The sequence below is a fragment of the Nostoc sp. genome (assembly GCF_036917575.1).
In the GTDB taxonomy this organism is placed as follows: domain Bacteria; phylum Cyanobacteriota; class Cyanobacteriia; order Cyanobacteriales; family Nostocaceae; genus Nostoc.
On sequence record NZ_JBALDC010000085.1, the window covers coordinates 1 to 172,591 of the forward strand.

Sequence of the window (172,591 nt, forward strand, 5' to 3'; positions counted from 1 at the left end):
TGCTAAATGAAGGAGGTCTTGTTATTAAATGGGAGCGTAAGATTAAAAACAAAGGTAATGCTGTTTATTAAATTTAGCTGCGTAGCAGCTTATCAATCAATAAGTACCTGTAAAATATACCATTTTGTTGGAAAAATATGCAGTACTAACAGTATTTTTGAGGGAATTTATTAGTCTTTCATAAAAAAAGCTATAGCTGCGATTGCCATATTCTTTATAACTTTTGTTTGCGTAATTTTAAACTCAAGTTATTAATTTAAGCAGAAATGGCTACAGAATAAGAACATATTTATGCCAAAGCGATCAAGCAATCTCATGTTGATGAGCATCTTTTTATGCTTCGGTTTATAGCTGTTACCGTAAAAACTGACGCAATTCTCAATCCACTGCCTCAGCCTGGGTAAAATTAGGGCATCAATATTGAAATGATTACACAGGGAGGTATCTGTAATTAGGGAAAACTGAAAAAGTAGGTAGTCTAGATTTTTTGAAAACAGTAACAATTGTTGCTGATACAACCAGGCGATCGCGGTAAGATTTTGGACTTAAGCCCGATCTGACTCCGATACTCCTTAATAATTCGTAATTTGTAATTAGTAGTATGAAGTAACTAAGTTGAGTTGTGGAGTTCAAAATATGATTTTTTCTAAAACTGAGATTCAATTACACTCAAAAGAAAAATGACAAATAAAAACAACTTTCAAAGATTAATAGAACTTGCAAATGATTATGGAATTATCTGCGAACCAACACCAGAAGAATGTTTGATTGCATCTTTACCTGGAGACGATGATTTCTTATTAGCTTTTACTTGGTCTGGTACTATTGAGGGAGAGCCACCAGAGCATGAATTAATTGCAATTAGTGTACAGGATATAGTCAAAGAAGTTACCGTTGCAGCTTGGCAGATTCCTTTTTATTTATTCGGGAACGTTTTAAGGCAAGCTCAAATGCTTGTCACTGCTCACAAAGATTTTGTTAGTTAGAAGATAAGTTATAGTTAAAAACTGCTATCCCTGTCAACTGTCTGTGGCAGGGATTTTTATTTCAACTACTACTTTAAAAATTTAGAAAAATTTTTCTATTGACAGTTCATTAGTTATCAGTATACTAAACGCTGTAGCTTAAAAAATTCAAGCTGTAGTAACTACAACTTCTTCTGTATTAACTACAGAAGGAGTTGTAGTTAATAACGTTCCTAATGTGATAAGTAAGGCTTAAGTTTTTGTTATTATAAATTAAGCCTTACTTATCAATGAGCGCAGTGTGATAAGTAAGGCTTAAGTTTTTGTTATTATAAATTAAGCTGTTATTATCGAACCGGGAGCTGTGGGTAATAACGTTCCAAATGCTGTAAGTAACGTTTAAACTGTTGTTACTACGGCTGAAGTTGTGCTTATAAACATTTAAGTTGTCGTTAAGACACAAGAAGTTAATCTTCTCAGTTTTTACCTTCTATGTCTAAATTTTTAACCGCCTGCTACTTAAAACGCTAGCCTTGAAGAATCCAGCTACTTACATACATTGCATCATGTTACCTAAACCCAAGAAGCACTAGACACCCCAGCACTGGGCGAGTTGGAAGCCTTTTGGCATTGGCGAACAGTACCCTAACAACTATTGGGAGGTCTAGCTTATATCTGCAATATCAATACTTTCAAGCATTTTTTCTATTTTTGCTACTTGTTTGCTACTTAAAATAACTATTTTTACCCTTCTTCTTCGCGATCGCACATGGCGATCGCGCTACTCAAAGGAAACTATCATAAGGCAACCAATGAATATATTGAGTTATTAATGGGAATTCTTGAAAAAGAACCAAGTGAATTAGATTATGAATTTGGACGCTGGACAACAGCGAGATTAGACGTATATTTAGAAGAAAAAACAGGTATAAAGTTAAGTGGTGAACAAGTTAGGAGGATACTAAAACAAAAAAGTATGTTTACCTTTGGGCAAAATACAGTCTAGAGGACAAACAAGACCCAACAAAAAGGGAGGCATTTAAAGAAAAGTTACAAGGCTATTTATCAGCCTCAAAACGTTGCCCAGATAAACTGCAAGTCTGGTTTTGGGACGAGAGTGGTTTTAGTCTTCGGGTAATTAGACGTAAAAATTGGAGTAAAAAAGGTTCGAGCAAGAAAGTAACAGGAAAACGCAGTAGTGGACGTGTAAATGTAATGGGAGGAGTCAGATTTCATGACCGTAAAAGAATGTGTTATTTCATTGATAAAGGGAATGGTGAAAGTTTTTATGAGCAACTAGAAAACTTAAATAAATTTGTGAAAAATGAATGGATTTTAGCAGGAAATCTAGAATCTACTTTTTCGGATAATGGGCCATTAATTTTAATTATTCTAGATAATGCTAGCTACCATAAGAAGAAAAGAATTGTAGAGGCTATTGAAAAGGAATTACCTAATATTCAACTTTATTTTCTCCCAGCCTATAGCCCAGATATGAATTTAGTAGAGTTAGTCTGGCATTCTGCTAAAAAATATATAGCTCACAAATTATTTAAATCGGTAGAGGAACTGAGAAATTTGCTAGACAGACTCTTGAATCAAGAAGAATTAATTATTAAATGGCAGCGAAAAATTAAAAACAAGGGTAACACTGTTATTGCAAGTTAAATATGGAACAGCTTATTAACACTTGTTTGTTCACTCAGTTATTAGTGATGCTTGGTGTTACTACATCAGCAAATGGGGCTTTTTAACTGGGGTATTTCAATCCTACTATCTTGCCAAATAATAGAGACGCAAAATTTGCTCCTCTACGTACCTAGTCTATTACTTGTTTACGTTACCCAGGCAAATCCAAAATTGACGCGATCGCCTCCGGTAACATTAGAGCGATCGCACCCTTAAACCGAATACTTAAAACTCTGGTTCAACACTGAGCAATCGCAATTGAGCAGTTAAGCGATCACTAAAACATTAATCTCAAAGTACACGCAGTAAGCTGGGAATGCTTTCGATCGCAGATAAATTCCGAATTTCTGTTAAAGCTTGCCGAAAGTTGCCTTCTGGCACATCATGGGTAACAACCACAATCTCTGCTAGTTCCCCTTGAAAGCCTGTTTGGACAATTGACTCTAAGCTAACGCCATAATTGCCAAAGCAAGTACCCAATTTACCGATAACTCCAGGTTGGTCATTGGTGAGGAAACGGGCGTAAAATCGAGTTATCAAATCTGCCATCGGTGCAATTTGGCAGTATTCCTGATGCTCACAAGCTAATAATGGATTTGTAACTGCTGTATTAGTTTTGAGGACAGCAACTAAATTCAAAATATCTGAGGTGACAGCACTAGCGGTTGCACCAGCACCAGCACCTGGGCCAAAAAACATTACTTGTCCGATAGGTTCTCCTTCGACAAGAATCGCATTGTAAACGCCGTTGATGCTAGCCAAAGGGTGGGCTTGAGGCACTAAAGTAGGATGAACTCTAACAGAGAGGGGGGATGAGGAAGTATCACGTTTAGCGATCGCTAACAATTTAATCACAAATCCCAATTTTTTGGCATAAGCAATATCTGTTTTGCTGACTTGCCGAATCCCTTCAGTATAAACATCTTGTAGATTGATGCGTCCCCCGAAACTTAATGATGCAAGGATGGCAATTTTATCAGCTGCGTCTAAGCCATCTACATCGGCTGTGGGGTCAGCTTCAGCATAACCCAGACGTTGGGCATCAGCTAAAACATCATTGAAGTTGCTGCCTTCTGTTTGCATCCGTGTCAGGATGTAGTTTGTTGTACCGTTAATGATACCTGTTACAGTGTGAATTCGGTTAACACTTAAAGATTGCTTTAAAGGTTGAATTACTGGAATACCACCACCCACAGCGGCTTCTAACATTACGTATACGCCAGCTTGATTAGCAGTAGTGAAAATTTCTGCTCCGAAGCGGGCAATTGCTGCTTTATTAGCTGTGACTACGTGTTTGCCATTACTTAAAGCTTTGAGAATTAGCGATCGCGCTGGCTCCAGTCCACCCATCACCTCAACCACAATATCTACTGCCGGATCGTTGACAATAGATTCTAAATCTGTAGTTAAGACTTCCGTAGACAATTGTACCGTACGTGGTTTATCTAGCGATCGCACTCCCACCCGATAAATTTCTATCTCTTGCAACAATGGGTGACGCCCAGCGCTATCTTGCAACAACTGCACTGTTCCCGTTCCCACGGTGCCTAATCCCAGTATTCCTAGTTTCACACCCATTTTGCACCCAATTCATTTTTAAGTGCTGAGTGCTGAGTGCTGAGTGCTGAGTAGTAACAAGTATTTAATACTTTACCTCCCAGAACTGAGAACTCTTTCCTCAGCCATCTATATAAAACAATTGTAGGGTAGGCACTGCCCACCCTACTCATTCATAACTTAGAACTCAGAACTCAGCACTCGGTACTTAGCACTTAGTAAGTTTCTACGTGCCAGCGATGAGCTTTCTTGAGTTGCTTCTGGTAATCACTCCAGGTTACACCTTCTTTTGCAGCAGCAGTTGTTAAAGCTGCATCAATACCTTCTTCCATACCTCGCAAACCGCAGATGTAGGTGTGGGTTTTTTCATTTTTAATCAACTGCCACAATTCATCAGCATGTTCCGCTACGCGGTCTTGGATGTACATTCTACCACCTTGAGGATTTTTTTGTTCCCGGCTGATGGCAGGAGTGAGGCGGAAGTTTTCAGGATATTTTTGTTGAATTTCTTCCAGTTCTTCCTTATATAAAAGGTTTGGAGTTGTCGGCACACCAAATATTAGCCAAGAGAATCCTTTAAATTCGTATTCTGAGTTAGCTGCTTTTTCCGCGTCTTTAAACTGACGCCACAGATAAGCTCTCATCGGGGCAATACCTGTTCCGGTTGCCATCATGATCACATTAGCATCAGGGTCATTGGGTAACAACATTTCCTTACCCACAGGCCCTGTAATTTTTACATCTGCCCCTGGTTCTAAGAAACACAGGTGTGTGGAGCAAACACCGTAGACTGTTTCGTTAGTTTCTGGGTGCTTGTACTCCAGCTGGCGGACGCACAATGATATTGTCTTATCATCCACATTATCGCCATGACGAGTTGAGGCGATGGAATAGAGTCTAAGTTTTTCTGGCTTGCCGTTTTTGTCTAATCCTGGTGGAATAATCCCAATACTTTGACCTTCTATATATTTCAAATCTCCAGCGGAGATGTCAAATTTAAGGTGTTGAACAATACCAATACCACCTTCTTTAACTAGCGGTTCATTAGATATTACCTTGCCAATAAACGGAGCATTGGGACGGTAAGTATTAACAGGAACGTCACCGTGGTCTTTTTTGGCTTTCGCTTGAGTCATGGTGTTGCCTTTCTTGTCTTTATTCTTAAGCTGTTCTTCAGCTGGTGGTTTAGCGAAATCTTCGGTTTCACTATGAGTATTTACAGGTGTGGCTTTACCATTCCCTTCACTGTTAGCAGTTTCCTCAGTTGTAGCTAACTCGCTGACTTCGCTTGTAGCATTCTCAAGTGAAGCTTTATCATTAACTGGCTCTAGAGCAGTTACAGACTGGATGCTAACAATTGTGCCGCCTAGACGAGTGATACGTCGCATTTCTTGATTCATCCGGTTGTAAGGCACTCTGATGAACACACTGCCACTTTTCCGAATTGGGTAGTTAGTTTGATCGGTTTCTTTACTCTGACGCAAACCCACCACTTCATAAAGGAAAATGCGGCTACCTAATTCTGTGTTGGCAGCACCCTCAACAGCACCTTGATTGTACATTCGTTCTAGCACTCCGATAATTTACTTAACCGTTTTTCAAAAAAAAACTATTCCCCTACCTTGCCAGCTTTAGTTTACCGGATTTTCGTTTCACAAAACTGGCTTTGAAGGAAAAACGGCATCATTAAATTAATGCCTTGCTAAGTACACTCACCAAAGACATGCAGGCATAGCAAAAAACACACCTGTTCACCTTCTAAGGTAAAGGATAAGTCTTGTGGAGAATGTTAATAATGAATCAATTTAATCTTTTTTTCGTTAACTACCACCCCCATCAGGGAGATAGCTTTTTACCTTAGCACGCAATCAGCTACTCACACATAGCAGATATTCTCATAACACTGCTTTAAGTGGTGTAAGCTGCCGCTCAGTTTACCTCCAAAATCTATTCTTATGCTTGCTTACTCTAAGGGTTTAAATCGGAGAATACCAACAGAGGAAGGTTTTCTTCAAGATCGGTTTTACTTCTTTAAATCTACTACTCTTTGAAAATGTTATTAGCTATCTTCATTGCCTGTCTATGGAAAATTACATAACTAAGACAACTCCAGCTACAAACATAACCAGATAGAGAATCGTAATTTAAGCAACTGTAATTAGTTTCACTTGACGCGAAAAATCGGTCAACCTTTTATCAGTACTTTGCCATAACGTCAACGCTTCTATATGAGCATATCCATAAATTTACAGCCAATAATTTGACTAATGCAAGTTGTTTCCTCATTCGTTGGATAGATTTTTGCTTTGAATAATTAAGTATTGTCGAGTAGGAATTACAATTAAGGAACATTAGAAAATTTGCAGCATTAATAAATTATACCTTATAGTCTTGATTTGATAGAGTCACAAGTAGCAGACTGATAAGGGTGCAACGCTGATGTGCGGTGCTGATCCCCGTTTTTAAATTAACAACTAAATTAACAGAAAAATATATTGATGAACCATGTTAATTCTTCTTGAGAGCAATCTTGTATAGGATACCCCCTTCTGTTAGAATCAAAGATATCACTAGGATTAAATACTTACCGGCACCAACATTCAGGCTAGTCCGACGAGTAGCAACTTAAAAGAGAAAGCAGGAGGCAAAGGGCAGATCGCGCAGCGTGTCGTAGACAAGGCAGGAGAAAAGAAGTATGAATTTTTTTTATTTCTGAGTCAAAAGCCCAGTTTAAAAATAAAAATTGTATTGAGCAAAAGTGCCGCAAGATTCAAGGCATTTACAGCTTAAGTCCCACGCTTTTAAACGTGGTTCACTCCTGAATCCTTAGCTCCTGATTACTTTGTTGTTTACCCGCTTGGTGTCTTATAGATGTGCTAGGTAGCAAGAACGCAGGATAAACCAAAGGGGTAAACTCCTGGCTTGAAAATCTGCTGTGTGAAAAATTATTGACACAACTTTAGTATTTTAGAGGAGATTTATGACAAGAAAGCCGGAACGCGTGGTACTGATTGGAGTAGCCGGAGACTCTGGATGCGGTAAATCTACGTTTTTGCGTCGTTTGATCGATTTGTTTGGTGAAGAGTTAATGACAGTTATCTGCTTGGATGACTATCATTCCTTGGATCGCAAACAGCGCAAAGAAACCGGGATAACGGCACTAGACCCCAGGGCAAACAATTTTGATTTGATGTATGAGCAAATTAAAGCGCTCAAAAGTGGTGAAGCGATTGATAAGCCGATTTACAACCACGAAACCGGCTTGCTCGATCCGCCAGAGCGAATCGAGTCGAATCACATTATAGTTATTGAGGGGCTGCATCCTTTATATGATGAGCGGGTGCGATCGCTAATCGACTTCAGTGTTTATTTTGACATTAGTGATGAGGTCAAAATTGCCTGGAAAATCCAGCGAGATATGGCTGAACGCGGTCATCGCTACGAAGATGTGTTAGCGCAAATAAATTCCCGCAAACCTGACTTTGATAAATTTATCGAACCGCAAAGAGAATTTGCTGATGTGGTTCTCCAGGTATTGCCCACAAACTTAATCAAAAACGACACTGAACGTAGAGTCTTACGGGTACGTATGCTCCAGCGGGAAGGTAAGCAAGGCTTCGATCCAACTTACCTATTTGATGAAGGGTCAACAATCAATTGGACTCCCTGTGGACGCAAGCTGACCTGTTCTTATCCTGGTATGCAACTATACTACGGTTCAGATGTTTACTACGGTCGCTATGTCTCAGTACTAGAGGTAGATGGTCAATTTGACAACTTGGAAGAAGTCATTTATATCGAAACTCATCTCAGCAATACATCCACAAAATATCAGGGTGAATTGACTCATTTGTTACTCCAGCACCGTGAGTATCCAGGTTCCAATAATGGAACTGGTTTCTTCCAAGTGCTGACAGGTTTGAAAATGCGTGCTGCCTATGAGCGGTTGACAGCTACGGAAGCAAAGTTAGCGGTTCAGGTTTAAAATCAGCAGTGTTTGTGTCAAAGCTTGAGGAGCGCTTTCGGGTGCTCCTTTTTTTGTGTTATTAAATACATTTAAAATAAAAAATAATTGGCATACATTTATCTTACTTACGGATATTTACCTTATAATTACTGGTTTTTATCAATATCAAGAAGATACTAACGACTGAAGTATAAATATTGTTATGATTTCATAAATTAGAAGTTGAACTAAATACTTACATTTAGTCAACGAAAAAACTCTCGATGGAGGAATTTCCTTTGTCTCGTCGATATCTATTTACCTCTGAGTCAGTTACCGAAGGTCATCCAGATAAAATCTGCGATCAGATTTCTGATACTATTCTGGATGCCCTATTGACACAAGATCCTAGCAGTCGTGTCGCCGCTGAAGTCGTAGTTAATACTGGTTTGGTGCTAATCACTGGTGAAATAACCACCAAAGCCAATGTAAATTTCGTCAATCTCGCTCGGAAAAAAATTGCCGAAATTGGTTATACCAATGCCGACAATGGCTTTTCTGCTAACAGTACCAGCGTTCTGCTAGCTTTAGACGAACAATCACCCGATATCGCCCAAGGCGTTAACACCGCCCAAGAAACCCGCGAACAAGATAGCGATGAACAATTCGACAAAATTGGCGCGGGCGATCAAGGTATAATGTTTGGTTTTGCCAGCAACGAAACACCAGAACTGATGCCTTTACCCATCAGTCTCGCCCACCGGATTGCTCGCCGATTGGCAGCAGTTCGTAAAACAGGTGAATTGTCATACCTGCGTCCTGACGGTAAAACCCAAGTAACTGTGGTCTACGAAGATGGACGCCCAGTAGGTATTGATACGATTCTAATTTCCACCCAGCATACAGCCACTATTGGGGAAATTACGGATGAGGCGGCGGTACAAGCCAAAATTAAACAAGACCTCTGGTCAGCAGTAGTCGAACCTGTTTTTGGCGACATTGACGTTAAGCCGAATCAGGAAACACGTTTTTTAGTCAACCCCACTGGCAAATTTGTCGTTGGTGGCCCTCAAGGAGACTCTGGTCTGACAGGACGGAAAATAATCGTTGATACCTACGGTGGTTACTCACGACATGGTGGCGGCGCTTTTTCTGGCAAAGACCCCACGAAGGTAGACCGTTCTGCTGCTTATGCGGCTCGTTATGTCGCAAAAAATATTGTCGCAGCTGGGTTGGCAGAAAAAGTTGAAATCCAGCTATCTTATGCGATTGGTGTAGCGCGACCAACAAGTATCCTAGTAGATACCTTTGGCACTGGCAAAGTGGATGAAGAAACCTTACTGGAATTAATCAACCAACACTTTGAACTCCGTCCAGCAGGGATTATCCATACCTTCAACTTACGTAACTTACCAAGTGAACGAGGCGGACGTTTTTATCAGGACGTCGCGGCTTACGGTCATTTTGGGCGGGCTGATTTAGACTTGCCTTGGGAACAGACCGATAAAGCCGAATTGTTGAAGCAAGCAGCAAAAGAGTCACTTTCGACAGCAGTTGCTCAGGCACTGACTTAGACTTATAGGCTACTACAAAAACTTAGTTTATCTACGTGAGGGTATTGGCAACTTAACAAGTTAGCAATACCCTCATTTTTTACTAGCCACCTGAATATCCACAAGTAAAACTACTACAGCCGTAGTCACATAGGTTAGGACATAAGGATGGGGTGAAAGAAGAGAGTTAGCAATAGTTTTACCTCCTGCCTCCTGCTATACTTTGTCAAGCTAAACGCCCCGACAGCAGATTCATCTGTTGCAAAGATTTTTGTCAATGGTATTACGGTTCGGTGATAGCTTTTGGTTGCAAAGATACAGATTGCCCATTAACTGACAATGCTGTAGCTTCTAAAATCTGGCCGTAACGATTGCGAGTGCCGAATCCTTTGGCTTGAATTGTGTTTCCCATGTTCCCCATACTGGTTAGCTGTTCACCTACATGGGGCGGGAACTTGACAATAGTGCCATTAGAGATAATGACTCCATTAATTTCTCCTCGATGTCCCACCAACCAATTCTGAGCAGTTCCCTCCGCAGATAAGGTACTGTAGTTGCTCAAGCTGGGTGGTTGGGGGGCGGTTGTGGGAGGTTGTTCGACTAAAGTCTGTCCAGTTTGAGAATTGGTGATGCTTTTGGCTCTCACTTCCTGTCCAAAGCGAGTAGAAAAGCCAGGATTGCCAAAAATGCTCACTTTCGTGTTTGGGGTAATTATCCGCACTAAACTGTCCGCCATCTGGGGAGGAAATTTCACCTGTAGCCCGTTATTGAGTAATAGCCCATCCACCTTACCTTCAGGGTTGAGAAGATACTGTTTCACCTCTCCAGTGAAAGTGGTTCCGGCTGTGGGGGGTAATTCTGGTGGGGGTGGTGGGGGAATATCTAGAGGATTAAGATTGGCTAAATTGGCACTTGGGAGATTAGCTTCTAGCGATCGCCCACTTGGTGTAGGATTACTAGCAAAAGTATTGTATGTCCAAAAACCGAAAAGTGCGATCGCTGCTCCAATGCCGCCACTAGTTAAAATTAACTTTAACTTGCGTTGGCGATCGCGATCTCGGATTTGCTTGGCTTGAATCTGCTGTAGAGCTTGTTGAATCACCTCTGGAGGAATTTGTACTTCTGCCCCAGCTTGCATAATTTCTTCTAAAGAATAATCCTGATTTTCTTGGGCATACAACTGAGCCGCTAGAGCGAAAACATCAGGAGCAATTTCTTTCGGAATGCGAACTTTAGAGTTATTCATCTGCTTTAAAATTTAATTGCTAACTAGAACTCTAATAGTGCAAAACTCGTGCCATAGATACAAGACACTCGTTAGTTAGTAAGGCAGGATGAAAAATGAGCAACTGGAATTTGGCATAGTTTTTGCACTTCTAGAAGTTCTAACCCTTATTCCATGCAACCTATTGTGTTACCTCAACGTTGGACACTCCGGGGACAGCTAACAATCCTCAGCATCCTTTTTTTAGGTTTAAGTGGAGCTGCTTTGTGGTTAGTGGTACAACTATTTGAAAGTCTGGAAGGTGCTGTTGTTGCCAGAAATCAGAGAGAATTAGCTTTTGCCAACACCAGACTAATTAAGCTGTTTTGGGAATCAAATCTTGGACAAGCACCAAAGCCAAGTGAGCAGTCAAGCAAACTGTTGGCGGAACTTTCAAACGATGCCCTAACTACTTTTCCAAGGGTAGAAGGGGGATTTTATCTGCTTCAACAAGACCAGCTTTTAGGCTATGCCTATCCTACCCACGGGGGCCCTGTCCCCAAAAAAGATATTCCTCCTGCTGAACGAGACACAATTTTGCAATTGACTCGGAGAGCCACAAGCCAAGGTTTACCCCAGGAATTAGTATTGCACCCCGGTCTTGATCTCTTGGTACTGCGTGCTGACCCTCTACCTCTGTGGGGTGCAGTGTGGACGATGAAACGTATGCCTCATCTAGAAGATAGCAATCAAAACGTTTTAAGTGTTTTCGTAGTTTTAGGAATTTTAGTTGTAGGAGTTTGGACTTTTTATATTGCCTTACAACTACAGTGGGGAGTGCAGCGACTCCAGCAAAGTATTAAAGCAATGGAAGAGGATAAAGCTTCCCTAATTCCTCCCCTCCCCGCAGAAATGGGACTGTTGGGAACTGCAATTAATAGTATGCAATACCACCGTCAAGAGTTAGAGCAACGCTTGCACCGTGTTGAGCGCTTGGTTTCTCTAGGACAATTGGTAGCGGGGGTAGCTCATGAAGTCCGCAATCCCTTAGCTAGTATGCGCCTCAATTTGCAATATACAGAACGGCAATTAAAAAAGCAGGGAATTACGACTTTACCGATCGCTAGTTTACTAGAACAAGTAGACCGTTTAGAAATGCTGGTGCGACGGCTATTGTATTTTGACCAAAATCAGCAAGAAGAAATGGTAACTATTTCCCTAGAAGCGATCGCTTTTGAATCAGTTTCTCTGTTGCGTCTCAAAGCCGAAGAACAAGGAGTAACACTTTTTTATCGTTCTGCTGCTGAACCCTTGCCCCAAGTACCACTACGCCGTCGGGAGTTAGGACAGGTGATGGTTAACTTAATCTTAAATGCCATCCAAGCAAGTCCACTAGAAAGCGAAGTTGAGGTTGGTGTAAGCCAAGAGCAAGACTACTTAGTGACTTGGGTAAAAGACACTGGCGCAGGTTTAGCACCAGAAGAACGCGATCGCATTTTCGATCCTTTTTATTCCACAAAACCCCAAGGAACAGGTTTAGGTTTAGCGATTAGCCACGAGATTGTCACCCGACACGGAGGGCATATTGATTTGAAATCTCAACCAGGTTGCACCGTTTTTAGCGTTTACTTACCGAAGAATCACAACGATGGCTAAAATTTTGATTATTGATGATGAAAAAGCCTTGCGTCAAGCGATGGCGCAGATTTTAAAAGATGAAGGCCACACTGTGGTGGAGGCGGGAGACGGAGAGCAGGGATTGAAGATAATTCAACAAGATACCATATCTCGTCCTAACTTGGTATTTCTAGATTTGAAAATGCCCAAAACTCAGGGTAATGCTGTTCTAAAAGCTTTAGGTAGTAAGACTCTGTTTGAACTGCCAGTAATTGTGATGACAGCTTATGGGACAAGTCGTACAGCCATTGAAGCCATGCAATTGGGAGCTTATGATTATTTAACTAAACCCTTCGATTTAGAAGATTTAGTCAACTTGGCGCAAAAAGCTTTAGCTCATTCCCAAGCATCCGCCGAGCAAATTGGTGAAGCAAATATTCAAAATCTCGGACAACCAGAAGAACTGTTGGGGCGATCGCCTAAAATGGCAGAAGTTTTTAAACTCATTGGTAGACTTGCCCAAGGAAACACCACAGTTTTGATTGTCGGGGAATCAGGTACTGGCAAAGAGTTGGTCGCTTCCACACTGCATAATGCTAGCCCTCGCAGTCGCGGCCCTTTGGTAAAAGTTAACTGTGCAGCCCTCCCAGAACACTTGTTAGAAGCAGAATTATTTGGTCACGAAAAAGGAGCCTTTACTGGAGCGAATCACTTGCGAATTGGTCGCTTTGAACAAGCCAATGGCGGTACAATTTTTCTGGATGAAGTTGGAGAATTGAGCCAGATAATTCAAGGCAAATTGTTGCGAGTATTACAAGATAAATCCTTCGAGCGCTTGGGTAGTAACCAAACCAAAACTGTAGATGTCCGCATTTTAGCTGCCACCAATCGGAATTTAGAACAATTGGTACGCCTCAATCAGTTTCGAAAAGACCTTTACTATCGCTTTAACGTAGTACGAATTGAACTGCCACCTTTGCGCGATCGCCCCGAAGATTTAGAACAACTTACCCAACATTTTTTAAGTTCTATTGCTCTCAGAAATGGAATTAAAAATTTAGCAATTACCTCAACCGCCCTAGAAAAATTGAGAGGTTACGCATGGCCAGGAAATGTGCGAGAACTACAAAATACTTTAGAGAGAGCAGCAGTTTTTTCTGGAGGAAGAACGATTCTTTCAGAGCATCTCATTTTTAATCAAGAATATCAGATGAATTTAAATTTAGAACAAGCGATCGCTCAGTTAGAAATAAACTTTATCCGCCATGCTTTAGCACTTTATCCCCAAGAACCCCACAAAGCATTAGGAATTTCTGTCGAAAGCTTTGAGCAAAAAAAGAAACAATGGAATTTATAACATTCTACCTTAGAGGATGTCTGAAAAGTTTTTTGTATACACCTAACCCTTGGATATCCCCCTAAATCCCCCTTAAAAAGGGGGACTTTAAGACTCTTATTTCCCCCCTTTTTAAGGGGGGTTAGGGGGGATCAACCAATATTTGATACTTCTCAGACATCCTCTTAGCTTCAGCATTTTCCCAACTCTCTGTGTTCTCTGCGCCTCTGCGGTTCGTCTCATGAATTCCTTAAACTCAGCATCTACACTAGAAACACACCTAGAAACTCAAACTGTTATTTACCCAACTCTACAGTATTTAGTTCGCTTCTTGCCGTGGGATGGTAAGCGAGTATTCGACTATCTTCGAGAAGAATCTAAACACAATCCATTTATAGTAGAAAATTCTGATTTCCAGAACAGTGAAGCACTTTTAGATGATATTCTACCTAATTGGTATAGTCCCATCGCCCAGGAATTAAGTTTGAGCGAGCATCTTCTTGGACAAATATCAGCTTTGTCAATACCATACAAACAACGTGAAGCCTTAACCTATCTAACTCAGTGGTTATCAAACTCAGGTTACTTAGAAGAAACTCCAGAAGTTTGGGCAGATGGTAGTATCTGGAGTGCAAAAGAATTAGAAGCTGTTGTACCTATTCTCCAAAGTTTAGATCCACCTGGAATTGGTACGCGAACCCTACAAGAATGTCTATTAGTACAACTCAAAGACCAGCCTGAAAGTTTAGCTTTTTTACTAATTAAAAATTATTTAGAAGAGATAGCAAATTGTATTGGTAATTCTTCCGATTCAAAGCAAAATTGTCAAATACTATTACAAAAGCTGCACCATAATCACCAAAATATTGATGTTGAAATTGATAAAATCACGAATGCTATTCATGAAATTCAAGAATTAGAACCCCGTCCTGCCAGAAACTTTGGTGGTAGTGATGCTCCCATCGTCACCCCTGATTTAAAAATTGAGCTAATAGCTGGAAGTTGGCAAATTTCTTTAGCCTATGAAGTCAAACAACGTTTTTGTCTAAATTCTGAAGCCATTAAGCTTTTGCAGGAATCACCAAAAGCAAGGCGAGATACCCAACAGCTAGAAGCATTATTACAAAAAGCTAGGAATTTACTCACAGCTTTGCAACAATGGCAGGAAAATCTGCTCAAAGTTGGGAAATTTTTAGTTGAGCGCCAGCAAGCTTTTTTGCAGAGTCGGGATAAATTAGACTTAGTATCTACCCCTCAGCAATTAGTAGCTCAATCGGTAGGACTTAGTAACTCTACAGTCAGTCGGATTGTGCGGGGACGGTATATATTAGTTTGTAACCAAAACAGTCGGATAATTCCGTTGCATTCACTATGTGTTCCTATAGGAGTAGGCGGACGTACTCCTCAACAAATCCAACAGATGCTACTACAGTTAATTGCAGAAGAATCACCCGTCAATCCTTATACTGATGAGCAATTAGCCCAGCTTTTGAAAATCCGATTTTGTCTGCCAATCACTCGCAGAACAGTTACAAAATACCGTAAAATTGCTGGGATAAAGTCATCACATCAGCGCAAGTTGACTGATAAAAAGATGGGAAGCAAGAGCAGGAAGTAAGGAAGTCTCTTGAAATATCAAAGTTGAGCCTTTGAGCCTGAAATTTTAAGTTTGATTGTTGACAAATGACAAATGACTAAATCCAAAAATAAGCCAGGATAAGAGTCAGCACAGTTAGCGGCAGACCAAAACGTAGATGTTCCCAGAATGACAATTGATAACCAAGTTTTGCGACAGCCTCAGCAACAATTAAATTAGCAACTGAACCTAACAAAGTTAGATTACCTGCTAAGGTAGATCCTGCGGCTAATAATAACCAGGTTTTTGTGTCTGGATGCGGAATTAAATGTTGTAGTAATAATACTGCTGGAACATTAGAAACTAAATTTGAAAGCAGAGCAGTAATTCCTAATATGTTCAGAGGATTATAAACTAAACCGCTAAATAAATTCAATATTCCTAATTTTTCTACTCCCGCAGTCACAACAAACAGTCCAGAAAACATCACCAGTAAATCCCAATCTACTTTATTTAAAACTCGTTGCGGTTTAACTCGTCTAGTAATGAAGAGTAAACCAGCAGCTACAAGTGTTGCTTGGGCTGGAGGTATCCCAATTAAAAATGCAATTAATAGTCCTCCTGTTATCAGTAGGCTTTTAGTAAGCAACGGTTTAAATATGCGGTAACGTACGGGGGTTACACTCGGACAAGACTTAGTAGAACGAACATCAGGATAAAGCCACCACAATAACCCAATTTGGATTAACAAACTTACTAATGCGATGGGGGTCAATGCTTTCGCAAAATCGAGATAGCTGATACCAGAGAAGGAACCAATCAGAATATTTTGTGGATTACCACTTAAGGTAGCTACTGAACCCAGATTAGTTGCTCCCGCCAAGGCAAGTAAGTAAGGAATCGGATTGAGGTTCAAAGTTTGGGTTAAACCGAGAACCAAAGGAGTCAAAATTAGAGCGATGGTATCATTCAGAAAAAAAGCGGAGAGAATTCCACTACCGAAAGTTAAAACAATTAGCAAACCTAGAGGGCTGCGGGTGAAGTGTGTAACTGTATCAAGGGTTAATTGAAAAAAACCAGCGTAAGCTAAGTTTGTGCTGATTACCATCATGCCAAACAGGAAAATCAGCGTTTTATAGTCTATCGCTTGCCATGCTTCTTTGAGGTCTAATACCCCAAATGCCATTAGCAAAGATGCACCAACTAAAGCAATACTGGCTCGGTTCATCCGCAAACCAGGGAGATATCCTAAACCCAAACCGATATAAGTCAGCCCAATGATGATATATCTGAAAACAATCATGATTTTGCTAGATACTTTTGATTAAGTAGTCATTAGTCATTGGTCATTGGATTTTAGTGCATACCTCGCCCCTTGTGGGTGGAAAAACTTTGTCTTTCATGGGGCTAATTCAAGCCATGTTAAAGAGTGGACGTGGTTTCTATTCGACTAATGACTAATAACTAATGACTAATGATTAATGACTCCCCGAAGCGGTTTGATGTGATGCTTTTCTATTAACTCCTGTTTTTGTTTCAGGTACACAGAACCAAAAAACTGCTAAAGCCACAACTGCGATCGCTGCTAAAATCAAAAAACCAACATTGTAACCAGCACTTTTAACCACAAACCCAGCCAACAGGTTGCTCAAACCCGCACCGACACCAATAGCAGTGTTGAGCATCCCTTGGGTAAGATTAAAGCGTCCAGTGCCTTTAGTAAAATCAGCTACCATCAATACGGAAAGCACACCAAAAATTCCGCCTGCAATACCATCCAGAATTTGCACAGAAACGAGAAAATAGGGATTGTCCGAAAACGTATACAGCACTCCTCGAATTGGTAAGACGGCAAAGCCAAGCAGAAATATGGGTTTTCTAGCTGTATGTGCGAAACGCCCAGCCAAGTTAGACACTGGAATCATGACTAACTGAGCCACAATAATACAAGCAGACATATAAACTGTGTCACTTGTCCCTTTCCCCTCCGCCAATTCTTGACCGACTAGCGGTAACATAGCAGCATTGGCAAAGTGAAACAGAACGACTGCAATAGTAAAAAATAAGATTTTGCGATCGCTCAATAATTGCAATATGCCTTCAGATGGCTGCTGATGTTTTTCATTATCCTCCTCTTGGCCTTCTTCGCCCTCTTCACCATCTCCACCATCTCCACGCGCTAATTCGTGGTCAATCTCTCTTTCACGAATCATCCTCACCGAAATAATACTGCCCACAGCCATAGCTGCAACCAGGAAAAATATTGCCTTGCGTGCAATAAAGTAACCTACTAAACCAGCGAGAGTAGCAGCTAGCAGATTTCCTGTATGGTTAAATGTTTCATTACGACCTACTCGCCTATCTAATTTCTCATGTCCTACGAGTCCCAGAGTAATAGCAGTAATCGCAGGTGGGAAAATTGCAGCAGCAATCCCAATCATAATCTGAGACCCGATGACGACAGGCAAATTGGGGAATAAGCCCATAGCGATACAGCCGATAGAAACAAACACAGCCGCCAGGACAATCAACATCCGTTTTTGACGTAGCCTGTCAACCAATGCACCAGCTGGTGTTTGAGCAATAACTGTGGCAATTGCCGAAGCTGACATCGCCATGCCAATCTGAGCAGGGTTCCAATTTGCTGATGCTTTCAGGTAAATACTCAAATATGGCCCAACACCATCGCGCACATCTGCGAGAAACACATTCAAGTAATCAAGCGATCGCAAACTCTTCTTACTCGGTCTTCGCTGTTGTTGCATAAGTCTTTAGTGATATTTTGTGAGCTATGGAGAGGTCACAATACTCTTATGCAAAAATCGTGCCAAATCAATGGCGTCCGGCTACATCTAGCGAAAAAACCCTCTTTGTGTTATATACAACTTACACAAGTAATATCAGCGCGATCGCAAAAAGAAACCCCCTCTGCTTTTGCCATAGTAAAGTGATTACAACGCAGAGGGGTTTCATTTTTCTTAATATTTTTGTAGAGGCAGGTTTTAAGGATAATTCTGGCAAAAAACTAGTTTATTTAATTTAAAACCCGCCAAAACCTATGTTGTATTGATTTTAAGCTGTGTACTCAGTTGGACTATTTCCAGTCGGGAATTTCAGCGTCTTCTCCACCAATCCCGATTCCAGTGTTAAATATTTCCGCATCAGTAAGATTTAGATTGTTCATTGATGCTTGATACACATTAGAATCGTGAATCGTAGCACGAGTAAAGTTTACTCCGTTGAGATTGACTTGCTTCAAATTCACATTGGTTACATAAGCAGATGTTAAGTTAGCACCTGCCAAGTTTGCACCTGTTAAGTCAGCACCTTCGAGGTTAGCTCCTACAAGGTTAGCTCCTTGGAGCTTCGAGCCTCTTAAGTCAGCACCAATTAAATGAGCGCCACTGAGGTTAGCTCCTGATAGTTCGCACTTAACACATTCCCCAGTTGAAAGCAGCTTTTGTAAATCTTGTGGATTCTCGGCTCTAACCGAGCTAGCAAAAAATAGGGGTGTTGCTAAGGCCATGGCCGCTAATAGCTGGAGTTTCATAATTTCCCCCTTAATAATCAAGTTTGCGTCCGTTCTGTCCCTCACATATCCATTATCTCATTAAACTTCGTGAGGTCAATCTATCTTGTGACAATCTATCTTCTGACAAATTGATTGCGATTTAAAACACAGATAAAAATTATCTCAAAAATGCCATTAATTCCGATTTATTGACTATTTTTAGCCAATAAATCCTCAATAAATGCCCAGTATTAAATCACTATTAAATCTTTTTAAAAGTAAAATCTAGCGCTACTTGTTATAGGTAATTTAATAAGTATTTATACTTTATCGAGCAATTGATGGTTTAATTTAAGTCCTAAGAAATTCTCGCATATACTGATTAACCAATTCCGGCTGTTCTTGCTGCACCCAATGTCCACAATTAGGAATGTATTTGATTTGAAAATCCCTGACATAAGCTGCGGTATCGTAGGTTAATTCCTTACCAAGTGCAGTGTCGTTTTCTCCCCATATCATCAGTGTTGGCACTTCCAGAACGCCCCTATTTGGATTTAGCATTCTCTGCTGAAAAACATTGCGGTAATAGTTCAACATTGCTGTGAGCGCACCGCGTTTTGCAGCAGCATCTTTATACGCGTCAATATCTGCTTTAGTGAAGGCACTCTTGTTAACTGCTGTACCTTTAAAAATTGTTTCAATTGCTTGGTAGTCTGAAGATTGTAAGAATAATTCCGGCATCCAAGGTAATTGAAAGAGGAAAACATAGTAACTTCGCTGCAACTGTTGGGGAGTGCGTAAGCCTTGGGCAAATTTGGCAGGATGAGGCATATTAAGGATAATTAATTGCTCTACCATTTCCGGAAAAGCATAAGCAAAAGCCCAAGCGATCGCACCACCCCAATCATGTCCAACTAATACACACTGTTGATATCCTAATCCCTTTATAACTCCTTCAACATCTTTGATAAACTCATCCATGACATAAGCTGATTGTTTTTGTGGTTTATCACTATCGTTGTAACCACGCAAGTCAATGGCAACTACTTTAAAATTTTGGGCAAATTCTGGTATTTGATGCCGCCAAGAATACCAAAATTCAGGAAACCCATGTAACATCAACATTAAAGGGCCTTCACCTTGGGTTACATAGTGTAGTTTCACCCCATTAGTAATTATATAATCGTGCTTCCAAGAACTTTCTATTAAAGACATATTTAATCAAATATCAACATTATGTTTTCATCAGCCAGCAAGAGCGCAAATATGCGATCGCTTTTTCTTTTTGTTTGGCTTCAACTTCGATCCACGGTGCTTGGTGGTAGACGTTGGGCATATCGGTAATCAATTCACTGTGTTTTCTGTCATTGAAAGCTTGCTCACCATTGGAAATATGGACTAATTGCCAATCTGGATTTGTCCAAGTTTCTCGCGCTGCATAAAACATGGATGCTACACTCGGATGATCGTAGCTATCTAAATTTTCGTGGCAAATATGGTGATGAGCATCAAATACCATTGGCACGCCAGTTTGCTGACATACTGCTAAAATTTCATTAGCACTATAGGCGTATTCATCATTTTCAAAAGTTAAGCGGCTTTTGATATTTTCTGGTAGTTCGGAAATTACTTTTATTAGTTGTTCAGGACGTTGAGATTTGCCACCATGAATATTCATCAATGACCAAGGCGATCGCGGTAAGCCAAGTAAATCAAGTGTACGGGAATGTCCTGCTAAGTTGTTGATACTTGCTTGTACTATTGAGGGAGAATCAGAACTCAGCACTACAAATTGATCTGGATGCAACACCATCCTTATACTCAATGCATTTGCTTGTTCACCGATTGTTGCTAAATCAGCGCTCATTGTCTTTAATATATTTGCGCCGATTTCGTCTTCTAAATCGCTTAGGGGAAATAAAGCAGAAGACATCCGATATAGTTGAATTTTATTTTGCTGACAAAATGAGAGGGCGTCATGCAAGCGTTGTAAGTTATGTTGATACAGTTCACTCAGAACGCTTTCACGTTCACTTAAGTCCAGTTTTAAATATCGTGTGCGTGTGATTGTCCGAAAGCGTACTTGTTTATCAGAGGTAATGCAAACTAGCCCTAAGTTGGGTATTACAGTTTTTTGACACTGCTGTGCATTCGGTAAATTTTGAAACTTGATTACAGTCATTAACTATATTTACTAACTGTTGGCTATTTTGAATATTTCTTAATTTAAACAAGTTCTACTACTGACTTACGACTATCTAAAGAATGAACTCTTAAGTCACAACACTCCACTAATTTTACTTCGGTAAATAAAACCCAATGCTATGATTGGGACGAGGATAGCTTTTAGGCGTTGTGACACTAGGTTTGATTGTCTATAAGATTTACACAATAATAAATACAGACGTGGTATCGTCAGCTAGTCAATGTTTAGATGTGCAGTGCCAAGAATTTCAATTTTATAGAAATGGCAATAATTGAAACCCGTGGTATCTGGCTGACCACTACTGATAGTAAAGTTCTCAGAACGAAGGAACGCATTGCCGAGGCGATGAATTTCCTAGCCGAGACGGGATTTAATGTGGTGTTTCCAGTTGTTTGGAATAAAGCAGTAACTTTATATCCTAGCCAAATAATGCAGCAGACTTTTGGAATTGAAATTGACCCTATGTCTGTAGGCCGCGACCCTTTAGAAGAAGTGGTGATAGAAGCGCGGCGAGTTGGGTTGAAAGTTATTCCTTGGTTTGAATACGGTTTTGCCAGTTCCTACAATTTAAATGGTGGTATACTTTTACAGAAAAAACCGGAATGGGCTGCGCGCGATCGCAACGGCAACTTATTAAAGAAAAACGGCTTCGAGTGGTTAAATACCCTTGACTCACAAGTGCAAGAATTCTTGTTGAACTTGGTGCTAGAAGTTGCGAAGAATTACGATGTTGATGGTGTCCAAGGTGACGATCGCTTGCCAGCATTACCCTCTGAAGGTGGCTACGATCAAGGAACTATCAGCCGCTATCGTCAGGAATTTGATCGCAATCCACCACAGAACCACAAGGATAGGCAATGGTTACAATGGCGTGCAGATATTCTCACTGAGTTTTTGGCGCGTCTTTACCAGGAGGTGAAAGCGGTGAATCCTAATTTATTAGTAGCGATCGCACCTAATATTTATGATTGGGCATTCCAGGAATATCTGCAAGACTCACCCAGATGGCTGAAGCGGGGAATAGTCGATATGATTCAGCCGCAGATTTATCGCCGTGACTTTCGGAGTTATGCTGCGATCGCTGATAAACTGGTAAACCAGCAGTTCACAGATGCGACATTGCCCAAATTAGCACCCGGAATCTTGATGAAGCTTGGCTCTTACTGTATTAGTCCAGAATATCTGGTGCAAGCAATTGAATACAATCGTCAACTTGGTATTCAAGGAGAGGTATTCTTTTTTTACGAAGGTTTGCGCGAGAATAACAATACCCTTGCTAAAGTTTTGCGAAATGGGCCTTATGCTAAGTCTGCATCATTTCCCACTTTATTAGATTTGAGTGCAGGTGATGTGAGTTACAAGAGGACATCTTCTATTTGGTCAGGAGTGGAAAATTTGTTAAAAAAGATTTTTTAAAGGAAAAACCGCGTGGAACATCAATTGCCAGTGGCACAGGTAATTAAGACTCTCAAACAAGATTTACCAACACTTTTTCAAAAAGATATCTTGTATCACATTTATACACAAGATATCTATTTTAAAGACCCAGTGAATACATTCAAATACAAATTTAATTATCGCATTATCTTTTGGACTTTACGATTTCACGCTCGGCTATTTTTTACTCAAATTTACTTTGATGTGCATGAGGTTTATCAGTCAGCCGAAGACACGATTTTAGCAAAGTGGACGGTGCGAGGAGTGTTGCGCGTTCCCTGGAAAGCAGGGTTACTTTTTAATGGCTATTCGACGTATAAACTCAATCAACATAATTTGATATATGAGCATATCGACACCTGGGATAGAAAACCAGGGGAGATTTTACGGCAGTTTTGGCAAAGGCAAGAAAATCGCTAATTATATCATGTCCGGTTAAAGACTTATCATTAAGAACGCAGTTCTTGCTGGGGGCAGGGGGCAGGGTGAAAGAGGGTTTTCCGGTTTCTGCATAGATAACGGGAATTATAACTAATTAACCAGACATGATATTACAACTGAAAAGTCCGTTTTGGGATTTTTGTATTGTTCTATAAATAATTCAAAAATTTAATCAGTTCATACAATGAATGATAAGTATATACAGTCTGGCTGTTTGTGAGTTTCCAAAAAACTTGTTTGGATTGTGTTATCACTTCTATTGATAAGCCATTTTTCTTTTGATTAACTTGAAAGCCCGCACGTTTTAAAGCACGAATAGTCCATGTTCTGGCAATTCCCTCACCTATAATATTAATTTCTCCTTTGTAAGGTAAGTGGAGATGAAATTCCCCAGAAGCAACATCAAACTCTACACCCTCACTCTCAAAAGTATTAGCAAATGCACCACTCAACACTAAATCTTCCGGTGCGCCAACGTGTAAAATACCATTAGTTGATAATAGCCAAACTTTATCCGCAAGGCGCAAAGCTAAATCTAAATCGTGGGTAGAAAGGAGAATCGCCTGATTGGTTTCTCGTACTAACTGACGTAACAATTGCATAATTTCCACCCGTCGCGGTAAATCTAGAAATGCTGTTGGCTCATCAAGTAACATAACAATAGGCGACTGAGCTAAGGCACGTGCAATCATGATTTTTTGGCGTTCACCATCACTTAATTCGCTCACTTGGCATTGTGCTAAGTGTACTGCTCCTACAGATTTTATTGCCCAAGTTACTATAGCTTCATCTTCAGGTGTCAAATTTCCCCACCAGTCAGTGTAAGGATATCGCCCCAAACTCACCAAGGTGTAGGCTGATAGCATTCCGACATCAACTTTCTCGGTAAGTACTAAACTCAGACGTTTGGCTAAGTTCTGTGGTTGTAAATAATAAATGTTTTCGCCCAAAAGTCGTACTTCACCATTGATTGGGGGTTGCATTCCAGCGAGCGATCGCAGTAATGTAGATTTACCCGCACCATTGGGGCCGAGTAAGCAAACCAGTTCCCCAGATTGCAGAGATACACAAATATCCGATGCAACATACCGAACAGTTTTTCGGGATGTCTTGTAACCAATAGTCAGATTGTGAGTTGTTAAAATTGCATCATTCATGATGGGAAAGATTTTTAGGAATTACGCCGCAGAATTACCCAATTAACAAGTTGAATGTACTATTAGTAGCTGATACATTGCGGTAATCAAAGCCGTAAACTAGTAGTCTGCCAACCCAAAGATGCGCTTTTTCGGGCTGGGGAAAGGGGAAAGGGAACTGGGTTTGGGATTTAAAACCTTTCCCCCTGCCTCTTATCCCCAGAGGGGGCCCCACCTTCCCCCTTACCCAATAAAGAGCTTTCGTCACGAAAGCGAACTACTAGTACAGCTTGGCGTAAATAAACATACCCTTCGGGTTTGGCAGTTCTTCATGGGGGGAACCCCCTTTCTGCGGACTGCCTCACCATTTCAAATGGCGCAAGAGATGGGAATACAATTATCCATGACTTTTGACTTCCGCCTTGAAATATTAAGGTTTGATTATCAGCAAATTTCCAACTATGCTGTGCTTGTAATCCATAAGAAGCTTGCCTGTTATCATACCGTGCTTGGGATGAATTGCGACTATTAAAACGAGTATTGAGAAAATATTTAATTAAATAAAAGCAGTTTGCAGTAGCGTTGCCGTTAGGCTAGGCAAAAGGAAAAAAAGTATAAATGTTGCCCCTTGTCCCAATATATTGAATTGTCTGTTGTCAAAAACTAGCGATAAATCGTAGTAAAATTACTGAAAATAATTAGCATCAAGTCCTGATACTAATTCTCTATATCGTTTGTGTGTACACCATAGCCCCAAGGCATCGGGGGGTAAAAATATATTGCAACTTCACAAAGAAACGGTATTACACCAAAAGATAATAATTTTCAAAACTTGTAGGAGTTAGTCTATTGAGTTCTGAAAATTATCTCTATATGTACAGCGTCGATTTTTTTAAGGTTGTAGCGCCGATCTCTTCCCCAACTGGTATTCTTCAAAGACTGGGGATTAGGTTGATCAGCGAAAGAATAATTTGCAACTTGGGAACAGGCCATATCTAACGACAAGCGACTTTGTGTCTACGCTCTGATTATCTAAAAATTAATCTCAGAACTTGCCTTTCAAGATGCGTTTACAAGAAGATTTGACGTTTATCCTACTAAAAGGGGTTTAAGAAATCGTTTGTTGTGGCTGCTAAAGATCGCTTTCATCAAGTTGTTAAGACAGCTCTTACTAAGGATGGGTGGAATGTTACTCACGATCCATTACAGATTAAAGTAGGTGGCGTAGATATGGAGATTGATTTAGGGGCAGAACGGTTACTAGCAGCAGAGCGAGGAAATGAAAAAGTTGCGGTCGAAGTCAAAAGTTTTCTGGCTAGTGCATCCGCAATTTTAAAGTTTCATACCGCACTGGATCAAAACGCATTCTCGGCTTGTGAATAGACATCGCTTCACATCCACTTTATGAGAAACTATTGCAGGTATTGCAATTATTGCTCAGTCCCAAAATGACCATTTCCATTTCGCGCAATAGCTTCTGGGAAATCTTTTTTGAAGATGAACCAACCAAGCAACGCTACGACCCCTCAGATGAGTTTGATATTCTTTGGCAATATCCATCCCAATTTGGTAAAGGGTATTGCCGAAATATTCAATTGCGAGAGGGATTAGGGTTACTAATTAGTAATTATCAACTGCGCGATCGCCTGATTGTTAAAGTGCCAGAGCGTCGTACTGGTGCTGTAGCCTATGATTTTTATCTTTCTGGCAGTGGGGAAATGTGGGATGTTCATACAGGAAATTATACAGCAGACGGGGGAGGACAATATTCTCTCCATAGCAGCGGTGCAGTACCAAGTCAAATCGGAGCTAGTTCAACAGCGCAACGTCATCTTGCTGTATCTGTTTGGATGACAGCAGAGCTATTTTGCTCATTTGCAGGTAATCCTGATCGAGAAATTTCCCCAGCGTTAAAGCATTTGATCCTACAACCAACTCAAGAATGGTATGTCCGCTCTGGAACAATTACACCAGTAATGCAAGAAATTGTCCAGCAAATATTGCGCTGTCCTTACCACGGAATGATTAAGCGGATGTATCTCGAAAGCAAGATGCTGGAACTAATGACACTACTGCTAGACGAGGAGTTGGAAGTAAAAGAGGGTAGGCAAAATCCTACTTTATTGAAGTCAGATGATGTAAATTGCATTCACCACGCTAAAGACATTTTGCTAGGAAATCTTGACTAGGACTGCTATATTATGTCCGAATTATGTCCGAGTAATCCTTATACATTAAAATTTCTCTGCCTCAGAGCGTTCCCGTGTCTTTGCGCCTAAATAATAGGATGTAGGGGTACTGTTTATATTAACCACTAGACATCGCCCCACATCCACTTCATGAGAAACTATTGCAAGTATTGCAATTATCGCTCAGTTCCATGACCATCTCCATTTCGCGGAATTACTTCTGGGAAATCTATTTTGAAGATGAACCAAGCAAGCAACGCTACGATTCTTCAGACGAATTTGACATGATTTGGCAGTACCCACCCCAGTTTGGCAAAGGATACAGCCGAACCATTGAGTTACGAGAGGGATTGGGACTGTTGATCAACAACTACCAACTTGATGACCGCCTAGTTTTAAAAGTCCCAGAACGTGCAGGCGATGACATACAGTACATTTTTCGTCTTTCAGGAAGCCATGAAATTTGGGATATTCATACAGGAAATCATCAAACAGGAGGGGCAGGACAGTATATTTTCGGGGGTAGTGGCGCAGCTCCTAGCGAAATTTGTGCAATTTCACCAAAGCAACATCATTTGGTTGTGTCTGTTTGGATGGCACGAGAGCTATTTTGCTCATTTGCAGGCAATGTAGAGAGAGAAATTCCTTCAGCGTTAAAATGTCTCATTAGTCCAATAGAACAGTCCAATTATAGCGGCAGTGGAACAACTACAGCAGCAATGCAAGAAATTGTACAACAAATACTGCACTGTCCCTACTACGGAATGACTAAACGGATGTATCTAGAGAGCAAGGCGCTGGAGTTGATGACACTAACGGTTCAAGAAAAGTTGGAAACAAAAGAGAATAGGCACAATCCTACTCTATTGAAACTAGATGATGTTGATCGCATACACCTAGCGAGAAATATTTTGCTAAGAAATCTTGACAATCCACCATCGTTAATTGAGTTAGCAAGGCAAGCCGGAATTAACGAGCGCAAACTCAAAGAAGGCTTTCGTTTTTGCTTTGGCACAACGGTGTTTGGCTATTTACACAACTATCGCATGGAACAGGCGCGATCGCTTTTAATTGCGGGGCAGTTAAGTGTTAAACAAGTTGCCCGGATTATTGGCTATGCAAGTCCAACTTCATTTCATGCTGCATTTCGCAAAAAATTCGGTATCAATCCTGGAGATTATTTGAAACGCTGCTGAACATTTACTAAAAAAGTCCGGCTGCAAGAAGAAAAAGTCCTGCTCGAAGAAGACACGCTCATTAACAAAAACTCTATCCAAGGTAAGATTCTTGAGAAAGATTGTTGATTTTTTAAATTTTTCTCAAATTTTTGGATCTTAGGTGTGTGGAGTGATGACAAATAAATTGCAACAAGTGGTGTTGATGGTAAGCACCCTGTTTATGTTGGGTATTCAGGCTGGGTTAGCACAAACGCAACAGCAAAAGTCTGCAAGTTCTAATATTCCTAGTATCCGCGATATCAAACTTCCACTCACTAGCGCCGAAATGTTAGTGCAGTCTCAAGCTCCACAAAACCCCGCTTTGCAAGAGGGAAAACAGAAAAATGGAATTGTGCCAATAACGGGGGTGAAAGCTAATCCTACCGATAAAGGTGTGGAGGTGATTTTAGAGACACCTGTTGGTACTCAACTGCAAGTTACAAATCGCAGTGTGGGCAGCAATTTTATAGTCGATGTATCTGGTGGGCAATTACGACTGCCTAGTGGTAAGGCATTCACATTTCGTTCGGAAAAACCACTTGCGGGAATTACTCAAATCACAGTAACTAATATTGATGCCAATATTGTGCAAGTCACAGTAGTAGGTGAGAAAGCTTTGCCCATAGTTGAGTTATTTGATGATAATGCAGGTCTGGTTTTTGCAGTAGCTTCAACTGCAACGGCGACTTCTCCACCACAGCCAACGCAAACACCCCAAGCTAGTCAGCCAGAAAATCAGACACAGCCAACTCAACCATCAACAAGTAATGAGCCGATTGAGTTGGTGGTGACAGGTGAGCAAGATGGATACAATGCACCAAATGCATCAATTGGAACCAAAACTGATACTCCCCTACGCGACATTCCGCAATCCATTCAGGTCGTGCCACAACAAGTGATTAAAGACCAGCAACTATACCGCTTGGGTGATGTGTTAAAAAACGTACCGGGTGTAGTTCAGTCAGGAAGCTCTCCGCGCAGCGTATTTGAAAGTTTTACAATTCGGGGTTTTGACGCTGGGGGAGTCCTGAAAGACGGACTCTTAGATAGTACGCTGGGTTCTGGTGGCTACGAGCCTGTCACGGTAGAGCGCATCGAAGTTCTCAAAGGACCTGCCTCGGTTCTGTTTGGACCAGGGGCACTGGGTGGTATTGTTAATATCGTCACGAAACAGCCATTGAGGGAACCCTACTACTTCATAGAAGGTTCAGCTGGGAGTTACAATTCTTATCGAGGGGCGATTGATCTGTCGGGTCCAATTAATGCTGACAAAACGGTGCTGTATCGTTTAGGTGTAGCCGCCCGGACGACCGAAAGCTTTATTGATTTCTATCAACATCAGTTCTACAACGTTTCACCCTCTTTAACCTGGCAGATTAACGACAGAGCCAAGCTCACCTTGGCAGCCCAGTATTACGAAGATAAAGGACCCTTCGATTACGGTCTTCCAGCAGATGGTACTGTGTTCCCAAATCCTAACGGTAAGATTCCACGCAATCGCTTCCGTGGTGAACCTTCAGTTGACGATAGCGATAGTCGCTCCTATCGAGTTGGTTATAACTTTGAGTACCGTTTTAGCGACAACTGGCAAGTGCGTAGTGCCTTGCAAACCTCATTTCTGCGTCTCAAGAGGGAAGCTGTTTTTGGTAGCCTTGCAGCAGATGAACGTACCTTCAATCGAGATTACGGCGAACAGAACTACAAAGAAGATGTCTACAATTTCGATACTTATGTTGTTGGCAAGTTTGCCACTGGCAGTATTCAACATCAACTGGTCACAGGATTAAATCTATCCAGAGATGATACATTTGCCACCAATATCAGTCGCGCGATCGCTTCGCTGGATTTATTCAATCCCCAGTACGGCAGCAGACCAACCGGACCAGCTGTCCCTGAGTTGAACTATCGTAACAGGAGTGACTTACTGGGTATTTACGTTCAAGATCAAATCACATTGGCAGACAACCTCAAGGTACTGTTAGGTGGACGCTTCGACATTGTCAGTAACGATGATCGTCGATTAGACATTGTGAGCAGTAGCTTCCGACAAGATGAAGCATTTAGTCCCAGATTGGGTATTGTCTATCAACCTATAAGACCCATTTCTCTCTACGCCAGCTACAGCAAATCGTTCCTCGGCTCAAGCGAGGGCGAGCCTGAACGTGGCACCCAATACGAAGTGGGTGTCAAAGCAGATTTGAGTAGCCGTCTGTCTGCGACTTTGGCATTCTACAACCTAACTCGCTCGAACTTGCCCACTGAAGATCCTAATAACCCATTGCTTACGATTCTGGTGGGAGAACAGCGCAGCCGGGGGATTGAGTTTGATGTCACAGGAGAAATTTCACCGGGATGGAACGTCATTGCTGGCTATGCTTACACTGATGCCGAAGTTACCAAAGACAATACAATTGCGGTGGGCAATCAAATCAACAATATTCCGAAAAACTCTTTCAACCTGTGGACAACTTACGAAATTCAATCTGGTGCCCTGCAAGGATTTGGGGCTGGTTTGGGATTTTACTTTGTGGGAGACAGACAGGGCGATTTAGACAACACGTTTCAAATACCGAGCTACTTTCGCACCGATGCTGCTCTATTCTACAAACATGGGCAATTGCGTGCTGGGCTAAATTTCAAGAATTTGTTTGACATTGATTATTTTGACTCTGCCTCGTTTCGCGATCGCGTTTTCTATGGCGATCCGTTTACAGTGCAGGGCACGATTTCTTGGGAATTTTGACAAAACATGACTCGTAGCGATCGCACGTTTGCAAGCCAATGTTTGCATCTTCTAATTAATCATGCATTTGAGCGCTTCAGACTCAAATCCTCAATTGGCGATCGCGCACAAGTCAACGTTAATCTATATACTGGTGTTCAGCTCCTTTCAGGTGCTAGATCCCCGACTTTTTTAAAAAGTCGGAGATCTGAGTATTCAGATCTCTAAACACTCGTGCCAAAAGAAAACTTTTGTGTTTCGTGCAGCCGGAAGCAACTTCTGTCATCCCGGAAGTAACTTCTGCCGTGACAAAACCGTGTTTCGCGCAGCCGAAAGTAACTTCTGTCATCCCGGAAGTAACTTCTGCCGTGACAAAACCGTGTTTCGCGCAACCGGAAGTAACTTTTGTCATCCCGGAAGTAACTTCTGCCGTGACGAAACCGTGTTTTGCGCAGCCGAAAGTAACTTCTGCCTTGACGTTTGTTCTAGTGGGATTTTACTTTGCCGGAGACAAACAGGTAGATTTAGCCAACACGTGTGAATTACCTAGTTATTTCCGTACCGATGCTGCTATCTTTTACAAACTCCAAAGTCTGCGGGTAGGATTCAATTTCAAGAATTTGTTCAATATCGATTATTTTGACTCTGCCTCGTTTCGCGATCGCGTTTTCTATGGCGATCCGTTCACAGTGCAGGGCACAATTTCTTGGGAGTTTTGACACAACACAGCTATCTAACATCACACCCACTTCATGAAAAACTATTGCAAATATTGCAATCGCTGAAGCTCAAAAATGACCATCACCATTTCGCGGAATCTCTTTTGGGATGTCTATTTTGAAATTGAACAAACCAAACAACGCTACGATCCTTCAGATGAATTTGATATGCTTTGGCAGTATCCATCTCAGTTTGGCAAAGGATATAGCCGGGATATTCAATTGCGCGATGGATTGGGGTTACTAATCAACAATTATCAACTCCATGAGCGCCTAATTATTAAAGTCCCAGAACGTGAAGGCTGTATAAATTATGGCTTCTATGTTTCAGGAGGTGCTGAAGGTTGGGATGGGCATCCAAACAATCATTTCACCTGGAAGCAAGGACAGTATTGGTTGTTTGGAAATGGTGTATATCCTAGTGCAGTTAATGTAAGTTTAGCAAACGAACGGTATCTGCAAGTAAATATTTCGATGTCACCAGAGCTATTTTGTTCCTTTACAGGTAATGTCGAAGGAGAAGTTTCCCCACAGCTAAAACATCTAGTCAGAAAACCAACCCAAGAAAGATATATCCGTAGTGGGGCGATCGCACCAGCAATGCAAGAAATTTTACAGCAAATACTGCACTGTCCCTACTACGGAATGACTAAACGGATGTATTTAGAGAGCAAGGCGCTGGAATTAATGATGCTAACGGTTGAAGAGGAGTTACAAGTAAAACAGGGCAAGCAGAATTCTACTGCATTGAAACTAAATGATGTCGATCGCATACACCTGGCGAGAAATATTTTGCTAAGAAATCTTGACAATCCACCATCGTTAATTGAGTTAGCAAAGCAAGCTGGAATTAATGATTGCAAACTCAAAGAAGGCTTTCGTCAGCTTTTTGGCACAACGGTATTTGGCTATTTGCACAATTATCGCATGTCCCAGGCGCGCTCGCTTTTGGTGGCGGGGCAGTTGAGTGTTAAACAAATCGCCCGAATTGTAAGTTATGCAAGTCCAACTTCATTTCATGCGGCATTTCGCAAAAAATTCGGCATCAATCCTGGAGATTATTTGAAACGCTGCTGAACATTTGCCAAAAAAATCCGGCTGGAAGAAGAAAAACTCCGGCTCAAAGAAGACACGCTCATTAACAAAAACTCTATCCAAGGTAAGATTTTTGAGAAAGATTATTGATTGCTGAAATTTTTCTCAATTTCTTGGATATTAGGTGTGTGGAGTGATGATGAATCAGTTGCAACAAGTGGTGTTGATGGTAAGCACCCTGTTCGTATTGGGTATTCAGGCTGGGTTAGCACAAACGCAACAGCAAAAATCTGCTCTAGCTAATATATGCCAACAATAACTACATCGCAGTTTACCAAAGATGGATGTAGCAATGAGGTAATTGCTTGAAACTTAAAATTGGCGATCATGTTGATCGCTACCCAACCAAGCTTGAAGGATTTTGGTTGATAAAATTTCTCTCCATTAATTCTGTAGGTGAGTGCGATCGCACAGTCCGGAACATTCCAAATCGACACAGTGCTGCACCAAACGCCAAACGCATCAGTAAAAGCGTCGGTACCTCGCGCACAGACTTGATGAAACCAGACAGCCCAAAACGCACTAATCCCCCTGGTCGAGCCACTCCTTGCCAAATCGAATCTAACCAAGAAGGAAGGGTTTCTTGCGTCCAGTCTGCCGTTATTACCTCCCCTTCTACTAATCCGGTTGCTGCTAAAAGCTCGGAGAATCCTTCAATGCTAGAAAAAGCTGGATGCGACCACTGATCTAAGAGTTGTCGCATCACTGGTTTCTCCCAAAAATTTAGCGGTTTTTGGCGATCGTCCCTTTGATTCCAGTCAGCTACAACCAACACTCCACCCGGCTTTAGCACCCGAATTAATTCTTTAGCAAAAACAGCTTTATCTGGCATGTGGGGCCCTGCTTCAATCGACCAAACCACATCAAAACTGGCATCTGGAAATGACAATGCCATCGCATCATCAACCGCAAACTGGGCGTTTAGCCCAAGGGGTGTTAATTCCTGGGCGCGGTTAACCTGCTGTGGGCTGATGGTAATCCCTGTGACGGCAAACCCATAATCTTGCGCTAAAATCCGGCTACTACCCCCAATACCACAGCCAACATCTAAGACAGTAGTACCAGGAGGTAATTTATCTAAACCACCCCATTTAACCATTTCATGTACAAAGTCAGATTTAGCAGCCAAAAAATCCTTTCGTCGCGGTGGCGAACCGTAGTGACCGAGGTGAATGTGTTCCCCCCAATAAAACTCTAAGATGCCGTCAACTGTCCATTGATCGTAGGAATTGGCGACTGTGGATGAGGATTGATACTTGCGGCCAGTTATGAAATAAGCCGCAATTCCAATTACTAAAAACAGAAGAAAACCAATTACAGAATATAATAAAGTTGACATTTTTTGAACGCTCCTGTACACCTATTTGAGTCGATCTAACGGTTTACTCATTGCTGCTCGTCCCAAATCAGACAAGCGATGTCGTAACCGCCCACGGTCGGCAATCCCTACGGCGTTCGTGCAGCGTCTCGTTGGCGTAGCCTCTCGTAAAGAAGAGAGCAAAGCTAACGCAATATAAATCTTCTTATACACCGACATTACAATGTTTTGAACATCTTGAATAATTTTTCCTTGAAGTAGATTGGGTTTGTGTTTATCTTCAGGGAGAGTCGTTTGTTTGACAAAAGGATGAATAGCAGTGGGAATCTTCCCAGTTCGGTGAAGATAGAATTTCGGCATGATAATTAACCGAGTAAAAATTTAGTAACTTAGCAATTTATATGTGTAATTGGGAAAGTATTTGTTCGGTAGTGGAACAAGACTCTATACTTTATACACGCCATTTGCTACCTGTTTTGAACAATTTTCATCTGAACCTATCCCACTATTCTAAAAATTTTTAATTTTTGCCGTAAAGAGTATCTGAAAACCTTTATTTTCAATTTTTAGTTCTCAATCAACTTAAGCTTTGCAGCACAAATATTATTAGTGTATAGGTTCTTGTTGATACACCGTTTCTTTATTGCTGTGACTATTTTCAAGCGATACTCTTATAGGGAATAGGTTATAGCAAGCGGCATCTCAAGACACAATTTGTATCAGGAACTAACCGCTTACCCTCTCAGAGAAAGGCGTAATCTGTAGCGTTTTGATATGTGGGGCTATGAGAACGTAAAGCTGAGTAGTTGTAGAAATTTTCATAAAAATACCTATCTGTGCCTCGCAGATGTACAACATTTACAAATCAATTTCGGCGGGCGTTCTGACTCACAAGGCAAGCCTTGATTACAGCTGCGGGACAGCGCCGGATTTACACCGGACTTTCCCCGTTTCCTCTAGCGGCTGTTCCTCACTAGAACCGAGATTCATTTGAATACTAACATAACTGTGATTTGCTTGCATAAAAATCAATGGTCGATCTATACTGGCATTCGTCATTAATCGGGGCAAGTCTCATTCTTTACCAAAGCTTGCTCTGGATTTTTATTGGCAATTCTTATATAAATTTTTCAACCCAACAAACTTTTTCGGGTTGCCAGCGTTTGCTGACATAGCGCTGACATTTTTTTACATTGCCAAACCAGTTAACAATTTTTTTCCATTTTTGCAATTATTTTTCTCCAATTCATCAACACATTTTGTATGCAAGCTCCATCCACACTTTCTCTTGGCTCCACAACGGATATCTATGTTGTTCGTCGTGATGGTTCGACGACACCGTTAGAAATTAATAAAATTCGCACAGTGGTTAATTGGGCTTGTTGCGGACTTTCAGCAAATTCTATTGCTTTAGAAGCACACCTGACAACTCGATTGCGTCCCGGCATTACCACGCGAAAAATTCAAGACAATTTAATTCGCTGTGCCTTGGATTTGTGCAGTCCTGAAGAACCTGATTGGCGCTATGTAGCAGGACGATTACACATTTGGAGTTTGTGGAAAGAAATAACAGTTAGCCGTGGTTATCAGTACGGGCAATATGCTCGGACTGTACAAACAAAAGTTTTGTCAGAACAATACGATTGCCGCATCTCGATCTACACAGACGCAGAATTAGAGATTGCTAACACTTGGATCAATCCCGACTGGGATGCCGACTATGATTATGCAGGAGCAGTATTACTGACGAAGCGATATCTTTTGGCGAATGAGCTACCACAAGAGGCATTTTTAACTTGTGCGCTCTTGATTGCCTCCGTGGAAACACAAGAGAATCGATTAACCTGGGCAAAACAATTTTATGAAGCGTTAGCAAATCGTCAAATATCTTTGGCAACCCCCATTCTAGCGAATTTGCGGATTCCCAATGGCTCGTTAGCCAGTTGTTTCATTACGGCGATGGACGACAATTTAGAAAGTATTTTTGATGGCATTCATGATGCGGCTCGGATTTCCAAAAATGGTGGCGGTGTCGGCGTAAATCTGTCTCGGATTCGGGCTACTGGTAGTTGGGTAATGGGGAAGAAGAATGCCTCTGGTGGCGTGGTTCCCTGGATTAAGTTGTTGAATGATACAGCAGTAGCAGTTAATCAAGGTGGACGCAGAGCAGGTGCTGTCACTGTGAGTCTAGATGTTTGGCATTTGGACTTACCCGAGTTTTTGGAAATGCAAACCGAGAATGGGGACGGGCGACGCAAAGCTTATGATGTATTCCCGCAACTGGTTGTCAGTGACGAATTTATGCGACGAGTAGCAGCAGATGAAGAATGGACATTAGTTGATCCCTATGAGGTAAAAACTCGTTTAGGCATTGAACTGGCTCAGTTATGGGGTGAAGGATTTGAAAAGGCTTATCTTCAAATCGAAGCCAGTTTAGAAAGGAAGATTACACTTTACAAACGGGTGAATGCTCGTCTTTTACTCAAACAGGTGATGCGAACTCAATTAGAAACCGGGATGCCTTACCTATGGTTTAAAGATACCGCGAACCGAGCTAATCCCAATCAGCATGAAGGCTATATTCCAGGTGGGAATTTGTGCCAAGAATCGTGGTCAAATGTGAAACCTGGTAAGGAAGCACATACGTGTAATCTTGTAAGTATTAATCTTGCAAATCTTGAAGATGAGAAACGAGCAGAGATTTGTGAAATCGCAGTACGTATATTAGATAACACGATTGAACTCACCTCACCGCCATTTGCTGCTAGTGCCACTCACAACGCCAAATATCGCACAATTGGAGTGGGCTGTATGGGATTAGCCGATTGGTTAGCAAAACGTCATTTTACCTACACCCATCTTCAAGAAATCAGCGATTTATTTGAAGATATTGGTTATTATTGCACCGCAGCATCGATGTCCCTTGCTAAGGAACGAGGTGCGTATCCTGCTTTTGCGGGTAGTGAATGGAGCAAGGGACACTTAATAGGAGCAAAACCTGTGGAATGGTTTTTGCAACACGCTCTTTTTCCAGAACGCTTCGCAAAATTGAGTCAAGATATCAAACAACATGGTATTCGCAATTCACACATTACTGCGATCGCACCCAACACTTCTTCATCTTTAGTTCAGGGTTGTACAGCCAGTGTTTTACCCGTTTACAGCAAATTCTTCTATGAAAAATGGGCAAAGGGTTCAGTACCCATCGCACCGCCTTACATTCGGGATAATTTATGGTTCTATGTCGAGAATAAGACACTGGATCAGAAAAAAGTAGTGAAAGCGATCGCTACAATCCAACAATGGATTGACACAGGAATTTCGATGGAACTACTGTTTAATCTCAACGCTGGAGTTTATTTTCCTGACGAACCAGAGCGTTCTCTCACAGCTGTTGATATTTTTGAAACCCTAATGCTGGCTTGGGATTTGGGTTGTAAAGCAATCTACTATATTCGCACTGTCCAAAAAGATAGTTTCAAAGAATCAAGCGATCAATGTGTTGCTTGTGCAAGCTGAACACCAGTCATCAGTAAACAGTTATCAATTATCCAGTATAGGCAATTGATAATGCCATTGCTTAATTAAGAGTGAAAACTAATCCAAATAGAATAAAAATGTACCAGCCCAGACAATCATTAATGCCGATTAATCCCGTTTTCAATCCGAATGGAAATGATGATACAGGAAACCGTCTGATATGGTTCGGAGAGACTACAAACTTAATGCAATTAAATGACGTTCGCTACTCATGGGCCGTGTCTCTCTACCGTCAAATGCGTGAGAACTTCTGGGTTCCTGAAAAGATTGATATTACTCAAGACGTAACAGATTACGTCAATCTCACGCCTGGTGAACGACGTGCATTTGATGGCATCCTTAGTTATCTGACCTTTCTCGATTCAGTGCAAACCTGTAATGTGCCTCACATCAAAAACAGCGTAACTGCACCAGAAATTGCATTGTGCATGGCAGAACAAATTTCCCAAGAGGCGATGCACAATCAGTCTTATCAATACATTATTGAAACGGTGATCCCTAGCGATCGCCGCACACAAGTTTATGATTTTTGGCGCAGCGATCGCATTCTCAAACAACGATGTGAATTCATCGCTGAACTATACCAAAAGTATGTCGATAATCCCACACCAGAGAATTATTTCGTATCGCTGTTGGCGGATTATTTGTTAGAAGGATTGTATTTCTATAACGGGTTTATATTTTTCTACAATCTCTCATCACGGATGCTCATGTCTGGGAGTGCCGATATCTTTAGAATGATTAACCGAGATGAACTTTCCCATGTACGGCTGTATCAAAAATTGATTCCAGAAGCAATGCAAGTTTTCCCCCACAGCCGCGAACAAATTTACGAAATGTTTGCTCTTGCTGTTGAGCATGAATGCAAGTGGACAGGACATATTGTCGGAGATGATATTCTTGGAATTACGGCAAACAGTACAGAACACTACACAAAATATCTAGCAAATGTTCGCTTGAAGGCGATCGGTTTAGGGCCATTGTTTACAGAAGCTATCTACAAGAAAAGCCCTTATACTCACTTGGAACGTTTTTCAGATACCAAAAAAGAAGCCAACACAAAAGCAAACTTCTTTGAGGCGAGTGTCACCAGTTATGTTATGTCCTCTAGCATTGAAGGTTGGGATGATTTCTAAGACTGGTTAATCAAGTGGACTACGAACAGCTTTACCGCTACCGTTAAGAACATGAGTATAAATCATTGTCGTTTTTACATCCTTGTGTCCCAATAATTTGTGTACTGTGCGGAGGGTAAAAAAGATATTTTCCGTATATTCAGGTAGAATTTTGTTGTAATGCTTGATACATTAAGATAGGGAAAAAGATTATACGGAAAGTTTTCGTATAATAAATAGTTAGCCTGACTTGAACCTGTCTATGACTAACCTGCTACCCTCTATATGTAAGGTTCAGGAGTTAAGAAAAATGGAAAAGGCATTTGGGCTAGAAGTTCCTGAAAATTTGGAGGATGCCTGCGAACTTAATCGAACAGCTTTGATCGTTTATGATATGCAAATAGGCATTTTTAGCCAGTTAAATGACGGCTCTAACATAAAAACTCAGGTCATAAAAGTTCTTCAAGCCGCACGAGAAGTTGGTTTGCGCGTATTCTTTATGCGTCACATGTCATTACCCAAAGAATTGTCGGGTGTCTTTCAACTGAAGACAGCTAAGGCATGGCAAAGAGTAACCTCAGTTGATGATGTAAAACCTTGGTTTCTTCCTGACTCGCCCGGATTTCAATTAATTCCTGAAATAACTCCACTTCCTTCGGAAGGAATTTTTAACAAAATCACGATGTCTGCATTTGAGGGAACGCCTCTCGACATTGCCTTACGCGACTGTGGCATTCACACTGTAATTATAGTAGGTGTAGCAACTGAAATCGGGATTGAGCCGACAATTCGCCATGCTGCCGATCTTGGCTATATCCCAATCATGGTCACTGATGCTTGTGGAGCGGGTAATGAAGAAGCTGGTCAGCGAGCCGTTGCTAGCCTTAAATTTATGGGGGATGCTTTCTTCACAACTGTAGAGGAAATAAGCTTAATACTTCGCAAGAAAGCTAAAATCTAAAGCGGTTTCAGGCGCAATCACAATGCACAGCCTAATAAACGTGTTGCAGCGGAACTTATCAGCCTGCTTCGTTGAGTTGCAATCGCTATCTACGTCTAGTGAGCGAGTCATCTATTTGCAAAGGTTCGCTCATAACAAATGGTTCGAGACGGAGGTCTGCTGCGCTACGCACTGACCCAACCATCCATTTGCCATAGCTTATTCAAATGACTTGCAATTCAATTATGACTGGTTCGAGAAGTCTAATCGCAACGGCTGCCCCAAAAACCTTAGAATGAGTAAGTATATTTAAATCTGTAACAAATATTTATGCCTCCTCGTTGGCCTCGCAAACCCGATCGCAAAGACCCTGATTACCGCAAGATTGATGACCGGATGAATTTTGCCATTCATGTGGCGATCGCTGCTCTGATTAATTCTGGCTTATGGTTTTTTCACATCTTGAAAAGCACTACCTGGGAGTGGCTGCCGTTGTTGACTTTAAGTTGGACAGGAATATTGTTGGTGCATCTGATTTATATCAGTGCGATCGCTAACTACACCGAAACTCCACCAAAATCCACCTGAAGATGGATTACTCATGCTGGGGCGATTGTAACCTCTGGTAGTAGGATTAGGCTGTTAATTGAACCATAATGTAAAAAAGCCTGAGATTTCGCACTTTTTCTTAATTTAGGGTTATTTTTATGGCAAAGACTAACACCACAGAACTACTAGAAGCCCTAGCAGCTGAAATTGGCGAAAATGTTTACATAGACATTGCCAAATGGCATCTTTATTTATCTAATGCCAAACTGCATACAGTTGTTGCCGAGCAACTGTATCCCTTAATTACTTCCAATGCTGTAAATGAAGATCAAGTTTTAAAAGTCTTGAAATCAATTACAGTAAAAATTGGTGGCGGTAGAAGCGAACTTCCTTTAAGTGATTTACTGCCACTGCAATGCCAAGTAACATTAGTTGATATCTTAGAAAAATATCAACGCGAAATCTAATCTCTACAACCAAAATTATTTGAATTAGACAATTTTATCGAGCAGTATTACTTTATTTGAAATGCTGAATTGATGATAAACTTATTGTGTCAATTTTATAAAGATAAAAACCACAGAGACACATAGATACATTTTATGTAATTTATGTGTTCATATCTGGTAAAAATTTCCTTTAACAATTAAGGAATCTCAACCTTCTAAATTGGTTGAGACGGGAGTGGATATATCTTAAGACTCACTCCCAACTTTCATGCAAATTTATTGAGGCAATTTCTATGCTTTTACAAGTCAAAGATAGTGGCGAATTGGTAAAAATTGTTGAAATTCAGGAATTAATTGACCCGAATACTGATGTTGTTCAAGCAAAAGATCAAGAAGGCCAAGAGGAACAACAACCTGAAATTTTTAAAAAAGAAAATCTCGTTTTTCCTTCAGGTGAAGTTCTACCACGCTGCTGGATAGATGCTGACTATAGACACGATAACAGTTAATGATTTTAAAATCAGATAATTGGTAATGTAAATAGACTATTAGCAATTATCAATAGTAGGGGCACACATCTGTGCGCCCCCATCTGTAAGAGGTTAAAATAAAGCGTATTTTGTCAATCAGTTAAAAACTACTGTTAGTAGTAGCGATGGTATAGTACTGTTACTTAATAGCAGAGTAATCAAGTTACAACAAAGCAATAATCAACCTAACCCAGTTACCCAAGTACCTACTCCCTTTTCCACAATTGAGTCTGTAGAACTGGGTAATAGTGATATAGGACTATGATTTTATTTCGTGAAAAAACTTCGTACAACTCGAAAAGCCTGATTCTCTACTCCCTACTCCCTACTCCCCAGCTACGTAGATAATTTCAGAAATAAAATATGATTCCTATAATACACAACTGCTAATTAGAAGCGATCGCAGTTTATCATCTCAAAGATAACCCCAGACTAGCAAACCCAGAGTATGATAATCGAATGGCTGAGGCGATCGTTCGCGGTATTCTCCAGTATTTACAGCAAAGGTAAGTAATTTTGTTGTTGAATCAGGATTTTATACCAATCACAAAATAGGTGATCGGTATTTTGCATTAAACAGCAAACAATGGTATAGTTTAATCTTACAAGTCGGTTCTAGTGAGGAACAGTCACTAGAGGAAACGGGGAAAGTCTGGTGTGAATCCGGCACTGTCCCGCAGCTGTAATCAAGGTTTGCCTTGTGAGTCAGAATGCCCGCCGAACAGTTAACTCCTGCTAAAATCTACGAGGTATAGATAAGCGCTACTATGAATATTTTCACAATCAATCAATTTTATTTCTTCATTGCGCCGAAGATGCCCTTCAGGTCACGGTTTGTTTTTGAGATGATAGATAGTTAATTGGCGGTACAAGTTGCGCCTATAAGTATATTTTTCATGAAGTGGCTGTACTACTAGGTTATTTGGCACGATTATTGCAGATGTGAAAAGTGGCAGTTTTGTTATTAAAAGAACATTAAGAGCTACTTGCTAATGGCTGCTTTTGTGTCATTTGACCTGATAGTGGTCATCCAATTTAAGATTTTGGTGTTAGCGAGTCTTCTCCCAAGGGGAGACGCTAAGAGCGAACGAGCATTTGGCAAAATGAACCCGAAAGGGGGTTTCCAGGCCACTTGCTTCTACGGGGGAACCTCTGCAATGCAGTAGCTCCCCATGAGCGGACTGCACCAAGCCGAAGAAGGGATTGATTCTAGAGATAAATCCTGTAAATTGTACCATTAAGGAATTGTTGGTCAATTATTACTAATAGTTTGCAACAGATACATTGCACAGTTAGCAAGGTTAGATTTCATGCTGGCAAGACTGTGTAATATCTGCGTTTGGAACTTAATCCTACACATTTTAAAATTAATGCTCAACAAACAACATACTTTATTTGTTTGCACGACCTGCGCTAGCGTCTGCCAAGATGGCAAGCGGATTGGAGAAAGTGGCGGTCAGCAACTATTATTACATCTGCAACAACTTGCATTCAATTGGGAATTGCAAAATAAATTCTCTATTCAGGGAGTTGAATGCATGAGTGCTTGTAACCGTTCTTGTGTTATTGCCTTTACAGCAGAGGGTAAACCAACTTATTTGTTTGGCGATTTATCAAATGATAGTTGTGCATCTGCGGTACTGCAATGTGCCAGTCAATACTATGCGAAAGGCGATGGTTCACAAATGCGGTCAGAACGACCTGAACCTCTAAAAAAAGGAATTCTAGCAAAGATTCCACCACCAAGTAAGTGGACGCAATTAAACGTAAGTTGTTGTTAGTTTAAAACTGAATAAAAATTACCATTTTACTAATTCATAGTACTTAATCATTTAGTGTCAAAGGAATAGAAAATTATGCAGATTCAAACCGCAACATTAGGATATCCTCGTATTGGTAAAAATCGGGAAGTTAAGAAAGCTTTAGAAGCATTTTGGAGTGGCAATCTAGAGTCAAAATCATTACTCAAAACTGTGCAACAGGTTGAGGAATCCAACTGGCAAACTCAACTTGAAGCCGGAATTGATAAAATTGGAGTGGGTGATACTACACTTTATGATCACATCCTTGATTGGCTATTTCGTTTTGGTTTAATTCCCGAAAGATTTCAGCAATTTTCTGGTTTAGAACGCTATTTTGCAATGGCTAGGGGAAAGGAAGGAATACCTGCGCTGGAAATGACAAAATGGTTTGATACTAACTATCATTACTTAGTTCCAGAGATACCCGACCAAGTATTAGTAGCAGATTGGAGTGATTTTATTGAAAGAATTACTCGCGCTCAAAAAATATTAGAGAAACGAGCAATTCCCATTGTTTTTGGTCTCTGTACTTTACTTCGTTTAAGTAAGTTGGAGATGAATATTAAGAAGGCCATTTCTCAGTTTACTCCACTTTATATTAACTTGCTGACAGAGTTAAAATCTCTGGGTATTACCGAAGTACAAATTCACGAACCTGCATTGGTCTTGGGTGATGTAAATAATTGGAAAGAGTATTACCAAGCTGTATATAAATCTTTGGCTTTAATTGGATTAGACATACATTTAGTTACCTATTTTGATGATTTAGGTGAAAGCTATAACTGGGTGATGGAATTACCTGTAAATGCCATCAGCTTAGATTTTACTCGGGGACGGAATTTAGAGCTAATTAAAACTTATGGATTTCCTGAAGATAAACATCTAGGAGTTGGAATAGTTGATGCCAGAAATATTTGGCAAATTCATCCAGAAGAAATAATACCTAAGTTGGAAAGTATCAAAGAAGTAATCAAAAATAATGAATTCACAATCCAACCATCTGCTTCCTTACAATTTGTTCCCTACGATGCTAAACGAGAAAAACGATTACCATTACAGCTACGCAATGTCTTGAGTTTTGCTGAACAAAAACTTCAAGAAGTGATTTTTTTGGCTCGAACAATAACCGGAGAAAACACTAAATTAGAGCAAGAATCAATCAAGACTAGCTGGAGTAAGTTTGAGGAGTTTAATCCAGTAAAGCAGTCAGTTCAAGAAAGACTGAAAACTTTGAAGATTGATGATTTTCAGCGCTCATTATCCTACGGATTGCGGCTGGATTCCCAAATTTCGCTTCCTTTGTTCCCCACAACCACAATTGGTTCTTTTCCCCAAACCTCTGAAGTTCGTCAACTACGAATGCGTTACAAACGAGGTGAATTGAATCAGTCAGAATATGAAGCTGCAATTGATGTTCAAATTGCCGAGAGCATTAAATTACAAGAGGAATTAGGATTAGATGTTTTAGTTCATGGTGAGTTTGAACGCACCGATATGGTGGAATTTTTTGGACAGCAGTTATCAGGCTTCGCTTTCACTGAAAATGGTTGGGTGCAAAGTTACGGTAGCCGTTATGTTCGTCCACCAATTATTTACGGTGATGTGGTTCGGACTGCGCCAATGACGGTACGTGAGTTTCAAGTCGCACAATCTTTGACGGAAAAACCTGTAAAAGGGATGTTGACGGCTCCTGTAACTATCTTAAATTGGTCTTACCCCCGGACTGATATTTCCAGGTCAGAACAAGCTTTCCAAATTGCTTTAGCGTTGCGGGATGAGGTAGCAGATTTGGAAGCGGCTGGTGCAAAGGTAATTCAAGTTGATGAACCAGCCCTACGTGAGGGTTTACCCCTGAAAGTTGAGCGCTGGAATGAATATCTTTCTTGGGCTGTAGATGCATTTCGTTTGGCGACAGCAGTAGCCCAACCCCAAACCCAAATTCATACCCACATGTGCTACTGCGAATTTGGTGACATCATCAAGGATATTGAACGGTTAGATGCTGATGTTATTTCAATTGAAAATAGTCGCAGCAACAATCAAACTTTGCGAGAAATCACAGAGGGTGGTTACTCACATCAAGTTGGTAATGGAGTCTACGATATCCATAGTCCTGTCGTGCCGACAACTGAGCAGATTTTACAACAATTGCGGACTGGAATTGCTAATTTACCGATAAAACAAATTTGGGTAAATCCAGATTGTGGTTTGAAAACTCGGCGATGGTCAGAGGTTATTCCAGCTTTAAAGAATATGGTGGAAGCAACTAAAGTCTTGCGGGAGGAAGCAAACATGACTGTGAAAAAGTAGCCACAGGCATTATAGTAGGAGGCAGAAGGCAGCTATGCTGGAGGCAGGAGGTAGAACTATTACTATTCCTAGCATTCATCCGGTGAATAATCTTTTGATTTCCCTCCACTTTTACTTATTAAACGAATTGATTCAATTTGAATCGACTTTTCTAAAGCTTTTGCCATATCGTATAAAGTCAGGGCAGCCACAGAAACGGCAGTTAAGGCTTCCATCTCTACACCGGTTTCAGCTTTGGTTTTGACTGTGGCTTGAATTTGATAACCCGGTAGTTGGGAATCAGGTATGATTTCGACTGCGATTTTTTGCAAAGGCAACGGATGACAGAGGGGAATTAAAGTGGCTGTTTGCTTGGCTGCCATAATCCCAGCCAATCTTGCAGTTGCCAGCACATCACCTTTTGGGACATTTCCGGCTTGAATGGCAGCGAAGGTAGCTGGCAGCATTCGCACGTTGGCAGCTGCTACTGCTTGGCGAATGGTGGGTGCTTTATCAGACACATCTACCATCTGTGCCTGTCCTTGGGAATCTAGATGAGTTAAGTTGGCAAAATTAGATGGAAAATTATCTTGCACCATTTGGTTAGAACGTGTTAATATATATTGTCGGTGAGGGCGTGTAGCTCAGTGGACTAGAGCACGTGGCTACGGACCACGGTGTCGGGGGTTCGAATCCCTCCTCGCCCGTTTTTAAGAGTTGAAAGTTAGGAGTGATGAGTTAAATTTCATCACTCCTAACTTTTAAGTTTTTCAAGGCGTAGGCATCTGGAGCTTGACCTAATGCAAAGCGCAGTGAGTTGGATAAGTTTTTGCTCGAATGCGTGAGGAAAAGGATAAGTGCAAGAAAAGTAATCACTGCACCGTAGCCAAACATATCGCGGTAGCCTACTTGTTCAGCGATAATACCCAAAAGAGGAGCAGCGATCGCAACTCCCAAATCAAGTCCAGCTATACATATAGAAAAAATTTTCCCCCGTTCTTGCGGCAGTGAACGATCTGCCATCATAGTAATCATCATCGAGAACAGTGTACCACTACCAGCACCTTCAGCGATCGCAGCCAGTAAGAAAACGATCGCGCTGTTAGCCTGCCACAGCAGTATTAACGCTAAAACGTAGCAAAGAATACTAAAGGTAATAAACAAACCACGCCCAAAGCGATCGCTTGCTTTACCAATAAATATCCTAATATTAAAACTAGAAATTGCCGCAGCTGTAAAAAACAGTCCGCCATTGAAGTCCACCTCAGTGGATTTGAGGAACAATGCCACAAAAGTATGTACAGCACCAAGGGACAAACCAACCAGCAACATAACTATAGTTGGAACTCTCACCCGTGGACTAGCCAAAATTTGCCAAAATTTGCGATCCTCTTTTTGAGTTTGCTCCTGCCTTTGCACTGCCGGACTCGTAACTTGTACAATCCCCAAGAGGGCGACAAAACCCAATTCCGCAGACAACAGAAATAATATTCCGTAACCACTTGTAGCTTCTAAATACCCTCCCAAGGCAGGCCCAATTGCTAAACCAATAGGAGTTGCAAGGCTCATGTACCCAATGATTTCACCACGAGTGTTGGCAGGTGCTAAATCTGTGACTAAGGCACTGTAGCCAGTGCTAAAAGCAGCAATACTAATGCCGTGAAAAATCCGCACCAGGATCAACAGCCCAAGAGATCGGGTTGCCAAGTAACCAAAAGGTGCGATCGCCGCTACAATCGTACCAATTAACAAAACAATTTTGCGACCGCGTTCATCGGCTAATCGTCCCACCGTCGGGCGAGATAGCAATAGCCCAATAGCAAAACTGCCCATAACGATCCCAATTTCTTGCTTGCTTGCGCCCACATCATCAATGTAAAGCGGTAGGGTTGGTAAAAGCGAAGATATACTCGACCAGAATAATAAACCTGCTGCAAATAAAATCAGCAGGTTGCGCCGCAGTTCGGCGTCAAAGGTATCAAATGCTTTCAAGGTAGATGCAATTTAATTGGTTTTTTGTCATTTGTCATTTATTGCTCGTAACTAATGACTAATGACTATTGTTACGTTACTTAACATTTTTTGCTACTACCTCTCGCACGCGATAGATAGGCCTTCCTTGGGATTCGTGGTATGTACGCATGAGCAATTCTGCTAAAAGTCCAAAGCAAAATAACTGCACTCCTGTTACTAACAAGAGAACTGCTAAAATCAGCAAGGGGCGATTGCCAATGTCCTCATGGAAAGCAAATTTGATGAACGTCAAGTGAATTCCGATCGCAGTACCCGAAAACATTGAAATCAAGCCCAACAGCCCAAAAACGTGCATCGGACGAGTGAGGAATTTTTTCATAAACAGAATAGTTAACAAATCCATCAATACCCGGAATGTCCGCCAAATTCCATATTTACTACGACCAAAGCGACGGGCGTGATGGCGTACTGGTATTTCAGTAATTCTAGCTCCTTCGATGTACGCTAAAGCAGGTAAAAATCGGTGTAATTCTCCGTAGAGGTTCATATCTGCCAAAAGTTCTGCACGATAGGCTTTCAGCGAACAGCCATAGTCATGAATATTCACGCTAGTGGTGCGGCGAATTAACCAATTGGCAATTTTGGAAGGAAGTAACCGATTTACAGCACCATCCTGGCGTTTTTGTCGCCAACCACTCACTAAATCGTAACCTTCGTCCAGCTTTGCTAATAACATGGGGATATCAGCCGGATCGTTCTGGAGATCAGCATCTAAAGTGACGATCACTTTACCGACTGCATAATAAAATCCAGCAGCCATCGCCGCAGTTTGTCCGTAATTCCGACGTAAAATCACCGCCTTTAAATCAGTACGGATTTGCGCTTCTTTCTTGAGAAATTCCCCAGAACCATCTGTAGAACCATCATCCACACAGATAATTTCATAATTTATCTGACTAGAGGATAGAGTAGAGGCGATCGCTTCTAGTAAAAGCGGCAAACTCTCCACCTCATCATGTATTGGTACTACTACTGAAACATCTGGGACAATTGCACAAATCGCCCCATTTTCTTCAATCACCCCTTGATAAACCAACCCACTCCTCATAAGCCTCAGCGCCCTCAGCGTCTCTGTGGTTCGTAACTCTTAAAAACTCTACCAGCACCTCGCAGCTGCTGATAGTACGACTGACTAACTCCATCTCCCTGTTCCGAGAGAATATCAATTCCGATTCCATTCCGTCCCTGTTCTTTGCCAGAACTATGGATATAATAACCATCCGCCAAATAAAGCCCGACATGGGTGGCTTTTTGGCTAGTTCCAAAAAATACCAGATCCCCAGCGACTAATTCTGCAATCGTAATTGGTTGAGTGAATTTTTCCTGTTGATAGGCATCTCTAGGTAGCCAAATACCCACCGAAGCAAACGCCGCCTGCATTAACCCAGAACAGTCATAATTTGGCCCAACCGTACCACCCCAAAGGTAATAATTTGATTGTTGCATCGCTTTTTGGGTAAAGGCGATAATTTCTGCTAAAAGTTTTTTAATCTCCAATTCAGAAAATGTTGCAGCCTGATAAGGTACAGTAGCAGATTGTAATGAATCAAAATCTGAAACAGATATCCATCCTGGATAGTCATCTTCACATAAATACACCTCAACCGCCGAATTTTGATGATTTGATGTTACCCACAAATGTCTCCCAGATGCAGCTTGAGTTGCTAAACGCGTACATTCAGGAGAATCATATAAATTCAGGTTAGCTAAACACTGATACTCGCCTGATTTTGGATTTTGGATTTTGGATTTTAGGTTAAAGGACATTATCAGAGAATGATTTTTTTCAATAAAGACGAACAACTCGAAAATCTTGGGTTAGGCATTTTAGATGCAACTTGGGCGGAATTTGGGACTTTAGCACGTAACCAGATTGCCTTAACTTGGGTTATATACGATCCACCAGTGCGAGTAAATACTGGTGGGGCGCTGACTCCCAACGCTTTTTGGGATCACCCAGTTCGTGGTTTCACTTATCGCGGTGTTGAGCGGATTTATCCTGCTAGTGTAGTCAAGCTATTTTACTTGGTAGCAGTAAATGAGTGGCTAGAAAAAGGCATGAGTCAAACCTCCAAAGAGTTGGAGCGAGCTTTGCAGGATATGATTGTCGATTCTAGTAATGATGCTACCAGCTATGTTGTGGATATTTTGAGTGGCACCACATCAGGCGCAGAATTACCAATTGGCCCCTTTGAAACCTGGAAATATCAGCGTAATATTATTAACCGTTATTACCAATCTTTGAGTTGGGAAGAATTGGAGACAATTAACGTCTGTCAAAAAACTTGGGGTGATGGCCCTTATGGACGGGAACGGGCGTTTGTGGGAGAGTTACTAGAAAATCGTAATATGTTGACCACAAATGCGATCGCCAGATTACTGCATAGTATTGTGGGTGGGGTAGCGGTTTCAAGTGCGCGATCGCAAGCGATGATGGCTTTATTGAAACGTCCTCTGAAGGATTTGTCTACTAACACCGAGGAAAATCAGGTGACAGGTTTTTTAGGTAATGGACTGCCTGAAAATGCTCAAATTTGGTCAAAAGCAGGTTGGACAAGTCAAGTTCGCCATGATGCTGCTTATATTGAGTTACCAGAACAGCGTCCTTACCTTTTAGTGGTATTTACTGAAGGTAAAGCCCAGGCTAAGAACCAGGATATTTTGCCTTTTATTTCTAGACGAGTTGCCGAAGCGATCGCTAGTCTATAGCAATCCTAAATCATGCGCGAACAACAAAATCCCCGACTTCTTCAAGAAGTCGGGGATTTGAGGCTTCTATTTCAACTTAAATTCGTCAAACTTCAATACTTCCGAATCAGGCTTACGAGTATCAAAACGATAACTACTTATCGTACCTGCTCCCGTATCAAAGATGCTGAAAACTGTAATATCATTACTTGCAATATAAGGCATCGGCTTTCCATTTTCACCTAGCAAGGGGGCAATTGTTGGTACTATCGGTTCTAAATCATTAGGATCGCCAAGTTTAACATAATCCTCTTGATATCCAATTGGTACTTCTCGCTTTCTGTCATCCCAAGCAGCACCGTAAGTATTGCCCACATTCGATGTTTCTAGAAAGTGCATTCCACTAGAACTAATAAAGCGATTCCACAAATGGGAATGCCCATAGAATACCAATTGCACATTAGCCGCTTCAAGTATTGGAACAACATCGCGGATAATGTAATCTGTGTCTTTAGGATACTCATAACGCACTGCTTTGATATTATTACCATCACGTTCTATTATTTGAACTGGTTCTGTATAAGCAGGAACTATGTTATCACCCAGAGTGTGGGGCGGATGATGAAACATCACAACTTTGTATTTTGCTTGTTGAAACTCAGGGCTGTTAAGTTCTGCTTCTAGCCAATTGTACTGCTTGCTGCCTTTAGCAATTGGCTCATAAATAACTTGTCCATAACCCCAATTTTCAGGATTATTTAAATCCTTTTCTGCTTCTAGATATCTACCTTTATGCTTTCTGGTTAAACTGGGAGTCCGCCACATATTGGTAATATACAGTACTACCAAACGTACATTACCAAAACTGACTGCATAATACCTTTTTCCACCCTCTTGACTTTCTGGTAAAGAGAAAATCTCTTCGTAGGTATTAGTATTAAAAGAATTATCGATTAAAGATTTATTGGGGTAGATTTTTTGAGAAACTACACGGGGAATTGTATCATCAAATTCATCATTTAAACTTCCCGTTCTGGCAAAGCGCCCCATCACCTCATGATTGCCAATGCAAGTAAACATCGGTGCGTGTTGAATTATTTGTCCACCAGTGTAGGTTGTCTTAACACCATCGTGCGTCATTTCATATTTAGCACGACCTTGTAAACCGGGAAACAACGCACCACCAATATTATCATCAAACCATTCTGAGGCGCGATCGCTAACATTGACCAAATCACCGGCAAACCACACGCCATCAACTTGTCCAACTGTTTCTACCACCTTTTGCAGATTTGCTGCTGTCATCGGTTTTAATTGATGATCTGAGGTAAGTAGAATTTTCAATGGTGTATCTGATTTGGGAGTAGCCGCGAGGGTAAAAACATCACTGTCAACACTTTCGCCGTCTTCTCGCACACTCGTGACACGATAGTTAACCCGCACACCAGAAGTTAACCCAGTTACCTCAGCCTCATGTCGCCAAATGTCCCGTTGGACAGGTTTTTGATAAACTTGTCCGTCTTTGGTTTGGTTTGCAACTCTTGATTGTTGATCTTCACGTGTGCGACTGAGTTTGATAGTACTTGCCTTAGCAGTTTGTTTGAGATTTTCGCCGTAGGTTACTGTGTGATTAACACCAGCGAATTCAGTAAACCAAACTACTCGTACTGAAGTTTCAGTTGGCAATTGTAAAAAGGGGTCGGTGAGTAGTTGGGGTGCTGATGTCATAATTGTTTGCCCAAATGAACGCACACTTAACAGAGTAAAGCATATAACAAGCGCAAGTATAGCTACTAAGGAAACTTTACGGCTGTGTAAGCGTTTGAGCATGAGTCAACTTCTTCGGGGAATTCAAAATTCAAAATTTAAAATTCAAAATTAATAAGATTATTTTAGTGTTGATGAATTAAGGTTTACGTCGTCTGGTGGATGGGAATCATAACTAACGCCGTGTGCAATTTAATTTTGTTAAACCTTGATTCCATTGTGGAGTAGGCATCTTGCCATACCAGAAAGGACGGACAAGATGTCCATCCTACAAGAATAAAAAAAAGTCGCACATCGCGTTAACTAATTATACGGACATGATAGGATTTACGGCGTTTTTATAGTCCTCTGGGTTGAATCCTGACTCTTGACTCCTGCCCAAACAGTAAGTGGCTGCCCAACTTGCTTGTATAGTAAACTCTCTAGAATTACACCATTATTGTTGGCGGTAAGAGTTTTATTGGGTTGATGCAGAGACTCATAAAAGCCGTTGTACCAACCTTTGTTAGACTTAAGGTTGGCTTGAACGAAATCAAATAACTGGCGGGTATAAGTAGTGTTATAAAGTACATGCCAGCCGATCGCAGCTTTGGCACTGAGGAATCGCAAATTGTTGTACTGTTCTCTGGTATCTGCGATGGTTGCCCAAGGTTCTCCGTTGACGAATAGGCTGCTGTAAACAAAGTATGGCGGGCGATCTAAGTTGTCTTCGGTGACGGCAGTCAATTGTTTTGTAGCTTCATAACGCGCTGCTTGAGCAGCTAAAATCCGATCGGCATAAGCTTTAGGCAAAGCTTGAAACCCAGTTTCGATACCATCTAAGATATAGGGTTCGCTAAGAACGTAGTTATTGGCTCCAGAGTTTTTATAGTCCCGTTTGTCGTAAGGAATTCCCTGTCCGTAAAGCTCGACAAAGGCAGTATTAGACTGATAATCTAAGGCTTTGTTAACATCCAAGCCCCAAAGCTTCAGACCATAAGCAGCATAATTCTCATAGCCCAAGCGACCTTCTTGATTGTACTGCTCTTTGCCTTTGATAACGGCAGTACCGTACATTTGGCCATTTGTGGTTAGACGCTTGACTTGCCAGTGTTTCCAAACAGCAGCAGTTTGCGATCGCATTTCTGGATACTTTGCCTCGACAATCTTCAACCAGATTGCCATTCTTCCTAAATCAATGGCTGACCAACCAATTTCTTCTCGTTTATCTAGTTGACCATAATTAACGGGTACGAGTGTTTTCGCATTGTAAACTTTGTTGGGTAGTTCTCCTTTGTACAAAGGCATTGATGCCAATGTATTTAACATTTTGCTCATTTTGGCTGTAAATTCAGCCGCAGGCACGATATTGAGTTCTCTAGCACTGACTAAGGCTGCGATCGCTGCTGTCTGATCCCACATACTTATAGAAGCAAAGCCATCAACAGAATTGATCAAGCCAGTTTCATCGTTCCAGTTGCGCTGGAAGTATGACCAAGCTTGACGGGCCGTTGTCATTTCTTCTGAAGTCAGTTTTCCAACTCCAGGAGCAGTATAAGGAATTATGGCTACTGTTAATTGGTTCTTAGGAATGGATTGACCCGGCAAAACTACAGATTTAGCATCAAGGCTGGCAATTGTTTCAGCTTCATTTGCACTAGAGACAGGGGGTTGGGTTTTCTGTGGTTGGGAAGCAGTAGGGGATGTTGATATTTCCGGTTGTTTTATAGAAGTATTGGAAAGTTGCTTAGACCAACCATTTAAAATTGCGATCGCGATCGCAGCAGTCAAAACTCCTCCGACAGAAGCTAGTATGGACAAGCTCTTAGGTGGTGGTTGAAAATCAGAACTCATAAGTCAGGGTTGTTTGCGTAGTTTCACCAAATACATTCTTCCCAAGTTTGAAATGTAACTAACACCGAGATGTCCACCAGACTACTACAATAAAATAGTCACGCACCCAATCTCTGGAGTTCTAGCAGTGGGCTTATTTGATGATTTGAGTCGGTTTCTAGAAAACCGTTTAGAAGAATTCTTGCGTAACAATCCACATTTGGAGTTAGAGGCGCTGCTAGAACAGCTGCGTGAGCAAGAAGAAGATACATTAAAGCTGATCGCAGATTTAAAATTACAAGAAAAGCGATCGCAAGAAGAAATTCTCTCCACCGCGCAAGAAATTCAGCGTTGGCATATCCGCATTCAAAAAGCCAAAAACGCTAATAGAGAGGATTTGGCGGCGGCGGCTCTTGAGCGAGAAGCAGCCCTGTTGCGCGAAGGAAATCAGCGCTGGGGACACATGCAAGGGCTGAAAGAACGCATTAACCAATCTCAGGAACTACTGCAAAAAATTCAGCAACGGCGACAGGAGGTGCAAGCTAAAGCCGCCGAAGCACAGACAGAGCGTGCTAAAGCGCAAAGTCAGCAGCGTTTTGAAACTATTGGCTGGTCGAATCAAACTAGCAATTACTCTAGTGGTTTTGATGACTTAGAAGAGAAGTTCCGTAGCTGGGAAACTCAGGATGAGTTAGAACAAATGAAGCGGAATATGCAGAAGTAGCGCCTATTGGCTACAATACGCCGAAATAACAAATGCGTTGGCGTAGCCCGCCGTAGGCATCGCTAGAAATAGTTTACTCACTTGGTTTTTCGCGTCAGTTTTACCCCACCCTAACCCTCCCCGTATGTATTGGGGAGGGAACAAGATTTCTTATTACCCCCCTTTTTCTGCCCTCTGCCTCCTGCCTCCTGCCTCCTGCTATATCATGTTTTTTTGGTTGATACGCTTTTCTCCCTTTTATCCTGCAAGCTACGAAATTTAACCAGCACTGGAATATACTGTTGAATCATCCAAATCAACGCCTCAATTGATGAGTTACCTTGGTCGATTCGGCTTTTAGCTTGTAAACCAATCAAAAACAGTTGCATTGCCAGCAACAAAGCAATGGTTTTACTGAGAATATTTTGACGCTTACCTTGCATTTGTTTCTACCCCAAAGAGTTGATAGATACAGGTTCTCTTTGGGGTTGTGTCCCTAAGCAAATACCCCAAGGTAGCTGAAAATGCTTTAGAATCTGGATTACATGAGTTTGGGGTGGTAGTTTCAATATGGGGTAGCCTCAAACTTCTTACTCAATTTGGATGTAATGCCACGAACTACCTATGGGCCTGAGATTCAAAAGCGAGTCAAGCGTCTCTTAGAGGCGTTGCTTTGTTTTGTTGATGGAGAATTTGAGGAAGGTAACTTTAAAATTGAGTTTGACTGGAAAGAAGCAGATAGCCTTAACCCCAAGCTGACTGTACAGACTACGTTAGTTGTGTTGGAGTTGCTGACGCAAAAAGACCAATATCCTGGCAAGTTAACTAAAGCGCAAATTCGAGAAGCGCTGAATTTGCTGAAGGATTTTTTGAAGATTCTGGAAGATAACCGTCTCCAAACTCAAGGTTCTGATGACTGGCGCTTTACTTTAAAGCTATGGTCAAAGGATAGAGAGAAGAACCTGAAAGGGTTTGATGAAGCGTGGGAAGAGAAAAGACCAAATAAATCGAAAAAATTAGCAGCCAATTTCACCCAAGATGAGTGTGTTGCGACTGTACCCCGAATTAAACTTACTCTATTTCAAGCGCCACCTTTACCTACATACTTTGTAGAACGCCCAGAGTATAGCGATGATTTAAAGACTCGTCTTTTAAATGGTTCATCCTCTGATAGTCGCACTTTAGTAATTACTGCGATTCACGGTTTGGGTTCGGTGGGCAAATCTACTTTAGCTGCGGCTTTAGCCTATGATGCAGAAATACAATCTCGTTTTTGTGATGGCATTCTTTGGGCAACATTAGGTCAACAACCCAATGTGCTGGCTTTACTTAGTGGCTGGGTGCAAGCATTAAGAGACTATAGCTTTAAGCCTACGAGTGTTGAAGCAACTTCCTCGCATTTGCGGACTCTGCTTTATGACAAGGCTGTGTTACTAGTGGTGGATGATGCTTGGAATACCGAAGATGCACGAGCATTTAATTTTGGTGGTGCGCGTTGTCAAGTTTTGGTAACTACTCGTGAAGGCGCGATCGCTCATGCTCTGGGAGCTAGCCTTTATAATCTCGATGTGATGAAACCAGCCCAGGCGATGGAACTGCTGGAGAAGAGATTAGGACGTCACATCATCGGTGTAGAGCGTCAGTCAGCAGAAAATTTAGCCGAAGCTGTTGGTTATCTACCTTTGGCACTGGAATTGGCAGCTGTTCAGGTTGCAAGTGGTACATCTTCTTGGACAAGGTTTTTACAAGATATTCAGCAAGAAATTGCCCGATTAAAATCATTTAACCTTACTGGAGCTAGAGATGCTACTGATGAAGCCAGCTTAAAACGCCTCAGCCTAACTGCATCATTAAATTTGAGTATCAAGCTATTGCCAGAAGAAGAAAGACAAAATTTTAGTTGGCTGGGGGTGTTACCTGAAGATGTAAGCATTACTCCCAAAATGGTAGCAACACTTTGGGATATTGACGATGAGCGCGATGCCTCTGAGACATTGCAATATTTGTCGGATAAAGCGCTACTATTGCCTGGAGTATCTGTAAATGGAACACCCAGCTATCGTTTACATGACTTATTTCACGACTTAGCATGTAATTTGTTAACTGCTCCCTCTACGCCAAAGCGCTCAGGAGATTTGGCTGGGTTGGGTTTGAATCTTGCTGATGCTCATGCTGGTTTGTTGGAGAAATATCGGCAAAAAACTGAAAATAATTTATGGCATAGCTTGCCCGATGATGGTTACATTCATCAGCATTTAGTTTGGCATTTAGAGAAGGCGAAACGGGTTGAAGAGATTCACCAGTTATTACGGGAAAATTCAGCAACTCGAAATAATGGCTGGTATGAAGTACGGGAGAAATTGGGACAAACGGGGGGTTACATCACAGATATTTTTCGCGCTTGGGAATTAGCAGAGGCAAATTGGACTGAAGTAACTTTGCCCCAAGTGGTGGGTTGGCAATGTCGCTATGCTTTGATTACGGCTTCTCTTAATAGTTTGGCAGCTAATTTACCAGTGGAATTGCTGCTGGTGTTGGTCAAAAACAATTTCTGGACTGCTGAACAAGGACTAGCTTATGCCCTGCAAAAACCAAAGCTAGAGGAGAAAGTGACAGCCCTTGCAGGGTTAGTAAAGTATTTGCCACAAAACTTAGAAAAACTAGCACTGTCAGAAGCATTTGCCACCGCTAGAGCAATTCAGAATGACAGGTATCGCGCCAATGCTTTGAGAGCATTAGCAGACAAACTACCGGAGGTGTTGCCAGAAGCACTCGCCGCCGTTAGAGGGATTCAAGATGAATATTCTCGCACCAATACCCTGAGAGCATTAGCGGACAAACTGCCAAGTGAGTTGTTGCCAGAAGCACTCGCCGCCGCTAAGGCAATTCAATCTGAGAGCGATCGCGCTTATGCCCTGAGTGCGTTAGCGGACAAACTGCCAAGTAAGTTGTTGTCAGAAACACTTGCCGCCGCTAGGGCGATTCAGTCTCAAAGGTATCGTGCTGACGCCCTAAGTGCATTAGCAGACAAACTGCCAGAATTGTTGCCAGAAGCACTTGCCACCACTAGGGCGATTCAGTCTCAAAAGTATCGCGCCAATGCTCTAAGTACATTAGCAGACAAACTGCCAGAGTTGTTGCCAGAAGCACTTGCTGCCACTAGGGCGATTCACTATGAGAAAAATCGTGCCGATGTCCTGAGAGGATTAGCAAACAAACTGCCAAATGAGTTGTTACCAGAAGCACTCACTGCCGCTAGAGCGTTTCAGTCTGAGAGGTATCGCGCCGATGCCCTGAGTGCATTAGCAGATAAACTGCCAGAGGTATTGCCGGAAGCACTCGCCACTGCTAAGGCGATTCAGTCTGAGAGCGATCGCGCCGATGCCCTGAGTGCATTAGCGGACAAATTACCAAGTGAGTTGTTGCCAGAAGCACTTGCCGCGGCTAGGGCGATTCAGTCTGAGCATTCTCGCACCAATGCCCTGAGAGGATTAGCGGACAAATTACCAAATGAGTTGTTACCAGAAGCACTCACTGCCGCTAGGGCGATTCAGTCTGAGAAGTATCGCGCCGATGCCCTGAGTGCATTAGCGGACAAACTGCCAGAGTTGTTGCCAGAAGCACTCACCACCGCTAGGGCAATTCAAGATGAAATGTATCATGCTCATGCCTTGAAAGCATTAGCAGACAAACTGCCAAGTGAGTTATTGCCAGAAGCACTCGCCGCCGCTAGGGCAATTCAGAATGAATATTCTCGCGCCGATGTCCTAAGTGCATTAGCGGACAAACTGCCAAGTAAGTTATTGCCAGAAGCACTCGCCGCCGCTATGACAATTCAGAATGAATATTCTCGCGCCGATGTCCTAAGTGCATTAGCGGACAAACTGCCAAGTGAGTTATTGCCAGAAGCACTCGCTGCTGCTAGGGCAATTCAGTCTGAGAAGTATCGTGCCAATGCCCTAAGAGCATTAGCGGACAAACTGCCAGAGGTTTTGCCAGAAGCACTCGCTGCTGCTAGGGCAATTCAAGATGAGGAGTATCGCGCCAATGCCCTAAAAGCATTAACGGACAAACTGCCAAGTGAGTTATTACCAAAAGCACTCGCTGCTGCTAGGGCAATTAAAAATGAGGAGTATCGCACCAATGCCCTAAAAGCATTAACGGACAAACTGCCAAGTGAGTTATTACCAGAAGCACTCGCCGCCGCTAGGGCAATTAAAAATGAGGAGTATCGCACCAATGCCCTAAAAGCATTAACGGACAAACTGCCAAGTGAGTTATTACCAGAAGCACTCGCCGTCGCTAGGGCAATTCAGTCTAAGAAGTATCGCGCCGATGTCCTGAGTGCATTAGCAGACAAACTGCCAGAGGTTTTGCCAGAAGCACTCGCCATCGCTAGGGCAATTCAAGATGAGGAGTATCGCGCCGATGTCCTGAGTGCATTAGCGGACAAATTGCCAGAGGTTTTGCCAGAAGCACTCGCCGCCGCTAGGGCAATTCAGGATGACAAGTATCGCGCCGATGTCCTGAGTGCATTAGCGGACAAACTGCCAGAGGTTTTGCCAGAAGTACTCGCCGCTGCTAGGGCGATTCAGGATGAATATTATCGCGCTAATACCCTAAAAGCATTAGCGGACAAACTGCCAAGTGAGTTATTGCCAGAAGCACTTACTGCCATTAGGGCGTTTCAGAATGACAGGTTTCGCGCCAATGTCCTGAGTGCATTAGCGGACAAACTGCCAGAGGTTTTGCCAGAAGCACTCGCTGCCGCTAGGGCATTTCAGGATGACAAGTATCGCGCCAATGCCCTGAGTGAATTAGCGGACAAACTGCCAGAGGTTTTGCCAGAAGCACTCGCTGCCGCTAGGGCAATTCAGGATGACAAGTATCGCGCCAATGCCCTGAGAGCATTAGCTTCCGGTTTGTCACAAATGCCATCTGCCACACTTTTCACCCTCTGGCGAAATACGCTGCGTCAGCTATCGTTTCACACTCGTTCTTATTTCCTAGAAGAGATCGAGGCATTGTTTCCAGTTATATTTGCATTAGGTGGTGAAACAGCAACGGCAGAAGTTTTCCGTGCAATTGTAGATGTGGCGCGATGGTGGCGATGATTTAACAGTTATCAGTTCGTTACACATCACCTATTTATGGTAGTCATAAAATCATCACAGAAATTGTCTAGACTGTCGATGAGCGATCGCCAGGGGTTATCTTTGGCAATGAGAGCGATCGCGTTTGGGCAAAAAGCGATCGCGTTGAGGTTGAGCATCTCAAAACTAATTTTTTCTATAAACATCTTTCCGATGCTTGCACTGCAAAATTTGTATGAGTTGACTTTCATCATCAATCTCATAACGAACTCTATAATCACCAATACGGATACGATACTCGTTATCAAAACCTTTTAACTTGACAATTCCATCGGGACGCGGTTCTGAAGCAAGATTTTGGATTTTTTCAATAACACGCTCAACAAGATCATTTGGTAAGTTGTCAATCTGCTTTTGTACCGACTTTGAAATAATGACCGCATAACTCATTATCTCTGCTCTAAGCGGTTAGCAAGATATTCATCTATAGTCACTGACTCACCATTCCTATACTCAGCGCGAACTGCTTGAATTTCGGCCAGTGTATCTGCATTGTCTTCGTACAACGCTTCTTCGGCTTCAAAAATTTGTTGCTCAATTAGCTCTTGAAGTTGACGTTTTTCTGTTAAATCAAGGGAAGATATTGCTTCTGCTAAAGTTTCTAAGGAGAGTTGTAATTTAACAATGGCTGGCATTTATTCTCCTATTGGGTGTATTCTTTCGCATTTTGACACCATTATGCTAATTTTAACACTCATATTTTTGTCAACCCAAAAGTCTTTGGGTTGTGTTTCAGGACAAATGCATCTAAACTTCAGACTTGTGGGGTACAACGCAGCAATTGGATTTGCCTAACTTGCGATTGCGATCGCCTATATCGGTCTTTCCTACAGCAGAATACTAAGCGATCGCTTAAGCTGCTTTGCATCTACGCACTCCCCAACAAACTGAAGCGGTCTAACTTGTAACGAGAGTGGTTTCAGTCGCAATGGGAGTGGTCTAACTCGTAACAGGAGTGGTTTCAGTCGCAATAGGAGTGGTCTAACTCATGACGGGAGCGGTTTCACTCGTGACGGAAGTGGTTTCAGTCGCGATGGGAGCGGTCTAACTCATGACGGGAGCGGTCTAACTCATGACGGGAGCGGTTTCACTTGTGACAGAAGTGGTCTTACTCGTGACGGGAGTGGTCTCACTTTTGCTTTTTTACATTATTAATTAAATTCTGAAAATAAATACCGAAAAATTACCGATATGACCTGAAAATTTTCTAAGCAAAAACTGCGAGTTCTGCTGAACCGGAACGCAGTTTAATTAAGCCAAGCTAGCTCTAACAGCATTTTAAAGGAGTAATTTTATGTCTCGTCAAAAACGTACATCCCGCATTCTAGAAAAAGCTCAGTTAAGGTCGGCTGGACTGAAATCGATTGTTCCAAACATCAAATTTGATGAAAATTATAATCTGGAAAAACTAATTGAGTCAATTGAGCAGTTACGCAACAAACTTGATGTTTATAATACTGCTCTGTCTGTGGTTGACTCTTCTAAAACGGAAATTGAAGAGATGGAAAAAAACTTGAGTCAGCTTTCTGAAAAGATGCTGATGGTAGTTGCGATCAAATACGGCAAAGACAGCCGCGAGTATGAGATGGCGGGTGGTGTTCGCAATAGCGATCGCATCCGCAAAATTAGGTCGAGTCGCTTGAAAAATGTTGCAGAACAAACATCTGATGAAGATGCTAAAACTGCATAAAATGCCGGATAAGGTAAGAGACGCGATGAATCCCCGTCTCTACAAAAGACTGATTATTGTAGAGACGGTGATTTATCGCATTTTTGAGAAATCTGAAAGAAACTGTTTCCGAAGTACCACCTACGACTTTAGAGTGTTGAAATATAGCTGTAGTCACATAGGCTAGGACATTTTGAAAAGATGAATGCTAATAATAGTAATAGTTCTACCTCCTACCTCCTGCCTCCTGCCTTCTGCCCCCTGCCTCCTACCTCCTGCCTCGCCCCCTGCTATACGTGTTGAGGAAAAGCAAATTGGGCGTTAGCACCCTAGCAAAATCAGCACATAATACAATAGCTAGTGTCCAGCAAAAGCCACTCATGCCGCAAAATAACCAAACCGCCGTCGAATTCCGTGATGTCACCTTTAGCCGCAACCATCGCTCATTGGTGTCAAATCTCAATTTCACCATCTGCCAAGGAGAAGCACTGGTATTACTTGGGCGCAGTGGTAGCGGCAAAACCACGACAATGAAGTTAATTAATCGCCTATTTACACCAACACAAGGTGAAGTTTTATTTAATGGCATTCCTACAACTCAATGGGATGCAATTAAACTGCGGCGAAAAATTGGTTATGTCATTCAAGAAACTGGTTTATTTCCCCATTTTACTGTTGAACGCAATGTGGGTTTAGTCCCATCTTTAGAAGGTTGGCAATCTAAACAAATAAAAACGCGGGTTCATGAATTGTTGCAATTGGTAGGCTTAGAACCAGCACAATTCGCGGGACGTTACCCACACGAACTTTCGGGAGGACAAAGGCAAAGAGTCGGTGTAGCTAGGGCTTTAGCAGCAGATCCGCCTGTGTTATTGATGGATGAACCCTTTGGCGCACTCGATCCAATTACGCGCCTAGAACTGCAACAAGAGTTTCGATATTTGCAGCAAGAGTTAGGTAAAACTGTTGTGTTTGTCACCCACGATATTCAAGAAGCCTTGGTTTTGGCATCGAGAATTGGTTTAATGTCTGGCGGAGAATTGGTAGTATTGGGGACGAAAGATGAATTTATGCGATCGCAACATCCAGAAAGCCTCGCCTTTCTGCAATGTCTGCGTTCTTTGCAAGATACTTTATGAAAAATTTCTTCCTGGTTAAGTATGCCCCAGAAATTCTTCAGCATACTCTAGAACACCTATTTTTAGTAGGTATTGCTATCGGAATTGCCATACTTATAGGTATTCCATTAGGTATTTTAATCACACGTAAAACATATCTCCGCCAACCAATTCTCGGCATAGCGAATATTTTCCAAACTATTCCTAGTTTGGCCCTATTTGGCTTACTTATTCCTGTTCCGATAATTGGCGGAATTGGAGCAGTCCCAGCAATTCTCGCCCTGATTGTATATTCTTTGCTGCCGATAATTCGTAACACTTACACAGGTATTACTAGCATCGATCCAGCAATTCGGGAAGCTGGGAGAGGCATGGGAATGACAGATAGACAATTGTTACTGCAAGTTGAGATTCCCTTAGCAATGGGAGTAATTTTGGCAGGAGTGCGAGTTGCAACGGTAATTGCCATAGGTATTGCAACTATTGCCGCAGCAATTGGGGCTGGTGGTTTGGGAGTGTTTATTTTTCGCGGCATATCAGTAGTAAACGATCAGTTAATTTTAGCTGGTGCAGTTCCAGCAGCAATAATTGCATTACTAGCTGACTTTGCAATTGGCTGGATGGAGAATAAATTAAAAATTAAAAATTAATGAAAAGATTTTTCACGCTTTGCTTGTTAAGTTTTGCCTTGTTATGGTTAACCGCTAGTTGTACGTCGAATTTAAATAGTAATAATAATGCTAATATTATTGTTGCTTCCAAAGATTTTACCGAACAAGATATTTTAGGTGAACTATTAGCACAGCAAATCGAGGCAACAACTAATTTAAAAGTGGAGCGTCGTTTCCATTTGGGTGGTTCTTTCATCTGTCATAGTGCTATTACCTCTGGAAAAATTGATGCGTATATTGAGTACACAGGCACAGCTTTTACTGGAATTTTAAAGCAAAAAGCAGTTAATGACCCTAAAGAAGTTTATCAGAAGTTAAAACAACTTTATGCGCAGCAATTTAATTTAGAAGTGATGCCCAGCTTGGGTTTTGAAAATACTTTTGCGATGATTATTCGGGGTGCAGATGCCAAGCGTAACAATATTCAAACTCTCTCTCAAGTTTCTCAATATACACCTCAGTGGCGCGGCGGTTTTGGCTATGAATTTTTGGAAAGGGAAGATGGTTTTCCAGGATTAGCTAAAACCTACGGGTTACTTTTTGCTAAACCTCCCCAAATTATGGACTTGGGTTTAGTATATCGTGCTCTAATTCAAAAACAAGTAGATATGGTAGCGGGTAGTTCCACAGATGGGCAGATTTCCCGCTTGGATGTAGTGGTACTAAAAGATGATAAAAAATATTTTCCTCCTTATGAAGCTGTGCCAATTGTTCGGCAAGAGATTTTAAAAAAATATCCTGAATTAAGAACAGCGATCGCATCACTTGCAGGTAAGATTTCGGCAGATGAAATGCGACATTTAAACTATTTAGTTGAGGGAGAATTACGTGCTGTTAAAGATGTTGTTCAGGAGTTTCGGAAATCGAAGGGATTAGGTTTTTCTTAAGGATAAGTAAATAATGGCGTGGCATAACTAAACGCTAAGAGCAAACAAGCCAGCAAACTTGTCCAAAGCAGTGGCTCCCCAACCTACAAATTATCCGCCAGTAAACTCGCATCTCTTCCATGCTCTGGTAGCGGTGTCATCAGCAAAATCTCTCCTCTGCGATATTTAATGCGAGGTGAGGAGCGATCGCCTAGTTGCTGACTTAATGCTTGATAGTCTTTCCAGTTTCCCAAAAGCTTCAACACCGCGCCAGGTGGTAACTCAATTCTTTCTGGTGTAATTACGGTATCCATAATTAGCTCACATTTTAGATATTGGCGATCGCATTACATCGAGGATAATGATTAAACAACCACAAAATTGTTGTTCGTTATTGACAACCCAGGAGATAATCCGGCAAATTGTACCTGAGTAAATGCGCCTGCACTACCATCCTGATCAAAGAACAATGCACCTGTAGTAGAGTTATAAATAAATCGCTGGCTACTAGTGGTCGCAGATTCTCCAAGTGTAAACTGACTTGCTTGAAGTACACCTGCTGATAAACCGCCACCAAAACCAGCAGCCGACACCTGAATTAGTTCATTCGGTTCATTATTGGCACCGAAGTCACGTATCAAATCAAGACCTTCATCGAAACTATTGAAAACAAAGGTATCAATGCCACCTTCCCCAAACAGCCGATCATTACCTTTGCCACCGATGAGAATAGCATCGCCATCACCGCCAGTGAGGGTATCATCACCATTGCCACCTATGACCGTGTTATTACCTGAGGCAAAAGACGCTATCAGGGAATCATTACCATCGCCCCCATCTAACAGATTATTGCCTGTTGAACTGTCAACATTTAGTGTATCGTTACCAACACCACCGTTGAAGGTGTTATTACCAGAGGTAGTGTAAGAATCGGTATATAGATAATCATTACCATCGCCCCCATCTAATAGATTATTCTCTGCTGAACCGTCAATAAACAATGTATCGTTACCAGCACCACCGTTGAGGGTGTTATTGCCAGAGGCGCTACTTCCAATATAAGTTCCGAATTCGTCGTAAATAATACTCTGGGCCTGTAAAGAATCATTGCCATCGCCTCCATTGAGGAAGTGATTTCCTGTTGAAAAACTAATATCCAATAAATCTTCGCCAGCGCCGCCATCTATTGTATCGTTGCCATTGCCTGAGCGGAGCGTATCATTACCATTGCTTCCGACTAGATAATCATCGTAGTCTGTACCTGTGATATTTAATTGTTCGATAAACTTATAGCTAAACACTGTTGTGTCCGCCGTTGAAGAAATTACTCCAATGTTAGTAGTCGGATTGAAAGTCGAAGTAATTCCGGTGGTAGCACTGCTATAACTCAAAGACAAGGTGTCGTTACCTGTTCCCCCGTCTACTGTTTGAGTCACTAACGTAGATAAAGAGTAGAAATTTAAAGAATCATCGCCATTCCCGCCATTGAGGGTGTTATTGCCATCGCCACCATCGAGAGTATCATTGCCATTGCCACCATTAAGAATATCATTGCCATCGCCACCTCTTAAAATGTCATTGCCACTTAAGCCTTCAATAATGTCATCACCCCCTTGACCATTGATGACATCATTGGAATTGTCAAATCCACTAACATTGTTGTCGAGGTCATTTAGGAAGGTGACTGTATTTTTTTTAAAGACAGTGCTTTGGGTGGAGTTAGCATCAAAGACATCAAAGCTGTCGGTGATGCTAGTTTGCCCAGAAAACAGAATATTGCCCAAATCTACGGTGGCTCCAGTAGATAAACTTAGGTTATCCAGGTTGGATAGGGCAAAGTTTTCCAGGATGAATCTGGTATCATCATACCCTTGAAAGCTGATTGACAAACTTGTGCCATTCTGGGTGAGAAGCAAATTGTCGGCAGTGAAGCCATTATTGTCCTGGAATATTAGAGTATCCACTTCGGCTATGACTGCTGCTGTGGGTTTTATTCCTTCACCTACTCCAGTAAAATCGGTGATTGTATGAGTGCCAGTACTAATCGTGTGGATGTGTCTATCAATATCAGTTGTGTCATAGCTTAAGCCTTTGTAAACAAATTTATCCTTACCACCGCCGCCTGTGAGGCTATCTTTACCACCGTTGAGGGTGTTATTACCAGTGGTTAGAGTATCATTGCCATCGCCCCCAGAAAGGAGGTTATTGCCAGATGAGCGAGAGTCGAAGTAGAAGTAATAGCCATAACCTTGGTAAGCATAGCCAGAGATATCTAGAAAATCATTGCCATCGCCTCCAAAAAGCAGGTTATCACCATTTGAACCACTAGCGCTCAAGGTATCATCACCAGCACCACCGTTGAGGGTATTATTGCCATGTGAACGAGAGTTATGCGATGAGGACTCTTCACGCTTATCACTCCCAGAGATGGAGAGAGAATCATTGCCATCGCCTCCATCTAAGAGGTTATCCCCAAATGAACCGCTAGCATCCAAAGAGTCGTCACCAACACCACCGTTGAGAGTATTATTGCCATGTGAGCGATCATCAACACTTCTTTCTTGATAGCTGAGGTACGTGTAGTTGCCAGAGGCGAAGAGAGAATCATTGCCATCGCCACCATTAAGCAGATTATTACCTGAGGGAAAGTCAGCATCTAAAAAGTCGTCACCAACACCACCGTTGAGGGTATTATTGCCTGCACTACCTCTTAAAAGGTCATTGCCACTTAAGCCTTGAATAATGTCATCGCCCCCTTGACCATTGATCACATCATTGGAATTGTCAAATCCACTAACATTGTTGTCTAGGTCGTTTAGGAAGGTGACTGTGTTTTTTTTAAATACAGTGCTTTGGGTGGAGTTAGCATCGAAAACATCAAAGCTGTCGGTGATCGTAGTTTGCCCATAAAACAGAATATTGCCTGAATTTACAGTCGCTCCAGTAGATAAGCTTAGGTTATCCAAATTTTCCAGGGCAAAGTTTTCCAGAATGAATCTGGTATCACCATACCCTTGAAAGCTGATTTCCAGATTATTGCCATTCTGGGTAAGGAGCAAGTTTTGTGCAGTGAAGTCACTATAGTAGTTACTAAAGTTCTGGAAACTTAGGGTATCCACTTCTGCAATGACTGCTGCTGTTGGGTTTGTTCCTTTACCTACTCCACCGAAATCGGTGATCGTATTAATGTCGTTTGAGGCGCTGTCAAAAAATATATCATTGCTACCGCCACCAGTTAGAGTGTCGTAGTAATCGTGGAAATTGTAGTCATTTGTAGCGCCCTTTAGGGTATCCTTCCCGTTGGTTCCAATGATAATTGCCATAAGTTTTTCCTGATTGAATCAATATTTTGGAGTAACTTTAGTTGTCAATAATCGAGTTAGTGCTGTTTGAGCGCACAAATAGTATGCTAAAAGTTAAAGCTTTGGGCAGACTTTATTCAATTACATTGAGGATAAGATTAAACAACCACAAAATTGTTGTTCGTTAGTGACAACCCAGGAGATAATCCGGCAAATTGTACCTGAGTAAATGCGCCTGCACTACCATCCTGATCAAAGAACAATGCACCTGTAGTAGAGTTATAAATAAATCGCTGGCTACTAGTGGTCGCAGATTCTCCAAGTGTAAACTGACTTGCTTGAAGTACACCTGCTGATAAACCGCCACCAAAACCAGCAGCCGACACCTGAATTAGTTCATTCGGTTCATTATTGGCACCGAAGTCACGTATCAAATCAAGACCTTCATCGAAACTATTGAAAACAAAGGTATCAATGCCACCTTCCCCAAACAGCCGATCATTACCCTTGCCACCGATGATGATCGCATCACCACTGCCACCTCTGAGGGTATCATCACCACTGCCACCTTCGAGGGTGTTATTACCAATGGCACCAGAGGCTATCAGGGAATCATTACCATCGCCCCCATTTAATATGTTGGCACTTGAACCGTAAACATCCAATGTATCGTCACCAACACCACCGATGAGGGTGTTATTACCTGAGGTATTAATGGCTCTCAGAGAATCATTACCATCGCCCCCATCTAATAGATTATCGTCTGCTGAACCGTAAATATCTAATGTATCGTTACCAGCACCACCGTTGAGGGTGTTATCGCCAGAGGCACTACTTCCAACGTAATTTCCGAATTCGTCGTAAATATTACTCTGGGCCTGTAAAGAATCATTGCCATCACCTCCATTAAGCAGGTGATTTCCTTTTGAAAAACTAATATCTAATAAATCTTCACCAGCACCGCCATCTATTGTATCGTTGCCATTGCCTGAGCGGAGCGTATCATTACCAGTGCTTCCGACTAGATAATCATTGTAGTTTGTACCTGTGATATTTAATTGTTCGATAAACTTATAGCTAAACACTGTTGTGTCTGGTGTCGTCGAAATTACTGTAATATTAGTAGTCGGATCAAAAGTCGCAGTAATTCCGGTGGTAGCACTGCTATAACTCAAAGACAAAAAGTCGTTACCTGTTCCCCCATCTACTGTTTGAGTCACTAAGGTAGATAGGGAGGTGAAATTTAAAAAATCATCGCCATCGCCACCATTGAGGGTGTTATTGCCATCGCCACCATCAAGAGTATCATTGCCATCGCCACCGTTGAGAGTATCATTGCCATCGCCACCCCTCAAAATGTCACTGCCACTTAAGCCTTCAATAATGTCATTACCCCCTTGAGCATTGATCACATCATTTGAATTGTCAAATCCACTAACATTGTTGTCGAGGTCGTTTAGGAAGGTGACTGTGTTTTTTTTAAAGACAGTGCTTTGGGTGGAGTTAGCATCGAAGACATCAAAGCTGTCGGTGATGCCAGTTTGCCCAGAAAACAGAATATTACCCAAATCCACGCTGGCTCCAGTAGATAAGCTTAGGTTATCCAAGTTTTCCAGGGCAAAGTTTTCCAGAATGAATCTGGTATCACCATACCCTTGAAAGCTGATTTCCAGATTGTTGCCATTCTGGGTGAGAAGCAAATTGTTGGCAGTGAAACCACTATTGTCCTGGAATATCAGAGTATCGACTTCGGCAATGACTGCTGCTGTGGGGTTTATTCCTTCACCTACTCCAGTAAAATCGGTGATAGTAGTAGTGCCATTATTAATCGTGTCGTCGCCTGTGTAAGTATTAGTCCTGTCTTTGCTTAAGCCTTTGTAAACAAATTTATCCTTACCACCGCCGCCTGTAAGGCTATCATCGCCATTACCGCCTGTAAGGCTATCATCGCCATTACCACCGTTGAGTGTGTTATTACCAGTAGCACCAGAGGCTGTTAGAGTATCATTGCCATCGCCGCCAGAAAGCAGGTTCTTGCCAGATGAGCGAGAGTTGTAGCTGTAGTCCAAATTTCGGTAAATATAGCCATAGATGTCTAGAAAATCATTGCCATCGCCTCCAAAAAGCAGGTTATCACCTGATGAACCACTAGCGCTCAAGGTATCATCACCCGCACCACCGTTGAGGGTGTTATCGCCATCTGAGCGAGAGTTATACGCTGTGTACTCCGCACTTGTTTGCCTCCCAGAGATGGAAAGAGAATCATTGCCATCGCCTCCAAAAAGCAGGTTATCGCCTAATGAACCGCTAGCATCCAAAGAGTCGTCACCAACACTACCGTTGAGGGTATTATTGCCTAAAGAGCGATCGTCGACTTCTTTGCCGAAATAGCTGAAGTAGGCGTTGCTGCCAGAGGCGAAGAGAGAATCATTGCCATCGCCACCATTAAGCAGATTATTGCCTGAGGGGAAGTCAGCATCCAAAGAATCGTCACCAACACCACCATTGAGGGTATTATTGCCCGCACCACCTCTCAAAATATCATTGCCACTTAAACCTTGAATAATGTCATCACCCCCTTGACCATTGATGACATCATTTGAATTGTCAAAGCCACTAACATTGTTGTCTAGATCGTTTAGGAAGGTGACTGTGTTTTTTTTAAATACAGTGCTTTGGGTGGAGTTAGCATCGAAGACATCAAAGCTGTCGGTGATCGTAGTTTGCCCAGAAAACAGAATATTGCCCAAATCCACGCTGGCTCCAGTGGATTTGCTGAGGTTATCCAGGTTTTCTAGGGCAAAGTTTTCTAAAATGATTTTGTCAAAGCTAGACCTTTGAGAGTTGATTTCCAGGTTGTTACCATTCTGGGTAAGGAGCAAGTTTTGGGCAGTGAAGCCAGTATAGTTTTGGAAATTTAGGGTATCGACTTCAGCAGTCATTGCTGCTGTGGGGTTTGTTCCTTTATCTACTCCACTAAAATCGGTGATCGTATTAATGAAGTTTGAGTCGTCATCAAAAAAAAATATATCTTTGCCACCGCCACCAGTTAGGGTATCGTAGAAATCGTTGTAATCTAAAGCGCCCCGTAGGGTGTCGTTACCGCTGGTTCCAATGATAATTGCCATAAGTTTTTCCTGATTGAATCAATATTTTGGAGTAACTTTAGTTGTCAATAATCGAGTTAGTGCTGTTTGATGGCACAAATAATGTACCAAAAGTTGAAGCTTTCAGCATACTTTATTCAGTCTTTAGATAGAGGCGCAAATTGTTAATTAAAAATTTCCTCTTTAATTCACTTGCAAACATTACTTATCTCAGTATTGAAGACTATTTAAGTCTTAAGCACTGTACAAAATTTAATTGGTTTGTCAATGCATAAGTCTTACCCTGTTCAAAATAGGCAACACTTGAGACAGCATAAAACAGGAAATCTTTCTTATGCATTCGTTGTCAGCGATTCCCCTGGAATTTCTATCTGGAAAATAGGAAACATCAAAATAACCCTACAATAAGTAAATACCGAATATTTACTTAGATGTCTATCTTTTTTAAAAATCTTTGCATACTCTTCATATTTGTAATCATTCTAATGGGGGTAGGAGAGTGATGCCCACGGCGGCAAGCTACGCAAACAATAGTAATCAAAATCTGATAAATTAAGTACGCTAAGATACTAAAAATGTATAAGATTTTATGAAAAATGGTATAAAAAAGCTTACTGTCATTAAAGCCAAGCCAGTTGTGATACCTGCGGCGCGCGTAGCGATCGCAGTTTTTTCTTTCACCCTGCTTGTTTATAGCCAAGTCGCCTCGGCTGCTTTAACTTTACCCCTACACAGCAAAAAAGGAATGGTGGTTTCAGCCCATCCCCTAGCAAGTGAGGCGGGAATTTCGATGTTACGCAAAGGTGGTAACGCAGTGGATGCAGCCGTAGCCACAACCTTTGCACTTTCTGTAGTTGAGCCTTTTTCAGCCGGAATCGGCGGCGGCGGATTTTTGCTGCTGCACTCTGAGAAAACTGGCGAGATGAAAGCCCTAGATTTCCGGGAACGCGCACCCCTGAAAGCTACAAGAAATATGTATCTTGACGCTCAAGGAAAGGTGCGTCCGAATGCAAGTATCAATGGTTATTTGGCAGTAGGAACACCAGGAACAGTGGCGGGACTTTATGAAGTGCATCGTCGTTATGGTAAACTTTCTTGGCAAGAGGTGATGAAACCTGCGATCGCACTCGCTAAAGATGGCTTTATTCTTGGCAATGTGCTAACTCAGAGGCTCAACCAGCGCCAGCAAGCAATTCTCAATAATCCCGCAGCGCAGGAAATTTTCACTCACAACGGCAAGTTTTATCAACCAGGGGAGAAACTGGTGCAGCGTGATTTGGCACGCACCTTAACAGCAATTACCGAAAATCCCCAAAGTTTTTACACCGGAAGCATTGCTCAGGCGATCGCTTCTGATATGGTAAAAAATGGTGGTTTAATTACTCTCGAAGACTTGAAAGCCTACAAACCAATCTGGCGCACTCCCGTTTGTGGCAACTTTCGCAAAGCTAAAATTTGCTCAATGCCACCACCTTCATCAGGAGGGGTTCATCTATTGCAGATTTTAAATATTATTGGTGATACCGATTTGAAATCTTTGGGATGGCATCATCCCGATGCTATACATTTAATGGTAGAAGCAATGAAAATTGCTTATGCCGATCGCTCAGAATATTTAGGCGATCCTGATTTTGTCAAAGTCCCTGTACAAGAACTACTTAGTCCAGCTTACGCTAAAAAACGTCGTCAAGAGATTAATATGCAAATGGCTCGACCCTCGACCGAGGTCAAGCCAGTAGATAAAGAGATACTACAACGTTTTAGTCAAGCTAATACTCAGAAACGGGGAGAAAATATCATTCCATCATCCCTTCAGTCTCTACAAACAAACGCAAGTCGGCATGAATCCCCCCAGACTACTCATCTTACAGTTGTAGATGAACAACGCAACGCTGTAAGTCTAACTTTTACGATTAACCTTGGTTTTGGTGCTGGTGTAGTGACACCGGGAACTGGAATTGTTCTCAACAATGAGATGGATGATTTTGCTTCTGCACCAGGAGTGCCTAATGCCTTTGGTTTGGTTGGTAACGATGCCAACAGCATTGCACCCCGTAAAACTCCCCTATCCAGCATGACTCCCACAATTGTCACAGAAAATGGTCATTTCCGTATGGCAGCAGGTGCGCCTGGTGGTAGCACAATCATCACCCAGGTTTTGCAAGTGATCCTGAATGTGTTGGAATACAACATGGATGTTGGTGCGGCTGTTTCTGTTCCACGCATACATCATCAATGGCTTCCAGATGAGTTGCGTGTTGAATCTTGGGGCTTGGATGCTTTGACTATGCAAGACTTACGCCGTCGAGGACACAAAATAAAGGAAACTGCTCCTTGGGGTAATGGTAACGCGATCGCTGTTACATCTGATGGAACTTTAGAAGGAGCCGCCGATCCTCGTGGTGAAGGTTCTCCCAGAGGTTTATAAGGGCGAGTAACAAACTGAAATCAAAGAATAACTAATGACCAATGACTACTGGTCTTGGATTGTTGACTCTGCGTAACTGCTGCTGCCAAACTCGTTTGCCCGTGCGCTAGGTACTAGTGTCCAACCTGCTTTCAGAAGTTTTTGATAAGTTGCCCAACCTTTAGAACCACCTGGTATTTGATAATCTGGGACTGTAAAATGTCCAAAAGCTGTGTAGGGACGCCAAGGTTGATTAGGTTCTGTCTGCAAATACAAAATTTTCTCTCCGTCGCCACCAGACTTAGATAACCAGCACATTTGTCGATGCATCGCAAACTCCTTTGCTTTTTAGATAATCGTGCATATTAGCTGATATTTGTCAAGCTAATTATCATTCTTGAGGATAATTTTTGCCTCATAGTTTAGACAAAATGTAATTAAGTTCTATCCACTGCAAGATAATTGCTTAACAACTCATAGCCTGGAAGACAGCTGCTAACGGGACATGAAGATAAACAGCTTTACCTCACTTTGTTTATCGGGTGAGATTTTTCTCATGTTATCCGCGTTTTTTGCGATCGTGTGTAACAATCACTACTGTTTTGACTGAGGCTCGCAATCAGATTATCAGACATTGAGTTAGAGATTCAATGAATGTATTGTTAGGCAAAGACTGGGAACGAGTCAAGCCTGATCAAGCTAGGTTTTTTGGACTTGTGTATACGCCGTAGTTTGGGATTCTTGGGATTTAATTAAGTAATGAAGCAAACATGATATAAACAGTTATCCTGTTTACCTACGACTTTTCCATACACTCTACACTGAAGTATGGTTGTAAACGACGATGATTTTATTTACAATCTGATGATAGAGCTTTGCTTTCTGATTTCATGTTCAGTTTTATTCAAGAAATTCTTCCTGATTGAAAATTAACTTATTAACTGATATGGATGCTCAAAAAATAAAAATTTTATTAGTTGATGACAACTTAGAGAATTTACATTTTTTATCAAACATCCTTCAACACCAAGGTTATCAGGTAGAAAGTGTCATTTTTGGGCAATTGGCAATCAACACGGTACTCGCTTCTTCCCCAGATTTACTTTTCCTAAATATTCTTATTATAGAGAGGGATGATTATGAAGCATGTCAATGTTTGAAAGCTAACGATAAAACTCAAGAGATTCCGATAATTTTTTTCGGAAATTCCGATGATTCCTTTGAAAAAATAAACGTTTTAAATTTAGGTGATGTTGACTATATCACTCAACCATTCCAAACTAAAGAAGTTTTATTACGCGTTCAAAATCAACTCACTATCCAAAGACTGAAAAAACAGTTAAAAGAAAAAAAAATCCAACTGCAACAAGAGATTAAAGAGCGTCAACGGATTACAGTTGAGTTAAATATTTGCAACAGACAAATAAAAGATATTTTTAAAGAAACTCCCATTAGTATTAGCAAAGCCTTTTATAAAGAAGTTTATCAAAGCGAACGCCTTGTAGTCGAAGCCGCCCTGAAGAAGAGTGAAAGTCAGTATCGGCTCCTGGTGGAGACATCCCAGGACATGATCTGGTCGGTAGACATTGATGGACTAATTACCTTTGTCAATCCAGCAGTCAAGCAAATTTATGGCTACGAACCTCAAGAAATGATCGGGCGTGCCTTGACTGATTTTATCTCACCTACACAAGTTGCTCAAGATAAAGTAACCTTTGAGGGTGTTCTTCAGGGAAAGTCTATCTTTCAGCATGAAACTACTTGTATAGCTAAAGACGATACCTTACTTTATTTAATGTTAAATGCGATCGCATTACGCAATGAAGAAGGTAAAGTTATAGGGATGACAGGTACTGCAAGTAATATTACACAGCGTCGAGGAGTAGAAAAATTACTCCAAGAAAGCGCGATTAAGCTTTGCAATCATAATCTCGTGCTAACACAATTGGCGCAAAATCAAACGCTTTATCAGGGTGATTTGAAAGCAGCTTTGGGTAAAATCACAGAAACAGCTGTCAAAACTATTGGCATGGAACGAGCTAGTGTGTGGTTGTATGACGAAACAAACATAAAAATCCAGTGTTTCGATCTATTTGAGGGCAGTTACAATCAACATAGCGAAGGACTTTTCTTGTCAGTTGGAGACTATCCAGTTTATTTTGCAGCTTTGCAGCAAGACCAACCAATCGCCGCAGATGATGCTTATACCGATCCCAGAACTAAAGAATTTTCTGAGTCTTACTCAAGATTAAACATTACCTCTATACTTTATACACCCGTTAGGCTGGAGGGAAAGACCGTAGGAGTTTTATGTCTGGAGGCAGTGGGAACTACTCATCATTGGACGTTAGAAGACCAAAATTTCGCTCGCTCTCTGGGTAATTTAGTATCCTTGGTATTGGAGGCAAAAGAACGCCAACGCGCAGAAGCAGCACGACGCGCTTCTGAAGAAAAGTTAGCGTCAGCTTTCCGGTCATCTTCCGACCCTATTGCCTTAATTACTCTTCCCAACAAACGTTACATTGAAGTAAACGACAGCTTTTGTCGGTTTTTTGGTTATTCTCGCTCTCAAGTGATTAATCGCACCGATGAAGAATTGCATATTTGGGTGAATCCAGAAGAATATAATTTTCTCACTAACATCCTGCAACAAACAAAAGTTATCCGCAACTATGAGATTGATGTCTGCACTTCAACAGGAGAAATTAGGACAACACTGTTGAGTGCAGAAATGATTGAGATTGATGGACAATGGTACGTACTCAAAACCGCAAAAGATATTACTGAACGCAAACAGGCAGAAAATGAAAGCCGTTTGTTACTGTTGACAACCCAAGCTATCACTCGCGCCAGTGATGTCAACAGCGCCTTAGCAGTGGTCTTGCGCTTAATTTGTCACACCATTGGCTGGGATTTTGGTGAAGCCTGGATACCTAATGAAGATGGAACTGTTTTAGAACACAGTTTAGGCTGGTACGGTGAAGATAGCAGTTTAGAAGAATTTTATGATCAAAGCCAAACTGTGAAATTTCCTCTGGGAGTGGGATTACCAGGAAGAGTTTGGCAGAGCCAAGAACCAGAATGGATAGAAGATGTTTCTAAAATTACACAACCAGTTTTCTGGCGATCGCCACAAGCCGCAAAGGTGGGATTAAAAGCTGGGTTTGGTGTTCCCATACTGGCTGGGAACCAAGTATTAGCTGTTTTAGTATTTTTTAAACGTAGTTCAGTATTAATAGATCAGCGTTTGCTCTTGCTAGTCAGTGCTGTTGCTGCTCAGTTGGGTGGGTTGATTGAGCGTAAAACCCTAGAACAAGAACTAGCACTTAGAGAAGCTCGTCTCAATGCCTTTTTTAGTAGTGCTCCCGTCGGCATGAATATTGTAGATAACCAGCTGCGATTTGTGCAGATCAACCAACTGCTAGCGGAAATTAATGGACTACCCCAGCAAGATCATATTGGCAAGACCATCCATGAAGTCTTACCCGACATCGCCCCTTTAATGGAACCAATTTATCAACAGGTTCTGATAAGTGGTCAACCCATTCTCAATCAAGAATTAAGCGGCGCATCAATTAAACAACCAGATATTATCCGCCACTTCTTAGCTTCTTATTTTCCGATTGTTGGTGAAGACGATCGCCCCTCTGGTGTCGGTACAGTTTTAGTAGAAATTAGCGAACTGCAAGCAGCGCTACGCGAACGCAAACACGTTGAACAAGAACTGCGTTTAGCCAACGAACGCTTACAACATCTGCTCACCTCTAGCCCTGTAGTCATTTATAGCAGCAAAACACCAGAGTATTTTAGCACTACTTTTATCAGTGAAAACGTTAAAGAAATGGTGGGCTACGAAGCGCAAGAATTTATCGATAACTCCAGTTTTTGGCTTTATCGCGTTCATCCACAAGATATTGAACTGATCTCAGAAAAATTTTCCCACTTTGTTGAGCAGGAGTACATTACTTACGAATACCGTTGGTTACACGGTGACGGAACTTATCACTGGTTCTATGAAAAGATAAGGTTAATTCGTGACGAAGCGAATTCCCCGATCGAATGGGTTGGTTATTGGGCAGACATTAACGATCGCAAATTGGCAGAACTAGCTTTGCAGTCAGGTCAACAACGATATCAACTACTAGCAGAAGCCTCACCAGCTTGTATATTTCATACTGATGTCGATGGCAATGTTTTATATTTTAATCAACGCTGGAGTGAAATTACTGGATGTAGTTTAGAAGGATCTCTGGGAACAGCTTGGGCAAATGCCGTACATCCAGACGACCGCGAACAGCTATTGTTGGCATGGAATCGAGCAACAGCCGCTAAGTCAAGCTATAAATACGAACATCGTTTCTTGCATGATGATAATACAGTCGTCTGGGTAATTTGTCATGCTTTGCCAGAATTTAAAGATAATGGAGAACTTAAAGGCTACATCGGTACAATTACAGATATTACCGAGAGAAAATTGGCAGAAGAAGCCTTGCGTGAGAGTGCAGAGCGAGAAAGAGCGATCGCTCAAGTGATTCAAAGAATGCGCCAAACATTGGATTTAGAAACGATATTTGCGGCTACAACCGAAGAATTACGCCAAGTACTCAACTGCGATCGGGTTGTTGTCTATCGTTTCAATCCCGACTGGAATGGCGAATTTGTTTCGGAATCGGTGGGTAACGGTTGGATTTCTCTCATAGAAGAACACAACAACGATCCTCATCTCACAGAAGGTGTCTTACAAGATGGGCGTTGCCTAGCGAAAATTTTCGATGGTGGGGATAACCAGGTGGAATATCCCGATCTGCAAGTAACCCCAGGTGCAAGTTTCATCTGTGTCCCAGACATTTACAACGCTGAGTTTCATCCTGCTTATATCAACCTCTTAGAGCGCTTTCAGGCCAAAGCATATATTATTGTTCCGATTTTACATGGTAGCCAGCTTTGGGGATTGCTGGCAAGCTATCAAAATTCCGATCCCCGCCAATGGAAACCAGGAGAAATCAACATCGTAGTTCAAATTGGTAATCAGTTGGGCGTTGCTTTACAGCAGGCACAATTGCTAGCGCAAACTCAAAGGCAGTCACAAGCATTGCAAGAAGCTGTGATCGTTGCTGATGCTGCTAACCGTGCTAAAAGCGAATTCCTCGCCAACATGAGTCACGAACTGCGTACCCCACTCAACGCCATTCTTGGTTTTACCCAAGTCATGAGCCACGATCGTGATTTATCGACTGAACATCAGCAAAATCTAGCAATCATCAATCGTGCTGGCGAACATCTTTTGAATTTAATCAACGACATTTTGGAAATGTCTAAAATTGAAGCCGGCAAAATAACCTTAAATCTCAACAGTTTTGACTTAATTCGCTTGTTGGAAAACCTCGAAGATATGTTGCGCTTCCGCTCCACCTCCAAAGGATTGGAATTAGTTTTTGAATATACATCTCACCTTCCCCAGTACATTCAAGTTGACGAAAGTAAACTGCGTCAAGTCTTGCTTAATCTCCTGGGAAATGCAATCAAATTTACCGATACTGGCAGGGTAACGCTGCGGGTGGGAGGCAGGGGAGCAGGGGAGCAGGGAATAATTAATCCCCAATCCCTAACCTTTGAGGTACAAGATACTGGCTGCGGTATTGCCCCACAAGAAATTGACTTGCTATTTGAAGCTTTTGGGCAAACTGAAACTGGAAGAAAATCGCAACAGGGAACAGGACTAGGTTTAGCAATTAGCCGCAAATACGTGCAACTAATGGGAGGAGATATTAGCGTCACCAGCACTATTGGTGAGGGAAGTAAATTTACTTTTGATATTCAATTTGGTTTAGCCGCAGCCAGCGAAATCCAGATTCAACAAACTAGACTCCAAGTTGTTAGTTTAGCGCTTGCTCAAAGTGAATACCGTATTTTAGTGGTTGATGACTCCACAGACAGCCGTTTAGTGCTAGTGAAAATTCTCACATCCATCGGTTTTGCAGTCCAGGAAGCAATAAATGGCATCGAAGCGATCGCGCTTTGGCAGACATGGCAACCACATCTAATCTTAATGGATATGCGGATGCCAATTATGGATGGCTACGAAGCCACAAAAGTTATTAAAACTAGAGAAGAAACCTCAATCCAAAATACTGGATCTCAAACCCCCAATTGGAAGACCATTATTATTGCCTTAACTGCTAATGCTTTTGAGGAACAACGAGAGGCAATAATCAAAGCGGGTTGTGATGATTATATTAACAAGCCTTTTCGTGAGGAACTATTACTAGAAAAGTTGAGCGAATATTTGGGAGTTCAATATATTTATCAAGAAGAAAGCTATCAGCTAACAAATTTACAGCAACAAAGACCAAAATCAATATTGACACTCACGGATTTAGTAAATCTATTATCTGAAATGCCGCCTGAATGGGTGAAACAGTTATACACTGCCGCAGCTCAATGTAGTGATGACCTGATTTTAGAATTGATTGAGCAAATCCCTTCCAAAAATGCTGTACTGCAAAATTTTATTAAGAATTTAGCTCATGATTTTCAGTTTGAGAAAATTATGGAATTGACGAGTATTGCAGGAGCATTATCTAGTTAATATAGCAAGGGACTGGGGACTGGGGACTGGGGACTGGGGACTGGGGACTGGGGACTGGGGACTGGGGACTGGGGACTGGGGACTGGGGACTGGGTGAAAAGTCTTGTTGTGTATAAGTTTTCTATCTGTTAATGTCCTAACCACGTTGACTGTTGTTATAACAATTGTGGCAAAAGCAGCAATGTAAATCGAGAAAACAGAATTCATTAAATAAATTTTAGATTTTAGACTTTGGCATGGGCGCTCAGTTAAGCGCTTTTTGCTTCAATTTAAAATCTAAAATTTAAAATTTAAAATTCAAAATGATTTTACCGTAAACGTCCCGATCGCAATGTACTAATAATTAACCACAAACCCAATAAACTAGCGACTGCAAACAGGGTGTTGCTTAAAAAAGACAGCTGAGTTGTCTGTGCTTTGGTGGAAATAATTGCCGCACCCATAATCAGCGAACCCACTAATATACTATAAGATAGTCGGTTAGCGGCATCGTCCATAGTGCGCCGTACACCATCTAATCCCCGCAGCGATAGATTCCACTGTAAGGTTTCTGAGGTAACACGGTCTAATAACAGTTCAATTTGGCGAGGAGATTGGAGAGACAGACTTTTAATATCTAAGGCTGTTCGTAATAGCGATCGCAATGGATTTTCGCCCAGCAATTGCCGACGAAACAAGTCTGTAATTAATGGTTTGATTTCATCAAAAAAATTAAGCTCCGGGTTGAATGTCCGCGCCACTCCTTCTAAATTTGCTAGGGTTTTGGCATACAAACCCATATTACTAGGCAACCTAATTTTATTGTTGCGGGCAACTTGTAAAACTTCATAAATTATCTGACTGAAGTTTATTTGCGTTAAGCTGACATTGTGATACTTTCGCAACATGCGATCGTAATCATTTTCTAACCGCGACAAAATTACTGGCTGGCCAGAATCTGATAGCTGTAAAGTTAACTGAGCGCACCTTTGAGCATCTAAATCAACGATCGCTAACAACATTTCCGTTAATATCTGCTGTGTACGGGGATCGAGTCTTCCCACCATCCCACAATCTAAGAGGGCAACCCGCCCATCTTTGAGATAAAACAAGTTTCCTGGATGGGGATCGGCGTGAAAAAAGCCATCAATGTATAGTTGCTGGAAAAATACCCGAAATAACAAAGTAGTTATTTCTTTACGCTTTTCGGCAGGATCTTTAACATTGGGGTCATTATCCAAATCCGCCGCCAAGAACGGTACCCCATTCAGCCATTCCATTACCAGTAATTTTGGTGTGGTCAATTCCCAGTTAATTTCCGCAACCACTATTTGTGTGGGATCGTACCAGCGACTTTTAGATAAGTTGCGCCGCAGTTGGTCTGTAAAACCCGCTTCCCGTGTAAAATCTAACTCGGCTTCTAAAGCTTTGGTAAATTCTTCGGCGATGGATTTGATTTCGTAGGTTTGCCCAAAATCAGTTCGCGCCACTAAATCGGCAATACCTTGAATTAAAGCAATATCTTGGGCAATAGTCAGATCAATTCCCGGACGTTGCACTTTCAGAGCGACTTCTCGACCGTCTGCTAATGTAGCTCGATGTGTCTGGGCAATTGATCCGGCTGCGACTGGGATCGGGTTAACTGTACTGAAGGTTTCTGCTAGTGGAAGTTTTAATTCTTTACGGAGGATTATTTCTATTTCTGACCAAGGAACTGGTGGTACTTCATCTTGTAGAGTTGACAATTCCTCAATGTAGGAGGCACTCAGTAAGTCAGGGCGGGTAGACATTAACTGACCAAGTTTGACGTAAACTGGACCCAAGTCTACCAGAATATTTTTTAAAACCGCAGGTGTCGGAAGTTGGGGTTCATCAGCTTTGGCACCAGTAAGTAACCTTCGCATATAGTCCCAGCCATTGCGAAGGAAGACTTCAAGGATTTCTCGTTGACGGGGAACAGTTTGGGTGAGAAACATTTTTGTAAAATAACTGCAAAAGGGCAGAGGAGTTAAAGAGGTAGGCAGCAGGGGATGACAATACAACGGAAATCAGCTCTAGTTTTGATGCTTGTTAAACTTTTGCTAGCTGCCGCACATTCTTGAAATCTTTTTAAGGATGATTGTACGGCTTGGTGGAGCTTCTGTTCGTTCAGCATCTGTTTGACATAGTTTGAGCAGGAATCCCCACCGTGTAATAAGCGATGGGAACAAGAAAATCCTTTGGACGGAGAAATATATTTTTGATAGGCAGTAATAGAATCGATTGCCATTGTCTTGGCCAGAGGCTCAAAGCTAATAATGTCCATAACTGTCAGATAAAATAATAGACTGTCAAGTTATAATGGGAAAACAGACTTTTTTGCCTCTGCCAAGGGTTTTAACTTTTATAGCAGGTCGCTAAATCGGGAATCGCTTTGGAGAATTTTAAGGATCTGCTTGATTTCCTGGGTACGTTCTTTTTTGACAACGAGGGTGACATTGCGATCGCGCACAATCACCACATCCTCTAAACCAATAGTAACAACTACATCCTCTGGATTTGAGGCATAAATAATCGCTCCCTGCGTATCTAAACCTACGTGCGTAGCGAGTTCCACATTGGGAGTCTCTTCTTTTTTCAGTAAACGTTCGATCGCATTCCAATCTCCTAAATCATCCCAACCAAAATCAACTGGCAAAACGTATGCTAGAGTTGTCTTTTCCATTAATGCATAGTCTATACTCTTCTTAGGTAACTGAGGATAGATATCAGGGCCATGTTGTTCTAAGGGTTCGATAATTTCTGGAGCATGGGTATGTAGTTCTTTGAGAACAACCCCCGCCCGAAAAACGAACATTCCACTATTCCAGCTAAAACGTCCTGTAGATAAAAAAGTTTCTGCCGTTTCCCGGTCGGGCTTTTCAGTAAAGCGGTTCACGTGATAAGCTGGCAACTCATTAAAGCTACCTATTTTTTCACCTTGTTCAATGTAGCCGTAACCTGTTGATGGAAAAGTAGGCTTGATCCCCAGTGTAACGATCGCTGCTGTGCTTGTTGCCAGTTGCGTAGCCGCATTTAATGTGTGTGCAAACGCCTCTTGGTCAGCAATCCAGTGGTCAGCAGGGAAAAAGCCAATAACAGCGTCTTCTCCATAGCGCTGTTTGATTTCTAAACTTGTCCAAGCAACAGCTGCTGCGGTGTCTCTGCCTTCCGACTCAATCAGTAAGTTTTCAACTGGTAAATCGGGTAGTTGTTGTTTTACCCCTTCAGCTATCTGACTAGAAGTGATAACCCACAAGGAATCCCATGCGCCACCGAGTTCAATCAATCGATCGGCGGTTGCTTGTAATAGACTTCTAGAGCTACCATCAAGACTTAAAAATTGCTTGGGTCGGTCTTTGCGGCTTAGAGGCCAAAAACGTTCACCTTTACCACCAGCTAGGATTACGGGGAACAATAAAGTATTCATGTTGTCATACACGCCTACCGAAGAACATTACAAGTTTACAGTGAGCTTTTCCACTGGCAATATTTGTAGCTTGGATTAACATACTTTTAGGGAGTGGTTGAGTGGGGAGATAATTGTGATAAAGCAAGTCGAATGGTCGGAAAATCCGGTTACGTCTCAACAAGTAGTAGAGTTTGAAAGTGACGTGCGATCGTCGCAACTTCAACGGGCAGAAAATCAAGTAACGCCAGCACCAGTAGCCGACTCAGAGGAGGAGGTTGAACTAAACCAGCCAGCGAATCCGAACCACCGTAGCGTCGTCGAATCTGTGGGCGCTATTCCCAATCAGCTTTCTGAGAGACTGGGCTTAACCATGCCTCGATGGCTGTTATGGTTTATGACGGTTGTCATTGGCATCATCTTATCTGGACTGCTGGTGTCAACATTAGCGCTGTGGACTCCTTTATGGAGCAATCTAGATCGAACAGATGACGATTTAGGAACTGCTGCTAAAGACGAAGTAAAAATCCCATTACCAGGGGAGTTATGGAGCAAACTCTCCCAGTACAAGCTTTCAAGACCGATGAATATTTTAATCATGGGGATTGAACCAGTCAGCGGTACTGTTGATGGCTCACCAGAAAGCTTTGCAGGAAAAAGTGACTCCATGTTACTGGTACGACTTAACCCTAGTGAAAAATCTGTAAGAGTGCTTTCCATTCCCAGAGATACAATGATCGCCATCCCCGAAAAGGGAGAAAAGGGATTAACTAAAGTATCTGATGCTAATGCCAAAGGCGGTCCAGTCTTAGCAGCACGGGTAGTCAGCCGTACCTTAAACAACGCTCCAATCGACCGTTACATCCGTATTTCTACTAGCGGCTTACGCCAGTTAGTCGATCAGTTAGGCGGAATAGAAGTCTTTGTTCCCCAATCAATGGAATATAAAGACTCCAGCACTCGGTTGTCGATTAATTTAGTCAGTGGCTGGCAAACCCTTAACGGCGAACAAGCAGAACAGTTTGCCCGATTCCGCGAACCAGGTTTGGGAGATTTACCGAGAGTCCAGCGTCAGCAAGCACTTGTAGCAGCGTTGCTACAACGCTTAAATAGTCCTACCGTCCTACCCAGGTTACCTCAATTAACTCGCTTGATGCGAAAATATTTTGATACCAACTTGAAGATGGAAGAAATGATGGCGTTGGTCAATTTCGGTCTTAACCTAGATCGAGATAATTTCCAAATGACTGTGTTGCCTGGTACGTTTAGCCGTTTTAGCAAAGACCCCGATAGCTATTGGCTGAATATGACTGGACAGCAGAACCTATTGAATGATTATGTTGGGGTAAATGTACCTGGTTTAAAGCCAGATATGCGTCAGGTTCCTAACCTCAAAATTGCTATTCAAAATGCTTCAAATCAACCTCAGCTAACTGAAAAAGTTATTGCTTATCTTAAACAGAAAGGCTTTAAGAATATTTACAAAGTGCCTGATTGGCCAGATACCCAACGTCAAACTCAGATTATTGTCCAAAAAGGCAACCGACAAGTTGGGGTTGATTTGCAAAAAGTCTTAGGCTTGGGTCAAATCGAGGTGGCTGCCATTGGTGATTTAGAATCCGATCTGACAATTCGCATTGGTAAAGATTGGAAATAGCTAAGAGTCATTAGTCATTAGTCATTAGTCATTGCTTAAATGACAAAGGACTAATGACAAAAGACTACTGACAAATAATAAAGTTATGAAAAAGATTTTACTGCGTTTTTTGGGTTTGATAGTGATTTTACTACTCGCTTTTGGGTGGATAATACTTAACCCCAAACCGGCTTTTGCTCAAATAAACACAATCAATTACAACAATATAAATTTAGAAAATCGTGACTTTTCTCATGCTGACTTGGCAGGTGTAACTTTTGTTGCAGCAGAAATGCGGGGGACAAATTTTAAAGCAGCAAATTTAACCAACGCAATTCTGACTAAAGGAGTTTTATTAAAGGCAAATTTGGAAGATGCGAACTTGAGCGGCGCTTTAGTCGATCGCGCTACTATGGATGGTGCTAACCTTAAAAATGCCATTTTTACAGAAGCCACTTTGACCCGTAGCCGCTTTTATGATGCTGATGTGACTGGCGCTGATTTTACCGATGCTTTAATTGATCGCTATCAAGTGTCGTTGCTGTGTGAAAGAGCCGATGGCGTAAATCCAGTTACGGGTGTGTCAACGCGAGATAGTTTGGGTTGTAGGTAAAAATCTCTGCGTTGAGCTTAAAAACAGAGACGTTTTAGCGAAAAGTAGAAAATCAAACTTCTTTATTAGGTTACGTATTATTAATTACTAATTTACTTTTGTTTTAATATTTTCTCAGAGGTAAAAATCTCAAAATCATAAGCAAACGCAAAATCAACTTAACTTTACTATTTAATCGCGCGGGATAGCATTCGAGCAATTGTATCTAAATCTAGAGACTCCCGGATTCGAGTAATCACACTAGTTAATGTCTACTGACGCACTTGTGTAACAGTAGTTTGAAAAATTGTTTCTAAGTCAAGAGACTCCCGAATTCGGACAATTACACTTGCTAAAGCTTTTTGTTGCTCTAATTGCTCTTGAAGTTGAGCGCTTGACAAAAGAAATTGATTTTCTGTGAAATTTGAATTGGGTTTCATTGCTCTGGATTATCTCGTTTTTATACAAGGGTTCCTCATCCCAAAGTTCATGGGGTTAAAAAGTGTCACAGATATGACAAGCTGCAAAGTTTTACGGTCTTCAACTGGCCGCGTCCAGAATTATTTACCAATTTCAGATGGATGGCAATTTGTTGGAAATGGGCGCTCTGGGACTGTGTACTGGGTACTAGGTAAGAAAATATGAGTAAAATTTGTTTGGGATTCCAATCCCCATTCAAATCTCGCCTTCTTCCCAGTCCCTAGTCCCCATTACCCCTTATCCCCAGAGGGGACCCCACCTTCCCCAATCCCTAGTTCAACTATTTCCCAGAAGATGGTTATTGTTATAGTTCCCCTTTCTCGATCTATCCTTGTAATGGGTTAAAAAATAATTTTGGCTTGTACACAAAGCAAGGAGATGACTAAGTACAGCCCACCATAAACAAGGTTTTGTCAAAATTTACCTGACAGATTGCGGAATTTCAGGTTAAATGTTTTAAAGTATGCACTCTGCAAGAGTTGTCGGGTATTATTCGTGACACAACAAGACCAAAAACCCTCTCGTTCTTTCGCTGGAATTGCTGGCATTGTTGCCGCAGCCACATTAATTAGTAAAGTCTTCGGTTTAGTGCGGCAGCAAGCGATCGCTGCCGCCTTTGGTGTTGGTGCTGCTGCCACCGCCTATAGTTATGCCTATATTATCCCTGGCTTTTTATTGATCTTACTCGGTGGCGTAAATGGGCCATTACACAGTGCGCTCGTCAGCGTTTTAGCCAAACGGCGGCGAGAAGAAGCCGCTCCCTTAGTGGAAACTGTGACAACACTGGTAGCTGGAATGCTGTTGCTGGTGACAGTGGCTCAACTTCTATTTGCGGATGCGATCGTTGATTTAGTCGGTCATGGTTTGGAAGAAACAACCAGAGCGATCGCCATTCAACAACTCCGCATTATGGCCCCGATGGCTTTATTTGCCGGTTTAATTGGCATTGGCTTTGGTACTCTCAATACGGCCAATCAATATTGGTTACTCTCTATTAGCCCTCTATTATCCAGTATTACCGTTGTTGGCGGTCTTGCTATCTTAGCGATGCAACTGGGCAAGGACATTATTAAACCGGAGTACGCTTTAATCGGGGGAATGGTTTTAGCTTGGGGAACCTTAGCAGGAGCAATTCTCCAGTGGTTAGTGCAGCTAATTGTCCAGTGGCGGTTAGGATTGGGCACATTACGCCTGCGGTTTGATTTTAAATCTCCAGGCGTTCAAGAAGTTATCAAAATTATGACTCCGGCAACAGTTTCCTCTGGAATGATGCCAATTAATGTTGCCACTGACCTTTATTTTGCTAGTCCTATCCCTGGCGCGGCGGCGGGATTTAACTATGCCAATTTATTAGTCCAAACTCCCTTGGGGATTATTTCTAATATTATTTTACTGCCTCTATTACCGATATTTGCCAAACTTGCTGGCCCCGAAAATTGGCCGGACTTAAAATTACGGATTCGCCAAGGACTGTTACTCACTGCTTTTACCATGCTACCGCTAGGGGCGTTGATGGTGTCGTTATCTGTACCTATTGTGCAGGTAGTATATGAGCGCGGTGCTTTCAAGCCAGAAGCCACACAGCTAGTTTCATCCTTGCTGGTGGCTTATGGAATTGGGATGTTTGTCTACTTGGGGCGTGATGTTCTGGTGCGGGTATTCTATGCTTTAGGCGATGGACAGACACCTTTTCGCATCAGTATTTTAAACATCTTGCTCAATATCATATTAGATTGGTTTTTCGTTAAACCTTTTGGCGCTCCCGGTTTAGTATTAGCAACAGTGGGTGTAAATTGCAGCTCAATGTTAATGCTGTTATGGTTACTCGATCGCAAACTCAATGGTTTACCTTGGCGCGAGTGGAGTTTGCCGATTTTGGGTTTGGCTGCTGGTAGCGTAGTTGCTGGGGTAGCAAGCTATGGGACTTTGTTTGCTTGTGGGCAAGTGTTAGGTAAAACTGGTTTACTGATTTTGGTGTTGCAATTGTGTGTATCTGGTTTCGTAGGGATTGTGGTGTTTGCGGCGATCGCTTCCTGGCTGAAAATACCAGAGGTAAATATTTTTATATCTCGTTTACGTCAGCGCTTTTTGAAGAAATAACTATTATCTGAATAGAATTCAGGAGTCAGGAGTCAGAATTGGGCATGAATTGGAGTCCGAAAAACTGGATAGCGCAGTGTAAAGACAAGATAGTGGCAAATCTGAATCTTCCACTTTCTTGTTCTGACTTCTGAATTCTGACTTCTGAATTCTTCAATTAAATATTTCACTTGTTACACCCAGGTGGGTGAGAAATAATTCAGCCACTTGGGTGAACCAGATGTGTGAGGTCACATTTTGTAAAAAAAGAGATTCTAGTACTAGAGAATATTGATTTTACCTAACTCTAGTGAGAATAATTCTATGAAACTTGCAAAATTAGCCGCCTCTTTCCTTGCTGTTGCTTCCATTGTCTTCTCAGCCGGCATTGCATCTGCTCAAACAGCAGGTACTAACGGTACTAACGGTAATTACATCGGTGCTGGTGTTGCTGTTGGTGCAACCAGTGGCGGACAAGGAAACGATGAAGCACAAATTGGTGGTAATATTCAAGGACGATACGCCGTTCCCAATGCCCCTGTTTCACTTCGGGGTTCTGTATTGTATGGTGGTGATGCTGCTGCAATTATGCCCATAGTGACTTATGATGCGCCCATCGCCAGAAATACTAACGTTTACTTCGGTGGTGGTTATTCCTTTGTAACTGACGAAGGTCAAAAAACTCCATTGGGCAATCGGAATTCACCTGTAATCACCCTTGGTGTTGAATCAGAAGTTAGCAAAAATGTGATTGCCTACGGCGATACTAAATGGGGTATTGACGCTTACAGAAATAGTGATGCTGATGCTGTCAGCTTCCAAGCCGGATTAGGCTATCGCTTCTAGTAATTACGAACTAGAAAAAGGCTTATTCACAAGCTAAAGCGATGCTGTTTACCAGCCGTAATATACCAATCCTAAATCAGTAGTGAAAAGTTAGATCCCCGACTTCTAAAAGAAATCGGGGATTTTGACATTGAGAATTTTCACAAATCAGATAGAATTTCATTCTTTCATACCTGATACCAATTTGAAAAAAGAATGCGGCAAATACACATCTCCAAAACCTTGTCCTGTCTGAATTCCTAATTTTGAATTGGTATGAGCATTCTATTCAGGTATGAATAATTTATATTGATGATTTTGATAAAAAAGCATATTGGCTAGTATTGACACTTTCTTTTAAAGTGAAATGAGTAATTGGAAATATACGTATAAGATATTACTCATGAAAAACATTAATCCCATTCCAGAAATAGTTGGTGAAACAACTGATGTGGAATCTTGGCTGATGCGAGCGGGGCTAAGATTTTCCGACTTAGGTAATGATGCCGCAAGTATTGCAATCCGTAGGCAATGGCGAGAGTACCAAGCCGCAGTTCATAGATGTTGTGTAACCCAACACCAACCACCATCACATGTTGAACTAAGTGGCGACTATGCCAGCTTGAGAATACCTGGTGGCACATCAACCAATTTTGCGATCGCCTGTCGAGTTGTCCCCAGTCCTTAAACTAATTCTCCTGTTGCACGCCGTTCACTACTGGCTTAATTTCCGAAAATGGATCGGTGCCGCCACCCCAATTAAAATCACTAATTCGGATGCTGAAACCGCCTAACTCCAGCACTGGATTGTAACGTAAGGTGATACCATAAGTGCGACGACTATATTCCAAAATGTAGTCTGTGCTAGTTTCTTTACCAGTATCCAAGTTAACAGAAGTTTGAAAGCCTAAGCGAATAGGTCCGTAGATTTGCTGTGATATTCCAGCAGTCAATACTGTGTTATCAACGGAGCGGTCGAACAAAAAGGGTGATAATCCGTTATTAAAGCCTTGAGAGTAACTGACATTAAAGGCGGTATAGTCGAAAAAAGGCCGGGAAAAATGACCAATTTGCCCTTGTAAGCCAATTGTACCAATTAGGGTGCTTTGGTTATCACCATTGCTGTACAAACTGGTAGTACCTGTGACGGCAGCGATCGCTTGCAAGTAAGGAACTACAGGGGTAGCTGTGTATCGTAATCCCTCAGTGGCAGTGGGTGGTAATGGTTTTCCCCGCCACAGCAACAGCCCTCTACTGAGGGTAGCACTGGCTTGTAAACGACCAAGTGAAATGCGATTGTTTTCCCGCACTGGTTCTAGCAAGTCTTGGCGATCGGTATTGGCATCAATATACTGGGCACTTCCCTGATAATTGAGGTTGATGCCACTTTTTCCTAAAGGAATCACCGGAGAACTAATAATGCCGCCAAAACTGCTCTGGACAGTTTGAAAACCCAGAGTACCGTTATAGAGACGATCGCGGTAGTTATATTGCACATTCAATGTGTGGGGAAGAGAAGTGCCTAATGTCTGGCGCAATCCTAAATTTACCCGCAAATTGTCTTCTACATTGTTCAAGTTAAAACTAGTTAACTCCCCAGTTCCCTGAATTATCGACCGTGGACTCAAAACAGAATTTATCTTGGTTTTCACACCAAATAATGCGCCTAAGTCACCCACGCCTTCTTGCACACCTCTCTGTAACAATAACTGGGGCGTAATTGTCCAGCGTGTCCGCTCTGTATCGATTAATGGAAAGCCACGCTCAACATACAAACCACCCCGATCTTTAGAATCGTAGCCAGGAGAAACTATTGCAGGTGTAGCGTCCCGCTCTCGGCGGTCAATAGTACGCTCATTTATCGGAATTGGTAAGGAGACTTTTTGATCGAATACTAAACGCTGTCGCTGTGTCCTGATGCGGTCTACCAAGGGTGATTCTCGCGTCAAAGTTACTTTATCTGCGCGTAATTCTAATTCAGGGGGCGAAAAAGGATCGTTGGTGATCCGGACATTATTTGCTTGCCAGCCTTGCGGATAAAAGTCAATTTGTTCAGCTTCAAACCTGAGCCGATTGACTCTACCCCCTGTTTTCGATAGCGGGATGTTGCTACCACTTGCTTGACCACCAAATCCCACATCAATACCTCCAGGACTGCTGACACCGGAAACGGGCTGATTAGCTCTAATGCGATCGCTAGGCGGACGTCTTGAAACTCCACCAGCATTTACAGCTGTGGGTGAAAAAGCCAAATCTGTTTGTGCTGAGGGTACGTAAATTTCTCCTCTACCATTTTCCAGTTCCCCACTATCTTGCACAAAGTTATAGGTGAAGCGTTGTCCACGTAGTATCTGATCGCCCCGTGTTAAGGTTACGTTGCCTTCACCCGCAGCGATCAAGTTGTCCAAATTAACTTGCAAGCGATCGGCATCCACCACCGCTCCATCAAATCGCACAACTACATTACCTACAGCTGTAATAATTCGCTGTTTCTCGTCATACTCTTGCCGATCTGAAATGACTTCTACAATTCTTTGTCCGGCCGGTGGTGTGGTAGCTGGCGCAGTTGTACCAGATGGTTGAGCTTGTGGCTGAGTGGTATTTACTTGTGGTGTAGGCGTTGGTACTTGGCTTTGTTGCTGGACTTGAGACTGAAATTCTACAGTGATGGGCGCTGAGAGTTGGTTTGTAGGCTGACGAGACTTAAATGTGATAAAATTTTGTGCTGATTGAGAACTCGGTGCAAGATCGGCAGCAGATACAGAGATATTGTCTTTTTTTAGAGACTCTTGTGTAGTAATATCGCGTTGCTGTTTTTGTTGGATTAACTTCTCAGCTAAAATTTCTGCTTTGGACTTGACTAACTTGTTGCTGTTGGTAATAGTTGGGGCAATTTCAAGAGGGCGCGGAGATTGGGTGATCAGGGGACTTGGAGAAGCTCTATAGCGAAAGCTAGAAGAGTCCAAAAAGGTTGGTTTTTCTTCATTACTAGAGTTTGGATTTAGCAATCGCTGACTGAGTTTTTGAGAAGGTTCACCTTTTGCGTCTTGGTCAGAAGCCTCCACTCCAACTTTTTTTGGCAATGCAGCAGCTTTTGTTTGCATCTCCCGTTTACGCAACGCCGACATCAGAAGAAGTTCCGAGCGTCGAACCCCACCGTTCGGACTTGTCTTTGTGTCTTCTTTTTCTTGGCGATTAGAGGTTATAACTTTCTGCGTAGGATAACCAACAACCAGTGGTTGCCCCAAAAGCCCAGCAGTCGCAGAACCGATAATTGGGGAATTTTCTGGTGGAAAGATTTTTGGTGAATGAGGTACAGAGGGAGTTTCAGGAACTACCGAGCGATCTTGAGTTGAGTTAATCGGAATTGACAATAAAGGATCGCTGTTGGTGTTACCCGAAATTGGCAACTGAACCAAATTCTTGGGCTGCTTGGATTTGTCTGTTTTTTCGTGTATTCCAGTATCTACACCTGAAAGAAACTTTGTATAACTAGCAGATGAGGCGGGATTTACAGGTTGTAAAGATTTAACAATAGGAAGCGGATCGGGTGGCAGAACTGGATGAAGCATAAGCGAGCAAAATCGGGCAAACAAACAGCCAAATGACAAAGGGAAGGATAAAACATACATTTTGCCTTCCGACTGTCGCCTTCTGCTACCTACAGCAAGCTACTTGGAGGAAGAAACTTACTAAATTTTCGCTTAGTAAGTTTCCGTGGCGTTTAGTATTTTCCGCCTTCCAAAGTCGCGGATGATTTATCGCCCTTTTACTCTAAGTCCCGACGGCCGGGGTTACGAGCTGGATCGTTCGACAAAAATCCGAAGATGAAGATAGTTACGAAGAAGGCAACAACAATATAAACAACGATTTTTAAAGTCAGCATAGAAATATCTCCAACGGGTAAAACAAAGAAAGCTTTTCTTTCAGGTTTCTGCCATGCAGAAAAGATAGCTACTTTATATTACCCAAATCTCGTCCCTTTTTTAGAAGACTCTGGGGATTGGGGAAGGTGGGGTCCCCTCTGGGGATAAGGGGTAATGGGGATTGGGTACTGGGGACTAGCAGTGTCTATCCTACAGTTATTGAGAATAGTGCAAGATGTCAGTTGTCTGACTTTTAGATGACCCTAAGAAATAACTCAAAGGACTATTGATTGCTTCTGACGTTGACTGACGGCAAAGGTTTCCAAAAAAAGGTTAGAGGTTGCAGATTACAGAAAATAATTACTATCCCCCCAATACCCAATACCCAATACCCCCAGAGGGGGCTTCACCTTCCCCAATGACCTATTTCTTAACTTGAAGCTTTGCTGTATCGTTCGTTGCCTATTCGATTTTTGATTACTCGTGCAGGTATGCCGACAGCAACGGAAAAAGCAGGAATATCTTTATTAACAACTGCTCCCGCACCAATAACACTACCTTTGCCGATAGTAACGCCATCTAATACTGTTACTCCATGTCCTAGCCAACAATTATCCTCAATCACAATTCCCTTGCGAGTAACACCTTGGTATTTAATTAGCTTCATCGGATCGGCAAAATTATGATTATTGGCATATATTCCTGAATGGGAAGCAATCAAGCAGTGTTTACCAATTTTAATGTCTCCTGGCCCCTCAATACACACGTTGGGAGCAATGAAGGTGTCTTCATCAATATGTATATACGTATCTTCTAAAGACCCGATATCAACGTTACGCTCAATTGCGACTCTATCTCCTAAATGAATTCTATTATTTTTGTGTCCTCTTGCATTCATCCGCACACCTTTGAAAATATAGACTTCTGCACCGATCTCAATGCAAGAAGTACCGTTAAATTCAACACCATTTTGAATATACACTGGGCTACCTATCTGGGCAAAAATACTACGGTATCCTAAATTACGCAACTTTGGACCGAGAAGAAGTGTCGGAATATCTCCTAACACTGTAGTTACTAAAAGTTCTTGCACGCGCTGCAATTTGGAAAAATATTGCTCGTTCTGCATGGCTATATATCTATTTAATCAATTGTTGTTGACAGTGTTTCAAGTTGTTTTGGCTGTATTCTAATTTCTGCCAATACCAATAGGCTCCGTGTGTATTAATACATGAGCTAAGGTAGCAGAATCATCAAAATTTCCAAGATTTTTAGATAGTTTTCCAACATTTGAAAAACCAGAGTCTGGCTTTGACTATGTGAGCAATTCTTGAGTTTAGGTGTGTAGAATTACTCAAGTGATATGCATAATTACGTTAATTCACTAGCAGATTTTGTACTATATGCACGTAAAACTTTGGCTTATTTTTTACAAAATCAATTAATAAAATAATTCAATGCATTGCCGCTCAAAACTTAGACTCTTAAATTATCTAATGGAAAATTTGCTGGTTTAGATAAGCTACTGTTTTGGTTTTCTGGCAAATTTAAAAAGCTTGCTACTGCTAACAACACTCCTAAAGCAAATAGGGATACTGTTGTTTGTCTTGAGGCTATTTCTCTCAAGCGGTTTTAGTCTTTTGAAACCATTCAGTTTCACAAGCTATTTGGCAACAAAAAATACATTTAACTAGACTATATTAAAAGTTTAGATAAAATTTCTGCCTAGCATGATATGTAATTATTGTTGGATTTTTCTGGGTACTTTTGCCCAAAAAAATCCAATTAGGGTGGATTATCTCCCACATCAGCCATCACATTGAAGTTAACCATCGGTGCAAACAAGTAAGCGCTTCCCCGACTGCTATGACGGCTTTCTTGCAACGAATTTCTAGAGTATGCTGCTCCAATCATGTTGCACACGGATGATTTACAGACTAGCCAATTCACGTTTGTAATGACATGAACGGTTTTTTATAACAATTGTTTTTAACGATAACACATTTTATTTTTAGTGGAACACTCTTATGAAATAAGTTGATTTCCAGATTTATTGTTGATGAGAATGCTGAAAATAAGTTAACTTTTTTACTACGGCGATGCTTGTAACAGGTAAAGACTACGCTACTTAGAAATATTTTTATACACTTATAGAAAATCCATTGAGGAGGGAAATTTAAAAAATACTATTAGTATTTATTAGCATTTTTACCTATATTGTTACTAGTAAAAGTGATTTTATAATTGAGCGTTAAATTGAGAATAGTATCTATTATACTTGTGACATTCTCTTCATTAAATAGCAAAACTAGCTCAAAATATTCCTTTTGTCCACATACTTACTATCTAAAATATTGTAAATCACCCATTCGGGTGAGCCAAGAGGGTGATGTGTACTTGGTACTACTCGTTATAAATTTTATTTAAAGAAAGCTAAAACCTAAGCTTAATTTCGAGGAGAAATTTACAAAAAAACATCTAATTTCCCAAATTGAGGTATCGGCTTTAACTCACACACTTGGTTAAAATTATGGCTTTAATTAAAGAAATTGTACAAGAAGCTCTAACTATCGGTTATCTGAGTATTGTAGCCGAAGATAAACTGCGATCGCAGTTGCAAAGTAATTATGACTCAGAAGACCTAGATGCTTGGATAATTCTACAGCGAGCGATCGCAGCAGGTAATGTAAAACTTGAGTCGCGCCGCAAAAAAGCTTCCCCCTCTCCGAAAGGAAAGGACAGTTCATCAAGTATCAAACTTGCTTATCAAATGGCAGCGGAGATTGCCTATGCAGCAGCTGTAGCTTTGACAATGACAAAAAATAGTAAAGATCAGCCTTCACTAGGTGCATAAACTAACATCTTTGTAAGTTATTTTCCTGATTTAGTACAAATATTTCATACCAAGTAGTTAGCGTCGGTGTAGCCGCACTTCTTTACCAGACGCTGTGCGTAGCTTGCTTCCACGAAGTGGTACGACAAAGCTCAGTGACCATCACAGGCATTGCTTTTCTTGATTAATTGCTTGGTAAGGCTTTCATCCGATTCTTTATGGGATTTCCCTTCTACCTCCTGGGTTGAAAGTGCTGTTAGCAAATATCTAGGGTTGAGCCAGTACTGAGTAAAAATCCCAGCCTTAAGAAGATTTTCATGCAAGGCTTTTGAAACTCGTCTGATCGGGACAGCCTTCTTTGAGAGCGCAATTATTATAAAAAAGTAATTAAAAGTTTAACTTTCCTGGACACAGCTATGGGTAATTTTCACCCTTAGCCAAGACTCTCGATTGATCCCCGGAAGCAATACTAAAATAAATATAAATTATTTATTCAAAACTAAATTTTTTTAAGTGATACATACCAGTCAGTGATTAAATCTTAATATACCAAGTACATGGCTCAGAATCAGGCATAGAATTAGAAACACCTTGGTGTAAACTTTAGCAACGAGGTTAAAAATAATTCTCAATGCTTAACAAAGTCATCGCTTTTTCACAAACTACAGTATAAAGAATTGGCAACATTGGTAAAGAGAGTAAACAATAACCATAGCTAAACTTGGAGTTTTGCCAACCTATGCAGCCAATTCGCACATTTAACGTATCCCCTTCACTACCGCCGCGACTCGAACCACTACGGCGGCTAGCATATAACTTGCACTGGGATTGGAACGTTGATACTAAAGATTTATTCCGTCGCTTAGACTCTGACCTGTGGGAGTCTAGTCATCATAACCCAGTGTTAATGTTGGGTACAATCTCTCAATCGCGGCTTCTGGAAGTTGTCGAAGATGAAGGCTTTCTAGCGCAAATGGATCGAGCTGACCGTCAGTTAAACGATTATTTGCAAGAGCGTACCTGGTATCAGAAACAACGAGAGCAGAAACCCAAAGAATGTTACGCCTATTTTTCGGCGGAATTTGGACTTGTAGATTGTTTACCTGTCTATTCTGGAGGCTTGGGCGTTCTGGCGGGGGATCACCTCAAATCTGCTAGTGACTTGGGGCTACCGCTTGTCGGTGTCGGTTTACTGTATCAGCAAGGCTACTTTGCCCAGTATCTCAATGCCGATGGCTGGCAGCAAGAACGCTACTTGCTCAACGATTTCTATAATATGCCCTTGCATCTGGAGCGTAATGCCGATGGTTCAGAACTGCGGATTGCCGTAGATTATCCAGGACGTAAGGTATATGCCAGAGTTTGGCGCGTACAGGTAGGAACAGTACCTCTGTATCTGCTGGACACCAACGTTGAACCGAACAACACTTACGACCACGATATCACAGATCAGCTATACGGTGGCGACATCGATATGCGTATCCACCAGGAAATTATGCTGGGGATCGGTGGTGTGCAAATGCTCAAAGCTTTGGGGCTGAAAGTTACTGCCTACCACATGAATGAAGGTCACGCCGCCTTCTCTGCCTTAGAACGCATCCGTTTGCTGATTCAGGAAGAGGGACTGAATTATCCCCAAGCTAAACAAGTGGTGTCCTCGAGCAATATCTTTACTACCCACACACCAGTACCAGCAGGGATTGACTTGTTCGCTCCCGAAAAAATGTTGTACTACTTGGGGTATTATGCAGAGATATTTGGGTTGCCCAAAGAGCAATTTTTAGGACTGGGGCGCGAGAATACAGGCGATTTATCTGGGCCTTTCAGTATGGCGGTGCTGGCGCTGAAAATGGCAACATTTTCTAACGGTGTCGCACAACTGCATGGTGTGGTGTCGCGGCAAATGTTCCAAGGCTTGTGGAAGAATGTGCCAGTGGAGGAAGTACCGATCGCCGCAATTACCAACGGTGTCCATGCTCGAAGTTGTGTGGCGAAATCGACTCAAGAATTGTACGATCGCTACCTGGGTCCAAATTGGTCATCAGCACCACCAGATAGCCCGTTATGGGAGCGGATGGACGCCATACCCGATGAAGAATTGTGGCGCAATCACGAGCGCTGCCGCTTGGATATGATTTTGTATGTGCGGGAGCATTTGGTCAAACATTTGACCGATCGCGGCGCTTCCGCTTCCGAAATTACCCAAGCTCAAGAAGTTTTAGATCCTTACGCTTTCACTATTGGCTTTGCCCGTCGTTTTGCCACCTACAAACGCGCCACCCTGTGGATGCGCGATTTGGAACGGATTAAGCGGCTTTTACTAGCTAACAAAGACCGGAAAGTGCAATTCGTGATTGCTGGTAAGGCACATCCTAAAGATATTCCCGGTAAAGAACTGATCCGCGAGATCAATCACTTTATCCGCGAACAGCATTTAGAAAAACAGGTAGTGTTTGTTCCCAATTACGACATTCACATCTCCCGGTTAATGGTTGCGGGTTGCGATATCTGGTTAAATACACCGCGTCGTCCACGGGAAGCCTCTGGTACTAGTGGTATGAAAGCCGCTATGAATGGATTACCAAATTTAAGTGTGCTAGATGGCTGGTGGGATGAAGCTGATTACGTCCGCACAGGCTGGGCGATTGGACATGGAGAGAATTACGACGATCCTAACTACCAAGATGAAGTAGAAGCAAATGCTCTCTACGAATTGTTAGAGAAGGAAGTTGTACCGCTATTTTATGAACATCGGGATACTGATGGTTTGCCCCGTCCGTGGGTTGCCAAAATGAAAGATGCAATTCGGTTGAATTGTCCCTTCTTTAATACAGCGCGGATGGTAGGAGAATATGGCCAAAGGGCTTATTTCCCAGCTAGCGATCGCTATCATACCCTGACTGTTGATAACTATGCCCCAGCTAAAGAACTAGCCGCTTGGAAGGAAAAACTGGGCGAACACTGGTTCAACATCAAAATCAAAGATATTGACGTATCGGCAGTTTCAGACATTGAGGTTAATCAAACTGTTGCGGTCATTGCCAAGGTTGACTTAGCAACTTTGACCAATAATGATGTGCAGGTGGAGTTATATCAAGGTGCGATCGATGCCAATGGTGATATTGTCAACGCTGTGCCAGTGGTAATGGATTACGAAGGTGAGGATGGACAGCAATTGAGTACTTACACGGGTAATATCACCTATACCGCTTCTGGTTTGCAAGGCTTGTCTTTGCGTGTATTGCCGAAAAATAAAAATCTGGCTAATCCTTATGAACCAAGGTTGATTGCTTGGGCAGAATAAGAGTAGTGAGTAATTCTTAAATACTCAAGATTAGGCGTTGCTGATTTAAGTTTAGCAACGCCTTTTATTATGCTACGCAGTCACACCCAAAAAATAACTACTGCTAGAATTATTTCAGTCTCAACTTTTTTTGCTCCTTTTTCAACCCGTCGAACTCACGTCCTCTTAGGGATTTCAAAGGCTATTTTTATGTCTTATTCAAGTAATCTACATACCGAAGACCCACAGATTCAGCAAGCCATCCTCGACTTCTACCTGAAAAAGGCTGACAGGTTTCGGGCGTACTTTTCAGAAGGAGAGGAGTTAAGTGGCGGTTTAAGTGGCAGTAGATCAGATTTTTTAGCACTTGAGGAAGTGTCTGTACAACCTTGGTCAGGAATGGTGGACTCTATAGTTGTTGAAGGCACTTTAACGCCAGCAGCAATAGCGCTCATCAGAGAACGCGGAAAACTTGACGAAGATAGCTGCCCTCATCCTTTGCAACTATGGTTCTATGAGTTAATCAATGACACTGAGGTGTTACTGCGGATCGCAGACTTTTCGGTTTGGACGCTCTACGGTACGCTAGATGAGATACAGAGCTTGGAGAAAGAAAAGATTCCTGTTGAATGGGAAGAAATTCCTTCTGAACCTGAGGAAGGAGTGACGCCACTGCCATTGCCGATGACTGAAAGTTTCCTAGAGCAATTCACCCAGGGACTTAAGGAAGCAATTGAGGAAGCGTTTTTTCCCAAACAAAATTAACTACCAATCTACAATACCCCCGTTGATTAGTCTAGTTTACTAGGGATAAGATATTGCGATCGCGTCGCAATATTTAAATCAGAAGTAAGGACTCTAAAGCAGTATACGCAAAGCTTTTGCTCAAATTCTTTGAGGGATGACAATGTAGCCTGTGGTGCGTAGGCGTAGCCCGTCGTAGACATCGCCTAATACCAAATTACGTTCTTCTCCCCAATACCACCAATAAGCAGCAACGTAAGCGCAAATTAAGCTATCTAGTTTATCTTCAGTTGCTTTAAGAGCTACACCTGCGATCGGAATTTCCATAAAAAACGAATCGCACAGAAGCACACGAGGAGAAAGAGAGGGGAGAATATTGAGAAGATAATTTTGGAGTTTAATTAGTTCTAGGCGGCGCTCATTTAAGCGTCCTTTTTTGTATTTGAGGATGCGTTCTAAGTTGAATAAATTAACGATTGCTGGGTGAGGAAAGACTTCTATTTGATATCTGCTAAGTTTTTGCGGTTCAATGGTGGGAGCGTGTGCAAAACCACGTGATTCCAATTCTAAGCCAAAGTTGATGGTGCGCTCTGCGAAGGGTAGGTTTTGATTAGCTGGGTAGCATCCTGCATGATATTTACCAAAGTATTTGTGGCTGAGTTTATCAGGAAGGCGACTCCCGTCAGCGTTGGGTATGAGGGTAGGTGCATCTACGGCAATAATGGCTGGTTCGTCTGCTTGTACGCTTTGATCGATCCAGATAAGGATGTCTGCAATGGCATCTTTGCGGTCTAAATCGAGTAATTGTAGTTGTCCATCTATCCATTCTAAACAGCACAATCCACTTGGTTGCGATCGCCAGCCTAAATCAATGCCAATAAATTTCATGGTCATAACACGAATTTGCGATTATTTTCGCATTTTTGGACAACCATTTACCTAAATTTACTTACCTAAAATCTTGATAAATAATCTTATAATCTTAAGCAGCTTGTCTTAATTTATATTATCTAGCAATAAGTTAATCAAGATTATTCCAATGAAAATTTTATTTTTACATCCTAATTTCCCTTCACAATTTCGCAATCTAGCGATATTTTTAGGTAAAGATCCTAATTGCCAAGTTGTCTTTGGGACAAATCGTCGAGAAGGGGAAATACCTGGCGTTTTTAAAGCTATTTATACTCCTTCTCGTGAAGCAGCTCCCCAAACTCACCACTACGTTCGTAATTTGGAAAATGCGGTTCTTACCGCTCAAGGTGTCTATCGCGTGGCAGAAAAATTAAAATCCGAGGGTTTCTTTCCAGATATAGTTTATGGTCATTCTGGTTGGGGGCCGACTTTATTTATGAAAGATGTTTTTCCCAAAGCAGAATTATTATGTTATTTCGAGTGGTTTTATCACGCTCATGGTTCCGATGCAGATTTCGATCCCAATGAACCACTGAATGCTGATGATGAATGCCGCATCCGCGTAAAAAATGCGCCGATTTTAACTGATTTATATAGCTGCGATCGCGGTCTTTCTCCCACTAATTGGCAGCGTCAGCAGTTTCCTAAAGAATATCATAGCAAACTCACTGTAATTCATGATGGGGTTGATACCAATTATTTTGTTCCCAAACCAGGCGCAAAGTTAGTTTTACCAAGAATAAATCTGGATCTTTCTCATGTGGAAGAATTGGTAACTTATGTGGGACGGGGGATGGAACCTTATAGAGGTTTTCCGCAGTTTATGGAAACAGTGGCGCTACTTCAGCAGCGACGACCTAAGTGCCATGTAGTAGTAGTGGGAGAAGATCGGGTTGCTTATGGTAAAAATCTTCCTGATGGTAAAACTTATAAACAATTAATGTTAGAAAAATTATCTTTAGATTTATCGAGACTACACTTTACAGATAGGCTTCCTTACAATGAGTACCTTCATGTTTTACAAGCTTCTTCTGCCCATGTTTATTTAACCCGTCCTTTTGTATTATCTTGGTCAATGTTAGAAGTAATGGCAGCAGGATGTTTACTAATAGCTTCTAAGACTGCACCAGTATTAGAAGTTGTACAGGATGGGGTGAATGGACTATTAGTAGATTTCTTTTCTCCCCAAAATATTGCTAATCGGGTTGAAGAGGCGCTGAATCATCCTCAGGAGATGAATGCAATTCGTGCGAATGCGCGAGAGACAATTTTGAAGCGTTATGATTTAGCAAAACTATTACCACAGCATTTACAATGGATATTCGCTGGTAAAACTTCTGATAGTTTGAAAAAGCGTCCAAATTCTAAAGGATTTGGTAGAAATTAGATGACATTGGTCATTTGTCATCAACCTTTTCCAGAAATATTTTTCACGCTAAACTGTGAAAAAAAGCTTTAGATAATAAACTTTGCAAAAACTATATTAATCATTAGTTGTTGACAAATGACAAATAAATACAAAAGCGATATTGAAAATGCGAATTATTTTGACTATTGCTCATTTTTTTAAACCTAGCAATGAGGGTCGTCATGCTTCTCAACGCAAAGACCCGCAACCTCGCTTAGAGGCGTTAACTAAAAGTATTACCTCTTTACACCAATTATTTGGCAAATCTCAAAGTATTATCAATATTGCTCAACGACTAGCTTTTCCTGCTAATCAGCCGCAGTCTCACCAACTAGATATTGTTATTTGTACAACTAAAGATAATCATCTTCTCAATCAGCTTCCCTTACCATCACATTTATATAAACATCATTCTAGCAATGCAGAACCTCTACTTTTGGGGTTTGAGTGTCAAGCCGTTTTGCAAAGTTGTCTTGGTCAATATGATTACTACTGCTTTCTTGAAGATGACTTAATTATTCATGACCCTTGGTTTTTTATAAAATTAAACTGGTTTACCCAACAAGCGGGTGATTTAAATCTGCTCCAGCCAAATCGTTATGAAGTCTCTCCCCACGGTTTGGTTCACAAAGCTTATATCGATGGGGATTTGGCTTTACGAGTAACTGCTCCTTTTCAAAATGTGCAAGAGCAACAGGAACTCAAAGGTACAATTATGAATACACCAATTACCTTTTGTCGTGCCCTCAATCCTCACGCAGGCTGTTACTTTTTAAATCCATATCAGATGACTCATTGGGCTAATCAAACTTATTTTATTGACCGGGATATTAGTTTTGTTGGCCCACTAGAAAGTGCTGCCACTTTAGGAATTATGAAGACATTCCAAATTTACAAAACCTCGCCGGAGCAAGCAAGCTTTTTGGAGATTCAGCACTTTGGAACTGGATTTTTAGGGCTAATTGGACGACAAGTGGGTTTGGCATAAAGGTAAATAAAATTTAATATTTTGACCATTTTTATAAGTAAAAAGATATTTAGCTTTTTACTTGTTATTTTATAGTTTTGTTTAAAAATAATAGGGTGAGCATTGCAATGCCCACCCTACTAATAGCAACAAATTTATTTAAGCCTGTTGTTTTTTCTTACGAAGCTGTGGAAGTTGACTAGCCATAAAACTCAAACCTGTTAAGAGTAAACCAATTGTGCCGGCGGATTCTGGTACGGACTTGAGATCGCCCTTGAGAGCTATTGCATCATTACCGCACTCCAAGAAGATATTACTAACATAATTACCCTCGCCGATTAAAGACTTATCAAACGAAAAACCAATCGTGTAGTCGCCACTGGCAGAAAAGTTAGCAAAATTTAGTCCAGCAGTATTGAGTTGCTTATCGTTGAGCATGGAGATATTTCCAACTTTTGTACCTGAGCCAATGGCGTTGAGAATGGGTGTATTATTCCAAGTAGGATTCTGAGGGACATCAGAATTGTAGTAGTAATTGTAAACGTCTTGTTGGGTCGCTAGGTCTGTACCTTGGGTATTATTCTGACCCCAGCCCCAGTCATAATACCACTTCAAGTTGCTGTAGCCTCCATGTTGTGTAGTGATACTCTTTGCTTGGACTCCTTGGTAAACTCCTGTTGCCAAGCTATTGTCATAGTTGGCAAACTTCACACCATATAGCTGACCACTTTGACTAGCTGTTTGGAAGTCTTTACCTGAGAAATTGAAGAATAAATCGCTCCAACCAATATGGACTGAATGACCCGGATTCCAGTAGTCATTGGAATCTATAGTGCCACCCAGAGGCATCCCTCCTGTAAGAGCAACATAAACTTTGTCACCTGAGTCTTTGACCGCCATGCCTTTGATATCAAAAACGGAACCTCCAGAGCCATCTTGGAAAGAATCAATACTATAGTTCCAGCCATTTACAAGTTGGCCGGCATTTGCTTGTTGATTAGATAGACTAACGAGGCTGATGCTGATGGCTGTAGTGGCAAGAAGAACTTTTAGAGTTTTCATATTTATGAGAATATCTCCGATTAGGCAATAATTTTTTATCTATGAAAAGCCTAACCAAACTTGTGTAAATTCTCTAGTATTCAAGAGCACTAGTTTTGAAAAAATCTCGTAAATTTTCTTGCTTATTTTTCTATAAAAACTCAGTATTGTACTTAGTTATTCCTATTGTTTGATAATTGCTTATTTTCTATCTAAAATAATTTAATATGTGGTTAATAGCATGGAAACAAGTAAGTCATGGCGCAAAATATATATTTAATGAAGCATTAATTATTTTATTGTTATATTCCTGATTTCAATAATATAAGTATATTTTACTATATAAGTACTTTTAAATACTACGTATAATTAATTATCGTCCCTAAGAGTAGGACGCAGGGCGATACCTTTGACAACCCCTGCGGTGTACTTATTAGCAATCTCAGTTGTTAGTTAATTGCGGCGTAAATGTGACATTTCTATTGAGCGATCGCTTTTTTTATTTTTAGCTTGATAACGATACTGCCACATCACAAAGCCAGTGATAAATAAAATTAGTGGTGCAAGTCCAACAAATACATAGAAAATACGAGATGGAAGCCCCCAAAAGGTTCCATAGTGCAGAAGAACAAAGGAGTTGAGGACGCGATCGCCCAATGGTAACTTTAAAGCATTATCAACTCGTAAAACCTTACCACTGTACTGGTCAAGATAAACATTACTATTACCATAATCTATACTTTCCTGTGGTAACTTCATGCGAATTTGTAGAGCTTCTTCTGGTTTACTAGGAAAATAAATGCTTTTAGTAACAGCACTAGGTAAGGCAGCATCGGCAATTTTCAATTGTTGGGTTAGATTTAAAGTCGATTTCCCAGGAATTGGTTTGGATACTGGCTCAGATAATTTTGGCGTAAATGTCACAGCGTAAATAATTGGCTCAGTTAAATCGTAGAAGTTCCAGCAAAAACCAGTGAAGCCAGTAAAGAATAAAAAAACCACAGCGATAATGCCAGCCACTTTATGAATATCAAAGTTGGCGCGTTTAGGATGAGCATCAAGCTTGATTTTGAAGCCTGCAATCAATCTACGCCAACCAGGCCAAAGAACTAAACCTGTGATGGTGAGGACACACATAAAAAAGGCAGCAATGCCAACAATTTTAGTTCCGGTTTCACCTGCCATTAGGCCGTAGTGCAGACTAAGGATCGTACCTATTAAGGTGTTATCTGATATCCGCTCACCAATAATTTTGCCTGTATAAGGATTGAGAAAAACTTCTGTCCTTTGATCCTTAGTTGTTGACAACTGTCCTATATAAGGAGAAGCAGGAGTATCTGGCAAATAAATCCGAAAAAGATGCAGATCGCTTCGTGCAGCATACTTCGTCTTAATTGTATTCATCACAGACTCTGGGGATACTAACTGTACCTGTTGTGGAGTAATAATTCCATACTGTTGAGCAATCATAAAGTGGTCAAAATCTTGCTCGAACACTAACAAGCTACCTGTTAAGCCGACTATAATTAGCACCAGTCCTACCGCTAAACCAAGACAGCGGTGCAGAATAAATGTTAGATCGCGTATTTTTTTAGAGTTCATGGTAGAAGCTGCGTGACACTATACAAGACTTAATGAGTTTAGAAATTGAAGCTAATCAAAACTCAACTGAAACTGTTCCCAGCACAGTCAAAGGCGCACCAGGACGCAGATAGTAACCCTGAGAATCGTAATATGTAGTACCCAAAAGATTCTTAAAGTTCAATCCAACCCGCCAGCGATCGCGTTTGTAAAAAATGGTGGCATCAGCGCGCACATAAGAGGGGATTTTGAAAGTATTGGGAAGTGTGGCTTCGCGATCGCCAGTATAAAATACTCCCCCACCAAAACCTAATCCTTTCCAATTTCCGTCTTGAATTTCATAAGTTGTCCACAGACTCGCCCCACTACCGGGAGCATTTACCAGGGAATCGCCTACTGGTAAGCTGTTATCTTTACTTACAAAAGCATCGTTGATAAAAGCAGAAGCAATCATATTCCAGCCTGGTAGAATCTGCCCAGAAATGTCAAATTCTAAACCACGACTTTTGACTTCTCCAGCAGCAATTGAGTAATTAATATTATTGGGATCGGTTGTCGGGACATTGGTTTTTGTAATATTATAAGCGGCTATTGTTGCCGAAAGCTGCTTATTGAACCACTCGGTTTTGATGCCGACTTCATACTGGGTTCCACGACTCGGTTCTAGAGCTTGCCCGCTTGCCGTTCGAGTATTGTTAGGGTTAAAAGATTGAGCGTAACTAGCGTAGAGGGAGATCGACTCTATGGGTTGATAAACCAATCCCACACGCGGTGAAAAAGCTTGATCGTTAAACTGATTTGTGGAAAGAACTTGACTATTGTTATTCAAGTCTATGTTTCTGTCATTGTAGTTGATAAAATCAAGTCTCCCACCAACTAGCAACTTCAAAGAAGACAGCAATGTAACTTGATCTTGCAAGTAAACACCGATAATATCGGTATCTGATTTAAAGTTCTGGGCTGTGTCCACGAAACTGGTTGGCAGTGGCGCACCATATACCGGATTAAATAGATCCAGTCCCGGTGCCGCAGTCCGAAGGTAATTACCCCCCTGGTGTGCCCAACTGAACTCCAAACCGAGGAGTAATTGATGATTGATACTGCCAGTTTTGAACTTACTGACTAACTCATTTTGTAGACTTACTGCTCTACGGTAGTCAATATCTCCTGCAAGCTGTCGCGATACTGTCCGACCATCATCTAAAAGTGAGTTTGGTCGGACAGCGTTATAATCACCACTGTAATTGTTGATTGACAAGGCACTGCGGAATTGGAAATTGTCACTAAAACGATGCTTCAAAGTGATAGTACCTGCATCAGATTGGAAATTGTAACTATCTCCAGGTTCTTCTAAAAAACGGCTGATGGGAACCTGAAAAGTTTGACGGACAGGTGGCAACCCATCGTAAAAAGTTCGGTTGACAGTATTATGCTCATATTCCAAAGTCAAGTTTGTATCATCGCTGAGTTGGAAAGATACTACGGGTGCTATTGAATAACTCTCTCCATTGACAAAATCGACAAAACCACCGAAATTTTCATAGGCAATATTCAGCCGCGACAACACCTTTTTATCGGCGGTGAGTGGTTGGGAAAAGTCGATAGCGGCACGATAGTAATCATAATTTCCCAGTGTAAATTCAGCTGAATGATAGGGAGTTGTGAGCGGTTGTTTAGTGATATAATTGACCACACCACCAGGTTCAAACTGACCATAGAGAACGGAAGCCGGACCTTTAAGAACTTCGACTTGTTCAACAGTAGTCGGACTAATGTAGTTATCTTGAACTGCAAAACCATTTCTGAGGTTGTTAGATGTGACAAATCCTCGGAGTACATAGTTCTCTGTGTTCCCAGCGTAACTACCTTGTGGTGTGACACCTGACACATTGCGTAATGCATCCGAAATTCGAGTGATTTGCTGATCTTTGATCACCTGTTGAGGAATTACCTGAATTGATTGGGGAATATCCCGCAGTGGGGTATCAGTTTTGGTTGCTGTTGTTGCATCTGGTACTCGATACCCATCTTGTTCACCCGTGACTACCAACTCAATCGGTTCATCACCTTGTGTTGATGGTTGGCTTGGCTGTGTTTGAGTTGGTGGCTGATTTGCTGGCTGAATTTGTTGCGTTTGCGGTTGTTGTTGGGCAATGGATGCAGCAGTTGCCACAGAGAAAATTATACCCTCGTTGGCACTGTCATACAGTTCCACAGTCGGTAGGCTTGCCTCACCAATTACTGTTACCCGGATAGTATTGGCATCAAAGTTAGTAACTGTGATTTCACTAACACCCGCAATTGGTTTTTCTGAGCGGAATGTAAATGCCTCACCACTAGGTAAACGCAGTTGTGCATTGGGAATATCAGCAATGAAGTTATTACCAGCACTGCGATTCGTAATTTGCAACTGTTCGCCTTTAGATGTCTGTAAAATCACCTCCACACCTTTAGCAGTCGGATTTGCCTTAACTCCCGTCACCTGCACAACTTCTGTTTGTGGCGTGTTTGCTGGTGTTGACGACTGCACTAATAACATTTTGGCGCTGGTAACAACAGGTTCTAGCTCACTTAATTGCCTAATCTTCCCAGTTGCTTGAGGTGGCTTGGCTTGTGGTAATGTTTTCGCTAGATTGAACCGATTATTAGATTTGGGAATATCTTGCGCTTTTGCAGGCTGAACCAGCAAAATCAAAAGTATCAACAACCACTCTATTCTGTAACTAAATTTAGATACTAGCTGATTCATTTTATCTCCACACACCTTATTATTCCAGATGACAAAAACCCCACATCGTGCGTAGCTTTGATGCAGATACCTATTTAGGTTAGAACGTAAAAGAAACAGAGCCAATCACCGTAAATGGATCACCTGGGTAAACAACGTCGCGTCCCTGAGTTTCCAGGTAGTAGTTAATATCAAAAAGATTTTTGATATTGAGACCAACCCTCCAGTTATCTTGCTTGTAAAACAGCGCTGCATCTGTGCGAAAATAACTTGGCAGGATAAGGGATTTGTCAATTTCTCCAGGGCGATCGCCTACATAATAAAGACCTAAACCAAAGCCCAATCCTTTAAAATTACCTTGTTGAAGTTCGTAAGTTGTCCAAAAACTGGCAGTATTTTCTGCCACGTTTTGCAGGTGATTGCCTACAGGTAAGTCATTATCGCGGGTGACTCTGGCATCTGTATAACCATAGGTAGCAATCACATTCCAACCTGGTGTTAATTGCCCAACAATATCAAGTTCAATTCCCTTGCTAGTCTGTTCGCCCACCTGAATGGAATAATTGGAATCGATGGGATCGGTAGTTAAAACGTTGGATTTTGTCAAGTGGTAAGCTGCCAATGTTGCTGCAAGTCTGCTATCAAACAACTCTGCTTTAATGCCTACTTCATACTGTTTGCTGCGTTCGGGAACAAAAACTGAATTGTCTCTAGACCGTCCATACTGTGGTACAAAGGATTCTGCGTAGCTGGCATACAGAGAAACAGGAGGGGTGGGTTGATAGACAATGCCAACACGCGGGGTAAAGGCAGAATTATTATCGCTGGTTGAACTTTGAACTACTAAATCCTTCTGTAAAATATTCACCGTATCAAAACGACCGCCCAGGAGTAGCTTGAGGTTGTCAGCAATAGTTACCTGGTCTTGCAAATAAAAGCCGAATGTATCTGTGAAATTTTGAACTACGTAAGGAGTAGTGGGACGAGTAATCGGAACAAAGTAGACAGGATTGAAAATATTAATGGATGCAAAAGGCCCATTGGAAAAGCCATTGGAAACATTGGTGTAACGGTTCAGGTCTACGCCAAACAGCAGCTTGTGGGAAATTGTTCCTGTTTTGAAGTTACCGATAACATCTGTCTGGAGTCTATAGTCCTCATCGGTGCTTCCACCAAAATTAGCGATGTCTCTAGTTGCTGTGCGTCCATCTGCTTGCAGCTCGTCTATCTGAACGCGGATTTCATCACCTTTAGAGATGTTGGTGGATAAGGTCTGACGCAGTTGCCAATTTTGACTGAAGCGGTGTTCGAGATTGTACCCAAACTTGTAAGTTGTAGTAGTACCTTCGTTAATGGAAGGTTCGCCAAAAAACCGGTTGATGGGAACCGAACCAGGGCGATCGCCAATTGCAAGCACTCCGCGATCGGGTTTATAATCTCTGTTATCGTATTCCAAAAATAGATTTAAATCAGTATTTTTACTAAGTTTCCAAGCGATAACTGGTGCAACAAATATGTTTTGGGAATTAATAAAATCTCTGAAACTACCAGCATTCTCGTAGGCAACATTCAGGCGATACAGTAAGGTTTTGTCTGTATTCAAAGGCCCTGATAAATCCAAAGCTGAACGGTAGAAAGCATAATTTCCAACACTCAAATCGACATTGTAGTAAGGGTCACTTAGAGGTTGTTTCGTCACCAGATTGATAATTCCACCTGGTTCAGTTTGTCCAAACAGCACAGAAGCTGGCCCCTTGAGTACCTCAACTCTTTCTACATTTGCAAAGTCTGTGGATGGAAAATTGTCACGAATTCCATCTCGAAAAGTTGTTTCTTGCGTAAATCCCCGAATTCTCACCCTATCAAAGGAGTTTTGATAGCCTGCACCTGGTGTTACGCCACTGACATTTTGCAGAATATCTCGCAATCTAGTTGTTTTTTGATCATCAATTATTTGTCGTGGAATTACCTGAATCGATTGGGGAATATCGCGCAAAGGTGTATCAGTTTTAGTTGCGGTTGTTGCATCTGGTACGCGATATCCATCTTGTTCGCCAGTTACCACCAACTCAATCGGTTCATCACCTTGTGTTGATGGTTTTGGCTGTGTTTGACTTTCAGGAGGCTGTTGAGGAGTTGGTTGGGTTTGAGGTTGTTGTGCTGTGGATGCAGCAGTAGCCACACTAAAAATTAAACCCTCGTCTGGACTGTCAAACAACTCGACAGTTGGTATACCTACCTCACCTATGACTGTCACCCGAATAGTATTGGCATCAAAGTTAGTCACTGTTATCTGTGTAACACCCGCTATTGGCTTCTCTGAGCGGAATGTGAATGCTTCACCCGATGGTAGGCGTAATTGAGCATTAGGAATATCAGTAATGAAATTGCTACCAGTACTGCGATTGACTGGTTGCAACTGTTGTCCTTTCAAGGTTTGTAAAATTACCTCCACACCTTTATTGGTGGGATTTGCCTTGACTTGCGTCACTTGTACAACTTCTGTTTGTGGCGTTTGTTGTTGTTCTATCTGAGCCAGCCATTCTTGCACTGTTCTGGCAAAGTGATTTGGCTCTTGGATAGGAGAAATTTTAGTTACTTCTTTTGCTTGCCCAGGTTTGACAATGACAGCAACTAGAAAACAGGAAATAAAAAGCGATCGCGACAGTTTCATAACCCCACACACCCAACCGGATATCTCAAAACATAGCTTACTACTTGCAAGTTACTTTTAATTAACTCTATTCAGGAGAATACGAAAAATTGGGCGATCGCATATATCTGAAACCGGATTTTTTTTATCTGAATCGGGATGCAGCTTGTGCTATCAGCCTTTGCGCCGATGATAGTCTATTTATGAAGTATTAATTTGAAGTTGTATAGATGCTATCTTTTGTCAGAGCTTGTGTTCGATGGCGATATCAATCAAGAGACATGCAACGCCGATTTAAAACTCACAAGAAATTGTTCCTTGAACTGTAAACGGTGCAGCCGGATTGGCTGAACCAATAAATGTGCCTTCAAAATATCTGACATCAAATAAGTTCTTGAAGTTAATAGATGCTCTCAAGCGATCCTTTTTGTAGAAAAGTGCCGCATCAGTCCGTATAAAACCAGGTATAGTGTAAGAATTATCCAAATCTCCATAAGCTCGACTAGCTGCAAAAATACCTCCACCAAAACCAAATCCTTCTAATGACCCTTTTTGAAATGTATAAGTTGTCCACAATGAACCAGTATGTAGCGGTGTCGTAGCCAGAGTATTTCCGACTGGATATGTATTGTCTTGAGTGATTTGGGCATCTGTATAAGCGTATGAACCAATCACTTTCCAACCAGGTAAGATTTCTCCAGCAATATCCAACTCAATCCCACGAGCGCGTTGTTCACCTACCTGAATTGAAAAATTAGGATCGCTGGGATCGGTAGTTATGATATTGGTTTTGTTAACTGTGTAGAAGGCCAGGGTGGAGGAGAGACGATTATTTAAAAAATCTCCTTTGATACCGACTTCGTATCCAGTTCCCCTTGTCGGCTCAAAAGCATCACCGTTCTTACTGATACCACTAACAGGAACGAACGAGCGACTATAGTTGGCAAACAATGAAATTTCTTTTGTAGGTTGGTAAACGACTCCTACACGTGGTGAAAATGCATCACTATCTGTGAATGTGGTTGAGGAATTCAAGAGATCCTGTGCTTTGGAATGATAAATGTCAAACCTGCCACCAAAAAGGAATTTGAGATTATCAAAAACACTTATCTGATCTTGAAGGTAAATTCCAAAAGAGTTGTCATTCTCTATTTTCTTCCCTGCTTTACATTCAGAAGGACTAACACCAAATTTACGTTTAAACGCAGCCGCAAAATGACCGGGATTCGCATATCCTACTGCATTCGCCACCGCAGCTACGCGCATTTTTCCGTCTTGCAGCAATTGTCTGGCTATTTCCATGCGATGATTATGCAAGTAACCAAAGACCGTTGTACCAAATACTTCACGGAATCCAATCTTTAATTTGTTGTCATTTATACCTACTTTCTGTGCCAAATTTAATAGAGAAGGAGGATTTTCTTGTTGAGAAATCAGAATATGTCGTGCGTGGCGAATCTTCTCAATATCTTTTGGTTTAAGAGTTATAGATTTAATAGATGTATTTTCAATTTTTGTGAGCTGCTCTAACTTTAAAGCAATTAATTCTAAGCATTTAGCCTCTAAATAAATTTGTTTAGTCAAACCTTGAAATGGGCAATAAATAATTTTTTGAAGCGGTAAATACATCGCCGAAGTAAGTTGATTATTTTCGATATAATTTTCTTGGCCTTTACCTTCGATAAGGTTGATTAAATCTGGTGGTAGTTCTTGATTTAGGCAGTGAATAAAACTATTTAAAAGCTCAGAAGATTTAAGATGTATATCAACTTTTAAAAAATGTTCGTTTATAAACCAAGTTTCAACAAAGGCATCATACTTATTCCCATCGGGAAAATCCCACTGGAGAAAATTTTCTTTGCCGCTTTTACTATATGGGTAATCTAATCGATTAGCACTATAACTACCTGATAAATTAAAACCAAATTCTATTCCTTCATATTCATATTGACCAGCTTCAAACTCTATTTGTAAATCATCGTGATATTCTTGATTAATAATCAGCAAACTAATATCTCGTAATTCAATCCAGCGCTCATATCCTATACCAAACTGTTCGGGACATGAGTAGATAATATCAGAAGAATCTAAAGGATCTGGATACTGAGTATTATTACAATTGTATAATTTTTCTTGGTACTCAGCTTGTGAAATGATGTTCGCCATTAATGTTTTAGTATTGCTAGTAGATATAAACTATCATTTACAGAAAATACTTCTCAACTAGTTATTTGATCAAGTTGATATATAGCGAATTGTAATTGAATGAAGTACGTCCCTCGCTTTAACAAAATTTAGGCGATCGCATAGATTTGAATCCAGATTTTTTGATCAGAATCAGGATTAGCCTTTGCGCCGACGATAGTCTCTAGGGGTTACGCTAAATTGGCGCTTAAACAAATAGCCAAAATGACTTGTGCTTTCATACCCGACTTGAGCAGCAATTTCTGCAATCGTTAAATTAGTACCGATAAGTAACTGTTGTGCTTGCTCTAACCGTAAGGATTGCACATACCCACACACTGTAGTTCCAAAAATTTCTCGAAATCCCCGCTTCAGTTTAAAGTCATTGAGTCCGATTTGTCTGGCTAGATTTAGTAGAGAGGGTGGATGCTGGAGGGTTTGATTGAGGATAGCTTTAGCATGATGTAAACGTTCAATTTCATCAGGACGAAAATATAGTGATCGCTCCAATAAGAGATTATTTTCTCCCCACTGAGCAATCTGAAGCGTCAGTAGTTCCAAAACTTTTGCTTCTAAATACATTTGTCTGAGTGTTTCTCGGAATGGACAGTGCAATATTTGCCTAAGCACCAATCGCATTGCAGGTGTGATTGCTCCTAACGGTTGATGGAACCGTTGATTTGCGGAATTTTCTATCAACTGCGCCAGCAGAGTTGGTAATTCCTTAAAGCCACTTTGGAAACTAGAAAGTAAATCAGCATACCAATAAATACTGATACATTGCTTGTGTTGGTTGGCGGTAAAATGCTCAAACTCCCGAATATCAGGCAAATAAAATAAATAGTTATAGTCTGCAACTTCTTCATAATCGTTGCTGACTCCAGGTACATTTGGCGTAGTAGTTCTCATACCACCAGACAGTAAAAATTTAGATGTCAGAAAAGGCGAATCATCGTGTCTGCCCTCAACAATTACTGTTTCAGAAAAATTGCTTTCTTGAATTACTAGCTCAAGGCTATGGCGCAGCATAGTCCAGTGACTACTGCCTTGACCAAACCAGGTAGAAAACTTGACTTTTCCCTGGTAGTGATTAAGCTGCACATTCTCACATAATTCATTAAAGTTTGTCTCCGTCAAACGAATGGTCATGATCATATTCTCAACTACTTGTTGAGAATAGTATCTATTAGGAAGCGAAGCGATGTCTAGGACAAGCCCTTCTCTACGAAAGGCTGCGCCAACGGATTCGGGAGTGACGCTCCTGCGTCAACGCTAAGACGGGACGCTCGCGGACTCGCTAACGCTCTTAGCATCTCTTCTTGGGAGAAGACTACCACTCCCTCACGGCTAAGAGCGTCTACGCAACTGAAAATATTGTGTAGTGGGTATAAACGCAAAAAAATATGTTCGGAGCTAAAAATTTACCATAGTACTAAGTAGTTAATTGCATTTAACAATACAGATTACTGAATGTGTAAGCAAGACTGGCCACAGCGATCGCCCCTTTAAAGTGAACAGGAAGCGTTTCAGGAAAAAACTTTGCGATCTACTAAAATTCAAATCAAATCCGCTATCATTACTAAATCTGTAATTCTGCAACGACAAGTTGACCTGGAAAATGTCAAAATTAAATGAGTTTTGCACTGCGTTTGGGTTGATGCAACTTCTTGTAGAGAAGAGAAGCTTTCTTGTCACCAAACGCCATTTGATTAGCGCAGATTTGAGATAACTAAGTTGGAATTTATGGGCAAGCAACGTGTTCTTTCTGGAGTTCAACCAACCGGCAATTACCATCTAGGTAACTACTTGGGAGCAATTCGCAACTGGGTAGAAGGTCAGAGCGAATACGAAAATTATCTTTTTGTAGCTGATTTACACGCGATTACAGTGCCACACGACCCAAAACAGTTGACAGCTGATACCTACACTCTTGCTGCTCTTTATTTAGCTTGTGGTCTTGATTTAAATCACTCTACTATCTTTGTACAATCTCACGTTTCAGCCCACAGTGAACTCACCTGGTTGCTCAACTGCATTACACCTTTAAACTGGCTGCAAGATATGATTCAGTTCAAGGAAAAGGCCGTTAAACAGGGAGAAAATGTGAGTGCAGGTTTGTTAGATTACCCTGTGCTGATGGCCTCTGATATTTTGCTTTACCAAGCCGATAAAGTGCCAGTGGGTGAAGACCAAAAGCAACACTTGGAATTGACACGGGATATTGCAGCTCGGTTAAATCACCAATTTGGTAAACCAGAACAGCCAGTTTTGAAGTTACCAGACCCTTTGATTCGCAAGGAAGGCGCAAGGGTAATGAGTTTGGCGGATGGTACACGCAAAATGTCGAAGTCCGATCCTTCTGAGTTAAGCCGGATCAGTTTGCTAGATTCACCGGAACAGATTCAATACAAGATTAAGCGTTGTAAAACCGATCCGATTCGTGGGCTGACTTTTGACGATCCAGCGCGTCCAGAGTGTAATAATTTGTTAACATTGTATACATTGCTTTCTGGGAAGAGAAAGGAAGATGTGGCAGTTGAGTGTCAGGATATGGGCTGGGGACAATTCAAGCCATTGTTAACAGACACAATTATTGAGTCCCTCAAACCAATTCAAGAAAAATATCACTCGATAACGGCGGATAAAAGCTATTTGGAGTCTGTGTTACGGGATGGAGGGGAAAAAGCTAGAGCGATCGCAAATCAAACTTTATCACAAGTCAAAACGGCTTTAGGCTACTCTCTTCCTCTATAAGTTTTCACCTTTATGTGTGATTTGTTATACCATTTAAGAAATGGAAACCTTAATGTTATGCATCACACCCACAGCCCCACTGCCTTTAATGACTTTCGCAGAGCTGTACAAGCAGGAGAATTTTTAGTTACCGCCGAGGTAGCACCGCCGAAAGGGGGAGATCCAGCGCACATGATTCAAATGGCGGCGACTCTTAAGGGGAGAGTTCATGCCGTCAACGTTACTGATGGTAGCCGCGCCGTGTTACGGATGTCTTCGTTAATGGCGTCGGTGATTTTGTCACAGAATGGTATAGAGCCGATTTGTCAAATTGCTTGCCGCGATCGCAATCGTATCGGTTTACAAGCTGATTTGATGGGCGCTCATGCTTTAGGTATCCGTAATATTTTAGCTTTGACTGGCGACCCAGTAAAAGTAGGCGATCATGCAGATGCCAAAGCAGTGTTTGACTTAGAAGGTGTGCGATTGCTGCAACTGATTCGGAAGATGAATCAAGGCGTTGATTGCAACGACAAACCCTTGACTGATGGAGCGTTAGATTTATTTGTTGGTGCAGCAGTAGATCCGCAATGTAAAAGTTGGTCGGGTTTGCAAAGTCGATTTGAACGCAAAATCGAAGCTGGAGCGCAGTTTTTTCAAAGTCAGTTGATTACCGATTTTGAGCGGCTAGAAAAGTTTATGGATACCATTGCTGCTGGTTATAAAAAACCAATTTTGGCAGGAATATTTCTGTTGAAATCAGCAAAAAATGCCCAGTTTATTAATAGATGTGTTCCGGGTGTAGATATTCCCCAACATATTATTGATAGATTGGCAAAAGCCAAAGACCCTTTTGAGGAAGGAATAAAAATTGCTGCCGAGCAAGTGCAGATAGCGCGGCAATTATGTCAAGGTGTCCACATGATGGCGGTGAAGCGGGAAGATGCGATCGCACAAATTTTAGATTTGGCTGGGATTGCTCCAATTAATCAGTTGGTATCTATATAAAGGAGAGAATGAATTTTTTATTCAAGCAGATGGTTCCATCTGCTTTTTTTATACTGAAATAGGTGCGTCTACCCTATTTTTGATAGACTTTCAATATCCAATGTTCGCTTGACTAAATCTAGGTGCAAACTGACAAAATATTTTTTAGCTTATTTCAAGCTTTTCCTAGCATATTTTTTGCCATAATTGGTGACACGACTACCAATGTCAACGCATATCAATTTGTTTCAGTCGAGCTAAAAGAAACTGCTTTTAGGATTGATGGGGTATTTATCCCCACAAGTGAAACTACAAACCAACCACTTTATTTTGTTGAAGTTCAGTTTCAATTAGACTCAAATTTTTATCGACGCTTCTTTGCCGAAATCTTCCTTTACTTGCGTCAAAATGAATCAGTCAATTTTTGGCGTGCTGTTGTCATCTATCCGCAACGAAGTTTAGATCCAAACGATCGGCTACCATATCAGTTGCTGCTAGACAGTTCACAAGTACAACGCATTTATCTAGATGAATTAGATTCGATAGAGAACTCACTTCAAGTTGCGATCGTTAAATTAATTATTGAAAGGGAAGAAACAGCCGTTGACAAAGGTAGAGAATTAATATCACAAGCAAGGCAACAACTGACAGATGAATCTACTACTAAGCAAATTGTAGAATTAATAGAGACTATTCTGTTGTACAAATTTACCCGCTTAAGCCGAGAGGAGTTAGCAGAAATGTTGGGTATAGACGACGAATTTAAAAAAACACGGATGTATCAATCAATCAAGTCAGACGGCTTAGAAGAAGGTCGCCAGGAAGGTCGCCAGGAAGGTCGCCAAGAAGGTCGCCAGGAAGCTAAGTTAGAAGCTATTCCCCGATTGTTGGCATTGGGATTGAGTGTAGAGCAAGTAGCGGTGGCTCTTGATTTAACGGTGGCACAAGTACAGCAAGCAGTTTAGAATCAGTCTATCTAATAGTATTTCACACAAAGGAGTGGGGAGTGGAAAAAAATATTTTCCCCACTCCCCAGTACAGACGGAAATAATCGCGTCTCTCCCACTCCCCATTTTCATAACAATTTATCCAAGCGGTTGATTCTCATCACATTGACGTGAATACTGAAATTCCAACTCGTTTTCTCGTTCTTTACCTGCTTTATAGACAATTGGACAAAGCTTAGTGTTAGCACTCATGCAATCCATGTGCGGTGTTTTAGCACAGACTACAAGTAGTCCACCCAGAACAAACAACAAACCACAAATTGCAAGCGTATTAATCCAAGGAATTTCCAATGCTCCGTGAACTACTACTTCTCGCAGTAGAGATACAATTGTTACTTCAACTGCTACTCCCACAGAAATACTATGTTCTTGCAAGTAGACCATTAATAGTCGAAATAACTCGACTAAAATCAACACAAATAGTATTTTTGCAGTCATGTGTTTATAATCTAGTGGCTGCGTGAGGGCGATCGCTATCCCCCACAATTGGATTAACATGACGGCAAACAAACTTAAACACAAGACAATCACAATTAAGTCTTGAAAGGCTTCCATATTGCGAACAATTGAGTGCCGATCGAGCCAGCGATCGCTAAATAAAAATCGACTTTTCTGGCGCTTTTGCATGTACATTTTTCCAATCGGGACAAGTTCAGACAACACCAGCCAGTCAACCCAATAGTTTTATGTTATGCAATATTAAGTTTTTTTGCCTCAGCGAGGTTGGTAATTTAAATTTTGTGCTTGTTGCAACAATTGCTCGGCGTTTTTCGCCCACTGAGGATTTTTTTGAGCATTGTATAAATCTCTAGCAAATTGCAATACTTGTACTGCATCGCTATATTGCTGTAACTGAATAAAAACTAACCCAGCACCATAATAAGCGTTGGGATAGTTAGAGTTAGCTACGGCTGATTTTCTAAAAGCTTCTAATGCTTCTTGTAATTTAGTTTGTTGAAAAAAAATTGAGCCGATATTGTAATAAGCCTCTGGATACTTGGGATTAATTTTTAATGCCTGATAAAATGCGCTTCTTGCTTGCTCAAATTTACCTTGTTGAAGATAACACATTCCTATGTGGTAAGGAGGTTCTGGGGCATTTTTGCTATATTCTACAGCTTTTTTAAAAGAAGCGATCGCTTTTTCATAATCTCGTTGCTGTTCTCGTACTAACCCCAAGTTATAGTGGGCAAATCCGAGTTTTGGATCGAGTTTTAAAGCGTGTTGCAAATAATCGTTAGCTAACTTTAAATTATTCCCTTCTAATAACGCTCCGCCTAAATTAGCAAAAGCTGGAGCAAATTTCGGATCGGCTTGCGTCGCTCGATAAAATGCATCCGCAGAGGGTTGTAATTGTCCGGTTTGTCGGAGTGCTAGCCCTAGATTATAGTGTGCTGGTGCTAATGTCGGATCTAATTTAGCTGCTTGTTTAAAGGCGGCGATCGCATCTTGTACCTTTCCCGCCTGAATTGCCTGTAAGCCCTGATTTAACCAGTTTACAGCAGTTTTAGGATTAGATTGTGCCAGTTTTGAGGCCACAGGAGGAGATAGAGCAATAGAGGGGTAAGAAATACTTATAACCAGCAAAGTCAAACTTACTAACCCTGCCATGCGATATTTAAAGAATGATAATCTCATTGATTTTCTGATTCGCAACACTTTCAGTTAAATTTACTTGATCAAAAGTTTTTTACAAAAATTTTTGATTCGGGATAAAAATTTGTGATACTTAATTTTTCTTAAGCTAAATCTTACGACAGGCTACAATTTTTTTAACTTCCGATTAAAGGGAGGATAATAACGAATTAAAGAAGGGGTAATTTTGACTCTAGAGAACCATTTTTTGTCAAATAGAATTTAGGAGTCAGAAGTCAGAATTTAGAATGAATTCTGTACGACTGATGAATGAATAAATCAGTTTAAGACGCTTGCGGACTCGCTACTGTCTTGATTCTGAATCCTGAATTCTGACTTCTGGATTCTTCTTTAACCCTTGATATATACGGAATCATGCGGTTATAAAAGACTTACCGCAAGGGAGGTTTTATGAACGAAAAAGTAAAATCGGGTTCGCGGAACGTTGCAATTGTTGGGCCTTATTTAAGTGGAAAAACCACTTTACTAGAAAGCTTGTTATTTGTCACAGGGGCAATTTCCCGCAAAGGCAATGTTAAGGACAGCAATACAGTGGGAGATAGTGCTGCTGAGTCGCGCGATCGCCAGATGAGTGTAGAAGTCAGCGCCGCTAGCACTGAGTATAACGGCATTCGCTTCACTTTTATTGACTGTCCGGGAAGTATAGAATTTGCTCAAGAAACGTACAATGCTTTAATCGGAGTCGATGCAGCAATTGTAGTTTGCGAACCCATCCGCGAACGAGTCCTCACCCTTGCCCCTCTATTTAAATTCCTAGACGATTGGGAAATTCCCCACCTCGTCTTCGTCAACAAAATGGATCGGGCAAATATTCACGTCCTAGAAACGTTACACGCCCTGAAAGCATTATCTAGCCGTCCTTTGGTAGCGCATCAATATCCGATTATGAACGGGGAACAACTCACCGGCTTTATCGATATGGTGAGTGAACAGGCATATAAATATCATCCAGGCGCACCGGCTGATCCCATTCCTTTCCCCGAAGGTTTGAAAGAAGAAGAACATACAGCGCGCGCAGAAATGCTCGAAGCCTTAGCAAATTTTGACGATCATTTACTCGAAGAACTTTTAGAAGACATCGAACCATCCCAAGAAGAAATCCTTAAAGATTTAAAAATGGAATTAGGGGCAGATTTGGTAGTGCCCGTTTTCTTTGGTGTGGCAGAACAAGATTATGGGGTTAGACCTTTATTAGAAGCTTTGTTACGAGAAGCCCCCGAACCAGAAACCACAGCAGAACGTCGTTTAAAAAACTTAAAAGGTGATAAACCTCTAGCGCAGGTATTAAAAACTTTCTACACTCCCCAAGGTGGCAAACTCTCTCTGGTGCGTATTTGGCGAGGCAAATTAACTGATGGCATTGTTCTCAATGGCATTCGCACTGGTGGAATTTACCGTATCATGGGACAACAACAGCAGTTCGTTAATGAAGTTGCTGCTGGTGAAATTGTGGCATTGAGCCGTTTAGAAGGCATTAAGACAGGGGATACAATCTCTACAGAACAGCAAGCGGCGATGGAATTACCCAAAGCCGTACAGTTAGAAGCTGTATATGCCCTCGCCATCACACCAGAAAAGCGCAACGATGAAGTTAAACTCAGCAGTGCAATTACCAAGTTGTTAGAAGAAGACTGCTCACTTGCTTGGGAACAACACGGCGACACCCACGAAGTAATTCTTTGGGGTCAAGGCGAGATTCATTTGCAAGTTACCCTAGACAGATTGCGCCGCAAATATAACTTGCCAATGACAACCCACTTACCGCAAGTGCCTTACAAAGAAACCATCCGCAAAACAGTGGCTTCAGTTCATGGACGCTACAAACATCAAAGCGGTGGTCATGGACAGTTTGGTGATGTTTTTCTCGAAATCAAGCCCCTACCACGCGGTACAGGTTTTAACTTTAATGAAACTATTGTCGGCGGCGCGGTTCCTAAACAGTACATTCCTGGCGTGGAAATGGGCGTGCGGGAATTTTTGACACACGGGCCTTTGGGCTTTCCAATAGTGGATGTGGCAGTAACTCTGACTAATGGTTCGTATCACAACGTTGATAGTTCTGAACAAGCCTTTAAGCAAGCTGCCCGATTGGCAATGCAAACGGGGATACCCCAAGCGGAACCTACCTTGTTAGAACCGATTTTGCGGGTAGATGTTACCACACCGAGCGAATTTACCTCCAAAGTGCTGCAACTGTTGAGTGGTAGACGGGGGCAAATTTTAGGCTATGAGGGGAGAAACGATTGGCAAGGTTGGGATAATGTCACTGCATACTTGCCACAAGCAGAGATGCAAAACTTTATTGTAGAGCTGCGATCGCTCACTCTTGGCGTTGGTTCCTTCCACTGGGAATATGACCATCTCCAGGAAGTGCCGGAAAAGCTTGCTGAACATGTCATTCACAGTAATGGGAATGGTGCTAACGGTAACGGCAAGTAGTTTTGGATTTTGAATTAATATAGCGTAGGCGTAGTCTGCCGTAAGCATTGCTCCAAGGCTTAGATTCCCGACTTTTTAGAGAAGTTGGGAATCTTTTATAATCTTAGGGCGTGTCATCAATTAGATGTCAATATAGTATAAAATCCATAGTTGCTCAAAAAGCTAACTACTGTGCCTTAGCTAATATTTGCTAATTCTAGCCATCTATTCAATTCTTTAGACTATAGACTAAAAAATAATCTACAAAATACAAAAATTTCCACGATAAAACCTCGTAAAACTCTTATAAATTCATGATTTGTTTAATGTTTTATTAAAAATCAAAAAAGCTAGTAAGGAGGATTGAACTTGCGGTTTCAGCTTTACTAACTTACCAAATATAGCAGGAGGCAGGAGGCAGCTATGCTGGAGGCAGGAGGTAAAACTATTACTATTCCTAGCTTTCACCCTTTCAAAATGTCCTAACCTGTGTGACTACCGCTATAGATGGATTTGAAGTAAGGGACTAATTTTTTCAACGTCTAAGTCTCTTTAAAAGGCTAAAACTCTTAACCTTTTATATTTTAACTATTTTAAAAAAGCCCGTGACGAGGATTGAACTCGTGACCTCACCCTTACCAAGGGTGTGCTCTACCACTGAGCCACACGGGCAAATATGATTCCAATTTTTTGGTTGTAAGTTACAATGCTGGAAGCTTTGCTCTTTACCCAGTCATTATAACTTATAACTTCGTAAGTGGTGGGCCGGGCTGGATTTGAACCAGCGTAGGCGCTAGCCAACGGATTTACAGTCCGTCTCCATTAACCACTCGGACACCGACCCAATTTGTCTCACGATTTATAATATTATCATCATCTTTTATAAATTGCAAGTGGTTAAATAAATAACTTGTGAGTAGAGACGCAGTTTTGTCACGTCTCTACAAATTATCTAAATTTATACTAATTACACGCTCATCTCCAGCATTCGTTGCATTGGTCGCAGTGCAGCAAGGCGAATATCCTCTGACATGGTAATTTCGGGAGTACGATTTTTCATTGCCCAGTAAAGCTTTTCAAGGGTGTTTAATCGCATAAACGGACATTCGTTGCAAGCACAGTTATTCATCGGTGGGGCAGGAATAAAATGCTTGTCAGGAGCTAATTTTTGCATTTGATGAATGATTCCCGGCTCCGTAGCCACGATAAATTCCTTGGTGGGGCTGTTTTGACAATACTTGAGTAAGGCGGCTGTAGAACCAATAAAGCTGGCGTGGCGCAATACACTACTTTCACATTCTGGGTGTGCGATCGCCTCTGCTTCTGGGTGGGCAATTTTTAACTGGACAATTTTCTTTTCCGAAAAGGTTTCATGGACAACACAGCTACCTTGCCACAGTACCAAATCTCGTCTAGTCTGTTCCATGACATACCGCCCTAAATTCCGATCTGGGGCAAAAATAATTGGCTGTTCCTTTGGTATCTGCTGCACAATTTTCACAGCGTTGGAACTAGTACAAATAATATCGCTCATCGCCTTGATATCAGCAGAGCAGTTGATGTAAGATACCACTAGATGATCTGGATGCGCTGCTTTAAAAGCGGCGAATTCGTCTGGTGGACAACTATCTGCTAAAGAACAACCAGCATCCAAATCTGGTAAAAGTACTAATTTATCGGGATTAAGTATCTTTGCTGTTTCTGCCATGAAGTGAACACCAGCAAAGACGATCGCATCCGCATTGGTTTTTTCGGCGGCTCTTGCCAGTTGTAATGAATCCCCAATAAAGTCGGCAATATCCTGAATATCTGGCTCTTGATAATAATGTGCCAGGATAACTGCGTTGAGTTCTTTTTTGAGACTCTCAATCGCCGCAAACAAATCTAGTGGTAGTTCACCCGGTTGGGTTTTTTCTCGTTGAGCTAATGCAGTGGTAAACACAGTTTAGGGGTGCTTTATGTTGCAAATTTATGTCCTGTGGATTCAATTATAGTAGTTTTTACCAAAAATAGTGGACGGTTGATATTTTCGGGTTGTGTCCAAATCGGGCTGAGTTTCATATCCTGGAGATAGACGGCAAGGAAAGTGGCATGACCAGTCAGAAAACTCAATCGATAAACCTCAAAATTGCTGTAGTTGGAGATATTCACGACCAATGGGAAGTGGAAGATGGCGTTGCACTCAAGCATTTGGGTGTTGACTTAGTGCTGTTTGTCGGGGATTTTGGCAACGAGTCAGTAGAAGTGGTCAGAACGATCGCCTCTCTCGATATTCCCAAAGCAGCTGTAATGGGCAACCACGATGCTTGGTACACCGCTACCGAGTGGGGACGCAAGAAAGCTCCTTATGACCGCTCTAAGCAAGACTGGGTACAAGAACAACTCGATTTATTAGGCCCGTCCCATGTCGGTTATGGTAAGTTGGATTTTCCCGCTTGGAATTTAACTGTAGTGGGGGGTCGTCCCTTTACCTGGGGTGGCCCGGAGTGGAAATTCGCAGAAATCTGTAAAGCACGTTACGGTGTGACGAGTTTGGAAGAATCTGCCGCTCGCATTTTCAAAGCAGTTAAAAGCGCCGCTTACGAAACAATTATATTTTTGGGTCACAACGGCCCTAGTGGGTTAGGCGATCGCCCTGAAGACCCCTGCGGCAAAGACTGGCATCCAATTGGCGGCGATTTTGGCGATCCAGATTTTGGCGAGGCGATTTCTCAAGCCTTGACTGCTGGTAAAACCATTCCTCTGGTGACATTTGGTCACATGCACCATACTCTCAGACATACTAAGGTGCTGCGGAAATCTATCTTTAGAAGTCCAGAAGGAACAATTTACTTAAATGCGGCTAGTGTCCCCAGGATTGTGGAAAATGACAGCGAGAAGTTGCGTAACTTTTCCATTGTCTCCTTAGAGGCAGGTGTGGTTTCGCAAGTTTCCCTAATTTGGGTGGGCAATGACTTTCAGGTGGCTTCAGAGGAGATTTTGTATGAGCGATCGCGTAGTGTGTCGTAGACATTCGCATCCAGTAGTGCAATCTGCGTAGATGATAGGGTATAGTATGATCTGTCAGCTTTAGTGCCAACCAACAAAAGCGCCTGAATAGCGTCTAAAAGTAGGGTAGGCAGGAGTTTGACAGATTTACTGGAGAGGTGGCAGAGTGGTCGATTGCGTCCGACTTGAAATCGGATGAGGCTAAAACCTCCGGGAGTTCGAATCTCCCCCTCTCCGTTTTTAGATAAAGTAAAAATTTACAGAATTAGAGGTTGATCTGAATTAATCATAAAGTCATCAAACTCTTGAAAGTTTTCAAATTGTAGTTTTTTACCAAAAAGTTCGGCAAAGTTTGCAAGAGCTAGAGTTGTTAACTCTGCCTTATCAGAGGTTAATCCCGCATCTATTGCAGCAAAACAAGCATCAAATTCTACACAACGAGCCTGAAAGTTTGCTTCAAAAAGATGTTCAAACTCTGCCTGTTGTTCTGCCATAACTTTACAAGCTGCTTCGCAAATAGCCTCTACTTGTTCAGCTTCTTCCTCTGCCAGACGAGCCTGTTTGAAAATAGTGGCAGCAGATTGATAGATACTTGCAGCAATAAGATACCCTGCTATACTTCCTACTATTGCACCAACAGGGGCAAAAATAGCTCCTGCTACTGTGCCTGCATACAGACTATATGTAGTGCAAGTTCCAGTCTGACCAACTCTTTCTATTAACTCCTCAGTTGTAATTTCTCCTTTTGCAAAGCTGTAGACTGAAGCACCAACATCAATAACACCAGCAGCGACCGTAACTGCAACATTAGATTTGGCTGATGCTTTAACACTTAGCTTAGTAGCTCCATACCTGATTAGCGTACCTCCTACACCTGTAGTACCACTACGCACGCCAGATTTACCTGCATCTTTAACAGTGGTAAAGATTGCGTCTTCGACAGTATTTTCCCCTTTAAAAACAGCTATGCTGTTTTTAACTGCTGAAATTACCCCACCAACTACGAATCCTGCAACTGCTGCGTTAGCTCCTGTAACGGCTGCTTCCTTCGCAACATACTTTGCTTCGGTGATAGCTGCGTAGATATCTGGATTTTCAGCAGCCCAAAGATTTTCCTTATAAGATGTACCATCGGATTGAATTTTCCCAGCTTTGAGTCTATCCGTAGTATTTTTAGCTGTATCTGCATATTCCTCTGCTTTGAGAGTTCCTGATTGTGAACGTTTTTCAGCTAGTTGTCTTACTTTTTCAGCATTACCATCAGGCACAAGTTTCTGCATTCCCTGATACTTTTGATTGCTAACAGCATGAGTTAGGTCACTAGCTTTGTCCATAGACTTAGCTTGAACTTCCTCAATAACGAGATCACCCTCGTTAATCAAAATATCAGCAACAGCGTGAGGTTTCCCCTCAGCAGCTGTTACAACTGTTTTGAGTAGGGAATTGTTTAAAGCAGCATCTGCATTGAATTTAGCCGCTTCTATATATTCAAATAGATTACCTTGTGAAATCTTAGGGTCAACTGCTCCCAGTTTTTCAGCAGCAATTCTGAACAAATCCATCCCTTGCTGTATGGTATCGGTTGCTGTTGCGTATTGTTGGGCTTCTACAGCACCGTGAACACCAGATGCAAAAGATGTTGCAAAATAAACTAGTTCTTGACGTTGGACTTTTTTATTCATTTTTGACATCCATAAATTCCAGTTTTTTACTAAAAAACGCCAGGCCGAAAAAAGAAAACTCCCAACTAGAAAGCTTTAGGTCAGTTAGGAGTAATAGATACTACAATTCCGGCTTTTGAGCAATTATTGACAAATTAGGATTCACCTAAAAATGACTGTCCTTGCTTTAAAGCTTTAGTGGAGCTTTCATCCAAAGCACTATCTTTGGTGAGTAATGGAGTTTCTAATAAAAGCTTTAGGACTTGAGCAAACTGAACGAGCAGATGAACTTGACGTTTTTGCAACTGGTTATATTTAGCGTAGTTCGTACCTGAGTCAATAATTATACTTTCCAGACCATCTAGTTCGGCTGTCATAGCTGTTGAAAGTCGCATGATAACTTCATCAAATTTTTTGGCTACTTTGTTGATGGCATCTAAAACACTAATAGCTTTTTCCATCTCTTTTGCCACCTTATCCGCTTCTGCTTTATAGCTGCGAGCCTTCGCTAAATTTTCAGTAGCCTTTGCTGCCATTAACATACCACCAACAGCAAAGATTGGCCCAGCTACTATTCCACCGAGGACAAACATACCTCCTGCCATGCCCCATCCACCGGCAACAAGTGAACCTCCGCCAAACCATGCCAGAGTAGCATTTGTTGCGGCAGCACCTGCAAGCGTACTAATCGCAGTCCCTGTTGAAGCTGAGGCAAACATTATAGCTCCTCCATAACTGGCAATTCCTGCCAATGCTCCTGCTCCTACTGCACTAGCTCCTCCTAGCACCACTTCATGAGCTTTTAGTGCGATATCTTTCATTTGAGCTAATTCATCTCTAGTAAAATTAGCCGCATTAAACTCACCTGTATTTGCTTGTCCTGTTAGCTCAACGTTTTTTAGTTGCTCATAAAGCTTGACAAAACGACCTAGCTGCTCATCCCATACTTCCAGCTTGAGTTGCCCCAAATGCTCTAGAGTCTCAGCTGTTACTTGTCGTGAAGAGTTTAATTGAAATTCTGAACGCTTATAAACTTCCTGTGCCTCACGCTGTAGGTTCTTAGCTTTTGAGTGAGCCGAGGCAGCATCTACTCCTTTTTTAGTTCCAAATAAGCCTGCTCCTAAAGCGGCAGCGCCGAGAATCAAAGGTAAAACCATATTTACTTTATTAATGAAATACTTGTACTTATAATTCCCAGTTTTAAGATGATAATCTTTATACTCATTTAGTCTATATATACCATATCTACAAGTAGCGATCGCTCCCCCTTTTGCTTGCATAGTGCTATCATTTTGATAAATTCTACTTTGAGGTAAAGCGATGGCTACCCTTTATGTAAGAAATTTACCCGATGATTTGTATGCAAAACTGCAAGAGTTAGCGGCATCTGAACACCGTTCCATTAACGCCCAAGTTATAACTCTATTAGAACAAGCTTTAAAAACTGAAGCACAGCAAACGGAAGAAGAAAGACGAAAAAATGTCCCAAAACTTCTAGAGGAAATCCGTCTTCGCCGTGAACAGCTACCAACTGATATCGAATGGCCTGACAGCACTGCCATGATTAGAGAAGATCGGGACAGATGACAATTCCTCTTAAGTGCGTCGTGGATGCCAGTGTATCTGTTAAGCAATTTATTCCCGAACCGTTAACAGCCAAGGTCAATCAACTGTTTGCTCACCTTGCCTATCCCCAGACAGAAATCTTTGTACCTGACCTGTTTTACATTGAATGTGCAAACGTTTTATGGAAGTATGCTCGTGCAGGTAGTTACAATGTTTCTTTGATTCAAGGGAATTTAGCTAGTCTCAAAGCTTTGCCCTTGCGTGTCGTCTCCACAGCTGATTTGATGGCGGATGCAGTTGCGATCGCATTAAATTATCGAGTCTCCGCCTACGATGGTTGTTATGTAGCACTTTCACAGCAGGTAGGCGCTACTTTGCTCACTCTTGACGGTAAGCTGGTGAAGGCTCTAGCAGCTTCGTCTTATAATGTTTGCTCGTTTAATGACTTCGAGGTTCCGCCGTTGGAATCAATGTAAAAGCGATCGCTCTTTCTTACCCCCAAAGTATTGCATGAGGCTAAACATCTCGATACAAACTCATAACTGGGGAAATTGAATTTTTATCACTGATTTACTTAGTTGCAATAAAATTAGTTTGTAAAGTAGGCAATAAACCTGCTGTTTTTTAATATTCAATTGTCAAAAATGCCTTTTACTTATAACCGCACGGTTCGCTTTCAAGATACTGATGCTGCTGGGGTAGTTTATTTTGCTAATGTTTTGGGTATTTGCCATGAAGCTTATGAAGAATCTTTAGAAGCCTCAAGTATTAATCTCAAAGATTTTTTTATTAATCCATCTGTGGCTTTTCCCATTGTTCATACTAGTGTTGATTTTTTGCGCCCTATGTTTGTAGGGGATAAGTTGCTGATTAGCTTAATTCCCCAAAAACTAAGTGTTGATAAGTTTGAAATTACTTACGAAATTACGGTGGCTGAGGTGGTAGTTGCTAAAGCTATTACTAGGCACGTTTGTATTGATGTAAGTAGTAGAAGTAAGCAGGAATTACCTGAAGAGATTATCCAATGGTTGGAAATGAATCGCAGAGACGCAGAAGGTGCAGAGAGAAGAAAGTCGAGAGAGATTATGTGATGGGGTTTTGCAGAAATTCTGTGGCTATTTGCTGTAGCTGTTGGCGGTTAATTTTTCCTTGGGAGTTGCGGGGTAAGTTTTGTTGGGGAATCCAATATTTAGGGATTTTAAATTTACTGATTTTGTCTTTGAGTAGAGTTTGGATTTTTAAGGCAGAGGTATTTGATTGTTTGGGAATGTAAATCGCTGTTAAAGCTTGTCCCCAATGTTTATCTGGGATACCAATGACACAAATATCAGCAACCATTTGAGTTGCTTGTATAGCTGATTCAATCTCTGCGGGGTAAATGTTTTCTCCACCTGTAATAATTTTATCACTGTTACGTCCGACTATATTTAAATGACCTTGGTTGTCTAAAAAGCCTAAATCATCTACTTGGAAATCAGTTTGATTTTCTTGGATTATCGAATAGTAACCAAGGGCTAAAGATTGAGCATGAATGGTAATATTTCCGATTTGATTGGAATTTAAAATCTCGCCTTGCTGATTGCGAATAGTTACTTTTGCATGGGGAAGAATTTGACCACTGCTAATTTTACCGCTAAGAAAATCATCTGGTTTGAGGGTAGCAATTTGAGAGGCGGTTTCTGTCATGCCATAGGTTGGTGCTAACCGAATGCGATGAAATCTGGCTTTTTCTAGTAGTTCGTTCCATGCTGGCGCACCTCCCAAAAGTACAGTATTAAATTGGGATAGCCATTCAGTTAATTCTGGATTTTGCAGAAGGCGTTGTAACTGTGTTGGTACTAAAGATATAAAAAACTCTGATTGTTTAATATTTAAGATTTGACCTGATTCTACAGCTTTAAACGGTTGAATACATAGTTGACCTGCGGTAGTGAATGAGCGCAGAAATTGCATTAAACCGCTAACATGATACAACGGCAACATGCAAAATGAATTGACTTGCTTTAGTTGAAAGTATTCTGTAAATCCTTGTACTGATGCTGTGAGAGTTTCCCATGTATGGATGGCAAATTTAATCTGCCCTGATGAACCACCTGTGGGAATCATAATTTTTGGGAATAGGGCATTGGGTATTGAGCATTGGTAATTATTTTCATTCTTTATTCCCCATTCATGATTTCCTATTCCCCAAATAATATCTGGTTTTACTAAATCAAAGACTTGTTGCCATTCTTGTGTTCCCCAGTCGGGGTTACAAATAAAAATTGGACAATTCGCTGCACAAGCGGCAATAAAACTTGCTAAAAATTGTAATGGTTCGCGTTCGGCTAAGATAATTTTTGGTGGTGTTCCACACGCTGATAGTTGTGTTAGTTCTAAATATAATTCTTGAGCTATTTGATTAAATTGACGGCTGTTATAACCAATAAGCCAATCATTCTGAGCCAGGTTATTAAGATAGTCTAAAGGTCGTTCCATAAAGTTTGAAACCACGTTTCTTCTTGTTCAAAAAAATGGTCGATACCAAAACCAATTGCTCTGTTGTTTTGGGATAATTCAGCTGCTAGTTTAAGTGCTGCAAGTCTTGCGATCGCAGTTTCAAATACTGACGAAAATACAGTATCAATTTTATACTGTTGGCAAAACTTTCTCAGACGAGATGGCGATCCCACTATCCCAGGTTTGATGACAAAAATCCCTCGCCAACCTTGTTGATGACAAGCAGCAAGTTGCCCAAGTGTGGCGACAGATTCATCTAAAGCGATCGCAGTTTCATAACTCCTACTCAATTCCAACATCTGCTGAAATTGTTCAACGGGTAGCGGTTGCTCAATAAATTCGATTTCTAAGGGTAGTTCTCCATTTGCCTTGAGATTGTCGCAAGTCCACAACCATAAGTTAGCTTCTTTATAGCTAAGTCCACCGTTAGCATCTAATCGCAGTTTGGTAGAGGCTGGTAAGGTGTATATCAGTGACTCAAAAATTTCTAGTTCATCAGCGATCGCATCCACACCAATTTTCCACTTAAACGTGCGATATCCCTGCTGCCACAGCGTTTTCCATTGATTTAAAGCTGCTTCCCCAGATGGTAATAAGCCACTGTAGAGAAAAGAGTGAAGTGCACAGGGTAAATTTAAATTCTTCTCCTCTACTCCTCTGCTCCCCATCTCCCCTGCTCCTCTGCTCCCCATCTCCCACGCTGACTCAAAGCCAAATTGACAAGCTGGTAACTCATCTGGAATGGAGAAAATTATCTCGTCTGTGATTTCTTCTGGGAGTTGGCGACAAAAATCTAAGGCTTGTTCTAGGGTTTCGGAACCGAACCAGCTAATGGGGGCGATTTCTCCCCAACCGACTTTACCTGATTCATTGGTAAGGCGGAGAATAATACCTTCACGAATATCCCACTTACCATGATTAGTGGTAAGCGATCGCAAAAATCTTCGTTGATAAGGGCGAAATTCAAATCTGTAATCATTTGTCATTTTCTCTCTGTTTCAATGCCCTAAATCATAAATCCCAATCCCAACAGCAAGCAAGCCCAGAAATGCACAGCTACGGCGATGAATTTACAGTTACTAACTTTGTCTGGTTGGTTATGATTTTCTTGGACATGGCGACATAATTTGAAAGCAAAGGGTAAACTTACCCAACTTAATAACGTCCAAGCTGGAGAAATCCCCAATAGCACAAATAGCAAGGTAAGAGGATAAATACTACCAGTAAACCAAACTAGCAGTTGAGCGCCTTTTTTGGTTCCGAGACGGACAATAGGCGATCGCTTGCCTGCGGCTATGTCATCCTTAACTTGGTGAAAGTGCGAGCAAAACAAAATTAAGGTTGTGGCAATCCCGACAATCACTGAGGCTGCTAAACTTGTTATTGACCAAGTTTGGGTTTGGCTATAATATGCTGCTTCCACTGCTAAGGGCCCAAAGGCAAAAAAGCAAATAATCTCGCCTAAACCCTGATATCCTAAGCGAAAGGGAGGCCCTTGGTATGTGTAGCCTAAACCGCAGCACAGCAGTATTATACCGATAACAGTTAGGTCTTGTTGCCAAAAGGCGATCGCTAGTATGCCTAGCAACCCCAAACCTAAGCACAAATTTCCTATCCAAAATATTAAGGGTTTATTGCCTGTTAAATTCACCAGAGAATGGTGCTTATTTTGGTCAATACCAGTTTCGGAATCAAACACATCATTACTGATATTTTCCCAGGCAAGAATTAAGATTGCCGCCGCTACAAAAGTAGAAAATACTACACCATTGAAAATTTTAGTTTCGGAAAATGCTACTGCTGTTCCTACCCAAATGGGCATAATGGCAACGCTATACATTGGTGGTTTAATCGCTGCCATCCATAACTTAGTGTTGGGATATAAAATTTGGTTGGTAGTCATTAGTTGTGATTAATTAAATTATTGGAATGTTACTCATTCTTGAGATTTTATGATTTCAAAAGACGCTAGATATGGGTGATATACAAACAACTGTCACTTTCACTATGGCTTGTTAACTTTATGTTGTTAACACTCACCCTCACGTTGCAGTTTCAGGCTGAAACTGTTTTATCATAGTCTGAGAATACTACAAATAAGCCAAACCCTACGCTGGTGAAATAGCAACTTAATATGTTACCTGTAAAAATACGACCACGATTAATTACACTTTAGAAAGTTAACTTAAAAAAAATTTACTATCGTTAAATCCATGACAGTTTCACCATGTCGTAGCAACTTCTTTGTCCTTGACAAAGATTTATATCAATTTCTGGTAGCAGTGCAAGAAAAGTGCGTCAAAAATAATTGCAGACAAATTGTCAGTGTCTCCCAAGAAATTGATTTAGTTGACCCTTTACTTGTATTGGATAAACTTACACAAGCAAATGAAATAAATTTTTACTTTGAGGATAGAGGTAAAGGAGAAGCGATCGCAGCAATTGATGCTGTAGCAAAATTACACATTGATGGTTCAAATCGTTTTAGGAAAGCAGAATATTTTATCAAATCTTGTCTACAAAATATAATTAATTTTGGTAACGCGAACCAACCTTTTTCTGGCCCTCACTTTTTTTGTTATTTCAGCTTTTTTGATAAAAATGCCCAAGTAGATTATCCATTTCCATCTGCTACGATTTTTCTTCCGCGCTGGCAAGTAGCTGTAAAAAATCAGCGTTGTATATTAGTAACAAATCTAATTATTAATGCAAATATAAATATTGAAAGATTGTTGGAGAATATACAAAAAAAAATTGAATTTATCCAATCTTTAGAATATTACTCTGCCAATATTGATTGTTTCTCAGCAAACTTCTACAAAAAATCAGTTACGAATGCTGCTCATTTCAAACGTTCAGTAGCATCTGCTTTAGAAAAAATTCGGTCTGGTCATTTAAGCAAAATTGTTTTAGCAGATATTTTAGATGTCATGTCAAGCAACTACTTTGACTTACTGAACTCATTAAATAATCTTAGACAAAATCATCCTAATTGTTATATTTTTTCTACAAGTAATGGTAAAGGACAAAATTTTATTGGTGCAAGTCCAGAAAGATTAATTAGTATTAATAATCAACAGTTAATCACTGATGCTTTAGCTGGTTCTGCACCACGAGGTAAAACCCCTGCTGAAGATGCAGTTAATGCCAATCGCTTACTAAATAGTGAAAAAGAAAAGCACGAACATTCCCTAGTGCTTGATTTTATTACACAACGGCTATCAGAGTTAGGTTTATTACCGCAAATATTAGCACCACGGCTACGACAATTATCGAATATCCAGCATTTATGGACACCAATCACTGCTACGGTTCCCGCTAACATACACCCATTAAAGATTGTTGGACAATTGCATCCTACGCCAGCCGTTGCAGGTGCAGCACAAGATGTAGCTTGTGCCGAAATTCGTCGTTATGAAAACTTTGAAAGGGGTTTATATGCTGCACCTTTAGGTTGGATAGATTCTCAAGGGAATTGTGAGTTTATTGTGGGAATTCGTTCAGCATTAATTGATGGCGATCGCGCCAGGTTGTATGCTGGTGCTGGTATAGTCGCTGGCTCCGATCCTGACAAGGAGTTTGCAGAGGTGCAGCTGAAACTTCAGGCATTACTGAAAGCGTTAGTTTAACATTCAAAAAAGGTTGATTTTAATTATCCAAAGAATTATAAGCTTCATTCAGTTTGGTGGCTGACTCTTCTAATAAGCGTTGTTCATCAGCATTTCTTGGTAACACCAGTTGGCGCTCAATACCTTGGGAGCTAATGATACATGGAAGTCCCAGAACAACTTCACTACCAACTCCATAGTTAGAATTTGCTCTTACCGATACTGGAAATATCTCCTTTTCATCTCGCAGGATAGTATCAACTAACTGAGAAACTACTGTTGATATACCATAGCTAGTATTTCCTTTACGTTCAGAAATGTTGTAGCCTCGCTTACGAGTTAACTCTGCGTACTTTTGCTGAATTTGTTCCAGCGTTGCTCCTTGTGGTGTATAAAATTCAGCTAACGGAATTCCCCCAATAAATGCACTAGACCAAACCACAAATTCACTGTCTCCATGCTCTCCAATCACATAAACACGAACGTCTTGTTTATTAACGTTCAGTTGCTTACCAAGTTGATATCTCAGTCTAGCAGTATCAAGAACGGTTCCCGAACCAAAAATCAGGTTTTCTGCTCTTGTGGAATTGGCGATCGCAATCCGTGTTAATACATCCACTGGATTGCTAACAATAAGTACAATTGAATTCGGTGCAACTCGATCCAATTCTTTTATTGTTGAAAGCATGATCTCTGCATTATCGCTTAATATATCTAATCGGCTTTGTCCTTCTTTTTGCTGCACCCCAACAGTCACGACAATCACATCAGAATCAGCTAAATCTTCATATCGATTTGTTGCTATAATTTCCATCTCTTGAAGTAGAGGAATAGTGTCTTCAATATCCCATGCTTGCCCCTCAGCTTTTGATAAGGTTCGGTCAAAAAGGACGACTTTTACACATTTACCGAGTAGCACTAAAGCATTTGCTACGTTTGCACCCACATTTCCTGCACCAATGACACCGACCTTGGACGTTTTGCTACTCATGCCAAATCTATTTTTTTGTAACTTGTCCGATAGGTTAATGTTACCTCTAGAACTAACTTGTTTGAGTCAAGATTTTTAAAGCGATCGCTTCCTCTCAAAGAAAAAACTGTCTTTACAACATCATCACTGCAAGTAAATAAACGTGAGTTCAATGGGTATTGTCCAGATCCCCGACTTCTCAAAGAAGTCGGGGATCTAACTTATCACGACTGATTTAGGATTGCTATATGTGAAAATACTTTACACTAAATCCCGATGAATAAAAGCTTTCGCATTCGCTCCGGTGTAACTAGCTACAATATGACCATCACCAGTCATTTGATATTTGTATGTGACTAATCCTTCTAAACCAACGGGGCCGCGGGGAGGCATTTGTTGCGTACTAATTCCGACTTCTGCACCGAAACCATAGCGGAAACCATCAGCAAAGCGGGTAGAACAATTGTGGAATATATTAGCTGAATTTATTAGTCCAAAGAAAGTTTTCACGGATGCTGCATCTTCAGAGATAATGGCATCGGTATGACGAGAACCATATTTGTTAATATGAGCGATCGCATCTTCTAGAGAGTCTACAATCTTTATCGACAAAATCAAATCGCTATATTCAGTTTCCCAGTCTATTTCTGTTGCAGCTACAATATTAGGCAAAGTTTCTAATGTGCGTTGATCGCCTCTTAATTCCACATGGCGTTCTTGCAAAGCCTCAGCAACTTTCGGTAAAAATTCTTTAGCAATTGATTCGTGAACTAGTAAAGTTTCAATCGCATTACAAACAGCTGGATATTGCGCTTTGGCATCGACGGTAATCGGAACTGCTTTAGAAATATTGGCGGCTTTATCTATATAAAGATGACAAATTCCATCGGCGTGACCTAGTACCGGAATGCGCGTATTTTCCTGGACAAATCTCACAAATGAATTAGAACCTCTAGGAATAATTAAATCTACATATTTATCTAATTTCAAAAGTTCTAAAGTTTCTTCTCTAGTTGTTAATAACTGTACTGCATCTGGGTTAACAGCAGTTTGAGATAATCCTTGTTTAATTGCCTTAACTATCGCTTCACAAGAACGCACTGCTTCCTTTCCACATTTGAGGATTACACCATTTCCTGATTTGATTGCTAAAGAAACAATTTGAATCGCCGCTTCTGGACGAGCTTCAAAAATAATCCCCAAAACACCTAATGGACAGGTGATACGCTTCAGAACTAAGCCAGTGTCAAGTTCGCGGTGAATCTGGACTTTACCAATTGGATCGGCTAGTTTACCAACATCTTCTACCCCTGCGATCGCATCTCTTAGTTTATGTTCATCCAACTGCAAGCGCTTATAAAGTGGTTGGGGAATTCCTTCAGCAGTTGCAGCTTTACAATCAGCAACATTTGCTTGTAAAATTTCATCTTTAGCTGATTCTAAAGCTTCAGCGATCGCCACAAGTGCCTGATTTTTTGCCTCAGTGGAGAGAATCGCTAGCTTACTTGCAGCTTGGCGGGTTTGTCCTGCAATCTTAATTAAGGGAGAAGCTATATCAATAATAGTCATAGTACAAAGCTTTACTTTCTTTTCATATTATCAATCTCACGTTATGTTGATCATTCGTCTTCCTCCAATCGGGTGAATCATTTGGGTAATCAATAATTACTCTGATTGGGTGAAGCAAGACTGGGTTCAAAACATTTATTCTTTGATTATTAAACACAGGCAAAGAAGTAGTCAGTTTACAACGTCAAAAATATTGCAAGTATGATTACAGTTTTTATTTGAAAATCTTAAATATGATTTATGCGTTCCCCAGGCTAGAGAGACATAGTAATGTATGTTTCTCTAGTCTTTTACTTAAGTAGCGCCGTATGCAACTTAATTTTGTTAAACCTTGATTCCATTGTCGGGTAAGTATCTTGCCTGCCCAGAAAGGACGGACAAGATGTCCATCCCACAGGGAGCAACGCGAAAAAGCGAGTTTATCGTTAATTAAATTTTTGCGAAATTGTAGTGACGATCGCTGAATATATTGAGTATTGATAGATCAAATACCACTCCTCCACTAGGGAGATCCTATGTCATTGCAATCTGCATTAAATGCCTTAAACCAAAAACGTTATCAAGAAGCGGCGGAATTACTCGAACAATTCTGCCGCGATTGCGCTGAACACAATTCCTCAGATTATCTTTCAGCACAGATGTGGCTAATCAAAGCCTATCAAGCCACAGGTGAAATCGCAAAAGCCAAGGCCCTGTGTCAAAAGTTAATCGTGAGTGAAAACCCACAGGCTCGCAGTTGGGCAGAAAAGGCTAGTCAATCCTTGCGTCAACCATCTAACATTAGCCAAAAAGCTGGTCGTGCCGCCACTACTGGGATGAAATTAGCAATGGGGGGAGTGGGTGGTAGTTTGGCGTTAGCTTCTGGTGTCACCATCACCTTGTTGTTTGGCATAGTGTTGGCTTTAGGTTTGAGCTTAGTATTTATTTCGGGTAGCGATAATCCACTCCAAGGACTAGCGATCGCTATTGGTATTACCCTAGTTTTTAATATCGCCGCCTTTTTCATCTCTCCATTCATCATGGACTTAACTCAAGGCTGGCTTTACCAAACTCGCTGGGTAGAGTTGACAGAAGTTGAAGCCCTCAGTCCAGAGACAGCTAAAGTTATTCGTCAAGTCTGTCAGCATAAAAATCTGAAAATTCCTCGTTTGGGAATTATTAACGACCAAAACCCCACAGCTTTTACTTATGGCTCATTGCCGAATAGTGCCCGTTTAATCGTCAGTCAAGGACTTTTCACATATCTTGATGACGATGAAATTGCTACCGTCTACGCCCACGAACTGGGGCACATCGTCCACTGGGACTTTGCAGTGATGACAGTAGCTTCTACCTTAGTGCAAATTTGTTACTTGATTTACAGCACAGCTAGAAGATTTGGGCGCGGCGGTGGTGATAGCAAAATTAAAGATGCGATGCAAACTGCTGCCTTAGTTGCCTACGTGTTTTATGTCATCGGTACTTATCTACTGCTGTACCTCTCTCGCACACGAGAATACTTTGCTGATCACTTTGCAGCCGAAAGTACGGGTAATCCCAACGGATTATCCCGCGCTTTAGTGAAGATTGCTTATGGAATATTAGAAGAAGGTTCGCGCACACAAGAACCTAGCCGTTTAATTGAAGGAACTCGCGCCTTGGGTATCTATGACCATAAAGCCGCCGCTTCCACAGGAACCGCTTACCGCATTGCATCCGATACTCAAAAAGTTGGTCGCGTCTTTCTCTGGGATATGTTTAACCCTTGGGGTTGGTGGATGGAGTTAAATTCCACTCACCCATTGACAGGCAAACGAGTTCGTGCATTAAGCACTTATGCCGAACAATTGGGTTTACCGACTGAGTTTGATATGGGGCGAGTTATTGGAGAAGGTAAAAATCTGAATAAAAGTAGGCTTTACGGCAACTTCTTTTTAGATGTTGTATTGTACGGCGCTGAAACAATTGGTTTCTTTGTTGGCTTGGTGATGGGTGTGATTTTGTGGTCAAATTCGCCAAACACAGGTTTAGTATTGGGTGCGCCACTAATTGGCTTAGGAATCGGAATTATTATCAAAGCCTTGGTGATGTTTCCTGACTACAAGCAAGCACCAGAAACCGACATTCTCACCTTGATGTCAGACCCTTATGCCAGTCCGTTACGCGGACAACCTGCAAAACTGGAAGGTCAACTAATTGGTCGTGGCGACGCTGGTTATAAATTTGGTTCCGATTTAAAAATTCAAGATCGTAGCGGAATGCTTTATCTGCATTACGCCTCACGCTTTGGCCCTATCGGCAATTTCCTGTTTGGGATGAAGCGAGTTAAAAGCTTGATTGGCGAACAAGTTGGGGCTGTGGGTTGGTTCCGTCGGGGTGTTGCGCCTTGGATGGATTTAATTCAACTCCAAAGTGAAAATGGCACTATTGTCAACAGTTATCATCGCTTCTGGTCATTCATCCTTGGTAGTGGTTCGATTATCCTGGGAGTGGTCTTGACTATGTTTTTGAGCCGCAGCTAGCTGAGTTTGGGGGCAGGGGGCAGGGGGCAAGACATTTATTGGCGATGCCTGCGGCGGGCTACGCCAACGCATTTGTTGATTCGGCGAACGCATTTGTTACTTTGGCGAACGCATTTGTTGATTCGGCGTTCGCATTTGTTGATTTGGCGATCGCATTTGTTGATTTAGCGTTCGCATTTGTTGATTCGGCGATCGCATTTGTTACTTTGGCGAACGCATTTGTTAATTCGGCGATCGCATTTGTTGATTTAGCGATCGCATTTGTTGATTCGGCGATCGCATTTGTTGATTCGGCGATCGCATTTGTTGATTTGGCGTACGCATTTGTTGATTTGGCGTACGCATTTGTTAATTCGGCGTACGCATTTGTTAATTCGGCGTACGCATTTGTTAATTCGGCGAACGCATTTGTTGATTCGGCGATCGCATTTGTTAATTCGGCGATGCCTGCGGCGGGCTACGCCAACGCATTTGTTACAGCATTTTGCATCTAAATGAAGTACATCCTTACCCCCCTTAATCCCCCTGATACATTGCTATGGTGTATACACAAGTCAAATTACCCCCCTTAATCCCCCCTTGGAAAGGGGGGAAATAAGAAATCTTGTTCCCTCCCCTTTACAAGGGGAGGGTTAGGGAGGGGTATTTTTGTACTTCATTGCAATCTACTGTATATAGGCGATGCCTGCGGCGGGCTACGCCAACGCATTTGCTACCAAAAGCTTAATTGTGCATTAAACTTGTTTGCTACCTTTAGTAAGGTTCGCTACCACTTTCACCAACTCTTCTGGCTCGATTGGCTTGGATACATGAACTTGAAACCCAGCTTGCAGAGCGAGCTTGTGTTCTTCATCTCTAGCAAATGCCGTTAGTGCCACAGCTAAAATCTTCTTTTCTTGCTCTGCTTCCTGCGCCCGCACTTTCCGAATTAGAGAATAACCATCCTCATCTGGCATTCCGATATCACTGATTAAAACATCTGGTTTGAATTGTCTTAGTGCTTCCAAAGCTTCACTTACTGAGCCAACCGCCGTCACCTGCGCTCCAGACTCTTCAAGAACGAAGGTAATTAACTCCCGCGTATCAGCATTGTCATCGACAACGAGTATTTGCAAGCCGTTGAGTACTGAGAGGTCATTGACTTTTACTTCACTCTCTTTAATTAAATGCTCTGATTGCAGTTCTGCCAGAGGCAACAACACTATAAATTTTGCTCCCCTTCCTTCCCCCTCGCTAACTGCGTAGACTGTGCCTGAGTGCATTTCTACTAAGTAATAGACAATTGCTAGCCCCAACCCCAAACCATTGTCTGCTCTAGTAGTTGTGCTATCAGCTTGACGGAAGCGCTCAAAGATATAAGGTAGAAAGTCAGCACTAATTCCCTTACCTGTGTCAGAGACAGTTATCTGAGCATTTGAGTTTACCTGTTCTAGATATACTTCAACTCGCCCTTCGTTAGGTGTGAACTTGACGGCATTAGAGAGCAAATTCCAAATAACTTGTTGCAGGCGTTCTGAATCACCCATAACTTGACCAACTGAAGAGTCAAGATGAGATTCAACTTGAATATTCTTAATTTCAGATGTGGGATGTACAGCTTCAACTACCGCCTGAATTACAGGCACAAGGTCAATTTTACGGATATTGAGGCGAATTTTACTTTGGACAATCCGCGAGATATCTAGGATATCTTCAATCAGTTTTCTTTGAAGTTTGGCATTGCGCTCGATTGTCTCTAATCCCTTAGAAGTATTTGCTTCGTCCAATTTTCGAGTACGTATTAGTTGAACCCAACCCAGCATAGAATTGAGAGGTGTACGAAGTTCGTGGGAAACCACCGCTAAAAACTCTTCTTTGATGCGGTTAGCTTCTTGGGCTTGCTGATAAAGCTGGGCATTTTCAACGGCGAATGCTGCTCGTTGAGCAAGTTCTTGAGCCATTTCTAGGTCTACAGTTGTGTAATGGCGTTCTGGTTGTGCAGACGCAAATAGAATTGTCCCTAGCTTGCGATCGCGTACCAACAGTGACACTACCATCTGAGACTTAACTTCAAGTCGGCGCAGCACACTAAAGTGTTCCTCGGACGAGGAATTTTTCTGTAATGAAGACTCAAGAATATTTGTAACCAGTTCCGGCTTACCAGTTCTTAAAACTTGCGCCGGCCCATAATCAGCATCAACAGAAATTGGATAGCGTTCTTGGAGTTCTCGGAGCAGTGCTTCCTTTGCTGGTTCTGATGCGGCGATAACTGGGTTAGTGAAAACTGGCAAATTATTTTCGATGACATCCACAATACACCAATCGGCAAGAGTAGGCACTGCTAATTGCGCGACGCTTTTTAGGGTAGTGCGATAATCCAAGGAAGATGCCAATACACGACTTGCTTCAGCCAAAAAATTAGAGCGCCTCTCTGCTGCTTCGGCTGCAATTCGGGCGGCTTGCTCATTGGCAAATAACTGCTGACGCTGCAATTCCAAACGCTTACGCTCACTAATATCACGCATTAGCCAGCGCAGAGCAACTGGCTCACCTTCTTCGTTACGGACGGTAACTACTGTCAAAGCTACATCAAAACAGATTTTTTCTCGTGGTTGTAAACACACTTCCCATTCCCCACCTCGGTCGAGTTGCTGCAACTGAATTAGGTAATTAAAAAAGACTTGATGATCTGACTGGGCGATGAAAGTAACTAGCGGTTTGCCAACCAAAAATCGCTGTAAAACATTGAGGTATATGGTAGCAGCACGATTAGCTTCCAGGATAGTGCCGAATGTATTAGTTACCAAGTAACCATCAGGCGCAAAATCAAATAATTCTTGGTAACGCTGACGCTCTTTCTCTACTACAATTCGTGCTGCTTGTAGTTCCTCGGAGGCGATTTGTAGTTCTTCCAAACTTATTTCAAGTTCTTCAAAAGCTTCTGCTATCAGCTCTTGTTGATTCTGCGGCTGACTTTCAGTACTTTGCAGTAATCGTGTCACCCGTGAGTGCAATGTCTCTATTTTTTGACTAAAATCGTCTACATCCATGTTGCTCGCTTTGCAAAGACTAAGAAGCGCACGTTAAATAAAATATCAGGCAATTACAGCAGATTGTAAGTTAATAAAGTAGAAAAATACCTCTCCCTAACCCTCCCCTTAGAACTACTGTGTACACACAAGTCAAATTACCCCCCTTAATCCCCCCGATGTATTGGGGGGAAATAATAAATCTTGTTCCCTCCCCTTTATAAGGGGAGCCACTGCGTTGGGCGGCTCTGCCGACTTGAAGCAAGTGGCGTGAGGGTTAGGGTGGGGTAAAACTAACGCGAAAAACCAGACGAGTAAGCTATTTCAGACTTGTGTATACACCGTAGCCCCTTAGAAAGGGGAGGGAACTGTATTTCTAGTTCCCCCCCAATACATCGGGGGGATTAAGGTGGGTAAAGGACGTACTTCACTTTATTTAGATACAAAATGCTGTATAAACCCAAATGTATGTTAAGAACCCGTCTTAAAACTATTCTTTAGAAAGATAGAAGTTTACCTTGACATCGTGAGTTCTACAAAGTGAATTAGACACAATATAGCTATCTCAAGCTTTTTCTCTATAATTTTAAAAGCAAAGAATAGATCAAGAAATCCACCCAGAGTATTGCACAGCAATAAACATAATGAGTAAATTTAAGCAAATGTTTTTATAGCTTAAGGAGTATCTGATGGTTACAACGACACTACCAAGAGAATAAGTCAAAATTGGCACAATCACGTTGCTGATTAACAACGAACATGATATTTGATACAACGTGGGCATGATAAATAGATTATGCACACAACCCTAAAAAAATTCTGATGATAAATGCGATCGCTACTAAATTTCGCCAACTTCTAGCTGGGAGAAACAGCCCGATTGGCAGATATGATTCAAAAAACAAAATCAAGCTTTCTTTAGCACTGTATACCTGCATAGGATTAGTAGGTGGAATTCTGGCATTGTTATTAATCGCGTCCCCAGGAGTAGCGCAAAAACCACAACCCCAACAACCCTTATTAGTAGCTACACGAGTTATACCGCCCTTTGTGATCCCAGGCAAAGGTGAGCTATCGGGATTCAGTATCGACCTCTGGCGCAGCATCGCTAACCAAATAGGTATAGAGTATAAATTTATTGAATATTCTTCTGTACCGGAAGTGCTTTTGGCTATTAAAGAAAGCAAAGCCAACTTGGGAATTGCAGCTATCTCGATTACAGCCGAACGCGAGCAGAATTTTGATTTTTCATTACCCATTTTTACTGGGGGGCTGCAAATTATGGTGAGAAACGCAGAGAGTAACAAAAATCCCTTACCAAATCTTTTGCAATTATTTTTCTCTGCTAGTCTTTTGCAGGTAATAGGCATTGCCCTGCTATTAATTGTTGTAGCAGCCCATATTATTTGGTTATCTGAGCGTCATCAAAAAAATGGGATAATTTCTCAATCATACTTTCCGGGAATTTTTAAAGCTGGTTGGTGGGCAGCAGCCACATTAGCAACCCAAGCTGATGAAATGCCCAAGGGAGTACTAGCACGCTTAGTAGCTGTAGTCTGGATGTTCATTGGAGTCCTTTTTGTTGCTTACTTTACAGCCAGCGTCACTACCTCATTAACAGTGCAACAACTTCAGGGTGATATCAGGAACATAGACGATTTACCCGGCAAGATAGTAGCTACAACTGCGGGTAGCACAGCCGCCACATACCTGCGAGAACATAAAATTTCAATTCTAGAACTCCCCAATATTGAGCAAGCTTACAATGCTCTGCAAACAAAAAACGCTGATGCTGTGGTGTTTGATGCGCCTGTACTCCTCTTCTATGCTGCCAATGAAGGCAAAGGGAAAGTAGAGATTGTTGGCAGTATCTTGCGTGAAGAAAGCTACGGCATCATTCTGCCCAATAATAGTCCCTACCGCAAACCAATTAATAAGGCTCTACTGAGTCTCAAAGAAAATGGCACTTATCAATCGCTATATGATAAGTGGTTCAGTGCTGAAAAATCTTGAAGAAGAAAATGGGGATTGGGGACTGGGGAATGGGGACTGGGGAATAGGAAGTTTGAGCCTTTGAATCTAAAGCTTGCATCTTTGAATCTAAAGCTTGCATCTTTGAGCCTGAAGCTTGCATCTTTGATCATGAAGCTTGAGCTTTTGAGCCTGAAACTTGCATCTTTGATCATGAAGCTTTAAGTTATAAGTCTCCTCAGTCCCCAATCCCCAATCCCCAATCCCCAGTCCCCAATCCCCAATCCCCAATCCCCAGTCCCCAATCCCCAATCCCCAGTCCCCCATCCCCAATCCCTACTCCCCACTCCCTTCTTGAGCAAGTTGAGCTTTTGCCTGTTGCCAGAGAGCTTCTAACTCATTCAAACTGTAATCAGAAAGGGGACGGTCAACAACCGCCTCCATTTTTTCTAATCGCTGCACAAAGCGCTGATTTGTACCTTGCAAAGCGGTGCTGGGGTCAAGATTATGCCAACGCGCTAGCTGAATAACTGCAAATAGTAAATCGCCTAATTCTGCTTGTTGTCGTTCGGGTGTTTCCTCAGCTAAAGCCTGCTGAAACTCTCCCAACTCCTCATGAAACTTATCCCAGACACCCTGAATATTTTCCCATTCAAACCCGATCGCGGCTGCCTTTTGAGAAATCTTCATTGCCGCCGTCAGTGGGGGAAGGGTGCGTCCATAACGAGCGAGTTTAGCACTAAATTTTTGCGCGTCTGGAGATGCTTCGCCTTTTTCCGCAGCTTTGATTTGTTCCCAATTTTGCCGCACCTCATCCACACTGGCAACTGACACATCACCAAACACATGAGGATGACGGCGAATCAACTTTTGGGAAATCCCCTGAGTGATTTCTTTAAGAGAAAATTGCCCAGATTCACTAGCGATTTGGGCTTGCAATACTACTTGTAACAATAAATCGCCTAACTCCTCGGCGATCGCAGTTTTATCCCCATTCTTAATCGCATCCACCACCTCATAAGCTTCCTCAATCACGAATGGAGTCAGCGTTTCGGCAGTTTGAGCCAAATCCCAAGGACAACCACCATCAGGCGATCGCAATTTCGCCACCACCTCAATTAATTCTTGCAACGCTTCCAAAGTCTCAACTTTGTCATTTGTCATTTGTCATTTGTCCTTTGTCGTTCTACCGTTGCTCTTTCTGGTAACTGTAGCTCGACGATTACCGCGATTTGTAACTTTCCGCTTCTTAATTTTGCCACTAGGAAGCAACCCGCGAACTCCCTTTTTTTGAAAGCGCTTGTATGCCGAACCGCCCCAATCACTCAGAGAATGACTCATCGCACCAAGTTCTAACCCGAAAAACAAAGCGATATATTCAGTATCGTATTGCACGAGCGATCGCCCCACAGTTGCACTTAAATCCTGCCAAGTAAAACTTAGATTCCACAACCTTTCAGCGATCGCCAACACGAAAATTGCCAAAATAGCCAGCAAGCACCCCAGATAAAGTATCCGTAGAATTGTGCCAATAATCGGTCCGTGGGATAAAAAAGAACGATGTCGGAGACTTTTTTGATAAGGTAGCCAAATCCAGCGCAAGAAACCCCAGCGTTGGAATTGCACAGAGTAAATATCCAAATCTGGGCCAAACATCAGCCCGCCAAAGAGAAACCCGCCTGCAACCAACAAAGTCGCATTGCTACTGCGAGTCTGCCAAAAAGTAATACCCGCCACGAACGGCAGAGCATACATAGTAATGCGATCGTGCGTGCGACCAGAGGGCATTTTAAATCCTGTTAGCGATAGCGGGGCGTTTAGCCCGTGCTGAGTTATAGCCGTAGTCACACTCTTTAGGACATAAGGATGGGGTGAAAGAAGAGAGTTAGCAATAGTTTTACCTCCTGCCCTCTGCCTCCTGCCTCCTGCTATAACTGAATACTGAGTCAGTATAAGAGAAAAAAAGATTTTCTTAAAACTACTAGCGCAACGTTAAATATTTTGTTATATTAGTTAAGGATTGATCAAAAGGGCGGTTAGCTCAGTTGGTAGAGCGCCTGCCTTACAAGCAGGATGTCATCAGTTCGAGTCTGGTACTGCCCATTATTAAAAAAGCCGCCACTTAGCGGCTTTTTTTAATTGGAAGCATAATATTGCCATACGATTTGTAACTTCAGCCGGTGTCATTTTTCTACCGTTCTTGTTACCTTCTTTATAAGTTTTGACGATAAAATCTTACCAACCATCACTAATCGGATAGCCACCTTTATCAGAACGTTCGGCTTCAGTTGAGTTAAATCCTATATAGCATTAAATTTAGCTGACAAAAGCTATATTCTTTATGTCATAATACTTGTAGCTATTTTAGAGAAACGACATTAATCTGTTAAGACGACAAACAATCAGTTAATCAACACCTCATGTCCCCGGTAAATTTCGCAACCGCTCATTCAAATGACTACGGTCTGCTAAAACTTTTAACAACGGCCCATGTGAGGTAAATTCTACAATACTCACCGAAGCAACAGGGCATCCCAAACGAAAACGGAAGCGTCCCACATCAATCCCTAGTAAACTACACAGAATAATTCTGATAGTTGCCTTGTGTGAAACCACTAAAACATTGCCAGTAGTATAATTTTGCTTGATTTCTTCAATTACCTGTATGGCGCGAGAAGCAATTGTAACTGCCATTTCTCCACCATTTGGCGCATACCAAGCCGGATCTGCTGACCAGCGAATATAATCATCGTGATATTCACGGCTAATTACTTCTGGAGTTTTTCCTTCCCACAAGCCATAGTTAATTTCCTTTAAACCATCCCGAAGTTGTGGTTCTATCCTTATTGCTTCAGACAAAGGTTTTGCTGTCAATACAGTTCGCTGCATTGGACTACAAAATATTGCTGTCCAATCCATAGAACTATATGTCTGTGCAAAAGCTTTTGCCATTTCCAAGCCTTCTGGAGTAAGTTCTGAGTTTATAGAACCGCAAAAAGAATTATTACGGCTGCATTCTGTCTGTCCGTGACGGAGGAAATAAAGAGTTAGGTTCACGGTATATTCTCATAGATTGTGAATTTAAGAGCGCTAACAATCAGATGTAGCTGAAGATAGTTAATGCCTGTGGTATATTACTACAATTTTTGAGATTTGAAATGATTTTCAGATTAAGCAAAGTTGCCGTAGCTACGCTTATCGTAGACATTGCCATTCAATAGTTAGGTATTAATGCAGCAGTAAAATTAAATTAATTTTTCAGATGATTTTATATCCATCTTTCACTAAAGAACAGATTAGAAAGCAAAAATATAGAGACGTAATTAATTACGTCTCTATAAAAGTTTTATCAATTAAGCTAGTTCTTTATCTTTCAATAGTTGCTAAGAATAGAATAAAGGTGTATAGCATTAATTACTTAACTTTTCATAATTTTTTATTGCAAAAGTGGAATATACTCTATTTATATTCCTAGAGATTCTGCAAAAAAACTACGAATTATTAGTCAATTTTTTCTTTTACACTATCTTTCACATCTTCAATGCCGTGACTTACTTCGCTTTCGGCTTGCTTTGCTTTACCTTTAGCTTTATCTTCTGGATCTCCAGTGATGTTTCCTAATGCTTCTTGGGCTTTGCCTTCTATGTTCTTAGCAGCAGCCTTTGCGCGATCTTCTATGCTCATTTTGATACTCCTGATTAAATTGAAAATTAATTTCAAAGTTATTAACTAACTTTGAAACTCTTTGTTATTACCATTACACAGTAACTTAAAGTTTTTGCTTAAGTCTTCCGCCACAAGACATATTAAATAATTTAAAATGAATAAAAGTAATTGTAGTAAGCATCCTAGCTGTTGATTGAATATAAATTCAAGTAAGTAGAGTTGAGTTACCTATGCTAAAAGACATAGAACAAAAGTCACAGATGGTAATCTTTATTTTTTAAATAAAAAAACCCAACTTCGTACAGAAAATGGGTTAATAAAGTTATAGGGATGTTTTTTGTCTAATCTAGAAAACCCATCAGGCTTTCAGGATTGTCAATCTCATTTGATGCTATCGGACGGTTTCCGAATGTTGAATAGCTTTCATCAATTACCAATAAACTTGAGCCAACTGGACGAATCCCAGAGAGATTTATACTTTCAACAACTTGGAATTTATTAGCACCAATTGGACGAATACCCATTGCATTATAGGTTTCAACTACTTCCAAATGACTAGTGCTAACAGGACGCACCCCAGCAATAGAGAGTTTTTCAGCAATTTCTAAGTCGCTAGCGCCTATGGGACGAATTCCAGAAATGGCGAGTGTTCCAGAAGCTCCTACCGGCAGTTCATTGACTTCCTCGACTTTATCTGCATTCAAGCTATGGCCTTGTTGATTTTCAACTTCCTCTATAGCTTCCCCTGAAGACTTGGCAGGCTTATGCCGAGAACTGGTTGCTTTGCCAGTGTTGCTAATAGCCATAAACGAACACCTCTAGTTTGTTAATTGAATTTTACAATAATTAAGGAAAGATGAAATTTTTTCCCATATACCTTAGAGTTTAACCTTAAAAAACCTCATATAGATATAAGAGTTTTTAAAACTAATACATAAATAAATTTAAAGTAATAACTTTTGTAAATAATTATTACTATTTATTTGGTCTAAAAAGCCAGCTACAATGGATACAGGGCGGAATCGTCACCATGAGATAGGGTATTTACAGCAAAACTGTATGACAGAATTTTGTCTTCAAGCTCCCTTTAGTCCTACAGGCGATCAACCACAAGCGATCGCCCAACTAACTGATAGTATCCAATCGGGTAATCATTATCAAACTTTACTAGGAGCCACCGGAACTGGTAAGACGTTTTCGGTAGCAGCAGTTATTGAGAAAATTGGCAAGCCAACTTTAGTTTTAGCGCATAACAAAACTTTGGCTGCTCAACTTTGTAACGAGTTGCGAGATTTCTTTCCCAATAACGCAGTTGAGTATTTTGTCAGCTACTACGATTATTATCAGCCAGAAGCCTATATCCCCGTTACCGATACTTATATTGAAAAAACAGCGGCGATTAATGATGAAATAGATATGTTGCGGCATTCAGCGACGCGATCGCTTTTTGAACGCCGTGATGTTATTGTGGTTGCTTCCATTAGTTGCATCTATGGTTTAGGAATGCCAGCAGAATACCTGAAAGCTGCCATCCCCCTTCAAATAGGTATGGAAGTAAATCAACGCCAAATTTTACGGGATTTGGCAAATGTTCAATATAGCCGTAACGACATAGAAATGGGTCGGGGGAAGTTTCGCGTCCGGGGCGATGTTTTAGAAATTGGCCCAGCTTATGAAGACAGGATTATTCGTGTCGAATTCTTTGGTGATGAAATTGATGCAATTCGCTACATTGATCCAGTAACAGGAGAAATTCTCAAAAGTTTAGAAGCGGTGAATGTCTACCCTGCACGTCACTTTGTCACTCCAGAAGAACGATTAGAAACAGCTTGTGATGACATTGCAGCAGAGTTAAAACAGCAAAAACTAGACTTAGAACAAGCAGGAAAACTATTAGAAGCGCAACGCATAGATCAGCGTACACGCTATGACTTGGAAATGTTACGCGAAGTAGGTTACTGCAACGGCGTTGAGAACTATTCCCGTCACTTAGCAGGAAGGCAAGCTGGAGAAGCGCCAGAATGTTTAATTGATTATTTTCCCAAAGATTGGTTATTAGTTATCGATGAATCTCACGTTACTGTACCCCAAATTCGGGGGATGTATAACGGCGATCAAGCGAGAAAAAAAGTTTTAATTGAACATGGATTTCGGCTTCCTAGCGCTGCTGATAACCGTCCTTTAAAAGCAGAGGAATTTTGGCAAAAAGTAAATCAGTGTATTTTTGTTTCAGCAACTCCCGGAAATTGGGAATTAGAAGTTTCTGAAGACCATGTAGTTGAGCAAGTAATTCGACCAACTGGGGTAGTTGATCCAGAAATTTCTGTGCGTCCTACAGAAGGACAAATTGATGATTTGTTGGGAGAAATTAAAGATAGAGCCGATCGCCATGAACGAGTGTTAATTACCACATTAACCAAGCGGATGGCGGAAGATTTAACCGAGTATTTGCAAGACCACAGTATTCGGGTACGGTATTTACATTCTGAGATTACTTCTATTGAGCGCATTGAAATTTTGCAGAACTTGCGCGAGGGGAAATTTGATGTATTAGTTGGCGTAAACTTGCTGCGTGAAGGCTTGGATTTACCCGAAGTTTCCTTAGTAGCAATTATGGATGCAGATAAAGAAGGTTTCTTGCGAACCGAGCGTTCCTTAATTCAAACTATTGGTAGAGCCGCGCGTCACATTCAGGGACAAGCGATTTTATATGCCGATAACCTGACAGGTAGCATGATTAAAGCTATTGATGAAACAGACAGGCGGCGTGGTATTCAAACTGCACATAATCAACTGCATGGGATTACACCGCAACCGATAGTGAAAAAATCAAGTAATGCGATTTTGGCTTTTTTAGATGTATCTCGGCGGTTGAATGCAACTGATTTGAAAGTAGTAGATGAACATCTAGATGAACTGCCATTAGAACAGATTCCCCAATTGATTACTCTGTTAGAAGCGCAGATGAAAGAGGCAGCGAAGAAACTGGAATTTGAAGAAGCGGGTAAATTGCGCGATCGCATTAAACATCTGCGGGATAAAATGCTAGGACGTTAGTGCTTGGTCAAGGTAGCAATAAAAATAGTGCAGTTTGAAACCGAAGCAACCGAAAATTGAATAGATGGGCAATGAAGATGCGTAGATGCCCAGAGAAATATACAGTTTGAGGTTGAAATGAACAGTAGAAAGCAGATTTAGGAGGCTTACTTGATAAGAGCAAGAACAGTTATACACATTTTTTATTATAGAGTATAATATGAGACAGGTAATTGTGTATCGAGATGAAGATGGCTGCTGGGTTGTAGAGTGCCCAAGCCTAAAAGGTTGTATTAGCCAGGGTAAGACTAAAGAGGAAGCCCTTTCCAATATCAAAGAGGCAATCGCAGGTTACATCGCCGCGTTGCAGGAGGATGGTTTACCTGTTCCAGAAGATAACTTTGAAACGTTTCTGGTACTCGTGTGAGCAAACTACCGAGTATTTCTGGAAAAGATTGCGTCAAAGCGCTCGAAAAGGTGGGTTTTTACGAAAAGCGTAGGGAAAGTAGCCATATTATTCTACGACGAGATGAACCGTTTGCTCAAGTTGTTGTCCCAGATCATCAGGAATTAGCTAAGGGTACGTTACGGGCAATAATTCGGGATGCTGATTTAAGTGTAGAGGAATTTATTGCATTGCTATAGGGCGGGACTGGGTGAAGCGATCGCATTAAGCATCTGCGGGATAAAATGCTGGGACGTTAACGCTGGTTGAAGTGTAATTATAGCTGAAAATAATCCTGGTTTGAAAATGTATTGATTGCAGGTTTGAGTGATTAGTATTGCAGGTAATTACACATAGAAGGCGGACATCACAGTATGTTGGGGCAATCCGACGAAGTTTGCCTCAACATACTGTGATGTTTCTCGGTTGTGGTTGACTTAACACACGGTTTCTAGAAAATGTTGATAACAGGACTGGAAATCGTGAAAGAGATAAAGCCAGAAACCATCGCAATCTGAGTGTCTTCAACGAACAGTGCGCCTGTACTTGTGTTGAGCGTAACCGCATCGAAAGAGTCTATATCTATTCCGAAACCTTCGGCGGAAATCCAAATCTCATCCTTATCAAATATGTAGTCGAAGTCAGTGATGGTATCAATTCCTTCATCTGGGGAATTAAAGTAAAATCTATCGGTACCGTCTCCGCCTGTAAGTATGTCCCTACCCAAGCCTCCAACTAGGGCGTCATCACTGGCATTACCTTGTAACACGTCATTGCCATCATTGCCAATCAGGCTATCATTGCCAGCGCCACCCAAAAGGTTGTCAGCACCCGCCCCACCTTCTAAGGTGTCATTACGGGTGCCGCCAGTCAGCACGTCGTTGCCATCATTGCCAATCAGGCTATCATTGCCAGCGCCACCCAAAAGGCTGTCATTACCAGTACCACCATTTAAGATATCGTCACCAAAGTTGCCATTCAGGGTGTCATTACCAGACGGGCTATTAGCATTGCCACCCTTAGCCCATCCATATAATATGTCATTTCCCGAAGTTCCATTTATTGTTTCAGAACCTGTGGTGCCGTAGATAGTTGCCATTTTTGTTTTTTCCTAACTTTCCTAATTGATGTTCAGGGTAAAAGTCAGCTTATCACAATTGCAGACATGGATTTATCGATCAACAGTGATGACAGGGTTGTTTGGCGATTAGCTCAGGAAAATTAGATGATTTTACTTATAGCTAATCGCAGCATGAAAGGGAAAGATTCGCTCGAACAAGTCATACGTGAAGAAAATACCTTAGCATCTTACCTGTAATTACGATTAGCAATGCCGATCGACTGCTAAACGACTCTGAATATCTAGCTCAGTGTGTTGAAAGTCTGATTGAAATTGTGCTTGATATTGATAGTCATCGAGGTGCAAGGCGAATCTTCATCCCGTAATGTGGTTAACTATTTGTTCATTGCGATCGCATTAAGACTATAACTCGCTTCATTAACGCAACAAATTATTTAACATCAAAAGGCTTAATTTATTTACTATTGAGCAAATCAAACCCATCCTCGCAATTTTTTATGTACCTGCGCCAAATACCACATATAATCATCAATTTTATAATTATCAGCAGCTTTCACTATATACTCCTGAGCCAAATTAATATTATTCTCAACTTCGTAATATAATCCCAAGTAAAGATGACTATAAAAATTCCCCTTTATCCCTTCTGATTGACCAACAGTTAAAACATCATATTGTGTACAATCTCCAGCATAGAAATCATATACGCGCTGCATAACACGTCGAGGATCATTTTTCACCGTTAGTAAAGAATTACGTGCTTCTTCAACACCTAACGAACGAGCTATGCAGAGATATCGCCATACTGTTTCTTCTACATCTTGAGCATTCACTGTTAAATCTATTTCAAATTGTTCAGCGCCCTCAACAAATCTTTCTACATAATAGTACGATAATCCCCGTTGCCAAAGGTAGGGTTTGATACGGGCATCCAATTGCTCTGCGATGTCGAAATCTTGAATAGATTCATCAATCTTGGCCAGTTGAAAGTTAACCATGCCTCGACGAATGTAAGCATTAGAATTTTTAGGTTGATTGCAGATAATTTCGTTCCAGCGCTGAAGTTGATTTTCCAGAGAATTTGAAAAAAACATGAGTTTGCCTAGCTAATATGCATTAAATAGAGTATTTTCCGGCTTGGGGATAATTTGTCAATTCCTATAATGAGTCAAGTTTTGTCATACTAAATTATTAGCGTTATATTTTAACTTTTCCATGACTAGCGTGATTAAGTTTCCTTGGCAGCAAGAGGCCATTATTCTCCACAGTCAATATTTAATAAATAGTTTTCACCATTGGATGGGAAATTCTTTGCTGGATGCTAATGGTTCACCACTTGAAACAGCACAGGCGCTATTTGAAGCACCATTTGCCTTAGTTTCTCACGGCACTGAGTCAGACCCAATTTTTAACTATGGTAATCGCAAAGCGTTGGAACTATGGGAGCTTTCTTGGGAGGAATTTACTAGAATGCCTTCCCGAAGATCAGCTGAAGAGTTAGTGCAAGAAGAACGCGATCGCCTCTTAGCAGAAGCAACAACTAAAGGCTTTAGCTATTTTTCTGGTGTGCGGATCACCAGCACTAGTAAACGCTTTGAGATTCAAGATGGCATCCTCTGGAATCTCTTAGATGAGCAGAATAAATTGTGTGGTCAAGCAGCAGTTTACTCTAAGTGTACGTTTATTACATGATCGCTCAATACGGTTTGGTTAAAGGAGAAAGAGGAAAAGGACTCATGTTTTGAATACATCCTTTCGCCCTTACCCGCAAACCCATTTCCCAGAACACACTCGATTGTAAAAAATGCTTATCTGAACCGTATTGCATGATCGCTAGCTCATACATATAAATACTAATTATTTGCTTAATGAAAGCAAGATCCATCCATGAGGTAGAAGAAACTACTTATAGAATTCAGTATTGTAGAGTTTGTGTCTTAAAATCAGGAAAAAACGCTCGTGGTTCCCATTAGAGATAATAATCCGACAAAAATCACGCCTTATGTAACTTATGGACTGATTGCTGCTAATGTCCTCGCTTTTCTTTATGAAGCAAGTCTTCCTCCACAAGCATTAAATGGATTTTTACACCTTGCTGCTGTAGTTCCACGAGAACTGACTTTAAGCTTTGGAGGTATCTCTGTACATCAACCAGTACCAGAATGGGCAACTTTGATTACTTCCCAATTTTTGCACGGTGGTTTTTTGCACTTAGCTGGGAATATGCTGTTTCTCTGGATTTTTGGGAACAACGTTGAAGATAAGTTAGGTCATGCCAAATATTTGCTGTTTTATTTATCTTGTGGTGTTTTGGCATCCTTGACCCAGTGGTACTTCGCTCAAGATTCTAGCATTCCTTCTTTGGGTGCAAGTGGTGCGATCGCAGGTATCCTGGGTGCATATATTCTCCGCTTTCCCAACGCTGAAGTTCTCGGTATAGTGCCTCTAGGATTTTTCTTTCCAACTTTCCGTGTCCCCGCATATTTCTTTTTAGGATTTTGGTTTCTCGAACAAGCTTTCTACGGACTTGCCAGCCTCGAAACACCTACCAACATTGGTATGGAAAGTGGCGGTATTGCCTACTGGGCCCATGCAGGCGGGTTTATCTTTGGGGCAATTCTCGGCCCACTGTTGGGTTTATTTAGCGATAAATCCCAGGAAGAATCTTGGTATAAGTAATTTTTAATAGTATCTTTGTTACTCTTAATTATACTGATTAATTTCATAGGTGAAATTGTTTAACGTTCGCAACTCCTAGCCTTACAAGCTATATTGCAGTTAGTCAATAATTTAGGAAAAACATCTGTGTTTCCCCTCTACGATGAAAATCCGACGCGAATCACCCCGTATTTCACCTACGGGTTAATTGGCATGAATATTTTAGTTTTTATTCACGAGGTGAGCCTGTCCCATGCACAATTGAGTCAGTTTTTAGGTGAGTATGCAGTAGTACCTCAACAGTTAACCACCAATTTGAGTGGAGAGTGGATAACATTATTTACGTCACAATTCTTACACGGCGGTTGGTGGCATTTAATCTCGAATATGGTATTTCTCTGGGTTTTTGGCAACAATATTGAAGATCGATTGGGTCATGCTAAATATCTGATTTTTTATTTAGCGTGTGGTGCTTTAGCTGCCTTGTGCCAATGGTTTATTGGGATGAATTCTGAGATTCCTTCATTGGGGGCTAGTGGTGCAATTTCTGGGGTTTTGGGTGCGTACATTATCCGCTTTCCCCATGCTCAAGTCATGACTTTAATATTTTTGGGGATTTTCATCACTACAATCAGAGTTCCAGCACTAATAATAATTGGACTTTTCATTGTGCAAAATGTCATATCCGGTCTTACTACTCTACAAACAGCCGCTAACATGACTGTAGAAACTGGTGGAGTCGCTTACTGGGCACATATCGGTGGTTTTGTTTTTGGCGTAATTCTCGCTCCTCTATTTGGCTTGTTTCGGCGCGACTAAATACAGTATTTCCTAAATTCATAGCCAAAAAATTGCTAACGTTTTTATTCTATTTTTTGTTGAAGTCCCGTTAAGTAGGGCTTGCAGAGAAAGTGTACAAAGGTGATGGTCTATAGACAATCAGACCGAAGAAATATATTCAGATGCAAGATGATCTCGAAAGGCTTGATTTTCTCTTGTAAATGATGGCTAAAAACTCAGATAAAGCAAATTTTAAACCCAGATAGGATAAGTTTTTCAAAGCGTCTTGCAGAAAACTACACATATATCGGTTTCATACATAGTCTAAAAAACTACTTATTTCTTGCCGATAACGCTTAGGAGTTGTGTGTAGCATTCGCCCAAACACAGATGTGATGTGACTATGGTTGCCAAATCCTGCATCTACGGCTACCTGCGCCAGCGATCGCTTTTGTTTTTGTAACAGTTGTTGGGCAAGTTCCAGCCGACACTGGAGGACATATTGATCAGGTGACAGTCCAGTTGTTACCTTAAATGCTCGTGCGAAATGGTAGGGACTGAATCCTACTGTGGCAGCAATCTGTTTCAGGGTAAGTTCTTGGGATAAATGCGCTCTGATGTATTCCAAGGCAGACTTTAACAAATTTGGGTCTAAAAACTCTGGTGGACGTTTGAGGCGTCCAGATAGGTTTGAACGTCGGTAAATGATTTGTGCCAACACTGCTGTTGCAACTGATTCTAAGTAAAATGCACCACCGATTTGTCCATTAGAAAAAAACTCTTGGATAGCGATCGCAACATTCACCTAATTGATGGGGTTGAGTATTTCTTAATACAAAGATTTAACACATTGGATACTAGCAGATGTTCACCGCTCAATGAATGCGTCTTTTTTCATGTCAAAAGCCGAACTTTGATTGTTACTGATACAGTTTTCCATTTTGACGATCAATGTTCACCAAATACAAGATTAATAGCCAAACTTCTATGTGGTTATAACCAACTTCGTCCATCGTTATTGGAGAAATTTGCAACTCAGGATAAAGTCAAAGTCAAATGGTCAATTCAACAACTTCTCACTTGAGATTTTGAACGAGTAATCATGGCGCATGGCAGCATGATTGAACAAAATGGTAAGCCTCAGTTTAAAGCAGGTTATGAGTGGTTTTTAGAAATCTCTTTGTAGCAATACTTAACCCACAAGTAAGTCGGCACGATAAAATTCATACATAATTACACCCTATGTATTACTCAATAGTATCGGGGTCTACATTGTGCGATCGCAACCTTGCTTTTAATTGTTCTATCTGCAACTCTGCTTGTTCTGCTCGTTGGCGTTCCTGTTCTGCTCGTTGGCGTTCCTGTTCTACTAGTTCTTCTGCTTGCTGTCTTGCTAAAATTTCTTGCTTTAAAGCCTCTACCAGTTCACCAGGGATCAGTAATTTTTCCCCTGTATCCTCTCGGTAAAACCCAATTAGCCTTCCCTCAACCACCAAGCGTAGTTGTAACGGTTCACTGCGTCCATCTTGTATTGGTTCGTAGATTTCTCCCCGCAGGCGATAGCCACGTAACTGTTGTTCTACCCACTCGCTTTTAGGGTCAAATAGCCAGTATTCCTTGACACCTAGCTGTTCATAGAGGGTCTTTTTGAAGATTTCGTCTTGTCCCTTAGTCCCAAAGGATGTCATTTCAAAAATAACTGTGGGTACTTGACCCTCTTCCCAAACTTTATAGTTGTCCCGACCGCCAGGTGCAACATCAAATATCACCATTACATCTGGGGCTACCCGCAATTTTGGAAAGCCCTGTGCATAGTAAAGAAATTGATTTGCCAATACTGTTGCCTGACGATTTGCCAAATACTGTTTCAGGACTTCTAAGGTAGTTAGTAAAGCATAAAGGTGGTCGTAGGTTTCTGCCACTGGTTGACCATCAGCACTGGGGTAAAAGATTTCTGATTCGACACTAATCGGTAGAGTAGCCGTCACGTCGCTTTGCTCCGAATTCAAAATTCAAAATTCACGCATTAAGAATTTCCATAAATAAATTAACTTGCTTTGTATGCTTTTATGTTTTGCTCATGGTTGTAAAATCAGTGCTACAAGATTATTTTAGAGCAAATTATAATTCCCTTCAATTTGGGATTTGGAAGCTTTGCAATATGTAACTGGATAACTCACAAAATCCATCGCCTTCGGCAGCTGCGGTGATATAAGCGGGTTGATGTTGCAATTTATCTGCATATTCCAGCACATTTGCCACGCCTACAGAAACAGGAAAATAACGGCGATCAAATAAACTTTCATCATTGGGACTATCGCCTACAGTGACAATTTGTTCTGGTGAATAATCAGGCAAGTATTTGCGTAATACCTGCAACAATCCCATAGCTTTATCTTGTCCTTGAGGTTTAATGTGACACTGCACGTTACTATAGGTAAATCCCCAACCCATTTGTTGACAGAGATTATTTAGGATTTGTAGTTCGTCTTCACGCAAACCAGCTACATCAAAAGTCCAGTCGGTGATGCGAAAGCGATTATCAGCAGATTCTTGGATTTGGGGAAATTTAGTTTGTAAGTTTTCAAAAGTCGTAGCCAAGTGCTGGCGATGTTGAACTAGATCGGGAATGGGTGTTAAGACTATTGGTTTGTGATTTCCAGGTGGAAAGTACAAACCGCCATTTTCTGCCATTGCACCTGCAACTGGCATCAAACTACTCAATCCACTTACCCACCCAGCAGAACGTCCGGTGACAATTAGCACCTTAATATCAGCTGCGGCTAAGTCTTCTAAAGCTTGTAGCAGTGCTGGAGTAAATTTTCCTCGTCTAGTGAGAGTGCCATCCATATCTGTGGCTATCAGACGAATCTTGCTAAAGCTTGTAGATGAAACCTCAGATAGAGGAGAGAGGCTCAAATGTCTGGACATATACGATTTGTAAAACGCTGTAAAAAATATTAATCATACAGCAAGATGACCTTGATGATTTGGGCATCCTAAACATCAGGAGTCAAGTTTTTCAGTTTCCAACCATGTCCACTTCAATGTTTCTTGCCCAATCCTCTGGGAAAAAGACTACTAAAAAGGCATCCCAGGAAGTGCCAGCAAGTAATCCTGAAATACCACCATTATTTTTGGTAACTTCTGGAGGACTGGCTTTAGTAGTGATTGCTTTGATTGTGTATAGTAAACTCCAGATAGATAAGCTGGAGAAAAAACTTAAGTTTGAACAATTCCGCGCGCGAGAACTAGAGAAAAAGTTTAAGCTGGCGCTGGAAACAATTCGCAAAATGGAAACTAATCCTGATTTGGTGAATTCACGGGACTTTAACCTGGATTATCTGCGAATGCGGATGTCAGAGGAGGTGTTTCATTTTGCAATTCTTAATCAAATAAAGATTCAGATCAAAGAAAAAATTTCTCAAGCCCTGCGTCCAAATCAAGCACAACTTGGATCTGTCGGAATTGCTAATAGCGCTGGACGGCAAGTAGATGAAATTTTTGATGTCGAATATGAGACTGGTAGTCCAGGAAATTCTGCTAAACGGGTGTTGTTTCGGATTCAAATCAAGTTAATGAAATTACCTACACAAGCAACTTCTGCAACTATTAGTCAAATTATTGATTGTATAGAAACTTACTTAAGCCCCATAGAAGACGAAGATAGTTGGCAGCCAATAATTCAAGGTCGGATTGCTACCATGCATTGGGATCAAAAAGCTAAACCTACGCCTCTACTGGTGCTGGAACAATCGAACGAAGGCGTGAATGTGACTTTCCGTACTAGTCGCCAATCAAATACTCCAACTTTGCCAAAGTCACCTGGAATTAAAAAATCAGGCTCGACTAGATGATAAATTATGGCTGTCATTAGTCATTCGTCATTCACAAAGGACAAATAACTAATGACTAAAATCATTACTGAATAACTGTATTAGAGGAATTACGAGTTAGAAGACCATCTTCCATTTCTACGATGCGATCGGCGATGTCTAAAATGCGGTTATCGTGTGTCACTAATAAGATAGTAGTTCCCTGATTTTTGGCTAGACTTTGCATTATTTCTACAACATCGCGTCCTGATTGTTTGTCTAATGCTGCTGTTGGTTCGTCTGCTAGTACCAAGGGGGGACGGTTCACTAAAGCGCGCGCGATCGCAATTCTTTGTTTTTGTCCACCAGAAAGATTGTCTGGGTAGTAATCAACTCGTTCTTCTAGACCAACAGACCCCAGCATAGCTTTTGATTTAGCCATTGCTTCTGTTTGAGAAATATTATCGTTCAATTCCACTGCCATTTGCACATTTTGCTTGGCTGTCAAGAACCCTAGCAAATTATGGGCTTGGAAAATATAACCGATGTTGCGTCGCATTTGCACTAATTTGTTTTGGCTGACGCCAATAAGTTCTTCACCTAAAAATTTTAAACTTCCTTGTTGTACAGACCGCAAACCACCAATTAAGCTAAGTAATGTTGTTTTCCCTGAACCTGATGGTCCAGTCATAATCACAATCTCACCTGAATATATTTCTAGGTTAATATCAAATAATATCTGTTTTCTCAATGCGCCTTTGCCATAGAAGTGATTGAGGTTTTTAATGGCGATTACAGGTTCTTTTTCCATCATAGTTTTGCTTTAGTTATAAATTAGCATTTTTCAAAATCAACTGTAATGAATATCAAGATTTAAATTGACTTATTTTTAATTTTAGTTTTAATTTATTTTAATTAATATTGAATTAATTAAAATATATCTGCTGGATCGGCAGAGCGTAATTTTCTAACTGCGATTGCCCCAGAAATCATGCACATTATCATAGTCAAAATTAATACTATTGTTGCTCGCTCAAAACTCATAAAAACTGGTAGAAGTGTTGCACTTCTGGCACTATTATACATAAACAAGGCAAAAACGATTCCAGGGAAATAGCCTAGAATTGCTAATAATAAAGCTTCTTGAAGAATGACTGTCAATAAATAGTTTTGTGTGTAACCGATTGCTTTAAGAGTAGCGTACTCAGCTAAGTGGTCTGCGACTTCTGTATAAAGAATTTGATAAACAATCACAGTCCCCACAATGAAACCCATGACAGTCCCTAATGTGAAAATAAAACCAATAGCTGTACTATTTGCCCAATAACTCCGCTCAAAATCAATAAATTCTTGTTTAGTTAAAACATTTACTTCATTAGGTAAATATTTACGTAATTCTTGAGCAACAATATTAGCATCGGCTCCTGGTTTTAATCTAATTAGCCCAATATCAATTAATCCTTTTTGACGATTACTGAATATTCGCAGAAAGTTAATATCACTCGTGATTAAATTACCATCTGCACCAAATGATGCGCCTAATGTAAATAGCCCTTCTACTTGAACTCGCCGCCTTCGTACCTCTGCTGTTACAATCTTTCCTTGCTCATAATTAGCAGCGATCGGGCCATACTCTACCCTAGAGGAACGATCAAATAGAACTACATCAGGTAATTTAAGTTTCTCTAAATTTTCCTGAACTCCAGGTAAGTTAAATAGGTTCTTTTCTGGATTCATTCCAAAGATTAGAATACTCCGAGGTCTGCCTGTAACAGGATTTTTCCAGATTGTATAGTCCAAATATATCGGATGTACTGATTGAACTGCGGGTAATTCTAAAGCTTTATATAATCTTCGTTGAGAAAAGCTTCTCATCGCCAATATAGCGTTAGATTGACTATTAATTAAAACAATATCACCTTGCAAGCTGTTATGAAATCGAACGTTACTATAATATAGAGCATCCCGAAAGCCGAGTTGCATAAACATTAAAATATCAGCAAAAGCAATTCCTGCTAAAGCCACAGCTAGCCGAGTTTTTTCTCTTGTCAGTTGTAGCCATGACAGTGGTATTTTTTGATTCATTTTATAGGGATCTCAGCAAATTTAGTAATTTGAGCTTTTCCACCCATTCTGGTGACACCTGTATCGGATTGATAGAATGTTTAAAAAATATTTTTAATCCAAAATATCAATCATGGATTAGGATTACTGTTCGCCTACAACTTAATTAGTTATTAATATCCACAAGAACTTTGGCATAAGTTAAACCAGATACTTTCTGACTATCTTCTGGAGACAGAGCAATTTTAACTTCTACAACTCTGGCATCCACATCTGCTGCTGGATCTGTATTGAGCACATCTTTTTTACCAATTTTTCTACCAATTTCAGTGACAGTTCCTTTTAATTCACCACTAAATGCGCCGTTATCACTGGTGATAGTAGCATTTTGACCAAGACGCACTTTACCAATGCTGTCTTCAGGGACTTCAGCAATTGCAAACATTTGGTTGGTTTGGCCAATTTCGGCAATGCCATTTGCGCCGATCGCTTCACCTGATTTGGTATAAACCTTTAAAATCTCTCCAGCAATTGGTGCTTGAACGTAGCTTAACCTAAGTTCTGCTTCGGCTTTTCTGACATTTGCGATCGCATTACTAACTTGGGCTTGTGCTACTTGCACATCGGTAGGACTAACATCTAAAATTCTGCTCAGTTTGGCCTTTTCTTCATCGATTTGTCTTTCCAAAGTTGCTAAAGTTTTATCACGGTTAACTCTGGCTTCGATTAGCTGCTGTTGCAAAGTTGCTAAATTTTGTATTTGGTTCGCTCTAGCCTCAGCAAGTTGCTGTCGTACAGTTGCTAATGTCTGCTTCAAAGTAGCTTGGCTTTCAACCACTTGCTGATTAGCAGTTATTGCATTCAAACGTCTACTATCCCGTTCTTGCTGAGAAATCGCACCTTCTTTGTATAAAAAATCATAGCGTCCGGCATCAACTTGAGCATTGCGCTGTTGGGCTTGAATACGTGTAAGCGATGCTCTCAGGGCTTCTTTTTGCCCACTGAGTTCAGCTTCCAGGCGATTTACTGTTGCTTGTTGGACGAGTTTATTTCCACTTAATTGGGCTGCAACTCGTGCGATGGTTGCTTGTTGACCATTCCTTTCCCCAAGTAACTGCGCTTGTAGGCGAGCAATAACTGCTCTTTGAGCTTGAATATCTCTTGGAGAGCCAGCCCTGACTTGGGCTAAATTTGCACGGGCTTCTTGAACTTTTGCTTTTGCCTCTTGTAGTCCGGCTACTTGGCTATCGCGGTTGTCCAAAATTGCCACGATTTGACCTTGCTTTACCCGTTCACCCTCTCTCACCAGAAGTTGCTGAATTCGTGACGATGGTGCTAATCCTGATGATGGGGCGGATAATTTAACAACTTCGCCTCGCGGTTCTAAACGCCCTACAGCACTAATGTTATTAGTAGATGGCATTACAGGAGCAGATGTAGTTAGTTTCTTCAACTGCTCAATTTTGGCCGTACCTAATATTCCAGCAGCGATTACTACTGGTACGGCTACAGCGATACCCCACCAAATCTTAGGTTGTTCATGATTAAGTTGCTGCTCACTTGGCTTTGGCTTTTCAGTCACCCTTAACATAATATGTTGCCCATTTACCTGAATTGTGCTGATGGAAGTAAAAATAAAAGGGTTTTTAATCAACAGCCAGCTGTTAGGACAAACAACAGTGGTTTCAAGCTGGGTATCGCTTAAAATCCATTGTGTGATGAACGTTCAACACTATGGCTCGACAAAATGGTATTTTTTATAGCCGCTCATTATCTATGCAATACACTCTAATCTCACTTCCATTCCTCTCTCATAAAAGAAGAGAAGCTTTGAAGCTTACTAGGTTTAGGTCTGTATTGAAAGCAAGAAACGCTATAGCAGCTGATTATTCAATAACTCTGAGTATTATTGAGACATGAGTGCAATGGAAATTAGCAGAATTCACAAGCAGTATGAATCTAGATATAAAGACGCGATATATCACGTCTCTATACAAAATCCCAAATTGGTATGATGCGGTACTTTACTGCTACACTCACTACGGATATAAGTTACAAAATTGAAAAGAAACATCAAAAATAGACTGTTGCCTTTGTTAGACACAATCTTGCTACAAAAGTTAGTCTTCCTTATGTCAATCAACGATTAACTAACTTAAAAAATGTCTATACAATTTGAACATTCTTCACATTAAAGTTTCCTTAACTTTCTGGTTAATGAGTTAGCTGTCTCTAGTTATTTGCACTTACCAAGACAACAAACTATTTTGTAATATTCGCTTCAAAAACCTTACTATTCTCCCTGTTGCTGTTTTGGAACTCCATTAAACTCTCGTTGAATGAATTCTACATTTATCCGTTAGCTGAAAACGTAACAGAGCCTACAGATGGGGGAGATGAGGGAGATAGAGGGGATGACTAAGTTGGCAGATCGAATAAAACTGTAGTCATGTAATTTTCTGCCCAAACTGGGCCAAAGGCTTTTTCTAGTACGCGACGGGTTTTATCGTTTTGCTGCTGTTTGGTGCAATAGTTGTGTTGTCCGGCAAGATTTTGTGTGACTTGTTCAACGGAAACTGGATGTGAGGCGATCGCTTGGATGCAATGAATGTCTAAAAATTCTCGCACCCGTGACAGAAACATTGTTTCTTCTTCTGGGGAACTGGGGCGCACAAAGATACAAAAATCTGAAAAAATATTTCCCCATTCTGGTAATTCACGGGGTTGGGAAAAGTTAAGCACTGTTAGCTGTGTCAGTGCAGAAGTATAAGATTCTGGTAAGGTGCGTTCTACTTGAATTGGAGAAAGGTCTGCGATCGCTGCACTAATTTGACCTCTACCCCCAACTAAATCACAACCAAACATCGGTAGGTTGTATTCTGGACGGGGAAACATGACGCAGTGCAAAATATCCAGCATACTTCCGATTTTCGCCAGTTCCAAGTGCATTTTCCGAAACTGGGGCGTTTGATAGCAACGGTTTTCAATCGTCAGTTTTTCGCCTTCTAGTCTACCTTCCACATACCCCAACTCATTAGGCAAATGGTAAGGGGATAAATCCAGGTGCTGATGCCAAGCTGCCTCAATACAATCAGCTAGCTGACGAATTAGGGGATGTTGTTGCTCGCGCAGCGAGGGCATAGAAGTAAATGACATATTCTAGTTGGGAATGCGATCTAATGGCCAGTCTACAACTTGTCGTGTCATATCTGTTGTGGTCCGCAATACAAGCAAACACTTACACCCAGCCAACGTAAATTTATAATACAGATACTTTTCACAACAATTATTTATTTTGTAGTCTAGGTTACGAAAATAATTTTCTATTAGCCCATTGACCAAGGCTAATAGAAAGCTATGAAACTAGATTCTCATAGACCAGATTTTGCTATGCAAGAAAGAAGGCACAATCTGGTAGGCTTACAGAGGTTCAGAGCTTCTACTTGGGTAAACCTTTGGCAACTTCCCAACCCCTTTAGTTTTGACGAAGCACTTTTATTGTCTTCCAAAACGACAACTCAAAAGCCACTAGCAGCGTATGTTCGACATCCTATGACTGTAAATGATGCCTGTTACCGCAAATAAACGCTACAACGGGAGCGGCAACTGAACCGGATAAAGCACAAGACACGAAAAAAAAGCCCAAAGGTATTAAAGTCGAGCATTAAATTACTGAGATTGATTTGGCTTCAAGTTGCGATCGCCCATTACCGTCATGCGCCAGGGCTGCCATCCCATGTTCTTGGGCACGCAGTTCTTGATCGGATATTTCTGGCTCCTTAATATAGACCGAACTCACTAAGATATTCAGGACTCCACTTTCTTCAGCCTCACGGACAGCACGATGCGTAATCAATTCACCCACATTTAGAATCACGTTGTCTTCTGGATCAAGAATGACGCGGGTAACTGGACGACCCAGTGCAAGTTCAATTCGTTGCTTCCTGATCGCCCGTGTGCTGAGTCTTTGTAGCATTTCTGCGTTCTGTTTCAAGGCTTGCCAGAAAGTGTTGAGGTTCTCTTGAGCGACGTTTGCCCCCTGGCGCAGTTGAACTTTGGTTTCTAACCATGTGTCACTTGTCGTAGAACGAACTGCGGTTGCCAGAGCCAGACCAGCAGCGTTGAGTAATTCTGCTTGTTTGCCGTAAGTCTGGGCACGAGCAAGGACGGATTCAGTTACAATCTGCCCAGATGCCGCAATAATTAAGCCATCGTCAGCACGCACCGTTTGCAGGACTCTGCGCCCTCTTACCTGCTGGATCGCCTGGGCTGTCAGCGCATTAACGGAGTGACGTAGGTTAGCAGCACTGCTCATCGTTGCGCTCGCAATTCGATTGCTAGTAGATTCTGTTGCTGCTTGCAAATTGCGGCTGATATTGGCAGTCAGACTGCCACCCGTAGCTCGATAGAGTTCATCGAGGATACCTAAGCGCTCGGCCGCTTCTGCATCGACTAGCGTGACTAACTGCCCTTGTAGTAGTAGTACACTACCGTCTGGAGTTAGCACATCTCGCTCAACATGCTTGCCAATCACATATACTTTTTGCTCGGCAGGGTCAACCAAATTGTTTGTCAGGGAGGCAGCTGCATTTCGATTCAGGTCTTGCAGTCTGCTGCTAGTAGCATCAGTTGCGGCTTGCAGTTGCTCACCTGCATTCTGGCTAGCTGACTGTAGCCTGCGGTTCACGTTCTCTACTGAGCTTTGCAGTTGCTCACCTGCATTCTGGCTAGCTGACTGTAGCCTGCGGTTCACGTTCTCTACTGAGCTTTGCAGTTGCTCACCTGCATTTTGGCTGGCTGACTGTAGCCTGCGGTTCACGTTCTCTACTGAGCTTTGCAGTTGCTCACTTGCATTTTGGCTGGCTGACTGTAGCCTGCGGTTAGCCGTTTGAGCCGATTCTTGGAACCTGTCTTCAGTTGCTTGGACGGCTCCCCGGATACCACCGACCTGTTCTTCCATCATCTGAGCAGTTTCTGGAGGCACAAAGGCAACATCGTCACCAATTGTCAGTGCTTCGGGAGCAGGAACGAACGATCGCCCTGAGTAAGCATCGGCAAATACACCGCCAGAAACTTCGTATCCTTCCACCAGTCCACTATGCTCATCAAAGAACAAATCCACTAGTCCACCAAGGTAAAGTCCCTCAGTGGTCAGAATTCTTGTTCCTCTTAATACGATATTCTGGTGCAGAATCTCTTTAATTGCAGGTACACGATGTGCCTTAACAACAGATTCTTTCGATTTAACTATGATCGCATCAGACCCGATCGCTTGCACCTCTTGTAGGGGAATTACTTTTGCATCCCGAAACAGTCCCTTCTCTTCAACCAGGAAACCTAAAAGTTGATTGCGTTTGTGATCAAAAATTAAATCTATAACTCGCTGAATTTTCTTACCCTTGTCAGAGGTGACGACTACTTTATCGATCACATCACTACCTTTACGCATTTCTCTATTCCTCACAGTTATTATTGATTGGGTTATTTAATGACTTGTTCGTTGGTTGGCTGAATTTTTAGCTGAAAATATCGTCCTTCTCTGCCAAAACCGGGAACGATGTCAATAACGCCAAAGTATTCAAGGAGTACCCCAAAGATGGCGATAAGGATGATTAGAACGGTGATGTTTGTTCCAGTATTAGAGCGCTGTCCTACAAGTCTAGGCATTTTTTTCTCTTAATTTATTGTTGTTTTTTTATCGCCAAGCTTGCTGTAAAAATCAGACAAGTTTGTTGACATCATGATTAACTGGACTTAAATATCTATCTCCCGACATATCCGACCGTTCAGTTTGCCCTTCAAAAAGAAATAAATTAAAACAATATATTTCTCAAAGTCGATGCATTCACTATTTTTTATCCAACTTTTTTATTTGTTTTGAATAATAAACATTTTTAGTTTTAGCTTTAATATTATTGTAGTACTTCCAAGATAATTTTAATTAATGTTTTCTAAGCTATCATGAAAATTAAATTTTTCCGCACAAAATATACAATTTATACGCTATTCAAACGTTTGCTCAAACATGATTTACAGCAATTTTCAGGTAATTGAACCACAGACTCAGGTACACTGAAGAGATAGCATTGTTTGAATAGAATGCCAATATCTTACTCAAGGGATTTGCGTGAGCGTGTGATTATGGCGTGTGTTGCAAAAGAAGGCTCTCAACGCCAGTTAGCGCAAAGATTTAAGGTCAGCTTGTCATTTGTGTGAAACCTACTGCGCCAGTATCGGACAAATGGCCAAGTCGAGGCGAAACAACGTGGAGGAAGTTATTAACTTTGGACAAAGGACAAAGCACTATTGCCAGAAATCGGTGACATCGTATCCCAATTCCTGTAGCATCTGCCGCAGCAGGGGTAAACTGAGTCCAATTACATTGCTGTGACAGCCTTCAATTTTTTCCACGAAGAAACTTCCAAAACCTTCAATCGCAAAAGCACCAGCACACTTGAGAGGTTCACCTGTAGCAACATAAGCTTTAATTGCCTTCTCGCTCATTTGAGCAAAGTAAACTCTTGTAACTTGAGACTTGACTAAAGTGCGGTTTTGGTCGCTATCAATTAAGGCATGACCTGTGTATAAGTCGCCAAAGTTACCTTGCATTATCTGCCAACGAGCGATCGCTTCCGAGAAGTCTGCTGGTTTGCCGTAAATTTCACCATTGATGGACAAAACTGAATCACAACCCATAATCAAAGTTGATTCAAACTGTGGGGCTACAGTTTCCGCTTTGTACTGGGCAAGAGTTTTGACCAATTCTGCTGGTTCACTTAATTCAATTTGCGACTCATCAAACTCACTTGGTTTAACTATCGGTTCAATACCAACAGTTTGCAGCAAGCGGCGTCGGGCTGGGGAAGCTGAGGCAAGTACAAAAGGTGGAATTTTCATGAGATTTTTGACAAACTTATTAATTTGGTATTGGGGAAAAGGATATTAGGCATGGGGCATTGGTGATTAAAGTAATTCGTAATTCGTACCCCAACAGGTAAAGACCACCAAATCTGGGATTTTGGTGTGGTGTTTCACCAATAATTACGAATTACGAATTAGGAATTAGTAATTAGTTAAATTTATTCCCCAGTCCCCAATTAATAAACAGAAAAAGAATTGACAACCTCATCAATCATTCGTTTAACTTTCTGCCAGCGTTTTTCAGGAATTGAGGCGTTGAAGGTAAAAAGTTTACCACGGCTAACAGCAACGCTGCTGATGTTGTGTCGTTGCTGTTGATTCGGGAGTTTAATCTCATACTCTAAAAGGTAGTATGTTTTACCGTCTACTTCTCGCTGTGCAGCATTGACTAATTCAGCCGAACGACCAGAGTCAGGAGGCGCGAGAGCCGCTTTTCCCAATTTATATCCTACTTCTGTTGGGGTTCCCAATTCTGACAAAGTTTTGCCTTCTGGAACTGGGCTAATCACAACTGAAACATTTTCGGACACCTCAATCAAATCGTGGAAAACCACATCTGGCCCGTCAGCAACTTTAACTGGCAGCCAGCCGTTAGGATATGAAAACTGATAGCCATCACTACTGTCTACATAGCTTTTGAGTCCAGCCGCAGCCGCTACACCAGAACTACTCAAGCTGAAGCTCAACACCAATAGCAAAATTAATACAATTCGTTTCCACATTTCTACAGATTTATTTGGACTGGAGACAACACTAGCCGATTTGTCCAGAAAGCGGGGAGCGATGTAGTAACCCATGAGCTTGTTTATGAATAGTTAGCACTTCTAAAGTTAATGTTAAGTTTTTGTGGGGACAGCGATCGCTTCAAAATTGTCAAAAAATCAATATTGAATGCCTTAACCCCTACACTGCATATTTAGCTTTTTTTGTCAATGTGTCAATGAGATAAAAATTACCGATTAGGGAAAAGATAGACCCTTTAAACGATAAGCTTTATCAATATTTTTAGTCGCAAAACATACCCTTAATAGAAAATTATTGTGTGGGCGATCGCTACAAACAGAAAAATTCCAAATAGTTGAAGAGTTGGGTAAGAATTGGGAATTTATTTGCGATCGCTCTTACTTGATTCACTATTACCAACATTATCTGTATCCTTAATAAATATAATTCTCATTTAAATGCAGTATACAAGTAATGGTAGTAACAATTTCACGCCAAGCTTACTGGGAACTCTGGGATGAAAATGCCGATAATATCAGTAAATTTGACCCTAATGATGACTTAGACATTATCTACAAGTATCCTCAACAATTAGGTCAAGGTTACTCACGATTAATTTGGCTACGGCAAGGAATCGAGTTAAACATTAGCAACTACCACAACTTCGATGGAATCATTCTTCATCATGAGGAACGGGAACATCCTCTAGAATACAATTTTCAACTTTGTGGAAGTTATACAACTCCATTTTTATCTGTTAATACCAAAGAATATAGTTTATGCGGTAGTGGAATTGCACCGCAAGAATATTGTCAATCATTACCAGGAAACCAGATACAAATTAATGTTCACATAGAACCAGAGGTTTTTCGTTCATTTATTGGCGATCGTTCGGGAGATTTACCAACAGAATTACAGCATTTACTTGCAGCAGAAAATCACATTTATTATCAAAATTCTGGAAAAATTACTCCTCAGATGCAAGCCTGCTTACAGCAAATTTTACAATGTCCTTACCACGGCATAACTAAACGGATGTATTTGGAAGCAAGAGTTTTGGATCTAATGGCGTTGTTGGTGGAACAAGAGATAGAAGCGCGAAAAGGTAAAGATTCGACTCATGCTCTGAAATCAGATGATTTAGAACGCCTGTACCACGCCAAAGAAATTTTATTACAAAATCTTGACAATCCTCCCTCTTTGGTAGATTTGTCACGACAAGTAGGTTTGAATGAATGTACTTTTAAGCGGGGTTTCCGTCTCGCCTTTGGTACAACTGCTTTTCACTACTTACATCACTACCGCCTCGAAAAAGCACGACAACTATTGCATACAGGAGATATGAATGTTGTAGAAGTAGCGCGAATAGTGGGTTTTGCTAGTCGCAGTTATTTTGCGTCTGCTTTTAGAAAAAAATTTGGAGTTAATCCTAAAGAATACCTAATTAACCGAAACAATTCCCGCTAGCGTTCAAAAAATTCCCTCTAACGACCATACTTGACTCTCACACGCTAAAGCATTCCTGTAAGCTTTTTGATAAGAATTATTAATTGTCAATCAAGTCAGGTTCAGCAAGTTGGTGTTTGAGGAGTTGTGATGAAGAGTTGGTGGTTATCTAACAGTTTTCAGTTGTGGCTGGCACTGAGTCTATCAGGATGTTTGAGTGTTTTGGTTATTGTGCCTGTGTCAGCACAAGTTAAATCAGACACCCAACCCTTACTAGCGCAGTCGTCTACACCACAAATAACACCTGCATCGGAAATAGTACCAATTACAGGAGTTAAAGCAAATCCCACTGATAAAGGTGTGGAAATAATTTTAGAGACAACTGTTGGGACTAAACTGCAAGTTACAAATCGCAGTGCTGGTAATAATTTTATTGTCGATGTCTCTGGCGGGCAATTGCGTTTACCGTCGGGCGATACTTATACATTTCGTTCTGAGAAACCGCTTGCGGGAATTACTGAAATAACAGTAAATAATCTTGATGCAACTACTGTGCGAGTCACAGTAGTTGGTGTTGCAGCTTTACCCACGGTTGAGTTATTTGATGATGATGCAGGTCTAGTTTTTGGTATAAATTCTGCTGCAATAGCTACCCAGCCACCTCAAACACCCCAAGCCGAACAAAAGCCGGCACTTTCTACACCGCAGCAAGAACCAGCAGCACAGCAAGATCAGCCGATTGAGCTGGTGGTAACGGGCGAACAAGATGGATATCGCGCCCAGGATGCGTCAACTGCAACTAAGACAGATACTCCTCTACGTGATATTCCGGCTTCGATTCAAGTTATTCCCCGCCAAATAATTGAAGACCGCGCTGTTACTCAAGTTAATCAAGCACTGCAAAATGTTAGTGGTGTCAATGCTTCTGTCTATCAAGGCGTTACCGATCAAATTAATATTCGCGGTTTTGATAGTGGTAGCTATTTTAAAAATGGTAGCGCAAACCCTTTTCAATATGACCTGGTTACGACAGATAATTTAGAGCGGATTGAAGTATTAAAAGGGCCTGCGGGTGTTTTATTTGGACAAGGATCTCCTGGCGGAATCGTCAACCTAGTCACCAAAAAGCCACTGAACGAACCTTACTACAACTTATCATTCTCGGCGGGTAGTTTCGGTTTGTATCGACCTTCCTTAGATATTTCTGGGCCGTTGAACGCAGATAAAACCCTTTTATATCGTTTTATCGGCTCTTACGAACAAACCCTCAGTTTCCGCGATGGAGTTAACCGCGAGAGTTATTTCTTTACGCCAACCGTCCAGTGGAACATTTCACCCGCGACAAAATTAACATTGGAGTTAGAGTTTATCGATGCTGATACTTCAGCCGATCCGGGTATTCCCTCCATTGGGCGTGGGATTGCAGCGATTCCAATCTCACGCTATTTCAGTGAAACCGATGGGATAAACGAACCTTTTGGCAAAAATAGCGTTCGCAAGTATAACTTGACTACCACATTAGATCATCAGTTTAACCAGAATTGGTCAGTTCGCAATACCTTCTTTGCTAAGTGGTTTGATGTCGGTCGCCTCTATCCACTATATACAGGTTTGAATGAAACAACAGGAGAGTTGACGCGTCGTACCTATGCTGGGGAGGGTCTTTACCGCAGTTACTTTAATAACTTAGATATTCTGGGTAACTTCAAGACTGGTTCGATAGGGCATAAATTGTTAGCTGGGTTTGAGTATGGTAAGGAAATTAATACAGACTTGAAGTTTGGAGTTGGTGAAAGTGGTTCGTATCCATCGATTAATATCTTTAATCCTATTCGTTCCCCTGACAGATATTCTCTCTTCACACTTCCTATCACAACTAATCGTGATGAAAACAATACAACTTATGGTTTCTACCTCCAAGACCAAATTGCTTTTGCTGATAATTTGAAGTTATTGCTAGGTGGACGATTCGACAGTTTTCAACAAAATCGATTTAACCGATTGAATTCAACACCCAGCGAAGCCAATTACTCTGCTTTCAGTCCCAGAGTCGGGATTGTCTACCAACCCTTACAACCTGTATCGTTGTATGCCTCCTTTACAAAAGGTTTTGAGCCGAGTTTTGCCACATTAGAAAGTGGGAACGCTCCACCACAACGGTCAACACAATATGAAGTGGGAACCAAACTAGACTTTGGCAAATTTGGTGGAACTTTGGCTTTCTACGACATTACAAAGACTAATATTCCCACAGCCGATCTGAATAACCCACCCTTCGACATTTTGACCGGAGAAGTGAAAAGCCGAGGGATTGAATTAGATATATCGGGTGAAATTTTACCAGGATTAAATATGATTGCTGCCTATGGCTACAATGATGCCTTTGTCAGTAGCGACAATAGTACTCCTGTAGGAAATCGGTTTGATAATGCGCCCCGTCATACTGCCAGTTTATGGACAACTTATCAACTCCAAAGAGGAGATTTAAAAGGCTTGGGATTTGGTTTAGGTGTTTATTATGTAGGCGATCGCGCTGGCGACCTTGCCAACTCCTACGATATTCCTAGCTATCTTCGCTTTGATAGTTCAATTTTCTACCGACGGGACAACTGGCGGGCGCAACTGAACTTCCGTAATTTGTTCGACACAGAATATTATCTTGGCTCACCAAATAGCGATCGCTTAGGTGTAATTCCTGGCGCACCTTTTAGTGTTGTGGGAACGATTTCGGTACAGTTTTGATCAGCATCGTTACCAAGAGTATAACTAAACAGATGCTGAGAGGAGATTTGAGGCGATCGCTCAAAAAATAAATATTTATACTTTCCTATAATGTTCGATTAAGTGACAGGAAACCAATTTAACCAAGCGTCCCAATTTTCCCAGATTTGGGCAAATTATTACTTCCAATAGATGCTGCAATTTCATTTATTATATTTTAAAAAGCAGAAAAGAACGCAACGCCGCGGGGAGCATCCCACTTTGGCGAAAACATCAAATAGTGAGTGTTCCATTAAGGTAAGCACAACGGACAGAAAGTACCGAATTAACGTTCTCAATTT

At 41.4% G+C, this 172,591-nt stretch carries 131 protein-coding genes, 5 tRNA genes, 4 pseudogenes and 2 riboswitches; of the genes and pseudogenes, 68 read left to right on the plus strand and 72 right to left on the minus strand.

The features are described from left to right. Positions 1-680 precede the first annotated feature (680 nt). The gene (locus V7K79_RS24880; RefSeq protein WP_335051418.1) at positions 681-986 is read left to right on the plus strand and encodes a hypothetical protein; all 306 of its coding nucleotides are present in this window, start codon (positions 681-683) and stop codon (positions 984-986) included. Between the two features lie 769 nt (positions 987-1,755). Further along, positions 1,756-2,633, plus strand: a pseudogene (locus tag V7K79_RS24885) (IS630 family transposase); the annotation flags it as partial. A gap of 312 nt (positions 2,634-2,945) precedes the next feature. Here V7K79_RS24885 and V7K79_RS24890 read toward each other — a convergent pair. Together V7K79_RS24890 and petH are read right to left on the minus strand one after the other, a co-directional pair. Then, entirely contained in the window at positions 2,946-4,232 is a 1,287-nt protein-coding gene (locus V7K79_RS24890) for a homoserine dehydrogenase (RefSeq protein WP_335051420.1), read from the minus strand. Between the two features lie 194 nt (positions 4,233-4,426). Next, complete coding sequence (gene petH / locus V7K79_RS24895) at positions 4,427-5,773, minus strand: ferredoxin--NADP reductase (protein ID WP_335051422.1); 1,347 nt, start codon at positions 5,771-5,773, stop codon at positions 4,427-4,429. 1,418 nt (positions 5,774-7,191) lie between these two features. On the opposite strand from petH, the gene V7K79_RS24900 reads away from it, so the two are divergent. Together V7K79_RS24900 and metK are read left to right on the plus strand one after the other, a co-directional pair. Then, complete coding sequence (locus V7K79_RS24900; protein ID WP_335051423.1) at positions 7,192-8,196, plus strand: phosphoribulokinase; 1,005 nt, start codon at positions 7,192-7,194, stop codon at positions 8,194-8,196. Positions 8,197-8,456: 260 nt separating this feature from the next. Continuing rightward, on the plus strand, positions 8,457-9,731 hold the full coding sequence (gene metK, locus V7K79_RS24905; RefSeq protein WP_335051425.1) for a methionine adenosyltransferase: 1,275 nt from the start codon (positions 8,457-8,459) through the stop codon (positions 9,729-9,731). A 262-nt stretch (positions 9,732-9,993) separates the two neighbouring features. On the opposite strand, the gene V7K79_RS24910 is transcribed toward metK, so the two are convergent. Next, positions 9,994-10,956 carry a hypothetical protein gene (locus V7K79_RS24910; protein ID WP_335051427.1) on the minus strand — a complete coding sequence of 321 codons (963 nt, stop codon included), beginning with the start codon at positions 10,954-10,956 and terminating at the stop codon, positions 9,994-9,996. Between the two features lie 153 nt (positions 10,957-11,109). Between V7K79_RS24910 and V7K79_RS24915 the strand changes: the two genes are divergently transcribed. The 3 genes from V7K79_RS24915 to V7K79_RS24925 all read left to right on the plus strand — a co-directional run bounded on the left by V7K79_RS24915 (position 11,110) and on the right by V7K79_RS24925 (position 15,485). After that, complete coding sequence (locus V7K79_RS24915; protein WP_335051429.1) at positions 11,110-12,570, plus strand: sensor histidine kinase; 1,461 nt, start codon at positions 11,110-11,112, stop codon at positions 12,568-12,570. After that, positions 12,563-13,888, plus strand: coding sequence for a sigma-54-dependent transcriptional regulator (locus V7K79_RS24920; protein ID WP_335051431.1), 1,326 nt, complete (start codon positions 12,563-12,565; stop codon positions 13,886-13,888). The genes V7K79_RS24915 and V7K79_RS24920 overlap by 8 nt, the downstream gene beginning before the upstream one ends. A 220-nt stretch (positions 13,889-14,108) precedes the next feature. Then, positions 14,109-15,485 (plus strand): RNA polymerase factor sigma-54, encoded by a 1,377-nt coding sequence (locus V7K79_RS24925; RefSeq protein ID WP_335051433.1) that lies wholly within the window; start codon positions 14,109-14,111, stop codon positions 15,483-15,485. A 76-nt stretch (positions 15,486-15,561) separates the two neighbouring features. On the opposite strand, the gene V7K79_RS24930 is transcribed toward V7K79_RS24925, so the two are convergent. The 5 genes from V7K79_RS24930 to uvsE all read right to left on the minus strand — a co-directional run bounded on the left by V7K79_RS24930 (position 15,562) and on the right by uvsE (position 21,136). Then, positions 15,562-16,746, minus strand: coding sequence for an anion transporter (locus V7K79_RS24930; protein ID WP_335051435.1), 1,185 nt, complete (start codon positions 16,744-16,746; stop codon positions 15,562-15,564). Between the two features lie 175 nt (positions 16,747-16,921). Further along, positions 16,922-18,208 carry an MFS transporter gene (locus tag V7K79_RS24935; protein WP_335051437.1) on the minus strand — a complete coding sequence of 429 codons (1,287 nt, stop codon included), beginning with the start codon at positions 18,206-18,208 and terminating at the stop codon, positions 16,922-16,924. 329 nt (positions 18,209-18,537) lie between these two features. Next, complete coding sequence (locus tag V7K79_RS24940) at positions 18,538-18,993, minus strand: pentapeptide repeat-containing protein (protein ID WP_335051439.1); 456 nt, start codon at positions 18,991-18,993, stop codon at positions 18,538-18,540. Positions 18,994-19,305: 312 nt separating this feature from the next. Continuing rightward, positions 19,306-20,169: an alpha/beta fold hydrolase gene (locus V7K79_RS24945; RefSeq protein WP_335051441.1), complete on the minus strand. Its 864-nt coding sequence runs from the start codon at positions 20,167-20,169 to the stop codon at positions 19,306-19,308. Positions 20,170-20,188: 19 nt separating this feature from the next. Next, entirely contained in the window at positions 20,189-21,136 is a 948-nt protein-coding gene (uvsE, locus tag V7K79_RS24950) for a UV DNA damage repair endonuclease UvsE (RefSeq protein ID WP_335051443.1), read from the minus strand. Between the two features lie 285 nt (positions 21,137-21,421). On the opposite strand from uvsE, the gene V7K79_RS24955 reads away from it, so the two are divergent. Both V7K79_RS24955 and V7K79_RS24960 read left to right on the plus strand, forming a co-directional pair. Beyond that, on the plus strand, positions 21,422-22,576 hold the full coding sequence (locus V7K79_RS24955; RefSeq protein ID WP_335051445.1) for a glycoside hydrolase family 10 protein: 1,155 nt from the start codon (positions 21,422-21,424) through the stop codon (positions 22,574-22,576). 12 nt (positions 22,577-22,588) lie between these two features. Further along, on the plus strand, positions 22,589-23,017 hold the full coding sequence (locus V7K79_RS24960) for a DUF2358 domain-containing protein (protein WP_335051447.1): 429 nt from the start codon (positions 22,589-22,591) through the stop codon (positions 23,015-23,017). Positions 23,018-23,187: 170 nt separating this feature from the next. On the opposite strand, the gene V7K79_RS24965 is transcribed toward V7K79_RS24960, so the two are convergent. Continuing rightward, positions 23,188-24,195, minus strand: coding sequence for an ABC transporter ATP-binding protein (locus V7K79_RS24965; RefSeq protein WP_335051449.1), 1,008 nt, complete (start codon positions 24,193-24,195; stop codon positions 23,188-23,190). A gap of 1,104 nt (positions 24,196-25,299) precedes the next feature. Here V7K79_RS24965 and V7K79_RS24970 point away from each other — a divergent pair. From V7K79_RS24970 to V7K79_RS25000, 7 genes and pseudogenes are all read left to right on the plus strand, one after another. After that, positions 25,300-25,533: pseudogene (locus tag V7K79_RS24970) on the plus strand (element excision factor XisH family protein); the annotation flags it as partial. Positions 25,534-25,622: 89 nt separating this feature from the next. After that, positions 25,623-26,363, plus strand: coding sequence for an AraC family transcriptional regulator (locus tag V7K79_RS24975; RefSeq protein WP_335051451.1), 741 nt, complete (start codon positions 25,623-25,625; stop codon positions 26,361-26,363). A gap of 191 nt (positions 26,364-26,554) precedes the next feature. Next, a complete protein-coding gene (locus V7K79_RS24980; protein WP_335051453.1) occupies positions 26,555-27,559 on the plus strand; it encodes a helix-turn-helix transcriptional regulator in 1,005 nt (334 codons plus the stop codon). A gap of 154 nt (positions 27,560-27,713) precedes the next feature. Continuing rightward, the gene (locus V7K79_RS24985) at positions 27,714-30,323 is read left to right on the plus strand and encodes a TonB-dependent siderophore receptor (protein ID WP_335051455.1); all 2,610 of its coding nucleotides are present in this window, start codon (positions 27,714-27,716) and stop codon (positions 30,321-30,323) included. 230 nt (positions 30,324-30,553) lie between these two features. Then, on the plus strand, positions 30,554-31,021 hold the full coding sequence (locus V7K79_RS24990) for a TonB-dependent receptor (RefSeq protein WP_335051457.1): 468 nt from the start codon (positions 30,554-30,556) through the stop codon (positions 31,019-31,021). Between the two features lie 75 nt (positions 31,022-31,096). Continuing rightward, a complete protein-coding gene (locus tag V7K79_RS24995) occupies positions 31,097-32,098 on the plus strand; it encodes a helix-turn-helix domain-containing protein (RefSeq protein WP_335051459.1) in 1,002 nt (333 codons plus the stop codon). A 154-nt stretch (positions 32,099-32,252) separates the two neighbouring features. After that, entirely contained in the window at positions 32,253-32,375 is a 123-nt protein-coding gene (locus tag V7K79_RS25000) for a hypothetical protein (protein WP_335051461.1), read from the plus strand. A 78-nt stretch (positions 32,376-32,453) separates the two neighbouring features. Here V7K79_RS25000 and V7K79_RS25005 read toward each other — a convergent pair whose 3' ends face one another. Further along, positions 32,454-33,455: a methyltransferase domain-containing protein gene (locus tag V7K79_RS25005; RefSeq protein WP_335051463.1), complete on the minus strand. Its 1,002-nt coding sequence runs from the start codon at positions 33,453-33,455 to the stop codon at positions 32,454-32,456. 21 nt (positions 33,456-33,476) lie between these two features. Further along, positions 33,477-33,794, minus strand: a complete 318-nt coding sequence (locus V7K79_RS25010) for a hypothetical protein (protein ID WP_335051465.1) — start codon at positions 33,792-33,794, stop codon at positions 33,477-33,479. 496 nt (positions 33,795-34,290) lie between these two features. Further along, positions 34,291-34,433, minus strand: a riboswitch (cobalamin riboswitch). 264 nt (positions 34,434-34,697) lie between these two features. On the opposite strand from V7K79_RS25010, the gene V7K79_RS25015 reads away from it, so the two are divergent. The 8 genes from V7K79_RS25015 to metE all read left to right on the plus strand — a co-directional run bounded on the left by V7K79_RS25015 (position 34,698) and on the right by metE (position 44,669). Continuing rightward, positions 34,698-36,953, plus strand: coding sequence for a ribonucleoside-diphosphate reductase subunit alpha (locus V7K79_RS25015; protein WP_335051466.1), 2,256 nt, complete (start codon positions 34,698-34,700; stop codon positions 36,951-36,953). 98 nt (positions 36,954-37,051) lie between these two features. After that, positions 37,052-38,110 carry a ribonucleotide-diphosphate reductase subunit beta gene (locus V7K79_RS25020; RefSeq protein ID WP_335051468.1) on the plus strand — a complete coding sequence of 353 codons (1,059 nt, stop codon included), beginning with the start codon at positions 37,052-37,054 and terminating at the stop codon, positions 38,108-38,110. A 289-nt stretch (positions 38,111-38,399) separates the two neighbouring features. Beyond that, a complete protein-coding gene (locus V7K79_RS25030) occupies positions 38,400-39,050 on the plus strand; it encodes a cysteine hydrolase family protein (RefSeq protein ID WP_335051470.1) in 651 nt (216 codons plus the stop codon). A gap of 309 nt (positions 39,051-39,359) precedes the next feature. Beyond that, positions 39,360-39,617, plus strand: a complete 258-nt coding sequence (locus tag V7K79_RS25035; RefSeq protein WP_335051472.1) for a hypothetical protein — start codon at positions 39,360-39,362, stop codon at positions 39,615-39,617. 119 nt (positions 39,618-39,736) lie between these two features. Then, positions 39,737-40,045 (plus strand): DUF3181 family protein, encoded by a 309-nt coding sequence (locus tag V7K79_RS25040; RefSeq protein ID WP_335051473.1) that lies wholly within the window; start codon positions 39,737-39,739, stop codon positions 40,043-40,045. A 275-nt stretch (positions 40,046-40,320) separates the two neighbouring features. Next, the gene (locus V7K79_RS25045) at positions 40,321-40,536 is read left to right on the plus strand and encodes an acetyltransferase (RefSeq protein WP_335051475.1); all 216 of its coding nucleotides are present in this window, start codon (positions 40,321-40,323) and stop codon (positions 40,534-40,536) included. Positions 40,537-41,150: 614 nt separating this feature from the next. Beyond that, positions 41,151-41,293: riboswitch (cobalamin riboswitch) on the plus strand. A gap of 634 nt (positions 41,294-41,927) precedes the next feature. Beyond that, positions 41,928-42,338, plus strand: a complete 411-nt coding sequence (locus tag V7K79_RS25050) for a DUF1636 family protein (RefSeq protein ID WP_335051477.1) — start codon at positions 41,928-41,930, stop codon at positions 42,336-42,338. Between the two features lie 75 nt (positions 42,339-42,413). Beyond that, the gene (gene metE, locus V7K79_RS25055; protein WP_335051479.1) at positions 42,414-44,669 is read left to right on the plus strand and encodes a 5-methyltetrahydropteroyltriglutamate--homocysteine S-methyltransferase; all 2,256 of its coding nucleotides are present in this window, start codon (positions 42,414-42,416) and stop codon (positions 44,667-44,669) included. Between the two features lie 68 nt (positions 44,670-44,737). On the opposite strand, the gene moaC is transcribed toward metE, so the two are convergent. Continuing rightward, complete coding sequence (gene moaC, locus V7K79_RS25060; RefSeq protein WP_335051481.1) at positions 44,738-45,247, minus strand: cyclic pyranopterin monophosphate synthase MoaC; 510 nt, start codon at positions 45,245-45,247, stop codon at positions 44,738-44,740. Positions 45,248-45,281: 34 nt separating this feature from the next. Between moaC and V7K79_RS25065 the strand changes: the two genes are divergently transcribed. Further along, a tRNA-Arg gene (locus tag V7K79_RS25065) sits at positions 45,282-45,355 on the plus strand. Between the two features lie 31 nt (positions 45,356-45,386). Here V7K79_RS25065 and V7K79_RS25070 read toward each other — a convergent pair. From V7K79_RS25070 to V7K79_RS25080, 3 genes are all read right to left on the minus strand, one after another. After that, positions 45,387-46,640, minus strand: coding sequence for an MFS transporter (locus tag V7K79_RS25070; RefSeq protein ID WP_335051483.1), 1,254 nt, complete (start codon positions 46,638-46,640; stop codon positions 45,387-45,389). Positions 46,641-46,716: 76 nt separating this feature from the next. After that, entirely contained in the window at positions 46,717-47,730 is a 1,014-nt protein-coding gene (locus V7K79_RS25075; protein WP_335051485.1) for a glycosyltransferase family 2 protein, read from the minus strand. Positions 47,731-47,744: 14 nt separating this feature from the next. Continuing rightward, complete coding sequence (locus tag V7K79_RS25080; protein ID WP_335051487.1) at positions 47,745-48,449, minus strand: C40 family peptidase; 705 nt, start codon at positions 48,447-48,449, stop codon at positions 47,745-47,747. Between the two features lie 9 nt (positions 48,450-48,458). Here V7K79_RS25080 and V7K79_RS25085 point away from each other — a divergent pair, with 9 nt between their 5' ends. Then, positions 48,459-49,391, plus strand: a complete 933-nt coding sequence (locus tag V7K79_RS25085) for a serine hydrolase (protein WP_335051489.1) — start codon at positions 48,459-48,461, stop codon at positions 49,389-49,391. A gap of 66 nt (positions 49,392-49,457) precedes the next feature. Here V7K79_RS25085 and V7K79_RS25090 read toward each other — a convergent pair whose 3' ends face one another. Together V7K79_RS25090 and V7K79_RS25095 are read right to left on the minus strand one after the other, a co-directional pair. Next, positions 49,458-51,098 carry a metallophosphoesterase gene (locus tag V7K79_RS25090; RefSeq protein WP_335051491.1) on the minus strand — a complete coding sequence of 547 codons (1,641 nt, stop codon included), beginning with the start codon at positions 51,096-51,098 and terminating at the stop codon, positions 49,458-49,460. Between the two features lie 366 nt (positions 51,099-51,464). Further along, on the minus strand, positions 51,465-52,970 hold the full coding sequence (locus V7K79_RS25095; protein ID WP_335051493.1) for a DUF3131 domain-containing protein: 1,506 nt from the start codon (positions 52,968-52,970) through the stop codon (positions 51,465-51,467). A 127-nt stretch (positions 52,971-53,097) separates the two neighbouring features. Between V7K79_RS25095 and V7K79_RS25100 the strand changes: the two genes are divergently transcribed. Further along, positions 53,098-53,673, plus strand: a complete 576-nt coding sequence (locus V7K79_RS25100; protein ID WP_335051494.1) for a TIGR04376 family protein — start codon at positions 53,098-53,100, stop codon at positions 53,671-53,673. Between the two features lie 203 nt (positions 53,674-53,876). Here V7K79_RS25100 and V7K79_RS25105 read toward each other — a convergent pair whose 3' ends face one another. Beyond that, complete coding sequence (locus V7K79_RS25105; protein ID WP_335051496.1) at positions 53,877-54,095, minus strand: hypothetical protein; 219 nt, start codon at positions 54,093-54,095, stop codon at positions 53,877-53,879. A 165-nt stretch (positions 54,096-54,260) separates the two neighbouring features. Between V7K79_RS25105 and V7K79_RS25110 the strand changes: the two genes are divergently transcribed. After that, positions 54,261-58,766, plus strand: a complete 4,506-nt coding sequence (locus V7K79_RS25110) for an NB-ARC domain-containing protein (RefSeq protein ID WP_335051498.1) — start codon at positions 54,261-54,263, stop codon at positions 58,764-58,766. 26 nt (positions 58,767-58,792) lie between these two features. Here the strand turns inward: V7K79_RS25110 and V7K79_RS25115 are convergent, their stop codons facing one another. Genes V7K79_RS25115 through V7K79_RS25125 form a run of 3 tightly spaced genes read right to left on the minus strand, consistent with a single transcriptional unit; the run spans position 58,793 to position 59,440 of the window. Further along, a complete protein-coding gene (locus V7K79_RS25115) occupies positions 58,793-58,951 on the minus strand; it encodes a hypothetical protein (protein WP_335051500.1) in 159 nt (52 codons plus the stop codon). After that, entirely contained in the window at positions 58,932-59,195 is a 264-nt protein-coding gene (locus V7K79_RS25120) for a type II toxin-antitoxin system RelE family toxin (protein ID WP_335051502.1), read from the minus strand. The genes V7K79_RS25115 and V7K79_RS25120 overlap by 20 nt, the downstream gene beginning before the upstream one ends. After that, positions 59,195-59,440, minus strand: a complete 246-nt coding sequence (locus V7K79_RS25125) for a hypothetical protein (RefSeq protein ID WP_335051504.1) — start codon at positions 59,438-59,440, stop codon at positions 59,195-59,197. Before V7K79_RS25125 ends, V7K79_RS25120 begins: the two co-directional genes overlap by 1 nt. Before the next feature lie 659 nt (positions 59,441-60,099). Between V7K79_RS25125 and V7K79_RS25130 the strand changes: the two genes are divergently transcribed. From V7K79_RS25130 to V7K79_RS25145, 4 genes are all read left to right on the plus strand, one after another. Next, complete coding sequence (locus V7K79_RS25130; RefSeq protein WP_335051506.1) at positions 60,100-60,495, plus strand: hypothetical protein; 396 nt, start codon at positions 60,100-60,102, stop codon at positions 60,493-60,495. Between the two features lie 359 nt (positions 60,496-60,854). Continuing rightward, on the plus strand, positions 60,855-61,613 hold the full coding sequence (locus V7K79_RS25135) for an ATP-binding cassette domain-containing protein (protein ID WP_335051646.1): 759 nt from the start codon (positions 60,855-60,857) through the stop codon (positions 61,611-61,613). Then, positions 61,610-62,242, plus strand: coding sequence for an ABC transporter permease (locus V7K79_RS25140; protein ID WP_335051508.1), 633 nt, complete (start codon positions 61,610-61,612; stop codon positions 62,240-62,242). The genes V7K79_RS25135 and V7K79_RS25140 overlap by 4 nt, the downstream gene beginning before the upstream one ends. Next, entirely contained in the window at positions 62,242-63,150 is a 909-nt protein-coding gene (locus V7K79_RS25145; protein WP_335051510.1) for a glycine betaine ABC transporter substrate-binding protein, read from the plus strand. The genes V7K79_RS25140 and V7K79_RS25145 overlap by 1 nt, the downstream gene beginning before the upstream one ends. A 95-nt stretch (positions 63,151-63,245) precedes the next feature. Here the strand turns inward: V7K79_RS25145 and V7K79_RS25150 are convergent. The 3 genes and pseudogenes from V7K79_RS25150 to V7K79_RS25160 form a co-directional block, all read right to left on the minus strand. Further along, positions 63,246-63,443, minus strand: a pseudogene (locus tag V7K79_RS25150) (Uma2 family endonuclease); the annotation flags it as partial. A 51-nt stretch (positions 63,444-63,494) separates the two neighbouring features. Beyond that, on the minus strand, positions 63,495-66,452 hold the full coding sequence (locus tag V7K79_RS25155) for a calcium-binding protein (protein WP_335051512.1): 2,958 nt from the start codon (positions 66,450-66,452) through the stop codon (positions 63,495-63,497). Positions 66,453-66,589: 137 nt separating this feature from the next. Next, positions 66,590-69,559, minus strand: a pseudogene (locus V7K79_RS25160) (beta strand repeat-containing protein); the annotation flags it as partial. A 568-nt stretch (positions 69,560-70,127) separates the two neighbouring features. Here V7K79_RS25160 and ggt point away from each other — a divergent pair. After that, positions 70,128-71,966: a gamma-glutamyltransferase gene (gene ggt / locus V7K79_RS25165; protein WP_335051516.1), complete on the plus strand. Its 1,839-nt coding sequence runs from the start codon at positions 70,128-70,130 to the stop codon at positions 71,964-71,966. 45 nt (positions 71,967-72,011) lie between these two features. Here the strand turns inward: ggt and V7K79_RS25170 are convergent, their stop codons facing one another. Then, positions 72,012-72,275 carry a hypothetical protein gene (locus V7K79_RS25170; protein ID WP_335051518.1) on the minus strand — a complete coding sequence of 88 codons (264 nt, stop codon included), beginning with the start codon at positions 72,273-72,275 and terminating at the stop codon, positions 72,012-72,014. Between the two features lie 616 nt (positions 72,276-72,891). Here V7K79_RS25170 and V7K79_RS25175 point away from each other — a divergent pair. Next, positions 72,892-78,534, plus strand: a complete 5,643-nt coding sequence (locus V7K79_RS25175) for a PAS domain S-box protein (protein ID WP_335051520.1) — start codon at positions 72,892-72,894, stop codon at positions 78,532-78,534. A gap of 308 nt (positions 78,535-78,842) precedes the next feature. Here the strand turns inward: V7K79_RS25175 and V7K79_RS25180 are convergent, their stop codons facing one another. The 3 genes from V7K79_RS25180 to V7K79_RS25190 all read right to left on the minus strand — a co-directional run bounded on the left by V7K79_RS25180 (position 78,843) and on the right by V7K79_RS25190 (position 81,961). Then, positions 78,843-80,489 (minus strand): ABC1 kinase family protein, encoded by a 1,647-nt coding sequence (locus V7K79_RS25180; RefSeq protein WP_335051522.1) that lies wholly within the window; start codon positions 80,487-80,489, stop codon positions 78,843-78,845. Positions 80,490-80,521: 32 nt separating this feature from the next. After that, positions 80,522-80,818: a membrane protein insertion efficiency factor YidD gene (gene yidD / locus V7K79_RS25185; RefSeq protein ID WP_335051523.1), complete on the minus strand. Its 297-nt coding sequence runs from the start codon at positions 80,816-80,818 to the stop codon at positions 80,522-80,524. A 78-nt stretch (positions 80,819-80,896) separates the two neighbouring features. Further along, positions 80,897-81,961: a mannose-1-phosphate guanylyltransferase gene (locus tag V7K79_RS25190; RefSeq protein ID WP_335051524.1), complete on the minus strand. Its 1,065-nt coding sequence runs from the start codon at positions 81,959-81,961 to the stop codon at positions 80,897-80,899. Between the two features lie 115 nt (positions 81,962-82,076). Between V7K79_RS25190 and V7K79_RS25195 the strand changes: the two genes are divergently transcribed. Both V7K79_RS25195 and V7K79_RS25200 read left to right on the plus strand, forming a co-directional pair. Continuing rightward, positions 82,077-83,597: an LCP family protein gene (locus V7K79_RS25195; RefSeq protein ID WP_335051526.1), complete on the plus strand. Its 1,521-nt coding sequence runs from the start codon at positions 82,077-82,079 to the stop codon at positions 83,595-83,597. An 85-nt stretch (positions 83,598-83,682) separates the two neighbouring features. Beyond that, positions 83,683-84,189: a pentapeptide repeat-containing protein gene (locus V7K79_RS25200; RefSeq protein WP_335051528.1), complete on the plus strand. Its 507-nt coding sequence runs from the start codon at positions 83,683-83,685 to the stop codon at positions 84,187-84,189. Positions 84,190-84,440: 251 nt separating this feature from the next. Here the strand turns inward: V7K79_RS25200 and V7K79_RS25205 are convergent, their stop codons facing one another. Further along, entirely contained in the window at positions 84,441-84,608 is a 168-nt protein-coding gene (locus V7K79_RS25205; RefSeq protein ID WP_335051530.1) for a hypothetical protein, read from the minus strand. Positions 84,609-85,143: 535 nt separating this feature from the next. Here V7K79_RS25205 and murJ point away from each other — a divergent pair. The 3 genes from murJ (at position 85,144) to V7K79_RS25220 (ending at position 88,240) form a co-directional block, all read left to right on the plus strand. Further along, positions 85,144-86,748, plus strand: a complete 1,605-nt coding sequence (murJ, locus tag V7K79_RS25210; protein ID WP_335051532.1) for a murein biosynthesis integral membrane protein MurJ — start codon at positions 85,144-85,146, stop codon at positions 86,746-86,748. A 303-nt stretch (positions 86,749-87,051) separates the two neighbouring features. Beyond that, a complete protein-coding gene (locus V7K79_RS25215) occupies positions 87,052-87,573 on the plus strand; it encodes an outer membrane beta-barrel protein (protein ID WP_335051534.1) in 522 nt (173 codons plus the stop codon). A 382-nt stretch (positions 87,574-87,955) separates the two neighbouring features. Further along, the gene (locus V7K79_RS25220; RefSeq protein ID WP_335051536.1) at positions 87,956-88,240 is read left to right on the plus strand and encodes a hypothetical protein; all 285 of its coding nucleotides are present in this window, start codon (positions 87,956-87,958) and stop codon (positions 88,238-88,240) included. A gap of 1 nt (position 88,241) precedes the next feature. On the opposite strand, the gene V7K79_RS25225 is transcribed toward V7K79_RS25220, so the two are convergent. From V7K79_RS25225 to V7K79_RS25240, 4 genes are all read right to left on the minus strand, one after another. Further along, positions 88,242-91,124: a DUF3769 domain-containing protein gene (locus V7K79_RS25225; RefSeq protein WP_335051538.1), complete on the minus strand. Its 2,883-nt coding sequence runs from the start codon at positions 91,122-91,124 to the stop codon at positions 88,242-88,244. A 197-nt stretch (positions 91,125-91,321) separates the two neighbouring features. Continuing rightward, positions 91,322-91,438 carry a photosystem II reaction center protein I gene (locus tag V7K79_RS25230; RefSeq protein ID WP_334913846.1) on the minus strand — a complete coding sequence of 39 codons (117 nt, stop codon included), beginning with the start codon at positions 91,436-91,438 and terminating at the stop codon, positions 91,322-91,324. Positions 91,439-91,848: 410 nt separating this feature from the next. Further along, positions 91,849-92,547 (minus strand): acyltransferase, encoded by a 699-nt coding sequence (locus V7K79_RS25235; protein ID WP_335051540.1) that lies wholly within the window; start codon positions 92,545-92,547, stop codon positions 91,849-91,851. Between the two features lie 656 nt (positions 92,548-93,203). Next, positions 93,204-93,332: a hypothetical protein gene (locus V7K79_RS25240; RefSeq protein WP_256091202.1), complete on the minus strand. Its 129-nt coding sequence runs from the start codon at positions 93,330-93,332 to the stop codon at positions 93,204-93,206. Positions 93,333-93,948: 616 nt separating this feature from the next. On the opposite strand from V7K79_RS25240, the gene V7K79_RS25245 reads away from it, so the two are divergent. From V7K79_RS25245 to V7K79_RS25255, 3 genes are all read left to right on the plus strand, one after another. Beyond that, positions 93,949-94,272, plus strand: coding sequence for a hypothetical protein (locus V7K79_RS25245; RefSeq protein WP_335051542.1), 324 nt, complete (start codon positions 93,949-93,951; stop codon positions 94,270-94,272). 718 nt (positions 94,273-94,990) lie between these two features. Further along, a complete protein-coding gene (glgP, locus tag V7K79_RS25250; RefSeq protein ID WP_335051544.1) occupies positions 94,991-97,555 on the plus strand; it encodes an alpha-glucan family phosphorylase in 2,565 nt (854 codons plus the stop codon). Between the two features lie 189 nt (positions 97,556-97,744). Beyond that, positions 97,745-98,299, plus strand: coding sequence for a hypothetical protein (locus tag V7K79_RS25255; protein WP_335051546.1), 555 nt, complete (start codon positions 97,745-97,747; stop codon positions 98,297-98,299). Positions 98,300-98,419: 120 nt separating this feature from the next. Here the strand turns inward: V7K79_RS25255 and V7K79_RS25260 are convergent, their stop codons facing one another. After that, complete coding sequence (locus V7K79_RS25260; RefSeq protein WP_335051648.1) at positions 98,420-99,166, minus strand: DUF429 domain-containing protein; 747 nt, start codon at positions 99,164-99,166, stop codon at positions 98,420-98,422. 151 nt (positions 99,167-99,317) lie between these two features. Here V7K79_RS25260 and V7K79_RS25265 point away from each other — a divergent pair, with 151 nt between their 5' ends. Together V7K79_RS25265 and V7K79_RS25270 are read left to right on the plus strand one after the other, a co-directional pair. Beyond that, positions 99,318-100,577 (plus strand): glycosyltransferase family 4 protein, encoded by a 1,260-nt coding sequence (locus V7K79_RS25265; RefSeq protein WP_335051548.1) that lies wholly within the window; start codon positions 99,318-99,320, stop codon positions 100,575-100,577. Between the two features lie 148 nt (positions 100,578-100,725). Continuing rightward, positions 100,726-101,586 (plus strand): calcium-binding protein, encoded by an 861-nt coding sequence (locus tag V7K79_RS25270; protein ID WP_335051550.1) that lies wholly within the window; start codon positions 100,726-100,728, stop codon positions 101,584-101,586. Positions 101,587-101,724: 138 nt separating this feature from the next. On the opposite strand, the gene V7K79_RS25275 is transcribed toward V7K79_RS25270, so the two are convergent. The 6 genes from V7K79_RS25275 to V7K79_RS25300 all read right to left on the minus strand — a co-directional run bounded on the left by V7K79_RS25275 (position 101,725) and on the right by V7K79_RS25300 (position 112,901). Continuing rightward, positions 101,725-102,627 carry an XDD3 family exosortase-dependent surface protein gene (locus V7K79_RS25275; RefSeq protein WP_335051552.1) on the minus strand — a complete coding sequence of 301 codons (903 nt, stop codon included), beginning with the start codon at positions 102,625-102,627 and terminating at the stop codon, positions 101,725-101,727. Positions 102,628-103,059: 432 nt separating this feature from the next. Further along, positions 103,060-104,208 carry a PepSY-associated TM helix domain-containing protein gene (locus tag V7K79_RS25280; RefSeq protein ID WP_335051554.1) on the minus strand — a complete coding sequence of 383 codons (1,149 nt, stop codon included), beginning with the start codon at positions 104,206-104,208 and terminating at the stop codon, positions 103,060-103,062. A gap of 55 nt (positions 104,209-104,263) precedes the next feature. Further along, entirely contained in the window at positions 104,264-106,936 is a 2,673-nt protein-coding gene (locus V7K79_RS25285) for a TonB-dependent siderophore receptor (protein ID WP_335051556.1), read from the minus strand. A 79-nt stretch (positions 106,937-107,015) separates the two neighbouring features. Next, positions 107,016-109,589, minus strand: a complete 2,574-nt coding sequence (locus V7K79_RS25290; RefSeq protein WP_335051558.1) for a TonB-dependent siderophore receptor — start codon at positions 109,587-109,589, stop codon at positions 107,016-107,018. A 273-nt stretch (positions 109,590-109,862) separates the two neighbouring features. Further along, positions 109,863-111,734: a TonB-dependent receptor domain-containing protein gene (locus V7K79_RS25295; RefSeq protein ID WP_335051560.1), complete on the minus strand. Its 1,872-nt coding sequence runs from the start codon at positions 111,732-111,734 to the stop codon at positions 109,863-109,865. Between the two features lie 177 nt (positions 111,735-111,911). Then, entirely contained in the window at positions 111,912-112,901 is a 990-nt protein-coding gene (locus V7K79_RS25300) for an AraC family transcriptional regulator (protein ID WP_335051562.1), read from the minus strand. 594 nt (positions 112,902-113,495) lie between these two features. On the opposite strand from V7K79_RS25300, the gene trpS reads away from it, so the two are divergent. The 3 genes from trpS to V7K79_RS25315 all read left to right on the plus strand — a co-directional run bounded on the left by trpS (position 113,496) and on the right by V7K79_RS25315 (position 116,437). Further along, the gene (trpS, locus tag V7K79_RS25305; protein ID WP_335051563.1) at positions 113,496-114,506 is read left to right on the plus strand and encodes a tryptophan--tRNA ligase; all 1,011 of its coding nucleotides are present in this window, start codon (positions 113,496-113,498) and stop codon (positions 114,504-114,506) included. 57 nt (positions 114,507-114,563) lie between these two features. After that, complete coding sequence (locus tag V7K79_RS25310) at positions 114,564-115,493, plus strand: methylenetetrahydrofolate reductase (RefSeq protein ID WP_335051565.1); 930 nt, start codon at positions 114,564-114,566, stop codon at positions 115,491-115,493. A gap of 122 nt (positions 115,494-115,615) precedes the next feature. Beyond that, a complete protein-coding gene (locus V7K79_RS25315) occupies positions 115,616-116,437 on the plus strand; it encodes an Rpn family recombination-promoting nuclease/putative transposase (RefSeq protein ID WP_335051567.1) in 822 nt (273 codons plus the stop codon). 120 nt (positions 116,438-116,557) lie between these two features. Here V7K79_RS25315 and V7K79_RS25320 read toward each other — a convergent pair whose 3' ends face one another. Together V7K79_RS25320 and V7K79_RS25325 are read right to left on the minus strand one after the other, a co-directional pair. Next, positions 116,558-117,112 carry a phosphate-starvation-inducible PsiE family protein gene (locus V7K79_RS25320; RefSeq protein ID WP_335051569.1) on the minus strand — a complete coding sequence of 185 codons (555 nt, stop codon included), beginning with the start codon at positions 117,110-117,112 and terminating at the stop codon, positions 116,558-116,560. An 81-nt stretch (positions 117,113-117,193) separates the two neighbouring features. Then, positions 117,194-118,117: a tetratricopeptide repeat protein gene (locus V7K79_RS25325; protein WP_335051571.1), complete on the minus strand. Its 924-nt coding sequence runs from the start codon at positions 118,115-118,117 to the stop codon at positions 117,194-117,196. Between the two features lie 408 nt (positions 118,118-118,525). On the opposite strand from V7K79_RS25325, the gene V7K79_RS25330 reads away from it, so the two are divergent. Next, positions 118,526-120,574, plus strand: coding sequence for an elongation factor G (locus V7K79_RS25330; protein WP_335051573.1), 2,049 nt, complete (start codon positions 118,526-118,528; stop codon positions 120,572-120,574). 579 nt (positions 120,575-121,153) lie between these two features. Here V7K79_RS25330 and V7K79_RS25335 read toward each other — a convergent pair. From V7K79_RS25335 to V7K79_RS25350, 4 genes are all read right to left on the minus strand, one after another. After that, positions 121,154-121,225 (minus strand) — tRNA-Thr (locus V7K79_RS25335). An 86-nt stretch (positions 121,226-121,311) separates the two neighbouring features. Continuing rightward, positions 121,312-121,397: transfer RNA gene (locus V7K79_RS25340), tRNA-Tyr, on the minus strand. A gap of 123 nt (positions 121,398-121,520) precedes the next feature. After that, on the minus strand, positions 121,521-122,495 hold the full coding sequence (gene nadA / locus V7K79_RS25345) for a quinolinate synthase NadA (protein WP_335051575.1): 975 nt from the start codon (positions 122,493-122,495) through the stop codon (positions 121,521-121,523). Positions 122,496-122,509: 14 nt separating this feature from the next. Next, positions 122,510-122,665 carry a hypothetical protein gene (locus V7K79_RS25350; RefSeq protein WP_334747646.1) on the minus strand — a complete coding sequence of 52 codons (156 nt, stop codon included), beginning with the start codon at positions 122,663-122,665 and terminating at the stop codon, positions 122,510-122,512. Between V7K79_RS25350 and V7K79_RS25355 the strand changes: the two genes are divergently transcribed. Both V7K79_RS25355 and V7K79_RS25360 read left to right on the plus strand, forming a co-directional pair. Continuing rightward, positions 122,645-123,562, plus strand: coding sequence for a TIGR04168 family protein (locus tag V7K79_RS25355; protein WP_335051577.1), 918 nt, complete (start codon positions 122,645-122,647; stop codon positions 123,560-123,562). The genes V7K79_RS25350 and V7K79_RS25355 overlap by 21 nt on opposite strands. Positions 123,563-123,693: 131 nt before the next feature. Then, positions 123,694-123,778, plus strand: a tRNA-Ser gene (locus V7K79_RS25360). A gap of 20 nt (positions 123,779-123,798) precedes the next feature. Here the strand turns inward: V7K79_RS25360 and V7K79_RS25365 are convergent. Both V7K79_RS25365 and V7K79_RS25370 read right to left on the minus strand, forming a co-directional pair. Next, entirely contained in the window at positions 123,799-125,223 is a 1,425-nt protein-coding gene (locus tag V7K79_RS25365; protein ID WP_335051578.1) for a hypothetical protein, read from the minus strand. A 134-nt stretch (positions 125,224-125,357) separates the two neighbouring features. Continuing rightward, the gene (locus tag V7K79_RS25370) at positions 125,358-126,482 is read right to left on the minus strand and encodes a hypothetical protein (RefSeq protein WP_335051580.1); all 1,125 of its coding nucleotides are present in this window, start codon (positions 126,480-126,482) and stop codon (positions 125,358-125,360) included. A 40-nt stretch (positions 126,483-126,522) separates the two neighbouring features. On the opposite strand from V7K79_RS25370, the gene V7K79_RS25375 reads away from it, so the two are divergent. From V7K79_RS25375 to V7K79_RS25385, 3 genes are all read left to right on the plus strand, one after another. Continuing rightward, positions 126,523-126,789 carry a FitA-like ribbon-helix-helix domain-containing protein gene (locus V7K79_RS25375; protein ID WP_104908309.1) on the plus strand — a complete coding sequence of 89 codons (267 nt, stop codon included), beginning with the start codon at positions 126,523-126,525 and terminating at the stop codon, positions 126,787-126,789. Continuing rightward, positions 126,786-127,244 carry a type II toxin-antitoxin system VapC family toxin gene (locus V7K79_RS25380; RefSeq protein WP_335051582.1) on the plus strand — a complete coding sequence of 153 codons (459 nt, stop codon included), beginning with the start codon at positions 126,786-126,788 and terminating at the stop codon, positions 127,242-127,244. Before V7K79_RS25375 ends, V7K79_RS25380 begins: the two co-directional genes overlap by 4 nt. A 168-nt stretch (positions 127,245-127,412) precedes the next feature. Then, entirely contained in the window at positions 127,413-127,859 is a 447-nt protein-coding gene (locus tag V7K79_RS25385) for an acyl-CoA thioesterase (protein ID WP_335051583.1), read from the plus strand. Here V7K79_RS25385 and V7K79_RS25390 read toward each other — a convergent pair. The 3 genes from V7K79_RS25390 to menA are packed head-to-tail and all read right to left on the minus strand — an operon-like array spanning position 127,852 to position 131,170. Beyond that, positions 127,852-129,246, minus strand: a complete 1,395-nt coding sequence (locus V7K79_RS25390) for a 2-succinylbenzoate--CoA ligase (protein ID WP_335051585.1) — start codon at positions 129,244-129,246, stop codon at positions 127,852-127,854. The two genes, V7K79_RS25385 and V7K79_RS25390, sit on opposite strands and share 8 nt — an antisense overlap. After that, positions 129,231-130,253: an o-succinylbenzoate synthase gene (locus tag V7K79_RS25395; RefSeq protein ID WP_335051587.1), complete on the minus strand. Its 1,023-nt coding sequence runs from the start codon at positions 130,251-130,253 to the stop codon at positions 129,231-129,233. Before V7K79_RS25395 ends, V7K79_RS25390 begins: the two co-directional genes overlap by 16 nt. Positions 130,254-130,273: 20 nt before the next feature. Further along, positions 130,274-131,170: a 2-carboxy-1,4-naphthoquinone phytyltransferase gene (menA, locus tag V7K79_RS25400; RefSeq protein WP_335051588.1), complete on the minus strand. Its 897-nt coding sequence runs from the start codon at positions 131,168-131,170 to the stop codon at positions 130,274-130,276. Between the two features lie 310 nt (positions 131,171-131,480). Here menA and V7K79_RS25405 point away from each other — a divergent pair, with 310 nt between their 5' ends. Further along, positions 131,481-132,896, plus strand: coding sequence for an isochorismate synthase (locus tag V7K79_RS25405; protein WP_335051590.1), 1,416 nt, complete (start codon positions 131,481-131,483; stop codon positions 132,894-132,896). 19 nt (positions 132,897-132,915) lie between these two features. On the opposite strand, the gene V7K79_RS25410 is transcribed toward V7K79_RS25405, so the two are convergent. Together V7K79_RS25410 and V7K79_RS25415 are read right to left on the minus strand one after the other, a co-directional pair. Continuing rightward, the gene (locus tag V7K79_RS25410) at positions 132,916-133,905 is read right to left on the minus strand and encodes an L-lactate dehydrogenase (RefSeq protein WP_335051650.1); all 990 of its coding nucleotides are present in this window, start codon (positions 133,903-133,905) and stop codon (positions 132,916-132,918) included. A 201-nt stretch (positions 133,906-134,106) separates the two neighbouring features. Continuing rightward, a complete protein-coding gene (locus V7K79_RS25415; RefSeq protein WP_335051592.1) occupies positions 134,107-135,414 on the minus strand; it encodes a glutamate-5-semialdehyde dehydrogenase in 1,308 nt (435 codons plus the stop codon). A 515-nt stretch (positions 135,415-135,929) separates the two neighbouring features. Between V7K79_RS25415 and V7K79_RS25420 the strand changes: the two genes are divergently transcribed. Beyond that, entirely contained in the window at positions 135,930-137,915 is a 1,986-nt protein-coding gene (locus tag V7K79_RS25420; protein WP_335051594.1) for a zinc metalloprotease HtpX, read from the plus strand. 44 nt (positions 137,916-137,959) lie between these two features. Continuing rightward, positions 137,960-138,409 (plus strand): hypothetical protein, encoded by a 450-nt coding sequence (locus tag V7K79_RS25425; RefSeq protein ID WP_335051596.1) that lies wholly within the window; start codon positions 137,960-137,962, stop codon positions 138,407-138,409. A gap of 240 nt (positions 138,410-138,649) precedes the next feature. Here the strand turns inward: V7K79_RS25425 and V7K79_RS25430 are convergent, their stop codons facing one another. Beyond that, entirely contained in the window at positions 138,650-140,944 is a 2,295-nt protein-coding gene (locus tag V7K79_RS25430) for a PAS domain-containing hybrid sensor histidine kinase/response regulator (protein ID WP_335051598.1), read from the minus strand. Positions 140,945-141,745: 801 nt separating this feature from the next. Here V7K79_RS25430 and V7K79_RS25435 point away from each other — a divergent pair. Further along, positions 141,746-142,936: a transporter substrate-binding domain-containing protein gene (locus tag V7K79_RS25435; RefSeq protein ID WP_335051600.1), complete on the plus strand. Its 1,191-nt coding sequence runs from the start codon at positions 141,746-141,748 to the stop codon at positions 142,934-142,936. Positions 142,937-143,230: 294 nt separating this feature from the next. Here V7K79_RS25435 and mazG read toward each other — a convergent pair whose 3' ends face one another. Then, a complete protein-coding gene (gene mazG / locus V7K79_RS25440) occupies positions 143,231-144,058 on the minus strand; it encodes a nucleoside triphosphate pyrophosphohydrolase (protein ID WP_335051601.1) in 828 nt (275 codons plus the stop codon). A 3-nt stretch (positions 144,059-144,061) separates the two neighbouring features. Then, complete coding sequence (locus V7K79_RS25445; RefSeq protein WP_335051652.1) at positions 144,062-144,682, minus strand: metal-binding protein; 621 nt, start codon at positions 144,680-144,682, stop codon at positions 144,062-144,064. Between the two features lie 242 nt (positions 144,683-144,924). Here V7K79_RS25445 and V7K79_RS25450 point away from each other — a divergent pair. After that, positions 144,925-144,997 (plus strand) — tRNA-Val (locus V7K79_RS25450). A 315-nt stretch (positions 144,998-145,312) separates the two neighbouring features. On the opposite strand, the gene V7K79_RS25455 is transcribed toward V7K79_RS25450, so the two are convergent. The 3 genes from V7K79_RS25455 to V7K79_RS25465 form a co-directional block, all read right to left on the minus strand. Next, positions 145,313-145,951 (minus strand): histidine phosphatase family protein, encoded by a 639-nt coding sequence (locus V7K79_RS25455; RefSeq protein WP_335051603.1) that lies wholly within the window; start codon positions 145,949-145,951, stop codon positions 145,313-145,315. A gap of 444 nt (positions 145,952-146,395) precedes the next feature. Beyond that, positions 146,396-146,578: a CsbD family protein gene (locus V7K79_RS25460; RefSeq protein WP_335051605.1), complete on the minus strand. Its 183-nt coding sequence runs from the start codon at positions 146,576-146,578 to the stop codon at positions 146,396-146,398. A 323-nt stretch (positions 146,579-146,901) separates the two neighbouring features. Then, positions 146,902-147,366, minus strand: a complete 465-nt coding sequence (locus V7K79_RS25465; protein WP_335051607.1) for a hypothetical protein — start codon at positions 147,364-147,366, stop codon at positions 146,902-146,904. Between the two features lie 253 nt (positions 147,367-147,619). Here V7K79_RS25465 and uvrB point away from each other — a divergent pair, with 253 nt between their 5' ends. From uvrB to V7K79_RS25480, 3 genes are all read left to right on the plus strand, one after another. Next, a complete protein-coding gene (gene uvrB / locus V7K79_RS25470) occupies positions 147,620-149,617 on the plus strand; it encodes an excinuclease ABC subunit UvrB (RefSeq protein ID WP_335051609.1) in 1,998 nt (665 codons plus the stop codon). 199 nt (positions 149,618-149,816) lie between these two features. Continuing rightward, positions 149,817-150,023, plus strand: a complete 207-nt coding sequence (locus V7K79_RS25475; RefSeq protein WP_118164153.1) for a type II toxin-antitoxin system HicB family antitoxin — start codon at positions 149,817-149,819, stop codon at positions 150,021-150,023. After that, complete coding sequence (locus tag V7K79_RS25480; RefSeq protein ID WP_334932587.1) at positions 150,020-150,241, plus strand: type II toxin-antitoxin system HicA family toxin; 222 nt, start codon at positions 150,020-150,022, stop codon at positions 150,239-150,241. The genes V7K79_RS25475 and V7K79_RS25480 overlap by 4 nt, the downstream gene beginning before the upstream one ends. 251 nt (positions 150,242-150,492) lie before the next feature. On the opposite strand, the gene V7K79_RS25485 is transcribed toward V7K79_RS25480, so the two are convergent. Together V7K79_RS25485 and V7K79_RS25490 are read right to left on the minus strand one after the other, a co-directional pair. Beyond that, on the minus strand, positions 150,493-151,140 hold the full coding sequence (locus V7K79_RS25485) for a calcium-binding protein (RefSeq protein WP_335051611.1): 648 nt from the start codon (positions 151,138-151,140) through the stop codon (positions 150,493-150,495). Positions 151,141-151,595: 455 nt separating this feature from the next. Then, positions 151,596-152,216, minus strand: coding sequence for a tetratricopeptide repeat protein (locus V7K79_RS25490; protein WP_335051613.1), 621 nt, complete (start codon positions 152,214-152,216; stop codon positions 151,596-151,598). A gap of 121 nt (positions 152,217-152,337) precedes the next feature. On the opposite strand from V7K79_RS25490, the gene V7K79_RS25495 reads away from it, so the two are divergent. The 3 genes from V7K79_RS25495 (at position 152,338) to V7K79_RS25505 (ending at position 154,599) form a co-directional block, all read left to right on the plus strand. Then, complete coding sequence (locus V7K79_RS25495; protein WP_335051615.1) at positions 152,338-152,814, plus strand: MEKHLA domain-containing protein; 477 nt, start codon at positions 152,338-152,340, stop codon at positions 152,812-152,814. 267 nt (positions 152,815-153,081) lie between these two features. Beyond that, positions 153,082-153,801 carry a rhomboid family intramembrane serine protease gene (locus tag V7K79_RS25500; RefSeq protein ID WP_335051617.1) on the plus strand — a complete coding sequence of 240 codons (720 nt, stop codon included), beginning with the start codon at positions 153,082-153,084 and terminating at the stop codon, positions 153,799-153,801. A 126-nt stretch (positions 153,802-153,927) separates the two neighbouring features. After that, a complete protein-coding gene (locus V7K79_RS25505; RefSeq protein ID WP_335051619.1) occupies positions 153,928-154,599 on the plus strand; it encodes a rhomboid family intramembrane serine protease in 672 nt (223 codons plus the stop codon). Positions 154,600-154,873: 274 nt separating this feature from the next. Here V7K79_RS25505 and V7K79_RS25510 read toward each other — a convergent pair whose 3' ends face one another. The 3 genes from V7K79_RS25510 to V7K79_RS25520 all read right to left on the minus strand — a co-directional run bounded on the left by V7K79_RS25510 (position 154,874) and on the right by V7K79_RS25520 (position 157,491). After that, the gene (locus tag V7K79_RS25510; protein ID WP_335051621.1) at positions 154,874-155,365 is read right to left on the minus strand and encodes an AraC family transcriptional regulator; all 492 of its coding nucleotides are present in this window, start codon (positions 155,363-155,365) and stop codon (positions 154,874-154,876) included. 442 nt (positions 155,366-155,807) lie between these two features. Next, positions 155,808-156,548, minus strand: coding sequence for a Uma2 family endonuclease (locus V7K79_RS25515; protein WP_335051623.1), 741 nt, complete (start codon positions 156,546-156,548; stop codon positions 155,808-155,810). Between the two features lie 145 nt (positions 156,549-156,693). After that, complete coding sequence (locus tag V7K79_RS25520; protein WP_335051624.1) at positions 156,694-157,491, minus strand: HAD family hydrolase; 798 nt, start codon at positions 157,489-157,491, stop codon at positions 156,694-156,696. Between the two features lie 104 nt (positions 157,492-157,595). On the opposite strand from V7K79_RS25520, the gene V7K79_RS25525 reads away from it, so the two are divergent. Beyond that, the gene (locus tag V7K79_RS25525; RefSeq protein WP_335051626.1) at positions 157,596-158,417 is read left to right on the plus strand and encodes a hypothetical protein; all 822 of its coding nucleotides are present in this window, start codon (positions 157,596-157,598) and stop codon (positions 158,415-158,417) included. A 64-nt stretch (positions 158,418-158,481) separates the two neighbouring features. Here V7K79_RS25525 and V7K79_RS25530 read toward each other — a convergent pair whose 3' ends face one another. The 4 genes from V7K79_RS25530 to V7K79_RS25545 form a co-directional block, all read right to left on the minus strand. Next, the gene (locus V7K79_RS25530) at positions 158,482-159,189 is read right to left on the minus strand and encodes a DevA family ABC transporter ATP-binding protein (protein WP_335051628.1); all 708 of its coding nucleotides are present in this window, start codon (positions 159,187-159,189) and stop codon (positions 158,482-158,484) included. 116 nt (positions 159,190-159,305) lie between these two features. Beyond that, positions 159,306-160,460 carry an ABC transporter permease DevC gene (gene devC / locus V7K79_RS25535; protein ID WP_335051630.1) on the minus strand — a complete coding sequence of 385 codons (1,155 nt, stop codon included), beginning with the start codon at positions 160,458-160,460 and terminating at the stop codon, positions 159,306-159,308. A gap of 145 nt (positions 160,461-160,605) precedes the next feature. Next, entirely contained in the window at positions 160,606-162,030 is a 1,425-nt protein-coding gene (locus V7K79_RS25540) for an HlyD family efflux transporter periplasmic adaptor subunit (RefSeq protein ID WP_335051631.1), read from the minus strand. 827 nt (positions 162,031-162,857) lie between these two features. After that, positions 162,858-163,595 carry a phycocyanobilin:ferredoxin oxidoreductase gene (locus V7K79_RS25545; protein ID WP_335051633.1) on the minus strand — a complete coding sequence of 246 codons (738 nt, stop codon included), beginning with the start codon at positions 163,593-163,595 and terminating at the stop codon, positions 162,858-162,860. Between the two features lie 201 nt (positions 163,596-163,796). On the opposite strand from V7K79_RS25545, the gene V7K79_RS25550 reads away from it, so the two are divergent. After that, positions 163,797-164,024, plus strand: a complete 228-nt coding sequence (locus V7K79_RS25550; RefSeq protein WP_335051635.1) for a hypothetical protein — start codon at positions 163,797-163,799, stop codon at positions 164,022-164,024. A gap of 79 nt (positions 164,025-164,103) precedes the next feature. Here the strand turns inward: V7K79_RS25550 and V7K79_RS25555 are convergent, their stop codons facing one another. The 4 genes from V7K79_RS25555 to psbP all read right to left on the minus strand — a co-directional run bounded on the left by V7K79_RS25555 (position 164,104) and on the right by psbP (position 168,082). Beyond that, positions 164,104-165,903, minus strand: coding sequence for a PRC-barrel domain-containing protein (locus V7K79_RS25555; protein WP_335051637.1), 1,800 nt, complete (start codon positions 165,901-165,903; stop codon positions 164,104-164,106). Positions 165,904-165,920: 17 nt separating this feature from the next. Continuing rightward, positions 165,921-166,106 (minus strand): hypothetical protein, encoded by a 186-nt coding sequence (locus V7K79_RS25560; RefSeq protein WP_335051638.1) that lies wholly within the window; start codon positions 166,104-166,106, stop codon positions 165,921-165,923. Between the two features lie 636 nt (positions 166,107-166,742). After that, on the minus strand, positions 166,743-167,336 hold the full coding sequence (locus V7K79_RS25565; RefSeq protein ID WP_335051640.1) for a Maf family protein: 594 nt from the start codon (positions 167,334-167,336) through the stop codon (positions 166,743-166,745). Between the two features lie 200 nt (positions 167,337-167,536). Next, complete coding sequence (psbP, locus tag V7K79_RS25570) at positions 167,537-168,082, minus strand: photosystem II reaction center PsbP (protein ID WP_335051654.1); 546 nt, start codon at positions 168,080-168,082, stop codon at positions 167,537-167,539. 475 nt (positions 168,083-168,557) lie between these two features. Between psbP and V7K79_RS25575 the strand changes: the two genes are divergently transcribed. Beyond that, positions 168,558-169,550, plus strand: coding sequence for a helix-turn-helix transcriptional regulator (locus V7K79_RS25575; protein ID WP_335051642.1), 993 nt, complete (start codon positions 168,558-168,560; stop codon positions 169,548-169,550). 129 nt (positions 169,551-169,679) lie between these two features. Further along, positions 169,680-172,271: a TonB-dependent siderophore receptor gene (locus tag V7K79_RS25580; RefSeq protein ID WP_335051644.1), complete on the plus strand. Its 2,592-nt coding sequence runs from the start codon at positions 169,680-169,682 to the stop codon at positions 172,269-172,271. The last annotated feature ends 320 nt before the right edge of the window (positions 172,272-172,591 follow it).

Bases quoted from the DNA above. Each gene is read 5' to 3' on its own strand.
- V7K79_RS25260 (WP_335051648.1), bottom strand. From the start codon at position 99,166: ATGAAATTTATTGGCATTGATTTAGGCTGGCGATCGCAACCAAGTGGA.
- V7K79_RS25235 (WP_335051540.1), bottom strand. From the start codon at position 92,547: ATGCAGAACGAGCAATATTTTTCCAAATTGCAGCGCGTGCAAGAACTT.
- V7K79_RS25180 (WP_335051522.1), bottom strand. From the start codon at position 80,489: ATGTTTCTCACCCAAACTGTTCCCCGTCAACGAGAAATCCTTGAAGTC.
- V7K79_RS25415 (WP_335051592.1), bottom strand. From the start codon at position 135,414: ATGACTATTATTGATATAGCTTCTCCCTTAATTAAGATTGCAGGACAA.
- V7K79_RS25330 (WP_335051573.1), top strand. From the start codon at position 118,526: ATGAACGAAAAAGTAAAATCGGGTTCGCGGAACGTTGCAATTGTTGGG.
- V7K79_RS25420 (WP_335051594.1), top strand. From the start codon at position 135,930: ATGTCATTGCAATCTGCATTAAATGCCTTAAACCAAAAACGTTATCAA.
- V7K79_RS24920 (WP_335051431.1), top strand. From the start codon at position 12,563: ATGGCTAAAATTTTGATTATTGATGATGAAAAAGCCTTGCGTCAAGCG.
- V7K79_RS25010 (WP_335051465.1), bottom strand. From the start codon at position 33,794: ATGCCGAAATTCTATCTTCACCGAACTGGGAAGATTCCCACTGCTATT.
- devC (WP_335051630.1), bottom strand. From the start codon at position 160,460: ATGAATCAAAAAATACCACTGTCATGGCTACAACTGACAAGAGAAAAA.
- V7K79_RS25035 (WP_335051472.1), top strand. From the start codon at position 39,360: ATGCCTCCTCGTTGGCCTCGCAAACCCGATCGCAAAGACCCTGATTAC.
- V7K79_RS25085 (WP_335051489.1), top strand. From the start codon at position 48,459: ATGATTTTTTTCAATAAAGACGAACAACTCGAAAATCTTGGGTTAGGC.
- V7K79_RS25170 (WP_335051518.1), bottom strand. From the start codon at position 72,275: ATGCATCGACAAATGTGCTGGTTATCTAAGTCTGGTGGCGACGGAGAG.
- V7K79_RS25525 (WP_335051626.1), top strand. From the start codon at position 157,596: ATGTCCACTTCAATGTTTCTTGCCCAATCCTCTGGGAAAAAGACTACT.
- trpS (WP_335051563.1), top strand. From the start codon at position 113,496: ATGGGCAAGCAACGTGTTCTTTCTGGAGTTCAACCAACCGGCAATTAC.
- psbP (WP_335051654.1), bottom strand. From the start codon at position 168,082: ATGTGGAAACGAATTGTATTAATTTTGCTATTGGTGTTGAGCTTCAGC.
- V7K79_RS25465 (WP_335051607.1), bottom strand. From the start codon at position 147,366: ATGGCTATTAGCAACACTGGCAAAGCAACCAGTTCTCGGCATAAGCCT.
- V7K79_RS25220 (WP_335051536.1), top strand. From the start codon at position 87,956: ATGAAAAACATTAATCCCATTCCAGAAATAGTTGGTGAAACAACTGAT.
- V7K79_RS25265 (WP_335051548.1), top strand. From the start codon at position 99,318: ATGAAAATTTTATTTTTACATCCTAATTTCCCTTCACAATTTCGCAAT.
- V7K79_RS25425 (WP_335051596.1), top strand. From the start codon at position 137,960: ATGCCTGCGGCGGGCTACGCCAACGCATTTGTTGATTCGGCGAACGCA.
- glgP (WP_335051544.1), top strand. From the start codon at position 94,991: ATGCAGCCAATTCGCACATTTAACGTATCCCCTTCACTACCGCCGCGA.
- V7K79_RS25320 (WP_335051569.1), bottom strand. From the start codon at position 117,112: ATGTACATGCAAAAGCGCCAGAAAAGTCGATTTTTATTTAGCGATCGC.
- V7K79_RS24975 (WP_335051451.1), top strand. From the start codon at position 25,623: ATGACCATTTCCATTTCGCGCAATAGCTTCTGGGAAATCTTTTTTGAA.
- V7K79_RS25355 (WP_335051577.1), top strand. From the start codon at position 122,645: ATGACCAGTCAGAAAACTCAATCGATAAACCTCAAAATTGCTGTAGTT.
- V7K79_RS25430 (WP_335051598.1), bottom strand. From the start codon at position 140,944: ATGGATGTAGACGATTTTAGTCAAAAAATAGAGACATTGCACTCACGG.
- V7K79_RS24955 (WP_335051445.1), top strand. From the start codon at position 21,422: ATGGCAATAATTGAAACCCGTGGTATCTGGCTGACCACTACTGATAGT.
- V7K79_RS24880 (WP_335051418.1), top strand. From the start codon at position 681: ATGACAAATAAAAACAACTTTCAAAGATTAATAGAACTTGCAAATGAT.
- uvrB (WP_335051609.1), top strand. From the start codon at position 147,620: ATGACAGAATTTTGTCTTCAAGCTCCCTTTAGTCCTACAGGCGATCAA.
- V7K79_RS25095 (WP_335051493.1), bottom strand. From the start codon at position 52,970: ATGAGTTCTGATTTTCAACCACCACCTAAGAGCTTGTCCATACTAGCT.
- V7K79_RS25490 (WP_335051613.1), bottom strand. From the start codon at position 152,216: ATGTTTTTTTCAAATTCTCTGGAAAATCAACTTCAGCGCTGGAACGAA.
- V7K79_RS25485 (WP_335051611.1), bottom strand. From the start codon at position 151,140: ATGGCAACTATCTACGGCACCACAGGTTCTGAAACAATAAATGGAACT.
- V7K79_RS25540 (WP_335051631.1), bottom strand. From the start codon at position 162,030: ATGTTAAGGGTGACTGAAAAGCCAAAGCCAAGTGAGCAGCAACTTAAT.
- V7K79_RS25045 (WP_335051475.1), top strand. From the start codon at position 40,321: ATGCTTTTACAAGTCAAAGATAGTGGCGAATTGGTAAAAATTGTTGAA.
- V7K79_RS25080 (WP_335051487.1), bottom strand. From the start codon at position 48,449: ATGTCCTTTAACCTAAAATCCAAAATCCAAAATCCAAAATCAGGCGAG.
- ggt (WP_335051516.1), top strand. From the start codon at position 70,128: ATGAAAAATGGTATAAAAAAGCTTACTGTCATTAAAGCCAAGCCAGTT.
- V7K79_RS25300 (WP_335051562.1), bottom strand. From the start codon at position 112,901: ATGACCATTCGTTTGACGGAGACAAACTTTAATGAATTATGTGAGAAT.
- V7K79_RS24985 (WP_335051455.1), top strand. From the start codon at position 27,714: ATGACAAATAAATTGCAACAAGTGGTGTTGATGGTAAGCACCCTGTTT.
- V7K79_RS25285 (WP_335051556.1), bottom strand. From the start codon at position 106,936: ATGAATCAGCTAGTATCTAAATTTAGTTACAGAATAGAGTGGTTGTTG.
- V7K79_RS25255 (WP_335051546.1), top strand. From the start codon at position 97,745: ATGTCTTATTCAAGTAATCTACATACCGAAGACCCACAGATTCAGCAA.
- V7K79_RS25090 (WP_335051491.1), bottom strand. From the start codon at position 51,098: ATGACATCAGCACCCCAACTACTCACCGACCCCTTTTTACAATTGCCA.
- V7K79_RS25365 (WP_335051578.1), bottom strand. From the start codon at position 125,223: ATGAATAAAAAAGTCCAACGTCAAGAACTAGTTTATTTTGCAACATCT.
- V7K79_RS25530 (WP_335051628.1), bottom strand. From the start codon at position 159,189: ATGATGGAAAAAGAACCTGTAATCGCCATTAAAAACCTCAATCACTTC.
- V7K79_RS25405 (WP_335051590.1), top strand. From the start codon at position 131,481: ATGACAGTTTCACCATGTCGTAGCAACTTCTTTGTCCTTGACAAAGAT.
- V7K79_RS24945 (WP_335051441.1), bottom strand. From the start codon at position 20,169: ATGTCTTTAATAGAAAGTTCTTGGAAGCACGATTATATAATTACTAAT.
- V7K79_RS25175 (WP_335051520.1), top strand. From the start codon at position 72,892: ATGGATGCTCAAAAAATAAAAATTTTATTAGTTGATGACAACTTAGAG.
- metE (WP_335051479.1), top strand. From the start codon at position 42,414: ATGCAGATTCAAACCGCAACATTAGGATATCCTCGTATTGGTAAAAAT.
- V7K79_RS25105 (WP_335051496.1), bottom strand. From the start codon at position 54,095: ATGCAAGGTAAGCGTCAAAATATTCTCAGTAAAACCATTGCTTTGTTG.
- V7K79_RS25190 (WP_335051524.1), bottom strand. From the start codon at position 81,961: ATGAATACTTTATTGTTCCCCGTAATCCTAGCTGGTGGTAAAGGTGAA.
- V7K79_RS25245 (WP_335051542.1), top strand. From the start codon at position 93,949: ATGGCTTTAATTAAAGAAATTGTACAAGAAGCTCTAACTATCGGTTAT.
- V7K79_RS25005 (WP_335051463.1), bottom strand. From the start codon at position 33,455: ATGTCAACTTTATTATATTCTGTAATTGGTTTTCTTCTGTTTTTAGTA.
- V7K79_RS24915 (WP_335051429.1), top strand. From the start codon at position 11,110: ATGCAACCTATTGTGTTACCTCAACGTTGGACACTCCGGGGACAGCTA.
- V7K79_RS25475 (WP_118164153.1), top strand. From the start codon at position 149,817: ATGAGACAGGTAATTGTGTATCGAGATGAAGATGGCTGCTGGGTTGTA.
- V7K79_RS25145 (WP_335051510.1), top strand. From the start codon at position 62,242: ATGAAAAGATTTTTCACGCTTTGCTTGTTAAGTTTTGCCTTGTTATGG.
- V7K79_RS24910 (WP_335051427.1), bottom strand. From the start codon at position 10,956: ATGAATAACTCTAAAGTTCGCATTCCGAAAGAAATTGCTCCTGATGTT.
- V7K79_RS24935 (WP_335051437.1), bottom strand. From the start codon at position 18,208: ATGCAACAACAGCGAAGACCGAGTAAGAAGAGTTTGCGATCGCTTGAT.
- V7K79_RS25370 (WP_335051580.1), bottom strand. From the start codon at position 126,482: ATGCAAGCAAAAGGGGGAGCGATCGCTACTTGTAGATATGGTATATAT.
- V7K79_RS25140 (WP_335051508.1), top strand. From the start codon at position 61,610: ATGAAAAATTTCTTCCTGGTTAAGTATGCCCCAGAAATTCTTCAGCAT.
- V7K79_RS25445 (WP_335051652.1), bottom strand. From the start codon at position 144,682: ATGCCCTCTGGTCGCACGCACGATCGCATTACTATGTATGCTCTGCCG.
- V7K79_RS24965 (WP_335051449.1), bottom strand. From the start codon at position 24,195: ATGAATGATGCAATTTTAACAACTCACAATCTGACTATTGGTTACAAG.
- V7K79_RS25030 (WP_335051470.1), top strand. From the start codon at position 38,400: ATGGAAAAGGCATTTGGGCTAGAAGTTCCTGAAAATTTGGAGGATGCC.
- V7K79_RS25120 (WP_335051502.1), bottom strand. From the start codon at position 59,195: ATGAGTTATGCGGTCATTATTTCAAAGTCGGTACAAAAGCAGATTGAC.
- V7K79_RS25545 (WP_335051633.1), bottom strand. From the start codon at position 163,595: ATGTCATTTACTTCTATGCCCTCGCTGCGCGAGCAACAACATCCCCTA.
- V7K79_RS25135 (WP_335051646.1), top strand. From the start codon at position 60,855: ATGCCGCAAAATAACCAAACCGCCGTCGAATTCCGTGATGTCACCTTT.
- V7K79_RS25240 (WP_256091202.1), bottom strand. From the start codon at position 93,332: ATGATTGGAGCAGCATACTCTAGAAATTCGTTGCAAGAAAGCCGTCAT.
- V7K79_RS25385 (WP_335051583.1), top strand. From the start codon at position 127,413: ATGCCTTTTACTTATAACCGCACGGTTCGCTTTCAAGATACTGATGCT.
- V7K79_RS24995 (WP_335051459.1), top strand. From the start codon at position 31,097: ATGACCATCACCATTTCGCGGAATCTCTTTTGGGATGTCTATTTTGAA.
- V7K79_RS25565 (WP_335051640.1), bottom strand. From the start codon at position 167,336: ATGAAAATTCCACCTTTTGTACTTGCCTCAGCTTCCCCAGCCCGACGC.
- V7K79_RS25575 (WP_335051642.1), top strand. From the start codon at position 168,558: ATGGTAGTAACAATTTCACGCCAAGCTTACTGGGAACTCTGGGATGAA.
- V7K79_RS24925 (WP_335051433.1), top strand. From the start codon at position 14,109: ATGAATTCCTTAAACTCAGCATCTACACTAGAAACACACCTAGAAACT.
- V7K79_RS25075 (WP_335051485.1), bottom strand. From the start codon at position 47,730: ATGAGGAGTGGGTTGGTTTATCAAGGGGTGATTGAAGAAAATGGGGCG.
- V7K79_RS25290 (WP_335051558.1), bottom strand. From the start codon at position 109,589: ATGAAACTGTCGCGATCGCTTTTTATTTCCTGTTTTCTAGTTGCTGTC.
- V7K79_RS25520 (WP_335051624.1), bottom strand. From the start codon at position 157,491: ATGTCCAGACATTTGAGCCTCTCTCCTCTATCTGAGGTTTCATCTACA.
- V7K79_RS25230 (WP_334913846.1), bottom strand. From the start codon at position 91,438: ATGCTGACTTTAAAAATCGTTGTTTATATTGTTGTTGCCTTCTTCGTA.
- V7K79_RS25380 (WP_335051582.1), top strand. From the start codon at position 126,786: ATGACAATTCCTCTTAAGTGCGTCGTGGATGCCAGTGTATCTGTTAAG.
- V7K79_RS25325 (WP_335051571.1), bottom strand. From the start codon at position 118,117: ATGAGATTATCATTCTTTAAATATCGCATGGCAGGGTTAGTAAGTTTG.
- V7K79_RS25040 (WP_335051473.1), top strand. From the start codon at position 39,737: ATGGCAAAGACTAACACCACAGAACTACTAGAAGCCCTAGCAGCTGAA.
- V7K79_RS25310 (WP_335051565.1), top strand. From the start codon at position 114,564: ATGCATCACACCCACAGCCCCACTGCCTTTAATGACTTTCGCAGAGCT.
- uvsE (WP_335051443.1), bottom strand. From the start codon at position 21,136: ATGACTGTAATCAAGTTTCAAAATTTACCGAATGCACAGCAGTGTCAA.
- V7K79_RS24940 (WP_335051439.1), bottom strand. From the start codon at position 18,993: ATGAAACTCCAGCTATTAGCGGCCATGGCCTTAGCAACACCCCTATTT.
- V7K79_RS25495 (WP_335051615.1), top strand. From the start codon at position 152,338: ATGACTAGCGTGATTAAGTTTCCTTGGCAGCAAGAGGCCATTATTCTC.
- V7K79_RS25050 (WP_335051477.1), top strand. From the start codon at position 41,928: ATGCTCAACAAACAACATACTTTATTTGTTTGCACGACCTGCGCTAGC.
- V7K79_RS25280 (WP_335051554.1), bottom strand. From the start codon at position 104,208: ATGAACTCTAAAAAAATACGCGATCTAACATTTATTCTGCACCGCTGT.
- V7K79_RS25390 (WP_335051585.1), bottom strand. From the start codon at position 129,246: ATGGAACGACCTTTAGACTATCTTAATAACCTGGCTCAGAATGATTGG.
- V7K79_RS25000 (WP_335051461.1), top strand. From the start codon at position 32,253: ATGATGAATCAGTTGCAACAAGTGGTGTTGATGGTAAGCACCCTGTTC.
- V7K79_RS25435 (WP_335051600.1), top strand. From the start codon at position 141,746: ATGATAAATGCGATCGCTACTAAATTTCGCCAACTTCTAGCTGGGAGA.
- V7K79_RS24900 (WP_335051423.1), top strand. From the start codon at position 7,192: ATGACAAGAAAGCCGGAACGCGTGGTACTGATTGGAGTAGCCGGAGAC.
- V7K79_RS25200 (WP_335051528.1), top strand. From the start codon at position 83,683: ATGAAAAAGATTTTACTGCGTTTTTTGGGTTTGATAGTGATTTTACTA.
- V7K79_RS25115 (WP_335051500.1), bottom strand. From the start codon at position 58,951: ATGTTTATAGAAAAAATTAGTTTTGAGATGCTCAACCTCAACGCGATC.
- V7K79_RS25225 (WP_335051538.1), bottom strand. From the start codon at position 91,124: ATGCTTCATCCAGTTCTGCCACCCGATCCGCTTCCTATTGTTAAATCT.
- petH (WP_335051422.1), bottom strand. From the start codon at position 5,773: ATGTACAATCAAGGTGCTGTTGAGGGTGCTGCCAACACAGAATTAGGT.
- mazG (WP_335051601.1), bottom strand. From the start codon at position 144,058: ATGACAAATGACAAAGTTGAGACTTTGGAAGCGTTGCAAGAATTAATT.
- V7K79_RS25155 (WP_335051512.1), bottom strand. From the start codon at position 66,452: ATGGCAATTATCATTGGAACCAACGGGAAGGATACCCTAAAGGGCGCT.
- V7K79_RS24890 (WP_335051420.1), bottom strand. From the start codon at position 4,232: ATGGGTGTGAAACTAGGAATACTGGGATTAGGCACCGTGGGAACGGGA.
- V7K79_RS25125 (WP_335051504.1), bottom strand. From the start codon at position 59,440: ATGCCAGCCATTGTTAAATTACAACTCTCCTTAGAAACTTTAGCAGAA.
- yidD (WP_335051523.1), bottom strand. From the start codon at position 80,818: ATGGACATTATTAGCTTTGAGCCTCTGGCCAAGACAATGGCAATCGAT.
- V7K79_RS25395 (WP_335051587.1), bottom strand. From the start codon at position 130,253: ATGACAAATGATTACAGATTTGAATTTCGCCCTTATCAACGAAGATTT.
- V7K79_RS25015 (WP_335051466.1), top strand. From the start codon at position 34,698: ATGCAAGCTCCATCCACACTTTCTCTTGGCTCCACAACGGATATCTAT.
- V7K79_RS25215 (WP_335051534.1), top strand. From the start codon at position 87,052: ATGAAACTTGCAAAATTAGCCGCCTCTTTCCTTGCTGTTGCTTCCATT.
- V7K79_RS25460 (WP_335051605.1), bottom strand. From the start codon at position 146,578: ATGAGCATAGAAGATCGCGCAAAGGCTGCTGCTAAGAACATAGAAGGC.
- V7K79_RS25295 (WP_335051560.1), bottom strand. From the start codon at position 111,734: ATGGCGAACATCATTTCACAAGCTGAGTACCAAGAAAAATTATACAAT.
- V7K79_RS25375 (WP_104908309.1), top strand. From the start codon at position 126,523: ATGGCTACCCTTTATGTAAGAAATTTACCCGATGATTTGTATGCAAAA.
- V7K79_RS25580 (WP_335051644.1), top strand. From the start codon at position 169,680: ATGAAGAGTTGGTGGTTATCTAACAGTTTTCAGTTGTGGCTGGCACTG.
- menA (WP_335051588.1), bottom strand. From the start codon at position 131,170: ATGACTACCAACCAAATTTTATATCCCAACACTAAGTTATGGATGGCA.
- V7K79_RS24980 (WP_335051453.1), top strand. From the start codon at position 26,555: ATGACCATCTCCATTTCGCGGAATTACTTCTGGGAAATCTATTTTGAA.
- V7K79_RS25270 (WP_335051550.1), top strand. From the start codon at position 100,726: ATGCGAATTATTTTGACTATTGCTCATTTTTTTAAACCTAGCAATGAG.
- V7K79_RS25560 (WP_335051638.1), bottom strand. From the start codon at position 166,106: ATGCCTAGACTTGTAGGACAGCGCTCTAATACTGGAACAAACATCACC.
- V7K79_RS25130 (WP_335051506.1), top strand. From the start codon at position 60,100: ATGTCTCGTCAAAAACGTACATCCCGCATTCTAGAAAAAGCTCAGTTA.
- V7K79_RS25205 (WP_335051530.1), bottom strand. From the start codon at position 84,608: ATGAAACCCAATTCAAATTTCACAGAAAATCAATTTCTTTTGTCAAGC.
- moaC (WP_335051481.1), bottom strand. From the start codon at position 45,247: ATGGTGCAAGATAATTTTCCATCTAATTTTGCCAACTTAACTCATCTA.
- V7K79_RS25020 (WP_335051468.1), top strand. From the start codon at position 37,052: ATGTACCAGCCCAGACAATCATTAATGCCGATTAATCCCGTTTTCAAT.
- V7K79_RS24930 (WP_335051435.1), bottom strand. From the start codon at position 16,746: ATGATTGTTTTCAGATATATCATCATTGGGCTGACTTATATCGGTTTG.
- V7K79_RS25550 (WP_335051635.1), top strand. From the start codon at position 163,797: ATGAAACTAGATTCTCATAGACCAGATTTTGCTATGCAAGAAAGAAGG.
- V7K79_RS25275 (WP_335051552.1), bottom strand. From the start codon at position 102,627: ATGAAAACTCTAAAAGTTCTTCTTGCCACTACAGCCATCAGCATCAGC.
- V7K79_RS25110 (WP_335051498.1), top strand. From the start codon at position 54,261: ATGCCACGAACTACCTATGGGCCTGAGATTCAAAAGCGAGTCAAGCGT.